Source organism: Rhodococcus sp. 14-2483-1-2 (genome assembly GCF_002259405.1).
In the GTDB taxonomy this organism is placed as follows: domain Bacteria; phylum Actinomycetota; class Actinomycetes; order Mycobacteriales; family Mycobacteriaceae; genus Rhodococcoides.
Genome location: NZ_NPFW01000009.1, coordinates 1 through 228,555 on the forward strand (window position 1 = coordinate 1; position 228,555 = coordinate 228,555).

The following is a 228,555-nucleotide window of genomic DNA, read 5'->3' on the forward strand; positions in this document are numbered from 1 at the left end:
AGTCGGTCCACCGCCGCCTGCTGCGCCGCCCGCACCACCCGCCGCCCCGGTCCGCACCGAGGCTCCGGAAGTCAGCCTCACCAAGGCCAGGCCCGTCAGCCTCACGAAGGGCCAGAAGGTCACCCTGCGCAAGGACGGCGGCGTGGCTCTGACGGTCATCCGAATGGGCCTCGGCTGGGACCCGGTGACCACTCCGAAGAAGGGCGGATTGTTCGGCGGCGGCGGCCGAGCCGCGAACATCGACCTCGACGCGTCGGCGATCATGCTCGCCGACCGCAACGTCAACGATGTCGTCTACTACGGGCAGCTCAATGCCAAGGACGGTTCGATCGTGCACCAGGGCGACAACCTCACCGGCGAGGGCGAGGGCGACGACGAGGTGATCGTGGTCGACCTGACGCGGGTGCCCAAGCACGTGACCGGCATCGTCTTGACGGTGACCTCGTACCGCGGTCAGACGTTCGAGCAGGTCGCGAACGCTTTCTGCCGTCTGGTCGACAACACCACCAACACCGAACTGGCCCGCTTCACCCTGCAGGGTGGCATGCCGTTCACCGGTCTGGTGATGGCGAAGGTGTACCGCCAGGGCAGTGAATGGAAGCTCCAGGCCATCGGCGACGGCATCCAGGCCAAGCACGCCGGTGAAGCCGTCAAACAGCTCGGCCGCTATATGTGACCGGTCGCCGGGCGGTCCGATCCGAAGCGGTCCGATCTGCAGCGCCGTCGAGCACGCCACCGAGCGGGTCGACGGCGCTGCCGTTTCGAATCAGATCCTCGGCCGGACGGTAGATCTGCCGAACGATCAACGCGCACAACCCGATCACGGCAACATCGCGCACCACGACGGTCGCGGTGAACCACTGTTCGGGGAGGCCCTTGTTCTCCACACCCAAGTAGTAGTACATCCGCGGGAACCAGACGAATGCGTCGATCGTCATCCACGCCAACAGAATTCGACGATGCGGTAGTGCCAGTACGGCCAGCGGAACCAGCCACAGCGAATACTGCGGGCTCCATACCTTGTTGGTGAGCAGGAACCCGGCGACCACGAGGAACACCAGTTGCGCGAGCCGCGGCCGCGTCGGTGCCGTCGTGCCGATGTACGCGATGAGCGCACACACGAGGGCGAACAACACGAGCGTCACGGCATTGAGCACCAACGGTTTGTCGCCCGGGTACAGGGGACCGTCGAAACCGGTCCAGCCGGTGAACGAGGTGACGACGTTGTACAGCGAATCCGGGTCGGCACCGCGCTCGGAATTGAGCCGGAAGAATTCGTACCACCCCGACGGATACAGCAGCGCGAGAGGAAGATTGACCGCCAGCCAGGCACCGATCGCGGCGCACGCAGTGATGCCCCACTCCCGCATCTTGCCGGTGCGCCAGCACAGCACCAGCAGGGGTCCGAGGAACAGGAGGGGATAGAGCTTGGTGGCACCGCCGAGACCGATCAGAACCCCGGCCAGAACCGGCCGCTTCTTGGCCCACGCCAGCAAACCGGTGAGCGCGAAAGCCGTTGCGAGAGCGTCGAAATTGGTGAATCCGTGCACGATCACCAGCGGCGACACCGCCACGAGGGCGGCATCCCAGATACGGCGTCCGGCAGCTATGGCGGTGGCCCACACGGTGACCAACCAGGCGACGGCCAGGCCCAGGGCAACCACGTTGAAGTAGACGACGACCGGCAACGCCTGCGGGAGGAAACTCAGTGAGTTCCAGGCCTTTCCGACGACCATGGAGCCGTACTGGTAGAGCCCCGCGATCACCGGGTACTCCATGTACCGAATCTGACTCGACCCGTCGGCCTTGGTTTCTTCCCAGGACTTCTTGTACGGGAACGCACCTTGATCGAGTCGTTCCGCCCCGTAGAGCGGCACGGTGTCGGAATAGCACATCGCCACGTACTGACGACTGCCACTCCAATCGAGTCCGAGTTCGCCGCCCGGTCCCACCGGTGCCTGCTGGATACACGCAGCCTTGGCGAACCAACCGAAGCTCAGGAAGATCACCGCCAGCAGCAGAACGACCCGTAGCGCGGTGAACCAGCGCTGCCGACCGACCAGCGCGTGCTTCCCGATCGGACCGCCGATGACCGAGGACAGTTCCTCGGTCATCGGATCGGTCCGACTGGGCAGGTCGCGGTCGGCGGCGCTCGCCGAATCGAGGCGACCCGGGCTCGCCACTGCTCGACCCTTGCGGTCGGGTTCGGTCGTCACCGCCGGCGTCGCTACTGCCCGGGCGTTGCCGGTTCGGGCGCTGCCGGTTCAGGTGCCGCCGGTTCGGGTTCTGCGGGCTGCGCCGGTGCCAGTCCGGGCAACGGGATGGTCACGCCGGGCAGAATCTCGACCTGCCGCGGAGTGATGACGACCGGCGGCGAGATCTCCGTCGGAATCGGCAAGGTCACCTGCGGCGGAGCTGTCGATGGTGCCACCGTGGCCGTCGGGGCCGGAGCGGAGTACTGCGGCACACCGGCCTGACCCGCAATGGCCTCGGGCGTCGGGAAGGTCTCGTTCGAGGTGCCTTCCAACGTGCCGTCCATCGTGTCTTTCCAGATGTCCGACGGTATGCCCGATCCGTAGATCGGTCCGCCGTAGCTGTTCTCCAGCGGCAGACCCTGCTCGGTACCGACCCACACGGCGGTGGACAGCGACGGCGTGTAACCGACCATCCAGGCGTCCTTGTTCTGCCCGGTGTCTCCGAGCTGAGCGGTACCGGTCTTGGCTGCCGACTGGCGACCGCCTGCGAGGTTGTGACCGTTGGAGTAGCCGGCGATCGGGCGCATCGCCGAGGTCACGTTGTCCGCGACCGCGGCCGAGACGACCTGCTGGCCGGCTTCGGGAGCACGGTCGAGCAGCACGGTGCCGTCGGCGGTGACGACCTTCTGGACGAAGTGCGGCGTGTGATAAACCCCGGACGCAGCCAGTGTCGCGTAGGCCGAGGCCATGTCGATGACGCGAGATTGGTACTGGCCGAGCACGACTCCGTAGTTGGGGCCTGCGTTGTCGGGCTCGGTCAGGGTGGGGCCGACGCCCTCGATCTCCTGCGGGATACCGAGCTTGTGCGCCATGTCCGCGATGGCCTGCGGGCCGTTGTCCATCCCGAGCATCATTCGATAGAAGCTGGTGTTCAGAGAACGCTTCAGCGCTTCGGCGATGGTGCACGTTCCACAGGAGGCGCCCTCGACGTTGCTGATCTCGATGCCGTTGACGTCGAGCGGGGAGCTGTCGTACATCTTCGAGAGCGGAATGCCCTGATCCAGCGCAGCCGCCAGACCGAACACCTTGAACGACGATCCGGTCTGCAAGCCGGACTGGGCGAAGTCGAATCCTCGACCGTCCGCGCCGCCGTAGTACGAGCGAACTGCACCGGTGCGCGGATCGATCGACACCGAGGCCGTCCGCAGCTCGGACGGTTCACCCTCGAGATTGCTGGTCGCGGCATCCACCGCGGCCGCCTGGGCCTTCGGATCGATGGTCGTGGTGATCTGCAGGCCCTCGGTGTTGAGGTCCTGATCACTGATACCGACAGCGGACAGCTCGCGCAGCACCTGGGCCTTGATCAAGCCGTCCGGCCCGGCATCCTGGGCGTCGCCGGTATCGACCTGTGCGCTCGGGACCACTGCCGGGAACATCATCGCTCCCCGCTGGGTCGCGTCGAGCTGCCCCTGCGAGACCATGCCGTCGAGCACGTAGTCCCAGCGAGCTTGCGCGCCGGTGGGGTTGAACTCGGGATCGAGATTGGACGGCTGCTGGATGACCGCCGCCAGGACCGCACCCTCTTCGACGGAGAGCTGATCCACGGACTTGCCGAAATACGCCGTCGACGCCGCTGCGATGCCGTACGCACCGCGACCGAAGTAGATGGTGTTGAGATACGCAGCGAGAATGTCGTCCTTGGACCACTGACGCGCCATCTTCGAGGAGATGACCAGCTCACGCATCTTGCGGGTCAGCGTCCGATCGTTACCGACCAACGCGTTCTTCACGTACTGCTGAGTGATGGTCGAACCGCCGCCGGCGCTGTCGCGTCCGAGCACATTGTCACGGACGGCTCGGCCGAAGCCAGTCACCGAGAATCCGGGATTGGAGTAGAAATCGCGGTCCTCGGCCGAGAGCACGGCGTTACGCACATGCTCCGGAATCTGGTCGATCGTCACATCGGTGCGGTTGCCCTCGGGTGGCACCACCTTGCCGAGCACACTCGAGCCGTCGGCGGCGAAGATCGTGGCGACCTGGTTGGTCCTGATGTCGCCGGGACGCGGCACGTCCTCGACGGTGTACGCCACCATGAACGCCAGGATCGGCACGATAAGACCCAGGGCGATCAACGCGTACATCGTGCGTCGAACGACCCGCCACTTGGACTTCTTCTTCGTTTTCGCGGCGGGACCTCTTTCGGGCGGCTCGGGCGGTTCGCTGCCCGAGGAGAGAACTGATGGATCGTTCGGTTCGTGGGGTGGTGGCACAGAGCCGGACCGAGTGACGCCCGTCGGGGCAGCGGATCGAACCGGAGGCGCGATGGGCGGCTCTCCGTACCGACGCTCGCCGTAGGGACGTTCGCCTGCAGGACGTCCACTCACCGGATCCACCGGCGGCCTGCCCTGAACGGGTCGGCTCTGCGGCGGCATCGGAGGACGACCCTGCGGAGGCATCGGGCGTTGACCGGGAGGAGGTCCCGGACGCTGACCGGGAGGAGGCATCGGAGGACGACCCTGCGGCGGCATCGGACGCTGACCGGGAGGGGGTCCCGGACGCTGACCCGGAGGAGGTCCCGGACGCTGACCGGGAGGGGGTCCCGGACGCTGACCCGGAGGAGGTCCCGGACGCTGACCGGGAGGAGGCATCGGAGGACGACCCTGCGGCGGCGTAGGACGCTGGCCGGGAGGGGGTACCGGGCGACGCCCGGGTGGATCGGAGTGTCGACTGCCGCGGGGCGGCCCGGGCACGTCGGGACGCCGTCCGGAGTCGCTACGGCCCGGTTCGTTGCTACCCGGGTTGTTGTCGTAGGGGGAACTCACGTACGAATCTCCAGTAATTTCGGCGGCCGCGTCGAATTCTCGGTGGACGAGATAGGCAGAGCGATTGTGTCACTCACTCGCTGTTCGACGGTTCGGTTGACGGGAACCCGACCGCGGACGACGGGGTTGCTTGGGCGCGGGGACGGCCCCGAGGACATAGGACTGGACGAGGTGGTTCCAACTGCACGACCTACACACCTCGACCACATGGACCGAGAACTCCTCCTGGGTCGACGCGAGGCGGACGAGTTCGTCCGCTGTTCTCGCCGACCCGGACAGGGCCCCGAGCTTCTCGCCGAACACCCAGGACACCAGCGTGAGCTGCTCCTTGCGGCAGATGGGGCACACCACGTCGCTGCCACGTCCATGGAACTTGGCAGCGCGAAGCAGGTACGGATCTGCATCACAGACCGCTGCGACACCCGTCCTACCGGAGTAGACCTCGGCCAGCAGCGACCGACGCTGAAGGGCGTAGTCCACCACCTGTCGCTGAAGTCGCACGAGGACCAGAGTACGTGCGGCCCCTCCGATGCGGACCTGCGAACCCCGCCTCGGCAGCGAGCAGGTCCTGTTTCGGCCTCGGGACACTGCGCTCCACCTGTGCCGACGATCGCTGCGTGCAGGGCTCGATCCGCGGCGCCCAGGTCCGTCCGGTCCCTACACTCGCTCGCATGTTCGCCACATCGGGAATCCACGTGCGGCCCCGACGGGACAGTGACCTGAGCACCCTCCTACCCATCCTGCAACGTACGCACGAAACGCAGCGCTATCCCATGCGCGCAGCTGCGGTGCGAGCCGACTGGCTTGCTGCACCGAACGAACTCGCAGCCTGGGTCGCCGAATACGAGAACGCCGTCGTCGGACATGTAGCGCTGCACCCGACGGCATCACCGGAACAGGATCCCGGTGCGGACGATGCGAGCGCACAGTGGCAGCGAGCAACCGGGGTCGCTGCCGATCGACTCGCTGTCGTGTCGCGGTTGGTGACCGACGGCTCCGTACCGGGCAGCGGAACGACGTTGCTCGCACATGCAGTGAATGCGGCACGGGACGAAGGACAGGCACCGGTGCTGCTCGTCGATCCGAGCAGCGCCGCTCTCGGCTTCTACCGCAGGCGAGGCTGGCACCGAATCGGGACGGCTGCGCAGCAGTGGGGCGAGTACCGAGTCGACGCAGTACTCATGGTGGCACCGGTTCGCTGAACCGATCATCCGTCTGCCTCGCGGTGCAGGCCAATCCACGATTGCAGTCGCGAGCGGACTCATCCGTCGGCGATGCGTCTATGGACTTGTCGCCGTCGATCGAGGTCGTCACGCGGTCGTGGTGTCGACCGGTCCGCTCGGGATCGCTCTGCCGATACTCCGCACCGAGTTGTCAGAATATGTATCGGCGCGATACATTCTCCGATAGTGCGGTCAATCGCATCGCCATGATGTGATCGTTTGGATTCGAGAAGGGGGAGTTGCATGCTCGAGCTCGCAATTCTCGGACTGCTTCTCGAATCACCCATGCACGGTTACGAGCTCCGCAAGCGGCTGACCGGCCTGCTCGGAGCTTTTCGAGCGTTTTCGTACGGATCGCTGTACCCGGCACTCCGTCGACTTCAAACCGACGGTCTCATCGCCGAGGACGCCGGTCCCGACTTGCTCGTGAAGAGACGAGCAAAACGGGTGTATCAGCTCACCCCTCTCGGCAGGGAACGATTTGCCGAACTGGTGGCCGACACCGGACCGCAGAACTACACCGACGACGGATTCGGCGTACATCTTGCCTTCTTCAGTCGGACTCCCGCGGAAGCTCGAGTCCGCATTCTCGAAGGCAGACGTCGCCAGGTCGAGGAGCGCCGAGAAGGCCTCCGCGACGCTGTGGCCAAGGCGAACGGGACACTCGACCGCTACACCAGGCAGCTACACCAGCTCGGTCTCGAATCGAGCGAACGCGAGGTGCGCTGGCTCAACGAAGTCATCGCAGCCGAGCAGGCCGAACCCAACCCAGCACCGTCCCACACAGCACCAAACAGGACAGTCAAGACAGAAGGAGAACCCGACCATGGGTGAGAACAACAACGCAATCCGCGTGGCCATTGTGGGTGTGGGCAACTGCGCCTCATCCCTGGTCCAGGGTGTCGAGTACTACAAGGACGCGGACGAGAACGCCACCGTCCCCGGCCTCATGCACGTCATGTTCGGCAAGTACCACGTCCGCGACGTCGAGTTCGTCGCCGCGTTCGACGTGGACGCCAAGAAGGTCGGCTTCGATCTCTCCGAGGCCATCTTCTCCAGTGAGAACAACACCATCAAGATCGCCGACGTGCCCCCGAAGGACGTCCACGTCCTGCGCGGACCGACCCTCGACGGCCTCGGCAAGTACTACCGCGAGACCATCACCGAGGCCGACGGCGACGCCGTCGACGTGGCGCAGGCCCTGCGCGACGCCAAGGTGGACGTGCTCGTCTCCTACCTCCCCGTCGGATCCGAAGAAGCCGACAAGTTCTACGCACAGGCCGCCATCGACGCAGGCGTCGCCTTCGTCAACGCGCTGCCCGTCTTCATCGCATCGGATCCCGTCTGGGCCAAGAAGTTCGAGGACGCAGGCGTCCCCATCGTCGGCGACGACATCAAGAGCCAGGTCGGTGCCACCATCACCCACCGCGTCATGGCCAAGCTCTTCGAAGACCGCGGTGTGCAGCTCGACCGCACCATGCAGCTCAACGTCGGCGGCAACATGGACTTCCTCAACATGCTCGAGCGCACCCGCCTCGAGTCGAAGAAGATCTCCAAGACCCAGGCCGTGACGTCGAACCTCCAGAAGGAATTCAACGCCAAGGACGTCCACATCGGACCGTCCGACCACGTCGGCTGGCTCGACGACCGCAAGTGGGCCTACGTCCGCCTCGAAGGCCGCGCCTTCGGTGACGTTCCCCTGAGCCTCGAGTACAAGCTCGAAGTATGGGACTCGCCCAACTCTGCAGGCGTCATCATCGACGCAGTCCGCGCCGCCAAGATCGCCAAGGACCGCGGCATCGGTGGACCGGTCATCCCGGCTTCGGCCTACCTGATGAAGAGCCCGCCGAAGCAGCTGGCCGACGACGTCGCTCGCGAACAACTCGAAGCGTTCATCATCGACGCGTAAACCCCAGCGGCACTGACGCCCGCCGGTCCACTCAACGTGACATTGACCCCCCAAAAGGCCACCAAATGTCACATTGAGTACCGGCGGGCGTTCGCTTATCCGGCTGCGGTGATTTCTCGCGGATCGAATGTCACCGTGATTTGCTTGATTTTTCCGTCCTCGATTCGCTGCCAATTGGCGGTGCTCGCCGGAGATGCGATGGACGTGTGCAGATCGAACCACGTCAGTACGTTCGGGCCATCGACGAAGACGTGGGCGATGTCGATGCCGGTGACGATCTCCGACATTCCTTTCAATCCGGCCACACATTCCGCGCCGTTGGCTGCTGTGCCCAGTGGGCCCCGGAACGTCGCGTCCTCGTGCAGGATCGACGCCAGGGTGTCGAAATCTCTGCTCCTCCAGGCCTCGAAGTAGGTCGCTGCAACTTCTTTCGGTGTCTGTGTCATGACATCGAGTCTCGAACTGGCCGATCCAGAAGTCCAACAGTTGGTTGCGATCATCATCAGAACTTCTACTCATAACTGCAGCTAGGCAATACGCGCTATCGTTCTCCGGTGGCCATCGATCCCACTTCCACGCATCCGGTCCTCGAACGCGTCCGCGCACTGGCGTTCGCCTATCCAGAGGTGTCCGAGAAGATCTCCCACGGACGTCCGACCTTCCGCACGGCCTCGGTGTTCGTCTACTTCGGCGGTGGCGTCAAGGGCGGCGACCAATACGACCTCTCGATCCTCGTCAAATGCGAGAGCGCCGAGGAACAGCGCGCCTGCGAACTCGAACCCCGCTACTTCCACCCCGCCTACCTCGGCCCCGCCGGCTGGGTGGGATTCGACCTCAGTGATGCCGACGACGAACTCTGGGCCGAGGCCGCCGAACTGATCGACTGCAGCTACCGCGTCACAGCCCCGAAGCGAAACATCACCAGACTCGACGCCGGTGAGGGCCCGAATCTGGGGGTTCAGCAATGGAATTGAGACAGCTGGAGTACTTCGTCGCGGTGGCCGAGGAAGCGAACTTCACTCGCGCCGCAGCCAGAGTGCACATCAGCCAATCCGGCGTCAGCGCCCAGATCCGAGCGCTCGAACGCGAACTCGGAGCCGAGTTGATCGACAGATCAGGTGGCACAGCAACATTGACCACCGCAGGTCAGGCCGCGCTGCCGCAAGCCCGTGCGACGCTGGCCGCTGCCGGCTCGGTCAAGCAATCCGTCGACGACGTTGCCGGACTCCTGCGCGGATCGCTGCGCGTCGGGATGGTCACCGCCTGCACCGTCCCACAACTGTTCGACGCATTGGCCCGCTTCCATTCGGCGCACCCTGGCGTCGAACTTGCTCTCCACGAGGACAACTCGGACCGACTGGTGGCCGATGTGCGCGCCGGAGAACTCGACATCGCACTGGTCGGTGTCGCAGCTCGGGTGCCGGACGGAGTGGAATCGATGGTGGTGATCGAGGAGCGGATCGTTGCGGCCGTTCCACCGCAGCATCCTCTGGCAGCACAGGACACGGCGACGTTGGCGCAGGTGTGTGAACACCCGATCATCGCCCTTCCCCCCGGCACCGGGATCCGTGCCGTGTTCGACCGGGACTGCTACGGAGAAGGCCTCGCACCGCAGATCACGTTGCGGGCCAGCGCTCCCGACGCCGTGGCCGACCTCGCTGCCCGCGGCTTGGGGGTGGCGATCCTCAGCGCATCGATGGCGGAGTTCTACGGCGACAAGCTCGTCGCGGTCGAGCTCACGGACTCGCACACCACCGCGCTACTGGCACTGGTGTGGCGGCCCAGAATGGGTCCGGCGCTGACCGAATTGGTTGCGGTGGCGACGCGCAGCTTCAGCGAATCCTCTTGACGGTGAACCACAGTGCGATCAACAGACCCAGCAGCGCCACTGACGGCACCACACCGGGATCACCCCCGATGATCCCGACGACGGCAACGATCAGAGCCAAGAGCGCGAAGAACCCGAGGATCCCCGCGAGCAACTGAAGGTGGTCCTGCGCCGTCACGACTTGACGCCGCCCGCCGTCAGTCCGGAGATGATGCGGCGCTGGAACAGCAGCACCATGATCACCAGGGGAATGGCCACGATGGTGCCCGCGGCCATGATCGCGGCATACGGCACCACGAGCGGATCGTTACCGGTGAACCGCGCGATGGCCACGGTCACCGGTTCGGTCCTGTCACTCGAGAGCTGACTGGCGAGCAGGTACTCGTTCACCGCGGCGATGAACGCGAGGATCGCGGTGGTGAACAACGCAGGTGCTGCGAGTGGGAGCATCACCAGTCGAAACGCTTGGAATCGTCCGGCACCGTCGATCCGTGCGGCTTCTTCGAGCTCCCAGGGCAATTCGGCGAAGAACGCCGCCAGCGTATAGATCGTCAGCGGTAGGACGAACGAGATGTTCGGGATGACCATCGCCTGGTAGCTGCCGATCCAGCCGATGTTGGTGAAGAACTGGAACAGCGGGGTCACCAAAGCGACCACGGGGAACATCGACGCACCCAGGATGATGCCCGTCACCACGTACTTGAAGCGAAAGTCGATGCGCGAGAGCGCGTATGCCGTGAAGATGCCGATGACCAACGCGATCAGCGTGGTCGCGCCGCCCACGATCAGGCTGTTGCCGACCGCACGCAGAAAATTGTTGCCGTTCGCCGTCGACAACGCGTTCTCGAAGTTCTCCCACGTGACGTGCGTCGGCCAGGGCGTCGTGTCGAAGGTGTACCGCGGGTCGCGGAATGCGGTAACGACCATCCAATAGAACGGTGCCAGTCCCCAGACGAGAATGACGACGACACCGAGATAGATGCGAGCTTGCTTCACCGGCCGGGCCCCTTGCGCTGATTGTCCTGAGTGGCAACGGCATTGGCACCGAGGAACTTCACCAGGATGAACGCCACGACGAAGATCATGATGAACGAGATGGTCGACAACGACGCAGCACTGTTGAATCCCTGCCGAATCTGATCCACCACCAGAATCGAGATGGTCCGCGTGGCGGGATTGCCCTCGGTGAGGATGGCCGGCAAGTCGTACATACGCAGCGCGTCCATGGTGCGGAACAGAATTGCCACCATCAACGCGGGCTTGACCAATGGCAGTGTGATCTTGGTGAACCGTTGCCACGCCGACGCGCCGTCCACGCGAGCCGCCTCGTAGACGTCGGTGGGAATCATCTGCAACCCGGCCAGGATCAGCAGCGCCATGAACGGCGTCGTCTTCCACACGTCGGCGATGATGACGGCGAAACGAGCGGGCCAGGCGTCGCCGGTCCACAGAATGTTGGTTCCCAGAATGCGATTGGCGATGCCGTCGTACGCGAAGATGAAGTACCAGAGCTTGGCCGTGACGGCCGTCGGGATCGCCCAGGGAATCAGGATCGCGGCGCGCAGCAGGGCTCGTCCGGCGAAGGTCTTGCCCATGATCACTGCCATTGCGAAGCCGATGACCACCTCGATGGACACCGTCACGACGGTGAAGAACGCCGTGTTTCCGACCGCACCCCAGAACTGAGAACCGAGGGTTCCCGGCGGGCAGGGCACCGATGTGCCCGACGCCGAGGTGCACTGCTGCAGAAGCCAATGCGTGTAGTTGTCGAAGCCGGCAGAACCGCCGGAGACGAACATGCCGGTGGAGGGATCGAGACCGGGATCCTTGGAGAAGGACATCACCAGCGCACGGATCACCGGGTAGACGATGACGATCGCGAGGATCACCATCGTCGGTGCGATCAACAGCCACGCCCGACCCTGCGTCAGGCCGAACCGCTTGTTCTTGGACCGCACATGCCGACCGCGGCCGGGGGACGAGCCCCCGGCCGCGGTGGTTGCGGCGGCCCCACTGGTCACACCAGCAGGTACAGCCATTGGTTCTCCCGAAATCAGTTGGCGCCGGCGGTTTCGATACCGGCCTGCATGTCCGTGATCGCCTGGTCGACGCTCTTCTCACCCTTGATGGCGGCAGAAACGTTGTCCTGCACTGCCTTCGAGACGGCCGGGTAGAACGGGGTGACGGGACGCGGAACTGCGTTCTCGATGGATGCCTTCAATGCGGGAAGGTACGGCATCGCGGCGATCAGTGCGGGATCGTCGTACAGCGACGAGAGCACGGGCGGCAGTGCGCCCTCGGCGATGATGCGCTGAGCCTGCTCACCCTGCAGGAACCGCAGGAAGTCGGCAGCAGTGGCCTTGTTCTCGGAGTACGCACTGATCGCGGCGTTGTATCCACCGAGCGTCGAGGTGCCGACTCCGGTGACTCCGGGAAGCGGTGCGACCGAGTACTTGCCGGCCACAGCCGAGCCTTCCTCCGCCGCGGTGCCGTAGACGTACGGCCAGTTACGCAGGAACAAGGTCTGACCGTCCTGGAACGCCTGCTGGCTCTCGGACTCCTTGAACGTGGTGTCCTGGGCCGGGATGACGCCGGTCTCGAACGCGGTGACGAGGGTCTGCAGTCCGGCCTTGGCCTCCGGGCTGTCGACGGTCGGGGTCTTGCCGTCTTCGGCGACGATCGATCCGCCGTGCGCGTTGATGATCTCCGACGCGTTGGCCGTCAGACCTTCGTACGGGGCGAATTGCCCGGCGTAGCAATCGATGTTGTTGTCCCGGGCGACCTGGCAATCCTCGGTGAGCTCGGCCCAGGTGGTGGGCGCCTCGGGGAGCAGATCACTGCGGTAGTAGAGCAGTCCGCCGTTGGTGTTCTTCGGCGCGGCGTACTGCGTGCCGTTGTAGGTTGCGCTGGCGACGGTCGCGGGGAGAACGCCTGCGTTGTCGAGTGCGAACTCGCCCTCCAGCGGCACGAGCCAGCCCTTGGCCGCGAACTCGGCGGTCCAGACGACGTCGAGTGCCATCACGTCGTAGTCGCTCTGCTGAGCCTGCAACTGCTGCACGAAGTCGTCGTGAGCCTGATCGGCGTCGGCGGACTGTTCCTTGAAGGTGACCTGCTCGTCGGGGTGGCTGGAGTTCCACTCCGAGATGATCTGCTGGACGACACCGGTCTCGGTGGTGTCCTGGCCCTCTACATAGGTGATAGGTCCACGGCCGTCGGCGTTTTCGGATGCAGCACCCGAATCGCCGCTCGAACCGCTGTCGCTCGAACAACCGGTGAGCGTCAGCAGCGTGGCTGCCGTAGCAACCACCGCCACCTTCGTGATCAAAGACGCCATTGTTTTCTCCACTAACTTCTACACGGTGGTATGCGCCCGGAGATAGACCCGCAGAATCGTGCTGTGATGCTCCCCCGACACATATGTCGATGGGAACTGTGGCACACAATGCACCGAATGGTGGTCGTTATCGCGTTCCTGAATCGGTCAACCCGGATGTGTCGGAGTCGGCCGGTAGCCTCTCGCTCATGAGTTCGGACAAGATGCTGACGCGGATCGGCGGACTGCTACGCCAGGCCGAGTCCACCGACAATCCACACGAGGCCGAGGCCTTCATGGAGGCAGCTCAGCGTTTGGCCACGTCGGCGTCGGTCGATCTGGCGGTTGCTCGTTCGCACAGTGCGTCCAGGGAGCGGCAGTCGACGCCCAGCCAGAAGGTCGTCCCCATCGGAGAGCCGGGCAAGCGTGGGCTCAAGACCTATGTGCAACTGTTCGTGGCCATCGCCCACGCCAACGACGTCCAGTGCGACGTGTCCCGATCGTCGACGCAGGTGTTCGCCTACGGTTTCGACTCCGACATCGAGACCACCGAGGCCCTCTATTCCTCGCTGCTGATTCAGATGGTGCGAGCCTCGGACGCGTACATCAAGTCCGGTGCCTACCGATCCGAGACAGCCATCCGCACCGTCACCGAAATCAAGAATCGTCGACGCTACACCCGGCGCGAGGAAGTGCCCGTCGCTGCCGTGACGGCACGGCTGAACTTTCAGACCGCGTTCGCGTCGCGCATCGGTCAACGGCTCGGCGAAGTGAAGAAGGACACCGAGGCCAAGGCCATCGAGCAGGAACAACAGGGTGCTGGGACGGCACTGGTGTTGCGCAACAAAGAGATCGAACTACGCGACTACTACCGACAGACATCGACCGCGCGCGGACACTGGCGGGGCCAGAGCGCCAACGCCGGCTACTCCGAGGGTGCCCGAAGGGCCGGGGATCGAGCGGGGCGAAACGCAAGAATCGGTGGTCATGCAGAAATCGACGGAGCGAGCAGGCAGTTGGGTCGCTGACTACTGCGTTCGGGCCGAGGCCGCGAATACCGGCCATCCGATGTGGGTGCGCCACGACGTCGAATCCTCGGTATCGCGTGGCCCGACGGCGTAGACCTCGCGAACGGGCCCCGCGATGGCGAGGCCGTTGGTCTCGACGTACACCCCGAGAGCGCCGTAGGTGACGTCGATGTCGTCATGAGGCCCGTGATGTACCGTCACGGCGAGTTCGGTGGGCTGCAGCGTCAGCGGCCGAATCCTGTTGACAGACAGCGTATTCAGCGTGGGAATGTACACCGTCATGATCCCGCGGCCCTCGGTGAACAACTCGTTGTCGTACAACCCACCCGCAGGACCCGTCGGCTCGACTCCGGCCGCATCGATCTCGGCCATCGCCGTGCTGTACCAGCCGAGCACCTCGGACGCGTCGACCACCTCGGAAACGGCTGCGACCGAACACTGTTCGGTGAGTATGCGTCGCACCTCGATAGTGGGCGGTGTCGGATCCAACAACCGGCGCAGCGCCGTCACCGCTGATCGGGTGTCGTCCAACTGCCGCTCGAGCCGAGTGAGGTGTTCGGTGATCAACCGGGCTCGGGCGTCGGGATCCGGCGTGGTGACGATCGCCCGCACCTCACGCTCGGGCATCTGCATGCTGCGGAACCGTCTGATGATCTGCGCCGTGGCGACCTGATCCGTGGCGTAGTACCGGTAGCCGGTGAAGTCGTCGACGGTGGCAGGTTCGAGCAACCCGGACTCGTGATAGCGCCGCAGAGTCTTGACCGACAGGTGCGTGATGCGAGAGAACTCGCCGATCGTCAGCAATCCGTTCATGTCGACATTCTGACCCCTCCCGGTGGGGGAGAGTCGACTCTCCCCGAGGAGGAGCGTGACGGGTCAGTCGAGGCGCGCGAGCACCAACCGAAGTCCGATGACGCTGGCGATGGGGAACAGGGCCGCGACCAGCCACGGGATGGCTGCGCCCCAGCCGGTGTCGGGGGCGGCGTCGATCACCACACCGAGTGCGGTCGATCCGATGAGCACGCCGATGCCCCCGAGTGAGGCCATGAATCCGTAGTACGAGCCCAGTCGACGTTCGGCGGCCATGCGCGGCACCAGATCCCTGGCCTGTGGCATGGCGATCATCTGACCCAGTGCCAGCAGCAGGACGAACAGGGCGGCCGGGACGAGACCCACCACGCCCTGCAGCTCGAGGGGGGAGGTGGCCGCGACGAGCGCGAACGACGCAGCCATGACGGCGAATCCGATCGGCAACGTGACCCGCGGTGATACCCCGGCGACGCGTCGGGTGATGGGCAGTTGCGCCGACACCACCAGTACTGCCGAGATCGCGAAGAACCAGCCCAGCACGGTCTGCGAGCCCCAGGCGCGTTCGACCTCGAGAGGCAGCAGCAGGTACAGCTGGTTGTAGGCCACCAATTGCGCGCTCATCGCCACCGCGAACAGCACGAAGGTCCGGTTGCGCACCACGTCGGTCCAGCCCGACAGCCATGGGTCGTCACGATGTTCGCCGCGCTCACGCGGCAGCCACCGCACGTGAGCGGCGATGACCAGAACGAAGATCGCCGCAGCCACGAGGCACGCGATCCTGAAATCGACGAGCAGCAGTACCGATCCGACGAGTGGGCCGGTGAACGAGCCGATCTGACTGCACACCGACATCAGCGCGAAGCTCTCGACACGGGTTGGTCCGCCGTCGCGTTCACTCTTGCCCGCCTCGATCGCCACTGCGGATTCGACTGCGGGAGAGAACAATGCGGCCGCAAATCCGATCGCCACCGTGGCGATCAGCACGGCAGGCAGCGAATCGGCGAAAGCGAGACCCACGAATCCCAGTACCCGCAGAGCACAGCCGACGAGAACGACCGGTTTGATGCCCCATCGATCGGCGAGGGTGCCACCGACGAAGAACAGTCCCTGCTGCGAGAAGGTCCTGATCCCGAGGACCACTCCGACGAGTGCGGCACCGAGCCCGAGGTCGCCCGTCAGATGCACCGACAGGTAGGGCAACACCATGAAAAAGCCGATGTTGAAGGTCATTTGGGTGAGGACGAGCAAACGGACGGTGGGGGTGGCGCGCCGCAGATCGACCAGAAACGACCACCGCCATCGCGTCGGCGACCTGTCGGTCCTCGAACTCATGTAACGCGCCCTCCTGCATCGACTTTCTCGACGACGCTACCGGTCTTGCGCACACGCCCCGAGGTGGCACCGGCGAGCGAGACTGCGAGAACCGCCAGTGCAATCAAGGACGCGAGCGGAGCGGCGGTGACCCAGGGTGCTCGCTCGACGGCCGCGACCCCGTCGGACAGTATCAATCCCCAATCCGCAGTGGGGGGTTGCGGTCCGAGGCCGAGGAACCCGAGGGCCGCGAGAGCGAGAGCGACGCCGGGCAGCCGAATCATGGCGTGCCGCAGCACTACCGGAACGACGCTGGGCACGATGGAGCCGAACAGGATTCGCGCGTTCCCTGCCCCGAGTGTCGGCAGGATGGAGATGTACGGCCGAGCGCGGGTCTCCTCGACGAGAGCGGCAGTGTGCGCGGCGAGCGGAGCCCACGTGACGATGAGAACCGCGACGGCCGCCCCGCCTGCACTCGGACCCCAGATCGCTGCGATCAGAATGCCGGTGACCACCGGCGGTGCCGCATTGGTCACCTCGACCAGACCACGCGATGCCCGCGGAACCAGTCCCAGCAGCACGCCGACCACCAGGGCCCCGAGCGTGACAGCCAGCGACAGACCGATCGACCGCAGTGCGCCCTCGGCGACGCGGGCCAACAGATCTCGACCCGACGCGTCCGTTCCGAAGGGGTGGGCCGCTGATGGGGCCGCGAACTTCTCCCGCGTCGTCGCCTGGCCGTCGCGAGGGAGTCCGGCAAGCACCATGACCAGTAGGACGGACGCCGCAGCGATCGGCACCAACCACCGTCGCGGCGACGGATGAAAGACGCCGGACGGGATGGGCATCGCCTTCTCGTGCAGTGCGCTGCCGAGCAGCAGCCGTCGGGCCAGTTCGGCCGCGACACCGAGAGCAGCACTGACGGCCAGTAGAAGAACGATGTCGATCTGCAGGGCGGGAAGATCCTGCGACTGCGCGTCGCCCAGAGTGGTGCGGCCCAATCCCGGTATGGCGAAGACCTTTTCGACGGCCACTGCGCCGCCGGTCATGGCCACCATGACCAGACCGATCTGCGACGCGAGCCCCGGAAGGGCGCGGCGCAGGACCGCCCCGGCGATCTGGGGCCGCGAGAAGCCTGCGACCGTCCACGTGATGACCCACCCCTCGGTGAAGGTGACGGCGATCGCGTCGGCGAGCAGTCGCCCGATCAGCCCGCCCGCAGGCAACCCGAGCGCGAGCGCAGGTAGCACCGCGTACTCGGGACCACTCCAGCCGTAGGCCGGAAACGACAACCACACGGCACCGAGAACAACGAGTACCGACGCGAGCAGAAACTCCGGCATCGAGGTCAGCGCTGCGGCGACACCGCCACCCGTACGTTTCGGGGTGCCGCGCAGTCCGGCCCGCACGCTGGGGACGACCACGAGGGCGGCGACGGCGATCGCAACGAGCATCGCGAAGCCCATCAGCGTCATCGACACCAGTAGCGCATCGAGCGCCCCTGGCAGCACCGGCTGCCCTGTGTTCCACGATGTTCCGGGATTGCCCGACGCGATGCCGGTGAGCCAGTCCCAGAACATTCGCCACGGCCCCGCATCGAGTCCCAAATCGCGGCGAATTGCGTTCAGTGCCTCGGGGGTTGCTTCCTGCTCGGCCGAGCGGGCCCGCAGAATGCTCAGTGCCGGATCGCGATTCGACAGCCACGGCAGCATCCCCACGAGGATGACGACACCGGTGACGGCAACCAGACGCGAGACGGTTGTTCTCACTGCTTACTCGAAGGCGGTCTGGTTGGTGATGAGCGTGCGTTCCCGCGGATCGCGGGCGACACCGGTGAGGCCTGCGGATTCGCCCTGGATGACGCGTTCGTGCAGCATCGGCACAGCCGCATCCTTCTCCAGGATCAGCTTCTCGGCGTCCAGGATCGCGGCGCGGCGGTCGTCTCCGGGCTCGGTGGCCGAGGCGCTCGCCAGCGCCTCGTCCACCTGCGGGTCGCAGAACTGGGAGATGTCGAACGATCCCTCGCAGGCGAAGTCGGAGTACATGTATGCCACCGGATCACCGGAATCGAGCACGGTCGCGCGGGAGAGGATGAAGGCATCGAATGCGCCACTGAGAGCGTCGGTTTCGATGAACTGGTACTCGCGCACCACCTGCTCGACCACGAAGCCTTTCGCCTCGAGTTCCTGCTGCAGCAGTACGGCGACCTCGGGGAGTTCGGCACGGTCGGTGAAGGTGGCGAGAGTGATCTTCTTGCCGGTCGCATCGCCCGCCGGTGTCTCGGTGCGCGCGGGACGGTCCGCCGCCCACGGCAGCGCGGGGCCGAGCAGTCCGTTCGCTGCGTCTGCGCGGCCCTCGTAGACCTGCTCGACCAGACGATCCTTGTCCACCGACTCCCGCGCGGCGGCGCGCATGGCCGGATCCGCGAATACGCCGGCCGACGTGTTCAGGTACAGGGTGTTGGTGCGCGGCATCGGAACCTCGTGCACCAGTGACGGGTTGATGTTGCCGGCCTGCGACACCGGAATGGCCTCCACCACATCGGCGGTGCCGTTGCGGAGCGCTGCTGCGCGGGCCGTACCGTCGGGCACGAAGTCGACGTCGATGCCGGCGAGCTTCGCGGGCTCACCCCAGTAGTTTTCGTTGCGGTCCAGCGTGGCACTGGACGTGCCGTTCACTGCGGTGAGCACGAACGGTCCGGTGCCGGTTCCGACGGGGTCGCTGCCGCCTGCAGAGTAGGCCGCGGGTGCCAGGATGGCGAGCTGTGGGCTCGAGAGTCGTTGCGGCACCAGCGGATCGATGTCCTCGGTGGCCACCTCCACCGTGTCGTCGTCGGCGGCGGTCACCGTCAGCTCGACACCGTCGAGGATGCGCGGCTTCGGCGCGGCGGTAGTGGCAGCAGTCAGTGCGGTGACGACGGCGGCGGAGTCGAGTGGCGCACCGTTGTGGAACCTCACGTCGGGTCGGAGGTCGAAACTCCAGGTGCGCTCGTCGACGCGACTCCAGTCGGTGGCCAAACCAGGCTGGGCATCACCGAGATCGTCGAGGGTGACGAGAGTTTCGGCGGTGGACCAGCGCGAGAGCTTGAAGGCATCGTCGCTGAACTGCGAGAGCCCCGAGCGTGGCGGTTGCAGCATCGCAACGCGGGCCCGATCTGCGGTGTCGTCGGCGGCACCCGACGAGAAGCAACCGGTGAGCGTAAGGGTGCCTACCGCTGCCAGGGTGCCGATGCGGAACATGTTAATAGTCAAAGGATCTCCTGTGATAATCATGCAAGCCGGGGTACGGCGTCGATCAGATCTCGGGTGCGGAAGTGCTGCGGTTCAGTGAGAATGTCTCGCACGCCGCCGGTTTCGACGATCCGGCCGTCGTGCATGACCGATACGTCGCTGCACAGTCGAGCGACCGCCGACAGGTCGTGGCTGACGATCAGCACTGCGCTGGGCAGTCCCGCAAGGACTGCGAGGACCTGCTCGCGCAGATCAGGGTCCAGTCCGCTGACCGGCTCGTCCGCCAGCAGGTACTGCGGTTCGCATGCCACCGCACGAGCGATCGCGACGCGTTGATTCTGACCGCCGGACAGTTCCGGCGGTCGGCGCTGCAGATAACGCTCGTCCAGTCCTACAGCAGCGAGTGCGGCACCTGCCTTGGCTCGATGATCGCCGTCGACGCCGAGGAGTCGCAGCGGCGTCGCCACCAGATCCAGGACACTGCGGCGTGGGTCGAGGCTGGTCGCAGGATCTTGGGGTACGTACTGCACGAGTCTGCGAAACCATCGGAGCGATCGCACGGAACCGGGACGTACTGTGCGCCCGTCCACTTCGATGGTTCCTTCAGAGGGCACATCCAACGCCAGCAGCATGCGCAACAACGTGGTCTTCCCCGAACCGGATTCGCCGACCACTCCTGTTCGACCGTCCGGCGGCAGCGAGAACGAGACACCGTCCACTGCGGTCCGAGACGAGCCGTGCCGAACGTAGGTGCGAGTGATACCCGTGGCCGTCAAGCCCGCACTCATCGCGCCACCAGCTGACGGAATGGGTCGGCGGCGCGAGCTCGATCGAGCATGCGTACCACGAGATCGGACTCCGGACTACCGAGAATCGCTGCCGTGGAGCCAGATTCGACGATACGCCCCGAATCGAGAACCATCAGGTAATCACACAGCCGCGCGGCGACGGCGATGTCGTGTGTGATCATCAGCAGCGATGGCACCTCCCGCAGAGCGTCGAGAACCCGCGCCTGGCTCATCACGTCGAGCGCCGTCGTCGGCTCATCGGCAATCACCAGTGAACTCGCGCGCGCCAATGCGACTGCGATACAGACGCGTTGACGTTGGCCGCCGGACAGCTCGAGGGGGTGCGAGGCCAGGATGCGTTCGGTGTCGCGCAGACCCACGCGCTCGAGCAGTGCGGAGGCGTCGGGCGTGCGTAGTTGCCTTCCGACGGTGACCATCGGGTTCAGCGCGGTGGCCGAATCCTGGAAGACCATCGCCGGTCGGGCGGTGCGCGGCCTGCGGGGCGTCGGAACTCCGGCGACGTCGTGGCCGTCGACGGTGATGCGGCCGGTGCAGGTGATGCCCGGTGGCAGCGCTCCGACCAGTGCCGACGCGATCAGCGACTTTCCCGATCCCGACGCGCCCAGCAGGCCGAGGCGTCGACCCGCGGGGATCTCGAAGGACACGTGCCGGGCGATGCGGGTACGTCCGGCATCGATGCAGAGGTCATCGACGGCCAGCACGGTATCTCCTCAGCCTAGACATGTGAACGAATTCGACAATCGTTATCGATAGAAGACTGTAGGCGAGCCGGACGGACCACACAAATTAGGCTGGCCGGATGAGCAGGGCGAGGGACGCGCAGCGAGCGGCCGTCTACGACGCAGAACAACTGGTCCGCACCATGTTCGATCGCGCCGAGGAGCGGGGCCTTCGCATGGTGCAGGTGATGGGTTCGCAGATCACGCTGCCGATCGAGCGCAAGTTCGCCTCCATCGGCTCGGTGCAGGCGTACGTCGACGCAGTACTCGCACTGGAGTGGGTGGCGGCCACGTGGCCCGAGGCCGGCCGCACGATCACCGTCCGAGCCCGCTCGGGATCGGGTGCTGCGCACTACGAACCGGACACGGCCACCATCGCCGTTCCCTTGCATCACGGCAACAGAGCGTGGGCGCTGCGAGAACTGGTGGTTCTGCACGAGCTTGCGCACCACTTCGCAGACGAGAACGAGCAGCAACACGGAGGCGCATTCGTCGATCGCTACATCACGCTCGTCAGCGAGATCGTCGGCTCCGAGGCCGGGTTCGTGCTGCGGGCGATGATGGCCGAGAGCGGCGTCCGCATCGGCTAGTGGTTTTCGGGTGCATCATGGGAGACGCAGCCCACACGACGAGGAGACCTTCATGACCGTCAAGATCGGTGTTCAGCTTCAGCCCCAGCACGCTCCCGATTACCAACTCATCCGCGACGCGGTGTTGCGGTCGGAGGATGCGGGCGTCGACATCGTTTTCAACTGGGACCACTTCTACCCGCTGTACGGCGATCTCGACGGTGCTCATTTCGAGTGCTGGACGATGCTCGGTGCCTGGGCCGAGCAGACGTCGAACGTCGAGATCGGCGCACTCGTCACCGGCGGCGGTTACCGCAACCCGGATCTGTTGGCCGACATGGCGCGCACCGTCGACCACATCAGCGGGGGCCGCTTGATCCTCGGAATCGGCGCCGGCTGGAACGAGAAGGACTACGACAACTTCGGCTACGAGTTCGGCACGGCCGGTTCGCGTCTGGCATTGCTGAAAGAGAGCCTCGCCAGAATCCGCCACCGCCTCGACGTCGGAAATCCGGCCCCCACCCGCGACATCCCGATCCTCATCGGCGGCGGCGGGGAGAAGAAGACGCTGAAGATGGTGGCCGAGTACGCACACATCTGGCACAGCTTCGCCGACCTCGAGGCGTTGAAGCGCAAGTCGGAGATCCTCGCCGAGCACGGCACCACCGTCGGACGCGACGTCTCGGGGATCACCCGGTCGGTCTCGTGGCCCGGCGCGGACACCGCTCAGGACTTCGTCGACGCCGGAGCAACGCTGTTCACCGTCGGCGTCAACGGACCCGAGTACGACCTGGCCGAGCTGGGCCAGGCCATCGCGTGGCGGGACGCGCACAAGTAAGCCAGCCCACTCCAGTTCGTTGAGCGAAACCCTTGCGCGTGCCGCGTTTGGGTGAGTGGGCCCTGGTCCGCTTAGGGTTTTGTACATGGTTGCCGTACGCGCCTCACGCGCGCTCGTGGTTCTCGTTCTCGGACTGTTGATGGCCCTCACGCTCGCCGCGTGTGGCACGTCGAACTCCGATGATCAGGCGGCTGCAGGTCCGACCGACCTGTGTGCCCCTCCCGGAGTCGACAGTGCGTCGTCCACCCCGACGAACTTCGACGCTGCCGCAGCGGCCGCGACGGAGGACAGGTACACGACGGAGAACGTCACTCCGCTGGACCGAGTGGACACGAACGCTCTGGGATTGGCGACGCCGGGAGTGCTCACCGTCGGCACCCTGTCCGACGCCCCGCCCAGCATCTGCCTGGACTCGACCGGCCAGTACACCGGCTACGACAACGAGCTGCTGAAGGCCGTCGCCGACAAGCTCGGCCTGCAGATCAACTTCTCGGGTACCGAGTTCTCGGGTCTGCTCGCGCAGGTTGCGGGCCGCCGTTTCGACGTCGGTTCGTCCTCGATCACAACGACTGACGAGCGCCGCAACACCGTCGGGTTCACCAACGGCTACGACTTCGGCTACTTCTCACTCGTTGCTCAGACCGGCGGCCCGATCAGCAGGTTCGAGGACCTGAACGCGGGCAGCAGGATCGGCGTGGTGCAGGGCACCGTGCAGGACGACTACGTGGTGAACACGCTCGGCCTCGATCCGGTGAAGTTCCCGGATTACAACACCGCCTACGCCAATCTGCGGACCGGCCAGATCGACGCGTGGGTGGCCCCGTCGCAGCAGGCGGAGGGCTTGGTCAAGCCGGAAGACGGCACGGCGATCACGCAGAACACGTTCTCGCTGAACAACTTCGTCGGCTGGGCCGTCGCTCGCGACAATCAGCCGCTGATCGATGCGCTGAACTCCGGCCTCGACGCGGTCGTCGCCGACGGCACGTGGGCCACGCTGTACTCCGACTGGGTTCCTCGCGAATTGCCCGACGGGTTCAAGCCGGGAAGCAAGGCCGCCCCCGAGCCGGAGCTACCCGACTTCGCCGCCATCGCAGCACAGAACGACGCGAATGCTCCCGAAGCCGTTGCCGTTCAACCCAAATCCACGCTCGCGCAGCTGGGGGACACGTTCTTCGACTGGTCGCTGTACAAGTCCGCCATCCCCGACCTGTTCAAGGTGGGTCTGCCGAACACGCTGATTCTGGCGTTGGCGTCGGGCATCATCGGTACGGTCCTGGGCATGCTGCTGGCCCTGGCCGGCCTCTCTCGCACGCGCTGGCTGCGCTGGCCGGCGCGCGTCTACACCGACATCTTCCGTGGATTGCCCGCCGTGGTCATCATTCTGATCATCGGACTCGGCATCGGACCGGTGGTGCAGGGTGTGACCGGCGGCAACCCGTACTGGCTCGGCGCTGCGGCACTCTCGCTGCTCGCCGCGGCGTACATCGGTGAAATTTTCCGATCCGGTATCCAGAGCGTCGAGGCCGGGCAGATGGAAGCAGCGCGGGCACTGGGCTTCAGTCGTCGTCGCTCGATGAACCTGGTTGTCGTCCCGCAGGGTGTCCGACGCGTCCTGCCTGCGCTGATGAACCAGTTCATCTCACTGATCAAGGACTCGTCGCTGATCTACTTCCTCGGATTGCTCGCCACCCAGCGTGAGCTGTTCGCGGTCGGTCGAGATCTCAACGCGCAGACCGGAAACCTGTCCCCGCTCGTCGCGGCCGGATTGTTCTACCTGGTGCTGACAGTGCCGCTCACCCATCTCGTGAACTACATCGACAAGCGACTGCGCACCGGCAAGGCCGAGCAGACGCTGGACCCGGTCGAGCAGGCCGTCGTCGTGGAAAGAGGCTGACATGACTTCTGTTTCGCTCGTGGGCAAGGACATTCACCTGTCCTTCGGTACCAACAAGGTGCTGCGCGGGGTGAGCATCGACGTCCCGGCCGGCACGACCACGACGGTCATCGGACCGTCGGGCTCGGGCAAGTCGACGCTGCTGCGTGCTCTCAATCGACTGCACGAGCCGGAGCAGGGCGACATCCTGCTCGACGGTAAATCGGTGCTGAAGGACAACCCCGACCAGTTGCGGCAACGCATCGGCATGGTGTTCCAGCAGTTCAACCTGTTCCCGCACAAGAGCGTTGCCGACAACATCGCCCTCGGCCCACAGAAGCTGCTCGGCCTGTCCAAGGAGGCGGCTCGCGCGGCCGCGATGGATCAGCTCGAGTTGGTCGGTTTGGCCAACAAGGCGGATTCGCGTCCGGGCAATCTCTCCGGCGGACAGCAGCAGCGCGTCGCCATCGCGCGAGCACTGGCCATGAAGCCCGAGGTCATGTTCTTCGACGAGGCCACCTCCGCTCTCGACCCCGAGTTGGTCAAGGGCGTGCTGGCATTGATGGCCGACCTCGCCAAGGGCGGAATGACCATGGTGGTGGTGACCCACGAAATGGGATTCGCGCGATCGGTGTCCAACCGGGTGCTGTTCATGGATCACGGCAGCGCCGTCGAAACCGGAACGCCGGAACAGTTGTTCGACGATCCGCACACCGACCGACTGAAGACCTTCCTCTCGCAGGTGCTGTAGCACGTTAGGGCATCCTCGTTGTCCGCGACTTCACCTGAACGTTCCTTTACTTTCGCTTTTGGGTGACAGCGTGCCGTGTCATGAAGCCACTACCCTTGTTCGCGGTTCACGACGGAAGCTCCAAGCGCTCATCATTGACGTGCAAGTACAAGTGCGGCGATGCGTGCTTCCACGAGATTCCCAATACGTCGAAGGGCGAGTACTTCGGCGACATCGTCAAGACCGCGATGTCGCGGCGTGGCGTCATCAAGGGTGGAGCGATGGCAGTGCTCGCCGTGGGCGCGGGCAGTGCTCTCGCGGCATGCTCGACCGACGAGCCCGCCACCACCGGAAGCGGAACCTCGAGCACGTCGGGTGCCGATACCCCGCCCGTCGACGGTGTGGATTTCGTTGCGGTGGAACCGAACACCGAGGACGCGGTCGTGGTACCCGAGGGCTACGAACAAGGCGTCGTCATCCGCTGGGGTGACGCGGTGGTGGCAGGCGCACCGGCGTTCGACTTCGACAACCAGACGGCCGCTGCGCAGGAGAAGCAGTTCGGCTTCAACAACGACTTCGCCGGCCTGCTGCCGATCGAGGGCACGCCCAACGCGCACCTACTGGTGGTCAACCACGAATACAGCACCGAGCCGGCGATGTTCAAGGGCTACGACGCGGAGAACCCCACCCGCGAGCAGTTCGATGTCGCCCTTGCCGCACACGGACTTTCGGTTGTGCAGGTGCAGGGGGAATCCGGCACCGGCAAACTGACGCCTGCCATGGGGCAGTACAACCGCCGCATCACCGGCACCACCGAGTTCGTCGTCACCGGCCCCGCCGCGGGCAGCGATTTCCTCAAGACGAGCGTCGACCCCACCGGCACCACGGTGTTCGGCACGTTCAACAACTGCTCGGGCGGCCTGACACCGTGGGGAACGGTGCTCTCCGGCGAGGAGAACTTCAACCAGTACTTCGGCAACGCCGAGTCGGTCACCGATCCCGTGATGGCGCAGCGTCTCTCGCGCTACGGAGTCGAAGGTGCCGCGAGCGACCGCAAGTGGGAGCGCTTCGACAAGCGCTTCGATCTGGCGCAGGAGCCCAACGAGGTCAACCGCTTCGGATACATCGTCGAGGTCAATCCGTGGGATCCGCAGTCGGCCCCGATCAAGCACACCGCGCTCGGCCGTTTCAAGCACGAGGCCGCAACGATCCACGTCACCGATGACGGCACCGTGGTGGCCTACAGCGGCGACGACGAACGCTTCGACTACATGTACAAGTTCGTCTCCAGTCGAAAGATGATGCCCGGCACCGGCCAGGCCGCGATGCGCAACAACCTGACGTTGCTCGACGCGGGCACGCTGTACGTCGCCACCCTCACCGGCGATACTCCCGACGAGATCGACGGATCCGGCACCCTGCCGTCCAACGGTGAATTCCGTGGCACCGGAACGTGGATCCCGCTGCTCGAGACCGGCGAGAACGGCCGTGGCACGTCCCTCGTCGACGGTATGTCGGCCGAGGAGGTCGCAGTGTTCACCCGTCAGGCAGGCGACAAGGTGGGCGCAACCAAGATGGACCGCCCCGAGGACTTCGAGCCCAACCCGGTGACCGGCAAGGTCTACGTCGCGCTGACGAACAACTCCAACCGCGGCACCGAGGGCAAGGCGGCCGCCGACGAGGCCAACCCCCGCAACACCAACAAGAACGGTCAGGTGCTCGAGCTCGACGACGACCACGCGGGCACGTCCTTCACCTGGAACCTGCTGCTGGTCTGCGGTGACCCGAACGAGGCCGACACCTACTTCGGCGGCTTCGACAAGAGCCAGGTCAGCCCCATCTCGTGCCCCGACAACCTGGCGTTCGACGCCAAGGGCAACCTGTGGGTCTCCACCGACGGCAATGCTCTCGACTCCAACGACGGCCTGTTCGCCGTAGTGCTCGACGGCCCACGCCGAGGTGAGACCCGCCAGTTCCTGACGGTTCCCGCCGGCGGTGAGACCTGCGGTCCCATCGTCTCCGACGAGCGGGTCGTGGTGTGCGTACAGCACCCGGGCGAGAGCGACGACGCCACCGCCGACGCACCGATCTCGCATTGGCCCGACGGCGGCGACACCCAGCCGCGGCCCTCCGTCGTCGCAGTGTGGAAGTCTGCGTAGCAGTTCGGAATCGGCAGTGAACCGAAAGCGCCCGCAGTCGAAAGCAGTCGACTGCGGGCGCTTTTCCGTTCTCGCGCTACTGGTGTGGTTGCGAGACGTACAGGTGGACGGGCGTCACCAACGAGCCAGTGCCCTCAACGATTCCGGCGTGCCCGCGTAGTGATTGACGTCGGTACGCCCGTCGATTCCGGGAATCGTGCCGCGATCGGTGAACTGCCAGAACAGCCACTGAGTCCAGCCGCCGGGCAGCGGCCCCAGCTCGTCGTCGTAGTCGGCGATCCACAGCGGATAGTTGTTGAACTCGTGGGTGTCGGCCATCGCCGTCCGCCAGAAGTTCGGATAGGTGTAGATGATCGGCTGACGGCCGGTCAGCGTCTGGACGGTATCGAGGTACCGGTGCGTCCAGTCGATCACCTCGGCTGGCGACCGGCCCTTCGCATCTTCGAGGTCGAGCACGGGCGGCAGATCGCCAGGTCCGTTGATGCCCAGCACCAGTGCCGAGTAGTACGCGCCCTGCAACTCTGGCGAGAGCGTCACATCGGCGTAGTGGTACGCCCCGCGCGCCACGTTCGCCGTACGCATGACGACGGAATCCTCGACGAAAAACGGGTTGACGTAATCCAGCCCTTCGGTGGCCTTGACCATCGCGAATCCGTGGCCTGCAGCCTTGACGGCGTGCCAATCGATCGCGGTGCCGTCGATGTGTTGCCACGACGAGACGTCCGGTCCCTGCGGAACGGCGGACGCTATCCCTGGCGCAGCACAGGCGATGACACCGACCGACAACAATCCGAACAGGGCACGCAACGTGCGGGAGAAGACCACTCGGGTGAGATTAGGGGCCCGGACCTGGGCACTCAATGGTGAACAGTCACTAATGCACTCTGTTCACAGACGTGGTTGAGTCGTCACTGATGAGACGTGGGTAACACTCACGCTGCCGACAGCGACATACCCAGAGTCGGCACGAACAAACCCAATGGAAACACGAACTACATCTCTTGGCTCGGAGGCGCACCCATGACTGTCGTGAACGATCTCTCGCATCTGGCTCTCACGGAACTCGACCCGTCCGACTACGCGGTGCCGACCATCGCGCCGATCCGAAGCACCGGACACCTCGACCCTGTGTTCTGCATCCATCCCCTGGTGGGTCTGGTCGACTGCTACGTGGGTCTGGCAGCTCACGTCGACGACGACCGCCCCATCTACGGCGTCCAGGTACCCGCGTCCGGTGAGCGCGCCGAATCCTTCGCAGCACTGGCGGCGCAGTACGCCGACGACATCGCTCGCATCCAGACCGACGGTGCCGTCCACCTTCTGGGCATGTCGTTCGGTGGAGTTCTCGCCCACGCCATCGCCGTCGAACTGCAGAACCGGGGCATCACCGTCGGCGCACTGACGCTGCTGGACAGCGACCCTGTGCTGGCCCGCGCCGAGGGCGTAGATCTCCTCGGAGCCATGGGCGACGAGATCGATCGCAGCCATGTCGAGGAACTGCTCGCCGTCGCGTCGCACAACGACGAACTCGTCCAGCGCCACCTGCCCGGCATCTACTTCGGCGACATCCTGGCCGTCTCGTCCCTGGGCACCGACTCCGGTTCCGCGTGGCATCCCTTCGTCTGCGGCACCGTCGCCAAGTACCTCGTGCCCGACGCAACCTCGTTCGACGTCGTCGGCCCTCTCGTCGAGAGCTACCTCGACTGACCCTGCTCGCTACCCCAGCCAGTCCAGCACGGCCGCGGCCGTCCAGGATTGCTGCATGCTGCCGAGCGGCTTGCCCGTGAACGGCTCGTAGTACTCGGCGAAGCTGCCGTCGCTGGCCTGGCGCAAGCCTTCGTCGCGCAGCGACAGTGACCGCTCCGACCACCCCCGACGCGCAAACGCCCACGAGAACAGCCACGTCATCACCGGCCATACCGGCCCGCGCCAATACTCACGGGCACGGAAATCCTTCGACACCGGCGACGTCGACGGCGGAACCGCGTACCGCAGATCCGGATGTCCACAGAATCGTGTGCCCTCGAAGATCCGCAGTAGGTTGCGCTCCTGCTCGCGCGGCAGTCCGCCGCACAGCAACGGAGCGAACATCGCGATGGTCTCGGTGCCGATCCACTGACCCGTCCGCAGATCGAAGTCACGGGCCCCACCGGAGCGCGCGTCCGTCGTCGCGATGACTCCCTTGCGGAACTTCTCCGCCCACGACCGCAGCTCCCGAACATCGGAGTGGGGACGCGAATGGTCCTCGCCGATGGTCGCGAGCACATCGCAGGCCACCGCGAAGATGGCGCTGACGAACACATCTTCGACGGCAAAGCTCATTTTCGTCTTCAATGCGTCGTCGTCGTACCCGACCTGCTTCATCTCCTCGACGAGCCAGATGTAGCGGTCGTACTCGAGATTGCTGGGCCGCTGGGAGGCATCGGAGATGACCGCCTTGTCCTCCCGAAAGTACGGATCCATCTCTCCGGGAACCACGTTCGCGTAGGCCGAATCCCACCGTGGCGAATTGTCCATCCCCGACTCCCAGCCGTGGAAGACGGCGACTCTTCCGTTGTCGTCGACGTCGCGGGCCTGGGCTAGCCAGCGATGCCACCGCACCAGATCACCCCAGCGTCGATCGAGAAACTCCTCGGCGACGGCACGCGTCGTGCGTCCGTGGCGCTTGGAATGATCGAGGATGCGCTGCACGGCAATCGCGTGCACCGGTGGCTGGGTGATGCCCGAGGTCTGCGGGTTCATCGGCGCGTGCGGGGCGAGCGTGCCGGTGGCCCACCGCGCCGGACCGGGAAAGTATCCGTCGACACCGTTGGCGAAGACGATGTGCGGGATCATCCCGTTCTTCCACTGCGCCGAGAGCAGCGTGTCCATTTCCACCACGGCGCGCTCGACACTCAGCGGTGCCAGCCCGACGGAAACGAACGCCGCGTCCCAACTCCACATGTGCGGATACAGCCTCGGGGCCGCGCTGGTCATGGTACCCAGGTCGTTGCCCCTGAGCAGATATGCCGCGCGCGCCGCCAACTGCGTGGAAGTGAAACCTCGATCGCCCATGCAGACAGTTTGCGTCCGCGCGCGCGATTCCGCTCGTTTCGATTGCGGACCGACCCTGTCCGCGATCCTTCCTACAGTGGTTTTCACCAGCCCACCCAGGAGGAAACAATGGCCACCGAGAACACCGACATCGAGAAAATGCTCGCCGAACAGCGCGCGAACTTCCTCATCACGGTCCGCGGCATCAGCGAAGAACAGGCGCACACCCGAACGACCGCCAGCGAGCTCACCCTCGGCGGACTGCTGCATCACGTGATCAGCAACGAACGGCACTGGATGAAGGTGATCGCCGAACTCGACGACACGGCCGAGTTCGACATGGAATCCGCCGGTGGCGAATACGTCATGGCCGAGAACGAAACGGTCGCGGGGTTGATCGCCGAATGGGAAGAGGTGGCACGCTCCACCTCGGCTGCGCTGGAGACGTTGGACCTCGACCTGTCGGTCCCGGTGCCGACGGCACCCTGGGCACCCGAACGCATGTGGCAGAGTGCGCGATTCACAGTGCTGCACATCCTGCGCGAGATCTCCCAACACGCGGGACACGCAGACATCATTCGCGAAGAACTCGACGGCTCGAACACCACCCAGACCTGGGCGGCCGCGGCGGGGATGAGCTTCTAGACCGTCTGGTTACTGTGGCTGTATGACTCGTACTGCGTTGGTGACCGGAGCAAGCCGTGGCCTCGGGGCCCACATCGCCCGACTGCTCGCCCCGGATCACCACGTCCTGCTCGGCGGACGATCGACCGAGTCTCTCGCACCGATCGCGTCGGAACTGGCCGGATCCACCCCGTGGCCGGTGGAGCTGACCGATCCCGACGCGGTGGCGGCGGCCGCGGCGGGCATCGATTCTCTGGACGTGTTGGTGCACAACGCCGGAATCGCGGCGCTGGGGACGGTCGAGGAGTCGACGGCCGAGGATTGGCGGCGACAGTACGAGGTGAACGTCATCGCCGTCGTCGAGCTGACCCGGCTGCTGCTGCCGGCGCTGCGAAAGGCGAACGGTCATGTGGTGCTGATCAATTCGGGTGCCGGCATTCGCGCGAACCCCGGTTGGGGCGGTTACGCGGCGAGCAAGTTCGCACTGCGGGCCTTCGGGGATGCACTGCGGCAGGAAGAGCCGGCGCTTCGCGTGACCTCACTGCATCCGGGACGCATCGACACCGAGATGCAGCGGGAAATCGTCGCGCACGAGGGTGGGGAGTACGACGGCTCGAAGTTCTTGCAGCCCAGCACCGTTGCCCGTGCAGTGCGCAATGCGATCGATACGCCTGCCGACGCTCATCCCACGGAAGTGGTGCTGCGCACCAGGTGAGTGGAAATGCCCTCGGTCGTTGCGCAGGCTCCACTCCGGCCTCGTAGTAGGGGTCGAGTTTCCGCTCATAATAGGTGGTTTGGCGTAAGACGCTGAATTGCATCCTCCGCGCGCCTTCGGTGAGCACCCGTTCAGCGCTGTGTTGCTCTGTGGGCGTGCGGTTCACCGAGGGTCGTCGAGTTGTGCTTGCATCGTCGTGGTCAGCTCGCTGAGGAAGCTTTCGAATTGGGCCAGAAGTTCAGGGTCGTGGGTGGCCATCATCGCGTCGAGACGGTGTCCGAGGGGGCCGAAGAATTGCTCGGCCATCTCGTGCACGTTCGACCCGCTGCGTAGGGTTACCGTTCGGCGGTCAGACCCTTCTCTGGTCCGCACGACGTGCCCGGCACGTTCGAGTCGGTCGATCAACGACGTCGTCGCGCCCGAGGTGAGCAACACTCGCTCGGCCAATCGGGATGGTGACAACGGCCGACCGCGTTCCTCGGCGTAGACGATCTCCATCAGGGCTTCACCGTCGGTGGCGTGCAAACCTGCCCACTGAGAGAACCGTCGACCGAACTGGTTGAACGCCGACCCGTAGATCCGAAGCCCCTCCATCAATCGCGCGCGTTGCTCGGCGATATCGGGATGTTGATCGGCCATCGAACTCCTTCACCCTTCTTTTCGCACACACGCCCAATCCGACGCACCGGGTCCGAGTTGACACTTTACTGCGCTCCAAAGTAACTTCACCATCAAGCTACTTTACTATGGAGGTATTCGTGACCGGAATTTCCCAATCCACCCGGCGCTGGTTGGGGCTGATCGCAATCGCCCTCGGAGTTGCACTGATCGTGGTCGACACCACCATCGTCAATGTCATCGTCCCCTCGATCATCGATGATCTCGGCGTCAATTCCGCTCAGTCGCAATGGATTCAAGAGTCCTACGCCATCATCTTCGCCGCGCTGCTGCTACTGGTGGGACGCATCTCCGACATCATCGGAGCTCGCCGTATATTTCTGATCGGTGTCGTGGTCTTCGGACTGTCGAGCTTGCTCGCAGGACTTGCCTCGAGTGGCGGCCTACTCATCGGTGCCAGATTCCTCCAAGGTGCAGGTGCCGCACTGATTCTGCCGACCTCGCTGGCGCTGTTGAACTCGATGTTCACCGGCCAAGCGCGTGGACAGGCGTTTGCAGTGTGGGGGTCGACCATCGGGGCCGCGTCGGCCCTGGGTCCACTGCTCGGTGGATGGCTTGCCGAACATGCCTCCTGGCGTTGGGCATTCGGAATCAACATCCCACTCGTAGTTCTCATCCTGATCGGTTCCGTCCTGTTCCTCGACCGTTCCCCCCGTGGCAGTGGGCGAGTCGATGTTCTCGGCGCACTACTGTCGATTGCAGGCCTGGGCCTGCTGGCGTTCGGTTTGATCGAGGGAAGAACCTACGGCTGGATCACCTCGTCCGAACCGTTCGACGCGTTCGGTGTCAGCTGGAGCGGTGGTCTGTCGCCGGTGTTCGTGGCACTGGTCGTATCGGTGTTGTCGCTCATCGCTTTCACGCTGCGCCAACGCGCTCTCAGTCGAGGCGAGCAGGCCGGCGAAGCACTGATGAATACCCGACTGTTCGCCATCGCGTCGTTCCGCGGAGGGAACATCGCGACCTTGCTGATCGGTCTCGGAGAATTCGGCATCATCGCGGTGCTACCGCTGTGGCTTCAATTCACGCTCGGGTACAGCGCCCTACAGGCCGGACTGATGCTCGTGCCGATTGCAATCGGCAGCTTCGTCGCCAGCGGTGCCAGCTTCGGGCTGGCCGCGAAAGTGACTCCGCTCAACCTCGTTCGGCTCGGACTGGCGTTGGAAGTGATCGGTCTTGCGGGCCTCGGCCTCGTCGCCGCGGTGGACAGTCCGTGGTGGCACATCGCTCTCGTGTTGTTCTTCTATGGAATCGGAGTCGGATTCGCCACCGCGCAGGTCACCAACGTCGTGCTCAACGATGTGCCCGAATCCAGCGCCGGCCAAGGCTCCGGTATCCAGAGTGCCTTCCGTCAGTTGGGATCCGCGCTCGGTATCGCCGTATTGACCACCACGTTCTTCACCACCCTCGGCTCCCGACTCCGGGACAGCCTGGCCGGAGCACAGGACGCCGACGCTCTCACGCGGTCGGTCACCGACAGCGCCGGCGGCGCAATAGCGGGATACGCCGGCCGACCCGAAACCGAGTTCGTCGCCGACGCTGCTCGCGCTGCCATGACTCACGGCATCACCCTCGGCGGCTACATCGCGGCAGGCTTCGTCGTGATCGGCTTGATCGCCACCGCCCTGATTCCGAACAGGCCCACTCCGACAGAATCGATCGTCCGCAACGATGGTGCCGGCCTGTGAACTTACGATCGTCACCACAGGACGAAAACACGAGCAGCCGGTCCCACTGCGCCGAGCCGCAGAAAGATCCGGATTGCCGTCGCGAACAGCCATCGCGCTCGAGCACATTCGTCGAGATGTTCTACGAGGCGAACAGGCAACCCCGCACTACCGCAGGGCATCTCAGCACCGAAACGAACCGGAACATCGAAAGATGAGTGTCGCCTCGATTCTCCTCGACGCGAGATCACCACCTCCAGGGTGGATACCGAACTCTCCTCTCCGACTTGACAAACCCCGGCCCGCCCGCGGGAGGTCCGCTATCCGTCGCGAGCGCACGTTTCCGCCACTGAACAAGGCCATGAGGGTGACGCAGACGAGGTTGCTACCGTTCTTCTCGCAATGTTGTGCTGTTCGGACCTGAAGGGGCGGTAGTCGTGAACTCCAGACCGACCCCGCGTGACCAGTTTCTGCAATCCGCGTACCGGTTACTGGCTGAGCTGGACACGACCGATCTGGCGCGCTCGATATCCATAGCGGATGTCGTCGACGATGCCGGTCTGTCACACCAGACGTTTCACAACACGTACCCGGGCAATTCCCGCAGCGGCGGTTCGGGCGGTAAGGAAGCATTCGTCGCGGACCTTCTCGACAACCTCACCGTGAACTACAGCGGGACCGTCGCATCCACCGATCCGACGACCGGCTTGCGCGACGCGGCTGCCCCTGTGTCCGCCCTGTTCGATGACCTGACGTCGGGATTGATGCGACGCCGCCTCATCGCCGTGCTGTTCGCAGCCGACCACGACGGAGCCCGCAAGGCCGTCACCCCGGAGTTCGATCGACTCGATGCAGACTTCCGCACCGTGGTGGGTCAGGCGATCCAGGCCCAGGGTGGGTCCGTGCGTCGGCCGTTGTCGTTGACGTCCCTGTCCACTGCCCTGGGCGCACTTCTCGATGGCTACGCGCTCCGCGAGATGCTCACGCCCGGTTCGGTTGCCACGGGGGAAGTAGCCAACACAGTCACCTCGATACTGCGATGGGCCATCGACCCGGTGCATTCCGATCGAAATTCGCCCGAACCCGAACCCGTCGACGCGCTCGAGGATGCCGCTTTCCTCCGCCCCGATCTGGAGGCCGACGTCATCGCGGCGACGGAGGCGCTCTTCCTCGACAACGGATACTTCCTGGTCACGCTCACCGACATCGCTGCAGCAGCACGAATCCGAGTCGGGGATCTTCGACGCCTGTTTCCCAGCAAAGTCGACATCATCGTCGCCGCACTGAAGCCCGAGTTCGATCGCGTCCTACGGTTGCGTCGAGCCGACGAGCGCCTCGGCATCGAGCCCGCCGTTGCGCTGCAACGCACCCTGATCTCGCTGGCGGAGTTCGTGATTCAGAACCGCGCGATGAGCTCGGGAATGCTCCTCGCCTTGAGCTTCGAGCAGTTCCAGCAGCCGAGCACGATCACGACAGTCATGGAGAACCTGTATCTACCCGCCGCCGTCGTCCCCATCCTCGAACGCGGACGCGAAATCGGTGTGTTCGGCGACGAGGCACCCGTGCCCGAGGTGGCAATCATGCTGACCAACAACGTTCTCTTCCGATGCCTGACGCGCCCTGACGACACCGCGTGCGACGTCGTCACCGGTGTGCTGCGAGTACTGATGCCGGGAGTATCGACCAGGACGCCCTGACATCACCCGACCCGAAGGTCCGCCGCAGGTCTGGAACTCGGTCTGCGAAAGTCCTACGGTTGAGTCATGGCACTGTCGAAGGCAGAACGCGAAGAGTTTCTGGCCGAGTCTCACGTCGCCGCGCTGTCCGTGGCCGCGGGCCCGGATCGTGGTCCGTTGACCGTCCCCATCTGGTACGACTACACACCTGGCGGCCAGGCCTGGGTTCTCACCGGCAAGACGTCCAGAAAAGCCGAATTGATCAGAGCTGCAAGGCGGTTCACCCTCATGATCGAGCAGTCGAATCCGACGATCAGATACGTGTCCGTCGAGGGACCGGTTGCGCGGGAAGAGCCGAGTACGCCGGAGCTACTACGCGCCATGGCTGCCCGCTACCTACCGCCGGAGAAGGTCGACGGCTACCTCGAGATGGCCAACAGCGAGCACGAAGAGAACGTGGTGTTCCACCTGCAGCCGGAGCATTGGCTGTCGGCCGATCTGGGCGCGATCTGAGAGAACGCGCCAGTACCGTCTTCCTGTATCAAGAAGTCGGTGTCAGGGCGTTGCCGGGCGGGATGGTCGCGCAGTTGCTGTACGTCGGCCCACCGGCAAACCGCTCGGTCAAGAACTGCAGACTCTGAGCCTCGAATGCCGGGAAGGCTTCGCTGTGCGTCAAACCGTCGTACTGCGCATACTGCACATCGACGCCCCGGCCGCAGTATTCGTACGCCAGTCCCTGTACATCCGCGGTGATCATGACGGAATCGCCGATCGGATCGGCGTGCCCGACAGCCAGGAACATCGGCGTCCGCGGAGTGCCCTGGCTACCCATGATGTTGTCGTCGATCGCCGCCACCACCTCGGGCACGTCGAGCATGGAGGTGTACGGCGCCTTGACCATCGACGCGTCGGTGAGTGTCGGGTAGTCGTCGGCGAACTGGGCGATGCACTCCTGATCGACCTGATCGATCACCTGGCGGCCGTAGTCGGAGATAAAATCGTCCAGGTCGAGACCGTAGGCGCGTTCGTAGGCGACGATCAGCGCCGGGATGACGCCCGCCCACTCCTTGCTTCCGCTGACGTACGGCAGGTTGTGAGCCAGGTCGACGGGCAGTCCGCCGGCAGCCGCTCCGACGAGGTTCAGCTCGGGTGCGTACTCGGGGGCAATCTCGGCACCCCACTGCGTCGGGACGGAGCCTCCGGAGTATCCGACCATGCCGACGGGTGTGCTCGACGGAAGCTGTAGGAAGGACTGAGCCGCACGAATGCCATCCAGCGCTGCGTAACCCGACTGCCGCCCGATCGTCCACTCGAGCTCCTCACCCTCGTAATCCGGCACGACGACGGTGTAGCCCGCTGCGAGGTAGCCTGCAATGACCGCCTGTTCCGCGCCGGCGATGGGACTCGTGGACCCGCCGCTGAGTGTGTACGAGGGATTGCACTGAGAGCCGAGGGCGTCGTACGCCATGTGGTACGAGACGATCCGCGTCGGCCCGGGGACCAAGGGTCGCAGGACGGTGGCGACCGTGACGACTCCGTCACCTTGCTGATCGGTAGTTCTGTACAGCACCTGGCTACCCGTGATCGGGGTCGGCTGGGTGGGGGTACGGAACGTCATGGGCCTCGACCGAAGCACCGTTCCCGGGGAGACGTCCAGGCCGCCGTCCCAATCGTAGAACGGATCGTCGGCCGGAATCGGTGAGCCGGGCCCCGGATCTGCCTGTGCAACAGGGACACTCACGAGCGTGACGGACCCGAGAACCAGGACGACGAAGGCCACCAGCCTCGTCGCGAATCCTTTACCGACCTGTGACATGGAACAAATTAAAGCCCCGACCTCGAAGTTATGGACGGAAATCGCCAGATTTTCATCCACAACTTCGAGTTCGGCGGAGGGTCACTTCAGGACGATGTTCACCATTCGACCCGGGATCACGATGATCTTGGTCGGGGCCTTGCCGTCGAGCAGGGCCACGATTTTCTCGTCGGCCAAAGCCGTCTTCTCGACGTCGTCCTTCGTCGCATCCGCGGGGACGGTGATGCGGCTGCGGACCTTGCCGTTGACCTGGATGGGGTAGTCGACGGTATCGGCGACCAGCCACTTCTTCTCCACGCGCGGGAAGGGCCCGTGCGCCAACGACTTCTCGTGACCGAGCTTGCTCCACAGTTCCTCGGACAGGTGCGGGGCGAGCGGAGCGAGCATCAGGATCAGTGGCTCCACCACTCCGCGCGGCGCACCGTCGGGGTACGCCTTGGTGATGTGGTTGGTCAGCTCGATGAGCTTGGCACCGGCCGTATTGTCGCGCAGCGCAGCGTAATCCGCGTGCACACCGTCGATCACACGGTTCAACACCCGCAGCGTGTCCTCGGTCGGCTTGTCGTCGGTGACGCGGACCTCGCCGGTCACCTCGTCGAGCGCCAGTCGCCAGACGCGCTGCAGGAACCGCTGCGCGCCGACGACGTCCTTGGTCGCCCACGGCCGTGAGGTGTCCAGCGGCCCCATCGACATCTCGTAGAAGCGCAGGGTGTCGGCACCGTACTCGGCGAAGATCTCGTCGGGGGAGACCGAGTTCTTCAGGGACTTACCCATTTTGCCGTATTCACGGTTGACGGGCTGGTCCTGATAGAAGTAGCCGCCATCGCGCTCGATCACCTCGGCCGCGGGCACGTAGACGCCGCGCGCATCGGTGTAGGCGTAGGCCTGGATGTAGCCCTGGTTGTAGAGGCGACGGTACGGCTCGCTCGAGCTGACGTGGCCCAGATCGAAGAGCACCTTGTGCCAGAAGCGCGAGTACAGCAGGTGCAGCACCGCATGCTCGACGCCACCGACGTAGAGATCGACTCCGCCGGGATCGTTCGGTCCGTGGATCTCCGGACGCGGTCCGACCCAGTACTTTTCGTTCTCGGGGTCGGCGAAGGCCTCGGAGTTGGTGGGGTCGATGTAGCGCAGCTGGTACCAGGAACTACCGGCCCACTGCGGCATGACGTTGGTGTCGCGGGTGTAGGTCTGCAACCCGTCGCCCAGATCGAGTTCGACGTTGACCCACTCGCTGGCCTTCGCCAACGGCGGGGACGGCTCGGAGCCGGCGTCGTCGGGATCGAACGAGACCGGTGCGTAGTTCTCGACCTCCGGAAGTTCCACCGGCAGAGCGGAATCCGGCAGGCCATGCGGGTTGCCCTCGGAGTCCCAGACGATCGGGAAGGGCTCACCCCAGTAGCGCTGGCGAGCGAACAGCCAGTCGCGCAGCTTGTACTGAATGGTGCCGCGGCCGGTGCCGTCGGCCTCCAACCGCGCGATGACGGCAGCCTTGGCCTCGTCCACGGGCAGGCCGTCGAGGAAGTCGGAGTTCACCAGCGCGCCGTCGCCGACATATGCCGCCTCGGTGACGTCTCCGCCCGAAATGACCTCGCGCACAGGCAGACCGAACGCCGTGGCGAACTCCCAGTCGCGTGCGTCGTGCCCGGGTACAGCCATGATCGCACCGGTGCCGTAGCCCGTGAGCACGTAGTCGGCGATGAACACCGGCACCTGCTCACCGTTGACCGGGTTGCTCACGTAGGCACCGATGAAGACGCCGGTCTTCTCCTTGTTCTCCTGCCGCTCCAGATCCGACTTGGCGGCGATCGACGCGCGATATGCCGCAACGGCTTCCGCGGGAGTGGCGGCTCTGCCCGTCCACTTGTCGGACACGTCGGAAGGCCACTCGGGAGCAACCAACCCGTCGACCAGTTCGTGCTCGGGGGCGAGCACCACGTAGGTCGCACCGAACAGCGTGTCCGGGCGGGTGGTGAACACCTCGATGTTCGAGAACGAGACCTGGGCACCGCGCGATCGCCCGATCCAGTTGCGCTGCATGGTCTTGACCTTCTCGGGCCAATCCAGGTACTCGAGGTCGTCGACCAGGCGGTCGGAGTACGCGGTGATGCGCATCATCCACTGCCGCAGGTTCTTTCGGAACACCGGGAAGTTGCCGCGATCACTGCGTCCGTCGGCGGTGACCTCCTCGTTGGCGAGCACCGTACCCAGACCGGGGCACCAGTTGACCATCGAGTTGGACTCGTACACCAGACGGAAGCCGTCGATCACCTCACGACGCTCGCCGACGGTCAGCGAGTCCCAGGAACGGCCGTCGTCCAACGTGCGCTCACCCGAGGCGAACGCCGCCTCGAGTTCCGAGATGGGCCGCGCTTTGCCGAGGTCCGCGTCGAACCACGAGTTGAAGATCTGCAGGAAGATCCACTGTGTCCAGTGGTAGAAGTCGACGTCCGTCGTCGCCAGGGACCGTCGGCGATCGTGTCCGAGGCCCAGCCGACGCAACTGGCGTCGCATGTTGGTGATGTTGTCCTCGGTGGTGCTGCGCGGGTGCGTGCCCGTCTGCACGGCGTACTGCTCGGCCGGCAGACCGAACGCGTCGTAGCCCAGTGCGTGGAGCACGTTGCGACCCTGCATGCGGTGATACCGCGCGAACACGTCGGTGGCGATGTAACCGAGAGGGTGACCGACATGCAGGCCGCTGCCCGAGGGGTACGGGAACATGTCCTGGACGAACAGCTTGTCCTTCGGGACGTCTCCGGCGAGGGTTCCGACCGGGTTCGGAGCGTCGAAAGTGCCCTGTGTCTCCCACAGGTCCTGCCACTGCTCCTCGATGTGCCCGGCGAGTTCGGCTGTGTAGCGGTACTCGGGGGCGGACTCGGTGGGTGCTTCAACGGAATCGGTCACACCTACCAGCCTAAAGTGTGACGCGGCCCGGCTGGTACCAGGACCTCGCTGCGCCGTATCCTGGCCAGGTGGTCATCGTCTCGGTTGTGTTGTTCGTGCTCGCCCTCGTCGTCGGCGCTGTCGCCCTCGCGTCGCTGCTGGGCCGGCTCCCACGCAACCGTTTCGCCGGTGTCCGCACCGCCGAGGCCATGCGTGACGACGAGACGTTCACCCTCGCCAATCGCGTCGCCGGTCCCACCACCGCCGCATCGGCCCTGGTGCTGGCCATCGGCGGCGTGGCCGCTCTCGCACTGAGCGGCATCGCCGCCGTCGTGGGCGTCGTCGTTGCCCTCGTGGCCGCGCTGTTCATCGCCGCGGCCGGCGGATCCATCGGGGCCCGCGCAGCAGCGGCCGTTCCGCCACCCGCCGAGGCGGACGGATGCGGAAGCTCGTGCATCTCGTGCAGCCTCAAGGACGCCTGCCAGCCGAGCTGAGCAGATGAAGGCGAAGGCACTACGCACGTTCGACCCGGCCGGAGTCGTCTTCGGCGTCGTCGTCCCCCTTGCGGTAGCCGCACTCGGACTCGTCCTGGCATACCTGTGGCAAGGCCGCCTGCCGGAGGAGGTCGCCACTCACTTCAGCGGCACCGAACCGGACGACTTCTCCAATCCGCTCTCCAACGCCTGGACCCTTGCGATCGTGATCGTGCTGGTGGGCGGCGGGTGCAGCGCCGTCGCGTCGTTGGCTCGGGTGCTGCTGATCATGCGTCGCACGATGCTGATCATCGGGCTGACCGTCGTCGGGCTGATCGGTGTTCTGCAGATCGCGACCCTTGTTCGCGAACTGGACATGCCGACCGCGCAGAGCGTCACCATCCCCGGTTGGGCCATCGCGGTGGGGACCGTCGTCGGCTTCGCGGCCGGGCTGTTCGGCGCGTCGCGACTGCGTGACCACCGCGAACGCGTCGTCGCCACGTCTGCGCCGCATTCCGATCTCCCGCGGTGCAGCCCCGAATTACCCCTGGTGGTCCGCGTCGGTGCCAGTCGCATCGCCGGTATCACCGTCGTGGCAGTGTCCCTGGCCGGGGCCGCTCTGACGTGCTATCTGTCCAGCTCACTGTGGCCGATCTTCCTGTTCGCCCCACTGACGATTCTGATTCTGTCGTTGCTGCGATTCACCGTGCACATCGACAGCGACGGCCTCTTCGTCTCGAGCCTGGGCATGGCGGCATTCGATTACGGAATCGACGAGATCACCGGCGCCTCGGTTCGGGCGGTCGATCCCTCGAAGGAGTTCGGCGGTTGGGGTCTGCGGGCCAAGGGACGCGGAAACTACGCCGTCGCCACCGAGGCCGGCCCCGCGGCCTTCGTCACCTTCGCCAACGGGGACCGGCTCACCATCGGTTCTGCCGACGCAAAGAAGATCGCAGGCACTCTCAACTCATTGACCGCCCGCACTCGCAGCGCCACGGTGGATTAAGTTAGCCGAGTGAAGTTGTTGCGGGATACCGTGCTGGATCCCTTCCTGTTGGGAATCTTCGCGGTCGCAGCGCTGGCGAGCCTCTTCCCGGCGACCGGCACAGCGGGGGACGTACTGGGCTGGGTGACGCGCATCGTCATTGCGCTGCTGTTCCTGATCTACGGCGCCCGACTCTCGCCCCGCGACGCCTGGAACGGCGTCAAACACTGGCGGCTGCACTCGGTGATCCTGGCGTGTACGTACCTGCTGTTCCCGGCGCTCGGGCTGGCCCTGCGGATCCTCGTCCCCGGCGTCATCAGCGACGACCTCTACACCGGAATGCTGTTCCTCTGCCTGGTCCCCTCGACCGTGCAGTCCTCCATCGCCTTCACCTCCATCGCCCGCGGCAACGTCGCCGGTGCCGTGGTGAGCGCCTCGTTCTCCAACATCATCGGCGTCTTCGTCACCCCACTGCTCGTGATCGCCCTGATGACCACGACCGGTTCCGTGACCATCGACCCCAGCTCGGTACTCGACATCGCCCTGCAACTACTGCTTCCGTTCGCCGTCGGTCAGCTCATCCGGCCCTGGGTGACAGGCTGGCTCACCCGGCACAGCGCGCCGACGAAACTCGTCGACCGCGGTTCGATCCTGCTGGTCGTCTTCGCCGCATTCAGCGAATCCATGAACCAGAACGTGTGGTCCTCGGTGGCGGTGTGGCGCATCGGCGTCGTCGTCGCAGTGTGCGCTGCGTTGCTCGCCCTGGTGCTGGTGATCACCTGGTACGGAGGCAAGTGGTTGGGCTTCCCCTTCGAGGATCGGGTGGTACTGCTGTTCTGCGGATCCAAGAAGAGCCTGGCCAGCGGGCTACCGATGGCCGCTGTGCTGTTCGTCGGCCAACCCGTCGGACTGATCGTGCTGCCGCTGTTGATCTTCCACCAGATTCAGCTGATGGTGTGCACCGTGATCGCCCAGCATTTCGCGCGACGACCGGAAACGGAACAGAGCCCGGTGGGCAGCGTCGCGGGCTAGATTGGGTGTCACTCGAGCCGATCACGGGAGAAGACGATGACCAGGAAAATCCATGCCGACGGTATCGTCTCTGCGGCCTACACCGGCCGCCTCGCCACCAATCCCGTACCCGCACTGCGACTTCCCGAGGAACAGCTCGACCCCGACGCCGCCTACCGCTACATCCACGACGAACTGATGCTCGACGGCAGCTCGCGCCTGAATCTGGCGACGTTCGTCACCACGTGGATGGATCCCCAGGCCGAGAAACTCATGGCCGAGACGTTCGACAAGAACATGATCGACAAGGACGAATATCCGTCCACCGCCGCCATCGAGGAACGCTGCGTCAACATCGTTGCCGATCTGTTCCACGCGCCGGGACTCGACCGGGAGGACCCGTCGTCGGCCACGGGGGTCTCGACGATCGGATCCAGTGAGGCCGTCATGTTGGCCGGATTGGCGCTCAAGTGGCGCTGGCGAGCCAAAGGAGCCGGCACCGGCACTCCGAATCTGGTCTTGGGCAGCAATGTTCAGGTGGTGTGGGAGAAATTCTGCCGCTACTTCGACGTGGAGCCGAAGTACCTTCCGGTCGAGCGCGGTCGCTACGTCATCACCCCGGAACAGGTTCGAGACGTGGTGGACGAGAACACCATCGGTGTCGTCGCGATCCTCGGCACCACGTTCACCGGGGAACTCGAACCGGTACAGGAAATCTGCGCTGTACTCGACGAGATCGCCGACGGCGGTGGGCCGGACGTACCGGTCCATGTGGACGCGGCCAGTGGCGGATTCGTCGTACCGTTTCTGTACCCGGAGCTCGTGTGGGACTTCCGGTTGCCTCGGGTCAAGTCCATCAACGCCAGCGGTCACAAATACGGACTGACCTATCCGGGAATCGGATTCGCCGTCTGGCGAACCAAGGAAGACCTCCCCGAGGACCTCGTCTTCCGCGTCAATTACCTCGGCGGAGACATGCCCACCTTCACGCTGAACTTCTCCAGGCCGGGCAACCAGGTGATCGGGCAGTACTACAACTTCCTGCGCCTGGGCAGGTCCGGCTACACCGACATCATGAAAGCACTGCGCGACACGGCCGTTCGCGTCAGCCGACACCTCGACAAGCATCCCGACATCGAGGTGATCACCGACGGGTCGGCCATCCCGGTCCTGTCGTTCATGTTGAAGGACCATTGCGGTTTCACCGTCTTCGACGTCTCCCACGAGCTACGTGCCCGCGGATGGCAGGTGCCGGCGTACACGATGCCCGACAACGCCACCGACGTCGCCGTACTCCGAATCGTCGTTCGAGAGGGCTTCAGCGCGGACCTGGGCCGAATGCTGTGCATCGCCATCGACGAAGTGATCGCCGGACTGAAATCCGGTGGCCACTCGACCGCGCAGGCTTTCGCTCACTAGTGCCTGCGGCAGTGGTGAAGCCGCACTCAGTTCCGCTCGACATCGATCGGGTGGGACGCGAGCAACGCCAACGGCATCGGCTGCCGGCGCAAAACGTGCGCCCACAAGTCGATTCGCGGCGGACCGATCACGTCGGATGCCAAGGCCGACACCACCATCCAGTCCTCGCGATCGAGTTCGCCTTCGAGTTGACCGAACGTCCAGCCCGAATATCCGGCGAAGATGCGTACACCCTCGATGAGTGGGCCGATATCGGCTGGATCGGAATCGAGATCGACCATCACCACTCGGCCGTCGACGCGGCGCAGACCGGGAACGCCGTCGATCGACACACCGGTCCGCAGCGTCGCCAGGCACAGGGCGGAATCGCGCTTGACCGGGCCACCGACGTACAACGCCTGCGGCTTGGCTGCCAGCTCGGACCAGTTGGGCAGTACGTTCTGCACCGCCGTCTCACTGGGACGATTGATCACGACACCGAGGCTGCCCGCGTCGTTGTGTTCGATGATGTAGATGACGGTGCGCCTGAACGTGGGCTCCACGAGTTCGATGGACGACACCAACAGACTGCCGGGACGAACATCGCGCAAGGCCGACGCCGTCTGGTCCTCGGGTTCCTCCGCATGCGATGCCACGCTCATCATTGTGGCACCGAGCACCCGCGGATGTGGCGCAAGCGATACGGCCAGTCCTCATGAGTCGAGTCCGGCGATATCGGCAAGAAGTCCCAACTGATACTCGAACAGATCGTCCCTGCTGGCGAACGTCGTGGCTCCGTACTGATCGAACACATCGAAGCTGATGGCCCCGAACAGTGACGCCCACACCATGACTCCCAGTGCGATCAGCTCGTCGGGCAGATCCATCTCCATCTGTGCACGAATGTCCTCGAAGCTGCCGTGCAGTGACGCCAGCTCGGGCGGATCGGCCTCGACGTCCGGTCGACGTGTCTGCCACGCCGAGTGCAGGACGGCCACCAACGTGGTGATCACTCGGGTGCCCGGCCCGGTGGTCTGCTCCGCGGGGGCGTGATAGCCGGGCACCGGGCTGCCGAACAGCAATGCGTAGCGCGCCGGCTCCCGCAATCCCCACTGCCGCACCGTCCGGCCGAGCGCGAGGAATTTCTCCTTGGGTCCGTCCGCTGCGTCCACCGCTGCGTCGACGGTGTCGCCGAGCTCGGTGTATCCGTCGACGACGAGCAGGGTCAGCAGCTCGTCGCGACTGGCGACGTATCGGTAGACGGCCGAGGACACGACTCCGAGGTCCCGCGCGACGGCGCGCAACGACAGGGCCGCGGCGCCGTCGGCGGCCAGGTGTTCGCGTCCGATGCGCGTGATGTCGGCCAGGGTCTGAGCGCGGGCTCGGGTGCGGGGAGTGCTCGCCATGGCACTCACAGTAACTCCTGCTCTTTTAAGAGAGCAGTGCTCTTGCTTTTGTGCAGCCATGGGTGCAGACTCGACGTATCAGAGAGCACCGCTCTCGTTTACCTCGAATGGAGCGATCATGACCGAACTTCACGTCGTCACCGGAGCCGGACCTGTCGGCTGGACGGTCGCCGAACAGCTTGCTGCACAGGGTCGTTCGGTGCGAGTACTCACTCGATCCGGCAGCGGCCCCGAGCACCCGATGATCGAACGCCGCGTTGTGGACATCGAATCCGATGACCTTCGACCCCACCTGAGCGGTGCCACCGCCGTCTACCACTGCACCCACGTCGCGTACGAGAACACGGTGTGGCGGAACAAGCTCGTCGCGATGGAACACCGCGTGCTCGACGCGGCCGCGGGCACCGTCGTCGCGTTCCCCGAAAGTCTGTACGCCTACGGCCGGGTCGACGGACCGATACGCGAGGACTCACCCCGCGACGCGACGTTCCGCAAGCTGGGGGTGCGCACCCAACTGTTGGCCGCACGCGACGCGCACTCGACACCCACCGTCAGCGTCGCTGCCTCGGATTTCTACGGGCCGCGTGTGTTGACCTCGCACATGGGTGAGCGGGTGATCGCGCCGATTCTGGCCGGCAAACCGGTCCGCGTCTTGGCCTCTGCCGATCTGCCCCACTCGTTCACCTACGTCCCGGATCTGGCAGCCGCGATGATCACGGCCGCGGCGTCGCCGTCGCTGTGGAACACCGTCCTGCATGCGCCCACCGCGCCTGCGGTGTCACAGCGAGAGATGATCGAAATGTTTTCGGCTGCAGCACAATTACCGTCTCCGAAGGTCGGCATCATTCCGGCCTGGGCACTGCGACTGCTGAGCGCGGTGCCCGGACCGATGAAGGAACTCGGCGACACCCTCTACCAGTTCCGCTACCCCTACGTTCTCGATTCGGACAGCAGCGAGGCGATCCTCGGGCAGCAGCCGACGTCACTCGGCGACGGCACTGCCGCAACAATGGCGTGGTGGGCCGCGACTCCCGCCGTCTCCGTATGACGGGCGGGGGCTAAAGTCCCGTCGGTGAGCGACGCTTCCTTCCGTACCCGGCTACGCGAATCTCCGGGGGTCGGCAAGCTGACCACCATCAGGTTCGCCGGTCAGTTCGGCGACGGGTTGTTCCAGGCCGCGCTCAGCGGTGCCATTCTGTTCAACCCGGAGCGCGCGACGAATCCTGCCGAGATCGCGGCCGGGTTCGCGGTGCTGCTCGTCCCGTATTCGCTCGTGGGGCCGTTCGCCGGAGCACTACTGGATCGATGGGATCGGCGGTCGGTCCTGCTGTGGGCCAATCTGATCCGCATTGTCCTGATCATGGCCACCGCGCTGCTGCTGTGTGCCGGGGTGGACTCGACACCGCTGTTGCTCCTGGCGCTGGCCACTGTAGGGCTGAGCAGATTCGTACTGGCCGGCGCCTCGGCGTCCTTGCCACACGTGATTCGGCAATCGTGGCTGGTGCCGATGAACTCGGTACTGGCGACCGTCGGATCCGGTTTCGCAGCGGCAGGTGCGGGCCTCGCGGTCGCGGTGATCGGTCTCGTCGGCGCAGGGGATCTCGGTTCGGGCATCGCAGTCGGTCTCGCCGCCACCGGATCGATCGTCGGGGCGATCGCTGCGGCCCGCTTCCGACCACGGTCACTCGGACCGGGCGTCGAGAGCCGCACCGACAGTCCGCTGAAAGACGTTGCTGCAGGGCTGAAATCGGGCGCACAGGCCGTCTGGCGCTCCGCCGGTGTCACGACCGCGATGCTCGGCATCGGTGCGCACCGCATCGTGTTCGGTATCAATACGCTGATCATGGTGTTGATTCTTCGCGAGAGCGCAGTGGAGAGCTCGCTGCCCGGCGGCCTGGCCGGCTTCGGCATCGCTGTCGGTGCCACGGCGATCGGCATGTTCCTCGCCGCCCTGATCACCCCCTTCGCCGTTCCCCGTTTCGGGCGCACCCGCACGATCGCCGCCGCTCTTGTGCTCGCCATCGTGGCGCAGCTCGGTGCCGTATCGGGTCTGACGCAGACCAGCTTGCTGATCGGAGCCTTCCTTCTGGGCATCGCCGGGCAGACCGTCAAACTCAGTGGCGACGCTGCCATGCAGATAGAGATCGACGACGCCCATCGTGGACGCGTTTTCGCGTTGCAGGACACCGTGTTCAACGTCGCATTCGTCGCTGCCCTCGCTGCTGCGGCGGTCGCGGTCGGCCCGGACACGACCGATCTGAGCCAGGACCCCACCGCGCACATCCTGGTGTTCGTCGGGGCCGGTATCTACGCTCTCGGCCTGGCCGCAGCGGTGATGAACACCGGGCACACACGCCGCTGACGTGGTGTACCTTTCCGTATCGGACCGATAGGTTTCGTCGGAGAACACGGGGGCACCGCATGTACGGCCGCACGACGTCGCTCGGCTGCATACTCGCGGTTGCCGCAGGTACGGCAGTTCTTGCTGCGCCCCCGGCGTTCGCAGCACCGCCTTTGCCGGTGAACTCCTGTGGCGAAACAGGATTCGACCCCAAGGACTACCCACCCGAGCCCATCGGGCCGGGCAATCCGCCGCAGCTGCCGCCGTTGCCGGATCGTGTGGTGATCCCCGTGCCGTATCCGTCGATCGAACTCGTGCCGGTTCCCGACCCCGCCCCGAACGACACCCGCGTCCAGTCCGATCCGCTGAGTGACCCGTGCGCGGACCCGTGCCCCGATCTGACCGACCCCGCGGAATCGCCCACGTCCGGGACAGGGTCTGCAGGGCGCCTGCCCTTCCCTCGAATCTACATCGACCCGCAGCCCGAAACCATCCCCATCCCGATCCCTGGCCCCGGTGGCACCCCCGCAACGCCGCCCCCTGCCCCGGCCGTCACCGCAGCCGAGCCCGGACCGAGTACGCCACCTCCGGCGGCGCCCGCCGTCGGCAATGTGGACGTGGTCTCGCAGCTGACCGGACCGGGGTCGGAGAACCGCACCGACAAGCGCTGGCAGGTGAATGGAACCGACCTCGGCATCATGTGGGAGAGCAAGCCCGGCGAGGTCGCCGTCGCATTCGGCGATTCCTTCGGTAAGGGATGGGAGTTCGGCGTCGTCGGCGGCGACGACTGGCGCTCCAACGCGCTCGGCCACAGCACCGACACCGACCTGTCCGACGGTATGACCCTGGACTCGATGGTGCAGAATTCCCGTTGTCACGCAGCCGAATTACTGCCCTCGCGCAAGGTGAAGAACTGGGAGACCACGGTCATTCCCACCTCCGGTTTCGCCATAGACGATCGGCAGTACATGTCGTACATGTCCATCAGGCGCTGGAGCACGATTCCCGGTATGTGGTGGACCAACTACGGCGGCATCGCCTACTCGGACGACAACGGGTCGACCTGGGTCAAGGACGAGCATGCCAAGTGGGACAACCTCTTCGGCTTCTCCAAGTTCCAGGTGTCGACGATGGTCCCGGCGGGGGAGTACGTCTACATGTTCGGCACCGTCAACGGACGCGTCGGGCAGGTGGGTCTCGCTCGCGTCCCGAAAGCGGACGTGCTGAACAAGACCGCATACCAATACTGGGTGAACGGCACCTGGGCTCCGGTCGACTCGAACGAGGCCACCCCCATCGCCGACGGTATGGCCGGGGAACTGTCGGTCCATCACGACGAGTCCCGAGACCCCTGGCAGATGACCTATCTCGATCCGTTGCGCGGCGATATCGTTCTGCGAGAGGCGAATTCGCCACAAGGCCAATGGACCGCACCGACCACATTGATCGACACTGCCGAATACCCGAAAGCCTACGGCGGCTTCATTCACCCCTGGTCGACGGCGAACGAGCTGTACTTCACCATCTCCGAGTGGGACAGCTACAACGTCTACCTCGTCAAGGCCGAGCTTCGCTCGTCCTGAGCACGTACGCGGGACGCGCCTACTGCGTGGGCCACCACTCGAGCAGCGCGGCCTCGGCGTCCTCGCGGGAGAGCGGTCCTCGATCGAGGCGCAGTTCTTTCAGGAACTTCCATGCCTTGCCCACGTCGGGTCCGGCCGGGATGTTCAGCAACTCCATGATGGCGTTGCCGTCGAGGTCCGGCCGCACCCGCGCCAGGTCCTCCAGCTCGGCGATGCGGGCGATGCGTTCTTCCAGGTCGTCGTAGGTGGCCTGCAGCGCCGCAGCTCGACGCTTGTTCCTCGTGGTCGAGTCGGCCCGAACCAGCTTGTGCAGCTTGGGCAGTAGCTCGCCGGCATCGGTGGCGTAGCGGCGGACGGCAGAGTCGGTCCACTGACCCTTGCCGTAGCCGTGGAAACGCAGATGCAGGAACACCAGATGCGAGACGTCCTCGATCATCTTCTTGGAATACTTCAAGGCGCGCATGCGCTTTCGGACCAGCTTGGCTCCGACGACCTCGTGGTGATGGAAGCTGACTCCGCCGCCCGGCTCGTTTCGCTTGGTATCGGGCTTACCGATGTCGTGCAGCAGTGCGGCCCAACGCAATACGAGGTCTGGATCGCCCTCCTCGAGATCGATCGCCTGCGCAAGCACCGTCAGCGAGTGGGTGTACACGTCCTTGTGCTGGTGGTGCTCGTCGATCTCGAGCTTCATGTTGGGCACCTCGGGAACGATCCGCTGCGCCAACCCCGTCTCGCACATCACGTCGATGCCGTCGACCGGGTGCGCGCCGAGCAACAGCTTGTCCAACTCCACCTGGATTCGCTCGGCGGTGATGCGGTCGATCTGCTCCGCCATGTCCTCGATCGCCCGATGCACCCGAGGCATCAGCGTGAATCCCAACTGGGAGACGAACCGCGCGGCCCGCAGCATCCGCAGTGGATCGTCTCCGAACGACACCTCCGGTGCCGACGGGGTATCGAGAACGCCCTCGAGCAGCGCGTCCATACCGCCGAGTGGATCGACGAACTCCTGAGCACCGTCCGCTCCGAGACGTACTGCCATGGCGTTGACGGTGAAATCGCGTCGAACGAGATCGTCTTCGAGGCTGTTGCCGTACTGCACCTCGGGATTGCGGGAGACCTGATCGTAGGAGTCGGTGCGATAGGTGGTGATCTCGATCGTCTGGCCGTCCTTGGCCGCACTGATGGTCCCGAACGCGATGCCGGTGTCCCACTGATGGTCCGCCCAGCCCGACAGCAACCTCTGCACGTCCTCGGGCCTGGCGTCGGTGGTGAAATCCAAGTCGGTTCCGAGTCGACCGAGAACTGCATCGCGCACCGTGCCACCGACGAGGAAGAGCTCGTGCCCCGCCGCCGCGAACAGTGCACCCAGCGGCGTCAACACCGGAGCGAGTTCGCGCAGCGTCACAGCAGCTCCCGCCAGCAACCTCTCCCGGCGGGCATCGGTCTGCTCGGCGGAAACGGAGGACAGGGACTGATCGGCCACGGTGGAAGAGCCTACTTGCGCCGAGTCGATCGATTGTCCCGGCCTTCACCCCGCGGTGCGGCACAGTAGAAGAGTGCGCACAGGCAACTAGTATGGATCGGGTGTCTGCTGCCGAACGTGCGAACAGGAGCCGCCGCAACCCGCGGCGGCGTCAGGCACGCGCCGACACCGAAGCACCCAAGCTGCGGACCGTCCGCGAGACCTCGGCAGGAGGCCTCGTGGTCGACGGCCTCGACGGGCCGCCCGCCAAACGTTGCGCCGCCCTGATCGGCCGCACCGACCGCCGCGGACGCCTGCTCTGGTCCCTGCCCAAGGGTCACATCGAGCAGGGCGAAACGGCCGAGCAGACGGCCATGCGCGAGGTCGCCGAGGAAACCGGTATCCGCGGTACCGTCCTGGCCTCGCTGGGCAGCATCGACTACTGGTTCGTCACCGAGGGCCGACGCGTCCACAAGACCGTCCACCACTACCTGCTCCGATTCCTGGGCGGCGAACTCTCGGACGAGGACCTCGAAGTGACCGAGGTCGCGTGGGTTCCGCTGACCGAACTACCGTCTCGACTCGCCTATGCCGACGAACGCAAACTCGCCGCCATCGCCACCCGCCTGATCGACGACATGAGCAGCGGCAACTCGGGCGCACCCATCCCCGGCGGGAAGTGATCGTGCGGGCCCGGAAGGTCGCTGCCGCCGCATTGACCACGTTCGTTCTTGCGGTGGCACCGTCAGTCGGCACCGCAGCACTGATCCCCGCGCAGCTTCCCGGCGCCGCAGCCCAACCCGACTCCTCCGTCGGCGACGCGAGCGGCACCACCAGCGCAGTTCCGGACACTCCGATGACGCAGGACGGCAACCCCTTCCTGACGCTGAGCATCGAGACCGTCGCCCCCTCCACCGTCACCACCAGCAGCGACCCGTTCGTCACCGTGCGCGCCACGGTGACCAACACCGGGGACCGCCGCGTCGACGACGTCAGTGTCCGGATGCAGGCCGCTGCCGCCGTCGACACCACGGCCGGACTGCGGACCTCGTTGACTCTCGACCAGGACCGATTCGAGCGGGTCGGCGATTTCGTCACGGTCGCCGACTCGTTGGAGAAGGACGAGAGCCGCCAGTTCGACATGTCGATGCAGCTGCGCAGCACCACCGAACCCTCGCTGGGAATCGAGGCCCCCGGCGTCTACCCGCTACTGCTCAACGTCAACGGCACCCCCGAATACGGCGGAACCGCACGCCTCGACGACGCCCGCTTCCTGCTCCCGGTCGTCGGACTGCCCCGCAACCCCGGTGAGATGGACCCCACCGCTCCCGGCGCGATGCCGCTGCCCCCGAACACCAGCAACCCCGTCGCGATGACGGTCCTGTGGCCACTGGCCGACATTCCTCGCCTCGCGGCCGGGATCCCCGGTTCCGTGGACGAGCGCGTTCGGCTGATCGACGACGAACTGGCCGGCGAACTCGCCGGTGGCGGACGGCTCGACACCCTGCTCAAAGCGGTCGAATTCGCGACGCAACCCGGCCTCGATCCCGACGGCAGACTGGCGTCGAGCCTGTGTATCGGCCTCGACCCCGACCTGCTCGTCACCGTCTCGAACATGACCCGCGGGTACCTCGTCGTCGACAACCCGGCCGATCCCGCCAGCACGACCCGCGAGGGCACCGGAAGTGCAGCCGCGGCCCAGTGGCTGTCCCGACTCGAAGCGGTCGCGTCGAGCAGCTGCGTGACGGCGATGCCGTTCGCTCAGACCGATCTGGGAGCGGTGGCCGACATCGGCGATCCCACGTTGCTCAGCAGTGCCGTCAGCACCCCGGCCGACATCGTCGACGGCATCCTCGGCATCACCTCGACACGAGGCTTCACCTGGAGCACCACCGGTGGGGTCGACCCGGGCACCGCCGATGCTCTGCGGTCGGCCGGCACCGACACCGTGCTGGTCGCCGACAACAGCCTCGACCCGCCGACCTCGGCCCCCACCTCGCTGCTGGTCTCGTCCGAGACCCAGCCGTCGGGGGATCAGCAGACCGAGACACTGGCCGCAACCCACTACGACGCCGCTACTGCTGCGGCGCTGGCCGGCGTCGGAGACACCCCGTCCACGCCCGCCCTGACCCCCACCGAGCAGCGCTTCGATCTCGCCACCGACTCCCGCACCGCACGCCTGCAGGATGCGCTCGGAGCCATCAACTTCCATGCACTCGTCGGCGCCGATCGGCCCGGCCGCACCGTCACCGTCGCGCCCCCGCAGTACTGGACCGCGGGCGGGGACGAACCGTCGGCGATTCTGTCGACGGTGTCCTCGCTGCTGCGTTCCGGTCTGGCGACGCCGCGCCCACTGGCCGAGTTGCTCGCCGAGCCGACGTCCGGACCCTCAGTGACCAGCATCGACGCATCCACCGAACTCGATGCCGACACCATCGGCCTGGTGCGATCGCAGAGCGCCCGGGTCGACACCCTGATGCAATCGCTCGTCGACGATCCTCAGTCCGAGCTGACCCCACGGCTGTACACCGCCCCGCTGCGCGAGGACATGCTCCGCGCACTGTCGACGGCGGGTCGCGCGGGCGCCGCCAGTGACGAAACCGGCACCATGGCGAGCGACCGACTCGCCGCCATCCGCATCGGACTGGACACCATCTACGGATCGGTGACCGTGCTGGCCCCGGGCGGGGTCTACACCCTCGCCTCGGAGCAGAGCCCGCTGCTGCTCGTCGCCCGCAACGACCTTCCCGTCCCGGTCAACGTGCTGCTCCGGGTCGATGCGCCGCAGGAGATGACGATCAGTGACGTCGGCATCACCCAACTTCCGGCCCGTGGATCACGGACCATCACCGTCCCGGCCGAGGTGGACGACACCCGCAATCTGTCGGTCGACTTCTCCGTCACGACGCTCGACGGCTCCCGGCTCGGCGAGGTCTCGACGGTGTCCGTTCGATCGAACGCATACGGCCAGGCACTGGCGATAATTACCGCCTGCGCCGGTGCTCTCCTACTGTTACTTGCAGGTCGACGCCTCTGGCACCGTTTCAGAGGTCAACCCGACCCGGCCGACGAAGGGTACGAGAGACCATGACAGGCAACGTCCCGTACGACGGCGACCTGCCGCGGTCACGCATGCCCGCATCGCAGGTGTTCCGGCGCACGACGCCACCGCGGTCCGCGCCATGGGAGCGGCAGTCGCGGCCGGAGCTGCGCTCGTACCCGGCACCGCCGCCGCTCGACGGGCAACCGGCCGCCGACGACACCGTCACCCAGATGATCCCGCGATTCCGGGACGAGGACTACCCGCAGGCACCGTCCGGAACGGTTCCGCCGACGAGAATCCCGCCGGGCGAATCCGACCCGGCACCACAGCCCGAACCGAGACCGCAGAAGTCACTGCTGGCCGCGTCCGGTTCGATCGCGGTAGCGACCCTGGTCAGCCGCATCACCGGATTCGCCAAGCAGGTCGCCATGACGGCCACCCTCGGCGCGGCGCTGGCCAGTGCGTTCACCGTCTCGACGATCCTGCCGAACATGATCTCCGAGCTCGTCCTCGGCGCAGTGCTCGGAGCCATCGTGGTTCCGGTGTTGGTTCGAGCCGAGCAGGAGGACGCCGACGGCGGACGGGCATTCGTTCGGCGCCTCTTCACCATCGCGGTGGCGCTCCTCGGTACCGTGGCGCTCGCCGCCACCATCGCAGCCCCACTGTTGGCGCGGCTGATGCTCGCCGGCGATCCGAAGGTCAACGAGGACCTGACCATCGCGTTCACCTATCTGGTACTGCCCGCGCTGATGTTCTACGGGCTGTCCGGCCTGCTCACGGCCGTGCTCAACACCCGCCAGAACTTCAAGCCCGGAGCCTGGGCACCGGTGTACAACAACCTGATCGTGCTCGCGGTGTTCGCCCTGTACCCCTTCGTCCCGGGCGAGATCACCGCAAACACGGTCGAGATGAGCAACCCCAAGATCCTCGTTCTCGGCCTCGGTGTGACCGCCGGTGTCATCACCCAGGTCCTCGCTCTGATCCCGGCCCTGCGCCGCGAACGCATCGACCTGCGCCCGCTGTGGGGATTCGACGAGCGACTCAAGAAGTTCGGCGCGATGGCCGCCGCGATCGTGCTCTACGTCGTCGTCAGCCAGATCGGGCTGGTCGTGGCCACCAGGATCGCGTCGGGCACCGACGATGCGAGCAACGTGATCTACTCGCAGGCCTGGATCGTGCTGCAGCTGCCGTACGGCATCCTCGGCGTGACGGTACTGACGGCCATCATGCCCAGGCTCAGCCGCAACGCAGCCAACGGTGACACTCCGTCCGTGGTCGACGATCTCTCGGTCGCGACCCGCCTGACGATGGTCGCGCTGGTGCCGATCGTGGTGTTCCTGACCTTCGCGGGGCCTTCGGTGGGCGAGGCGCTGTACGGCTTCGGCCGGTTCGCCGAGGTCGCACCCAGACTCGGCGAGGCCGTCAGCTGGTCGGCATTCTCCCTCATCCCGTACGCCCTGGTGCTGATCCACCTGCGGGTCTTCTACGCCCGTGAGAAGGCCTGGACACCGACATGGATCATCCTCGGCATCACCGCCGTCAAGATCGGCCTGTCATTGCTCGCCCCGATCGTCGCATCCTCGCCCGAGCAGGTGGTGCTGCTCCTCGGTGCAGCGACCGGCCTGGGCTACACCGTCGGCGCGATCATCGGCGGATACCTGCTCCACAAGAGCCTGGGCAGCCTGCGGATGGCCAACGTCGGCAAGACGGTCTGGTTGGTGCTCATCGCCTCACTGGCCGGCGGCGCGGCCATGCTCGCGATCGACCGGATCCTCGGGCTCGACGCCATGATGAACGGCTGGGTCGGCAACTTCGCCCGCGTGGCGATCGACGCCGTCATCATGCTCGGCATCACGTTCTCGATCCTCTGGTTCGGCAAGATTCCCGAAGTTCTGGCGGTCACCGTGGCCCTGAGCCGCCTCGTCCGCAGATTCCGCGGCGGTTCCGAAGCGCGGGACGCAGATCTCGCTGCTGCAGAAACCGGCGTCATTCCGGTTATTCGATCCGAGCCCACATGGGACACTGCGCGGGATCGGCTCCCGTACCCTGGTCATCGGCACCCGGGGGCAGACGCTCATGAGGGTCGACCGTTCGTAGATCAACACGGGGCATATTCGCCTGAAGGAGTTACTGTGACCGACGACGATGTTGCTGGGGGGCCGGCACAATCTCCAGCAAGCGAAGCCGACCGAACGAGCGGCGGCGTCGAGGTCGACACCCAGGACCGCACCGAGCCCGTGAAGGCCGAGTCTGCTTCTTCCGCCAAGACTCCGAAGCCCGCCGAGACACCGGCGAAGACTGCCGCTGACTCGAAGACTGCAGCCGAGTCGACGGCACCGAGCGCGGCCGCGGCTCCCGAGCAGGACGTCGAGAAGACCGCCGCCGAGGCAACTCCCGTCGAGTCCGCTGCCGACAAGCCTGCTCCGAAGCCGGTGGATCAGACGATTTCCATCTCCAAGGCTGCTCTCGCGGCGCGTCCGACCGACAAGACCATCTCCATCTCCAAAGCCGATCTCCCGGTCGAGACCCCCGGCGAGAAGAAGTCGACGCAGCAGTCGAAGCCGGAGCAGTCGAAGTCCGCGGCCGATGCGGATTCCGAGAAGACCGCAGCAACCCCGGCCACACCCGGCACTGCCGACTCGACCACCACGGACGAGGCCGCAGCTGCAACAGCCCCGGCGAGCGCTCCCGAGCGCACGCTCCGCGGCCCGACACTCATTCCCGGTGCCTCTGTGGCCGGAGGACGGTACCGACTGCTGGCACCGCACGGCGGCGCACGTGGACTCAAGTTCTGGCAGGCCCACGACGTGAAGCTCGATCGCGAGGTCGCACTGACGTTCGTCGACGCCGATCAGCAATCCACCGCCTCGACCGACGACCGCACCCAGGGACCGCAGGCAATTCTCTCGCGCACGCTCCGTCTGGGTCGGATCAATTCGCCCGGCCTCGCCCGCGTGCTCGACGTGGTGCGTGGCAGCTCCGGCGGCATCGTCGTCGCCGAGTGGACGCCCGGCCGGTCGCTGCGCGAAATGGCCGATACCGTGCCTGCACCCACCGGTGCTGCGCGCGCGATCAAGGTCCTGGCCGCAGCAGCCGAGGCCGCACACCGCAGCGGCGGTGCCCTGTCGATCGATCACCCCGATCGCGTGCGCATCAGCTCCAGCGGCAATGCCGTCCTCGCCTTCCCCGCGACACTGGCCGACGCCGACCCGAGTTCGGACGTCCGCGGACTCGGCGCAATGCTCTACGCGCTGATCACCGCCAGGTGGCCGCTGTCCGACACCACCGGCGGTGCCGTCGTATCCGGTGATGCCGCTCAGGCCCGCAGCGTCGGTGGCATGCGCCCGGCCGACCGCGACGACAAGGGTGCCCCGCTCGAGCCGCGACAGGTCCGTCCGGACGTTCCGTTCGAGATCTCCGCCGTCGCAGTGCGGGCACTGGAACAGAACAGCGGAATCCGCACCGCTGCCACCGTGCAGCACGTCCTCGATCAAGCAGCGGTCGTCAACGACAAGACGGATCTGATGCCGGCGCTGCGACTGGGCCAGCGAGCGCCCGGTGCCAGTGGGCACTCGCTCGCGGATCCCGAGGAGATCGCCGCCGAGAAGGCCAAGTCGATGCGCACCAACATCGCCATCGCGGTACTCGGCGCACTGACTGTCGTCGTTCTCGCGTTCGCCGGCTTCTGGCTGTTCACTTCGATTGCCGGCAACGACACCGACACTCCGCTCGACACCCAGGACTTCGGTCTCACCACTCCGGCCACCGCACCACCGGCGGGCGATGCGACTGCTCCTCCGGCCGAGGCCGGTGGACCGGTGGCGATGAACGGCGTCAGCGTGTTCTCACCCCAGGGTTCCGCGGACAACCCGAGTACCGCCTCCAACGTGATCGACAACGACCCCAACACCGCGTGGACGACCGACTCGTACTTCCAGCAGTTCCCGGCCCTCAAGAACGGTGTCGGGCTGCTCGTGTCCATCCCGTCCTCGACGCTGCAGAACGCATGGATCGAATCGACGTCTCCAGGAACCGTCGTGGAGATCCGGTCGGCCCCGAACGACTCACCCAGCCTGAGCGACACCACGCTGCTCGGTGAAGCCACGCTGCAGAACGGCCGAACCGACATCGCCCTCAGCGACACGGAGCCGACCGGGAACGTGCTCGTCTGGATCACGAGTCTCGGCGAACAGGGCGGTCGCATCGCCACCTCGATCTCCGGGATCGGTTTCGGCTCCTAGATCGGGCATTCGGTAACCAAAACGGGTTCGTTTCGTACTTCGCGGTCTCGATGGCCTAGGCTCCCCCCAATGCGTTAACACGGGGGGAGCCGTTTTCGTATGACCGAACGTTTCGATTCGGCGCCAGGGGAGCGCACGGATGCGGAGCTTCTTGCTGCCCATGCGGCCGGGGAGCCGAATGCCTTCGCCACACTCATCTACCGACACCACGAACATCTGTGGCTGACGGCCCGCCGCACGAGCTACACGCCCGAGGACGCCTCCGATGCTCTGCAGGAGGCATTGCTGTCCGCCCACCGCACGGCCGGGTCGTTTCGCGCCGACGCCGCAGTGCGGAGTTGGCTGCACAAGATCGTCGTCAATGCCTGCCTCGACCGCATCCGTAGAAACAAGGCGCGCCCGTCGGTTCCGTTGAGCGAGAACGAAAGTCACGAGCCGGTGTCGCCCAGGGATCGGATCTCCGAGACGGAGACGAGCATTCTCGTTCGGCAGGCTCTGATGACGTTGCCGCCCGACCAACGTGCAGCCGTCGTCATCGTGGACATGGAGGGCTACTCGGTGGCCGACGCTGCCGCATTGCTCGGCGTTCCCACCGGTACCGTCAAGAGTCGATGCGCCCGCGGTCGACTCAAACTCTCGACGCAGCTCGCGTACTTGAAAGATGCGGGGAACCGAATCTGACCCCCTCGCGTCTATACCGTGTGAGAGGGAAAGCAGACCAGGCGAAGGGAGGCAGGAACGTGCCGTCGAGCACCGACGCTCTACAAGCCCCGTTCTCGCCGGAGCTACTCGCCGATCTGCATGCGGATGCACTTCCCGAGGACGTCAGTAGGCAACTGTGGCCACTGGTTCGACTCGACGAGGATTCGATGCAGATACTCGCCGGTCTCGACGCCGTCTCGGCTCGACTGCACGAGGTGGGCGAGGATCCCGCCGGGACGATGCCGATTCCACCCGACGTCGCTCGGCAGATCGATCGCACCCTCCACACGGTCGAGCAATCGGCGTCCCCGGTGGGCGTCGTCGTTCCGCTGCGTCCGCGCAGACGCCGTGTCGTTCTCGGAACCGCCGCTGCCGCAGTACTTCTGGCGACCGGATCGATTGCTGCCGCGGCGGTCCTGTTCACACCGGACGAACCCGAATCGATCACTGCCGACCCGTCGCAGGCTCCGGATTCGTCGCTGGTTCTCGATTCTGCCGACCTCGACTCCGGTTTCGCGTTCAGCATCATCGGCAAGCGTGATCCCGGGGCACTGGCCGATCCGGCCGACCTCGCTGCCTGTCTGCAATCCAACGATGTGGATCCGGCCACCACCGTTCTCGGATCGAGTCGAGTGCGCGTCGACGGGCGAGACGGAACCCTGCTGGTCCTCGCCGGAGCGCAGCCCGCACAGTTCATCGCCCTTGCGGTGGGTAACGACTGTGGCACCGCCAACCCGGACGTGCTGACGCGTCGGGATATCGGCTGACAGATCTCTCACCGGGGAACAACTGCCTCTAGGGTGGTGTTGACCAGATGTACGTCGACCGGCGTGTGCGCTGAGCACTCGGTCGTCGACCGCACGTATACCCCGCACATGATCGGAAGGTCTGCATTGAGTACCCCCAAGGTTCACGATCTCATCATCGTCGGCTCGGGACCGGCCGGTTACACCGCCGGTGTCTACGCCGCACGGGCGGAACTGGAACCGATCCTGTTCGAGGGAACGCAGTTCGGCGGTGCGTTGATGACCACCACCGAGGTCGAGAATTTTCCCGGGTTCCGCGAGGGCATCATGGGCCCGGATCTGATGGAACAGATGCGCGAGCAGGCGAAACGATTCGGCGCCGACATCCGAACCGAGGACGTCGAGGAGCTCGACCTGACGGGCCCGATCAAGACGGTCTCCGCCGGCGGCGAGACGTACCGTGCCCGCGCGATCATCCTCGCCATGGGCGCAGCAGCTCGCTACCTGTCCATCCCCGGTGAGGAGAAGTTGCTCGGACGCGGCGTCAGCGCCTGCGCCACCTGTGACGGCTTCTTCTTCCGCGATCAGGACATCGCCGTCATCGGTGGTGGCGACTCGGCCATGGAGGAAGCGACCTTCCTCACTCGCTTCGCCCGCAGTGTCACGATCGTGCACCGCCGCAGCGAGTTCCGTGCGTCGCGCATCATGCTCGAACGCGCCAAGAACAACGACAAGATTCGCTTCCTCACCGATACCAAGGTGCTCGAGGTCCTCGGCGACACCAGCGTCACCGGGCTTTCGCTCGAGCACGCGGAAACCGGCGAGAAGACCACTCTCGACGTGACCGGAATGTTCGTGGCGATCGGCCACGATCCCCGCAACGAGCTGGTCAAGGGCCAGGTCGAGCTCGACGATGCCGGCTACGTCACGGTCGCGTCGCCCACTTCGGCCACGTCCGTCGAAGGCGTGTTCGCTGCCGGAGACCTCGTCGATCACGTGTACCAGCAGGCCATCACGGCTGCGGGTACGGGCTGCACCGCGTCGATCGACGCCGAGCGTTGGTTGGCCGAGCAGGGCGACATCACCAGCAACACGCTCGAACACGCCGACCAGCCGGTCGACGCAGTCAACGCCTGACAGGCACCGAACTTCCAACATCGAGGAGATACACAATGTCCGACGACAAGAGCACAGTCACCATCACCGACGCGTCGTTCGTCGACGATGTTCTGACCAGTGAGAAGCCCGTCCTGGTCGACTTCTGGGCCACCTGGTGCGGCCCGTGCAAGATGGTCGCCCCGGTTCTCGAGGAAATCGCGGCCGAGCACAAGGACAAGCTCACCATCGCCAAGCTCGACATCGACGCCAACCCGCAGGCTGCTCGCGACTTCAAGGTCATGTCGATTCCCACGCTGATCCTCTTCCAGGGTGGCAAGCCGGTCAAGCAAATTGTCGGCGCAAAGGGCAAGGCCGCGCTGCTCAAGGACCTCGAAGGCGTTATCTGACTCACCCACACCCAGTGTGGATTGCAGCGGAAGCCAGTCTTTCTGCGACAATCATCGGATGTGCCGATGCTTCGGCATCGGCACATCAGCTGCAAGTGTGAGTGCCGTCGGAACGATCGAGAGGCTTTGTCGAGGATGCAGGAACTCAGTCACGGCGATTCCGGACCCGCCGTCGCCGAGGTCCGCGGCACTCTGTCGGCTCTCGGATTTCTTCACGAAGCAGTCGTTCCCCCCGGCCCGATGGACGACGGCCACTGGACAGCTCCCGGTTCCGTCTTCGACGGTGCCCTCGGGGGTGCCGTACGCGCATTCCAGCAGCATCGCGGTCTGCTGGTCGACGGTGTGGTCGGCCCGGCCACGTATCGCGCGCTGAAGGAAGCGTCGTACCATCTCGGCGCTCGAACCCTCATCTACCAGCTGTCCGCTCCGCTGTACGGCGACGATGTCGCCTCGTTGCAAACGAGGCTGCAGGATCTCGGCTTCTACAACGAACGCGTCGACGGCTTCTTCGGCCCCCGCACACACGAGGGCCTGTCTTCGTTCCAGCGCGAGATCGGACTCTCCCCGGACGGCATCTGTGGCCCGGCGACCCTGCGCTCCCTCGACCTTCTCGGAACTCGCGTCACCGGTGGATCCCCTCACGCCATGAGCGAGGAAGAACTCGTTCGCAAGTCCGGACCGCAGTTGACCGGCAAGCGCATCGTGATCGATCCCGATCTCGGTGGAGCCGACACCGGACGCATCGTCGACGGAGCCTTCGGCCGTGTATCCGAATCCGAGATTCTCTGGGATCTGGCGAGTCGACTCGAAGGCCGCATGGCCGCGACCGGAATGGAGACCTTCCTCTCCCGTGCGCGCGGTACCAATCCTTCGGTCGCCGACCGCGCCGAGACGGCCAACGCCTGGGGTGCCGATCTGATGATCTCGTTGCGCTGCGCATCGAGCACCAGCCCCGTGGCCAACGGCGTCGCGAGCTTCCACTTCGGTAACTCGCACGGATCCACCTCGATGATCGGCCAAGTACTGACCAGCTATGTGCAGCGTGAAATCGTCGCCCGCACACCGCTTCTCGACTGCCGCAGCCATGGCCGCACGTGGGATCTGTTGCGCCTGACCAACATGCCGACCATCCAGATCGACCTCGGCTACCTCACCAACGAATCCGACGTCGAAGTTCTCAGCGACCCGCGGTTCCGCGACATCATCGCCGAAGCGGTTCTGATCGCCGTGAAGCGCCTGTACCTACTCGGTCAGGACGATCAGCCGACCGGAACGTTCACCTTCGCCGAGTTGCTCGCCGAAGAGCTCGCTGCCTCCGATCGCCCCTGACCTACCGCGCGCGAACGCGTCGGTCGGTGAACGGTCAGCGCGCCCCGACCGTCGACTTCTGCTCGATGTCGACGACGGAGATGCTGGCCGCGATCAGTAGCTGCTCGAGTGCAGACTCGACATCCTGCTTCCACCCGTGATCGCGATCGAGCTCGAGCCTCAGTCTCGGGAATCTGTGGTGGGGAGCAATGACCTCGAACCCGACCTTCTCGAGGAAGTCCGCTTCGATCATGCACGTCGACGCCGAACACGTCAGCTGCGCCGTGGCGTTCGGAACCGCCTGCGCAGCATCGTCGGCGTTGCGCCGAATACCGAACGCCTCCAGAGCGCGAACTCCACGATTGACGAGATCGCCCACGACCGCCTGAATCAGCGTGGCCGAATGCAGGTCCGCGTCGTCCGGCGAATCGATCCGGAGTTGGGTCAGTAGAACAGCATCGTGACTGACCGGCGATGTCGGGAACGTCGTCGCCCGCGGAACTGCGCGGGGTGGACAGTAGAGGGCGCATCCGATCGTCCTGCCGTCGACGGACAGCAACTGCCCGCACGATCCCCATTCGAGCATGATGGTCGACAGCCATACTTCGTTCTCGAATTCGAGGTCGACCGAGGAACTCTCCGATGCGGGGTCGAGGACCCAGAAGCTGCATCGCCGCGAATGCGTCGGCAAGTGCTCGAACGAACCGAGCGTCACTCCGGTCACCATCGCCGACACCGCTTACCTCAGCCTTCGTGCTCTCGTTCACCGCGAGAATTCTCGATCGGAGCCGATCCGCTCCTCGATCAGGATAGGCGATTGATTCGTTTAACCCGTCGGGTGGAGCCGATCATTCAAATGTGTTGTATCACAGTATTTTTCGAGCGGATTTCGAGATTTCGGGACCGCCTCCGACCGAGCTACGTCACAGTGACGTTTCGACCGCTTATGACTGGTCCTGAAAAATCGCCGCTACTTTTTCTTCTGCGCTTCCATCATCTCGACGATCCTCTGAAGGTCGTCGACCGAACCGAATTCGACCACGATCTTCCCTTTTCGCTTGCCGAGACTGACCGTCACCCGTGTATCGAACGAATCCGAGAGGCGATCGGCGACGTCCTGGAGGCCCGGCATCTGAATCGGCTTGCGCCGGGGTGCCGGTTCCGGGCTCTTTCCGTCCTCCCGATTGGCAAGGGTGACGGCCTCTTCGGTCGCGCGAACGGACAGACCTTCGGCGACGATTCGCGCCGCCAACGACTCCTGCGCATCCGACCCAGCGTCCAGCGACAGCAAGGCGCGGGCGTGGCCGGCCGACAGAACTCCGGCAGCGACTCGTCGTTGCACGGGAATCGGCAGCTTCAACAGACGAATCATGTTGGTGACGACCGGACGTGACCGACCGATTTTCGCGGCCAGTTCCTCGTGCGTGACGTCGAATTCTTCGAGCAGCTGTTGATACGCGGCCGCTTCTTCGAGCGGATTGAGCTGCACCCGATGGATGTTCTCGAGCAAGGCATCGCGCAACATGGCGTCGTCTGCGGTTTCCCGAACGATCGCGGGGATCGACTCGAGGCCGGCTTCCTGGCTTGCTCGCCACCGACGCTCGCCCATGACGAGCTGATATTTCGCGTCTCCGGCGGCAGCGGAACCCGATACGAGACGAACCACGATGGGCTGCATGAGCCCGAATTCGCGGATCGAGTGGACCAATTCGGCCAACGAGTCGTCGTCGAAGACGTGCCTCGGCTGCTTCGGATTGGCTTCGATTCGATCCGGTGCGATCTCGCGGTAGACGGCGCCGACGGGGGAGAGGTCGTCTCCACTCAGCACCGGCGGTGTCGGTGTGGGTGCCGTCGCGGTCTCGGTGGGCTCGTCGGCCGGTGCGGTTCGTTTCGGCTTGGTGGACGTGTCCGGACGGTCCTTCGCGTTGCGATCGGCCCCGATGATCACGTCTGCTGCAGCGTTGCCCAGACGTGGGCCGGCGTCAGGTCCGGTGGGGATCAGTGAGGCCAGGCCGCGGCCCAGACCACCTTTGCGCGTTGAGCTCATCTGGTTACTTCTTTCGTGCTTCGTCGATGCCGGCCGATCGGGCAGCGAGCTCTCGTCCGGCGTCCAGGTAGCTCATCGCACCTCGTGAACCGGGGTCGTAATCCAACACCGTCATGCCGTACCCGGGAGCTTCGGATACCTTCACGCTGCGAGGAATGACGGCGCGCAGGACGGCGTCGCCGAAGTGCTTGCGAACCTCTTCCGCGACCTGGTCTGCCAACTTGGTGCGCCCGTCGTACATCGTCAGGATCACGGTGGAGACGTGGAGTTCGGGATTCAGATGTGACTGCACCAGCTCGATATTGCGAAGGAGCTGGCCCACACCTTCGAGTGCGTAGTACTCGCATTGAATGGGGATGAGCACCTCGGTCGCAGCGACGAGCGCGTTGACCGTCAGCAGACCGAGCGACGGGGGGCAGTCGATCAGGATGAAGTCAGCGTCGATGCCGGCGAGCTCCTCCACCGACAGCGCCGTTTTGAGGCGCCCTTCGCGGGCGACCATCGACACCAATTCGATCTCTGCGCCGGCGAGATCGATGGTTGCCGGAATACAGAACAGCCTGTCGCTGTGCGGACTCTTCTGCACTGCGTCCTTGGCGCTCACCTCACCGATGAGGACCTCGTAGCTGGATGGCACACCGGAGTGATGCTCGACGCCCAACGCCGTGCTGGCGTTGCCCTGAGGGTCCAGATCGACCACCAGAACCGTCAGGCCTTGGAGTGCGAGTGCGGCAGCCAGGTTCACGGCGGTCGTCGTCTTCCCGACGCCGCCCTTCTGATTGGCAATCGTCAGCATGCGTCGCTTCGCAGGCTTGGGCAGCGACACCGATCCGGGATGCAGAACTTGGCTGGCTCGATGTGCCGCGGCGCCGATGGGAGTGTCGTTCGGTGAGATCGCGTTGGTGTACTCGAACCCGGAGTTGGCCGCCACCCCCGACTTGTTCCCCGAGTTGCTCGACGCGTTCTTCTTGGACGCTGTTTCACGTGAAACAGCGGGATCGGACCCACCCGACATATGTGCTCCTTAGTGCGGAACTGACTGTGTTCAATACGATCGATCAGATCGAGCGTGGGACGTACGAGCCCACGATCGAAATCAGTGACGACTCAGTCTCCGCGGCTCACGCACCGCTCTGACGACGATGGTGGGAGTGGGCAACAGACCCACTCCACACTCCACTACCTCCAGCTTGCCAGCACCCATCCGAGTGAGGGAAGTCCGGTCGCGTTCGATCTCTTCTGCGGCGCTCGAACCCTTGAGAGCCAGCATGCGCCCGTGCTCATGGACCAGGGGGAGTGACCACTTCGCCAGCTTCTCCAATGGCGCCACCGCTCTCGACGTGACCACATCGGCACCGCCGGCTTCCTTCTTGACGCCGGGCTGTTCCGCGCGGCCACGCACGACCAAGATGTTCAGATCGTGTTCGTCGATGAATTCGGCGAGATACACGGTTCGGCGAAGAAGGGGCTCGACGAGGGTCACGCGCAGATCGGGTCGCGCGATCGCCAGCGGGATTCCGGGCAAGCCCGCGCCACTGCCGATATCCACAACGGTCTCGCCTTCATCGATCAGCTCGCCGATCGCCGCACAGTTGAGGATGTGTCGCTCCCACAGCCGTGGAACTTCACGCGGTCCGATGAGGCCTCGTTCGACACCGGCCGTCGCCAAGGAGTCGTAATACCTCCGTGCCAACTCGAGCCGATCACCGAAGATCTGCTCCGCCACGGCCATCAACTGGTTGCTATCCGATCCTTCTTGTTCCACGTGAAACATCTTCCCGTGCCCGGGCACGGAACGCCAAACGACATTGCTGTAAATCGGTCGAATACGCTCTCCACTTCACAATCGGCCGCAGAGCGGGCAACTGACGGGCGACACTCGGACGGAGCCGCTCATCCATTCACGAACGAAGCGCATGCCGATGTTCGGCCGAGTCGGGCCAACGGATGGAGCTGTCCCGTCCTCGGTCTTCCGGCCAGATCTACCGACCCGAACCGGCATGGTGTGGCCGATGCCGCCGCGCCATTTCTTAGCCCTCACAGGGCGAAGTGTCGGCCACATCAATGTCGGCCGCCCATCCCTAACCCCACGCGTTGATATACACCCGGACATCGATCGCGTCCATGTCTGCAAACACGTCCGTGACGCAACCGATGAACGATGACAATGTTTCACGTGAAACTGGGCACCAGCTGGAGCCGGCGTTGTCCGGGGGGAGTGGATCCGCGGACGATGGGGACACGAGCGAATCTCGTCCCACGACAAGCACAGTTCCGGGCACCCGCGGTTCCAGTCACGGCCACAGTCGGGGGGAGCGGCCCCGAGACGTAGATGTTCCCGATCGCATCATGATCGACTCGAGCACCTACTCGCGCATCCGAACTCGCAGCCGCATCCACAGATCATTTGCATCTACCGGTCATCCACATCGCCCACGGACTCGACGACCCACACGAGCGTCCTGTCGATGTCCGGCAGTCCCGAACGCACTCCGGCCGGTCTCTCCGGCCCGTCTCTCCGAATCGAGAACATCGAGCTTCTCGATCGGCACCGCTCATGACAACCTCGGCTCCACGCGCCTGGATGGCCTGCCGAGGATGGTCACAGCCCGAACCTCCGACTAGCGGTGCCATCCCTGCAATCCGATTGCCTTGGATGGATCCAGTACCGATGGATCGTCGACATCTCGTGGAGTGCGACTCCAGCCCCTCACAACTGGCACAGGTCGCGCCACTGAGGGATGGTCACGACATCATGGGTAGGGCCACCGGCAGAGACCCGCTCAGTGGACTCGATCGCTGAACCCGACAAAGGCCGATCTGGATCGAATCGATTCGGCCCTGACACCAGATCCATTGTGACCGGGTGTCCTGTGCTGACCAGAAGTCGATGGACTCTGATCGTCGCCGCTTTGTTTCACGTGAAACCGCCCGAGATCCGGACCAGCTCGATCGGTTGCCCGGATTCGCAACTGACTGAAACCGACGCCCGTGCATCTATCCGGGCGGTCGGTCGAACGACAGCCCTCCGCGAGCTACATCTCCATCGAAGTTTCGGCCACCAATGTTCGCGCCTCGCATGCGGCGTGTTTCACGTGAAACAAACCCGACCAACGCGCAACGGAGCAGAAGAATCACCGTCGTCTTTGCCGTCACAGTGACGAAAGCGCAGTGCATGCCTGATCTCGAGAATCCGGCGAGAAAATCGATCCCAACCGCGCACCCATTGGCAGCCGTCGAGCAAATTACATCGATGAGATTCCGCCGACGGATCCAGAACATCCGGATACGACGATGGCCCCCACCGAAGTGGGGGCCATCGATTGGAACGCTCTGTTACGCCTTGACGACGACTACTCGTCGAGCCGGCTCGACGCCGGTGCTCTCGCTCGCGACGCCGTCGATCTTGGCGACCGCGTCGTGCACGATCTTTCGCTCGAACGGGGTCATCGGGGTCAGCTCTTCGCGCTCTCCGGATTCGAGTACACGACGCGCTGCTTCGGCACCGAGGTTGCCGAGTTCGGTCCGCCGATTCGCACGCCAGCCGGCGACGTCGAGCATCAGCTTGCTGCGCTCACCCGTCGACTGCTGAACGGCGAGACGAGTCAGCTCCTGCAGTGCATCGAGAACTTCACCCTTGCGGCCGACGAGCTTGGCGAGATCGTCTCCGCCGTCGATGCTGACGATGGCGCGGTCACCCTCCACGTCGAGATCGATATCGCCGTCGAAGTCCAGGACGTCGAGCAACTGCTCGAGGTAGTCGCCGGCGATCTCGCCTTCTTCGACCAGGTAGTCCTCCTCGTCCTCATCGTCCTCGTCCGACGCATCGTCGGACTTGTCCTCGACGACGCTCGAATCCTCGGACTTCTCGACCACAGGAGTCTCGTTCGACTCCACGTCGACTGCACTCACCTGATCGGCCTCGACCGCCACGTCACTTGCTCCATCCCCGGATACCGCACCGACTGTGTTCTGTACTTCGTCGTTCTGAGCTTCTTCTACGTCCGCTGCCATGTTCGTCCTTCTCTCGACGTGTCGGTCAGCGCCGCTTGCGCTTGGTCGACTTGTTCCGGTTCGCCTGCGGTCTCGGTTTCGCCGGTGATGCAGCACCGGTGGTCGAATCGGCAATGCCCTCGCCGGTCTCGGCCGTCGACGAATCGCTCGTCGGCGTCATCTTCGAGAGCTTGGGGCGAGCACCGGGCTTCGGCTTGGTGGTGGACACCGGCTTCACACCCGGCTTCGGCGCGTTCTCGGAACGCTTCTCCATCGCAACTGCGGCCTTGGATGCTTCTTCCTTGTCGATCTTTCCGAACACCAGATGCTGCTGCACGTACGTCCAGGTGTTGTTACTGACCCAGTACAGCAGGATCGCGACGGGAAGCAGGGCGCCGAACACCAGAACGCCGAGCGGGAAGACGTAGAGCGCGAGCTTGTTCATGATCGCGGACTGCGGGTTCGCAGCAGCGGCTGCGCTCTGGCGTGCAACCGAGGCACGGGAGTTCATGTGCGTCATGATCGCTGCGATGATCATCAGCGGGATCGACACAGCAGCGATGACCCACGTGGACGGAATGGTGGCGTCGGGACCCACGGCGAACGCGTTGAGCTGATCCTGCGGCATGGTGATCCACGCCGAGATCGGAGCGCCGAACAGACGGGCGTCCAGGAAGGACTGCACGTCGGCCACGTTGAACGCGTAGTTGGACAGCTCGCGGTTCTCCTCGGGGGTCAACCCGAGCTGGCCGAAGCCGGTACCGGTGCGGTTGAACGAGCGCAGCACGTGGAACAGGCCGATGAACACCGGTGCCTGCGCCAGCACGGGCAGGCAACCCATCAGCGGATTGAAGCCGTGTTCCTTCTGGAGCTTCTGCATCTCCACGGCCATCTTCTGCTTGTCTTTGCCGTACTTCTTCTGCAGAGCCTTGATCTGCGGCTGTAGCTCCTGCATCTGCCGCGTGGTGCGGACCTGCTTGACGAAGGGCTTGTACAGAATCAGGCGGAGGGTGAAGACCAGGAAGACGACGGACAGTGCCCAGGCGAACCCATTGCTGGGATCCTGGAACACAAAGCCGAACACCTTGTGCCACACCCAGAGAATCCAGGCAACCGGGTAGTAAATGAAGTCGAGCACGGCTCTATGTACTCCTCTGTTCTTCCACTCGCGCGAGATCGTGGTGTTCTTCGGTTTCGGTCGGTTCGGTGACGATCGCGCGCCACCTACCGGGTTCGGGTACCGGGTCCCAACCTCCAGAGTGCCAGGGAGCACATTTGAGGAGGCGGACGACTGCCAGCAACGAGCCCTTCGTCATCCCGTGTACCTGGAGCGCCTCGATGGCGTATTCGCTGCAGGTGGGGGAGAAGCGACAGGTGGGAGGTCTCATCGGGGACACGTAGGTCCGGTACAACCCGATGAAATAGACGAGTGTTCGAGCAGGAATGGAACGAAGGTTGCCCATGAATGTCATGACGGCGGACCCTTCGGAGCTTCGAGAAGACCGAGCTTCTTCAATCCTGAACGCAGTTGAACCAGTAGATCTGCCGAGGACGCCCTCGCAGCTCCGGGCAGTGCACGGATCACCACGTCGGTGGTCTCGGGGAGCTCACCGATGACGTCGGTACAGATATGCCGAAGCCGGCGCGCAACTCGATGACGAGTTACGGCCGGCCCGACTGCCTTGCTGACGATCAATCCGAAACGTGGCCCGCGAACGGTCGATGCGATGTCCTGTTCGTCACGCACTACGGCGTGAACCACAAGATCCGATCTACCCATTCGGCGTCCTCGACGCACCGCTACGGAGAAATCACGTGCTCGGTGTAGTCGATTCGGCTCAGGAAGCATCCCGAGCTCCAAGCTTCGGACGAACAGATATCAGGCTGTGAGTTCTTTACGGCCCTTGCCGCGACGTGCGGAAACGATTGCACGACCCGCACGGGTACGCATACGAAGACGGAAGCCATGAACGCGCGCGCGGCGGCGATTGTTCGGCTGGAACGTCCGCTTGCCCTTGGCCACGGTCAACACTCCTCGAGATTGAAACGCCGATCTGTCGGCGCCTGCTGGAAAGGTTCTCAGCGAGTCCGGATGAACTTGCTTGCCTCCCGAGCGAGAAATCCGAGTGAAGACAGACTGTGAGCAGCCAGCAAGCATCGGCCACCTCGCTATTGGGTGACTGTTCGAGAGTACTGATCGAGTCACCGCCGGTCAAACTCGCTCTCGAGCCACGAGCGCCGTGGTTCATACACAGGCAGTGCCGGTTTCCGGCCACCGATGGTGTGATGTGCGTCGAAATCGTCGCCGGACGACCACACGCTGCGACACAATTCGTTCGATCGCACTACAGACAGTCGGCATCGGTGCAGGTCAGACTGGCGCAATTGCCATACCACGAGCCCGAACGCGTTCTGGGGTCACATCGGTGTCGTTTATCCACACCTGTGGATAATTGTGTGGAAACACAGTTCAGGTGGCATATTCGTACCTTGCGGGGTCCACCCACGGACCCTGGTCTCGGCCGCAGCGACGCACGAACGACGACGCTATCCGACGACGTTGCCGCGCGGGTACGAAACGACGCGCGAATTCACGCGTCGAACACCGCCCGAGACCAATGCTCGACGACGGAGGGCCCAACGTGAACGACGATCCGGATGCGCTCGCGCGCATCTGGCCCGAGGTGGTCGCGGAGCTCACATCCGACCGACACAGTGGGTCGCCGCTGACCAAAGGCCAGAAGGCCTGGCTCGCGCTGGTCAAACCGCTGACATTGACGCAGGGCTTCGCACTGCTCGCAGTTCCGTCGACTTTTGCGCAGGAAGCGATCGAACGAGATCTTCGCGAACCCATTCTCGGCGCCCTCGGGCGTCACCTGGGACAGGGTGTCGAGGGACTCGGAGTGCGTATCTCCGCTCCCGAGGACGAGAAGATCGACTCCGAGCGATCGCCGTACCCCGATGCCCCCAGTTCTCCGACTTATCGGCGCCGCGTCCTGACCAGCAGAGACGACGAGCCGTCGGACTCCGAGACGGCCGACTACGAAGAGGTCGACGACGAACGCGAGGCTCTCGCAAGCGTCCAGAACTCGTGGCCGACGTACTTCACGAAACCTCCCGAGTCGACTCCTCCTTCTTCGGGTGCCAACAGCCTCAACTCGAAGTACACCTTCGACACCTTCGTCATCGGCGCCTCCAATCGATTCGCTCACGCAGCCGCGGTGGCGATTGCCGAAGCACCTGCTCGCGCCTACAACCCGCTGTTCGTGTGGGGGGCGTCGGGTCTGGGCAAGACTCACCTCCTGCACGCGGCCGGGCACTATGCGCAGCGCCTGTTCCCGGGCATGCGCGTGAAGTACGTTTCGACCGAGGAATTCACCAACGACTTCATCAACAGTCTTCGTGACGACCGCAAGGTGGCGTTCAAGCGCCGCTACCGGGAGACCGACGTACTGCTCGTCGACGACATCCAGTTCATCGAGGGCAAGGAAGGCATCCAGGAGGAGTTCTTCCACACCTTCAACACCCTGCACAACGCGAACAAACAGATCGTCGTCTCGTCCGACCGCCCACCGAAGCAGTTGGCCACGCTCGAGGAGCGGCTTCGTACCCGCTTCGAGTGGGGCCTGATCACCGATGTGCAGCCGCCCGAACTGGAGACGCGGATCGCCATTCTGAGCAAGAAGGCTCGGATGGACCGGCTCGACGTGCCGCACGACGTGCTCGAGCTCATCGCCAGCCGAATCGAGCGCAATATTCGTGAGCTCGAAGGCGCCCTCATCCGAGTGACGGCGTTCGCATCGCTCAACGGACAAGCACTCGACCTCACTCTGGCCGAGGTGGTTCTCCGCGATCTCATCCCCGATTCGTCGAGTCTGGAGATCAATGCGGCCACGATCATGGCCGTGACCGCGGAGTACTTCAACACCTCCATCGAGGACCTGTGTGGGCCGGGTAAGGCCAGAGCACTGGCCATGGCCAGGCAGATCGCGATGTATCTCTGCCGGGAGCTCACCGATCTGTCGTTGCCCAAGATCGGCCAGACGTTCGGCCGGGACCACACGACGGTGATGTACGCGGACAAGAAGATTCGCAAGGAGATGACCGAGCGTCGCAAGGTGTACGACCAGGTTCAGGAGCTGACCGCGCGGATCAAGCAGCGCTCGAAGCGGTAGGCAACCGGCAACGAACGATCCCGGACGACGGCACCGAATCCCATCGCGGGTTCGGTGCCGTCGCTGTTTTCCCGTCGTTCGCCGGAGCGATTCTCGACGCAGATTCCTCGATTTCTGGAGGCGCCGACCATTGATTCACACCTGTGGATAACCATGTGGACAACATCGAAGTTCTGGGGATGGAGTGTGGGCGCCTGTGCACCGATGTGATTCGTCCACAGGCAGCCGGTCGTCAACCACGTATTGGTCCCGAGTTCATCCCCACGACACCACGCTCGGCCACCAGCGGATCGAATGGTCCGTGCACAGATTCCACAGGACCTATTAATATTTCTGTTTTCTCCTTGAAAGAACTTCTTTGAAAACAGGTGTTGGGGAACGATCCGTTCACAGGCCCCCCAAGATCACCCGAATCCCACGTTCGGCGTGACCCTCGCGCTTCCGTCTTCGGTTCGGAGGGCATACGGTGTGCTTGCGCTGGATGTGCCACACTCGTCCTTGCATCGGTTCGAGCCGCAACCATCGTGGTTGCACCGCTCCGGCCATGACGACGAACACCACCGAACGAGAGGAAATGCCGAGCGATGGAGCTTGGAAGTTTGAAGTTTCGCGTTGCTCGTGAAGATTTTTCCGATTCCGTCGCGTGGGTAGCCCGTAGCCTGCCGTCTCGGCCGCCCGTTCCCGTTCTCGGTGGAGTTCTTCTCGCTGCCGACGAGCAGGGTCTGACGGTTTCCGGATTCGACTACGAGGTCTCCGCTCAGGTCAAAGTGTCGGCCGAAGTTGCCACTGCCGGCCGAGTCCTGGTGTCGGGCAAGCTACTTGCCGATATCACCAAGTCGCTGCCGAACAAGCCGGTCGACGTCACGGTCGACGGCACCCGCGTTCTGGTCAACTGCGGAAGCGCCAAGTTCTCGCTGCCGACGATGCCGGTGGAGGATTACCCGCAGCTCCCCGAGTTGCCCAGCAACACCGGTTCGCTGGCCGGTGATGTCTTCTCCGAGGCGATCGCCCAGGTCGCGATTGCGGCGGGCAAGGACGACACGCTTCCCATGCTCACCGGTATCCGTGTGGAGATCGACGGCACCAACGTCGTTCTCGCGGCCACCGACCGTTTCCGGTTGGCGGTTCGTGAGGTGGAATGGGCTCCCGCCGGGGCCGACACCACCACCGCGGTGCTCATCCCGGCCAAGACTCTGTCCGAGTCGGCAAAAACGCTCGGTGGTAATTCCGGCTCACCGGTCGAGCTGGCCCTCGGTTCCGGCTCGTCCATCGGTAGCGACGGTTTGCTGGGCATCGTCAGCGACGGGCGCCGCACCACCACGCGTCTGCTCGATGCCGAATTCCCGAAGTTCCGTCAGTTGCTGCCGGCCGAGCACACTGCGGTGGCGACCCTCGAGATCGCATCGCTCATCGAGGCCATCAAGCGTGTGGCTCTCGTTGCCGAGCGTGGCGCGCAGGTGCGCCTCGAATTCAACGCCGAGGGCGTGTTGCTCTCTGCAGGTGGCGACGATGCAGGCCGCGCCGAGGAGGCACTGCCTGCCGATTTCCAGGGCGAGGCACTGACCATCGCGTTCAACCCCGGCTACCTCATCGACGGACTGTCGTCGTTGCACAGCGAGAAGGTCACCTTCGGATTCACCACGCCGAGCCGGCCCGCAGTGCTGCGGCCGACCTCGGACGAGGAACTCGTGCCCGATGACGCAGGCAAGTTCGCGGCGCCGCAGTCCGAGTACACGTACTTGCTGATGCCGGTCAGGCTGCCGGGCTGATCCAGCCTCGTTACTGTTGAACCCGCGGGAACTTTCGCACCTGACACAGACAAGGACGCCTCATCATGCAGCTGGGCTTGGTCGGTCTCGGAAAAATGGGCTTCAACATGCGCGAGAGACTGCGTGAGCACGGTCACGAGGTCGTCGGTTACGACCCTCGACCCGAGGTGACCGATACCCCGTCACTGGCCGGTCTGGCGCAGGCGTTGACGGCGCCCCGCGTGGTGTGGGTGATGGTTCCGTCGGGCAAGATCACCCGCGATACCGTCACCGGTCTGGCCGATGTGCTCGAGCCGGGCGATCTGGTGATCGACGGCGGCAACTCTCGGTTCACCGACGACAAGCCCAACGCAGAGTTGTTGGACGCCAAGGGAATCGGCTACATCGATGCCGGAGTATCCGGTGGCGTCTGGGGCCTGAAGAACGGCTACGGCCTGATGGTCGGTGGCCAGGACGAGCATGTCGCCCGTGCGATGCCGATCTTCGATGCACTGCGTCCCGAGGGCGAGCGCGCGGACGGTTTCGTTCACGCCGGTCCGGTCGGTGCCGGTCACTACTCGAAGATGGTGCACAACGGCATCGAGTACGGGCTGATGCAGGCGTATGCCGAGGGTTACGAGATCCTCGAAGCCGAAGAACTCGTGCAGGACGTGCAAGGAGTGCTTCGGGCCTGGAGCAAGGGCACGGTCGTGCGGTCGTGGCTGCTCGATCTACTGGTCGAAGCGCTCGGTCAGGATCCGGAGTTCAGTGAGATCTCCGGGTACACCGAGGATTCCGGTGAGGGCCGCTGGACCGTCGAGGAAGCCATTCGTCACGCTGTCCCCGCGCCTGTGATCTCTGCGGCGTTGTTCGCGAGATTTGCGTCGCGGCAAGAGGATTCGCCTGCCATGAAGGCTGTTTCGGCACTGCGGAATCAGTTCGGCGGGCATGCGGTCAAGAAGGCCGACGCCGACGAGACCCTGCGCGCCCCGGCGCCGAAGAACACCGAGTAAGTGTTCGTCCGGTCTCTGCAGCTACACGATTTCCGATCCTGGGACGACCTCACCGTCGACCTCGGACCGGGCTCGACCGTGTTCGTGGGGCCGAACGGACACGGCAAGACCAATCTGCTCGAGTCGATCAACTATCTGTCGACGTTGTCCTCCCATCGCGTGTCGTCGGACGCTCCGATGATCAGGGCAGGTGCCGCCAAGGCGTTCGTGGGCAGTGCCGTGGTCAATCACGGTCGCGAACTGATCATCGATGTCGAGCTTCTCGAAGGTAGAGCCAACAAGGCTCGGATGAACAGGTCACCACTGCGGCGCCCACGCGAGATTCTGGGCGTGTTGCAGAGTGTGCTGTTCGCTCCCGAGGATCTCTCGCTGGTCCGCGGCGATCCCGGCGAGCGACGACGCTATCTCGACGAGCTGCTCACCAGCCGCATTCCTCGAATGGCCACTGTCCGTGCCGATTACGACAAGGTTCTGCGGCAGCGATCGGCTCTGCTGAAGACAGCGAGTGGATCGTTGCGCCGCGGAGCGTCGTCCGGCGACGGCGCGAGTGCCCTTGCCACCTTGGACGTCTGGGATGGTCATCTCGCGGCTCATGGAGCTCGATTGCTCGCTGCCAGAATAGCTTTGGTGCACGAGCTGATGCCTTTCGTGCAACAGGCCTACAGTTCGATCGCACCGGAATCGCGGTTGGCTGCCGTTGCCTACCGTTGCAGTCTTGCCGATGCCCTCCCACCGGAATTCTCCGATGCCGATCGCGCACCCGAGACCGATGACATCGATGTGCTGGAAGCTGCTTTCCTTCACCAACTTTCGGTGATGAGGCAGCGCGAGATCGAACGTGGGGTGTGTCTGGTGGGACCGCACCGCGACGACCTGGAATTGATGCTCGGTGATCAACCGACCAAAGGCTTTGCCAGCCATGGTGAATCGTGGTCGTATGCACTGTCGTTGCGGCTCGGGTCCTTTGCGCTGTTGCGAGAGGACGGCACCGACCCGGTTCTGATGCTCGACGACGTGTTCGCCGAGCTCGACCGCAAGAGGCGCACGGCGCTGGCGACGGTGGCCGCCGGCGCAGAGCAGGTCCTCATCACGGCGGCGGTACCGGAGGACGTCCCTCCCGAACTCGATGCTCGACGGTACGGGGTCGAGGCGACGCAGAGTTCGGATTCCGGTGCAGCAGGACGTATCTCGCGAATCTCGGACCTGTCGGACGACAACGGCATAGCACGTTCGGAAGGTGAGGTTCCATGACCGACGACGAGGCATCGCCCACAGACAACGGTGAAGTACCGGAACTGAAAGGCGTCGATCTGGCGCGTCGAGCACTCGAGGACGCGCGGGCCGCAGCCAAGGCCAGTGGCAAATCGGTTGGACAGGGACGGTCGTCGCCCACCGGCGGAGTTCGAGCGCTGCGGGGGCGTCGTAGACGCGGTTGGTCGGGTGCCGGACCGGACGACCGTGATCCCCAGGCCTTCGGGGCGTTGGCGAATTCGATCGCGTCCAAGCGTGGGTGGTCGGCCAAGGTGTCCGAGGGCGCGGTGCTGGGCCGGTGGCCGAGCGTGGTCGGCGAGGACATCTCGGCTCATGCGGACCCCACCGGTCTCAAGGACGGAGTGTTGAGTATTTCGGCGGAGTCCACGGCATGGGCGACGCAGTTGAGGCTGATGCAGTCGCAGATTCTGGCCAAGATCGCAGCTGCCGTCGGTCACGGCGTGGTGACGTCTCTGCGTATCACCGGTCCGACGACGCAGAGCTGGAGAAAGGGAGAACGTCACGTGCGCGGACGGGGCCCGCGCGACACGTACGGATAGTGATACATCCCAACGATGGCTTTCCGAACCGGCTGGTCCAGGTGATCCTCAACAGATGTTGGGGCCAGTGTTGCTGTGACATGGTCGATGTGCGTAGCGTGATTCGCGACACTCAGCGGTCGGGGGATCGATGAAGATGTTCTGCACGGCCATCGGACGAGGAGAAGTTGTGTCTGCACCAACCAAGAAGGCATCGACAGCGGCCGTCGATGTGGACGGAACCCCCGAAGACCGAGTCGTTCTACATGCCAGAAAAGTCGAGTTCGACTGGAACTCCCTGCCGTTGCACTACATGGACGGCAATCCACTCGCGACCCACCTGATCAACGTGATGCATCTGCTTCTGCCCGAGGGCGAGGAATGGTTCGTGCGCACGTTCAAGGAAGCGCTGCCGCTCATCCACGACGATCAGCTGCGCGACGACGTGATCGGATTCATCGGTCAGGAAGCCATGCACGCGCAGGCGCACACCGATGTCCACGACCAGCTCAGGGCGCACGGCATCGATGTCGATCCCTACGTCGATCAGATGAAGTTTCTCTTCGGCCGCGCCCTCGGCAACAGGTCCGGTCACGGCCAGAACAGTTTGGTCGAACGTCTCGCCCTCATCGCCGCCGCAGAGCACCTCACCGCCTTCCTGGGCGATTGGGTGCTCAATGCCTCGGAGTTGGACGAGGCCGACGTCGATCCGATCATGCTGGATCTGTTGCGGTGGCACGGAGCCGAGGAGGTCGAGCATCGTTCGGTGGCCTACGAGGTGATGCGGTACTTCGACGTGCGCCCGGCCCGCCGAATTCGCACGTACGTCGTCATCGCGCCCACCCTCGTGTGGTTCTGGACCCGTGGTGTTCGCTTTCTGATGAGCCAGGATCCGACGCTCGCGCACCTTCCACCCAAGCAGCGCACACCGTCGTTCCGCGAATTTCGCCGAGTGGCCAACGCCGGTCTGTTCCCGACCCCGATGTCGATGGTGAAGGCATCGCTGCGCTACTTCAAGCGCACCTATCACCCTTCTCAGGAAGGGTCGACGGCGCAGGCAGTGCAGTATCTGGCCACCTCGCCGGCAGCTCGGTCCGCCGATCGATGACCAAACGCACGTTGCGGAGCAAGCTCGGCGCAATGGCACAGATGGTCGACTCGTTCCGAGCGGGACGCACCATTCCGAAGAATCTGTACGGCCGCGACGAGCCCGATCAGACCGTGTCATTGGTGACCGATGCGCTCGACAAATGGTTCGCTCTGCTCGACGGTGACGACTACGACGCGTCGTTCGCGGCGCCGGCCGTCGCACGCACCCGGCTACTGACGTTGGATTCACGTGAGGTGCTGTGCGTCGACGAGCAGGTGGTCCAACTGACGTTCTCGGCCGCCGACGGCGCGGCGCTGCCTGCTTGGGCACCGGGAATGCACCTGGATTTCTATCTCCCGTCCGGACGCCGTCGGCAGTACTCGCTGTGCGGACAACCGAATACCGACTCCTACTCCATCGCCGTTCGCCTGGTGCCCGACGGCGGCGGCGGGTCGCGTGAGATGCACGATCTCCCGGTCGGCACCGAGGTGGCAATTCGCGGGCCGCGCAACGGTTTTCCGTTCGTCCAGTCCGAGCATGCAGTGTTCGTGGCCGGCGGAATCGGCATCACCGCCATCATCTCGATGGTGCGTCGTGCTCGTGAGACGGGGATGGACTGGCACCTCGTCTACTGCGGCCGCTCGCGCGAATCGATGCCGTTCCTCGACGAGATCGCCGGCTGGGATGCCGATCGCGTGACGGTGCGGACCGACGATGTGGACGGCATGCCGTCGAGCATGGATCTGCTCGGTGCCACGGCACCCGGCGGTTCGGTCTACGTGTGTGGACCTCCGCCGATGATCGATCTGGTTCGGGCCTCGTTCGACTCGCTGCCCGCCACTCATCTGCACTTCGAGCGGTTCTCGCCTCCGCCGGTGAAGAACGGCGCCGAGTTCGAGGTCCAGCTCGTCGATTCCGGGCAGGTCATCGCAGTGGGTCCGGACGAGACTGCGCTGCATGCCATTCGGCGTCTGCGCCCGGACGTCGCGTACTCCTGCCAACAGGGATTCTGCGGGACGTGTCGGGTTCGAGTACTGAGCGGAACACCGCAGCATCGAGAGAATCGACTCACGGTCGAGGAGCAGCAGCACGAGATGTTGATCTGCGTTTCGCGATCCGAGGGCGAACGGATCGTGCTCGATCTCTAGCGGAGCAGCTGGATTCACCCTTCATATTTGTCGTCCGGCATCGAGAAAATGCGCCTGTGAAGCAATCAGGGGCCTTTTAGGGGTGTCATCGTGCCCATGCTGTCGTAGGCAACCAGTACTATGGACCGGTACGACATCAAGCCCGGAACAAACGCATGGACCCGGGCGCGGCCGAAAGCGACTGCGCTCGTCCCTGCGGTAGCACCCTGACGGGGTGTGAGCGGGGTAGTGGACGCGTAGAAGGAGAACCAGCTAACCGTGGCTGCCCAGAAGTCAGGTAACAACGAGAACAGCAAGGATTACGGCGCTTCGTCCATCACGGTCCTCGAGGGCCTGGAAGCGGTTCGTAAGAGGCCCGGTATGTACATCGGTTCCACCGGTGAACGAGGCCTGCATCACCTGATCTGGGAGGTCGTCGACAACTCCGTCGACGAGGCCATGGCCGGCTATGCCTCCACCGTCGACGTCACCATCCACGAGGACGGCAGCGTCGAGGTCAAGGACGACGGTCGAGGAATCCCCGTCGCCATGCACTCCTCCGGTGTACCCACCGTCGAGGTCGTCATGACGCAGCTGCACGCAGGCGGCAAGTTCGACTCCGACTCCTACGCGGTGTCCGGTGGACTGCACGGCGTCGGCATCTCGGTGGTGAACGCGCTCTCCACCAAGGTCGAGCTGCAGATCGCGCGCGACGGTCATCGCTACAAGCAGACCTACGACTACGCCAAGCCCAGCCCCCTCGAGACCGTCGGCGACACCGGTGAGACCGGTACCACCGTGCGTTTCTGGGCCGACGGCAAGATCTTCGAGACCCTCGACTACAGCTTCGAGACCGTGCACCGCCGCCTGCAGGAGATGGCGTTCCTGAACAAGGGACTGACCATCAACTTCACCGACGAGCGAGTGGCGGCCACCGACGCGACCGAGGAAGAACTCGGTGAGACGGCCGAGGCTCCCAAGACGGCGGAGGAAGAGCAGGCCGACGCCGCAGCAGCCAAGCCGGCCAAGGTGCGCAAGCGCACCTACCACTACCCCGACGGTCTGGTCGACTTCGTCAAGCACATCAACAGGACCAAGACCGCGATCCACAACTCGGTCGTCGGCTTCACCGGCAAGGGTGAGGGCCACGAGGTCGAGATCGCCATGCAGTGGAACGCCGGCTACTCCGAGTCGGTGCACACCTTCGCCAACACCATCAACACGCACGAGGGCGGCACCCACGAAGAGGGTTTCCGTACCGCTCTGACCTCGACGGTGAACAAGTACGCGCTGGAGAAGAAGCTCGTCAAGGAGAAGGACGTCAAGCTCACCGGCGACGACATCCGCGAGGGTCTTGCCGCAGTCATCTCGGTGCGGGTCGGGGAACCGCAGTTCGAGGGGCAGACCAAGACCAAGCTCGGCAACACCGAGATTCGGTCGTTCGTACAGAAGGCATGCAACGAGCACCTGGCGCACTGGTTCGAATCAAACCCGGCCGACGCCAAGACCATCATCAACAAGGCGGTCTCGTCCGCGCAGGCCCGGATGGCTGCACGTAAGGCCCGAGAGTTGGTGCGCCGCAAGAGCGCAACCGATATCGGTGGCCTTCCCGGCAAGCTCGCCGACTGCCGCTCGAACGATCCGAGCAAGTCCGAGATCTACATCGTGGAGGGCGACTCCGCAGGCGGCTCGGCCAAGTCGGGGCGAGACTCGATGTTCCAGGCGATCCTGCCGCTGCGCGGAAAGATCATCAACGTCGAGAAGGCTCGCATCGACCGCGTCCTCAAGAACAACGAGGTTCAGTCGATCATCACCGCTTTCGGTACCGGCATCCACGACGAGTTCGACATCACCAAGCTGCGGTATCACAAGATCGTGCTGATGGCCGACGCCGACGTCGACGGCCAGCACATCTCCACCCTGCTGATGACGCTGCTGTTCCGCTTCATGCGACCGCTGATCGAGCACGGCCACGTCTACCTCGCCATGCCGCCGCTGTACAAGCTGAAGTGGAGCCGCGGTGAACCGGACTTCGCCTACTCCGACCGCGAGCGCGACGGTCTGCTCGAGGCCGGCATCGCCAACAAGCGCAAGATCAACGTCGAGGACGGCGTCCAGCGCTACAAGGGCCTCGGCGAGATGAACGCCAAGGAACTGTGGGAGACCACGATGGATCCGTCGGTCCGAGTCCTGCGTCTGGTGACGCTCGACGACGCGGCCGCCGCCGACGAACTGTTCAGCGTTCTGATGGGCGAGGACGTCTCCGCGCGTCGTAGCTTCATCGCCCGTAACGCGAAAGATGTTCGCTTTCTTGACGTCTAGTCACTTCCCTTCACGCACCGATGTGTTCTCTCGGTGCGTGAAGGTGACCGTTTCTCGAGGAGAATTGCATGTCTGACATCACCGAACCGCCGGTAGGACCCCCGCCGGGATCGACCACCAACGCCGAGGGCGGCGACCGGATCGATCCGGTCGACATCCAGCAGGAAATGCAGCGCAGCTACATCGATTACGCCATGAGCGTCATCGTCGGGCGTGCCCTGCCCGAGGTGCGTGACGGACTCAAGCCGGTGCACCGCCGCGTCCTGTACGCGATGTACGACTCGGGCTTCCGACCCGACCGCAGCTACGTGAAATCCGCACGCCCCGTTGCCGAAACGATGGGTAATTACCACCCACACGGTGACACCTCGATCTACGACGCATTGGTGCGTCTGGCCCAGCCGTGGTCGATGCGGTACCCGCTGGTCGACGGCCAGGGCAACTTCGGTTCGCGCGGTAACGACGGCGCCGCCGCCATGCGTTACACCGAGGCGCGGCTGACCCCGCTCGCGATGGAGATGCTGCGCGACATCGACGAGGAAACCGTCGACTTCATCCCCAACTACGACGGCAAAACCCAAGAGCCGACGGTACTTCCGTCGCGGGTACCGAACCTGTTGATGAACGGCTCCAACGGCATCGCCGTCGGTATGGCCACCAACATTCCGCCGCACAACCTGCGTGAACTGGGCGACGCGGTGTTCTGGGCCCTCGACAACTTCGAGGCCGACGAGGAAGCAACGCTCGAGGCCTGCATGGAACGCGTCAAGGGCCCCGACTTCCCGACGCACGGACTCATCGTCGGCGGCCAGGGCATCCAGGATGCGTACTCCACCGGCCGCGGCTCCATCCGGATGCGCGGCGTCGTCGAGATCGAAGAAGATTCCAACGGCCGCACCACGATCGTCATCACCGAGTTGCCGTACCAGGTCAACCCGGACAACCTGATCACCTCGATCGCCGAGCAGGTGCGGGACGGCAAACTCTCGGGCATCTCCAAGATCGACGACGAGTCCTCCGACCGTGTCGGTATGCGCATCGTGGTCACCATCAAGCGCGACGCCGTCGCGAAGGTGGTGCTGAACAACCTCTACAAGCATTCGCAGCTGCAGACGAGCTTCGGCGCGAACATGCTCTCGATCGTCGACGGCGTCCCGCGCACGCTGCGCCTGGACCAGATGATCAGGTACTACGTCACTCACCAACTCGACGTGATCGTTCGGCGTACTCGGTACCGGCTACGCAGAGCGGAGGAGCGGGCCCACATTCTGCGTGGACTCGTCAAGGCTCTCGACGCACTCGACGAGGTCATCGCGCTGATCCGCGCGTCGCAGACGGTGGATCTGGCCAAGCAGGGCTTGATCGACCTGCTCGACATCGACGAGATCCAGGCCCAGGCCATCCTCGACATGCAGCTGCGACGCCTCGCGGCCCTCGAGCGTCAGAAGATCATCGACGAGTTGGCAGAACTCGAACGTACGATCGCCGACCTGCAGGACATTCTGGCCAAGCCGGAGCGGCAGCGACAGATCGTGCGAGACGAGCTCGCCGAGATCGTCGAGAAGTTCGGCGACGACCGTCGTACGCGCATCATCGCCGCCGACGGGGACGTCAACGACGAGGACCTGATCGCGCGGGAGAACGTGGTCGTCACGATCACCGAGACCGGATACGCCAAGCGCACCAAGACCGACCTCTACCGCTCGCAGAAGCGCGGTGGCAAGGGAGTGATGGGCGCAGGGCTCAAGCAGGACGACATCGTCAGCAAGTTCTTCGTCTGCTCCACGCACGACTGGATCCTGTTCTTCACCACCAAGGGTCGCGTCTACCGGGCCAAGGCCTACGAACTGCCCGAGGCGAACCGAACCGCCCGCGGTCAGCACGTCGCGAACTTGCTCGCCTTCCAGCCGGACGAGCGCATCGCGCAGGTCATCCAGATCAAGACCTACGAGGATGCTCCGTACCTGGTGCTCGCCACCAAGGGCGGTCTGGTCAAGAAGTCACGACTGACCGACTTCGACTCCAACCGCAGCGGCGGCATCGTCGCGGTCAACCTGCGTGGTGAGGACGAGTTGGTCGGAGCCGTTCTCGCGTCCTCGGACGACGATCTGCTGCTGGTCTCGGCGCAGGGTCAGTCGATCCGGTTCTCTGCCACCGACGAGGTGTTGCGCCCGATGGGCCGTGCTACCTCGGGTGTGCAGGGTATGCGCTTCAACGGCGAGGACGCGCTGCTCTCGCTCAACGTCGTCAGCGAGAACAAGTTCCTGCTGGTCGCTACGTCGGGCGGTTACTCCAAGCGCACCGCGATGGAGGATTACCCCCAGCAAGGCCGCGGCGGAAAGGGAGTGCTGACAATCCAGTACGACCCGAAGCGTGGCACGCTGGTGGGAGCTCTCATCGTCGACGACGAGGACGAGCTGTACGCCATCACGTCCAGTGGTGGCGTAATCCGAACCGCTGCCAAGCAGGTTCGGAAGGCCGGCCGACAGACCAAGGGCGTGCGGTTGATGAATCTCGGTGAAGGCGACACCCTGCTCGCGATCGCGCGCAACGCCGACGAGATCGAACCGGATGCTCTGGGCACCGAAGACGATGCAGCGAAGGAGTCGTAAGTGAGCACTCCCAACCGGCCTGGTAGCAGGCCCGGCCCCAGTGGTGGACCGGACAGCCGGGACGGCGATCGGGCCGCGCAGCCCGCGCGTCCGGTGCCGCCCGAGGGAGCTCGCCCGGGCAACCGTCCGCAGCCGGCTGCTCGTCCGGCGCCCGCCGCGGGCCGTGGCCCGGCCCCGCAGGGGGGTGCTCGACCTCCGATGCGACCGGCACCCGGTGCTCAGAACGGCCCGGCACGTCCGGCTCAGGGACCTCCGCCCCCACAGCGACCGCCCGCACCTCAGGGACCGCCGCCCCAGGCGCCCCCGGGATCCGGCAAACAGGGTCCGCCTGCCCCTCGTCAGGGACAGGCTCCTGCCGGTCCGCCGCAGGCTCAGCCGCCCCAGGCTCCTGGCCGTCAACCCGGTCCAGGTCAGCAAGCACCCGGCCGGCCCAATGATGGTCCGCCGCCGAACGGTCAGCCACCGCAGCGGCAGGCACCGGCCGGTCAAACCCCACGGCAGGCAGCCCCGCAGCCTTCGGCGGCGCCCGACGAGACCGTGCGCTCTCCGGAGGTGTCCGCCGAGTCGGCGGCTACCGGTGAAGCATCTCGTGAGCCCGCTCGGGTTCAGGAGGCCGGTCCGGCAGCCACTCAGGCGATGCCGGCCCAGCAGAGCGACGCTCCACACGGTGGCTCCGGAACGCCGCCCTGGCAGCGCGGAGTCGGTCAGCGTCCCGCATCGCAAGGAACGGACGACCGGCAGCAGCCGCAGAACCAGCCGCAGACCAACCTGTCCGGACGCGGTGCCGCACTGCCGCCGAACGCAGAGTTCGATCGGTCCGCACGTACGGCAGCCGAGCCGGTCCAGCGCGAATCGACCGAGGACAAGACCGAACGGCGAGAAGCCGCCAGGTCGAAAGCGGCGGTCATCGACGGGCCGACACGGCACATCGAACGCAAGGATCTAGCGAAGGACATGCCGGATCTGTCTGCCGTCCGGCACCCGGAGCCGTCCCCGTCCGAGCGCGCAGCACCCACGGCCGTGCCCAGTGCGGACGGCGATCCCCTGCGGGCGACCATTCAGATCCGCAAGATCGATCCGTGGTCGACGCTCAAGATCGCCCTCGTGATCGCAGTATCTCTGTTCTTCGTGTGGATGGTGTCCGTCGGCCTGCTGTACGCCGTGCTCGACGGCATGGGCGTCTGGGAACGTCTCAACAGTGCGTTCACCGAGATCGTCAACGAATCCGGCGACGGCGGACTCGTCAGTGCCGGGCAGGTGTTCGGCTACGCAGCGGTGATCGGTGTGATCAATGTCGTACTCTTCACCGCTCTCACCACCATCGGCGCCTTCATCTACAACCTGTCTTCGGACCTGGTCGGTGGCGTCGAAGTGACACTGGCAGACCGCGACTGACCTGCACCATCGAGAGCCGTATCGGGCCGTTTTGGAAGACAGCGGCCCGATACGGTAATCTCATCCCTCGGTTCGAGGAGAGGTTTTCTTCGGTCCGAAGTAGTGATGAGGGCCTATAGCTCAGGCGGTTAGAGCGCTTCCCTGATAAGGAAGAGGTCGGAGGTTCAAGTCCTCCTAGGCCCACACCGAACGAACGAAAAGAGGCAGGACGTGAAAATCCTTCTTCTGGTCGCATCGGCGGTGATCGCAGTGCTGACATTATCCAAGGTGCGCTCGCAGCGCAGCTCGGACGGCGTCTGGCACAGCATCCCCACCGCGTGACAATCGCTCGGAGTGGACGTGTAAGGTTCGTTCACGATTACCGGCAACACCCGGGGCCTTAGCTCAGTTGGTAGAGCGCTGCCTTTGCAAGGCAGATGTCAGGAGTTCGAATCTCCTAGGCTCCACAAGAAAAAGGACGTCCACTTCGGTGGGCGTCCTTTTTTGTCTCTCTCCATCCGGTCCCAAGTCCACTCGATGTGACATCGACCCCCCAAAAGGCCACTGAATGTGACATTGAGTGCCCTCGAGTACCGAGACGTCCGCAGCGGATGAGCCGACCGGTTGTGATCGGACCCAAGGCGGTCTGTGCTTCGGCGCCCATATATCCAGACAGTCATCTGTTCTGTGTCGCATCGATGGTTCGGTCCTTAGCGTGGTCGGTGTGCAAGGGCGTCGGTTCTCGGATCGACGTGAACGGTCGAGACGGCGCACCGCAGGGGGGTGTGCCGTCGTTCGATCTCGGCGGGCGGTGTTCGCCACTGTCTCGGATCGGTTGGCGATTCGGGCATCTCGAATTTCGAAGGAGCCCCGCAGATGACGCGTGTTCTCGATCATGAAGAGCTGTTGACCGAACTCGACGGCACGCTGGAAGCCAATCTGAATCGCCATCTGTCCATGGCGAAGGAATGGCATCCGCATGATTACGTTCCGTGGGATCTGGGGCGGAACTTTGCGGCGATGGGTGGGCAGGACTGGTCTCTCGAGCAGTCGTCGCTGTCGGAAGTGGCTCGTACGGCGATGATCACCAATTTGCTGACCGAGGACAACTTGCCGTCGTATCACCGTGGGTTGGCGGACAACTTCTCGTTGGACGGTGCGTGGGGCACATGGGTGGGGCGCTGGACTGCGGAGGAAAACCGTCACGGCATCGTCATGCGCGATTATCTGGTCGTGACCCGTGCGGTCGATCCCGTGGAGTTGGAGCGGGCTCGCATGCATCACATGACGGTGGGTATCGATGCGCCGATGGACGGCGCGAATTTTCTGCACTCGGTGGCGTATGTGACGTTTCAGGAGCTGGCCACGCGGGTCTCGCACCGAAACACGGGGTTGGCGTGCGGAGATCCGGTGGCGGATCGGATGTTGGCTCGTGTTGCAGCGGACGAGAACCTGCACATGATCTTCTATCGCAACCTCGGTGAGGCGTCGCTGGATCTGGTGCCCGATCAGATGGTTCGTGCCATCACCGATGTCGCGACCGACTTCCAGATGCCCGGCCTGAACATGCCCAATTTCCGCAAGAACGCGATGACCTTGGCCAAGCACGGGATCTACGATCTCCGGCAGCATCTGGACGAGGTGCTGATGCCGGTTCTGCGCAAATGGAAGATCTTCGAGCGCAACGATTTCACGGGTGAGGGCGAGCGGGATCGCGATCGACTGGCAGCGTTCGTCGAAGACTTGGCGCAGAAGGCGACCAAGTTCGAGGAGTCACGTGATCGACTGCTTGCCAGGGAGGCTGCTCGCGCCGAGAAGGCGTCCTGACCTGCTACGTCTTCTCTGGCCAGAGTCGTGATCGCGTCTCGGAGGTGTTAGAGTCCGGGCATCGTTGGGTCATGTGAGGCGATGGCCGTAGTGCGTGGGGAGGGCCGATGGTGCCTGGGGGGTATCGGGTGAGTGGTGGTGTCTCCATCGGTGAATGCTGCCTCCAGACGGCCGAATCATGGTCTTGCACGGTTGGAATCGACTGGTGAGCAGGCCCAGGTTCGACGAGTCCGGCCGCATGCTCGCCGTCTTCGCGGCGGTCACCACGGTTCTCTACGCTGCAAGCGCGATAGCGTCGTGGTCGAATCTGACCGGTGCCCAGCAGGTTCTGGCCGCGTTGGCTCTGCTTCTGGGTCCGGCTGCGATCGTGGTGCTGGCGAGGGCGGGTGTGCCGAGCCCCAAACAGGCGGTGGGATTCGCGACCGCGTTGTCGGTGATGGCACTCGCCTGTGCGTTGGGGAGCAGCGACACCATGCCCGCGTTCTTGATCTGCGTGCAGGCCGCAATGTTCCTCGGTATGCACATCGGTGCGTTCTGGTCCGAACGCAACGCAGGCATTTGGGTTGCAGTGCTTGCTGTTTCGGCGGTCATCGGAGCGGCGATCGCGCCGTACGGAACGCCGTTCATCAGTTACATCCTCGTGGCGCTCGGCATCGTCGGTGCGACCGAGGTGTTCGGTGTCTTCGCGCGCCGAATGCGCTATTCCGCGACGCACGACGCTCTGACCGGTCTGCTTAACAGGTTCGGGTTCGAGTCCAAGATCGAGAAAATGCTGCCGGCGTGTGCTGCTCGCGGATTGTCGGTCAGTCTCGCCGTGCTCGATCTGGACAATTTCAAGGAGATCAACGACGAGTACGGCCACATTGCCGGTGACGTCCTGCTCACTCGGGTCTCGAAGGCCTGGAAGGGGCAGCTGACCAAACGGGATGTTCTCGGTCGGCTCGGCGGAGACGAATTCGTGCTGTTCATGCCGGGAGTTCTCGAAAAGGAGGCCTGGCAGATCATCGAGCGCCTGCGCCTCGCTCATCGCGCGGAATGGAGCGTCGGATTGGCGTGCATGCCCGCGGGACGCCGCTGGGGCGAGATCTATCGTGCAGCCGACGCCGATCTGTACCGGGCGAAGCGAAGCAGGCCGCCGAGGACCAGTCGGCCGTCCGATCCCGACGCCGGTTACAGCGGCCCGATCCGCAGAATTGCGCAGTAGCACTCACTCGACGCATCGTTGATCCCCAGATTTCATCCACAGGCTGGGGATAGATTTCTCGGCGAGGTGTACTTCTCGCGTTGACTCGTCGGCAACGACGATGCTGCGGGGGATACGCGATGGTCACTCTCGACGAATTCAGGTCATGGGACAGCCGAGTGCTGGTCGCCGCGTCCGAAAGCCTGATGCGGCGGTGGCGAGAAGTGGCTGCCGTCCACGATTCGGTAACGGACGAAATTGTGGGCAATGGGTGGGACGGTCCCGCGGCCGAGGCGGCACGGGAGGCGATGAGACGCATCCGGTCCGATCTGGGAGACGCCGCAGCCGAGTTGCTTCGGATCTCGACATGCACCGCGGATGCGTCGATCGACATGCAGAGTCTGGTCACTGCGCTCCGCTCGGTGGAGCAGACGGCGGCGGAGGAGCGATTCGCGGTCGGATCCGACGGCTCGGTGTCCGACGCCGGCGCGTCGTATTCGGTTGCGCTCGTGGATCTGTGGTCGACGATGCGAGAGCGACGTCGATGCCGTGAGGAGCTCGCCGAGCGAATCGCGCAGCTGATTCGTACGGCCACGGACTTCGACGACGTCCTTGCCCGACGCCTCGTCGGGGGAACCTCCGCGGCCTCCGTTGTGACGGCAGTTGCCGCTTCGGTGCCGCGGGACGGGTCCCCGGCGGCCAATGCTGCCTTCTGGAGCGCGCTCTCGCCTGCGGCACGCACCAGGCTGCTGGTCGAACAGCCGGCGCTGATCGGCAATCTCGACGGCCTGCCTGGACGAGTACGTGACAGCGCGAACCGTCGAGTGTTGGCCGCCGAGCGTCTCCGCCTCCGCGCCGTCGAAGTCGAACTGCAGAAAGAGTTGGCCGACAACGTGTTCGGCGGCATGTTCAGTGACGCCGATGCCGGACTCGAGCAGACTCGCACGCGGCTGGCATCACTCGATGCGATCGACGCGACGCTGGCGCAGGGGGCTCGGCAGCTTCTGGTCCTCGACAATTCCCCGTACGAGGAGACGATGGCGGCCGTAGCGGTGGGCGATGTCGACACGGCCACCCATGTCGCCGTCTTCGTCCCCGGTCTCGACTCGACCGTGCACGGCAACCTTCTTCGTTACGACGGCGACATGGAGAACGTCAAAGACACTGTGCAGCAGCTTGTTTCGGAATCTGCGGCTGCGGTGACCTGGCTCGACTACCAGGCCCCGCAGCTCGGTTGGAGCCTGCTCGATCCGGACCGGAGCGTGGCCTCGGGTGCGGCGGCGCGGGCGGGAGCGGATCGACTGGTTCCGTTCCTGGACGGCCTCGACGCCGCACGTGCGAGCGACCCGCATCTGTCGGTATTGGCCCACTCGTACGGATCCCTCACCGCGGCAACCGCTCTCCGGGACGACACCGGGGTCGACGATTTCGTCGCTCTCGGATCACCGGGATTCGGCACACACAGCGTCGCAGATCTTCGGCTTCCCGTCGGACACGTCTTCGCGGCGGAGGCCGAGGGCGATATCGTCGCCGACCTGGGTGCATTCGGTCGCGATCCAGGCGCACTGGACGGAGTCACCGTGCTGTCCACGGAGCGTTCCGACGGAGGCCACGATTCGATCGGGCACAGCGACTATCTCACCGAGGGCTCTACCAGCGGTCGGAATACCGCGCTGGTCGTCGCCGATCGCAGCGGGGAGGCCGTGGTCAGAGCGAGGCCGGGTCTGCTCGATCTGCTGCAGAGAGTTCTGTACCTATGACGACGTGTCGTCGTAGTCGGCCAGGCTCGGCGGAGCATCGGCGGGTGGGGGCACCTCGTTGCGACGGCGACCGAGGAAGAACACGACACCACCGACGACGGCAGCAGCGGCGCCGAATACGAGAATTCGCCTGGTCCGACGCGATCCCGAGTCGACCGTGACCAACGCTCGGGTGCGATTCGCTTCGGCAATGCGTTCTGCGGTCACTGCTCGGCGCTGCGCAGCCTGTTTGCGGGCCAGCCCGTAACCTCGTCTGGCCAACAGCAGACCGACTCCGGCCGGGCCCTTGCTTGCGGCGGATGCGGCGCCGAGCAGCGCGGATGCTGCGGTACCGGTGGACGACCGAACCCGGTCGGACTTCGTTGTGCTCGTCATACCCTCACTGTTCCACAACACGACCCCCGCTGAACCTTCGCGATCCAGCGGGACTCGACGCCCGTTGTGAACTGCCCGATCGCCCGAGATGGCACGATGGAGGGCGTGACTTCACCAAACAAGACCCAAACGGCCACGCTGCACACCAACCGCGGCGATATCGTCATCGAACTGTTCGGCAATCACGCCCCCAAGACCGTCGCGAACTTCGTCGGTCTCGCGGACGGATCCAAGGAGTACACGACGCAGAACGCGTCGGGTGCCAAGACCGGACCGTTCTACGACGGCGCAGTCTTCCACCGCGTCATCGACGGCTTCATGATCCAGGGCGGCGACCCCACCGGCACCGGTACCGGTGGACCGGGCTACAAGTTCGAGGACGAGTTCCACCCGGAACTGTCCTTCGATCGCCCGTACCTGCTGGCCATGGCGAACGCAGGCCCGGGCACCAACGGCTCGCAGTTCTTCATCACCACCGGCAAGACCCCGCACCTCAACCGCAAGCACTCCATCTTCGGTGAGGTCACCGACGAGGCGTCGAAGAAGGTCGTCGACGCGATCTCGAGCACGCCGGTCGGCCGCGGAGATCGCCCGGTGGACGAGGTTGTCATCAACAACATCACCATCGCCTGATCTGACCGAAGGACTTTCGACAAGATGACGAACCCCGGCTGGGGTGGCGCGTACGGCGACCAGCCCAACCCACCCCAGTCGGTGTGCGTCCGACATCCCGATCGCCCCACCGGCCTGGCCTGTTCGCGCTGCGGCAGGCCCGCATGCCCGCAGTGTCTGCAGGCCGCGGCCGTCGGACAGCACTGCGTCGATTGCGTGCGCGAGGGCAACAAGAACATCCGCACTGCGCAGACCGTCGCCGGTGCACCCATGGCACGATCCGCCAAGACCCCGCTGACATACGCTCTCATCGCCATCAACGTGATCGTCTATGCCATCACGGTGGCGCAGTCCGGCGATCCGATGAACAACACCTCCGGATCCGCGCTCGCCCGCAGCTGGGCCCTCAACAGCCTGCTCGTCTCCGACGGCGATGTGTTCCGGCTGATCGGCAGTGGCTTCGTCCACTACGGGCCGATACACCTGCTCGTGAACATGTTCGCGCTGTACATCATCGGTCGTGACGTCGAACTCGTGCTCGGCCGAACCCGCTACCTGGTCGTCTACGTCCTCTCGCTCCTCGGAGGAAGTGCGTCGGTGATGCTGCTGGAGAACCCACTGGCGCTCACCGTCGGCGCGTCCGGAGCCGTCTTCGGTCTCCTGGGTGCCCAGGCCGTCATCCTGCTACGGCTCAAGCGAAGCCCGGCACCCATCCTCATCGTCATCGCGGTGAACATCTTCATCAGCATCTCGATCCCCAGCATCTCGCTGTGGGGACACATGGGCGGACTCGTCGCCGGAGCGGCCGCCACCGCCGGTCTGGTGTTCTTGTCCAACCGAACCCCAGACACCGGACAACAACGAACCATGGCCGGCGTGTCCATGGCATGGCTGTCGGTCATCGCCGTCGCTCTGGTGTCCCTGGGAATCATCGCAATCCGCGTACTCGACCTGCGCGCCCAGATGGGCCTCTAGCAAGTCCACTCGATGTGACATCGACCCCCCAAAAGTCCACCGAATGTCACATCGAGTAACCCACAGGGGCCGGACGCTCAGGTGTTGCGTGGCACCAGCCCGTGGATTTCGAGTGCGTCGAATACGTCTCGCGGGTCGGTTCCGAGGTCCCATCGGCCGAAGATGATCAGTCGGTCGTCGTCTTCGCCGGGTGGTCGGATGTCGAGTTCGAGCATCGGTACTCGTCGGCCGAGTCTGGGGTATCGCACGATTTTGACGCGGACGATGTCGTTGCGGGTGTAGGTGCGTGTTCCGGTGAGGCGTTTCATCACCAGTGATCCGTCGTGGGTGATGGCCAGTCGCGGGCGTTGTGCGGCGGCGAGTGCGGCGATGATCCACATTCCTACGGCTGCGAGGCCGACGAGGAATGTTCCGGCGGCGTCGGTGGAGGAAAATGCGGCGCCGATTCCGAGGGCGATTCCGCCTACGACCAGGGCTGCGACGGCGACGAGGGGCGTCGCCCACTGCTGTTCGTACACACCCTGTGGATCGTTCGTAGAGTTATCCACAGGGTTTATCCACATTGGGGATGAATGACATCGATGTAACTCGGTCGGCTCTCAGCGCCACCGCATGGTCATGACGAGTCCGACGACCATGAACCCGAAGCCGATCAGGAAGTTGTAGGCACCGAGGTTTCCGATGAAGGCGATGTCCTCGGAAGCCAGGTAGTAGACGATCAGCCACAGAAGCCCGACCAGCATGAATCCCAGCATCAGCACCACGTACCAGACCGGTGACGGCCCGGCGTTGACCTTGACCGGCGTGCGGTTCGCCGGGTTGATCGTGTAGTCGTTCTTCTTCCGTACCTTCGACTTCGGCATTGCTTCCTCTTCGCGTTCGTGACGGCCCGTGGCACTGCGGCCGTACCTGTGGACAACTGACGATCGGAACCTGTGGATCGGCGGGTGTCGCGCATCCCCAGGCTAGTGTGACCTCGAGGACCGTGACGGTCACCGACCGGTTGCTGTACACGCTAACGCAGGTGAGCCCAGCACCGACCCACCGGACAAATTGCGAGCACCCGTGACACGACGATCGACTGCCCCCGCCGACACCCGCTGGTGGGTGCTCGCCGTTGCGGTGTGCGCTGTCGTCGGTCTGCTGCTCGGCACCACCAGGCATGTATCGGACGGCACCGAGTTGCGCGGCGGGGACACCACCCGGCTCGCAGATCTGGTCGACGCGGCTCAACGCAGCAGTGATGATGCCCAGCGGAGCCGGGACACGCTCGAGCAGCAGCTCGAGTCCATTCAGCAGCGCACTGCGACGGGGGACACCGAGGTCGCCGACGCGTTGGCGCGTGTCGATTCCCTGGCCGACGCGGCGGGACGCGAGCCCGCGTCCGGCGGGGGTCTGACCGTCACGATGGCCGACGCCCCTCGTGGTCCGGACGGCTCGTATGCGTCCGATGCGTCGGTCGACGATCTGGTTGTTCATCAGGTCGATGTGCAGAGCGTGCTCAACGCGTTGTGGGCCGGCGGCGCGTCGGCGATCGCGATGCAGGATCAACGGCTGGTGGCCTCGTCGGCTCCGCGCTGCATCGGGAACACCCTTCTTCTCGGCGGGCGGACGTACAGTCCGCCGTACGTGATGACGGCGATCGGGGATTCGGATCGGCTGCGCGCGGCGTTGAAGAACGAGCCGGGTGTGCGGTTGTACGAGCAGTACGCGCTGCGCTACGGCCTCCGTTACGACGTCGCAGCGTCCGAGGACCTCTCGGTGCCCGCGTACTCCGAGTCGGTGCGCATGCGGTATGCACAGCCTCGCTGAGTACGCTGTCCGCATGCGTATTCTCGTCGTCGACAACTACGACAGCTTCGTCTTCAACCTCGTCCAGTACCTGGGCCAGTTGAACGCCGATGTCGAGGTCTGGCGTAACGACGACGAGCGCCTCACCGACCGCGATGCGGTCGCGGGCCGGTTCGACGGAATTCTGCTCAGCCCGGGACCGGGCACGCCGCAGCGCGCAGGTGCCACGATGGATCTGGTCTCGGCAAGTGCTCGCACGAAGACACCCCTGCTCGGGGTCTGTCTCGGTCATCAGGCGATCGGCGCAGCGTTCGGCGCAACCGTGGAGAAGGCTCCGGAACTGCTGCACGGCAAGACCAGTCTGGTGCACCATTCGGGCGTCGGAGTTCTCGAGGGCATGAACGAGCCCTTCACCGCCACTCGCTACCACTCGCTGACCGTCCGGGAAGACACGATCCCGGCCGAACTCGAGATCATCGGGCGCACCGAATCCGGTCTGGTGATGGCGATGAGGCATACCGAGCTACCGATTCACGGCGTCCAGTTCCACCCGGAGTCCATCCTCACCGAGGGCGGACACCGCATGCTGGCGAACTGGCTCACCGTCTGCGGGATGCCCACCGACCCCGGTCTCGTCGCCAAGCTCGAAGCTCAGGTCGCGGAAGCCTTCGCCTGAGCGGGCCTCGGGGCGGCTAGTTGCCGCTGGGGATTCCCAACGCCCCGATGCTCACGGTGATGGTGTCGGTCTTGCTGATCTCCGAGCCAGCCGGCTGGGTCTGGTTGACGACCCGCCCGACCATCAGTGGGTCGAGCGTCGACTGCCTCGACGTCGACAGGTTCGACGCGGTTCCGGTCCATCCAGCCGATTCCAGTGCCGTCAGAGCCTGAGCTTCGGTGAGGCCGGAGAGGTCCGGCATCGGGATCTTGTCCCCGTTCGAGACGCGCAGCGTCACGACGGTGTTCTCGGCGACGTTGGCGCCACCGGCGGGGTCGGTCGAGACGACCTGCCCCACCGGCTGGCTGGAATCGATGTTCTGTACCTGGACGCGGAGCCCGGCACCCTCGACGTTCGGCTGCGCGACGTCGACGAGCTGGCCGACGACGTTGGGCATCCGTACCTGCGCCGGTCCCGAACCGAGCGTGATGCGAACCTGCGAGTCGGCGTTCATGCTCACGCCCGAGGACGGGTTCTGCTCGACGACCTTGTCGAGGTTCTCCGGCGTCGACGGCGCACGGGCGACGGTGGGATCGAGTTCGAGGCCCACCTCGTTCAAGGCGTCCGACGCCTCCTGTTGCGTCCGTCCGGTCAGTCGCGGCACCTGCACCTGCTGGGGGCCCGAGGAGACGTCGAGCTGGATGTCCCCGGGCGATTCGGTCTGCGACCCCGCGGCCGGGTTGGTGCCGATCGCCGACCCCTCCGGCACCGACGCGTCGGGCTTCTCCTGCACGGTGACGCGCAGGCCGACATTCTCCAGCTCCCGTTGCGCCTCGTCCGAGGCCAGCCCGACGACGGACGGCACGGTGACGGACTTGGGATCCGCTCCCGGACCGAGGGACCACAGGAATGCTCCGACGATCGCGACGACGATGATCGACGCCGCGGAGATCAGCGCGATCTTGAGGCCTCGACGGTTCCTGGGTCGATCCTCGGGTTCGCCGTGCCTCGACGCACGGGGTGCGGCGACGGCGGCGGGTTTGTCCGCGCCGGAGAAGTCTGCCTGCCGGGAATCGACCGATCCGAGAATCGTGGTGCGGTCCTCGTCGTTCATCACCATCGGGGCGCTCGGCCGTTGACCTCCGAGGACACGGACCAGGTCGGTACGCATCTCGGCGGCGCTCTGGTAGCGGTTGGCGGGGTTCTTGGCCATCGCCTTAAGGATGATCGAGTCGAGTTCGCGCGGCACCGTGTCGTTGACCAGCGACGGCAGCTGAGGATTCTCGCGCACGTGCTGGTAGGCGACGGCGACCGGTGAATCACCCTTGAACGGGGGCTCGCCGGTGAGGATCTCGAACAGCACACATCCGAGGGAGTAGACGTCCGATCGAGCGTCGACCTGTTCGCCGCGTGCCTGCTCGGGCGAGAGATACTGAGCGGTTCCGATGACGGCTGCGGTCTGGGTCATCGGCGACGAGGAATCTGCGATGGCGCGCGCGATGCCGAAGTCCATCACCTTCACCGCGCCTGCGTTGTTGATCATGATGTTCGCGGGCTTGACGTCGCGGTGCACGATTCCGTTGCGGTGGCTGAAATCGAGTGCGGCACAGACGTCGGCGATGACCTCCATGGCTCGACGCGGTGCCATGGGTCCTTCGGCGCGCACGATGTCGCGGAGGGTGTCGCCGTCGACGTATTCCATGACGATGAACGGGAGCGGACCGGCTTCGGTCTCGGCTTCACCGGTGTCGTACACGGCGACGATGGCGGGGTGGTTCAGTGCGGCCGCGTTCTGGGCTTCGCGTCGGAACCGCAGGTAGAACGTGGGGTCGCGAGCGAGATCGGCGCGCAGAACCTTGATGGCGACGTCGCGGTCGAGCCGAGTGTCACGTGCCAGATGAACCTCGGACATGCCGCCGAAACCGAGTATCTCGCCCAACTCGTAGCGAGAGGAGAGCGTACGGGGAGTCGTCATGGTTGTCCTCGAGGATCTTGCTGGGATGGAATCTCGATCAGCGGCCGTCTCGTGGTCGTCTGCGTGGGCTGTTCCGAGGTCGTCGTGGTTTCTTCGGTGGTCGTCGGCTCCTGCGTAGTGGTCGTCGTCGTGGTCGTGGTGGTCTCTTCGGTGGTGGTGGTTTCTTCGGTGGTCGTCGTGGGTTCGGTCGTTGTGGTCGTGGTGGTGGTCGGCTGCGTGGTGGTGGTGGTCGGCGGCACGAACGGCGTCGGCGAGTCGTCCCTGCCCCCGGTCAACAGCACGTATCCGCCGATGAGGATGGCGAGAAGCAGCAGTCCGGCACCGCCCCAGGCGAGGGCCTTCTGCGCCGACGACATTCCGGTGGCCTCGGGCACTGCGCCCGCAGCCGTTCCGGTGGCCGGTCCGCGGTACTCGCGCTGCGACGTCGGCATCATCTGGGTGCTCGACGGCGCAGGGCTGGGTACGACGCCCGGCATCATGACCCTGCCGGTGCCCGTACCGCGGGAGTTTCCGGGTGCAGGCGGGCGACGGCCGGCCCGGACCGCGGCGACGGCGTCGGCGAATTCGCCACCGTTGGCGTAGCGCGCGGCCGGGTCCTTGACCATCGTGATCTCGATGAGTTCCCGCACGGCGGGGGGCAGGTCGAGCGGCATGGGGGCCGGCATCTCGCGGACGTGCTTCATGGCGACGGTCAGCGCTCCGTCGCCCACGAAGGGCCGCGTGCCCGCGAGTACTTCGTATCCGACGACTCCGAGCGAGTAGACGTCCGAAGCCGACGTGGCCTCCTCGCCGAGTGCTTGCTCGGGGGCGATGTACTGCGCTGTGCCCATGACCATTCCGGTCTTGGTCACCGGGGATGCGTCGACGGCCTTGGCGATGCCGAAGTCGGTGATCTTGACCTGCCCGGTGGGGGTGATCAGGATGTTGCCCGGCTTGACGTCGCGGTGGACGACGCCTGCGGTGTGTGCGATCTGCAGGGAACGGCCGGTCTGCTCGAGCATGTCGAGGGCATGGCCGAGCGGCAACCGGGACATCCGACCCAACACGGCGTTGAGCGGCTCACCGTTGACCAGTTCCATCACCAGGTAGGCCAGTGATTCGCCCGCGCCGTCGCGGGTCTCGCCGTAGTCGTAGACCCCGGCAATTCCGGGGTAGTTCAGCTGCGCGGTGGTGCGTGCCTCGAACCTGAAGCGCTGCAGGAACTCCGGGTCCTCGGAGAACTCGGCCTTGAGTACCTTGACCGCGACACGGCGATCGAGGCGGTTGTCCATTGCTTCCCACACCTGACCCATGCCGCCGGTGGCGATGAGTCGCAGCAGTCGATAGCGCTGCGCGATGACAGCTCCGTTGCTCAATGGCACGTCATGTCACCTCCCCTGCAATGCGGCTGCGATGACGGCGCGGCCGATGGGTGCGGCCACGGATCCACCGGTCGCGGCGAGGGCGCGGTCGCCGCCATCCTCGACGATGACGGCGATGGCGACCTTGGGGTCGTCGGCGGGTGCGAATCCGATGTACCACGCGTGCGGCGGGGTGTTGCGCGGGTCGGAACCATGTTCTGCGGTACCGGTTTTCGATGCGATCTGTACCCCGGGGATCTTGCCCTCGCCGCTGGTGTTGTTCTCGGAGCCGATCATCAGGTCTTTCAGCGTCGCCGCGGTGGTGGAGCTGATCGCCTGGCCCATGGCCTTGGGCTGGTAGCTCGACAGGTCCGACAGGTCGGGAGACTGCAGCTGCTGCACCAGGTTCGGGGCCATTCGCACACCGTCGTTGGCCACGGTGGCAGCGATGACGGCGTCCTGCAGCGGGGTCAGCGCCACGTCGCGCTGGCCGATGCTGGATTGACCGAGGGCGGCGTCGTCGTCGATGGGTCCGATGGTGCTGTCGGCGACGGTGAGCGGAATGGTGGTGTTCTCACCGATGCCGAACGCCGCCGAGGTCTCGCGCATCTTGTCCACCCCGGTGTCGATGCCGAGCTCGACGAAGGCGGTGTTGCACGAGCGTGCGAAAGCTTCTCTCAGCGTTGCCGTCTGGCCGCCGCCGCACGTCGAACCGTTGTAGTTCTCCAGCGTTGTCGAGGTTCCCGGCAACGTGATGTTCGACGCGGCCGTGAGTTGATCGTCCGGTGTCGCGCCCGCTTCGAGTGCGGCTGCGGTGGTGATCACCTTGAACGTCGATCCGGGTGGGTAGGTCTGCGAAATCGCCCGGTTGACCATCGGCTTCTCGGGATCGTTGCTCAGGTTCTCCCATGCCGCGGTGGTGGTGCTGCCATCGTGGCTGGCCAGCAGGTTCGGGTCGTAGCTGGGGGTGCTGGCCATGGCCAGGATGTTGCCGGTGGCCGGGTCGAGGGCCACGACGGAGCCGGTGTATCCCTTGGCGGTCAGCTGGTCGTAGGCGACCTGCTGAACGACGGGATCGATGGTGGTGACCACGTTGCCGCCGCGGGGATCTCGGCCGGAGATGAGGTCGAACAGTCGTCCCCCGAAGAGCCGGTCGTCGGATCCGTTGAGTACGGGGTCCTCGGCGCGTTCGAGGCCGCTGCTCGAGTACAGCATCGAGTAGTAGCCGGTGATCGGCGCGTTGGCCTGCGGGCTGGCCGGGGAGATCGAATTCTGGGGGTACGTGCGCAGGTACTTGTAGCGGTCTTCGGTGGGGACCGAGGATGCGAGCACCTGGCCGCCTGCCGAGATCTGACCGCGCTGGCGTGAGTACTCGTCGAGCAGCACTCGTGAGTTTCTCGGGTCGGTGCGCAGATCGTCGGCCTTGATGACCTGAAGGTAGGTGGCGTTGGCGAGCAACGCGACGACCATGACCATCACGGCGATGGACACGCGGCGCAGGGGAGTGTTCATGCGCGCTTCACCATCTCGGTCGGTGCCTCCGCGATGGGCGCCGCCGGGGCGGGCTTCTTCTTGGGCTTTGCCGGCTCACGGGCTGCGTCGGAGATCTTGATCAGCAGCGCGAGGAGCAGGTAGTTGGCGAGAAGCGACGATCCTCCGTAGGACAGATACGGCGTGGTGAGGCCGGTGAGTGGGATGAGTTTGGTGACGCCGCCGACGACGACGAACAGCTGGATGGCAATGGTGAACGACAACCCCGCGGCCAGCAGTTTGCCGAAGCTGTCGCGAACGGCCAGCGCGGTACGCATGCCGCGAATGATGAACAGCAAGTACAGGATCAGGACCGCGGTCAGGCCGATGAGGCCCAGCTCTTCGCCGACCGTGGCGATGATGAAGTCCGTCTTGGCGAACGGAACCTGGGACGGGCGACCACTACCGAGTCCGGTGCCTGCCAACCCGCCCGTGGCGAAGCTGAACATCGACTGGACGATCTGATAGCCGGTGTCGTTGTAGTCGTCGAACGGGTGCAGCCAGGTGTCGGTGCGGATCTTGACGTGGCCGAACACCTGGTACGCGAACAGGAACCCGACGAGCAACAGCCCGAAACCGATGATCAACCAACCGACGCGTTCGGTGGCGATGTAGATCATCACCAGGACGGTTCCGAAGATCAGCAGCGACGTACCGAGGTCCTTCTCGAACACCAGCACGCCGACCGAGACGATCCAGACGACCAGGATCGGCCCCAGATCGCGCGCTCGCGGGAAGTCCATGCCGAGGAAGTGCTTGCCTGCGACGGTGAACAGTTCACGCTTGGCGACCAGCAGCGATGCAAAGAAGATGAGCAGCAGGATCTTCGCGAACTCGCCGGGCTGAATACTGAAGCCGGGCAGCCTGATCCAGATCTTCGATCCGTTGACCTCGGAGAATGCCGACGGCAGCATCGCCGGGATGGCCAGGAGAACCAGTCCCGCGAGTCCGACGGTGTAGCCGTAGCGAGCCAGGGTGCGGTAATCGCGCAACAGCACCAGCAGGGCGACGAAGCCGGCGATGGCCAGCGTGGTCCACAGCACCTGCTGATTGGCATCGGGCGACGGAATGGGGTTTCCGAGATATTGAGCCTGCTGCTCGTCGGCCAGGTCGAGGCGATGAATGAGCACCAGACCGAGTCCGTTGAGCAGCGCCACGATCGGCAGCAGCAGCGGATCCGCGTAGGGCGCGAAGCGTCGCACGGCCAGGTGCGCCACTGTCATCAGCGCGAGATACGCGACCGCGTATTTCGCCAGATCCCAGGTGATGGTCTGTTCCTGACTGGCTTCGACCAGTACCAGCGAGATCGTGGTGATCAGGACGGCGGCCCCGAGCAGAAGCAGTTCGACGCCGCGCCGGTTCGATTGAATCGGTGCTGGCGCGAATCCTTCGGGCGGACTCGGAAAGGACCCTCCCGCGGACGGATTGGAACTCATCGAGTACCGGTCCTGCAGTTCTGGCCGGGAATCTGCGGAACCGTCGGTGTCGGTGCCGCTGTGGTCGTCGGTGCTGGTTCCGCAGTGGGTTCGACCGTGGGCGGCAGCGGTGCCGCGGGCGGCGGGATGATCGCCGTCGGAGTCGGTTCGACGGTCGTGGTGACGACCGGCTCGGTCTCGCAGACCTGAAGCAGGTCCCCGGAGGCCAACCGCTCGACCTGGCCGCGCGCATCGTCGAGAGATCCCGACGGCAGGCCGGCCGTGACCTGCTCACGTGCGGCGGGCAGAAGATCGTCGATCTCGAACGGAACGCAGTCCGCCGGAGCGGCATCCGGCGCGGTCAGCGTGACGGCTCCGTCGTCGTCGAGGCAGCCGATCAGCTCGACGCTCTGCAACGAGTAGCCCAGTACCGAGCCGGGAAGCCCGCGCAGCACGGTGACCTTGCTGTTGTCGGCACCGACGTAGTAGTTGCCCTTGATGATCGAATTGGCCACCAGCGCACCGATTCCCGCCAGCACCACCAGGGTCAGGGCGATCAACGTCCAGCGCAGCTTGTGCGACTTCTTCTCGGGCGTGACGACCGGTGCGGTGACGCGTTTGGGCGTCGTACGCGGTGGCCGCATCGCTGCGGCGCGCCCTGCTGCGGTGTTGGGCGGAGGGGCGTCCTCCTCGTCTTCGGTGCTGGCGGCACCGCCGAGGATGGGGTGGCTCTGTCCGTAGTCGAGGTCGATCACGTCGGCCACGACGACCGTCACGTTGTCCGGACCGCCACTGCGAAGCGCGAGTTCGATGAGACGATCTGCGCAGGGCCCCGTCTCGCCCTCGTTCATGGTGTTCTCGATGGTCTCGTCGCTGACGACGTCCGAGAGGCCGTCGGAGCACAGCAGGTATCGGTCACCCGCACGTACTTCCCGAACGGTGAGCGTCGGCTCGATCTCGTTGCCGGTGAGGGCACGCATGATCAAGGAGCGCTGCGGGTGTGTGTGCGCCTGCTCGGCGGTGATGCGGCCCTCGTCGACGAGGGACTGAACGAAGGTGTCGTCTCGGGTGATCTGGGTGAGCGAGCCGTCGCGCAGCATGTACGCGCGCGAATCGCCGATGTGTACCAGTCCGATTCGCTTGCCCGCGAACAGGATTGCGGTCAGCGTGGTTCCCATGCCGTCGAGCTCGGGTTCGTCCTCGACCTGATCTGCGATGGACGCGTTGCCTTCGCGGGTGGCTGCTTCGAGCTTGCCCAGCAGATCCTCGCCCGGCTCGTCGTCGTCGAGATGAGCCAGTGCGGCGATCATCAACTGTGAGGCCACTTCACCGGCAGCGTGGCCGCCCATTCCGTCGGCCAGCGCCAGTAGGCGAGCGCCGGCGTACACGGAGTCCTCGTTGTTGGATCGAACCAGACCGCGATCACTGCGGGCGGCATAGCGAAGGACGAGGGTCACGGGCGCAACTCGATCACGGTCTTGCCGACGCGGACAGGGGTTCCCAAGGGGACGCGAACGGCGGTGGTCACCTTCGCGCGGTCGAGGTAGGTGCCGTTGGTCGAACCGAGGTCCTCGACGTACCAATCACCGCCGCGGGGCGAGATGCGCGCATGCCGCGTCGACGAGTAGTCGTCTGTCAGAACGAGAGTGGAGTCGTCCGCGCGTCCGATGAGGACGGGCTGCGTGCCGAGCGAGATGCGCGTTCCGGCGAGACCGCCCTGGGTCACCACGAGGTACTTGGCCACCTTCTGCTTGTTGAACGACGGAAGAACTTTCGAGCCGCCGGAGTAGCGAGCAGGCACTCGCATGCCTGCGGCCGCGTAGATGTCACTGCGCAAGGTGCGAAGGACGGCCCAGACGAAGAACCACAACAACAGCAGGAAGCCCGCCCTTGTCAGTTGCAGAATCAATCCCTGCACGACGATTCACCTCCTCCTTCGCAATCGACCTGCATCCCGCCCACGCACAGAGCCGCGGCGCGGCAGACATGGTTGCCTCGCAGCATCATAGGGTGAAGCAGCTCGTGTGGACGACATACGGGTGGACGAGAGTGCGAGTCGAACCCCCACCCGAGCCCACGAGGATCGTCAGACGATCCGGACCAGGATTTCGGAGTGACCGGCCCGAATGACGTCGCCGTCGGCCAATTGCCAGTCCTGCACCGGGGCGCCGTTGACGGTGGTGCCGTTGGTGGAACCGAGATCGGAGAGCATGGCCACGCGGCCGTCCCACCGGATCTCGATGTGTCGACGCGAAACGCCGGTGTCGGGGAGTCGGAACTGTGCGTCCTGGCCCCGGCCGATGATGTTCTGACCGTCACGGAGCTGGTAGTAGCGGCCGCTGCCGTCTTCGAGCTGCAGCGTCGCGGCGAGCGCCTGACTCTGACCTGCGTACGAGGCGGGCTGGTCGTAGCCGTACCCGTCGCCGCGGTCGCCCGCGCCCTGTGGGTAGCCACGACCGTAGGCGGCCGGAGCGGGCGGGTAGTCGTAACCGGGCTGCTGGTAGCCGGGCTGCTGGTATCCGGCGGCCTGGGGCTCGGCGTACCGACCGGCCTGGTCGTTGTACGCCTGCTCCTGGTAGGGGGCCTCGGAGTACGCGGCCCCCTGCTCGGCGGCGTTGTAGTCGTAGCCCTGGCCGTTGTAACCCTGTGCGTCGTACGCCTGGCCGTCGTACCCCTGCGCGTTGTAGGCCTGTGCGTCGTAGCCCTGGTCCTGGCCGCCGGGCGCGCCGTAGGCGTGGGGGTCGTAGCCCTGGTCCTGGCCGGCTGCGCTGTAGGCCTGACCCTGCTCGGGGTACGGCTGCTCGTCGTAACCGCCGTTGTACGCCTGCTGGTCGTAGCGCGGGTCGTGATCGGCCGGTGCGTAGGCCTGAGCGTCGTACCCGTTCTGCTCACGTGCGTTCTGCTCACGTGCGGGGTAGCGCGGATCCTGGCCACCGGCGTAACCGTTGCGCGCGCGCGGATCGGGACGATGACCGTCCGCGGGGTCGCGCTGCGGGTCGTAGCCTGGGTTCTGCGTCATGTGGCCGGCTCCTGGTATCGACATCGGTGGGGCAGACGGTCGCTGCGTAGCTGAAGGGACGGGACTCGGTGCTGCTTGTGCCGACGCGCCCTGCTGTGCGGACTCGTTCCGCGCAGCAGTCGCCGATCGTCCCACATCGGGATCGACCGAGCCACTGGCACGGAACTGCCCGGTGTGAAGGGTGGGTGACGGCTCGAAGCGAACCACCACGTCGCCGTAGGTCTGCCAGCCTTGATCGCGGATGTAATCGTCGAGGTGGCGCGAGAACGCCTTGACCGTGAGTGCTCGGTCACCGGCGAGCTCGTCGTGGTCCGAGCTGTTGATGGTGATGACGTAGCTGTTGGGTGCCAGGAGGTGCCCGCCCTCGAGGGGCCGAACCAGATCCGACGCTTCCTGCTGAAGCGCTGCCTCCACCTCCGCCGGTACGACGCCTCCGCCGAACACGCGGGCGAAGACGTCGCCGACAGCGCCTTGGAGCTTGCGCTCGAAACGTTGAACGATGCCCATCGTGACCCCTCCTCTCACTGTGTTCTTCCACCGTGTGGTGCCTGCTGGTGTGCAGGCCGCGACGGCCGCGTGTCATCACGAAGTCGCGCTGCAAGCATGATATACGGTGCCGCCGACGGGGACTGCCCGCCGCCGTCGGCTGCCGGCAGCTCGAAGTGGCGATTTTCGAGCGCGGCATGGTGCGTGTTAGTGTTCTCGCCGTCACCCGGGCGGGTGGCGGAATGGCAGACGCGCTGGCTTCAGGTGCCAGTGTCCTTCGGGACGTGGGGGTTCAAGTCCCCCTCCGCCCACCACACTGGCCGCAGCTGATTCGATCGCTGCGGCCAGTAGTTTTTTCCGGGTGTCCTGCATCGAATCGTCTTACAGGCGTGTGATTTTCGGCCGATGTCGGCAGTGGAGTCGAAGTGCCGGTCCCGAGGACGTCTCGTATACGGAAATTCGCAGGTGAGAGCCCATAATAGGCTTACCTTATTTGCGGGGGCACCCAGGTACTGACTTATCGTTCGTAGTTGGATCGGCCTCACCACGGCCGGATCCGCCCGACCTCACTTTTCTACCACGCGCCTACCTGCTCGTGCAGAGGAAAGCGTCGACGATCGACAGGTGCAGCTTCAACGGCGAGGACGCACCGCAGGCCGTTCGTGCAGCCGGTTACACCACACCGTCGCCGACGAGTATCAAGGCTGGACTTATCCGAAGGCTAGGTATGAAGCACACTCCGGGCCCGCAAGGCCTCTACGATCCCGCCAACGAACACGACTCCTGTGGTGTCGCGTTCGTGGTGGACATGCACGGTCGACGCAGTCGCGACATCGTCGAGAAGGCGATCACCGCCCTGGTCAACCTCGAGCACCGCGGTGCTGCCGGCTCCGAACCGAACACCGGTGACGGTGCGGGCATTCTGATCCAGGTTCCGGACGCGTTCTTCCGCGCCGTCGTAGATTTCGAGCTCCCCGTGCCCGGCGCGTACGCAACCGGTGTCGCATTTCTTCCGCAGGGCCGCAGCGACGCAGCACGCGCCTGCGAGGGTGTCGAGCGCATCGTCGAGAACGAGGGCCTGACGGTCCTCGGTTGGCGTGAGGTTCCCACCGACGACTCCTCCCTCGGCGCTCTGGCGCGCGACGCGATGCCGACCTTCCGTCAGCTGTTCCTCGCTGCCCCCGACGCGTCGATCACCGACCTCGAACTCGAGCGTCGTGCGTTCGTCATCCGCAAGCGCGTCGAGCACGAGCTGGGCGAAGAGGGCGCGGGCAAGGACGGCCCCGGCCGCGAGACCGTGTACTTCCCGTCACTGTCCTCGCAGACCTTCGTCTACAAGGGCATGCTGACCACGCCTCAGCTCAAGGGCTTCTACCTCGACCTGCAGGACGAGCGCGTCGAAAGCGCACTGGGACTTGTGCATTCGCGCTTCTCGACCAACACGTTCCCGTCGTGGCCGCTGGCGCATCCGTTCCGACGCGTCGCCCACAACGGCGAGATCAACACCGCCACCGGTAACGAGAACTGGATGCGTGCCCGCGAGGCGCTCATCGCCTCCGACGTGTTCGGCGGCTCCGAGGCGCTCGAGAAGATCTTCCCCGTGGTCACTCACGGAGCAAGTGACACAGCACGTTTCGACGAGGTGCTCGAGCTGCTGCACCTCGGTGGACGCAGTCTGCCGCACGCCGTGCTGATGATGATTCCCGAGGCGTGGGAGCGGCACGAATCCATGGACCCCGCTCGTCGGGCGTTCTACAAGTACCACTCCTCGCTGATGGAGCCCTGGGACGGACCGGCGTCGGTGTGCTTCACCGACGGCACCGTCATCGGCGCGGTCCTGGACCGCAACGGCCTGCGCCCGAGCCGGCTGTGGGTCACCGACGACGGTCTGGTCGTCATGGCCTCCGAGGTCGGCGTTCTCGACATCGATCCGTCGAAGGTCGTCCGCAAGGTTCGCCTGCAGCCGGGCCGCATGTTCCTGGTGGACACCGCGCAGGGCCGCATCGTCTCCGACGACGAGATCAAGGACGAGCTCGCCGCCGAGCATCCGTACCAGCAGTGGCTCGACGAGGGCCTGACCTCGATCGACGATCTGCCCGAGCGTCCGCACGTGCACATGCCGCACGACCGCGTGCTCATCCGTCAGCAGATCTTCGGGTACACCACCGAGGAACTGAACGTGCTGGTCTCGCCCATGGCGAAGTCCGGTGCCGAGGCCATCGGTTCCATGGGTACCGACACCCCGATCGCCGTACTGTCGGCTCGCCCGCGGATGCTGTTCGACTACTTCTCGCAGCTGTTTGCGCAGGTCACCAACCCGCCGCTCGATGCCATCCGCGAGGAGATCGTCACCAGCCTCGGCGGCACCATCGGACCCGAGGGCGATCTGCTCAACCCGGGTGCCGACAGCTGCAAGCAGATCGTGCTTCCGCAGCCGATCCTGCACAACGACGACCTCGCCAAGCTCGTCCACATCAACGACGAGGGCACTCAGGAAGAGCTGCGCTCGGTGGTCGTGCGCGGTCTCTACCCGGTGGCCGAGGGCGGTGAGGGCCTCCGAAAGTCGTTGGAGGCCATTCGCGCTCAGGTTTCCGCAGCCATCTCGGGTGGCGCCCGGATCATCGTGCTCTCGGACCGCGAGTCCAGCGAGAAGCTCGCTCCGATTCCGTCGCTGCTCCTCACCGCCGCGGTGCACCACCATCTGGTCCGCGAGCGGACCCGCACCAAGGTCGGCCTGATCATCGAGGCCGGTGACGCCCGCGAGGTGCACCACATGGCCCTGCTCATCGGTTTCGGTGCCGCAGCGGTCAACCCGTACATGGCGTTCGAGTCCATCGAGGACATGATCGAGCGCGGCGCCCTCACCGACATCGAGTTCGACAAGGCCGTCACCAACTACATCAAGGCCGCGGGCAAGGGTGTGCTCAAGGTGATGTCCAAGATGGGCATCTCGACCCTCGCGTCGTACACCGGAGCTCAGCTGTTCCAGGTCATCGGCCTCTCGCAGGAACTGGTCGACGAGTACTTCACCGGCCTCAACAGCCACCTCGGCGGCATCGATCTCGATCAGGTCGCCGACGACGTCGCAGCGCGGCACGCCGTGGCGTACCTCGACAACCGTCAGGAGCGCGCGCACCGCGAGCTCGAGACCGGTGGCGAGTACCAGTGGCGTCGCGAAGGGGAGTACCACCTCTTCAACCCGGACACGGTGTTCAAGCTGCAGCACTCCACCCGCACCGGCCAGTACGACATCTTCAAGGAATACACGAAGATGGTCGACGACCAGTCCGAGCGACTCGCGTCGCTGCGCGGTCTGTTCCGCTTCAAGACCGAAGAGCGGCAAGCCATTTCGATCGACGAGGTCGAGCCGGCCAGCGAGATCGTCAAGCGTTTCTCGACGGGTGCGATGAGCTACGGCTCCATCTCGGCCGAGGCGCACGAGACCCTCGCCATCGCCATGAACCGTCTCGGCGGGCGCTCGAACTCCGGTGAGGGCGGCGAGGACGTCTCGCGGTTCGAGCCGGACGAGAACGGCGACTGGCGACGCAGTGCCATCAAGCAGGTCGCGTCGGGACGCTTCGGCGTCACCTCGCACTACCTGACCAACTGCACCGACATCCAGATCAAGATGGCGCAGGGAGCCAAGCCCGGTGAGGGCGGCCAGCTTCCGGCGCACAAGGTGTACCCGTGGGTCGCCGAGGTTCGGCACTCGACGCCCGGCGTCGGCCTGATCTCGCCGCCGCCGCACCACGACATCTACTCGATCGAGGATCTCGCGCAGCTGATCCACGACCTGAAGAACGCCAACCCGCAGGCCCGCATCCATGTGAAGCTGGTCTCCGAGGTCGGCGTCGGAACGGTCGCCGCCGGTGTCTCCAAGGCGCACGCCGACGTCGTGCTCATCTCGGGCCACGACGGCGGCACCGGCGCGACGCCGCTGACATCGGTCAAGCACGCGGGTGGACCGTGGGAGCTCGGCTTGGCCGAGACCCAGCAGACGTTGCTGCTCAACGGACTTCGCGACCGCATCGTCGTGCAGGTGGACGGTCAGCTCAAGACCGGCCGCGACGTCATGGTTGCCGCTCTGCTCGGCGGCGAGGAGTTCGGTTTCGCCACCGCTCCGCTCGTCGTCTCGGGCTGCATCATGATGCGCGTCTGCCACCTCGACACCTGCCCCGTGGGTGTCGCGACGCAGAACCCGTTGCTGCGCAAGCGTTTCGCGGGCAAGCCGGAGTTCGTCGAGAACTTCTTCATGTTCATCGCCGAAGAGGTTCGCGAGCTCATGGCCGAGCTCGGATTCCGCACGCTCGACGAGGCCGTCGGTCAGGTGGGTCTGCTGGACACCACCGCGGCCAAGGAGCACTGGAAGGCGTCGAAGCTGGATCTGTCGCCGATCCTCGAAGAGGTCGAGTCGGCGTTCATGAACCAGAACCTCTACAACACCGGCGTCCAGGATCACGGTCTCGACAAGGCACTCGATCAGCAGCTCATCGCGGCCAGCCGCAATGCGTTGGACAAGGGCGAGAAGGTCGCGTTCGAGTCCAAGATCACCAACGTCAACCGCACCGTCGGCACGATGCTCGGGCACGAGGTCACCAAGGCGTACGGCGGCGTCGGACTGCCGGACGACACCATCGAGATCACGTTCACCGGTTCGGCAGGCAACAGCTTCGGCGCGTTCGTCCCGTCCGGTATGACGCTTCGCCTGAACGGGGACGCCAACGACTTCGTCGGCAAGGGACTGTCCGGCGGACATCTCGTGCTGCGGCCGTCGTTGAACGCCCCGAAGGGATTCGTCGCCGAGGACAACATCATCGGCGGAAACGTGTTCCTGTTCGGCGCCACCAGCGGTGAGGCTCTCATCCGCGGCGTCGTCGGTGAGCGCTTCGCGGTTCGTAACTCCGGTGCCGTTGCCGTCGTCGAAGGCGTCGGCGATCACGGCTGCGAGTACATGACCGGCGGCAAGGTCGTCATTCTGGGCACGACGGGCCGTAACTTCGGTGCCGGTATGTCCGGTGGCGTCGCGTTCGTCTTCGATCCCAACAAGACGTTCGAGGCCAACCTCAACACCGAGCTGGTCGACATCGAGGAGCTCGAGGGTGACGAGTTCACCTGGCTCCGCGACATCGTCACTCGCCATCAGGAGCAGACCGGCTCCGAGGTGGCCGAGCGGATCCTCGCGGATTGGTCACAGCAGGTGAACCATTTCGTGAAGGTCATGCCTCGCGACTACAAGAAGGTACTGCTGGCCATCTCCGAAGCCGAGAAGAACGGCGCGGACGTGGACGAAGCGATCATGGAGGCAGCTCGTGGGTGACCCACAGGGATTTCTGAAGAACACGGTTCGCGAGGTGCCCAAGCGGCGGCCCGTCGACCTGCGCCTGATGGACTGGAAAGAGGTCTACGAAGACTTCTCGAAGGACACCCTGCGCACCCAGGCAAGTCGATGCATGGACTGCGGTATCCCGTTCTGCCACAACGGTTGCCCACTGGGGAACCTGATTCCCGAGTGGAACGACCTGGTGTTCAAGGACCGCTGGCGTGACAGCATCGATCGGCTGCACGCCACCAACAACTTCCCGGAATTCACCGGACGGTTGTGCCCCGCCCCGTGCGAGGCGTCGTGTGTCCTTGGCATCAACCAGGATCCGGTCACCATCAAGCAGGTCGAGGTCGAGATCATCGACAAGGCCTTCGAAGAAGGCTGGGTGACGCCGGTCTACCCGACTCACCTGACCGGTAGGACCGTCGCCGTCGTCGGATCGGGCCCGGCGGGACTCGCTGCAGCGCAGCAGCTCACCCGCGCAGGCCACACCGTCACGGTGTTCGAGCGTGCCGATCGCATCGGTGGACTGCTGCGCTACGGCATCCCCGAGTTCAAGATGGAGAAGCGCCACATCGATCGTCGGCTGGCGCAGATGGAGGCCGAGGGCACCGTCTTCCGCACCGGTGTCGATGTGGGCGTGGATATCTCGGCCGACGAACTGCGCGAGCAGTTCGACGCCGTGGTCCTCTCCGGCGGTGCCACCGCATGGCGTGACCTGCCCATCGAGGGCCGCGAGCTCGACGGCATCTACCAGGCCATGGAGTTCCTGCCGCACGCCAATCGCGTCCAGCAGGGCGACTTCGCTGCGCCGCCCGTCAGCGCCGAGGGCAAGAAGGTCGTCATCATCGGCGGCGGCGACACCGGCGCGGACTGCCTCGGTACCTCGCACCGTCAGGGCGCCGAGAGCGTCCACCAGTTCGAGATCATGGCCCGCCCGCCCGAGGAGCGTGCGACGTCCACCCCGTGGCCGACGTACCCGCTGATGTACCGGGTTGCCTCGGCACACGAGGAGGGTGGCGAACGCGTCTTCTCGGTCAACACCGAGCGTTTCGTCGGCGAAGACGGCAAGGTCACCGCACTCGAAGCCTGTGAGGTCGAGTTCAAGGCAGGCAAGTTCGAGAAGGTCGAGGGCAGCGAGTTCACCCTCGAGGCCGATCTGGTTCTGCTCGCCATGGGATTCGTCGGACCGGACAAGGGCGGTCTGCTGACCGATCTGGGCGTCGACTTCAACCAGCGCGGCAACGTCGAGCGCACCAACGAGTGGGTCACCAACGTCCCCGGTGTGTTCGTCGCCGGAGACATGGGTCGTGGCCAGTCGCTCATCGTGTGGGCCATCGCCGAGGGCCGCTCCTGCGCGGCCGCCGTCGACACCTTCCTGCAGGGAGCAACCGCACTGCCGTCGCCGATCGTGCCGACCCAGGCACCGCAGCGGTAGTAGCTTTTCTCGCCGAGCTCGACGTTGTGGACGGATTGCGGTCCGATCCCGTCCACAACGTCGAGCTCGTCTGCGTTTCACGACGCCGGCCACACGGTTACGTCCGTTAACCATGTGGGCATCTGATGGTCACAGGCCGCTGTCATTGTGGTGATCGAACAAACGAAGCGTTCGATCACCCAGTGAGGCCCCCTCCCCATGAGTGTCAAGAAGATCTGCGCCGGTATCGGCGTCGCTGCAGCTGTTGCGTCCGGCCTGGTCGTCGGAGCGGCATCGCCCGCCGCCGCAGACCCTGCCGATTGCCCGACGATGTACGTCGTGGCCATTCCGGGAACCTGGGAGACGAGCTCGGGTGCCGCACCGAAGCCGGGGATGCTCACCGACGTCACCGATCGTCTCGGTAGCGGCATCCGCACCGACTACGTCTCGTATCCCGCCACCGCGTTCCCCTGGGAGGGTGAGGTGTACGGGCAGTCCCGCGCCGCAGCCGTCGCCAACGCGGGCGGGATGCTGAAGGCGATGGCGGATCGTTGCGGTGCGACGAAACTCGGCATCATCGGCTACAGCCAGGGAGCCGACGCGGCGGGCGATCTCGCCGCGGCCATCGGCACCGGAGTCGGCGTCGTTCCCGCGGACAAGGTGGTGGCGGTGGGCTTGATCTCCGACCCGAAGCGCTCCGATACCGACGCTCTGGTGGGGCCGGCCGTGGTCGGAACCGGTGTCGGTGGACCCCGGGTCGGCGGATTCGGCTACGTCAGCCCCGTGGTGCGGACATTCTGTGCCGTCGGCGATCTGTACTGCTCGACGCCCAAGGACGATTACGTCGCGCGGTTGGCCGGCTTCTTGGCAGTGTCGTCCAACCCTGCGCCGAACGTCGCCGATCAGTACTCGCAGGAAGCACAGTCCCTGATCGCGGACCTCGCAGCGGCCGGTGGTCTGCCGGTGTTGCAGGGCCAGCTCACCGACCAGGCGAACGCTCAGCGTCAGCGGGAGATCGAGGCGTTCTACCGCTCCGGCATCCACCAGGAGTATCAGAGCTACGACGTCGAGAACGGCCAGTCCGCGACGCGGTGGTTGGCGCGCTACCTCACCGACGCGGTCTGACGGCGGAGCAGCACGAAGACGGTGACTGCACTGACGGCCATCAGGACGGCGCTCGCACCCGACGCAAGAGTGAAGCCGTCGATGAACGACGAGTTCGCGACTGCAGTCAGTTGCGAGGCGAACGGCTCCGGTAGGTAATCGGCGACGGCGACGGCACCACCGATGGTCTCTCGTGCCGGATCGGCGATCTCGGCGGGCGTCTGCGCGGGGATGGCGTCGTCCATGCGGTGTCGGTAGACGGTACTGCCGATCGTGCCGAGGATGGCGATACCGACGGCTCCGCCCAATTCGGCTCCGGTTTCGGACAATGCCGATGCGGCCCCGGCCTTTTCGGGAGCCGCGGCGGTGAGCACGATGTCGGAGTTGAGCGTCGAGGCAGCGCCGATCCCGAAGGTCAGCACGGCCATACCGGTGAGCAGTAACGGTAGCCCGGAATCGGCGTTCACGAATGCCATTGCCATGCAACCGATGGCGATGGACAACAGTCCGCCCGCAATGATCGTGCCCGTCCGGATCACCTTGCTGAGCGTCGGTGCGAGCACGGCACCGGCCGCTGCGGCGACGGCGGGAACCAGCAGCCACAGGCCGGCTTCGAGCGGTCCGAGACCGACGACGAGCTGTAGGTACTGGGAGGCGAAGAGGCTGAATCCGGTCATCGCGAAGATGACCAGGAACTGCACCACAACAGCTGCGCTGAAGGCTCGTTCGGCGAACAGCGTGACGTCGATCAGCGGGTTCGCGGCCCTGCGCTGCCGGAGAACGAACACCGCGCCCAATGCCAGCCCGGCCACCGCACTCACGGCTGCTGCGAGGTCGATTCCCTCCTGCGCGCCGTGTTTGATGGCGAAGACGATCGAGAGCATCGAGGAGATCGCGAGGACCACGCTGATCGGGTCGAATCTGCCGGGGTCGGTGTCCTTGAACTCGGGGACCAGAAGTGGGGCCGCGACGAAGAGTACGACCATGATCGGGATGTTGATCAGGAACACCGAACCCCACCAGAAGTGCTCGAGCAGAACACCTCCGATGACAGGTCCCACCGCGGCACCGCCCGCGAAGCCGGCGGTCCACAGGCCGATGGCTTCCTTGCGTTGCGTCGGGTCGTGAAACATGTTGCGTATCAAGGACAATGTGCTCGGTGCGATGGTGGCTCCACCGATGCCCAGTAGTGCACGCGCGACGAGCAGCATCTCGGGGGAGGTGGAGAACGTCGCGGCGAGTGACGCGGCCCCGAACACGACGGCACCGATCATGAGCAGGGTGCGTCGGCCGATCCGATCGCCGAGTGAGCCCATGGTGATGAGGAGGCCGGCGAGCAGGAACCCGTAGATGTCGAGGATCCACAGTGTCTGGTTGCCGGTGGGTTCGAGATCGGCCGTCATGAACGGCAGAGCGAGGTACAGCACCGACATGTCCATCGACACGACGAGAATCGGCACCACCAACACTGCGAGGCCGAGCCAATCCTTCTTGGTGGCGCGCTGGTCGGTCGCCGTCTGGCTCACTGTGACTTCCCTTCCCGAATGGACACCTCAGCTTAGGCGGGTCGGGGGTACGTTCGGTGAAGGAATGTCTCTCTCGCCGAACGAAGGAAGCAACGCCTCATGAGCAACGATCTGAAGGTCGTCGCGACGATCATCGCCAAGCCCGATGCCGTCGACGCCGTGCGCGACGGACTGGTGGCCCTCGTCGCCGAAACACGCAAGGAAGACGGGAACATCTCCTACGAGCTGTTCGAGTCAGCTGTGGAGCCGGGCACGTTCGTCACCATCGAGGTATGGAAGTCGCAGGAGGACCTCGACGGTCACATGCAGACCCCGCATCTGCAGCAGGCGCTAAGCGAGTTCGGTGCCCATCTCGCGGCTCCGCCCGCCATCCATCCGCTCCGGCCCGTCGGCTGAGTCACCCCGCGCGCTCGCATACACCAGCGCCGAGACGGCCAGCAGAGCCGCCGTGGCACCGATCGCGAGCCAGCCGGTCCCGCTCATCTCGCCCGACGCGATGATGCGGGCACCGGCCGCGGTGTAACTCATCGGCATGAACGCCGCCAGATCGCCCCAGATGGGCGCGGTCGACGCGTATGCGAACCCGCAGACGACAACCTGCACCACAAGCGCGACGACGTTGACGATCTGGCCGACCACGGCGCCGAGCACTCGCTGAATCGCTCCCGCTGCGGCGAGATATGCCGCGGCGGAGACGATCAGGAAGACGCCCGCGCCGAGCACCGGCCCGAGGGCCGCGTCGGTGGCGAAGGCGAAGGCCACAGCGGCGCTGACGCCGACCGCGGCGACGGCTGCAACCACCGAGAGCAGTCGTGGGCTGCTGTCCTTGCCGAGTACTCGAACGAGGCTGACGCATCCCAGGGCTCCGAGAGCCACCAGGGCTGCGATCAGATACGGGGTGGCACCGGTTCCGGTGGACGTCGTCGCGGCCGCGAGATTCTGGTCCGTGGCGGTGCCGTCGTCTGTGGTGGTGGCAGCGGTTCCCGGCGGGAGTGCCGCGGAGGCGTTGCGCACGTTGGTGGCGATGCCGTTGACGATTCCCTCGACCGGCTCGACGGACGTCACGAGCTGATCGGTGCCCGCTTTGAGCTGTTGGCCGCCGTCGTCGAGCTGGCCCAGTCCGTCCCGCAGCTGGACCGTGGCGTCGCCGAGCTGTGCGGTGGCACCGAGGAACTGACTGTTGGGGTCGTTGAGTTCGGAGGACAGTTGCTGAGCACCGCCCTTGAGGGTCTGCAGCTGGGCGAGGGTGTCGGGCCCGAATGCCTGGGTGTTCAGGGTGTCGATGACCCCGCGGATCTCGCCGGAGATGGCGTCGGATCCTGGGTGCGGGAAGCGATCGACCTGGTCTGCGGTGGCGGCGAGTTTCGCAGTGAAATCGGCCTGCAGAGCGCCGAAGCCGGTGAGTTGGTCGACAACCTGGTCGACGCCACCGCTGATCTGCGACGCGCCGTCCCCGAGCTGACCGATGCCGTCGCGGTACTGCCCGAACCCGTCGGCGAGCTGGATGGTCCCGTCGTGCGCCTGGGTGATGCCGTCGGCGAGCTGTCCGACGCCGTCGTTGAGCTGCGTGCCGCCGTCGGTCAGCTGACCGATACCGCTGGAGAGAAAGGTGATGGGCAGCGAAGCGCTGTTGAGGCTGCTCCTGGCCGCGGCCAGAGGATCCGCCGTCTGCTGGTCCGCCGTCTGCTGGTCCGGTGCCTGCTCTGTGGCGGCGGTGGTGGTGGCCGTGGATTCGCCGCCGAGGTCGTAGCCGGTGCCCAGTGCAAAAGCACCCACCGCCACCAGAGGAAACGCCAGCGCAGTGAGAGCAACGGCAGGACGTCGGAAGATACGCAATTCACCCATGATGCGTTCGAGGCTAACTGCCAGGTACGGCCTCGCCGACCACTCGATGGCCGTCGACGCCGCGTTTCATGCCCTCTACCTGGGAGTTTAAGAGCTCTCTGTGGATTGCCGGTTGCGGGGCAGCAGGTCCCACACATGCTCGGTCTCGTTCACCGAGGAGACCGACCTCGCGCCACTGCGCGAGAACAACACACGCGTCACCGAGCAGTAGTCGATCGGGAAACCGAGCACCTTCGGGGTCTGCAGAATGTCCTGCAGCAGGATGTTGATTACGCCGCCGTGGGCGAAGAGCGCTACGGTGTCGGTGTGCGCGGCGGCCGAGACGATATCGGCGACACCGGCCAGGACTCGCTGCCGAAATGCCTGCTCGTCGACCTGTTCGGGAAGATGCCCGGCCTTGATGCGATCGAATGCTTCCCGGAATTCGGTCTTGGCCGACTCGATCGGAACGTAGCCGCCGAAGTCGCGATCGTATTCGGTCACACGCTCGTCGGACTCGACGGTCAGACCGAGCCGATCGGCAAGAGGCTGCGCCGTCTGGACGGCGCGCAGCTGCGAACTCGACACGACTCGGGAGATCGGGAATCGGGCCACTGCACCCGGCACCCGCAGAGATTGTTCGACGCCGAGGTCGGCGAGAGCGGGATCGGCCGAGGTGTCCGACCGTTGTGGCAGCGCGTGCCGCACCAGAACCAGTTGCATCGACTCACCTAATCACGAGTGTGCGGCCGCTGCGCTGCACCATCGATCGGAAGGCCGCGACCTGACGCGGCGAATCGGCCTGCGGATCCCACACCATGCCGATACGTCGACGAGCCGCGGGCTGGGTGAGCCCGATGTCGACGGTTCCTCCTTCTCCGCCGTGCGCTCGGATCCGCGGCAGGATGGCGATGCCGAGTCCGGCCCCGACGAGTCCGCGCACCGTGTGGGTGTCCTGCCCCTCGAAGGCGATGCGCGGGCTGAAACCGGCGTCCGCCCACAACTCGTCGCAGATCGACCGCATGCCGAAACCGTGGCCCATCGCGATGTAGTTCTCGTCGGCGGTGTCGGCGAGATCGACCGATCTGCGGGTGGCCAGGCGATGATCGGCCGGGACCACGAGCATCAGCCTCTCGTCGTAGAGCTGGAACGAATTGTCGTCGGTGTGCTCGGCGCTGAGAGAGACGAACGCCAGGTCGGAGACCCCATCTTCGAGACGGTCGAGGCAGCGCGCTCGGGCACCCTGATCCAGATCGAACGTGACGGCCGGGTGGTCGACGCGGAACTGCCGGATCAGCGCCGGTACGACGTCCTCGCCCAGGGTGTTCTGAAACGCCACTGCGATACGGCCGCGGGCCCGAGCGTCGTGCTCGGTCATGGCGTCGATGCCGGCATCGATATCGCTCAACGCTCGCTGCAGGTACGGAATCAGCACTCGGCCGGTGCTGGTCAGCACGATTCCGCGGCCGCGTCGTTCGACGATGTCGACGCCCAGGATCGCCGACGCGCGGGCCACCTGCCGACTGACGGTGGGCTGTGGAAGGCCCAGCACGTGCGCGGCGTCGGTGATGTGTTCGGTGTCGGCCACCGCCACGAGGGTCGGCAGCAGCGGCAGCAGTTCGATCGCTTCGCGACGCATGAAACGAATCATATCGTTGGTGTATCGGTTTGCCATGTCTCATGCATTGGACGAATACCGTGAGCGCTTCTAACGTGATCTGCATGACTACGACGCAGCCCGAGGTCCTCGGGTGGGAGGGACACCCCAGGGGCTCGCGCGAATACCGCCGACTCGTCCTGGCCCTGCTGTTCGCCGGAGTCGCGACGTTCGCCCAGCTGTACTCGGTGCAGGGAATCCTGCCGCTCATCGCCGCCAATCTCGACATCACGCCGTCGCTGTCCTCGCTCGCCGTCGGACTCGCGACGGTCGGCGTCGCGGTCTCGGTCATTCCCTGGTCGGTTGCGGCCGACCGCATCGGTCGAGTCCGGGCCATGACGGCGTCGATCCTCACCGCCACGACGTTGGGACTGCTGGTACCGCTCGCGCCGTCGCTCGAAGTCCTTCTGGTCGTTCGATTCTTCGAAGGTGCCGCACTGGGCGGTCTCCCCGCCATAGCGATCGCATATCTCAGCGAAGAGGTGCATCGCAGTCACACTGCCTTGGCCGCGGCAACGTACGTGTCCGGCACGACGCTCGGCGGACTGCTCGGCCGCATCGTCGCCGGACCCGTTGCGGAATACACCAACTGGCGCATCGGCACCCTGACCGTCTCGCTGATTGCGGCTCTCGCCGCCGCGCTGTTCGTGTGGCTTGCACCGAAACCGCGAACGACGCTGGTGCACAGCCAGATTCGTGACCTGCCGGGACGGCTCTTGGTAAACCTGCGCGAACCGGGGATGGCGGCACTCTACGGCCAGGGATTCCTGCTGATGGGCGGCTTCGTCGCGATCTACAACTACCTCGGATTCCGTTTGGAGGCCGTGCCTTTCGGGCTCCCACAGTCTCTGATCAGCCTGATCTTCGTGGCGTACCTCAGCGGTACGGTGTCCTCACGGGTAGCGGGCAAGCTCGCGACGATGCACGGCAGGTCGGTGGTGCTCGCCGGATCCACCGCAACGATGATCGCCGGAGTGGCACTGACGATGGCGTCGAACCTCGTCGTCATTCTGACCGGCCTGGTGATCCTGACCATGGGATTCTTTGCGGCCCACGCCATCGCGTCGGGCTGGACCGGACAACGCGCCGTCCACGGCCGCGCGCAGGCGACCTCGCTGTACAACCTCTTCTACTACGGCGGATCGTCCATGGTCGGATGGATCGGCGGCGTCGTGTTCCAGTCGCTGGGATGGAACGCGTTGGCGCTGTTCGTCATTGCGTTGGCACTGATCGCAGGCGTGTGGGCCGCATGCCTGCACGGCCGATTGGCGCAGCCGGTATCAGTAGGTTGACGTGTTCGCGGCAGCGATGGCGAAAATGACGATCGCACCCACGATGACGACGAACAGTGCGATCGAGACGTAACCGATGATCAGCCCTGCGGTCGCGAACCCCGACCCGCCTTCGCCGGTGCGCTTGATCTGACCGCGCGCAATGTGGCCACACACCACCGCGCACACCGACGCAAGCAACGGAATGAACGTCAGACCGAGAATGCCCAGCACCAGCGACACGATCGCCAACGTGTTCGTGGTCGCGGGAGCCTGATACCCGCCGGCATACGGCGCATTCCCGTAGTGGGGGTTGGCGTATTGCGTGTTTTGATACTGGGGGTTTTGATACTGCGGGTTCGGAGGGTACTGCTGGTTCTGGTGCTGGGCGTTCGGGTCTCGGTACGGAGGGTACTGCTGCGAATCCCCGTACGACTCGTCCTTCCTGGACGCGTCGAACGAATCGCTGCCTTCACCCTGCGGATAACCCATGGCGGGAGTGTGGCACCTCGGGACAGCCGTCGCAACCGTTCTCTGGCGACGCTACGTGCCGAGCTTGCCCCAGCCCACATACGCGTCGACGGTGACGTAACCGGTCACCCGAGGCTGATCCCGAACCGGATACGGATTCCCGGTGTATTGCGTCGAAATGCGATCGATATCCACCAGATCGGGATCGTCCTGCAACTCGATCGAGCCGTGCACCGTCACATGGGTGTACCAACTGGCCTCGTCCAACACCGAAATGGAGACCTTCGGATTGGCCCTGATGTGCTCGAGACGCTTCCGAGACGCGTCGAAATTGAGCACGACCTTCCCGTCCTCCCACAAATACCAGGTGGGTGCGGTGATCGGCGTTCCATCGGCACGAACCACAGCCATGACGGCGGGATTCGGCTTCTTCAGCAATTCCACAGCAGCATCGGGCAACGGGGGCTTCGGCATACGACAACCTTACGACTCGACCCCCGCTGCGGTCCTGCTTCCGCCCACACCGCCCCGAAGTCCACTCGATGTGACATTGACTGCCGAAAAGGCCACTGAATGTCACATCGAGTGGACTGGGGTTTCGGGTGCACTCGGGAATCGGGTGCACTCGGTGCGGATGTGCGACTACAGGTTGGGGAGTTTGACTACCTGTCCGGCGTAGGAGAGTCCGGCACCGAAGGCGAGTAGCAGTGCGGTGTCTCCTGCTTTTGCTTTGCCGGTGCGCAGGAGTTCTTCCATGGCCAGGGGGATCGAGGCTGCCGAGGTGTTGCCGGTTTCGGCGATGTCGTTGGCGACCGGGGTGCCGTCGGCGAGGTTCAGGCTCTTGGCCAGCAGTTCGGTGATGCGGCTGTTTGCTTGGTGGGGGATGAAGGCGTGCAGTTCGTCGGTCTTGATGCCGGCGACGTCGAGGACCCGCTGCGCGGCTTTGCCCATTTCGAATGCGGCCCAGCGGAAGACGGAGATTCCGTTCATCCGGATCCAGGGTCGCTCGAGGCCTTCCTCGGTGATGTAGTCGTACCAGTCGGTTGTCTGGACGATGGCGTCGGATTGCGAGCCGTCCGAGCCCCAGACGGCGGGCCCGATCTCGGTTTCGTCACTCTGTCCGACGACCACGGCACCGGCACCGTCGGCGAAGATGAATCGCGTGGTGCGGTCGTAGGGGTCGGTGGTGACGCTGAGCTGTTCTGCACCGATGACGAGGACGTACTTGGAGGTTCCGGCCTTGACCAGGTCCGATGCGACGGCGAGGGAGTAGCAGAAGCCTGCGCAGCCGGCGCAGATGTCGAATGCGGCCGGTCCCTTGGTGCCGAGTCCGTGCGCTACTTTCGCAGCTGCCTGGGGTGTCAGTTCGAGATGCGTCGAGGTGGCGACGATGACGGTGTCGACTTGGTCGGCCGTGATTCCGCTGGCCTCGAGGGCCTTGCGGCCTGCTGCGATGGACATCTCGACGACGTTTTCCTTGGGATCGGCGAAGCGCCGGTTCTTGATTCCCGATCGCGTTTGGATCCACTCGTCGCTCGAGTCGATGAATTCGCAGATCTCGTCGTTGGTCACGACTCGCTCGGGGCGGTGAACGCCGAGTCCGAGTAGTTTCGACTGTCGTCCCTGCGTCGTGCTGATCGCACCCATCTTCAATTTCCTCTCGTGCTACCGCGCCATCGCCGAGCTTCGGCTCGGGTCTTGGGCTGCGGGCTCGGTGACACACGTTACGTGCGTCGCCGCGAGGAGTTCACACCAGTTCGGCGATGAGGGCCGCGACCTCGGCGGGTTTGTCGATCATGGCGTGGTGATGGGCGGGCATGACGACGGTGAAATCCGCTTGCAGGTAGGCAGCGAGTTTGCGCTGTGTCCGTACCCATCTCTTGCCCCACGGCGACGGCCTGCCCGTGTGTGCGGCCGCCACGATGACGGGCACACCGAGTCGGAACTGCTTGCGGATGCGGTTCAGTTCGACCGAGAGATCCGGGTAGACGACGTCCTCCACCAGCGCGGCGGCGAGGTAGGCGGGTCTGCGATAGATGTCGTCGACCCAGTCGAATGTCTCCTGCGGTGTGCCGTCGGGCGGTGTCGCCTGGTTGAGGATGCGGCGCACACGCGGTCCGATCAGTTTCTGCACGCCGGTCCTGCTGAGCATCGTTGCGATCACGTGCGCGGCCTCGACACGCACGGCAGCCGGGATGAATCGTCGGGGGTCGGATTCTGCGCTGGAATCGAGCAACAGAATCCCGCGGATGCGCGACGGGTACAGCCGGGCGACGGCTTCTGCGTAGAAGCCGGCAATCGAATGACCTGCGACGACGGCCGGCTCGGTGACTCCGAGTGCGTCGAGGACGCCGATGATCCTGTCTGCCTCTCCGTGGACGGTGGGCGTGGCACCGACGGGCAGGGGGTCGCTGAGTCCGAAGCCGGGGCGGTCGAGAACGACCACGTGATGGTGGGAGCTCAAGATGTCGACGGTGTCGTTCCAGTCGAACCAATTGCTGCCGAGGCCTCCGCAGAGGACCACCGTGGGGCCGGTTCCGCGTACGAGCAGATGCAGACGTTGTCCGTCCACCTCGACGTATCGACCGGGCGGATGTTTCACGGGAAACAACGCACTGCGTTCGGCTCGATCCCCGTTGTCCATATTTGGTTCCCCACGATGCTCAGCCGACCCGCCGTCTGTTTCACCGTCCAGTTTCCATCATTTTCCCGGTTTTTCACACTCGGCCTCGCGGATGGGGTCGTAGCGGAGGTCATTGACGCGGCTTGGCCAGCGGGAACGCCAACGTTTCGCGGATGCTGCCTCCGGTGATGAGCATGACAACCCGGTCGACGCCCATGCCGAGACCACCGGTCGGCGGCATCCCGTGCTCGAGTGCCTGCAGGAAGTCCTCGTCCAAGCTCATCGCCTCCTCGTCGCCCCCGGCCGCGAGCAGAGACTGTTCGGTCAGTCGCTGCCGCTGATCGACCGGGTCCGTCAGTTCGCTGTACGCGGTACCCAGCTCGACACCCCACGCGACTAGATCCCATTTCTCTGCGACCCCGGGGATGCTCCGATGCGGCCTCGTCAACGGCGACATCGACGTCGGGAAGTCCTTGTAGAAGGTGGGGAATTCCGTGTAGTCCTCGACGAGATGCTCGTACATTCCCTGCGCGACGGCTCCCGCATCCCAGGTCTTCTCGTACGGGATGGCGTTCTCGTCGCACAGGCGTTGCAGTTCGCCCAGTGGGGTCGACGGTTCGACGGGTACGCCCAACTTCTCGGCGACGGCACCGTGCAGCGTCTTGACGGGCCACTCGCCGGAGATGTCGATCTCGATCATCTCTCCGTTCGGGCCGTCGGGACGCAGGATGATCTCGCGTCCGTGCGCCGCAACAGCAGCCCGTTGAATCAATTGGCGGCACAACACCATTGCGCGTTCGTAGTCGCTGTGGGCCTCGTACGCCTCGAGGATCGTGAACTCGGGATTGTGTTTGAAGTCCGCTCCTTCGTTGCGGAACACACGCCCGATCTCGAACACCTTCTCCATGCCGCCGACGCACAGGCGCTTGAGATACAGCTCCGGGGCGATTCGCAGGTAGAGATCGAGGTTGTAGGCATTGATGTGGGTGACGAACGGCGCGGCGTTCGCACCGCCGTGCACCTGCTGCAGAATCGGTGTCTCGACTTCCATGTACCCGCGCTCTGCCAGCGAATCACGGAGGGATTTCACCACGTTCGAGCGTGCGATCAGCAGAGCTCGAGCATCCCGATTGATCGCCAGGTCCACGTAACGCTGCCGCACCCGAGCTTCCGGATCGGTGAGCCCGCGGTACTTGTCCGGCAACGGATGCAGGCACTTGGCGTTCATGCGCCACTCGGTGGCCAGCAGGGAGAGCTCACCACGCCTGCTGAACCCGATGGTGCCGCTGACCTCGATGAGGTCACCCAGGTCGAAGTCGGCATCGAATTCTTCGATTCTGTCGCCGACGCGTTCGCGGTCGAACAGCACCTGAATATCGGCCGACCAGTCACGGATGACGGCGAAGGACACGCTGCCGTAGTCACGGATACGCAGAATGCGTCCGGCGATTCGCACCGTTGTGCCCTGCGGCGACGCCACCGCTGCCTCGACGGTGTGGGTCGGGGGATACGCGACGGGATAGCCCTCGGTGCCCTCGCGTTCGAGGCGATCGAGCTTCGACATGCGCACGCGCACCTGGTCGGGACGCTTCCGGCCCGGCGTCGGCTCGTCCGGAACGCTGTCGGGTCCACTGCCGTCGGGATGAATGTCGGCGGCGTCGGCCAGAGCTGCGGGCACCGCGACGTGGGAACCGGTGTGCTTCGAGGCCCGTCGGAAGGTCGGAAGAGTCAGGAAGCCTTCGGCGATGGCCGACGCGACGCCGACCTTGGGCAACACCCGATTGTCGGCGAAGCAGAGGTAGCGCGGCTCCCATTCCGGAAGGTACTTCACGTTCGAGCGATACAGTGCCTCGAGCTGCCACCACCGGGAGAAGAACACCAGCACGCTTCGCCAGATCCGCAACACCGGCCCGGCCCCGATCCGGCTGCCCTCCTCGAACGCCGCGCGGAACACGGCGAAGTTCAGCGAGATCTTGCTGATACCGAAATGATCTGCGCCGGTGGCGAGCTCGGTCACCATCAGTTCGATCACCCCGTTGGGCGACGCCGGATCCCGGCGCATCAGATCCAGCGATGCACCGGTACGACCCCACGGGACCAACGAGAGAACACCGATCACCTTCTCACCCTGAACTGCCTGCACCAGAAGGCAATCGCCGTCCAGCGGATCACCCAGCCGGCCCAACGCCATCGAGAAACCACGCTCGGTTTCGGTATCGCGCCACGCATCCGCGCAGGCAATGATCTCCGACATCTCCTCCGACGAAATATCCCGATGACGACGCACGGTGACCACAACACCCGCCTTGCGAGCCCGGTTGACCGCCTGACGCACGGGGCGCATCTCGCGTCCATTGAGGTTGAAATCTTTGGTTTTCAGGATTGCTTCGTCGCCGAGTTCGAGGACGCTCAGGCCGGCCCGCTTGTACGCGGTGGCGCCGATCTCGCTGGCCCCCATGACAGCCGGGGTCCAGCCGTACTTCTCGGCCAGGTCCAACCATTCGGATATCGCATGCGGCCACGCCTCGGGGTTGCCGATCGGGTCACCACTGGCAAGACACACACCGACCTCGACGCGATACGTCACCGCTGCCTTGCCACTGGTGGCGAAGATGACGCCCTTGTCGCGTCGGGTGGCGAAGTAGCCGAGGGAATCGTCGGCGCCCCACTTGTCCAGCAGGCCACGGAGAGCGGACTCGTCGCGACCGGTGAGCGCATTGCTCGACCGCTGAGACCGAAACAACGTGATGACAGCCCCCAGCAACGCCAACGCTCCGAACAGACCCAACGCCGTGTTGACGATCCCGTTCGGCCTGCCGTCGAACTGCTCGTTGTCCACCGTCGCCAACGCCGTGACCCGATTGAACGCCCACAGGAACGTCTGACTCTCCGGCAACGACCCGGGGAACAACGCCACCAGCGCCCACCCGATCACCGTCCCGATGGCGGCGCCCAGCACGAGCACGCCGAGCGCCTTCCACACCGCACCGCGGCGCACACGCGTGTAGAACTCCTTGCGCGCGGCGATCAACAACCCCGTCACCACGACATGCACAGCCAGTGCAATCCACGAGCTGACGTCCTTCTCCGTGATGCCCTCGACGACATTGGTGATCGCCAACAACACCAGATAGATCGTCAACAACCACCACGCAATGCGTTTGCGACTCGCCAGCGCCGCCGCCAACAACCCGACCACCAACGCCCACGACAAACTCGTATCGGGAGCATCGAAGTAGTAGCTGTCCACGTATTCACGAGGAACATGAATCAGGAAGCGAAGAGTCGGCGACAGACTCCACAGAAACAACAACACCGCGAACACGCCGAGCACCAACCCCGCGATATGGGGCACCTCACTCAACCGACCACGCGCGGGTGGCACGAACGACCGCGGAGCCATGGACCCGGACCGCTCCGAGGGAACTGCTGTCGCCGTCATATCTCACTCCCGAAGTCAGAATGCACTTGCAACGTAGACGGTATCCCCGCCGACCGAGTCAGTTCCCCATTGCCGGACCCGCCCGTCCACTCAATGTGACGTTCAGTGGCCTTTTCGGCAGTCAATGGCACATCGAGTGGACCTCGAATCGAGTGCGGGCAGCGAATCTTCGGGGACATTGGATCGTGATGCAGCGTCGCCTCGGCGCACGAGGGTCGGCAGTTTGTCCACAGGGTGTGAGTTGTCCACAGGGCAATTCGTTTCCCGTCGTCGTGATGGATTCGGGGTGTGCGGACTGTGCATCATCTTGGTTATGAAGCGGGGTGGAGCACGAGTCGACGCGAAGGTAATCGCGGCTGCATCGGATCGCGGCTTCATGAGGACAGCGCATCTACTCGAACTCGGGGTGGCGTCGAAGACCATTGTTCGACGCACTCAGCCGGACGGCAGCTGGTCACGGGCGCTGCCTGGGTTGGTGTTCTTGAAGAACCGCTCGCTGACGCCGATGGAACGCGCCACCGCGGTGGCGATCTACTGCGGCAAAGATGCTCTCATCAGTGGTCGGGCAGGGTTGGCGTTGCATGGATTCGGTACGTCGGGCTCGCTGGAGGAGACATTTGCACTGATTCCCGAGCCGCAACATCGCAAGTCCGTGAGCTTCGCAGTGGTGGAGCGAACGTGGCGAATGCCCACGGCGGAGATCAGGTCGGGGCTCCGCGTCGCGCCGATCGTTCGGTGCTTGTGCGATGCAGTTCGGCGGATGAAGAATGCCGAGCAGTGCCTGGCGCTGATTGCAAGCGTCGTGCAGCGAGGCGCGGCCACCGTGGACGCGATCATGAAGGAGCTCGACGCCGGCAGTACACGTGGGACGGCGATGCCGCGACGGGTGCTGCGGGAGTTGGCGGCCGGCGCGCATTCCGTTGCAGAAGCCCAGGCGCAGAAGCTGTACGCGCGCAGCGGACTTCCGGCGATGCAACACAATGTGGTCGTCCACGACGAGCGGGGAAAGTTCCTGTTGATCGCCGACAACTGGCTCGATGACGTCGCATTGGATTGGGAGATCGATTCGCTGGAGTACCACCTCTCGCCCGCGGCGCACAGGGCGACGGTGGAGCGTCGTGAACGAGCGCAGAACGCCGGCCTCATCGTGGTGACACATCTGCCGAGCGATATTCGAGACGATCCGGAACGCGTGCTGTCCGACCTTCGGGCGCGCTACGAGCAGGCCAAGGCGCGACCGCGACCGAACGTCACGGTTCGGCCGCGAGCAGATCAGGCTTATCGTCGGTCGGGCTGATACACCCAGACCATGTGCTCGCCGGTCTCTGAAACAGCTGCGATCGGTCGATGCTCGATGCTGTCCAGAACGAATCCAAGCCGCCTGGGTACGGCCTGGCTTCTGAGATTAGCTGCATCACAATGAATTTCGACTCGGCGGATCCCGTCCAGTTTCAAGGCCTCCCGCATGAGGGCAGCGACGGCCTCGCTGATCACCCCACGTCCCTCCGCCCGGGCGTCGAGCCAGTAACCCAATTCGATTCCGTGCGGGCCGATTCGGCGATGCATCCCGATTTTGCCCAGAAACGCACCGCCGTCGAGGTCGAAAATTCCGTAATCGAACATCTCACCGGCATCCCACTGCTCGACGGCCTCGGCGATACGAGCTAATTGTGCCGAAGGCTGTGTGGCTTCTTCGGTCGCCCAACCCATCCAGGGCACGAGGCGAACGAGATTGCGATCGATCGCGTCGGCAATGGCAACCGCATCGTCGACCGATTCGCGACGAATGACGAGTCGGTCGGTGACAATCCGATTGGGAGGCACGTCGAGCATGGTCAGCAGTGTGTCAACAGTGCACCCGACTTGCCAACGAATTTCGCCGCACTTCCACCCGCCCGCAGTCCACTCGATGTGCCATTGACGGGCGAAAAGGCCACTGAAGGTCACATTGAGTGGTCAAAGCGGGGGCAGGGGGCGGGGTCAGGAAGCCGACCAGGATCTCCAGGACAGTTTGTCGATGATAATGACTGGACCCTCAGGTCTGTTGTTTCTGTATTGACTGTATTTCGCGACCAAGGCGTCGGTGGCCGATGTGCCTTCGGTGCTGGAGGATTCGACGATGTGGGCGGATCCGTCTGCGCGGATCCACCAGAGTTGGGACCAGTCGTCGGTGTAGTGGTCGACGATGAGGCTGACGGCGGGGTCGGCGCGGATGTTGTCCAGTCGCTGGAGTTTTCGGGTTGTTTTGGGTTTCCAGTCGATGGCGGTGAAGATGCGGTCGCCGGTGGGCGCGACGGCGAAGACGATCGGTACGAGGTGCGGTGTGCCGTCGGGGTTGATGGTCGAGAGTTGGGCTCGGGGTGCGTCGGTGAAGCGTTGGACTTCGTTGTCGATCTTCACGTTCGGTTCCTCGGGTTAAGCGGATTCGCTGTGGGTGCTGTGTCGGGTGATGAATTGTTCGAGTGCCGCGACGGGCATGGGGCGTCCGAGTAGGTGTCCTTGGCCGAAGGTTACGCCCATGTCGGTGCAGATCTGGAGTTGTTCCGGTGTCTCGATTCCCTCGATGACGGTGTCCTTGCCGAGGGTGGTGGTGACGTCGACGAGGGCGGTGCAGAGCGTGGTCATGGCGCGGCGTCGGTGCAGGTTGTCGCTGTCGAGGTGTTGGGTGAGGGATTTGTCGATCTTGAGGATGTCGACGGGGAGGGTGGCGAGTCGTTCGAGGGAGGAGAAGCCGGAGCCGAAGTCGTCGATGGCGATGAGGACGCCGTGGCGTTGGACGTCGCGAAGTTGGTAGTGGACGGCGTCGAGATCGTGGAGTGTCTGTGATTCGGAGAGTTCGAGTGCGAGCCGTCCGGGTTCGATGCCGTAGGTGTCGACGGTGTCGATGACGTCGGTGGCGAGGGTTCCTGTGGCGAAGTGGGCGGGGCTGATGTTGACGCCCACCTGGAGGTGGATGTTGCGGGTCTGCCAGTCGGCGATCGTGTGCGCGACCTCGGCGAGTATCCACAGGCTCAGCGGGACGATGAGGTCGGCGTCCTCGGCGAGGGGGATGAAGGTGTCGGGCATCAGTAGGCCGAGTTCGGGGTGGTTCCATCGGATGAGTGCTTCGGCCCCGACGACCGTTCCTGTCGCGAGTTCGACGATGGGTTGGTAGACCATCGTCAGTTCGCGCTCGACCATGGCGATGCCGCGTAGCCGTTCGATGAGTTCGAGTCGGGTGCGGTTGGTCTGGTGGAGCTCGTCGGTGAAGACGTGGTGTTCGTTGCGTCCGACGGCTTTGGCGGCGTGCATGGCTGCGGCGGCGTTGTGGACCAGTTGGGTGGCGCTGATGTCGGTGTCGGTGCTGGAGGCGACTCCGACGCTGGCGGTGAGGGTGAGTTGGTGGCCGCCGAGCTCGAAGGCGGGCTCGAAGATGCTCGTGAATCCGGCAGCCATGGCGCGCGCGGCTATGGAGTGGCAGCCTCGTGCGATGACGACGAATTCGTCGCCGGTGAGCCGGCCGATGGTGTCGCCGGGCCGGGTGGAGGCAAGGAGTCGGTCGGCGATCATGCACAGCAGGTCATCGCCTTGGGCGGGGCCGAGGGCGTCGTTGAATTCTCGGAATCCGTCGATGTCGACCAGCAGGACGCTGAACTGGCGGTCAGGGGTGCGTCGGTCGAGCTCGGTGGTGATGAGGGCAAGGATCTCGACGCGGTTCGGGAGGCCGGTCAGCGCGTCGTGTTGGGCTGCTGTTCCGGACACGGCTGCGACATGACGGGGCGGCGCGTCGTGCTCTCGGCTCATTGTTCCCCCTCATGGCCGGATAGCCACGAGTGATACTAGCCCAAGAGTCCGGTTAGACGCCATAAACAGGGAACATCCCCTTTTTATGGACTATTAGATCACGGTGTTCTCGGTTTGTGTGCCGTTTGTGCGACCTGTCGATATTCGTTCTTCGATTCTCCAGATCGCGTCGTCCACACTGTCGCTGAGTCCGAGCACCCACCGGGCCGCCGACCGCCCCTGATCGAACAGCGACTGCGCGACGGTGGTCAATCCGGCTTCGGCTGCGGCGGGGGAGTCGTCCCACCCGGTGACGGCCAGTCGCCCCGGAATGTCGATTCCGGACACGGTCGCAGCATCGAGTACCCCGAGGGCAAGTTCGTCGCTCATCACGAGCAGTGTGTCGACGGCATTGTCCTTCAACAACAGTCGCGCTGCTCGGTCGCCTTCTGCGCGGGCGTTGTCGGTGGTGAACAGTGTCGGTACCGTCGACCAGTCGATCCCCGATCGCAGGCATGCGTCTCGGTAGCCTGCGAGCCGCGCTCGGGTCACCGGCATCGAGATGTCCGACGCGTCCGCGCCACGCACGATCGTCGATTCGCGTCGGGTATCGGGTCTGAGGGCGACGATGGCAGGTCGAGATCGGCTGTTCAACGCGGTGGTGGCCACGGCGTCGGCTGCCGCTCTGTCGTCGATGGCGATCCAGTTCAGTCCTGGGTGGTCGGGCCCACCCTGGATGCACGTCGGGCGGCCGGTGTCGACGAGCACGTCGAGCAGGGGGTCGTCGATTTCGGTGGTCCACACGACGTATCCGTCGACCTGTGCGTCCCTGATGCGTGCGTTGTCGGTGTCGCGGTGCAGGTTCGGCAGCATCACCAGCGCGGTGTCGGCGTCGAGACACGCTTCGGCGATACCGGACAGAAAGCGTCGAGCCTGGGGATCCTCGAATGCATAGGTGAGTTTCTCGCCGAGGACGACACCGATGCTGTTGTGCCTGCCACTGCGCAGTGACCGCGCGGTGCGGTTGGGACCGGCGTAACCGAGGGTGGCTGCTGCCTCGTGCACGCGATCGCGTGTGGCCGCCGAAACCCGGCTCGGTCGGTTGTAGGTGTACGAGACGCTCATGGTGGAAACGCCTGCGGACGCTGCGACGTCAGCCATGGTCACCCGAGTGTTCACCGGGCCACTGTAGCGCGCCGCACGGACCGTGTGTAACGATACACAACATGTCTTCGCCGCTACCGAAGCTGCTGGTGCTCGCCGCAGCCGCATTCATCTACGTCACGGCGGAAACGCTGCCCGTGGGGTTGCTCCCCGAGATATCCGGGGACCTCGGTGTCGGCGAATCCGCCGTGGGTCTGCTGCTGACCTTCTACGCGTACGGCGTCGCGGTGATGACGATGCCGTTGATCCGGTTCGTGCGCGACTGGCCCCGACGGCGCGTCGTCGTCATCACCGTTGCTGCACTGGCACTCTCGCAACTCCTCTCGGCGGTATCCGTCGGATATCCGATGTTGGTGATCTCCCGAATGCTCTGTGCGGCAACACACGGAGTCTTCTGGGCCGTCGTCGCCCCGGTCGCGGCGTCGCTCGCGCTACCCGGCAAGCAGGGCAAGGCGATCGCCACGGTGTACGCCGGTACGTCGCTGGCGCTGGTGGCCGGCAATCCACTCACTGCCGCACTGGGTCAGTGGTTCGGATGGCGCACGGCAGCAACGATTCTCGGCATCGTGGCCGCAGCGATCGCCGTGGCGCTGTACTTCGTCCTCCCGGCACTGCCGGTCACCCGGGCGGCTTCGGAGACGAAAAAGACACCGCGGGTGCTCGACGGCACCCTGGCCGTTCTGTGTGGAGTGACGTTTCTGGCCGTCCTCGGTCATTTCGCCGCGTACACCTATTTCTCGGTGATCGTCGACCGTGCCATCGGATCGGCGGGTACCACTCTGACTCTGATGTTGATGCTGTACGGACTGTTCGGGGTGATCGGCATCTGGGTGATCGGCAGAACCTACGACCGGTGGCCCCGACACTCGACCATCGGGGCCCTGGGTGCGGTCGCAGCGGCAGTGGCGATTCTCTGGTGCACTCTGAGCGGAGCGCCCGGTAGCTGGGCCGTGTTCGCCGTCGGTGCCATCGCCCTGTGGGGACTGGCATTCACCACCCTCCCGGTGTGTATCCAATCGGCAGTGGTCAGGGCGGCCCCAGCCGATGCGGACAAGGCGTCGGCGATCTATGTCGTTGCCTTCCAGTTGGCGATCGCGACCGGTGCTCTGGTGGGCGGTGTGGTGATCGACCTCAGCGGCATCGTGGCCGTCACCGCAGCTGCAACGGCGCTGGTGGCTGCAGCGCTGGTGGTTGTCATCGTGGCGCGCAGGACCTTTCCGCGCAGCTATGCCCAGGAGCCGGTGACAGCAGCGGCACGCTGACCCTCGAGGTGCCCCGCACGATAGGGTCAGCGAGCGACGAACGAGGGAATCCGGTGCAATTCCGGGGCTGGCGCGCAACGGTGACGAGTGAGAGCTCGAAGTCCGAATGCTCGGACGTCGCGATCCACCTCCACCCGCGGCTCCGCGACACGAGCCCTCAGCAGGAAGCTCCTCACGATGCGCATCACACTCGCCGTCCTAGGCGCGGTCTCGATCCTCGTTCTCGCCGGTTGTTCGTCCACCGCGACCACCGACGCGGCCACCCCGACCACCGGAAACTATCCGCTGACCATCGAGAACTGCGGCCGCGACGTCGTCGTCGACGCCCCGCCGCAGCGGGCAGTGTCGCTGAATCAGGGTTCGACGGAAATTCTGCTCTCACTCGGCCTCGCCGACCGCATGGTCGGCACCGCCACCTGGACCGATCCCGTCCGCGCGAACCTCGAATCGGAGAACGCGAAGGTCCCCAGGTTGGCGGACAACAAGCCCTCTCTGGAGGTGGTCCTGGACGCCGAGCCCGACTTCGTCTCCGCGTCGTTCGGCGGCACCCTCGGGCCGGGAGGCGTCGCCGACAGGGACCAGTTCGAGCAGCTCGGTGTGCCGAGCTATCTCTCTCCCACCGACTGCAACGGCAAGACCGACGACAGCGTCAACTCCGACGGTGCGCGTACATCACCGCTCGAAATCGAGACCGTCTACCAGGAAATTCGCGACCTCGCAGCCATCTTCGACGTGCGTGATCGCGGCGAACGCTTCGTCGGCGAGCTGCAGGATCGCTTCGCGACGGCATCAGGAGCCGTCGACGCCTCGGGGGTGACGCTGGCGTACTGGTTCGCCGACACCGACACCCCGTACATGGCCGGATGCTGTGGGTCGTCGGGCATCATCACCGGATCCGTCGGTGCCCAGAACATCTACGCCGACACCACCGACGAATGGCCGCAGGTCAATTGGGAGAGTGTTCTCGATCGCGATCCCACCGCGCTCGTGCTCGCCGATCTGAGTCGACGGAGCATCGCCGGTGATGCTCTCGACAGCAAGATTGCCTTCCTGGAATCGAACTCCGTCACCAGTCGGCTCACCGCCGTCGAGGACAAGCGGTACATCGTCGTCAACGGTGCCGACCTCAACCCGTCGATCCGCACGATCGACGGGGTCGAGAAAGTTGCCGCAGCGCTGCAGAATTGGGGACTGACCACCCCATGAGCCGGACCGATCGCGGGTTGCTGATCCCGCTGCTGCTCGGTGGCTTCGTGGTGTTGGTGCTCTCGATCGGCGTGGCCGTGACGATCGGCCCGGCCAGTGTGTCGGTATCCGATGTGTATCGAGTGATACTGGGGCACATCGGGATCGGCACCGCCGGAGTGAGTCGCATCGAGGACGGCATCGTCTGGCAGTTGAGGTTGCCCCGAACGCTGCTCGCTGCCATCTGCGGTGCAGGCCTCGCTCTGTGTGGAGCCATCATGCAATCGCTGTTGCGCAATCCCCTGGCCGACCCGTTCGTGTTGGGTATCTCGTCGGGCGCATCCACCGGTGCCGTCTCCGTCGCGGTGCTCGGTGTGGGCGGCGGCGCACTGTCGCTGTCCACCGGAGCATTTGCCGGAGCACTGCTGTCGTTCGTCCTGGTGATGCTGCTCGCCGCAGGTGCGGGCGGCGGAAACGACCGCGTCGTACTCGCGGGAGTAGCAGGGACGCAACTGTTCTCGGCTCTCACGTCGTTCATCGTCATCTCCTCGGCCGATGCCGAACAAACCCGCGGGGTGCTGTTCTGGTTGCTCGGCTCCCTGAGCGGCGCCGACTGGACGGACGTGGCATTGTGCGGCGGTGTCGCACTGCTGGGAATGGTGGTGTGCCTGTTCAACACCTCGGCCCTCGATGCCTTCACCTTCGGGCACGACGCCGCCGCGTCCCTCGGCGTTCCGGTGAAGTATGTGCGAATCCTGTTGCTGGTCATCACCGCACTGATCACGGCCGCTCTGGTCAGTGCCGCCGGAGCCATCGGATTCGTAGGACTGGTACTTCCGCATGCCGCCCGCTTCCTCGTCGGCGCGCGCCACCGAAGACTGCTCCCGACGACGGTGGTGATGGGCGCAATCTTCATGGTCTGGGTCGACACCATCGCCCGAACTGTGTTCGCACCACAGGAAATTCCTGTCGGAGTGGTCACCGCTCTGATCGGCGTGCCGGCCTTCGCGCTCATTCTCTTCCGGCTACGGAGGTCCCGATGACACTGCACGCCAGAGACATTCGATGGACCCGCGGTGGACACCCGATCCTCGACGGCATCAGCTTCGCGCCGGAACCCGGCGAGACCATCGGCCTGATCGGACCCAACGGGTCGGGCAAATCATCGCTACTGCGAATCCTCGCAGGCATCGTCGCCCCCGACAGCGGCGACGTGCTGCTCGACGGAGACAACCTGCGAACACTGCGTCGACGCCGCATCGCCAGACGCGTGGCGATGGTCGACCAACACTCCGACACCGACGTCGACATCAGTGTCCGCGACGTCGTCCGTCTCGGCCGCATCCCCCACCACGGCATCCTCGGCGGCGACGCAGCCGACGACGACGCGGCGATAGCGCAGGCACTCGCCGACACCGCCATGGCGTCGAAAGCCACCCGACGATGGCACACCCTCTCCGGCGGCGAACGCCAACGAGTCCAGATCGCCCGAGCCCTCGCCCAACAACCCACCGAACTACTGCTCGACGAGCCGACCAATCACCTCGACATCCAACACCAACTCGACATCCTCACCCTCGTCGCAGGTCTACCCCTGAGCAGCTACATCGCCCTCCACGACCTCAACCTCGCCGCGATGTTCTGCAACCGCATCATCGTGCTGAACAACGGCGCCATCGTGGCATCGGGAACCCCGAACGAAGTGATCACCGAAGACCTGGTGCGCACGGTATACAACGTGCACGCCAGCGTCACGAATGCCGACAATTACCCACAGGTGACCTATCGCCGCCCCGCCCCATCCGACCCCGGAGTCCACTCGATGTGACATTGACCGTCGAAAAGGCCACTGAATGTCACATTGAGTACCAGCCGAAGTGGTCCGCGGAGGCGATTGGCCCGGCGGATCTAGAGTTGCCGCAGTTTCTTCTCGAATGCGTCGAGGCGGGTGGTGTCCTCGAAGAAGTCTTCTTGGGAGATGATTTTTCCCCAGCTCGTGCGGACCAGGAGCACAGTGCGGTTGCTGTAGATCTGGGTGCCGTCGGCGGCGTGGGCTTGGTCGTCGAAGCGGGCGAGCAGCGTCATACGCCAGGGTGCGCCGCCGCTGTAGATTTCCGTGATCTGGCCTTTGATTCCGGCAGCGACGAAGTCCTGGAAGAATTTTTCGATGGCCGGGCGGCCGCGGTGGGTGCCCGACCAGCGGCTGTCACCATCGGCAAACTTGAGCACGGCGTCTCGGTGGAATGACGACAGTAGCGGGCGGTAGTCGCCGTTGTTCAGTGCTTCGATGTCTCGCTGCAGCTTGAGTGTCAGCGCTCGCATCAGCAGGAGCTTGAATGCGAAGGCCGTCGAGATGCCGGCCAGAAATCTCAGTTGCATGCCCATACGTTTGCCTACCGTTCACCGGCGTGTCAATCGAGATGGCGGTACGTTCGTTCGATGATTCACCACGTGCAGGTCCCTTGTCCGGCGGGCGGCGAAGACCGCGAGCGGGAGTTCTACTCGGGTGCTCTCGGCTGGCAGGAGATCGCGAAGCCGCCACCGTTGGCCGTCCGCGGCGGCTGTTGGTTTCGCGTGCCGGGAGTGGGCGGTCCCGATGGTGAGGTACACATCGGTATCGAGGACGACTTTCGACCGGCGCTGAAGGCGCACCCGGCCTTCGTGGTCGATATCGATGCGACTGCTGCAGCGTTGACGTCTGCCGGCTACCCGGTGAATTGGGCCGATCCCGAGGAGATCCCGGGTCGACGGCGGTTCCATACCCGCGACGGCGTGGGCAATCGAATCGAATTCTTGGCAGCTCGATAGTTGTCGAGTGTCATCGCTACGTCGGGGAGTCGGCCTCGTCGATTCTCCGGACTACGTTTCTTGTGTCGCGAAGGACAACGCAAGTGCCGAGATACAGCGGTGGCGTCGGGCCGTGGCATCGTGGACGATCGATTCCATGCTGAGTTGGAAAGATCGAATTGCCGAATTCTGGCGCGACGCGGACGATACAGACCCCGTTCGTATGCGGATCCAGATCGACCAATTGCTTTCAGCCTCAGAGTGTTCTGACGCCCGTGCATTGTTCGAGCGAGCCTGCCTGGAGGACTTCTTGGGCGAAGAATCCGCGGCTGTGCCGCTGTACGAGGCGTCGTTGTCCTACGGGCTCGATATCGACAGGGAGAACCAGGCTCGGATTCAACTGGCGAGTTCGCTCCGCAACGTGGGTCGACAGGACGACGCGTTGCGAGTGCTGGAGGAGTTCGAGTTCTCAACCGAATACTCCTCTGCGCGAGATGCATTCGTGGCACTCGCACTCTGGGACAAGGGCGACGGTGCACAGGCTCTGCGGAACGCACTGCATGCCGCAGACCCGGCCTTGGGGAGATACCGTCGAGCAATCGGGGCGTACGCGGCGGAGCTGTTCGACGACAGACAACCTTGAGGTCGGAACGGAACAAACGCCTCGTCGACGGCGTTCTCTGCTGAAGTTCGTGCATGCTTGTTTCGACGACCAAAAGGGGACTCCATGACCGGAAGCACCTACGATCCACATGCGCTTCTCGAGCAGAGCCGAATCGGCGTACTGGCCACCATCAAAGCGAGCGGAATACCGCAGCTCTCACCGGTGACGCCGTTCTACGACCGGGCAGCCGGCACCATCACGATCTCGGTCACCGAAGGGCGAGCGAAAACGACGAATCTACGCCGAGACCCTCGTGCCGCGCTCGAAGTGACCAGCGCCGACGGCACAGCATGGGCGACGGCGGAGGGAACCGTCACCCTCACCGGTCCGGGATCGTCACCCGACAGCCCCGAAGTCGATGCCCTGGTGGACTACTTCCGCGCCGCCGCCGGTGAGCACCCCGATTGGAACGAATATCGTGCAGTCATGGTCGCCGACCGACGAGTACTGGTGACCATCTCGGTCACACACGTCTACGGCCAATCGATCGCCTGACACCTTTTCCGGTCCACTCGATGTGACATTGACCCCCAAAAAGGCCACTGGATGTCACATTGAGTAGCCATGGCTGGCCGCGACGGCAGGGGGAGGAGTGAAGGACGGCTATCGACTTCGTTGGACTGGAATCCAGAGTTCTCCCGCTCCCGAGGTCCAGTCGGGGGAGGTCTCGGTGACGGTCAGGATCTCCGGTCCCGGGATTGTTTCGTAGGGGTTGGAGGGGAACCATTCGCTGAAGGCGTCGGCCCAGAGTTGTTGCAGTGCGGGCGCGAGTGCGGTGTCGCTGCTTGTCTCGAATACTGCCCAGGTCGATGCGGGCACAGCACGGGTGTCCCAATCGGGTGTTCCAGGCAAGGTGCTTGCAACGGCGAAGTAGTAGTCGAAGAGACTGCCGTCTTCGCGTTCGGGCTCGAAGCCGTCGCTGACGAAGAGGATGTCGGGTAGTTCGGGCAGGTCGGCTAGTTCGCGCAGTTGTTCGCCGGTACCCGGTGTCAGGTTTCGATGGAATTCGGTCATGGCGGTGTTCTCGCCGTGGAACCGGAGTGGGATTCGGGTGGTTCTGCCGACGATATGGAACGCCGGCAGGTCGGTGATGCGGTATCGCATGGTGCTTCGTCCTTCGATGGTCAGGTGAAATGTCACTGCTTGTCTGGAACGCAGGACGGCTCCGGGTCGGCGTGCCCGAGATGGTGTGATGCCGTGCAGGTCTCGGAAGGCGCGGGTGAATGCGTCTGCGGTGTATCCGTACTTCGTCGCAACGTCGAGTACGCCCTGTCCGTCGAGAATATCCGCTGCTGCCAGCGTCATTCGCCGTTGTCGGATGTAGTGCGACAGCGGTAGTCCAGCGAGTGCCGAGAACACTCGTCGAAAGTGATATTCCGATGTGAGGGTGATCCGAGCGAGCTCGGTCGGATCGATCTCGCGGTCGAGATTGCTCTCGATGTAGTCGAGCGCTGAGTTCCATCGTTCGAGCATGTGCCGATGACCTTCCTTTGTTCTGCCCAAAACGATAGGAGCACGGCACCGATGGAGTCTCGACTTTCCGTGTCGCGAAAGGTCGGATTCAGATGGTGCGCAGATGCCGCTCGCCACGTCGTCGTCGCATCCGACCGAGTTCATTCAGCGCAGAACGAGATCGCGCGTCCGCGGGCCGGTAGACGATCAACCGCAGGTCCGGGTCTCCGAGTGGCGTCAGAACATCGAATGTCACGGTCACCGGCCCGACGAGCGGATGTCGCATCGGTTTGTCACCCCGGTTCCGTACGGCCACTTCCCGAGACTGCCAGAACCGGGAGAACTCGCTACTCCCTCGTTCGAGCTCGTCGATCAAGGCGGCGAGCACTTCGTCGTGTGAGTGGTTCACCCACGCGGCACGTAGGTCGGCTACTGCGCCCCGGACGACGTCGTCACGTGCCTCGTAGAATCCGTCGAATCGTTTGTCCAGGAAACACATTCGCAGAACATTGCGTTCCGAGGCCGGACGGTCGTCGATGTCGAGCAGAAGCGCGGCCATTGTTTCGTTCGCGGCCAGGATGTCGAGTCGGTGATTGAGCACCATCGCCGGCAGCGGGGCGATATCGTCGAGCAACTGATGGATTCCGGTGGGAATCTGCTGGGCAGTGGCCCGCTCGGGTGCCCGGTGTCCGGCGAGCGTGAACAGGTAGCCGGTCTGATCGGACGACAGCTTCAACGCATTCGACAGTGACCGAACCACCTGAGCGGATGGTCGAACATCCCTTGCCTGCTCGAGTCGAACGAGATAGTCGACGCTCACCCCAGCCAGCGCAGCGACCTCCTCGCGTCGCAAACCAGGTGTACGTGAAGCCCCGATTCGTGGCGGCAGACCGACATCCGACGGGACGAGTGCCTCGCGTCGGGCACGCAGAAATGCCGCCAGTTCGTCTCGACCCAGCCGCGTACTCACCCGCTTCAGGGTAGGCCACTCCAGCGTGATCAGCCTGGTACCGCCCTTCCCAGGATGATCACGCCCTTCCCGTTGCCAGACGAGACCGGGACTGTGAGCTGGAGTGAACCGTGAACGAGAGGAACAATCTATGACGCGCATGGACGAGTACCGATTGCTGGGACGCTCCGGTCTGCGAGTATCACCATTGTCGCTGGGAGCCATGACATTCGGCGATGCCTGGGGCTGGGGTGCGGACGAGGACGACTCGAGGAGAATCTTCGACGCCTACCTCGACGCGGGCGGAAACATGGTCGACACTGCCAACATTTACACCGACGGCCAATCGGAGCGGTACCTGGGCCGGTTTCTCCGTGGCCGTCGCGATTCGGTCGTCGTCGCGACGAAATACGCGGCGACGCGTGATCCGTCGGATCCGAATGCCGGTGGGGGCGGGAGAAAGAGTCTTCGCGGGTCCGTCGAAGCGAGCCTGAAGAACCTCGGTACCGATTACATCGACCTGCTGTACTTGCACGCGTGGGACGGAATGACGCCGAGTGACGAGATCATCGCATCGCTCGGCGAACTCGTCCGCTCGGGAAAGGTTCTGTATCTGGGTGTTTCGGATACTCCAGCGTGGGAAGTCGCTCGTATGAACACCACCGCAGAGCTTCGTGGATGGCCGTCTTTTGCGTCACTTCAGGTGGAATACAGCCTGGTCGAGCGAACTACCGAGCGAGAATTACTCCCTATGGCAGCCGATCTGGGACTCGGTGTGATTCCTTGGGCTCCGCTCGGCGGTGGAGTGCTGACGGGTAAGTACTCTGCCGCGGACCTTGTCACGGCCGGTTCCGACAGCCCATCAGGAACCCGTCGTGATCACGCGAAGGCAAACGGAACGCTGACCATACGGGGCCTCGACATCGCGAAAGTAGTCGTCGACGTCGCACACGAACTCGGTGTGTCCGCTGCGCAGGTGGCGCTGGCATGGACGCTTCGGAATCCGTCGGTCACCAGCTCTCTGATCGGGGCTCGGACCGTTGAACAGTTGAGGCAGAACATCTCTGCTCTCGATGTGGTCTTCGACGAATCCCAGCTCGACAAGCTACATGCAGTCAGCGCTGTAGACCTCGGGTTTCCGCACGAGTTTCTGACACGACCGATGGTGCGCGGCGTCACGACCGGACGCACCAGTACTCGACCCCGCCCGAATCGGCGGTGGTGAGCCGCACATCATGGCACCGGAGGAGACCGAAAGATCATGGGCTCACCGTCGTCGACGAGTGTGAACCCGGCACGCTCGAGCACCCGGCGGGAGGCCGTGTTCGCCCGGTACACCTGCGCCGCCAGTGGAAGCGCGGCCGCGTGCTCCTGCGCGTGGAGGAGCATCTCGCCTGCGTATCGGTGACCCCAGTGCTCCGGATGCACCCAGTACCCGACCTCGATGTGGTCGGATCGTCTGATCAGGCTGAGCAAGCCGACGGGGTGTCGATCCTCGTCGGTGCCGATGAACCACTGCTGCACATCCGGCCGTTGGCTGCCCGTCGCGTTCAGTGCCTGCGTGAATCGGCGATCGAAATGGTCTCTACTCCAGGGCTTTCCGTCTCCGACCCAACGGACGACCTCAGGGTTCGATGCCATAGAGAATAAGAAGTCGGCGTCGGACTCCTCGGCGGGGCGCAACAGAATCCGTGTCACAACTCTCGAACCCGCGAGGTCAGGTCCCTGCCCGCATCGCCGGTGTCGGCTCTCTCGAACAGCAGCGCGGATACCTCGTCGACTACGCCGATGCTGTCACTGTCGATGCTCATGGGGCTGCCCTTCGTCATCGTTCGAGTCGGCTCGCTGGAATTCTAGCCGGGGCGTGACGCCACTGCAGGGAGGTTGAAGTGCCCGACGTTTCCCACGACAGGCCCACGGTGAGCTACCCGATATACATTGTTGCGCAGTAGGTTTGATTCCCGGTCGGTCAGCGCGCACATCGACGGCCGGACAAGCGAGAGCAGATGACGGGCGGTAGGCTGTTCATGATCTGCAGACGGTATCGGCACGAGCAGTCGGCCGCCATCGAGTTTTCGCAAGGAGACCAAACCACATGAATCTCGCCGACTACGACGTCCTGAGCTTCGATTGCTACGGAACGTTGATCGATTGGGAAGCCGGTATCCTCGACGTGCTCAGGCCATGGGCGCAGCAGGCCGGCTCGCCGTTGTCCGACGACGAGCTGTTGTCGGCGTACGGTGTCAACGAGTCTCAGGCGCAGCGGGATTCGCCCTCGGACCTGTACCCTCGGATACTTGCCGAAGCCTTCGCGCGGACCGGTGGCACGCTGGGAATACCGGTCTCGGCCGAGTGGGCGGACAAGCTCGGGGCTTCCGTTTCGGACTGGCCGGCATTCGAGGATTCGGCCGACGCGTTGTCGTCCCTCGGGGAGAGCTACAAGCTCGTCATCCTCTCCAATGTGCACCGCGACGGCTTCGCAGGTAGCAATCGTCGGCTCGGCGTGCAGTTCGACGCCATCGTCACCGCCGAGGATGTCAAGGCCTACAAGCCGGCCGACAACCACTTCGATGCGCTCGACGGAGTTCTCGAGACGCTGGGTGCCCCACGATCTCGACTACTCCATGTTGCGCAGAGCCTGTTCCACGATCACGTACCGGCGAAGCGGCACGGCATCGCCTCGGTGTGGATCGATCGGCGGCACGATCGTCCCGGATGGGGAGCAACGCCGGAGCCATCCGGGGAATACAGTGTCGACATGAAGTTCCCGAGTATGGCCGCATTCGCAGCAGCGGCCCGCGAAGCCCGCTCGGATGCGTAAGGTCTCGATCCTGATCGGCTTCTCACTCGGGCTCATCGCCTCTATCGGTATCGTCCTGTGGGCCGATGCGCCGCGTCGAGTGAACTACGCATTCGTCGCAGGCAATTCGCAGTACTCGGAGTTCCTGGGTATGCCCGGGCAGCTGGCCACCCTCGTCGTCGGTTTGCCCGTTCTGGGCGCAGTATTCGGTTTCGTTGCAGGCGTGCTGATTTCGAGGGCGCGTAGGAAGCCCTGATCCTAGGACTGCTGTTCGCGAACGATAAACGAGCGCGAATGGTGACGGCGAAAGATGAGTACACCGAGTCCCGCCAGTACGACGAGTTGTCCCAGCAGAACCGGCGCTGGAAGAAGCAGCAGATCCCATCCCGACGCCGCTGCCCGCGTCGACCACACGACGACGGCGGCTACACCGGCGCTGGCCGCTATGTGTCCGACGGCCATGAGACCAGATGGAAGCTTCCGTGTCGACGGACGAACCAGCACTCCGAGACCGACCACGGCACCGAGAAGCGACGCCCGGTAGTACGACCATGATCTCGAAGAGCGGCCCGGGCTCGATGACTCCGATAAATGCCATCTGCACAGCGGCGTACAAGGCGATCGACGCCGAGCAGACGACCGAGATGGTCGAGATACCGACGAGTGCTAGGGCACGTAGGCCGACGCGACTGATCGTCACCAATGCCAGGCGTCACCTCCGACGTTCTGGATAGTTCGTTGCAGGACTCGAATAGTGGTGACGAACTCGTCCTGTCCGATTCCCTGCATGCGCTCGTCCTGCAGCATCTGTTGAACGTCTGCTGCTCGCCGAAACAGTGCTTCACCTTCCGGGGTGAATGTCACGCGCGAATTCGATTCCACGACCAAACCTTTGGCGCGTGCGGACTCGATGGCCTCGACGATTGCTTCCGGCGTGTCGTTGTGCCCGATCTTCTCGATGGTCTCGGCGCGATCGGCCCCCGCGGGATGTAGCGAGATCTGGTGCAGGAGCCACCATTCGGGTTGCGTCAACCCGATGTCATGGAGCGCGCCGCGAATCCGTGCTCGAATTGCCTCCCCGGCGCGCACGGTCCAGAAGCCGATGGGTTGACGCTCGGGCGGTTGCATGGGTCTGTTGGATGTCATGAAAACGAGCCTAAAACCTGAACCGAACTTCAGGTCAAGACCGAGCGAAGGACGAGGGCCATAGCCACCAAAAAAGGCGCTGGCGGCAAGGGGCCGCGTAGCGCGTTCTCTCCCGATGCCATCGAGTTTCCTTCGGGTCTCGTGGGTAGAGTCCCGATCGTGGACAGCCCATCAGGGAAAGGCCTCGTGGCGGTGCTCGCCGCAGTCGGTGCCTCGACAGGTGCTGCAGCAGCGGTGGTCTGGCACGTCGCGATTGCCGGTTCGTCCGATGGTGCGCCGGATTTCGGTTCGGCCTATCTGCGGCCGAATTGGTTTCCCATCACCCTGTACCTCGTCGGTGCCGGGCTGGCAATCGGGTTGGTTGCGGCGTCATTTCTCGTCGATACCGGTCTGCGTCTCGTCCAGGATCGCCAACGCAGTCGCATCGATTTGTTCGCGTTGCTGATCGTGATCGGTGCAATGCTGGGAGCGGGCGCTGCGCTGGCGTGGACCTACTTGCCGCCGCAACCCACTGAAGTCGTTGTCATGCCACCGGTGTGGCCCCGGTATTTCGAGACCAACGACGGCGCCGCCGGACTTCACCAATCGCTGTACAGCGGTGCCATCGGCGGGATCTCGGTTGATCCCTATTCGGATACGAACTCCGCCACGATCGTTCTCGAGAGTGATGTTGTCCCATCAACCTTCACCCCCACCATCGGCAATCCATGGTTGGTGTTTCCGGTCGGCGGCGTACTCGTTGCAGCGTTGGTCGCGTTGACGTTGTCGCTGAGAGATTTTCGCCTGACCGTGGTGTCGCGTTCGGATCAGGATGCTGTGTGACGAGCCTTATTCGTCGGTGCGCAGTTCGTCGACCAAGGTGAACAGCCGGCCCAGGTAGTCGCTGTGGAAGACCTCCGTCGCGCGAATCTTGGCGTCCCCGTCGAGACCGAATTGAAGGTTGACGAGTTCGACCCCGATGGCGACGCGTCGAGCATCGAGTTGTTCGAGTTCGGCGGCGAGAGCGTCGACCTTGGCGACCGGAGACAGTTCGTCAGTCATTCCAGAATCGTAGAGGTCAGCCGACGGCCGCGAGGAACTCGCTGTAGAACAAACCGAGTCCCAGCGCCGACGCGATGGCCGCGAACAACCACAGTCGGATGATGACCGTCGTCTCCGCCCAGCCTGCCAGTTCGAAGTGGTGGTGGATCGGTGCCATTCGGAACGGCCGCTTGCCGGTGCTCTTGAACGACGCGACCTGGATGACGACGGAGGCACTCTCGGCGACGAACAGGGCTCCGAAGACGAGGGCGATCAGTTCGGTCTTGCTCACGATCGACAGTCCGGCGAGCAGTCCGCCGAGGGCGAGTGAGCCGGTGTCGCCCATGAAGATCTTGGCCGGGGCTGCGTTCCACCAGAGGAATCCGATACAGGCACCCGCGGCGGCCGCGCAGACGACTGCGAGGTCGAGTGGATCGCGCACCTCGTAGCACCCGGCGACGGAATTGGTGGCGCAGGATTGCCGGTACTGCCAGAACGTCATCACGGTGTACGCGCCGAGGACGAGCGTCATCGACCCCGCCGCCAGACCGTCGAGCCCGTCGGTGAGGTTGACGGCATTGGACCACGCGACGACGAGGAAGACGCAGAAGAGGACGAAGACAATCGGGGCCATGGTGAAGAAGGTGGACTGGCGTACCAGCGACAACTCGACATTGCCCGGAGTCAGCCCGTTCCCATTCCGGAACTGCAGCGCCAGCACGGCGAAGATCACCGCCGCACTGATCTGCCCGACGTATTTTCCGGTCGCCTTGAGGCCGAGGCTTCGCTTCATGCGGAGTTTGATGTAGTCGTCGAGAAAGCCGACCACACCGAGTGCGGTCGCAAGAGCGAGTATCAACAGCGCCGACGCCGACGGTCCATCGCCGCCCATCGTCACCAGGTGGGAGCCGAGGTAACCGGCCCACAGGCCGACGATGATCGCGACGCCGCCCATCGTCGGCGTTCCTCGCTTGGCGTGGTGACTCGCCGGACCTTCGACCCGAATCTCCTGGCCGAAGCCCTGCCGAGTGAACAGCGCGATGAGAAATGGAGTCAACAGAATCGAGACCGCCAACGCGATTCCACCGGCGATGAGAATGTTGATCATGCGTTGAAGCCCACTCTTCCTCTGTGCTGCTGTTCCCCACCACGATGCTTGTCGAGCACCGCGGGATACTGTGCCAAACGAATCGGCAAAAGTCGCATTGCGTGACGAAGGCGTTACTCAGGGTTGGTAGGCGCTCGGCGGCATTCCGACCAATTCGGTGAACTCCCGAGTGAAGTGAGCCTGGTCGAACCAGCCGTATCGCGCGGCCAGGTCTGCCAGCGGACCCGAGTAGCCGTTGTCGAGCTCGTTGAGGGCGTCGTGAATCCGATATCGCCCGAGTACCCACTTGGGCGTCGCGCCGACATAACGCTCGAAGAGCCGTTGCAATCGACGAGTGCCGATGCCGCACCGCTGTTCCACCTGTGCGACGCGAACCAGCGTCCGGTCGCGCAGCATCGCCGAGATGATGTCCAGGACGGTCTCGTACTCCGGTTCCACGTCACCGGCGTAGGGCGCGAGAACCGCGTCGACGACGGTTCGGCAGTGGTCGGCTTCCAGATGTCCTCCCAGTTCGGCCAGTGCAGCGACGGTCTCGGACCGGAACGGGGTCGGTGGCGCGACCGAGACGTCGCGCAGGGTTCGTGCCACGGTTCCGGTGAAACTCGCGTAGCCGCCGGGCCGGAACTTGACGCCGAAGACCCAACCGGACTCGGCGAGGACGACGTCGAAGCGGCGCGTGAGCACCCCCGTCACGACGACCGGATCGACGACGCCTTCGCGGCTCCAACCGTGTTCGACGCTCAGCGTGCAGGCCGGGTGCGGGAGCGTCGAGCTGCGATAGGAGATGCCCGCCGGCAGATCCCAGCGCAGCTGCCAGTAGTTCTCGACCCATGGTTCGAGGGACGGGGCACACGGCAGCCGAACCAGGTCGACATGCTGCGCCAACTGATCCGGTCGCAGGACGCCGGACTGCGTGGCTGTCGCGTTTTTCCTATCCGGCACGCGCGTCAGTGTAGGAGTCTGGTCCGACACGAGGAGGAGAACACCATGACCGAGACACCCGTTGCCACGCTGAAGATGGTCACCCTGGATTGCGCAGACCCCGAGGTCAGTGCCACGTTCTGGTCGTCGCTGTTGGGCTGGAGCGTCGTCCATGCGGAGAAGGACTACGCGATGCTGCAGGGGCCGAGCAGTGCGCTCGGATTCGGTCGCATCGACGACTATCGGCCTCCCGCCTGGCCCAATGCCAACGGCAGCAAGCAGTTTCACTTCGATCTCGCGGTCGAGGACCTCGACGCAGCGGCGAGTGCGGCAGTGGAGCTGGGTGCGACGCTGCCCGAGGACCAGCCGGGCGAGACCTGGCGCGTGCTGCTCGACCCGTCGGGGCATCCGTTCTGTCTGACGAATGCCGCGAACTGGGGCTGACAGGTCTAGCCTTCTTCCCGTGAACCCTCGCCTCGCAGGAATCGAAATCGTCGTCGCCGACATGGCCTCGGCTCTGGCGTTCTACCGCGTTCTGGGACTGGACATTCCGGCCGAGGCCGATGCCGAGCAGCATGTGGAGGTCGACCTCGGCGGCGTCCGCCTGTTGTTCGACCTGCCGTCGACCATCACCTCGTTCGATCCGACGTGGACGCCGCCCAGCGGGGGACACCGCGTCGCCCTTGCCTTCGATTGCGGGACGCCCGACGGGGTCGACGCGGCGTGGGCAGCGGTGACCGCGGCGGGGTACACCGGCCACCTGCAGCCCTGGGATGCGTTCTGGGGACAGCGTTATGCGGTTGTGCACGACCCCGACGGCACCACCGTCGATCTGTACGCGAACGTCTGAGGCGTCAGCTCTCGGGTTCTTCGCCGGTCGGGCCGCCGGCCAGTTCGACAGCGACGTCGAGATGACCGAGATGGCGGGCGTATTCCTGGAGCACGTGGAAGCAGATCCAGATCAGCGTCGGCTGCTCGTCGGTGAATCGTCCACCCAGGCTGGCCGATTCGTCCATTCGATGTGAGCTCAGTACCTCGTCGGTGAGGCGGGCACCGTCTGCGAGTCTGCGCAGCAGGGTGTCGGCGTCCACATCGGAGGGCACATGCCACGACCCGTCCTTCTGGTCTCCCCACGGTGCGTCGACTGCGCGGCCGAGGAATCCCCAGACGAACCAGCGCTGCTCCATGTGCACCAGATGGGTCAGCATCTGCAGTGGGGTCCACTCCGAGGGCACTGTCGTGGTGTTCAGGGCATCCTCGCTCAGCGCGGTGATGCGTCGAACGAGTTCGTTGCGATAGAACGCCAGGTATTCGCGAAACAGGTCGGCGGGATCGGAGAGGGCGGAGTTCGGTTCGGGAAAGACCGTCAACTGGGCCATGGTCTCTATTCGTCGGGTAGTGAGCTGAGTGTCCACAATTCGGCTCGGCAGGCGGAAAACCGTCCGCAGACGAAAATTGTGGACACTGAGCGATGTTGGCTCAGTCGTTCCTGCGCTGCTCGCGGGCGATGCGGCGCTGTTCCTCGGCTCGGGCGCGGCAACGGCGCAGGAATTCCTCGTCGCTCTCCTGCGATTGGGCAACGGCGCGTCCGGGTCGTGCGTCGTATTCGGGGTAGGCCGACGAGGTACGAGGCACGCCGCTGCCACCCCAGATGCCGCCGTTCTCGGGTCGGCCGACGACGAGCCACGCAATCGACCCGGCGAGCGGCAGAACGATGACGAGCAGCAGCCACACCATTTTCGGAAGATGGCGGATGCCGGAGTCGTCGGCGGTGATGACGTCGATCAAACAGAAGATCGACAGCAGCATGATCAGCAGGCCGAAGTACGGCACGGGAAATCCTCCAGGGTTGTCAGACCGTGCGGTCGGTCTTTCGCGACTATCAGATCACTCGTTGTACCGCGGATCAAGTGCTGGGACGTCAGGTGTCGTGACTCAGCCGAGTACCAGCAGCGCCGCCAATGTCAGCATCATCACTCCGATGCCGAGGTCGAGTACTCGCCACGCCGCCGGCCTCGCGAACAGCGGACTGAGCACCCGCGATCCGTATCCCAGGGCGGTGAACCACAGCACGCTGCCCAGCATCGCGCCGGCGGCGAACCACCACCGCAGTTCACCCGGCTGACGGTTTCCGATCGACCCGAGGAACACCACGGTGTCGAGGTAGACGTGAGGGTTGAGCCAGGTCAGAGCCAGGCACGTGGCGAGAGCGGCGATCAGCGAACCGCCTCCGTGCGCCTCCGCGGTCATGGTGGACGGTGTGCGGGCACGGTTCAGTGCCATCAGTCCGTAGACGAGAAGAAACAGTGCACCGAGGATGGTCACGACCCGTAGAGCGACGGGGAACCGGTCGACGAGAACGCCGATTCCTGCCACCCCGGCCAGGATGAGAATCGCGTCGGACAACGCGCACACTGCCACCACCGGCAGTACGTGGGCGCGTTGTAGGCCCTTACGCAGTACGAATGCGTTCTGCGCTCCGATGGCGACGATGAGGGAAAGTCCGACGCCCAATCCGGTGAGGGTCGATTGTGCGGCGGCAAGCGAGGTCATGCCGGCAACGCTAGGAGGGTGCAACGGTTAGGTCCAGCGAATGTATTTGAGTAATGATTAGCGTAGCTTCATCTGATGGAGATCGAGCAGCTCAGAGCCCTGCGGGCAGTGGTCGACGGCGGGACGTTCGAGGCCGCGGCCCGCGCGCTGCACGTGACGCCGTCCGCGGTGAGTCAGCGCATCAAGTCACTGGAACAATCCCTCGGTCGGACTCTGGTTCAGCGGAGCAAGCCTGTGGTGGCAACCCAGTCCGGCGTCTCAGTGCTGCGTCTGGCGCGCCAGATCGACACTCTCACCGAGCAGACTCGGGCAGAACTGAGTGACGACGGCGTCTCTGCGCCCCTTTCGCTTGCCGTCAATGCGGATTCGATGGCGACCTGGGTGCTGCCCGCGCTCGCGCCACTGGCGCGCAACACCACCTTCGATCTGCATCGACAGGATCAGGACCGGACCGCGCAGTTGCTGCACGACGGGATCGTCTCCGCTGCAATAACGTCCGTGGCCAGCCCGGTTCGTGGCTGTACTGTCCGACGCCTCGGCGCGATGCGCTACCGGCCGTCGGCCACACCGGAGTTCATCGAACGGTGGTTCGCCGCTGGGGTGACGGCAGAGGCTTTGCGCTGCGCTCCGGTGGTCGTGTTCGATGCAGACGACCGGTTGCAGGACAACTACTTACAGCGTTTCGGTATCGAACCGCACGAACCCCCGAGGCACCTGGTACCGGCCTCTGCCGACTACGCGCGGGCTGTCGACCTCGGCTTCGGCTGGGGCATGATCCCCGATCTGCAGGCCCGTGACTCGCTGAAGTGCTTCGACGACAACGGAATCGACGATGTGCTGCTCTATTGGCAGCAATGGTCGCTGTCCTCTGCTGCACTCCAGCGAGCGGCCGAGGCCGTGGCAGTGGGTGCGGCACGAATGCTGCTGTAGCTCAGGCCGGACATTCCCGAGCGCTAGAGGATGCTCAGCACCCGGTCGATGGAGTCGACTGCCTGTGTCAGTTCGGCTTCGGTGATGGTCAGTGCAGGTCGGAATCGCACTGCCGCATCGCCGCAGCCGAGCGCCAGTACACGTTCCTCGGTACGCAACAGCTCGATCACGCGGTCGCGGGTGGAGGCGTCGGGTAGGGAGAAGGCGCACATCAGACCGCGGCCACGGACCTCGGATACAACCGTGTGTCGAGTTGCCAACTCTTGCAACCGGTTCAGCAGTACAGCTCCGAGCTCACCGGCACGAGAGATGAGCTTCTCGGCCTCGACGACCTCCAGGATTCGACGCGACCGCACCATGTCGGTGAGGTTCCCACCCCACGTGGAGTTGATGCGGGAGCTGACAGCGAAGACGTTGTCGTCGATGTCGTCGACGCGACCGCCGGCCATGACCCCGCAGACCTGAACCTTCTTGCCGAAGGCCACGACATCGGGGACGACGTCGAGCTGCTGGAATGCCCATGCGGTGCCGGTCATTCCGGCTCCGGTCTGCACTTCGTCCATCACGAACAGTGCGTCGAACTCGTGGCAGAGCTCCCGTAGCTTCTGCAGGAAGCGAGGCCGGAAGTGGTGATCTCCACCCTCGCCCTGGATGGGTTCGATGATGGCACAAGCGATGTCGTGCGGATTGGCCTCGAACGCCACCCGAGCCGCCGCCAACGATGCGTCCTCGAGTTCGTCCATGTTCGCGTCGGATCGGATGAACGGGGACGGGATGCGCGGCCAGTCGAATTTCGGGAAGCGGGCAACCTTGTTCGGATCGGTGTTGGTGAGCGACATCGTGTAGCCCGAGCGCCCGTGGAACGCATGCTCGAAGTGCATCACCTGGGAGCCCAGTGACGGGTCGAGACCATGACTTTCGTTCCAGCGTGACTTCCAGTCGAACGCCACCTTCAACGCGTTCTCCACCGCCAATGCGCCGCCCTCCACGAAGAACAGGTGGGGCAGGCGAGCGTCACCGAGGACCCGCGCGAACGTGTCGACGAATCGGGCCATGGGCACAGTGTAGATGTCGGAGTTGCTCGGCTTGTTCATCGCCGCCTGCATCAGATCGGCCCGAAACTCCGGGTCGTCGATCAAGGCGGGATGGTTCATGCCCAGCGCATTGGACGCGAAGAACGTGAACAGGTCGAGGTAGCGGGTGCCGTCCCTGGCGTCGACCAGTGTGGAGCCGGTCGAGGCGTCGAGGTCGAGAACCAGCTCGAAACCGTCGGCCAGTAGGTGTTCGCCGATCACCTCACGGACCGTCGAGGCGTCGATGGTCGCGCCTGCGCGCTGTAATACTTGCGTCATGAGGTCGAACATACGCGTTAAAATTCCGTAAGCAAGTCCATATAACAGGAAATTATACGGTTGTGACCGTCATCGGTAGGCTCATCTCCGACAGTTCGGTTCTCTTCACGGAAGGTGTACGCGCATGTCTGCATCCATCACCCACGACGAGTTGAGTGTGCGCACTCGCGCGATCCTCGACCGGCTGGGTGCCACGATCGCGCTCGACGCCCCCGCGGGACCGGACGCGATCATCGCGCGCTCGCCGATCACCGGTGGGAACCTGGCGTCGCTGGCGTCGGCCTCGGCGGCCGATGTCGAGACCGTCGTCGCCGACGCTCGCACCGCGTTCGTGTCGTGGTCGCAGGTGCCGGCTCCCGTACGTGGTCAGGTGATCCGGGAACTCGGTGAACTGCTGCGCGTACACAAGGAGGATCTGGGCGCGCTGGTGTCCATCGAGGCCGGAAAGATCGTCTCCGAGGGCCTCGGTGAGGTGCAGGAGATGATCGACATCTGCGACTTCGCCGTCGGACTCTCGCGTCAGCTGTACGGCAACACGATCGCCACCGAACGCCCCGGGCATCGCATGATGGAGCAGTGGCATCCGCTCGGTGTCGTCGGCGTCATCACCGCATTCAATTTCCCTGTTGCGGTGTGGAGTTGGAATACCGCTCTCGCTCTCGTCGCGGGAGACACGGTCATCTGGAAGCCGTCGGAGAAGACTCCGCTGACGGCCGTCGGAGTGCAGGCGCTGTTCGAGCGCGCCGCCGCCGCAGCCGGAGTGGACCCCAAGATCGCGCAGCTGGTTATCGGTGATCGCGCGTCAGGCGAAGCGCTGGTGGACGATTCGCGGGTTGCGTTGGTCTCGGCGACCGGCTCGACGAGGATGGGCCGTGCCGTCGCACCTCGTGTCGCCGAGCGATTCGGCCGAGTGTTGCTCGAACTCGGCGGAAACAACGCAGCGATCGTGACGCCGTCGGCCGATCTCGATCTGACCACGCGTGGTCTGGTGTTCTCGGCCGCCGGGACGGCAGGGCAGCGGTGCACCTCGCTTCGACGCGTCATCGTGCATTCGTCCGTCGCGGACGAGTTGGTCGGCAAGCTGGTCGCGGCCTACGAGACGCTCTCGATCGGATCTCCCTTGGCCAGTGACACTCTGGTGGGTCCGCTCATCGATGCCGGTGCGTTCGCGGGGTATCAGAAGGCTCTCGAGGCTGCGGTGTCCGACGGCGGAACATTGGTGGTCGGCGGCGAGCGGGTCGACGTGGTCGACGAGTACTCGTTCTATGTTCAGCCCGCGATCGTGACGATGCCCGCGCAGACCGACATCGTCAAGCACGAGACGTTCGCGCCCATCATGTACGTGCTGACGTACGAGACCCTCGACGAGGCCATCGCACTGCACAACGATGTGCCGCAGGGTCTTTCGTCGTCGATCTTCACCACCGACCTGCGTGAGGCGGAGCGCTTCCTGTCCGCTGCCGGCTCGGACTGCGGCATCGCCAACGTCAACATCGGACCCTCCGGCGCCGAGATCGGCGGTGCCTTCGGCGGCGAGAAAGAAACCGGTGGCGGCCGCGAATCCGGTTCGGACGCATGGAAGGCCTACATGCGGCGGGCGACGAACACGGTCAACTACTCCAACGAACTGCCCCTGGCACAGGGAGTGAAGTTCGGCTGACGGCATGATCGGCAGTATGAAAGTACTGTCGATGATCCTCGCCGGCGTCGTCGTCGGCTATGCGATCAGTGATGTCCGACCGCTCGACTCCCTGCTGAGCAGCACGGCCGAATTCGGTTCACCGGCAACGATCGTCAACGGGCTCACTGTCCTCGCACTGACCGCCTGCCTGGTGAGCGTCGTGCTCGCGCGTTCGAGTGCACGGGGTGTGCTCGTCGTGGCGATCGGAGCAGTACTCGTTGTCGTGTTCCGGACAGTCGGCATGGTGACCGGAATGTTCGGAGACTGGGCCGGCGCAGTGGGCGCAGGTGCACTGCTCGGCGCGTCCGCCCTGCTGGCGGGGCGACATCGCGGTGCGCAGGCATCGCTGGTCGTCGCCGCTGTCGGAGCCGGTCTTCTCGGTAAAGCGCTCGATGCCCTGCTGCAAGCCGACGACGGTCCCGTGTTCGTGTGGGATGTCGTCGGTGCCGAGGACGCAGTGGTTCCGGAGCGGGCGATCGTCATGGTGATCGTGGCCTCGGCCGCGGCGATCGCACTGTTCCTGGCGTACCGCAATCAAGAACTACAGCCACACGAGACCCGACGAACTCTGCTGGTCGGGCTTCCGTTGCCTGTGGCAGCCGGTGTTCTGAGTTGGTTCGCCGGCGGCCACGACAGTGGGGATGCCCTCTGGCTCGGTGCACTTGCCGGTATGACGGCCATCGCGCTGGTGGCGTCGTTCCTTCTGCCCGGGCGCGACGGACGGCTGCTGCTGGTCCTGTTCGCGTCATCGTCGGCCGGGATCGGCTCGTTCGGCTTCGCTGCCGGTGACAGTGCGCAGTTGGCTCTGAGCGTGGGTCTGCTGATCGTCGGAGCCGGCCTCGGCTACCGCTGGCCGCAGCTGTACATCGGGCTGGGCGGGCTGTTCGTCATCGCCGTTGCGGGCGCGATCGGGGGCTATGCCGAGGTGCCGACGGGATCGGAATTCGCCCTGCCGTTGGTCGCCGCGTACGTGGTGGTGTCGGTTCTCGCGACGTCGCCGGGCTCTCTGGCGCTCTCGCTGCCTGTGCTGTTCACCATGACTCTGCCGGTGGTGGTGTATGCCGCGAGTTATCAGCCGGGCCTGTCTTCGGACGAGGCAGTCGCCACGCGCACGAGCGAGCCCGACCACCTGGTGTTGTCGGTGGCCGGGCTCGTGGTCGTAGCAGTGGTGACTTGTGCCTGCGCGGTGCTGATGCGCAGGCCTGCCGTCGTGAGCGGAACCTCGTAGCGGGCTACGAAGTTCCGTTCACCTAGGGTGCCGGGACTGCCGTCGTCGTGGTCGGAACGACGGTCTCCGGAGCTGTCTCGGCAGCCGTGTCGGTCGCGGTGACGCAGACCGGCGGTGCTCCCTCGACCGGCGTCTCACCCTCGACGGGGATCGTGCACTCGGGTGTCGTCGTGACGACAGCGGGTGCCGGCGTCTCGGCGGTGGTGACGGGTGCGGGTGCAGCCGGAACGGTGGTCGTCACGACGGGGGTCGAGGTTGCCGGGGCGGTCGTCGTGGCCTTCGGAGTTGCCGTTGCCGACGTGGTCACCGGTGCGACGATCGTTTCGATCGCTGCGCGTCCGGCCTTCTCCTGAACTGCCTTGGTCTTCACCGGCTCGCCCCGGTTGGCTTCCTCCGCCAGTTCGGTCAGCCATGCCGCGGCGTACTGCACCGAGGTCAGCGGCTTGCCGTTGGCGGCATCGGCGTCGCGCCAGTAGTCGAAGTGGTGTCCCGATCCGGGTGCCAGGGTGAGGCCGTACGGGTCGTTCATCACGACGGGGATCGTGTTCTGGTTCGAGGAGATGAAGCCGGTGATCTCCTTGAAGATCTTCTGCGGCAGGTACACCAGGTCGACCATCTGACCGGTCTCGATCGGCTCCTGTTCGCCGTCGACCTTCGCAGAGACGGGGGTCGTCACTGAGCCGGGCTTGTAGTCGGGCTCGGAAACCTTGATCAGCACGTCGAGGAACGTCTCGTCGCTCTGCATCCAGTTGGGCTGCGATGCGATCTCGTTGAAGGCGTTGACTGCGATGCGTCCCAGGGCCAGTGCGAGATCTGCACCGGTGGCGGGAGTGAGGTTCTCGTTCTGCAGCGCGTCGGCGTTGACCTGGCGACCGACGTTGGCGGCCAGGTGAATCAATGACGTGTTGGCGGGGAGTGCGCAGGTGAGGTCGCCGTCGGAGCAGAAGGACGCCACTCGGCCGTCGAGTGCGCCGAATCCGCCGGACGTACCGGGGAGTGCGCCTTGGCCGGAGACCGCGTTGTTGCCGTTCTGGTACTGGGTGTCGAAGCCGTCCGGGTTACCGAACGGGTTCTCGGCTCCGGGGAACGGGCCCTCCCCGGCGACGCGGCCTGCGTCGGCGAAGATGACGACACCGACGACCTGGTTGGGGTCGACGATTCCGTAGGTGCCGTCGGCGGACACAACCTGGTTGCCGACCTCCATCGCGGTGCGGCGGGCAACGTCTGCGCCCTCGCTGTAGCCGACGATGGCGAATCTGGTGTCGGGGCAGGACGCCGAGATCGTCCTCATGATGGTCTGCGAGTTGGTGACGCCGGTCTGCACGGCGTTCTCGTAGCTCGCCAGGTCGGCCGGGTACTCGACGTACACCGCGGCGTAGGAGTCCGGAACCACGTTGCCGTTGTTGGGGGCGCGCACGGCCTGGTCGATCCAGTCGCTGGAGTAGTCACCGGACATCGCTGCGGGGAGCCGCTCGCCCTCGGGGGTGGTGAGCCACTTGACGCCCTCGCGCGGGGTGTCGCCGCGGCCGCCGATCGCGATGCTCACCATGTCGTAGCAGGTGGCCGTCGAGACCAGTTCGATCGATGCTTCGGTGGTCGTGGACGGAGTCGACCACGGTGCGGCGACAACTACTCCGGCACCGAGGGCTCCGATCGCGAACGCGCTCAACGCAACGCGCGCACGCTTCGACTTGCCAACATTCATGTTTTCGATCCCCATCGCTCACGGCCCGAACCGATTTTCCCGACTGCAGTTGCCAGTGGGTTACCCGGGATTTCGTCGGTCGGGTCGTTCGCGTTACAAACCGCGTCATTTACCGTCGTACGCATGGCTTTTCGACCCCAAATGACATCGATGGCATTCGACCTGCCCGACGGGTCGACGTGCGTTGTGCGTGAGGCGGTGGCGTCGGACCTGGAATCGATCGTGGCCTTGCTGGTCGACGACCCGCTGGGTGTCATGCGGGAGTGCGCCGACGACATGGGTCGGTATCGCGCCGCGTTCGAGGACATCTACTCGGATCCACGAAACCTGCAGGTAGTGGTGGTGCACGGTGACGCGGTGGTGGCAACGCTGCAGTTGACCCTCGTTCCCGGGCTGGCACGAGGAGGCGCACTGCGGGCGCAGATCGAAGCGGTTCGGGTGGCCGCGCGGTGGCGTGGCCGGGGACTCGGCGGTGCGCTGATCAGGTGGGCGATCGCGGAAGCCGAGCGGCGTGGGTGTGCTCTGGTGCAGTTGACGTCCGACGTCAGTCGAACGGACGCCCACCGCTTCTACACCCGTCTCGGCTTCGTCGACTCCCACGTCGGCTACAAGTTGGCACTCGGAACTACCGCCTAGATACCCTGGGGGGGTAGGGTAGTGCTGTGAACTCGGAACGGCAGGAACTCGACGCACCCACCAAACTCGTCGGATTTGTCGTCGGGATCGCGTTCCTGTTCCTGGCGGCGCTGTTCGTCGGGGACAAGATCGGACCCGACGCCCAGGCGACCGCAGCCGCGTCACACACCGGCCACGACGCGCACGACGAGACGGCCGCCCCGGCCGCAGTGCCTGCTGGGCTGCAGGCCACCCAGGACGGCTACACACTGTCTCTCGATCGTTCCGTCACCGAGTCCGGGCCCGAGGTACCGGTCGCCTTCACGATCAGCGGACCGGACGGGGCGGCGCTGATCGACTACGACGTCATGCACACCGAGGAACTGCACCTCATCGTCGTTCGGCGCGATCTGACCGACTTCCAGCACGTACATCCGACGCGCAACGCGTCGGGAACATGGTCGACGGCTCTCGATCTCACCCGGCCCGGGCCTTATCGTCTGTTCGCCGACTTCACCCCGGCCGGTGGCGAGAACATCACCCTGGGAGCGGAGCTGACCGTTCCCGGCGACTATCGGCCGCAGCCCCTGAGTACACCGAATGTGACATCGAGGGTCGACGGTTACGACGTGACGCTCGCCGGTGCGGTCACCGCGGGGACGAACTCCACCGTTTCCCTGACGATCGAGCAGGACGGTCGCGAGGTCACCGACCTCGAGCCGTACCTCGGTGCCTACGGACACCTGGTGGCCCTACGCGCCGACGACCTCGCCTACCTGCACGTTCACCCCGAGGACGGGCCACCGGGGCCGACGGTCGACTTCACCGTCTCCGCGCCGACCGCGGGGACGTACGCGCTCTATCTGGACTTCCAGCACGGGGGCGTCGTGCACACAGCCGAATTCACCATCGAGGTACAGGAGGGACAGGCATGAGCCAGGAAACCGAACTGATCTTGGGCGGCATGACCTGCGCTTCGTGCGCCAACCGCATCGAACGCAAGCTCAACAAGCTCGACGGGGTATCGGCGACGGTCAACTACGCCACCGAGAAGGCGCGCGTCACCAGTGACGGCGTGGCCACCGAAGACCTCATCGCGGCCGTCGAGTCGGCCGGCTACACCGCCACTCTGCCCGCGGCCGAACCGGACGACGAGCTTCCGACCGACCCACTGAAGCAGCGATTGATCGTCTCGGCGGTGCTCAGCGTGCCGGTGATCGCAATGGCGATGATTCCGGCGTTGCAGTTCACCAACTGGCAGTGGTTGTCGTTGACCCTCGCCGCACCCGTGGTCGTGTGGGGCGCGCTGCCGTTCCACCGTGCCGCATGGACCAACCTGCGGCACGGCACCTCGACCATGGACACCCTCGTCAGCATGGGCACCCTCGCGGCGTTGGGGTGGTCGCTGTACGCACTGTTCTTCGGTACCGCAGGCACGCCCGGCATGACGCATCCGTTCGAGTTCACGATCGCTCGAATGGACGGGGCGAGCAACATCTACCTCGAGGCCGCGGCGGGCGTGACCACTTTCATTCTGGCCGGACGATGGTTCGAGAGCCGATCGAAGCGCCAGGCCGGTGCGGCGTTGCGCGCCCTGATGGACCTCGGTGCCAAGACAGTTGCTGTACTGAAAGACGATAAGGAACAGCAGATTCCGATCGAGCAGTTGGCCGTCGGCGATGTGTTCGTCGTTCGTCCTGGCGAGAAGGTGGCCACCGACGGCACCGTCGAGAGTGGATCCTCGGCAGTCGACCGATCGATGCTGACCGGCGAATCCGTGCCCGAGGAAGTCGGCGTCGGCGACGCCGTGGTCGGTGCGACGCTCAACGTGGGCGGCCGAATCACCGTGCGAGCACAGCGAATCGGTGCCGACACTCAGCTCGCCCAGATGGCGAAGGCCGTCGAGGACGCCCAGACCGGCAAGGCGCAGGCGCAGCGCTTGGCCGATCGCATCTCCGGGATCTTCGTGCCGATCGTCATCGCGATCTCGGTCGCGACACTCGGATTCTGGCTCGGTTCAGGCAGTTCCGCGGCAGGCGCGTTCACCGCTGCAGTCGCGGTGCTCATCATCGCGTGCCCGTGCGCGCTCGGATTGGCCACACCCACCGCACTGATGGTCGGCACCGGACGGGCGGCGCAGCTCGGCATCCTGATCAAGGGCCCGGAGATCCTCGAATCCACGCGCCGGGTCGATACCGTCGTCCTCGACAAGACCGGCACCGTCACGACCGGGGAGATGACCCTGCAGTCGGTGCACGTGGCCGACGGCGAGGACGAGGACGTGGTCCGTGCCGTGGCGGCGGCACTGGAGTCGGGTTCGGAGCACCCCATCGCCCGCGCCATCGCGGGTTCGGCACAGTCCATGACCGTCGAGGAACTCACCAGCCTCGACGGCCTCGGGGTGCAGGGTGTCGTGGATGGTCGCGCTGCGGTGATCGGCCGTCGTTCACTGCTGGCCGACTGGTCGATGCCGCTGCCGTCGGAATTGGCCGATGCATTCGAGACCGCCGAACGTCAGGGCCGCACCGCCGTCGCGCTCGGCTGGGACGGCAGGGCTCGCGGAGTGCTGGTGGTCTCCGACTCGGTCAAGCCGACGTCGAAGCAGGCCGTCGCGGAACTACGGGCACTCGGACTGACTCCCGTCATGCTCACCGGAGACAACGAGGCCGCTGCGCGCACGATCGCCGCCGAGGTGGGAATCGACCAGGTCATCGCAGGCGTGTTGCCGACGGGCAAGGTCGATGCCGTCCGCGAGTTGCAGGCGTCGGGCAAGGTCGTGGCGATGGTCGGCGACGGCATCAACGACGCGGCCGCGCTGGCCATGGCCGATCTGGGGCTTGCGATGGGTACCGGCACCGATGTGGCGATCGAGGCCAGCGACCTGACGTTGGTGCGCGGTGATCTGCGGGCAGTGGGCGACGCCATCCGGCTCTCCCGACGCACGCTGAGCACGATCAAGGGCAACCTGTTCTGGGCCTTCGCCTACAACGTCGCTGCCGTGCCGCTGGCCGCTGCGGGCCTGCTCAACCCTATGCTCGCCGGTGCCGCGATGGCGTTGTCCTCGGTGTTCGTGGTGAGCAACAGCCTGCGGCTGCGCCGGTTCCGTTCGTCGATGTGACCGGTTGGTAGCAGCGAACGGCTCGCTAGTACAGGATGGAGACATGTCCGACGCACACGATGTCCCCATCCGCGACGAATCGATCAGACTGGGTCAGTTCCTCAAGCTCGCCAACCTCATCGAATCCGGTGCCGAGGCGAAGGGCGTCATCGCCGACGGACTGGTGAGCGTCAACGGAGACGTCGATGTGCGGCGCGGACGGCAGTTGCAGCACGGTGATGTCGTATCGGTCCAGGGTGGGCCCTCGGCCCGCGTGAGCAAGGAAGAGGCACTGTGAAGGTCGGTAAGGGCGGACTGCCGCGCAACGAAGTTCCCGGAGCATTCGATGTCGGTGCCAAGGCGTACGACCGACTCGTCGGAGCGAACCCCGGTTACCACGAACACCTGCTCAAGTCGGCCAAGCGCCTACGGATCCCGAACCTCGGTTCCGGTCTGCGTCTGCTCGACATCGGTTGCGGCACCGGCGCATCCACTGCAGCGCTGCTCGAAGCCGCGCCGCATGCCGAGATCGTCGCCGCCGACGCGTCCGCCGAGATGCTCGAGGTCGCACGGAGCAAGGACTGGCCGTCGAACGTGACGTTCGTGCACTCACGCGTCGAAGATCTGGCGATCAACGGGGTGGACGGTCCATTCGACGCGATTCTCGCCGCCTACCTCATCCGGAATGTGGACGCCCCCGACACGGAGCTCAAATCGCTTCTGTCACTGCTGCGTCCGGGCTCGACCATCGCGTTCCACGAGTACTCGGTGCACGATTCGCTACGGGCCAGGATCTCCTGGAACGTGGTGAGCTGGGGCATCATCATTCCGCTGGGCTGGCTGGCGACGCGCGACGCCACCCTGTACCGGCACCTGTGGCGCAGTGTCGTGACCTTCGACGGTGCCTCGGCCTTCATGCGTCGGATGCAGCGAGCCGGCTACACCGGCGTAGCCAGAGAGACCATGACCGGTTGGCAGAACGGTGTGGTGCACACGTTCCTCGGCTCTCGTCCCACGGAGGAAGAGCGTTGACCGACTCCAAGAAGGTCACCCATGCTGCGGCGCAGGGGTATTCCGATGCCGGTCAGCTGGCGGACGTCCCGCACGTGGTGGTGGTCGGCGGGGGAATCGCGGGCCTGAGTGCCGCGACCGCACTGGCCGAGCGCGGCGTGAAGGTGCACGTGGTCGAACGCGAAAGCTACCTCGGTGGCCGCGTCGGCGGCTGGGACACGACGCTCGAGGACGGCTCGCCCGCCACCATGAGCCGCGGCTTCCACGCGTTCTTTCGGCAGTACTACAACCTCCGAAACCTGTTGCGTCGCACGGACCCCGAGTTGGCGCGATTGCGCCCAGTCGATGATTACCCGCTGATCGATGGCGACGGCCGGATCGACGGATTCAAAGGCCTACCCGATACGCCGCCACTCAATGCATTCGCGTTCGTCAAGCGCAGCCCGACGTTCCGGTGGAAGGACCTCACCGACCTCAACGGCATCGCGGCACTGCCGTTGATGACAGTGAGTGTGCCGAAGACGTTCGACGAACTGGACACGACTCCGGCCGCAGAGTTTCTGCGCAACATCAATTTTCCCGAGGCAGCACGGCATCTGGCGTTCGGCGTGTTCTCCCGAAGCTTCTTCGCCGATCCCGAGAAGATGTCTGCCGCCGAGCTGGCCATGATGTTCCACATCTACTTCCTCGGCTCCTCCGAGGGCCTGATCTTCGACGTTCCACGCGACCCGTATCCGCAGGCTCTGTGGGACCCGCTGGGGGAGTACCTCACCGGGCTCGGAGTCGACATCAGAACGTCCACTCCGTGCGGCGAGATCAGCCGCGGTGGGTTGCGAAAGTTCCGCGTCGACGCAGGCGGCATCATCGACGCCGACGCGGTGGTGCTCGCCACCGACATCGCCGGATTGCAGCGAGTGCTCGAGCAGTCACCCGAGCTGGGTACGCCCGATTGGCGCAAACAGGTTGCGGCGCTGCAGAACACACCGCCGTTCCTGGTTCACCGAGTCTGGTTGAGCAAGGCCGTCAACGCCGACCGCCCCGCCTTCATCGGCACCGGAGGCATGCCCCCGATCGACAACATCAGCGTGCTCGAACGATTCGAGGACGAGGCCGCGCAGTGGGCTGCCCGCACCGGTGGCTCCGTCGTCGAACTGCACGCCTACGCCGCCGAGGAATCCGAGGAGGTCACCCGACAGCAGCTGATGGATCGGATGCACGAGATCTATCCGGAAACCGCTGCTGCAGAGGTGATTGCCGAGCGATCCGAGTGGCGCGACGACTGCCCGATGTTCGGCCTCGGTGCGTTCGCCGAGCGGCCGACCGTCCGTACTCCCGAACCCGCATTGGTACTGGCGGGCGACGGCATCCGTATCGATCTGCCGGTCGCGCTGATGGAACGTGCAGCCACCACCGGGCTGCAGGCGGCGAACACACTGTTGGCGAGCTGGGGCATCACCGGTCACGACATCGAAACAGTTCCGACGAGTGGACGATTCAAGATGTTCGACGCCATCGAGAGGCTCATGAACAGGTGAGTTCGGGCATGCGGATCGAGGTCGACGATCTGTCGCGTCCGCACGTGCATGCGCTGCTCACCGAGCATCTCGCGGACATGCACGCCACCTCGCCTGCCGAGAGTGTGCACGCCCTCGATCTGTCGGGCTTGCGCGGATCGGACGTCACCGTGTGGACTGCCTGGGAGGCGGACGCACTGCTGGGAATCGTTGCCTTGAAGGAGCTTTCACCCGATCATGGTGAGCTGAAGTCGATGCGGACCACGGGGGCGGCGCGGGGCCGCGGTGTGGCGTCGAGTCTGCTCGTTCATGTTCTCGACGACGCGCGTCGACGCGGGTACGGGCGGGTGAGCCTCGAAACGGGAACTCAGGACTACTTCGCCGCCGCCCGCAGGTTGTATGTGCGACACGGATTCGACGAGTGCCCGCCGTTCGCGGACTACGTGGTCGATCCATCGAGTGCGTTCTTTTCGTTGTCCCTGTAGATCTTCCGATGAAAAGGGCCGGCACCAAGTGTTCGGTGCCGGCCCTTCTCGTCAGGCTGCGTGCTGTGTGTGCGGGTAGAGATCGTCGTCGAGAGGCTCGGCTCGACACTGATCGAGCACATCTGCCGTCGAGCATTCCCTCATGCTCGTCTCGACGCCCACCACCGTGCGCCACCAGCGCTCACGGTCGGTCGATTCCGTCCACACCACCGCCTCGGATTGCATTGCGCATCACCCCCACTGCCGTGTCGTGGTCGGTTCGATTCAGGCCGTCTCGTGTTCGATGGACTTCTGCTCGGCGTGTGTGATGTCGATCTTGCGCGGTTTCGCGCGTTCGGCCAGGGGAATGGTGATGGACAGAACGCCGTTGTCGTACGCCGCGGAGATGCGCTCGGTATCGACGCCGTCACCGAGAGAGACCTGGCGACGGAACGTGCCGGCGAATCGCTCCGAGGTAATCCACTGCACACCAGTGCTTTCCGGGGCGGATCGATGAGCGGTGAGCGTCAACGTACCGCTGTCGACGTCGACATCGATGGATCCGGGGTCGATGCCGGGTAGATCGGCACTGAGCACGTAGTGGTCGTCGACTTTGTAGAGGTCCATCGGCATGAATCGCGGGGCGCGGTCCGAACCGGAAGAGGCACCCAGCATTGCCGACGTGAGGGAATCGACATCACGGAACGGATCGAAACGAAGCACAGCAACCACCTCCTGTACCCAGATGCGCTCACCCCTGTGGTGAGTCGCTCCTCAACTGTGCAGAACAGAAATTAGCACTCCGACCCCGAGAGTGCCAAGAGGTTTCAAGAAGGTTCTCAGAATTTTTTCAGGTCCAATAGTGCTGCGGCGCAGTAGGGGTCGGGCGTACCGAGTCGCCTCCCGTCGCACATTCGATGTCCGAGTTCACGCGTCGCGACCTAGACTCGGTCCGGTGGTGACCATCGCGCCCTACATCTCGCAGTACCGTGCAGATCTGCTCGCGTTGTCGCTCCGCGCATGGGAACCGGTGTTCCCGATGGTGCACTCGGCGGTTCCGTCCTTCGTGTACGACTGCTTCTATCCCTCGGGGTGGCAGGCGCGGCAGTACGACGACCTGGCCCTCGTGCTCGACGGCGAACCCGAGAACGTGGACGTTGCTCTGGACGGTGACAGTCCGATCGGCTGGGTCTGCACCCGACTGCACCCCGAGGATGACATGGGTGAGGTGTATGTTCTCGTCGTCGATCCAGCTCGGCAACGAGACGGTATCGGACGGGCGCTCATGAATGGATCGTTCGAGAGGGTGAAGGCAGCCGGACTGCGGATGATCATGGTCGAGACCGGTGATGATCCCGGTCACGCCCCGGCGCGAGCAGCGTACGAGGCGAGCGGCTTTCGGAGATGGCCCGTTGCTCGGTACTTCAAGGATCTCGCCGAAGGCTCCTAGTGTGGTCGGAGCTGCATCGTCTTCCCATACTCAGCTCTTGCGCTCAGTATGACTGGAGCGATACTGTGCCTTATGGCTCAGTATTCGACTGTTCTCGACGATGTGTTTCAGGCACTGGCCGACCCGACCCGGCGGGCTGTGTTGAGCCGGTTGGGATCCGGACCGGCCACCGTGGGCGAGCTTGCCGAACCGTTCGACATGACTCTGCCGTCGTTCATGAAACACATTCATCTGCTCGAGCGCAGTGGCTGGATCCGTACGCGCAAGGTCGGCCGGGTACGTGCGTGCACGATCGAGCGATCCAACCTGGATGCTGCCGGTCACTGGCTGCAGGAACAACGGGCCGTCTGGGAATCCCGGACGGATCGCCTCGAAGACTTCGTCACCCATACCTCGAATGAAAGTGAACCGCAATGACATCGATCGATCCGGCTCTGGATCTGACCATCTCCCGAGTCATCAAGGCTCCACGCGCAGCAGTCTGGAGTGCGTGGACCGACCCGTCGAAGTTCGAGAAATGGTGGATTCCCGCGCCTGCGCTGTGTCGCGTCGACGGTTGGGATCCGAAGCCCGGTGGCGCATTCCGGACCTCGATGAGCGAATCCGGCGGTCCCTACGAGCCCCATATCGACGGCTGCTTCCTGGCCGTCGACGACGGTGAGCGCATCGTGTTCACCAACTCGCTCGTCGAAGGGTGGCGGCCGGCGCCGCAGCTGTTCATGACCGCTGTGATCACCCTCTCCGACCACCCCGACGGAACCGAGTACCACGCCCACGTGATGCACCGCAACGAAGAAGACCGAAAGATGCACGAGGAGTACGGTTTCCACGACGGCTGGGGCACCGTCATCGCACAACTCGCCGAGTTCGTCGAAGGCTAGATCAGGCCCGGCCCTGCGAACGCAACTCGTAGCGTCGCTCGGCGTAGTCGAGATCGTCCTTCCACAACCGTGCAGCGGTGAAGTTCATCGCCGGCCGCAGGAGACCGGATGCCTTGCGCGCCATCTGGAACCCCGGACGATCCGAACTCGCGATTGTGGCCTCGATGACGGCGGTGCGGGGCGTGCCGTCGGCTGCGGGGGCCAGAGGCGTCGCATGCGTTTCGACGACGCTTCCCGCTCCTTCGCCGTCGAGGATGCGCATGACGATGGTGCGGGGACCGGGGCAGACGAACTCGGCCCGCACCGGAACTCCGATGCCGCGACTGACGCGGAAGGTCACGTCGACCAGAAAGCGATCGTCTTCCTCGGGTACATCGATCTCGGTCGGCGCGCTGACCACCTTCAGCCGAGCGAACGAGTACGGGTGGAACCACGCCCCGTGCCACGGGTCGAGTCGATTGGCGATGATGTCGTCGGGCTCGCACTTGCCGACGAGAGTGACCACACCGGCGATGGCGGTCGAGGCAGGCGGTCGGATCGGGACCACGGGGACGGGCGTCGGCTCCTCACCGCCGAGCTCGTCGAGCCGAACCCACACCAGGACCCCGTCGTCGAATGCGGGAACCGGACGCCAACCGGGCTTGCCCTTCGGCCCGAGCGCGAGACCGTGCCAGCGGCAGACCAGCGTGTCGCACTCGATCTTCGCGGTGTCCAACGCTGCACCGAGATGCGGGCACGCACCAGGACCGATGTGGACCTTGCCTGCAGAGTCACGCCAAGCCACCAATTCCGTGGTGCCCACATAACGGCCGAACGGCTTGTCGGCCTTGACGTCGCGACTGGCAGCGAACACGAACCAGTTGCCGGAGGTCCGCGTCTTCGCACGCTTCAAAGCAGACTCGATGACCTGCGGATTCGCACCCTTCCAGGTGGGCTCCTGCTTGGCCCACGACTCCGACGGCAGCGGCTGCAACGGCATCGTCTTCGGCCAACGTCGTCGTACTGCATCCAGCGCGGTCATTGCTGCTCCCAAAGTCGACAATCGATTCCCGTGTTCCGTCACCATTGTTCCCGTTGGTGGGTACTCAATGTGACATTCGGTGGCCTTTTCGGGGGTCAATGTCACATCGAGTGGACTTGGGGAGCGGGTGAGCGGCGGCGGGGGAGTCGGTTCGAGAGTGGATCGACCAACTGTTGTCAGTGTCCACAATGTCGTTCGAGAGGCGCGATGCCGTCGTCGGAGGGAAATTGTGGACGCTCAGGTCACCAGGTTCGCGGTATCGACCACCTGGCGGCGCCATTTGCCGAATGATCGCGGCGAGGAGACCGCGAGCACGGCGACGGGGTGATCATCGCGTCGGTAGATCGCGACGAAGGGTCCGGTGGCGGGGTCGCCCTCGACTATGTCGGCTACGCAGTCGGGTCCGTGATGTCCGGCGAATTGGATTCGTGCGGCGTATTGGTCCGACCACACGTACGGCAGTCCGGTGAATCTCTTGGACCCACCGGTGAGGAGCGCTTCGACGGCGACGGCAGGTCGGGTGGCGGCGGAGGTCCAGTGTTCGTCGCGTCGAATCACCCCGGTGGCATCTCGCACCGCAGCGCAGTCACCGACGGCGACGACGGCCGGGTTCGCGGTGATACCGCGCTGATCGGTCACCACTCCGCCGTGGATTTCCAAGCCGGATCCGTCGAGCCAGCCGACGTTCGGCATCGATCCGACGCCGAGGACGACCACGTCGGACTCGATCATGGAACCGTCCGCCAATTCCACCGCACGCACCCGGCCCGCCTCGACGACGAATCCTGCCACCGATACTCCGGTCAGTAGTGCCGCACCGGCGTTTCGATGCCACCCGGCGATCAGTGAGCCCAGCTCACTACCGAACACGCGGGCAAGCGGAGTCTTCGAGGCCTCGACAACTGTCACCGACGCGCCCAGTCCCACTGCAGTGGAGGCTACTTCGCTGCCGATGAACCCGGCTCCGACCACCGTGACCCGTACTCCCGACGACAGCGAAGACCGCAGCGCACGGGCATCGTCCAGGCTGCGGAGCACATGAATCCCGTCGACGCCGATGGTCCCCGGCAGGCGGATGGCAGATGCACCCGTTGCGATCACCACCGCATCGGCACCGATATCCCCGGAGGCGGTCGAGACCGTGGTTCCCGACAGGCTCGTCGCCGCGTAACCCAGACGCCATTCGACGTCGAGGCCGTCGATGTCGAGGGGCAGTGCGGATTCGTCGCCGAGCAGAAAGCTCTTGGACAGCGGCGGCCGGTCGTACGGCAGGTGCACTTCGTCGCCGATCATCGTGATTCGGCCGTCGAAGCCCTGATCGCGCAGTGCCCGCGCCGCGGCCACTCCTGCGAGCGAGGCCCCGACCACGGTCACCGATTTCACGGGGTGACCGCGATGCGGATGACCCCGTCCTCGACGTGTACGGCGTGCGTTCGCACCGGAACCTTGGCGGGCGCGCCGAGTGCAGCACCGGTGCGGAGATCGAAACATGCTGTGTGGAGCGGGCATTCGACGGCGCAGCCTTCGACCCAGCCCTCGGACAGTGAGGCGTCCTGGTGGGTGCAGGTGTCGTCGATGGCGAAGAACTCACCTTCGACGTTGAAGATCGCGATCGGCGGTGCTCCGGCCGGGGTGACGCGTAGGGCCTCGCCGTCGGGGAGATCCTCGGCGCGACCGACGTCGAGCAGGACGCGGGTGGAGAACGTTGCGGTCATGGTCGGGCCTCCGGGGACCTGAGGGTGTGCAGTGCTCGTGTTGTACCCAGCGTGAGATCACCCCGTTGCGGCGGTGGAACGCTCGAGTTTCGATCGTGTGAATCTGTTGCGCTATACGAAGTGCAGTTCGTATTGTGCAACTAAATCAACTCGACGTACACCCCCTAGGAGCGTGTCATGTCCTCGAGCATCCCGAGGGTTGTGATCGTCGGTGCCGGAATCGTCGGCTGCAGCCTCGCCGACGAACTCACCGCACGTGGCTGGACGGACGTGACCGTCCTGGACAAGGGCCCACTCCCGCTCACCGGAGGCTCCACCTCGCATGCGCCGGGCCTGGTGTTCGCCACCAATTCCTCCCGATCGATGTCGCGCTTCGCGGCCTACACGGCCTCCAAGTTCAAGAGCCTCGACTGCTTTCTCGACGTCGGTGGCCTCGAGGTGGCGACGACGCCCGAGCGCGTCGACGAGCTGCATCGACGCCACGGCTTCGCCACGTCCTGGGGACTGCAGTCGGAGGTGGTGGACGCCGAACGGTGCCTCGAGCTCTACCCCCTGCTCGATCGCGGCCGCATACTCGCCGGCCTGCACACCCCCGACGACGGGCTGGCCAAGGCCGTGAAGGCCAGCGCGACGCAGGCCGAGCAAGCCACCGCCCGCGGTGCGCGCTTCATCGGCGGCATGGACGTCACGTCGATCGACCAGAGCAGCGGCCGAGTGACGGCCGTGCGGGCGGGCGAGCACACGTTCGAGGCGGACATCGTCGTCTGCTGCGCCGGATTCTGGGGGCCGGAGCTGGGCGACCTCCTCGGCATGCGGGTACCCCTGCAGCCGCTGGCGCATCAGTACGCGCATACGACCGAGTTGGACCTGCCGTCGCGTCGAGCGCGTACCGAAGCGATTCTGCCCATTCTGCGTCATCAGGATGAGCGGCTCTACTACCGCGAACACGGCGACCACCTGGGAATCGGCTCGTATCATCACCGTCCCATGCCCGTCGATTCCCGCGACCTGGGTTCCAGTGAGAACGTGACCGCACAGAACATGCCGTCGTCGATGCCGTTCACCGAGGCCGATTTCGCCGACGCCTGGCAACGCAGCACCGAGCTCCTTCCCTCTCTCGGAGAAGCGAAGATTCAGCACGCGTTCAACGGCATCTTCTCTTTCACCCCGGACGGTGCGCCGATCGTCGGTGAATCACGAGAAGTGCAGGGGCTGTGGGTTTCCGAGGCGATCTGGGTGACGCATTCTGCCGGTGTAGCGAAATCGCTTGCCGAGCAGATGATCACCGGTCACAGCGAGATCGACATGCACGAGTGCGACCTCTACCGATTCGAGAAGACCGACCTGGTGCCGTCGAACGTGGCACGCACCAGTGCGCAGAACTTCGTCGAGGTGTACGACATCATCCATCCACTGCAGCCCAAGGTGGAACCGCGACCGCTCCGCGTCAGCCCGTTCTACGGTCGTCAGCAGGAGCTCGGCGCGATGTTCCTCGACGGTGCCGGGTGGGAGAGACCGCACTGGTACGAAGCCAACAATGTTCTGCTCGAACAACTTCCGGAGCAGTGGCAGGCACCCAAACGGGAGCCGTGGTCGGCGAAGTTCTGGTCACCGATCAGCGCCGTCGAGGCCTGGCGCACTCGCGAGGCCGTCGCGATGTACGACATGACCCTGCTACGACGCCTCGAGGTCGGCGGACCCGGTGCACTCGCGCTGCTACAGAGGTTGACGACCAACCAGCTCGACAAGAAGGTCGGCAGCGTCACCTACGCACTGATGCTCGACGAGACCGGCGGTGTTCGCAGCGACGTGACCGTCGCGCGGGTGGCCGAGGAACGATTCCAGGTGGGAGTGAACGGTCCGCTCGACGAAGACTGGATGCAGCGCCATGCCGGCAGTGATGTGTACGTTCGCGACATCACCGGTGCTACCGCCTGTATCGGTCTGTGGGGACCGTTGGCGCGGGAGGTACTGGCTCCGCTCACCTCGGCAGACATCTCGCATACCGGTCTCAAGTACTTCAACGGCAGGACCATTCACGTCGGCGGGGTCGACGTCTTGGCGCTGCGACTGTCGTATGTGGGCGAGCTCGGCTGGGAGCTGTACACCGACGCCGATACCGCACTGCGCCTGTGGGACACGCTGTGGGAGGCCGGGCAGGCGCACGGCGTCGTGGCCGCAGGACGGAGTGCGTTCAACAGCCTCCGGCTCGAGAAGGGCTACCGGTCGTGGGGCACCGACATGACGACCGAACACGATCCGTATCAGGCGGGGCTCGGGTTTGCGGTACGAAAGGCCAAGGGCGACTTCATCGGAGCCTCGGCGCTGCAGGAAGAACGCGGCGGCCCGGTGTTGACCTGCCTGACGTTGGACGACCCGTCGCACGTGGTGATGGGCAAGGAACCGGTCTTGATCGACGGCACCGTGGCTGGCTACGTCACCAGTGCCGCCTACGGCTACACGATCGGCAAGACGGTGGCCTACGCCTGGCTACCGGCAGGGCTGAAACCCGGCGAACACGTTGCAGTGCAGTACTTCCGTGACCTACTACCTGCGACGGTCATGGCCGAACCGCTGGTGGATCCCGACATGAACAAGATCAGGTGTTGATATGACGTATGACGTGATCGTCCTCGGTATCGGCGGAATGGGCAGTGCCGCCGCCTGTCACCTCGCCCGACGCGGACAGCGGGTGCTGGGTATCGACCAGTTCGGACCCGCGCATGCGCTGGGATCGAGTCACGGTGGCTCCCGCATCTACCGGCAGTCGTACTTCGAGGACCCGGCCTACGTACCGTTGCTCCTGCGCGCGTACGAACTGTGGCACGACCTCGCCTCGGACAGTGGACGGGACGTGTTCACCGAAACCGGTGGCCTCTACGTGGGACGGCCGGACGGGCTCACGTTCGGTGGAAGTCTGTTGGCATCGGAGAGGTGGGGCCTGAAGCACGACGTACTCGACCCTGCCGAAGCGCAGCGGCGCTTCCCGACGGTACGGCTGCAGCCCGACGAGTTCGCCCTCTTCGAGGAGAAGGCGGGCATCGCGCGACCCGAGACGACGGTCGCCGCGCATCTCGATCTCGCCGAGGCTGCGGGTGCCGAACTGCGCTACGACGAGAAGGTGCTCGGTTGGGAATCCACCGACTCCTCGGTGACCGTGACGACAGTGGCCGGCACGTACACCGCTGGTGCACTGGTCATTTCACCGGGAGCGTGGGCGCCGAAGCTGTTGGCCGAGATCGGCGTACCGATGGTGGTCGAACGGCAGGTGATGCACTGGATCACCCCGGAGTCGGGTGAAGCGGCCTTCGACAGCTCGCACCACCCCGTCTACATCTGCGGGGATGGGCCGGATCAGATCTACGGCTTTCCGGCCATCGACGGGGAGGGCGGCGGCGTGAAGATCTCGTTCTTCCGCGCCGGAACGCCATGCGATCCCGACACCATCGATCGCACAGTGCATCCCGAGGAGATCGCTCGGCTGCAGCAGCGCATCGTCACCACGTTTCCGGCGCTGTCCGGGCCACACCTGGACGCCAGGACGTGCATGTACACCACGACACCCGACGAGCACTTCGTTGTCGCCAAGCACCCGGACCACGCGAATGTGACGGTGGCGTGCGGGTTCTCGGGGCATGGCTTCAAGTTCGTTCCGGTGATCGGAGAAGTCCTCGCGGACCTCGCAATCGACGGCGAGACGAAGCATCCGATCGCGCTGTTCGATCCCGCCCGATCGATTGCCGACCAGGTGGTGTCGGCATGACGATGCTGGAGCCGGAGTTGGATCCCGAGCCGACCTTGCTTCCCACGTTGGGAGGTGACACCTACGTCGATCCGGCATATTTCGTCCGCGAGCAGGAGCAGATCTTCGAGCAGATGTGGTTCTGTGCCATCAGATCGGACGACATCGGAGAACCCGGAAAATTCCGCACGGTTCAGGTCGGTCGAGAGTCGATTCTGATCAGCCGCAATCGGAAGGGCGGTGTGACCGCGTTCTTCAACATCTGTCGACACCGCGGCGCGACACTGTGCACCGAGGCGTCGGGCACGGTGCGTCGAAACTTTCAATGTCCCTATCACGCATGGACGTACGATCTCGACGGCAAGCTGATCGCAGCTCCGAACCTGATCGATATGCCGATGATCGATCGGGTGGAGTACGGGCTCCGTAAGGTGCACGTCCACGAATGGCTCGGGTATGTCTGGGTGTGCGTGGCCGAGGAGGCTCCGTCCTTCGAGGAGACGGTGCAGGGCGACGTTCGCGAACGGCTCGGGGGTGTGGGTGCCATCGATTCGTACGACATGGAGTCACTCGCCCTCGGGCGTCGCATCGTCTACGACGTCAAGGCCAACTGGAAGCTCATCGTCGAGAACTTCATGGAGTGCTATCACTGCGCGACGATTCACCCCGAGCTCACCGAGGTGCTGCCGGAGTTCGCCGACGGTATGGCCGCGCAGACGTACGTGGGCCACGGGGCCGAATTCGGCAGCGACATAGCCGGATTCACCGTCGACGGCTCCCACGGATTCGACGCCCTGGACGGGGTGGGCGAGGATCGCGATCGCCGCTACTACGCGATCACGATCAGGCCGACGGTGTTCGTCAACCTGGTTCCCGATCACGTCATCATCCATCGGATGTTCCCGATGTCCGCGGATCGGACGGTCGTCGAATGCGATTGGCTCTATGCCCCTGCGGTGGTGGCAGATCCGCACAGTGCGGCGACGATGGACAAGTCGGTGGAGCTGTTCCATCGCGTCAACGAGCAGGATTTCGAGGCGTGCGAGCGGTGTCAGCCGGCGATGTCGTCACGGATGTATCGCGACGGCGGCGTGCTGGTGCCCGCCGAGCATCACATCAGGGCATTCCAGGACTGGGTCGGATCACGCGTGACCGGACCAGCCCAATAGCGTCGAAACGCGCTGCGCAGCATCGAGAACGGATACCCCCGCCGACGTCAGGCGGTCCTCGTCCAGTCGATAGGCGGGACCCGAGACGGTGATCGCACCCACCGCGGAACCGTCGTAGCTCAGGATCGTTGCCGCCGTCGCGTTGAGTCCGATCTCCAACTCCTCGCGCGCGTAGGCGATTCCGGTGGCACGGACCGTCTCGATCTCATCGAGCAGATCGGCCTTGGTGGTGATGGTGTTCGCGGTGAACAGTTCGAGATGACCGTCGACGCCGGCCTTCAGGAGCGAGTCGTCGTACGCCATCAGGGCTTTCCCGCTCGACGTTGCATGCAGGGCCGACCTCTCACCGAGCCAGTTGTGGCTGATGATCGACGAGCCGCCGCGGACCTGATCGATGTTGACGGTCACGTTGCCGTCGGGCACAGCGATGTTGACGGTCTCGCCGATGGTGTCGGCGAGTTCCTGCAGGATCGGTCGGGCGATGCGGGTGATGTCGAGTTGAGCGGATACGGACGTCGCGAGGCGGATCAGGCCGATGCCGAGGCGATACTTGCCGCGCTCACCGGGTTGCTCGACGAGTCTGCGAAATTCCAGTGCGCTGAGCAGGCGAAAAGCCGTGGACTTGTGCACCTCGAGGTGCGCCGCAACGTCCTGTACGCCGGATTCACCGTGGTCGGCAAGGTATTCGAGCACCTCGATCGCGCGGTCGACGGACTGGACAGGGGACTCGGACACCAACCCAGTCTTGCAGACTCAGCTGACGCCGACCCATCGAAGTCCCGCAGTAGTGGCAGCTGCGGCGAGAACGATGACGACGAACGGCGCTCGTCGCCAGGCCAGTACAGCGGCAACAGCGACTCCTGCGGGCAACGCGAATCCAGCGAAGTCCTTGCCCACGAGGAGGCTCGATGTGGCTACCAGTGCCACGAAGATGACGGCGACGGCAGTGGTCATCACCTTGTCGATGCGAGGTGAGATGGTGACTCGGGTTCGAAGTGCCGGGCCGGCGATGCGGAGCGCGTAGGTGCCGATGACCAAGGCGAGTAGGGGAATCGTGAGGTTCATGCGGATTCCTTCTGTGTGACAGGAGCATTGGAGAGCATGACCGGTACGACGGCAATCAGTGCCAGGAGCACGGGAAGTCCGCTGGGCAGGAACATCGATGCGACGAGCGCAATGCAGGCTCCGACGAGGGCTGCGTTGCGGGTGGCCCGGTCTCGGAGTGCAGGCATGATCAGACCCAGCAGGATCGCCGGGAATGCGGCATCGAGACCGAGTGCGGCGGTATCGGTGATCGCACCGCCGCCCAGCGTGCCGATCACGACGCCGATGTTCCACGTGACGAACAGTCCGATCCCGCACAGCCAGAACGCCGTTCGACGGTTACCCTCGTCCTTTTCGGCGACGCTGAAGGCCACTGCCTCGTCGGTGATGAGGTGAGTTCCGAGTAGCCGCTTCAACGGTGAGACGCTGCGGAACACCTCACCGATGGAGAAGCCGAGCGGAACAAGTCGGATGTTGGCGAGCAACGCGCTGGCGACGGCGGCAACGGGATTTCCGCCGGCCGCCAGAATCCCGACGAAGATGAACTGGGAGGAGCCCGCGAAGACCACGACGGACATAACTACGGGCAGCCACAGGGGCAGGCCGGCGGCCACCGAGATGGCACCGAACGATGCACCGACCAGGGCGTCGGCCAGGCAGACCAACGCGATGTCGCGGATGTTGACCCCGCCGAAACTCGTAACCCTGAGGGTTCGCCATGTCGAACGCATGGTCGTTATAGTGGACGATGTTACGCTGTTCGTCAAATCAAACGTATGTACCGATGGAGTGAACGAATGGCGGATACCGGTCCACCGATCGCGGCGATCGCTGCTGCTCTCCAGCAGGAACGACGCCGCGTCGGCCTGTCTCTGGCGGAAGTCGCGCGCCGAGCCGGCATTGCCAAATCGACTCTGTCGCAACTGGAATCGGGCACCGGAAATCCGAGTCTCGAGACCCTCTGGGCGCTCAGCGTCACGCTCGACGTGCCGTTCTCCAGACTGGTCGAACCCGCGAAGCAGTCGGTCCGCCTGATCCGTGCGGGGGAGGGGCCGAGATTCGCGTCGGACAGGGCGGACTACACGGCGACGCTGCTGGCGTCGTCTCCACCGAACGCTCGACGGGACATCTATCTGATCAGCGCGGACGTCGGTGAACCGAGGCGCTCGGACCCGCACTCGCCCGGAGTCGTCGAACATGTGGTGCTCAGCGCCGGGCGGGCCATGGTGGGGCCGATGGGTGAGGCCGTCGAACTGTCTGCGGGTGACTACGTTGCCTACCCCGGCGATGTGCCGCACATCTTCGAGGCGCTCGAGCCGAACACCATGGCAGTGATGATCACCGAACACAGCTGACGTGCGGGGAATAGTCAGCGAGGGCACCTCGTTGGACTCTTTCGACGGCGTTCGCTTGGCAAGCCCCGGGCCTCACCCCATTTGTCGCTTCGAGCGACCACTCGCCGAGAGGCGTTTGCAGCGGACGTCGTCCCTACTTTTGTCCGTGTAGCGAAGGGACGAGATTCATGGCAGCCAAAACGTGGTTCATCACCGGCACCTCCAAGGGGTTCGGCCGCGAGTGGGCGATCGCAGCCCTCGAACGTGGCGACCGGGTCGCAGGCACTGCTCGCAACACCGACACTCTGAAGGATCTCGTGGAGCAGTACGGCGACGCGATCCTGCCGATCGAGCTCGACGTCAACGATCGCGCGGCCGACTTCGCGGCCGTGCAGCAGGCCTACGACAAGTTCGGCTCACTCGACATCGTCATCAATAACGCCGGATACGGCCAGTTCGGCATGATCGAGGAGATCTCCGAGGAGGACGCCCGCGCGCAGATCGAGACCAACGTCTTCGGAGCGCTGTGGGTCACGCAGGCGGCGCTACCGTTCATGCGTGAGCAGGGGAGTGGCCACATCTTGCAGGTGTCGTCCATCGGCGGAATCTCCGCATTCCCGAATGTCGGTGCGTACCACGCCTCCAAGTGGGCTCTCGAGGGCTTCAGTCAGGCATTGGCGCAGGAGGTCGAGGACTTCGGTATCCACGTGACGCTAATCGAGCCGGGTGGGTTCTCCACCGACTGGTCCGGCCCGTCTGCGAAGAAGTCCACCGATATCGCCGCCTACGATCCGGTCAGGGACAAGGCAGCGAAGCTGCGCAGCGCCCGGCAGGCAACTCCTGGTGATCCGAGCGCAACACGGTCGGCACTGCTCAAGGTCATCGACGCCGAAAAGCCGCCACTGCGAGTCTTTTTCGGCGACGCACCGCTGCAGATCGCGACGAAGGACTACGAGTCGCGATTGGCCAACTGGCGCGAATGGCAGCCCGTGGCCGTCGAGGCACACGGAGGCTGATCGTTCAGCCGACCTGAGGGTTCACGATCGCATCCGATCGGCGACTTCCCGCGCATCGAGGTCGATCGTGAACCACCGGGTACGCCTACAGCCACCCGTTTTCGCGTGCGGACTTTATTGCCTCGAGTCGGCTGCTTGCGTCCAACTTGGTGATGATGCTCGAGAGATAATTGCGCACCGTTCCGGGGCTGAGAAACAAGCGTTCGCCGATCTGCTTGGTGGACAACCCTTGATCGACGAGCCTCAACACGTCGAGTTCGCGCTCTCGCAAGGGATTCGGCCCCGCCCGCAATGCTTCGGCAGCCAAGGCCGGATCGATGACGGTGTGTTTCGAGAACACCGCCTTGATACCGGCGAAAAGGTGCACCGCGTCCGTGCTCTTGAGGAGATACCCGTTCGCTCCAGCGGCCAATGCATCGTGCACATGCCCGCTGCCGGGTAGGGCAGTCAGCAGCAGCACCGGGGTGCGATCATTCATTGCTCGAAGGGCGGCCGTAGCCTGGATACCCGTCATACCGGGCATGTCGATGTCCATCAGGACTAGGTCCGGTCGCAGTCGACTTACGGCATCGCATACTTCGTCTCCTCGGGACACTCGTCCGACCACCTCGATGTCCGGGTCGGTCGACAGCAGCACCTCGAAGGCTTCGGCCAGTAGAGCGACGTCCTCGGCGAGCAACACGGTGATCGTCATACGTCTGCCTTTGCCCTCGGGATGGTGGCCACGACTCGAAACTCGGTACCCGCTGACGTCTTGCCGGCTGTGAATCTGCCTCCGACGTCCTCGACCTGACGGGTCAGTGCAGCGATCCCGGTTCCCGTACCTGCGTCGGTCTCCTCACGTGTGACGCCGTCGTTGGTGAACTCGAAGACGTCGGAGTCCTTCTCAGCGGTGACTCGAACGGTGCACCTGCGCGGGTGAGCATGCTTGAGCATGTTGGTCGACGATTCGCGTACGACGGCGGCGAAGATGCGGTCCACGTCGCTGCCCGGCGGGGCTTCCACCGAGGTGAGGCAGTCGATGCCCAGCCGGGCACACATCGCTTGGACGGCTGCCAGCTCCGACGCGAAGTCGTCGAGGATGGGTCCGCTGGTAATCCTCCTGAGATCGGCCTGACCATTGTTGAGAACGTCGTGCACGTGCCCGAGCTGCTCGCGCGCCTTCTCCGGCTGGTTCTCGAACATCTGAAGTGCAGCCTGATTGCGTAGCTGCGCGGTCACCAGAGTGCGGCCGATGACGTCATGCAAATCCCGCGAAATCCTATGGCGCTCAGCATCGACGAGCAGCCGGGCAACCTGTTCACGTGATGCACGCAAAGCGTCGAGTGCCAGTGCAAGTTCGGTGAGTACGATCAGCACCACAGTCGTACACGTGTTGAACAACGTGATTCCGAACGCCTCTAGGGGCTCAGCGCGGTCCACGCCGACAGTGACAACGGTCGCAATGACGAACACACCGCCGACGACGGCTGGTGCCCAGCGCCCACGTACCAAGGTCGCCGCGATCGCCACCGACATCGCGCTCATCTCCCAGACCTCGGAAAGCGGGACGAGGACGATGCCGAGCGGAATCGCGATCCATGCCGCCACCGTCAGCCGTGAATCGACGCGTCCCAGTACCGACATGCGTTGTGCCAGCACCAGGATGACCGCAATGAAGACGACCATCGCTGCGGACAGGAGAGCAAGCCCGTATCCGATGCTTTCCCGGTGATCGAACACCGTTGTCAGTGAAATGAACGTGAACAACGCGACGACGAACCAACTCGCAATGAACGCGACCAACGCGCTGGGGAACCGCTCGTCGCGTCGGGCATCGGTTTTCTGCGTGGTCACTGCGTCACTTTCTCCGGGTGAGGAACCCACACTATCGACGACGCCCAGGCGCTGGGCAACCGTGACCGTGTGTCACTGGCGCCCGGTTGCCCCAGCGAATCGTCGGACGGCGGCGAAGGAGAATCCGAAGAACCAGGCCGCGACGTTGATGAGCGCACCAGCCAGTGAGGCGTGAGATCCGTCGAGGTTGTAGCCGTCGGTCAGTGCGTACCGTGCCAGTGTCGCCACACCATAGAGTGGTGTCACCTGTGCGACTGCGAGCATGCCGCCCGAGAGCGGGATGAAGATGTTGCCCAGGAAGGCGAGGCCGGTCATGACGACGCCAGGAACGTGGGTGACGACCTCGGGTGGCAGCAGCATTCCCAGCACAAGGCCGAGAGCGGAGAAGATGGCAGATCCGATCCAGGCCACGACGAGGCCGGTGATCCAGACGATCGCGTCGGCGCGGGCTCCGGTGAGTGCTCCGAGGACGCCGACCACGATGACCGGGATGGCCGCGTACACCTGGCAGGCAATGATGCGCGATGCGACGTAGCCGCCGGCACCCAAGGGCGACAGGCGAATTGTCCGCAGCCAGCCGTTGGCCTTCTCGTTCGAGATGCCCGCGGCCCGCGAGATGGTGCCGATAGACGCACCGTAGACGGCGATTCCGATCATCATCCAGGCCTGAAAGTTGCCGTGCGGCAGATCGACTCCGGCGCTGGGTTCCACGACGCGGAACAGGGCGAGGTAGAGCACGGCGGGCAGCGCGACGGTGAAGATCAGATTCTGTGGGGTGATCTGCCTGCGGATGTCGTGCAGTACGAACGTGGGGTGTAGTCCGCGGCGGGGGCGTAGTGAGGTCGTAGTGGTCATCGGATGTCCTCAGTTCTGGTGAGTGCGGTCGGTCAGCGCCGAAAATGCTTCGTCGAGTGAGGCCGACACGATCGCGATATCTGTCGCGGAGGTCGAGGTGCTCAGTGCGCGCACCACGGGGTCGGTATCGGTGCACACGAAGCGGAACCGGCCGTTGGCGAGTTCCTGCAGTCGCGAGCCGGTCTGCCCTGCAACGTATTCGGCCTCGGTGCGTGGCAAGTTGGCGTCGACGGTCCGATTGGAGACGGTGGCCTCGATCTGAGCCACCGTGCCGTCGGCGACGATGGCGCCGTCGACGATGACGACGATTCGATCGGCGAAGTCCTGTGCCTCTTCGAGGTAGTGGGTCGCGAACATGACCGTGGTGCCGTTCGCGGCCTGGGCGCGCATCGCCTGCCAGAAGTGTTTGCGGGCAGTGACATCCATGCCGGCGGTCGGCTCGTCGAGCAGTAGTAGTTCGGGGTTGGACAGAAGCGCGAGGGCGAACCGAACCTTCTGCTGTTCGCCACCAGAGCATTTCGATACACGTCGATTCACCAGATCACCGAGTCCGGCGCGGGTGATCGCCGCAGCAGGATCGGCACCGATGTACAGAGAGCCCATCATCGCGACCAGTGCGCCGACGGTGACGTCGGGCAACAGTCCACCGGACTGCAGTACCGCGGCGCTGCATCCTGTCGACGCGGCGGTCAGCGGATCGGTGCCGAGCACCTCGATGGTGCCGCCGTCCGGTTCGGTGAGTCCGAGGATCATGTCGATCGTCGTGCTCTTGCCTGCGCCGTTCGGCCCGAGAAACGCCACAACATGCCCGCGGGGAATCGAGAGGTTCAACTCGCGAACGGCGCGGAACTTCGAGCCCGTGGAGTCGCTGAACGACTTGTGGACGCCGGTGGCGTGTACCGCGAGTGCTGTCTCGGTACCCACAGCCTCGGTGCGAGTCGAATTCTGCGTGATCATCTGCAATTCCCTTCGCCCTTCGTCATCGGATCTTCAGCCGTGTTTTTCGGCGACGCATCAGACTCTTCACGCGGGCGAAAGGCAAGGTCAACGCGAAATGGTACGTCGTTTCGGCCGTCACGACGAACTGTTGACAACTGTCACGTGCAATGACGGACAAGGTGTCACGTAGGTGCCCCGATGCTGGGATTCACGCGTGGTTGCTGGGATTCACGCCCTCGGCGGTAATGCACACCGCGTGCGCGGGGCGTGAATGCCCGCGGGGGGCGTGGATTGTCTCTGTCGGTCGAATCGTGGGCGGGTCGATTGGTTCCGCGTGCGCGCGAGGGGAAGCCCTGGGGGCCTGATCGTCGACGACTGCGAGGGCCACGATCGCGTGGCCGAACTCGAACGAGCGCATTTGATACTGGGTGGACCGAGGTGTTCGTGGGTCCGATGGTGCGCCGAACCGAACTATCGAAAAGTGTTGCGCTAGCTTCCCGGAGCGATTGCGGTGATGTTGGCGGATGTCTGTGCATCGGTGGCGGTCGTCTCGTCGAAGTAGCGACGAAAGAGCATCCGCATCGATTCGATGACGTCGATGTGCTGCTGCAGAATCACGTCGAGAGAGCGATCGGTGCCGGTGACCAGGCGTCCGAATCTGGCTTGCAGATCCTGGGCGGACTTCAAGTCGCCCCATGGAGTTGCTATGTCGATGGCGAGTGCATCGCGTTGCATCCTCCCCAGATGAGCGAGGTATGCGACGCAGGCTGCGTCGCACTTCGCGGCTACATCGCCAGGAATGGTGATCGTGCCCGCGTCGGCCTGGGCATTGAGGCCTTGCCAATGAGCAAGAACGTTCTGCTGGAAATCGGCCATGGGTTAGGTGTCCTTGGGTTCGGTGTGGTTCAGCTGGGGAGTTCGGAACCGAGCGCCGCGATCAACGTGTTCAGCTCGGTGCATGGATCGTATTGCGGTGTATCGACAAGCACGTCGGAGTTGATCGTTGCCATGATTAGTTCTCTACCGGCCGTGTAGGCGACGCCGCAATTCAGTGATTTGCTCACGGAAAGCTGTTCAAACTGAGTAGCGGCGTGAGTGCCCACCTGGACAGGGCGCAGTCCATCGAAACGACTGGTGTCGCTGATCCAGTCGATGGTTTGAAACCCCACGAAGATCCGCACGTAGTATTTGCTCGCCGGCGGCCGGTTCTCCCAGCCGCAGATCTTGAATCCGAATTGATCTCTGCCGAACACACCCGACTCCTTGGTGTCGACGTTCAATCCCGCTTGCTCGATGGCCTCGTCGGGGATGGTGCATGGGTCCCACGGCGTCGGCGCTGAGGGCGTTGTACTTGCCGTCGCGCTCGATGTCTCGCCTGCAAGTGCGTCACCATCGGTGGTGCTCGAGCAGCCCGCGGCCAGCAGAATTACCGCCATCGCCGGCATCCATCGTCGTGCCCTGCGCATTGCCTCACCCATTTCTCGCGAACGTCTACGTCCTTGGACGCGGCGGAGCCCGTGATGGTTCCACTTCCTGCGCTTCGAACCTGGGCGTTCAAAATTGCAGTCGATCGGCGGGTAGTTGCGCGGTGGACGATAGTGAACCATCAGGTGCGGCCGCGATTCTCCGATATCGCGGGTCGAATCGCCTCATCCACAGCGGACAATCCAACGCGCTGACAGATCTGCCTCCCTTTGGCATGGTGGAGGCATGCAGCGGCGCGTGGGCGAGAGTTGGTCCGCGGGACCGGTCTCAGAGTTTTGGGTCGCTCCGCGGGCTCCGCTCTCAGGGGTAACCCCTGGGTACATCACGAGAATCGAGCACTGCGTCCGAAGCTGGTCCGCACGCTCCGCGTGCTTGGCAGCTCCGAGGACGAAAGATTTCGGTCGCCCCGCGCCGTTGCATGTCACAGCGCTGCACGTGATCGGTAACCATCCGTGAGCGAAAGGGAATTGTCGCCCAGGGCCGCTGCGACACTGGCTCGGTTGGCGGCAGATGCCGAGTGGACGCGATCAGGCCTCGAGGTCGCGTTCGCGCGTCTCACGCCTGAAAAGGCGTCGTGGTTGGCCGATCGCATCATCAACCTGTATCCGAGTCCGCCGTTCGACGAGGCATCGATTTTCGTTCTGTTGCGCGACCTTCCGTTCATCTCGGAGCCCTCCGCGTCCTCGCAGCGACCGGGGGCGCGTACCGGCCACAAACCCTGGCGATTCGAGGTGCCGCGGTACGAAACGACCGGTCAGCTGGCTCGATCTCTCGACCTGACGATCTCCGAAATCGAATGGTTCGCCGACCTGCAGGGCCGGCTACGTACTGCGCCGTTCCCGTTGCAGCACTACCGATCTGCGCGACTCGACAAGCGGCAGGGCATTCGGCTGTTGGAGGTGCCCAAGCCGAGGTTGCGCGAGATCCAACGAAAGATACTGCGCCGCATACTCGATCGCATCCCGGCTCACCCGGCTGCACACGGCTTTCGGAAGGCCCGCAGCCCGCGGACGTTTGCGATCCCGCATGCCGAACGCGATGTGGTGGTCTCGGTAGATCTCCGACGCTTCTTTCCGTCCATCGGGTTCGACCGAGTGGTCGCGATCTTCGAGACGGTCGGCTATCCCAGGAAGGTCGCGGCTAATCTCGCCGCGCTCTGCACGACGGTCACCCCTGCCGGCGAATTGGTCGGTGTGGACCGTCCCACCGCGGCGCGGCTTCGCGCCACCCACCTGCCGCAGGGCGCGCCCACGTCTCCTGCGTTGGCCAATCTCGCTGCACGACAACTCGATATCCGAGCCACCGGACTGGCCCGATCTGTCGGAGCCCGCTACAGCCGATACGCAGACGACCTGGCGTTCTCCGGTGGTGCAGACATCGACGTTGACAGACTCCTGTGGCTGATCTCCCAGATCGCCCACGACGAGGGCTTCACGACTCATCCCGACAAGACCAGGGTCCGGCGCGCTCACCAGCGACAACAGCTGACCGGGCTTGTCGTCAACTCGTGGCCTGCAGTGCCCCGAGAGGAGTACGACACTCTCCGGGCACTGCTGCACAACTGCACAACCGCAGGCGTTGCCGAACAGAACCGGAGCGACCACAACGACTTCCGAGCCCACGTCTACGGTCGCATCGCGCGAATCGGCGAGACGAACGAAACGCGTCGAGCAAAGCTACTGAACATGGCCTCCCAGGTGAACTGGGACTGAGTTGCGAATCAGCTCCTCGGAGTCGGATTTCATCCTCCGATCGCAGGCGGAAATCCAGAACTGAGGAGCCGATTCGCCTCAGAGGGCCCGCACTCGCAGAAGCACTCCGGTCTGCGGGAACAGCACCGGTAGTGCCACGCCCGCCTGCGCCAACATCGAACCCGACAGCTCGACAACTCCACCGTCGGCGATCCATTGCGGTAGTTCGATGCCGTTGCCCAGGTCGCTGAGCTCACGCACGAATTCGACGCGGTACCGAACATGTGGATCCAGACCAGGGAGGCGGACCCGATCGGTGCGATCCTCGGGCGAGGTGTCCATCCGCACTACCGAATACGCGGCCTCCGACAGATCCGCTGCGACGACGCCGTGCACCCAGACGCTCGGGTCGGGATGGTCGGCGCGTACTACGTCGCCGGTGTGCAGTAGCCCGCGCAGTTCCTTGTACAGCGCAGTCCACGACCTCAGGTATTCGTGGTCTTCCGACGAGAGCTCGGTGACATCCATCTCCAGTCCGGCGTGACCGAACAGCGATGTCAAGCAACGGAACTGAAGAGTCGACCATCGACCGGACGTGTGCGCGATCTGGGGCCCGACATGCGAGCCGATCAGCTCCGGCGGCAGGAGCTGCGTCGTCCACCGTTGCAAGCGTTGACGTTCGAGTGGATCGTTGGTGTCCGACGCCCACACCCGGTCGGTGTGTTCGAGGACCTCGAGGTCGATGCGCGCACCACCGGAGGCACAGGACTCGAACTCGACGTTCGGATGTCGGGACCGAAGCTCGTCCAACAACCGATAAAAGGACGAAGTCTGAGCACGCACCGCAGCGCGGCCGTCGGAGTCGACGGCCAGCATCAGGTCCCGGTTGTGATCCCACTTCACGTAGTCCGGTCGCTCGGTCGCCAAGACCGCATCGATCGACGTGAGCAGGTACTCGAACACCTCCGGGCGGGTCAGATCCAGCACGTGCTGGTGACGCCACTCCAGCGGGATCCGCCCCGGTGCCGCGAGCAGCCAATCCGGATGAGCCCGAGCGATATCGGAATCCAGGTTGACCATCTCGGGCTCGAACCACAGCCCTGGACTCATACCGAGTTCGCGAACGTGATCGAACAGCGGTGCCAGCCCGTCGGGCCAGACGCCCTCGTCCACCTGCCAGTCGCCGAGACCGGCTCGATCGTCGCGTCGGTGCCGGAACCAGCCGTCGTCGAGAACGAATCGTTCGACGCCCACGTGCGCGGCGACGTCGGCAATCCCGCGAAGCCGTGCGAGGTCGTGGTCGAAGTAGACGCCCTCCCATACGTTCAACACCACCGGCCGCGGCGAGGTGGGATGTGAGGGTCGCGATCGCATCCATCGGTGCAGCGACTGCGCAGAACCGTCCAGTCCTGCAGCGGAATACACGAAGTGCACCCACGGAGTCGTGTAGGTATCGCCGTCCTGCAGTACCACCTCGCCGGGCGCGAGCAGCTCACCGCCACCCAGCACGCCCGAGGCCTGACCGGCCCGCTCGGGTAGACGCTCGGCCAGATGCAGGTGATCACCGCTCCAGGCGACATGCGCTCCCCACACTTCACCGCCGCGGAAGCCGAAACCCTCACTACCCGCGGTGAGGACCAGGGTGGCGTCGTGACCGGTTCTTCCGCGTCGTGAGGCACGCACGGTCGAGCCGTGGTCGAACCGTCGCCGCTGCGGGGTACGTTCACGGCAATGCCGTCCCGTCAGGTCGAGCAGTTCGGTTGCAGTGTCCGGCAACGGCATCAGTGTTACGACGCCGTCGACGGTCAAGGGTCCGCCGGAGATGTTCCGGACACTCTGCCGAACTCGCAGTGATCCGCCGACCTCGAGGGACAACTCGATGGACCACGCAATTCCCAACTCGGAGTCGGATGCCTGCACCGCACAATCGAATTCACCGGAGCGAACGGTGACGTCGGCCCACCGCGGATACTGCACGGTGCCGGAGCGGTGCAATGCCAGAGCCGGTGTTCCCTGCCAGGCGTCGTCGCCACCGGGCGCGAGGGTGAGCCACCGCGGAACGTCGACGCTCGAATGCGGAACGGCGGGGATCGCGGCTCTTCGCAGCTCGGTGAGGTCGTTCTCGGACAGTTCGCCCAGATCGGTACCCCAGTGCAGCACAGCCGGAACGGCGGTGGACGACGGCCCGAGGATCACCATGACACCGTCACGGCGAAGGACGGAAAAACTCACTTGTTGGCACCCATCGTCAGACCGGACACGAAATGGCGTTGCAGCGCAACGAATACGAGCACTGTCGGTAGAGCCACCAGCACCGAACCCGCGGCGAGGAGATTGGTGTCGGTGAAGAAGCTACCCTGCAGATTCTGCAGCGCCGTCGTCACCGGGAGTTTGTCCCCGCTCACCATCAGAGCCAGAGCCCAGAAGAAGTCGTTGTAGATCCACGTCACCATCAGTGTGGCGAGAGCGGCCAACGCGGGGCGGCACAGCGGCATCACCACCTGCCAGTACTGGCGGAACAGGCTCGCACCGTCGACGGTGGCGGCTTCGAGCAGTTCGTGCGGAACGGTTTTCATGTAGTTGCTCAGCACGAACACGCAGAATCCCGTCTGGAATGCGACGTGCACGATGATCAGGCCCCAGTAGCTGTCGTACAGCGAACCGGAGGAGCTCATCCAGTAGGGAACGGGAATTGCGTTGTACAGGCGGAAGAGTGGCGTGAGCAGTGTCTGCTGGGGCAGCAGGTTGCCTGCGATGAACACCGCGAGCATGAAGATGTTGAACTTCCAGCTGAATCTCGCCAGGATGAACGCCGCCATCGAGCCGAAGAACAGGATGAGCAGCACCGACGGCACGGTGATGATCAGCGAGTTGAAGAAGTAGTGCGGGATCCCGCCGATCTGCCACGAGTCGATGTAGTTGCTCAGCGTGTAGCCGCCGACGGACAGGTATCCGTTGAGCAGCACGTAGTCGTAGTCGCGGAACGAGTTGTACACCGCCCACACGAGCGGGAACATCCAGACGAGCGCCATGACGGTCAGGAGCACGTACATCGCGATCTGGGCGGTGCCTGCGCGCCGACGGTTGGCGACGGCGGCGCGGTTGCGGGTCAGCGGATCGCGCTCGGGAGGCGCTGGGCGGGTGAGTGAAGTGGTCATCAGTCTTTGCTCCGAAGAACGATGGCGAGGTACAGGGCGATGAAGACGAGAGAGATGAGAAGCATGACGGTCGCGAGGGCCGAGCCGAAGCCGATGCGGCCTGCTTCACCGACGACGTTGGCCGTGACCAACGCCGATATCAGTTCCAATCCGTTTCTGCCCCTGTTGATCACCCACACCAGGTCGAAGGCGCGCAGTGCCTCGATGACGGTGATGACGACGATGAGCAGATTGGTGTTCTTCATCAGCGGAAAGATGACGCTGAAGAACGTCCGAACAGGCCCGGCCCCGTCCATCAACGCGGCTTCGCGGACGGACGGATCGATGGCCTTGAGGCCGGCCAAGTACAACAGCATGATGTAGCCGGTATGACGCCACCCGGCCGCGACCATCACGGCCCAGATGTTGATGTCCGGATCGCCGAGCCAGTCGACGTCGGTACCGAGCAGGCTGTTGAGGACGCCACCCTCGGTGGAGTAGATGAGCTGCCAGATGAAACCGATGAGGGCCATCGACAGCACCACGGGAATGTAGAAGATGCTCTGGTAGAGCCGAGATCCCTTGAGGTTCTTGTCCAGAAGGATCGCCAGCAGGATGCCGATGACGGTGGGGACGAGGAACAGGAACGCCAACCAGAGCAGGTTGTTGTGCAGAGCCTGTTGGAACGGTGGGTACGCCTCGACGGCATCCACGTAGTTCCGAGTGCCGATCCACTCGATGCTCGACGTTCCGCCGATGCCGTCCCAGCGGGCGAACGACAGGATGACCGTGAAGATCGTCGGAATCCAGACGAGACCGATGACGATCAGCGCGGGAACTCCGAGCATGAGCGCGATGGTCCACTTCTCGCGAACACTGCGCCGAACCTTCGGCGACTTGACCCGTTCGGGTGCGGTCATGGCATTACCTGATCTCGATGTCGAGTGGATGATGGAGGTCGAATCGCACTGCGCACGATCATGTTCCGAACACCGCCGACTTCTGGCGCTCGATGCTGCGGACCAGACCGTCGACATCGTTCGGGTTGCCGATGAACTGCTGCAGAGCCGGGATCATGACGATCGACGCGAAGTCGGGGCGGGTGTCGCGGTCGAAGAACTGGGTGATCTCCTCCGCGTTCTGCACCAGATCCGCCGACTTACGCACGAGCGCAGGGAAACTGGACAGGTCGGCGTCACGGTGAGCGGGAATGGCCTGCGGGTCCTGCTTCGCGTAGGCGACGGCAGGGTCGGGTCCGGTCATGTAGGTGAGGAAGTCCTCGGCTCCGGGCCGGTTGCGCGGGTCGGTGCGCATCATGAACCCGTCCATGGGAGCTTCGACCGTGGATGTTCCGACGGCGGAGTCGAGTTCGGGAAAGGTGAAGAAGTCCAGGTCGTCGCGTTCGGCACCGGCGGGGAAGCTCTGCGCGACGAACATGCCGGCGACGAGTGAGCCGACGCTCTTGTTCAGCAGAGCCATCTGCGCGTCGGCGATCTTGCGGCCCAGTGGCTGTGGCTGGTGGAACGGCAATAGTTCACGCCAGGTGTCGAACACCGAGCGCACGCGATTGTCGGTCCAGCTCACGTCGCCGGCGAGCAGGGTTCGGTGGAACTCGACGCCGTTCAGGCGCAGATTCAGATAGTCGAACGTTCCGAACGGTGGCCACCCGTCTCGGGCACCGAAGCCGATCGGGGTGAGGCCGTCGGCCTGCATCTGTTTGCTCAACGCCACCCACTGGTCGTACGTGGCCGGGGGCTCGTACCCACGCTCGGCCCACAGGCTCGGCCGGTAGAACACCGCCCACGGGTAGTAGAAGAACGGGATCAGGTACTGCTTGCCGTCCATGCCGGTCGAGTTCTCGCGGAAGCTCTCGTTGAAGCCGCCGCCGTGGTTCGCCCAGATCGGCGAGAGGTCCTCCACCAGACCCTTCTCGGCGAAGTACTTCACCCGGTACCCACCCATCCAGGTGATGACGTCGTCGGGCGTGCCCTGGAGGTAGTTGTTGACGTTTTCCTGGAACGACGTGGAGTCGACGGTGTTGACGGCGAGCTGCCGCCCGGTCTGCTGTCGGTACATCGCGACGAAGTCCTCGACACCCAGCTTGGAGTTGGGGTCGGACAACCGTGACCCGAGCGTGGTGACGTTCGGGTCGACGCTGTTCGAGCATGCCGACAGCGCGCCACCGGCGGTGATCGCACCCGCGGCGACGAGCGCGGACCGCAGGAAATCGCGTCGGGACGGCTGCCACGTGCGCGGCCACTCGTGTGGGTTCATGGAAGTCCTTCGACGAGAAAGTATCGATAACGATCAGAAATGAACATCCCCGCTGTTCGTTCTGCGGTGTTCACCTGACCATTCGGGGTGATGCAGGTTACAGAAACACGACGCTACGGCGTCTGTCAAGCTCTTTGTGGCTCGTTCACCTGCATCAGTAAGAAAATGTTCATTCATGTTGACATCTGAGAAAGCCTCGTTCATATTGTGAGCATGGACACAGCGCGACGCAGCACCTGGCCGACCCAGGGAATCTCCTTCGGCGGCGACTACAACCCCGAGCAGTGGCCCGAGGACGTCTGGCGACGCGACGTCGAGCTGATGCACGAGGCCGGCGTCGACTTCGTGACCGTCGGTGTTTTCTCCTGGGCTCGCCTGCAGCCGACCGCGTCGACGTGGGACTTCGAGTGGCTCGACCGCGTCATGGATCTGATGCACGAGGGCGACATTCGCGTCGACCTGGCCACGGCGACCGCGTCGCCCCCGCCGTGGTTGGCCACTGCATACCCGCAGATGCGCCCGGTGGACGAGCGCGGTTACCGCTACGCCATCGGCAGCCGCCAGACGTGGAGTCCCAGTTCTGCTGTGTACCGCGAGCATTCACTCGTGCTGGTCGAGAAGATGGCGCACCGCTACGGCGAGCATCCCGCGCTGGCCATGTGGCACGTGTCCAACGAACTCGGCTGCCACAACGCACTGTGCTACTCCGACGACAGTGCGCATGCATTCCGAGAGTGGCTCAGCGTCAGGTACATCGACCTCGAGACCCTCAACACCGCGTGGGGCACCGACTTCTGGAGCCAGCGCTACAGCGACTGGGACGAGATCGTTCCGCCCTCGGTGAGCACCACGTTCGGCAACCCCACTCACCAACTCGACTGGCGCCGCTTCTGCTCGGACGCCCTCCTCGAGCAGTATCGCGCCGAGAAGGCAGTGCTGAACCGGATCACCCCGGACGTGCCGGTCACCACGAACTTCATGGTGGGCATGGGCCAGGGCCCCGCGCTCGCAGGCAACATGGACTACGCGTCCTGGGCCCCGGAACAGGACATCGTCTCCACCGACCACTATCTCGTCGGCCCCGAGACCGGCGACGCCGCAGCGCATCACAAGCTCTCGTTCTCGGCCGACCTCACCCGTGGCGTTGCCGGCCGTCGACCATGGTTGTTGATGGAGCATTCCACCAGCGCCGTCAACTGGCAGCACATCAACCGCGCCAAGGTCCCCGGCGAGATGATGCGAAACTCACTGGCACACATGGCTCGCGGAGCGGACGGCATTGCCTACTTCCAGTTCCGCGCCTCCAAGGCAGGGGCGGAGAAGTTCCATTCCGCTCTGGTTCCGCACGCAGGCGAGGACTCCGCGCGCTGGCGTGAGGTCGTCGAGCTCGGTGCGGCTCTGCGTCGCATGGCACCGGTGGCAGGCAGCACCGTCGATGCTCGGGTTGCCGTGCTCTTCGACTGGGCCTCGCAGTGGGCGTGCGAGCAGGAGGGTCATCCGTCGATGGCCATGCAGCCCATGGAGATTGCCCGCCGCGCCCATCACGGATTCACCTCCGCGGGCGTGACCTGCGATGTCGTTCCGTCGTCGACGGACCTGAGCGACTACGACGTCATCGTGGTGCCGGCTCTGTACCTGTGCAGCGACGAGACCGCCGCGCGGATATCCGACGCGGCCGACGGGGGCGCGCAGGTCCTCGTCACCGCCTTCTCCGGAATCGCCGACGAGGACGACCACGTGCGACTCGGCGGCTACCCGGGCGCATTCCGTGACCTGCTCGGCGTGCGCGTCGAAGAGTTCTTCCCGCTCGCCGACGGGGAAGCCCTCACCCTGGACGACGAGACCGTCGGCGAGATCTGGAGCGAATATCTCACCGCGTCGGAGGACGTCGACGTGCTGGCGCGGCACACCCAGGGGCACCTGCGCGGCGTCCCCGCGCTGACCAAGCGCACCGTCGGCGCGGGTGCCGCCTGGTACGCGGCGACCGTTCCCGACGCGGCAGGCTGGGCCACGCTGGCCGACAAGCTCTGCGCTGCAGCCGAAATCGACACCCGACGCGACCTCGGATCGGACGTGGAGATCGTCCGACGGTCGGCAGGGGAGCAGTCCTGGCTCTTCGTGCTCAACCACGGAACCGACAAGGTCAGCGTGCCTGCCTCGGGTACGGACCTGGTTGGCGGCGCACAGATCGACGGCGAACTCATCGTGGCCGCAGGCGGCAGTGCTGTGATCGCCGAGAACCGCTGATGCTCGCCCACCAGCGTCAGCAGAAGATCCTGGACCAGGTGACGGCCGAGGGCGCGGTCAAGGTCGCAGATCTGGGAGCCGCACTGTCGGTGTCGGACATGACCATTCGACGCGACGTCAACGAGCTGGTCGCTCGCGGTCTGGTCGAGCGGGTGCACGGCGGCGTGACGCTGCCGCGATCGGCAAGCGTGTTCGAGCCGGGGTTCTCGGCCAAGTCCGAACTCGATCGAGATGCCAAGGCCGCCATCGCCCGTGCCGCTGCACGATTCGTGCGGCCCGGGACCTCCATCGGCATCTCCGGTGGCACCACGACTCACGCACTCGCGCAGGAACTGCTCGACGTTCCTGACATCACCGTCGTCACCAACTCCCTGCCCGTCGCCGAGGTCTTCCACACCGGTGGCCGGTCGGACCAGACCGTGCTGCTCACCGGCGGACAGCGCACGCCGTCCTACGCGCTCGTCGGACCGCTCACGGTCAGTGCACTGCAGAGTATCCACCTGGACATGCTGTTCCTCGGCACACACGGTGTGGACATCGAATGCGGGCTCACCTGCCCCAATCTCATGGAAGCACAGACCAATCAGGCACTGGTCGCATCGTCCCGACGCGTCATCGTGCTGGCCGACCACACCAAGTGGGGTGTTCGTGCGCTCGCCAACACCATCCCGCTCTCTCGCGTCGACGTGTTCGTCACCGATGCCGGACTCGATCCCGGCGTCCACGAAGCGTTGTCCGAGACGGTCGACGACGTGGTGATCGCCGGAGAGCAATCCCCCGACACGAACGAGGAACGAGTACTCGATGACCGCGCATGACGCCACGACGCACACGATGCGCAAGACGTCGACCACTCTGGCCGACGGCCGTGAGCTGATCTACTACGACGACACCGAGCCCTACGTCTCGGGTGAGGCCACCCGCGATCTCGTCGACACGCGAGCCCTGTCTCCGTCGATGTCGCAGTCGCAGATGCGATTCGACGTTCTCACCGGCGAATGGATCGTCATCGCCGCCCAGCGGATGGACCGCACGTTTCTGCCGCCTGCCGACGCGTCGCCGTTGGCACCGAGTCGTCCCGACAGGCCGGCGACCGAGATTCCGGCGGCCGATTACGACGTGGTGGTGTTCGAGAACCGTTTTCCGTCTCTGTCCGAAACTGCAGCGCAGCAATCACTTCCGAGCGAGGTGGACGGCGAGGCACTGTGGCCGCTTGCACCCGGCACCGGTCGGTGCGAGGTGATCTGTTTCGCCAGTGACCCCGATGCGTCCTTCGTGTCGCTCGAGCTCTCCCGCGTCCGCACCATCATCGACGTCTGGGCCGATCGCACCACTGCCCTGTCCGCCATCCCCGGCGTTCAGCAGGTCTTCTGCTTCGAGAACCGCGGCAAGGAAATCGGCGTCACCCTGACTCACCCGCACGGTCAGATCTACGCCTACCCCTACCTTCCGCCGCGTACCGATGCGCTGATACGGCAGTCTCGCAAACACTTCGAGCGAACGGGCCGAGTGTTGCTGGCCGACGTCCTCGCCGCCGAGCTTCGTTCGGGTCGACGGATCGTCGTCGACGCCGAGCACTGGGTGGCGTACGTGCCTGCAGCATCGCGCTGGCCGGTCGAGGTGCATCTCGCGCCGCGTCGCGACGTGTCGGACCTCGCCGAGTTGAGCGGTGCCGAGCGGGACGAGCTGGCGGTGGTCTATCGGGATCTGTTGCGCGGAGTCGACGCGTTCTTCGAGGGGGTCGACGAGGTGCCGTACATCGCGGCCTGGCACCAGGCACCCGTCGGAGCAGATCGCGAACTGGGACGCCTGCATCTGCAACTGTTTTCGATGATGCGCTCACCGGGGCGGATGAAGTTCCTCGCCGGATCCGAGTCGGCGATGGGAGCCTGGATCAACGACACCACTCCCGAGCGGATCGCGGACCGGCTACGCGAGGTGCTGGCGTGAACTGGCTCGACGTGATCGCCGAGGAGGATCTCGCCGACGGTGCAGCGGCGTTGTTCCGCAGTGCATTCGGCGGTGATCCCGACGGGGTCTGGATCGCTCCGGGTCGAGTCAACCTCATCGGTGAGCACATCGATTATGCAGGCGGATTGGTGCTGCCGTTCGCGCTGCCGTATGCCACCGCGGTCGCCGTGCGCCGTCGCGAGGACACGACCATGCGGGCCGTATCGACGCACACCGACGAGTCGTGGACCGGTGAGCTCGACGAGATCGGTCCGGGTACCCCGTCGGGTTGGGCGGCCTACGTGGCCGGGGTGTCCTGGGCACTTCGGGAGCACGGAGTCGGCGGAGTCGATGTGGCCGTGCATTCTTCGGTGCCGGTGGGTTCGGGGCTGTCGAGCTCGGCCGCCCTCGAGTGCTCGTTCGCCCTCGCTCTCGACGACCTCTTCGATCTTCGACTCGACCGAAAGGTACTGATCGACGCCAGTATCCGCGCCGAGAACGAGATCGCCGGCGCGTCGACCGGCGGCATGGATCAGAACATCGCGATGTCGGCACAGCCGGGACACGCGCTGCTGCTGGACTGTCTCGACGGTTCGACGCGTCAGATTCCCCTCGATCTGGCCGGGTCCGGCTCGCGGCTGCTGGTGATCGACACCAACGCGCCGCACCGCCTGGTAGACGGTCAGTACGGTGCCAGGCGTGCGGCCCTGGATACGGCGTACGCAGAACTGGGGGTGAAGACCTTGCGTGGACTCGACCCCGAGCAGGCCATGGCCGGGCTCGACGACGAGACGCTGATCGCGCGAGTTCGTCACGTCACCAGCGAGATTCGACGCGTCGAGGCGGCTGCGGAGCTCCTGGATCGCGGAGCCGCCGGTGTCGAACTCGGTGAGCTGATGACCGCGTCGCACATGTCCTTGCGGGACGACTACGAGGTCAGCTCACCGGAACTCGACAGCGCTGTCGACGCGGCTCTGCGCACAGGCGCACACGGAGCTCGGATGACCGGCGGTGGATTCGGCGGCTCTGCCATCGCTCTGGTGCCGTCGGAGCTCGTCGAGGCTGTGGCGGACGAGATTGCCGCCAGTGCAACACGATCCGGACTGCCGGAACCCACCTTTCTCACTGCCGAGCCCGCCGGCTCCGCACATCGATTCTTCTAACCCATACAAAGGAGCACTCCCATGGCACAGGTCACGTACGAAGGAGCCACCAAGCTCTACCCGGGATCGGACGTCGCGGCAGTCGAATCGCTCGACCTCGCCATCGAGGACGGCGAATTCCTCGTGCTCGTCGGGCCTTCCGGCTGCGGCAAGTCCACCTCGCTGCGGATGCTCGCCGGTCTCGAGGACGTCGACTACGGTGCCATCAAGATCGGTGACCGTGACGTCACCTCACTGGCGCCCAAGGAACGCGACATCGCGATGGTGTTCCAGAACTACGCGCTGTACCCGCACATGACCGTCGCCAAGAACATGGGATTCGCACTGCAGATCTCCGGAATGGACAAGGCGGAGGTGGGTCGTCGCGTCGAGGAGGCTGCGAAGATCCTCGACCTCACCGACTATCTGGGCCGTAAACCCAAGGCGCTCTCCGGAGGTCAGCGTCAGCGTGTGGCGATGGGACGTGCCATCGTGCGGAACCCGCAGGTGTTCCTCATGGACGAGCCGCTGTCCAACCTCGATGCGAAACTCCGCGTGCAGACCCGCACCCAGATCTCGCTGCTCCAGCGCAGGCTCGGCACCACCACCGTCTACGTCACCCACGACCAGGTGGAGGCGATGACGATGGGTGATCGTGTGGCGATCATGAAAGCCGGTGTGCTGCAGCAATGCGCCAGCCCGAAGGAGCTCTACGAGCGACCGGTCAATGCCTTCGTCGCAGGTTTCATCGGCTCACCCGCGATGAACCTGTTCGACGTGGACGTCGTGGCAGGCACTGCGAAGCTCGGATCGCTGTCGGTGCCGATCGAGCGTTCGATCGCCGACCGCATCGACGGCAGCCGAGTGACGATGGGCGTGCGCCCGGAAGCGTGGACGCTCTCCGATTCCGGTACCGACATCGTGGTCGACGTCGTCGAGGAACTCGGGGCGGACTCCTACATCTACGGCCGCACCGCCGAGGACGCGTCGAATCTGGGAACCGTCGGGGCGCAGATCGTCGCCCGCATTCCTGACATCGCGGCCCCGTCGCAGGGTGATGTCATCCGAATCGCCCCGCGCGCCGAGACGGTGCACTACTTCTCGACCACAACGGGATTGAATCTGCGCCCCTGAGCGGTCGCTGATCCGAAACGGAGGTGGGTGTCTGTGACGGTTCACTCGACACTGGTCGCCCCTTCGCATGAACTGCGGGAAGCCTGGATGGACTGTCGTATCGAATGGGGTCCGGGCCTCCACGAGGACGGTTTCGGGTTGACGGCCGACGACGATGTCGAGTCCGCACAGGGCTTTTCGGACTGGGTGGATCGGCTTCGGAGCGACGCCGAGTGCACGTACCGCTGGATCGTGGAGGGCGAACGTGTGTTGGGCGGCGTCGCACTCAGACACGACGGCCACGAGCTTGCCGACCGTCTCGGGCACATCGGCTACGGGGTTCGCCCGTCCGAACGAGGTCGGGGAGTTGCCTCCTGGGCAGTACGCGAGGTGCTGAGGCTCGCCGCAGATCTGGGCATGACCCGGGTGGCGGCGGTATGCGAGGTGGGCAACGCGGCCTCGACAGCGACCCTGGAGCGAGCTGGGGGCCAACGTGTCGACTGCATCGGGTCGGCTGTTCGCTTCTGGATTCCCGTGCTCTGAAGAATCGGGTGCAGTCGACCGCGCTCAGCGCGGTCCAGTGCACCCGATTTTCTCCTCTTGACCCTCACACTGTGTGAGACGAGAACCTCGGAGGGTCATGTTCAGCATCGGAGAGTTCGCATCGATCGGCCGGGTGTCGGTTCGCATGCTTCGGCATTACGACGAGATCGGGTTGTTGACGCCGGCGCGGGTGGATCCGTTCACGGGCTATCGCTCGTACGACGGTTCGCAGTTCGAGGTTCTGGGACGCATTCTCGTGTTCAAGGACCTCGGGTTCAGGCTCGACGAGGTGACGCAGATCGTGCACGGCGAGGTCGACGGTGATCGGCTACGCGAGATGCTCGCCGCCAAGCGCGATGATGTTGCGCGTCGACTCGATCTCGACGCGGCTCGGCTGCGGCGCATCGATGCGCGGCTCTCCCACACCGAAGGGATTTCGATGATCACCGTGGACACCAAAACATTGCCGGCCACCCGTATCGCTCTCGTCATCGAGACCGCCGCCGGGTTCGGGCCGGAGAACATCGGCCCGGTCATCGGCCCGATGTACGCCCGACTCGCCCAGACGCTCACCGGGCACGGCGTGACCTTCGGGCCAGCGTCGATCGCCATGTACGAGGCCGTCGACGACGGGGACGGCACCGGCATCACCGTCCATGCCGCATTCGAGGTGGGGCCCGAGGTGGTGGCCGGCGAGGGCTACGAGGTTCGCGAGCTACCGCCCGTCGAGCTCGCGGTGACCACCGTCCACCACGGTTCGATGGCGACGATCGGCGAGACCTGGGAGCAGTTCACGGCGTGGATCGAGGCCAACGGCTACGAACTCTCCGGCGTCTGCCGGGAGTACTACCTGGTGTCCGAGCCGCAGCCGCAGGAGAATTGGGTGACCGAACTGCAACAGCCGGTGGTTCGACGTCAGGACGCCTGAGCGAACTCCACGAGGGCGGTGCACTGGCAACCGCCGGTGACCTCCTCGCATTCGAGCACCAGGAAGTGGCGAACGTACTCGAGATCCACGCAGTCCGGCTCCGTGCACTCCGCACCGCCGACCGCGTGGATCACGAGTGTGCCGTTGCAAGTATCGAAGCGTGCGGACATGCGAATCCCTTTCTGTCGTCTCTCTCTACATCCTTGATATCACCGGGCTCCGACAAGTTCGGGAGAAGACCAGCGTGTTCGACGCCTGAGCTGGGTAGCGGCCATCACCGTCAGAGCCGGAATCCAGGCGTATCCGAGGGCGGTCCTGATGACCGTCCGGTCGCCCAGCCACGCTCCGGCCGACACCAGCACCACAGCCCATACGACTGCGGCCAGCAGGCTGAGCACCACGTATTCGCGGTGCCGCAGTGAGGAGGTCGCCACGAGTCGGGGCGCGATGGTGCGGATACCCCCGATGAGGTGTCCGGCGGTGGCGACAGCGCGGGGCCGTGATCGTGCCTGTGTGGTCAGCCCCAGGACGACCCTCATCACCGCGGCCGGCAGCGCTGACTCCGCTCGCCCGAGACCCAACACCGTCTCGGTGCGGCGACTGTGCCAGAACGCCCACTGCGCACCCATGCTCGACGCCACCGCCGCGGTGATGACGGCAGGCAGCCACGGCACCACGCCGATCGACGTCAGCACCCCGAGCGTGATCGGGACACTGTTTCCTGGTGTGAAGAGACCGAGCAACGACGCGGACTCGAATGCCAGCAGTACGAAGACGACAGCGAAGACGACCCACACGGGCACGGACGACAACCGGTCCACATCGAGGATGTTCAGGTTCATACCTGTCGAATCTCGTCGTCCGGGCCACGGAACTCACCACGATCGACCCACGGATCGACGGTAGGGCCAGCCCTACCTCGGGCCGTGGGTTCACAGTGCCGACAAGCCGACAACACCCGACTTAGGCTGATCCGCATGAACGAGGCACTACCGATTCCCCTGAATCCGCTCAGGGCATGGATATCGCCGCACTGGTGGCTGGCGGTGGCATCGCTGCTGGTGTCGACGCTCGCCGGGCTGGGCGGCTGGATGATCCTGGGACTGCTGGTACTGGCGGTGTGCGCATTACCCTTTGCGCTCAGCGGAGTGCTCGTGTTCGCCCTGACGATAGTGGCGCTGCGGTGGATGGACCGTGCAGCGCGCGCCGGAATCGGTTTCACCGGTGGAGTTCTCATCGAGGGCCCTGACGTGACCGTGTACCCGACCAGTTGGCGCAAGTTCGTCTGGTGCCTCCGCGACATCGGTTTGTGGAAGTCGCTGTGCTATTGGCTCGTTCGCATTCCGGTCTCGGCCGTACTGCTGTTCTTGCTGCCGGCGCTCTTCGTGGCCCTGCCCGTTCTTGCGGCGGCTCCGGTGGCCTGGATAGTGACGAACCCGGTCGCCAATGAGCTCGAAATAGGCGAACGGGTGGGCTATCCGCTCGTCGCGTTGGTCGGCTTCGCCTCGCTGGTCACCCTTGTCGCGGGAGTGCCACTGCTGCTCACGGCCCTGGCGCGACTCGACTGGTGGAGTGCCGCAACCCTTCTCGGCCGATCCGAATCCAGTAGGAGAGTGGACGAATTGATGGTGAGTCGAGCTCGCGTCGTCGACGCTGCGGATGCCGAACGCCGTCGCATCGAACGCGATCTGCACGACGGGGCCCAGCAACGATTGGTATCGGTGGCAATGTCACTGGGACAGGCCAAATCGCGCGTCGCGTCGACCGATGATGCGGTCCTGAAGGAATTGCTCGACGACGCCCACCGGGAGGCCAAGAACGCGATCGGTGAGATCCGCACCCTCACCCGCGGTCTGCATCCGCCGATCCTGACCGACCGCGGTCTCGACGCCGCACTGTCGTCCGTCGCGGCGTTGTGTGCGGTACCGGTGACTGTTCGGATCGACCCCGCCCTCTCCGGTGATCGACGCCCGGACGCCACCGTCGAGTCGACGGTTTACTTCGTCGTCTCGGAGGCCCTGACCAACGTGAGCAAGCACGCGAAGGCCGACCACGTCCGAGTCGACGTCTCGAGAGTCGAGTCAGCAGTGCGGGTGACGGTGGTCGACGACGGTTGTGGCGGAGCGTATCCGGCTCCAGGGGGCGGACTGACCGGGCTCGAGGACAGACTCAGCGGGATCGACGGAACCCTGTCCATCACGTCGCCGTCCGGCGGCCCGACTCGGCTCGAGGTGACTGTCCCGTGCGAGTGATCATCGCCGACGATTCGGTTCTGTTGCGAGAGGGCGTCGCCCGCCTGTTGGTCGATACGGGAGCGGACGTGATCGGGAAGGTGGCCGATGCGTCGGAACTGCTCGCGTCGATGTCCGCTGCCGATCCGCTGCCGGATGTCTGCGTGATCGACGTACGCATGCCGCCGACCTTCCTGGACGAAGGCCTGCGCGCTGCGCTGGTCATTCGCCAACGATGGCCGGCCGTCGGTGTTCTCGTGCTCTCGCAGTACGTGGAGGAACGGTACGCCGCCGAGCTCATCCGGCAGAGCACGGACGGCGTCGGCTACCTGTTGAAAGACCGCGTGGCCGACGTGGACGAGTTCGCCGATGCCGTGCGGACCGTTGCCACCGGTGGAACCGTCATCGATCCCGAAGTGGTGCAGCAGATTCTGGCTCGGGCCCCACGATCGGATCCATTCGATTCGCTGACCCCTCGCGAACGGGAAGTGTTGACCGCCATGGCCGAAGGCAAGTCGAACGCCGGGATTGCCTCTGCATTGGTGGTCGGTCAAGCAGCCGTGGAGAAGCACATCGGCAACATCTTCGCCAAGCTCGGCCTACTCGGAGACAGTGCCGATCACCGCCGAGTCATGGCCGTCCTACGATATCTGGGAGCGATCCAATGAAGAAGTCGATGTGGCGCAGTGTCGTTGCGGTTTCGGCAGCTGTCGCGGTCGTCGGCACCGCAGGAGCAGCCACGGCGGCCACCATCGCCGTCGGCTTCACCACGCCGAAGATGCAGTCCTTCGATTACTCGGCCGACACAGCGATCGTCGGCAAGAATCTCTCCGTCACAACGCGATTCGCCCATGTGTCGGTGTCGATGAGCCCCGACTCCGACCTGCACGTTCGGGCCGACGGGTCCTACCGAGGAGATACTCCGACGGTCGACATCGGTGACGACGGCTCGACGATCGCTGTGGAATGTTCCTACCGAAAGAATGGTAGCTGCGACATCGGTCTCGAACTACGGGTACCGGCCGGATTGATACTCGACATCGACGGAGCAGCAGGCGACGTGGTGCTCACCGACGTGGACGCGCAGACTTCGGTGTCCACGTCGGCGGGCTCGGTGATCGCTCGGGGATCTGCCGGAACCCTGGACATAACAACCAGATTCGGCGATGTCGAGATCACCGATGCGGCTGTGTCGGCAGTCGAGGTGGACACGACGTTCGGTCTGGTCACCCTGGATTCGAGGGTGCCGCCGGACTCGATACGCATGCAGAACATGCAGGGCGACAGCATGATCGAACTCCCGGCGACAGACTTCTACGACGTCGAGGCGACGTCGGAGAAGGGAGACGTCGACATCGACGTCGTCGACGATCCGAGCTCCCCGAGGGCGGTATCGATCACCAGTGAAGAGGGCCAGATTTCGGTGCAGCGGAGATAGTACTGGTCAGTGACTGCTGTTCAATGACTCCGACGCCAGGCGCTGAACGATCGGACCGAGGACGTGGTGGGACGCACCAGCCACGGCCACGGATGCAACTCGACCGGGGCTATGGCGTCGGCGATGCGGGAGAAGCCGGGAACGGGTGCCCAGGTGGTGGCCACGGATCGTCCGGCCAATTCGTCGGCCACTCGGCCACGACGCACCTCCAACGGGCGGGTCGACGCGATCTCACCGAGCGTCTCGGCAAGAAAGACGAATCGCTTCCCGGAGAGCCGGAGTTTCCGCAGGAGCGGTTCGTCGAAAACGAACACGGCGGGCCGGTCGGTCTCGGCGGCCAGTGCTGGGTCTGCGGTGCCGAGCGACTCTGCTGTGATCCACACCTGTTCTGCGCCAGTACCTTCCACGTGGGCGGGGCCGGCGGGAGTCGGAGCCTTGTTCAGGTCGGGACCGTCGACAGTCGGCCCGAGATCGTCGTCGGGCCAGTTCTCGATGGGGCACGCGTCTTTCAGCGCGCAGTTGCGGCACAGCGACGGTGCTCTCTTGTTCACCTGCCACCGGCTGAAGCCGTAGACCTTGCCGCTTCCGGTACCGACGGTCCATTGCCAGCCGAGGCGGTTGGCAGCGCGAGAACCGTCGAGCAGGTGGGCGAACATCTCGTCCTCACCGTCGCGCCACGTCGCCCCGGCACGGACAGCCCACTGGGAGGCCAGCCACATGCGAGTTTGGTTGACGAGCCAACCGTCCTCGTGCAATTCACCCACCACCGAGGACATGCAGTTCATCTCCTCGGGCCACGGCTGCGCGGTCCAGCCCTGTGGTCGCGGCTGTTCACGGCGAAGCGAACGGCCGAGATCGGATCCGGTGCGCGCGTAGAGGTGGCGTGCGTACTCCTGCCACATGAGCTCGTCGCGGTACCGGGAACGGTCGCGTGGGGGAGCGTCGGCGACCGCGTCCCATACCTCTCGCAGCGTCAGCAGTCCGTGGCGGATGTACGGCGACATGCGGCTTGCGCCTCGGCGATTCACCGGTAGAACGGTGCTGCGATCGCGCGCATATCCGGTGATGTCGAGTCCGGCCAGGGCGGCATCGGCAGCGGACTGCCCGCCGCGAATGCCACCCGCCGTGATGCCATCCGGCCCCTCGCGCGTCAGATCACCCAGATACTCGGCAACCCAGGCGCCGACGTCGTCGGTGGTGAAGCCGTCGGCGATGGACGGGGGAGGGGGCAGCTCGGGCATGCCGTCGGACTTCCCCATCGGCCCGGAAGGGAAACGCAGCTGTCAGGGGCGAGGTAATCGGCGATGGAGGGGGTTCGACGTCGTCCTCGTCGCCGGCCGACCCTGTTGCGGTACGGACGAGACCACGGCGGGCGTGTCCGCAGTGGCGCGCGAGGCGTCGTGCGCCTTCATCGCAGCGCTGTTTCCTCTGCCGAGAGCAGGCGAGGAGATCTGCCGTGCAGCTGCTTCTCCGCACTCCGGGCACGTCACCTGAGAGGGCGCGTCGGCCATGGAGAATCGCTGTTCGACGGGGGCGCAACGCTGTGCGCAGCGGAAGCTGTAAGTCGGCACGCATTCGAGAGTAGCGCGATGTGGCGCATCAGCAACGTTCCGGCACAACGTCATACAAGATTTACACGTCAGAATCGGCCGGATGCGCCAGAACGATGCAATGATCGAGGCAGGAGAATCCGCGCAACCGGAGGTGCTTCGTGCCCGAACTGCTGTTTCCGCTCGACTCGACGAAGGGTTTCACCGAACAGGAGATCGTCGGCCACAACCGATGGCATCCCGATATCCCGGCGGCGGTTACGGTCAAACCCGGCACGTCTTTTCGAGCGCATTGTCGCGAATGGTTCGACGGGGCCATCCGCAACGACGATTCGGCCGAGGACATCCTGAATGCGCCGCTCAACAACGTGCACACGCTGTCCGGGCCGTTCCATATCGAGGGAGCCGAGCCCGGTGATCTGTTGATCGTCGACATCCTCGACGTCGGGCCGATCCCGCAGGAGGATTCGGGTCCGTTGGCGGGCCAGGGCTGGGGTTATACGGGCATCTTCGCCAAGGAGAACGGCGGCGGGTTCCTCACCGATCGATTCCCCGACGCGTACAAGGCGATCTGGGATTTTTCCGGGCAGACCACAACATCTCGCCACGTCCCGCACGTGAAGTACACCGGCATCACCCATCCCGGCCTGATGGGGACTGCCCCGTCGGCGCAGTTGTTGGCCAAGTGGAATGCCCGTGAAGGTGCCCTGATCGCCACTGACCCCAATCGTGTCCCGCCGTTGGCGCTGGCTCCCGAACTCGACGGTGCGATTCTCGGATCGTTGAGCGGTGACGAGTTCTCCCGTGTTGCAGGCGAAGCCGCGCGCACGGCACCGCCCCGCGAGAACGGAGGAAACCAGGACATCAAGAACCTGACCAAGGGGACTCGCGTTTTCTATCCGGTGTTCGTGCCGGGCGCGAAGCTGTCGTTCGGAGACCTGCACTTCTCACAGGGAGACGGGGAGATCACGTTCTGCGGTGCCATCGAAATGGGTGGCTTCATGGACCTGCACGTCGACCTGATCAAGGGCGGCATGGAGACCTACGGGGTGAGCGAAAATGCGATCTTCATGCCCGGCAACACCGCACCGCAGTACTCGGAATGGATTGCGTTCTCCGGTATTTCGGTGACCGTGGACGGTGAGCAGAAGTATCTGGACTCCGACCTGTCCTACCAGAACGCATGCATGCACGCGATCGACTACCTCACCAAGTTCGGATACAGCCCCGAGCAGGCGTACCTGCTACTGGGATCGGCCCCGATCGAAGGACGCCTGTCCGGGGTGGTGGACATCCCGAACTCCTGTGCCACCGTGTACATCCCCACCGCGATCTTCGACTTCCCGATAGCGCCCTCGGCCAGCGGGCCGTTCCAAATCGACCCGGGAATGGGAGCGCCGAGAGCGCAGTTCTGATCGACTTCGCTTGATTTGTCGCAACTGTGGGTGCTCGAGGACATGGAACCGTGGCCTCACGAGCCTGCCGTAGGCGCGGTGCTATCGCCCACTACCGTCGGTACTAGCAGCCGCCTTACTAGTCGTGCGCGGAAAACAGCAGGGCTCCCGAGTCGGTACCTGCGTACGGTAGGCGGATGATGGTTCTCGCGAGCAGGACTGCGGTGTTGTCGCCGCCGGTCTTCTTCGTCTGGAAGGCTCTCATGTACCCCGATGTGCATCCGAAGAATCAAGGGTTCGCATGGCCGGTGATGTTCGAGGGTCAGCCGCTACCTCGCATTGTCGAGAGCAGCGAGTCCGACCGCGTCGTCTGGAGCTCGCCGTGGCCGAGCCACCCCGACGTCCTGCTGCAGTTCGACTTACGACCGAATACCCATCTCCGTTGGACGCTGTTGGCCCACGCGCCTGCGCCGAGTCTGCAGGCAATCGAATGGCTACGCGACCAGGTGAGCCATCTGGTGAACATCGACCTGCGCAACGCGACCGGACATTGAACTGTCATCGGTTACCGCCGCTCGGTCCGTAGGGATACTGCTTACCGACGGCGAACCACAGGATCGGCCCGACGATCGGCAGAATCGATGCAACGAGAACCCAGGCCAACTTGGCTAGAGATCCTAGATAGGGGTCGCGGGCAATCGAAACAACAGCCATAGCGAACAGGGCAAGCGCGATCGCGCTGCCGGCAGAAATCATGGCTCCTAACGTAGCTCAATCCGCGTTGCGGACAACCTCGATCAGCCTGTTCGCGAAACTGGTTGCGGTGATGACCAATCCGTTGTTCAGTTGAGGATCCAGCACCGCGCTGCGACCCGCGGCGACAGCGGGGAGGTTCTGCCACGCGGCGATTCCGTCGATCTGGGTCGGATCGGTGGTCTGGTGGAAGATGAACTCCGCATCCGCGATCTGGTTCAGATTCTCGACCGACAGTCGATAGTTCCCCTCCTCGTCCTCGGGGTTGTTCTGCAGCACAGTGAATCCCATATCCGTGGCGACCGCGTTGCCTAGGTAGTTGGTCCACACGATGACGTATCCCTTGGCAACCGGCTCGCTGGTGATGAGGGCGATCCTGCGACCGTTCGTGACCGCGGCCGCGTCGTCGATGGTTCGGTGGTACTCGTCCAGGCGCGGCTGCACTGTGTCGAGTAGCCCGATGGCCGAGAACTGGTCGACGGTGTACTGCTCGAAATTCGGTTCGTTGACTTCGACGGGGAGGACCGGTGCGATCTTGGTCAGTTGCTCGTTTCCGTACCAGTCGAGCCGCCATCCATTGGCGCGCATCACAATGAGATCGGGAGACAGCGCGGCGATCTCCTCTGCCGCTGGGCCGTCGGGACCACCGATGACCTCCGTCTGCGCGTCCAGCAGTCCCTCGAACTGCCCCGCGGGACGCGCGCCGGGCTGGAAGGTGTTGCCGGTGGCAATGATGGGATATCCGGCCAACAGGGCGAATTCGAGATCCCCTCGCCCCTCCATCACGACCACGCGGGTGGGTCGCGTAGGAACGGTGACATCGAAGCCGTCGCCCGTCATCCGCACAGTCTCCGAGGTCGTAGCTGCCGCATCCTGGCTGCGGGGCGAGCAGGCGGAAACGAGTGCAGCAGCCCCGGCGAGTACGAAGAACCCACGTCGATCGAGGGTGCGCGAGGACAAGAATCGAGATGACATTGGGATAGGCTACCCTTTGTCTTCTGTTGGGGGCGGTCGGACCTGGTGCGTCGCCAGCTGTGCTGTCAGTACCCTTCGGTGTGAGAAGCACGGTCACGATGCGATGGATCGTGAATCCGTAGGCAGCCGAGCAAAATCGATGGGGTGAGTATGAGCACCGAGGTCAACCCGACACTTCCGTTGGCGTTCGATCTCGCGTGGATGGGTGCGGTTGTTCTGTGGCTGGGCCTCGTGGCTGCCGCGTGGGTGTCGATTCTTCGGAGCAACAAGGCTCGTCGGGGATCCGCGTTCTGGTGGTGTCTGCTCGTCTTGCTCATGCCGATCACCGGTGCGCTGATCTGGTTCGTCGCCCGCCCGCGCAACTTCGATACCGATCAGCGCACGAGTTCGTAGCGCGCCAGCCACAGTCCCGTCAGTACTTCCTGATCCTCGGTGTGCACAAAGCCGAGTGATTCGTACAACCTGCGGGCCGGCGCGTTGTCTCGTCCGGTGGCCACCTGCACACGTTGTCCCACAATCGAATCCAGCATGCCAGTGACCAACCTGCGTCCGATGCCCTGTCGGTGAGCGTGCGGTGCGACAATCAGACGGTCGATCTCGGCCTCGGACCACGCTGCAGCGCCGAGGATTTCGTCACTCTCCCGCGCGACGAGCCAGTGGACCTGTGCAGCGCACAGATCGTCCACCGACTCGTGCAGCAAAGGGATTCGGTCGTCGCCGATCAGTCCCGCCTCGACTGCATACGACGCCCTCTGCACCGCGAGAATCTGCTCGGCCAACGGTCGATCAGAAGAAGGGTCGACGCGAACGATCTCAATAGCGACCACCGGCGGGTGCCGGCAGTGCGTCGAGGGCAGCGAGGTGGTCCGGGCTCAAGGTGAGCGAGGCTGCACCCGCGTTCTCGTCCAGACGCGAGGTGCGTCGAGTACCGGGAATCGGGACCACGTGCTCGCCCTGCGCCAGAACCCAGGCCAGGGCCACCTGCGCAGGCGTCGCGCCGAGTTCGTCGGCGACGGCCGCGATGGCGTCGACGATCACGAGGTTCGCATCGAGATTGTCCTGGCTGAAGCGTGGCAATCGCGAACGGAAATCGTCTGCAGCAGGCGTGGTTCCGCGAAAGTTGCCGGTCAGGAAGCCGCGGCCCAGGGGTGAGAACGGCACGAATGCCGCACCGTTGTCTTGCGTCCACTTCAGCGAGGTGGCGAGGTGATCGCGCGTCCACAGGGACAGCTCCGACTGCACTGCAGAAATCGGGTGCACCTGCTGGGCCCGATCGAGTTGCTCGACGGAGAACTCCGAGACACCCAGTGCCCGAACCTTTCCGGCCTGCACGGCCTCGGCCATCGCGCCGATGCTGTCTTCGACGGCCACCTCGGGATCGGGACGGTGCAGGTAGTAGAGATCGATGTGGTCGACGCCCAGGCGGCGCAGCGAATCGTCGATTGCCGAACGTAGGTGTTCGGGCTTGCCGTTGGGGCCCGAAATGACCGGCTCTCCGGCGTCGCCGACGTGGGAAACGAGCCCACCTTTGGTCGCGAGGGTCACCTCGTCGCGTCGGTTCCCGATGGCTTTGCCGACGACTTCCTCGTTGGTGAACGGGCCGTACACGTCTGCCGTATCGATGAAGTTCACGCCCAGGTCGAGGGCGTGCCCGATGACGCGATCGGGGGTCTCCGTTCGATCGTCGGCCTTGTATGCCCAGGTCATTCCCATGCAGCCCAAGCCAATGGCACCCACCTCGGGGCCGTCGTTCCAGAGGGTGCGGGTCAGTACTGTGCGTTCGCTCATGTACTCGACCATAGAGAAGTAAAAGCGTTGTCGCTTGGACTCACCGGGCGACTAGCATCGCCGCATGGCTCTTCCGCACTCGAAGGTGTATTTCGGCGACCGCTTGGTGGACGCGCAGGAGGCGACGCTCGGGGTCGCGACCTCGGCCGTTCTGTACGGGCTCAGCGTCTACACGGTGTTCCCGGTTCAGGTGGACGGTGATCGGCGTACGGCTTTCCGGTTGCTCGATCACTATCAGCGACTCGTCGAATCCTGCAAGATCATCGGCATCGACACGTTCGCCTCGCAGTGGACGTTCGAGAAGTTCGTGCAGGCGACGCGCGATGTGGTCGCCGCCAACGCCCCGACGACCGAGGTCTACGTTCGAGCTACCGTCCACGTGGACGAGTCGATCCCCGGAACGCGGGTGCGTGGCCTGCACACCACGGTGTCCATCTTCCTGTACGACGCCAATCCCATTGTCCCGCAGGACGGCATGCGGTTGAAGACAAGTGTCTGGCGTCGAATTCCCGACTATGCCATTCCCTCCCGTGCCAAGGTGAACGGTGCGTACGTCAATTCCGTTCTGGCCAAACAGGATGCAATCGACAGTGGCTTCGACGACTGCATCTTCCTCGACATCAACGGCCATGTCTGCGAACTCAGTGCCGCGAACATCTTCCTCGTGCGGAACGGAGTGCTCGTCACCCCCGACGTCACCAGCGACATTCTCGACGGCATCAACCGTCGGACGATTCTGACCCTGGCGCGCGAAGAAGGGCTGACCGTCCAGGAGCGCACCGTCGATCTCACCGAGCTGTACATCGCCGACGAGGTCTTCGTCTGCGGCACGTCGGCCGGAGTAGCCCCGGTGTACGAGATCGATGGTCGCGCAATAGGAACGAAGCAGTCGGGCCCGGTGACACTCACTCTACGAAAGCGTCACCAGGCCGCGCTCACCAGCGACGAAGTGCACGGCTGGGTGAGTGTGCTGTGAGTGCTACGCCGGGCAGGTCGAGGTGAGTCCGGCGATCAATGCTTCGGTGGCCGGCTGTTCGAGTGGGTCGGCGGCGGGGTTCGACCCGGCCGTGGTCCAGGCCAGCGATACCTGACGCTGCCCGTCCGGGCTCGAGAACGCGTAGGTGCGGTAGCCGAAGCCGTTGCCGCGGTTGCCGAACACGAGCTCACCCGAACCCGGGTTGCACGCGTCTCCGCCCAGCAGCAGGCCGAGTCCGTACGTGGATGGCGTCACGACCTGCATCTCGTCGATCAGGTTCTGCGGGATCAGCGTGCCGTCGAACAGCGCTCTGAAGAAGGTGTTCATGTCTGCCACGGTGGAGACCACGGCAGCCCCCGACGACCAGATACTGGCGTCGTAATCGGTGACGTCGGTGTAGGTTCCGTTCCCCAGCACGTAGCCGTGCAACGCGTCGGGGTCGAGCGTGGAATCGGTGGGGTACGTCGAGTCGGTCATCTCCAGCGGATCGAAGATCCTGTCCTGCAACGACTGTCCGATGGACTTGCCATCGAGGTCGGCGACGATCTGACCGAGCAGGACGTAGTTGGTGTTGGCGTAGCCGAATTCCTGACCGGGCTCACTCGTCCAGGGCATGGACACAGCCCGGTCGATCAGTTCGTCGTCGGTGACGGCATCGGTTGCGCGTGCGGCGATCTGCTCGGCGGAATCGAATCCGGTGAAGTAGTCGGGAACGCCACTGGTGTGATCGAGTAGTTGGCGAACGGTGACCGGCTTGGGTAGTACTCCGGGAAGCAGTTCGTCGACCTGCTGATCGAGCTCGAGTTTCCCCTCGTCCACGAGTTGGAGCACCACGGCAGCAACCATGGCCTTGGTGACGCTGGCGATGCGGACCGGATCCTCGGCGGACGCAGCCTCGGTACCGTCGCGCTCGACGAGACCGGCCGCTCCCGACCACGAATCCTCGCCGTCGCGTATCTGCGCGACAGCGGCGACGGATCCGGCGTCGACCAGGGCGTCCAGGGCTGCCTGAACGTCGTCGGTCTTGATGCTCCCTGTGGAGGGCGTGGTGGTGGTCGGCTCGACGGTGGACGGCTCGTCCGTCGACGAGCATCCACTGACCAGCAGGGATGTCGACACTGTGAGGGCGGCGAGGATTCGTAGCTTGCTCATGTCTTCGACGCTAACGCCGACCTGCGAAGGATTTCAGTGTCAAATGTCAGTGATTTTCGATGAGTGGACGCACCGCATCGTTCGGCGCGCTGGTCAGCGACCGACCCGGCCCGCACTCGAATCGAGCAGAACCTCGGCCGCAGTCTTTGCCGCAGCGGCGGATTCGGCCAGTTCGGTGATGGCCGCGGTGGTTTGAGCACCTTCGGCGAGCAAGGCAATCTGCAGCCCGACGGTGGGCTCACATCCGGCCTCGACCGCCAATCGGGTGACGTAGTCGATGAAGTTCTTCTTGTGCTGATGCGCGGCGTCGGCAACCTCGGGCATGGTGGCACCGAGTTCGCCGAAGGAGTTGATGAAGGCACACCCGCGGAAGTCGTCCTCACGAAACCAGTGGTCCAGGAAGTCGAAGATCGACAGCAGCTTCTCTCGAGGGGACTCGTGGGCAGCGGCTTCGGCGTGGATCCCGTTGTTCCACTGCTGTGTTCGACCGCGAAGCACCTCGGCGACGATGGCGGTCTTCGACGGAAACAGTGAGTACATGCGCTTGAGGGAGATACCCGCGCTGCTGCGAAGCTCGTCCATTCCGACGGCCTGGATTCCGCGCGCATAGAACAGTGCATCCGCTGCTCGGATGACGTCGTCGCGTCCGAGTTCGGTACCCATGACCCACCTACCCCTTGCCGAGAGAACCAACGTTCTCTACAGTAGTCCACACGCGGTGAGAACGACCGTTCTCACCCGTCGAGCTGCAGGACAACAGGAAGGCAGGATCATGGCGTACATCACCGTCGGAACCGAGAACTCCACCCCCGTCGAGGTCTACTACGAGGATCACGGCACCGGTCAGCCGGTCGTGCTCATCCACGGCTACCCGCTCGACGGCAACTCCTGGGAACGTCAGTCACGGGCGCTACTCGACGCCGGCTACCGCGTCATCACCTACGATCGCCGCGGATTCGGCCAGTCGAGCAAGCCGACCGTCGGATACGACTACGACACCTTTGCCTCGGACCTGGACAAGGTGCTCACCGAGCTCGACCTGAACGATGTCATCCTGGTCGGATTCTCCATGGGCACAGGTGAACTCGCGCGGTACGCGGCGAAGTACGGCACGGATCGCGTCGCGAAGTTCGCGTTCCTCGCCTCGCTCGAGCCGTTCCTGCTGCAGACCGACGACAATCCCACCGGCGTCCCGCAGTCGGTGTTCGACGGCATCGACAGTGCCGCGCGGGAGGATCGCTTCGCCTGGTTCGAGAACTTCTACAAGGACTTCTACAACCTCGACGAGAACCTCGGGACTCGCATCAGCGAGGCCGCAGTACGTGCGAGCTGGAACACCGCGACCGGTAGCGCTCCCGTGGCCGCCTATGCCGTCGTGCCCACGTGGCTCGAAGATTTCCGCGGTGATGTGGAGAAGGTGCGCGAATCGGGCAAGCCGACGCTGATCCTGCACGGCACGGCCGACAACATCCTGCCGATCGATTCCACCGGACGTCAGTTCCACAAGGTGTTCCCGGAGGCGACGTACGTCGAGGTCGACGGCGCACCGCACGGACTGCTGTGGACGCACTTCCAGGAAGTGAACGACGCGCTGCTCGCGTTCGTGAAGTAAGAGCAGACGGCGGCAGGCATCCGGGCCTGCCGCCGTTCGTGGGCTAGACCGCGACGACGCCGTCGTGGTCGCTGTAGACGATCTCGCCCGGGTTGAAGGTGACTCCGCCGAAGCTGACCGGCACGTTCTTCTCACCCGATCCGGTTTGCGTGCTCTTGCGCGGGTTCGTTCCCAGTGCCTTGACGCCGATGTCGAGTGTGCGCAGGATCGCCGAGTCGCGTACCGCGCCGTTGACGATGACTCCGGCCCATCCGTTGGTGACACCTCGGCCCGCGATGATGTCTCCGACCAGTGCGGTGTGAACGCTTGCATCGCCGTCGACCACCAGAACGCCACCGTTGCCCGGCTCGCTCAGCGTCTGCTTGACCAAGAGATTGTCCTGGAAGCAGCGGATGGTGGTGATGGGCCCCGCGAATTCGGTGTGCTTGCCGAACTGGATGAACTGGGTGTCGCAGCTGCGGATGTCGGGACCGATCTCGTCGGCCAGATCAGCTGTTGCCTTGAATTCCACAGGTGAAGTCATGCGGCACAGACTATCGCTCGCTCGTCAGCCCCGGCCGTGACGCCGTTCGTAGTCGTCGCGAGTGCGGTCGGCCCGGCTCTGCGCCTTGGCGTTGATCAACTGCGGGTCGAGGCCGTGGATCAGCAGACGATGCCGCCGATAGACGTTCATCAGGGCAATCGAGAAGTACACCAGCGGGATGAACAGCAGCGACATCATCGCCAGGGACATCCACAGCGGCCCCGGGATCAGCAGGAACAGCAGCAGTAGCGGGATGACGGGCACGGTGAATCGGGCGATGTAGCGGACCTGGGCGCCGTTACCCACGAGATCCTTGCGGACCCAGTCCTGCATGGATTCGGGCAGCGTGCGGCCGAACGAATAGCCCAGAAACTGCAGTGGAGTAGGCGTCGTGCGTTCGGTGGTCATCGCGCAATGCTAGTCCCACAAGAGTTGGTACAAGTCACCGTTGACTGCGGTTTATCTCATATGTGACGATAACGTCAGTTGATACGCCGTTGTTCGGACATCGGAAGAGGCTCCTCGGACATGATCGATCGCAGAACCCTGCTCGGCGCGCTGGGTGCCGCAACGATCTCCGGAGTTGCCCTCTCGACGTTGCCGTCTGCGACCGCATCGGCATCGCCCACTCCGGGCGCCGGTGGAGTGATCGACGTCCATTCGCACATGGTTCCCGACTTCTACCTGCGTGAGGCCATCGCGTCGGGCATCGTCTTTCCCGACGGTATGCCGAAGTGGCCGAGCTGGTCGGTCGGTGAACACCTGCAGATGATGGACGGTTGCGGCATCGACAGCGCGATCCTGTCCGTCTCGTCACCCGGGGTGCATTTCGGCGACGACGGCAAGGCCGCCGATCTCGCCCGACGCGTCAACGATTTCGGTGCCGGGGTGGTGGCGAGCGAACCCCGACTCGGATTCTTTGCGTCGCTACCGCTGCCGAACGTCGTCGACTCGACGGCCGAGGCCATCCGAGCGCTCGATCGACTCGGTGCCGACGGCGTGACGGTGATGTCCAACGCCGGCGGCATGTACCTGGGCAACGCCGTGCTGACGCCCTTGCTTGCGGCGCTGGACGCGCGATCGGCGGTCGTGTTCGTACATCCCACGTCACCGCCGAATGCTGCTGCGGTATCGCTCGGGCGTCCGGCACCGATGATCGAGTTCCTTTTCGACACAGCGCGAACCGTCGTCGATCTGATTCTGCTGGGCGTGGTCGATCGATTCCCGAACATTCGCTGGGTGTTCACTCACGGCGGTGGAGTTCTGCCGCTGCTGGCGGACCGGGTCGATTTCTTCCGTACCCAGGTGGGCCTGGGGACCCCGACCACGCCGGATGTGCTGCAGCGCTTGTGGTTCGACCTCGCCGGAACTCCTATCCCGCGGCAGTTGCCCGCGTTGCTGTCGAGCGTCGGCCCCGATCGTCTGGTGTACGGCAGCGACTACTGCTTCACGCCGATCGCCGCGGTACAGGAGCAGCTGCGATCACTCGACGCCGGTGCCGCGAACGGCGGACTCGGGAACTGGCGCGCAGCCACATCCGGCAACGCCCGCCGACTGCTCGATCTCTGAACCGAAAGAGGTGGACACTGCCGATGAAAACGCAAGCACTGCAACCGATCTCCGAGCACTGGGATTGGCAGATGAATGCCGCCTGCCGCTCGATGCCGGTCTCGATGTTCTACCCGCCCCTGGGTCTACGGGGATACTCGCTGCGAAACCTCGAGCGACAGGCGAAGCTCGTGTGCGATCGATGCCCCGTGATCGAGCGCTGCCTGCAACACGCACTCGACTCCGACGAAAGGCACGGAGTCTGGGGTGGATCGACCGCACACGAGCGGTCCGCGATGGTTCGCGTCAGCCCTGACGAGCGGCGTTCGCGACAATGACATCGCGAATGTACTGCGCCAAGCCCGACGCAATGTCGTTGTAGTGCTTGGCGAATCGCTCGTCTGCGATGTACATCTCCGCGAGGTTCACCTGCATCTCGTAACCGCAGTCGTAGTACCGCTCGATGGAAGCCCGATGCCGTTCGGCCAGTAACCCGGCCTCGGCGGAATCCGGCGACACACCCCGCTGCATCGCGGCCGCGAGATCCGCTTCCAGCACATCCGTTTCGGCCTTGACGGCCTTCCAATCGTCCTTGGTGAACGACGCCGTTCGCTGCTGTGACTGCTTCCACTCGTCGGTCTCGCCCCAGCGTTGCTCGGCTTCCTCGGCGTACTCCTCGCCGGGCCAGTTGTCACCGAAGATCTCGCGCTGCTCCTCGGGAGTCAGTTGCATACCCATCTTCTTCGCCTCCATCATCTTGTCCACGGCCGCAGCCATTGCGTGCAAGTGATCGATCCGCTCGTTCAACAACTCTCGTTGCCGACGCAGATGCGCCATGGCATCGGCCGCCGGGTCGTCGAGCAACGCCGCGATGGCGTCGAGCGCAAACCCGAGTTCGCGGTAGGTCAGCACCTGATGCAGCCGTTCGACATCGGCCGACGAGTACGTCCGATAGCCCTTCGGGGTTCTACCCGACGGCACCACCAACGCGATCTCGTCGTAATGATGCAGCGTTCTGACGCTGACACCGACCAACCGTGCGACGGCGCCGACCTGCATGCCGACCTGGACGTCAACCGAACTGTTCGCGGACGAATCACTCACGAAGGACACTGTGCTGCCTCCCGTGGCGTGAGGGTCAAGCCGCGCTGCTGGCCTCCATGGTCGTTCCGCAGGCTCCACTCCTAACGGGTCACACGTTCGCAGCCGGAGGTGGATTCTCCGGCGAGCCGCTGCCCGAGCCAATCGTATGCGCCGGGACGGCCGTTGGTCTGCGCCAGCGAATGATCCCCGGGAACCAGTTCGAGGCGAACCGACGCTCCCGCAGCGCACCACTGGTCCTGCACGGCCTCGGCACCTTCCTTGGGAATGAGGAAGTCCTGCAGACCCTGGTAGATGTAGATCGGTGCGTCCGGCTTCGTCTGGCCCATCCGGTTCTCTTCGACGACGGCCTTGGTGATCGGGTGGTCGAAGACATCGGGCACGTTGGAGAGGTTTCGCTGGTCCAGCAGCAACAGTCCCGAATACGACAACACATCGACGCATTGATCCTTCTGCGCCAAAGCCAGTCGCTTTCCGTTGTCGTTGGCGAGCTCCCGCATCTCCGGGTACTCCCTGGACAACCCGATCGTCGCCGCAGTGAACAGACCGGAACCGATCTGGCCGTTCAGTGAGGTCTGCAGAATCTTGTAGTCGGTGGGCGGGCCACCGAACGCGACACCGGCGATGTTCAACTCTGGCGCGTACTCGGGAGCCAACTGCGCGGCCCAACCGGAGGCGATGGCACCGCCGGAGTAACCGGTGATGCCGATCGGAGCGTCCGCAGCCACTCCTGCACTCCGGGATGCGCGTAAGCCGTCGAGCACGGTGTGTCCGGAGACGAGACCGGCCGAATAGGCCTGCCGAGGACCCTGGTAGTCGGTGACGACCACCGTGTAACCGCGGTCGAGCAGAATCCGGACCTGGTCGATTTCCTTGTTGTTGCCCCGCGGCAGGGTGTACGACGGCGCGCACTGATTACCCAGTGAGTCCGTTGCCTCGTTGTACGCGATGACGGGACGATCTCCGGCTCCGGTCCAGGGCGCGGTGGGCGTCAGGACCGTCGTCGCCGCTGCGATGGGTCGGTTCTTGGAGTCGGTCGAGCGAAAGAGCAACTGCACGGACGACGCCTGGGGAGTCACCGCGACATCTCGACGGTTCAGCATCGTGCCTGGCTGCAGGTTCTCGAATCCGGCCGGCGGATCGAACCATGGATCACCGAGTGAGGTGGGGAGATACGCATCCGGATCGCTCGGCGGAGCGATGAAATCCTGCAGAGGATCGGCCTGGGCCGACCCTACGAACGACAGCATCAATGCTGCGGCTCCGGCCAGAACGAGTGCCTTGCGCATGTGTTTCCCACCCTGTTGCTCCGTACGCCCCGACGTCCGGTAGACCACGGACCATCGTGCCATACGGTGGCGCGATTTCGGGTCTGTGAACTGAGCCAGCGAGCAGGTAGGTTGTCTGTTACTCAGAACACTACTCACCAGTAGGGACACGTCCATGCCAGCACCGTCCGCCTCGACCTTCTCCCGGCTCGCCGATCTCATCGCCATCCCCGACGCCGAATCGCGGCCGACGAAGACCATCACCGAGGTGTTCACCGGCAAGGAGCTGGCGACCATCCCGGTCGGCACCGCCGCCGACGCGACCGCCGCGATCGCCCGCGTTCGCTCAGCTCAGGTGGCATGGGCCAAGCGTCCCGTGTCCGAGCGCGCCGAGATCTTCCACCGCTACCGCGACCTGGTGCTCGCCCACCGCGACGAGCTGATGGACATGGCGCAGGCCGAGACGGGCAAGTCCCGCGCCGCTGCCCTCGAAGAGGTTCTCGACATCTCGATGACCGCGCGGCACTACGCGCGCACCGCCGCGAAGCTGCTGGCCCCGAAGAAGGTCACCGGCATGCTGCCCGTGCTGACCAAGACCCGGATCCGGTACCAGCCCAAGGGCGTCGTCGGAATCATCTCCCCGTGGAACTACCCGATGACCCTCGCGGTGTCCGACGCCATCCCGGCACTGCTGGCAGGCAACGGCGTCGTGCTCAAGCCGGACAGCCAGACGCCCTACTGCGCGCTCGCCTGCGTCGAACTGCTCTACAAGGCAGGTCTGCCCCGTGACCTGTTCGCCGTGGTTCCCGGCCCGGGTTCGGCGGTGGGAACAGCCATCGTCGAGAACACCGAGTACGTCATGTTCACCGGCTCCACCGCCACCGGTCAGCTCCTGGCCGAGCAGGCCGGGCGTCGACTCATCGGATTCTCCGCCGAGCTCGGCGGCAAGAACGCGATGATCGTCGCCAAGGGTGCCAACCTCAGGGAAGTGTCCGACGCGGCCGTGCGGGCCTGCTTCTCCAACTCCGGCCAGCTCTGCATCTCCATCGAACGTATCTACGTCGAGAAGTCGATCGCCGCGGAGTTCACCGAGAAGTTCGGTCAGCGGGTGCGCAACATGAGCCTCGGAGCCGACTACGAATTCGGCATCGAGATGGGCAGCCTCATCTCCGAGGACCAGATCAAGACCGTCTCGGCCCACGTCGACGACGCCAAGGTCAAGGGCGCGACCGTCGTCGCAGGCGGCAAGGCCCGCCCCGACATCGGCCCGCTGTTCTACGAGCCGACGCTGCTGGCCAACGTCACCGAGGACATGGAATGCGCGGCAACCGAGACCTTCGGGCCGCTGGTGTCGATCTACCCCGTCGCCGACGTCGACGAGGCCATCGAGAAGGCCAACGACACCGAGTACGGACTCAACGCCAGTGTGTGGGCCAAGACCAAGGCGCAGGGCGAAGCCATTGCAGCACGGCTGCATTCGGGCACCGTCAACGTCGACGAGGGCTACGCACCGACGTGGGGCACCACCGGCGCTCCGATGGGCGGCATGGGCGTGTCCGGTGTCGGACGCAGGCACGGCACCGAGGGCCTGCTCAAGTACACGGAGTCGCAGACCATCGCGACGACGCGTCTGCTCAATCTCGGTGGGCCGCGCGGACTTCCGCCGAAGCTGTGGGCAAAGATCATGCCGCCCTTCGTCAAGGCGCTGAAGTACATTCCGGGTCGGTAGTACCGGGCCCGGTTGTGGCAGCGTCGACGACGGGGGAGGGGCTATCTCGCTCGTAGGACCGAGATGCTCAGTGCCCTGGTGTAGATCGAGTCGGTGTAGATCGAATCGGCTTCGACTCGATCGAACATCGGCCACGACTGCCGATCGATTCCCTCGTCGTCGAACGTCGCAACGGGTATGTCCCACACGGTGGATCCGGTTCTGACGTCGATTCCGCGCAGCACTTCCGGTCCGAACAGCGTGGCCACGTCACCGTCGAGCGCGCCGACCTCCGCGAAGGTTCCCGATTCGCGACTCCACAGCGTGTTCCCGGTGTCGAGGTCGAGCGCGGATTCGGTGGCGGTGTCGTTGTTGCGCAGCAGTGCCACCGAACCCGTGATGGCGTAGGCCAGTCCGTGCGTGGACAGGAATGCCGCGGCGGGGGCGGTGATGTCCGACGGAACAGCCCAGGCCAGACTCTCGTCGGTCCACACGGGTTCGGGATTCGACGGCCGATAGCCGCCCGTCCCGAGCAGTAGCGGGCTCTCCTCGGCGGGGGAATCGAACGTCGGCTGCTGCAGGGTCACGGAATCCGTTGCAGCGAGCACGGTTCCGTCGGTGTCGACGATCTCCGAACCCACGATCGTGTTGGGGTCCGAGCAGTCGGTCCGCACCACCCGCACTGCGCCGTCGCGCGCGGCGTTGCCCGAACGAGCGCAGTCGGGAATCGTTCTGGACCACAGGTTGTCGCCGGTGTCGAGGTCGAAGGCGAACACTCCTCGGCCGTCGTCGAACAGTCCGATTCCGTTCTCGGTGTGCAGCGTGGACGCGAACGGTGCACCCGGCGAGGCCCTGGAATCGAACTGCACCGACCAGTCCGCGTCGAGGGCGTCCGCCGTGCCGCGAGACACCGTCGCCCTGGCACCCTCGCGCACCGCCCGGGTGGCGTACACATGGCCGTCCGCGGTGGTCAGACTCGTGATCGGAAAGGTTGCGTCCCGAGTACTGGACTCCCCGGATTCGGCGTCGACAGTGAGGATTTCGGATGTCGTGCCGGTGTTGCCGCGGTAGCAGACGATCTGCCCGTCGACGAATTCCTCACCGCAACCCACGACATCGTCCGCGGGGGTGCGCCAGAGCACCGAGCCGTCCGCGATGCTCAATCCCACCAGGGTCGCGTCGACGAACTCTCTGCCGTCGAGACGGCCGACGAGCGTGACGACCGTCGACCCGTCGGAGATGGAACCGGACTCCATCGAATCGATGGCGCTGCCGTGGACGGGATCGCGAAATTGACCACCTTCGATACCCACATCCGACGGAGAGAGGGACCATCCGAGACCGGGAGCAGACCCTGTTGCACCGTCGACGGGGGTGCCGGCCGTCGGCTGCCGCTGCTCGGTTGTGCACGACGCGCAGACCAGCGTTGCTGCCAGGACCGCGGCGGCGGAGATCCGGAGACGACGTGTCATGAAGGATTCTCCCGCCTGTGCAGAACCGAAAGAAGGTGGCCGGTCCGTTCTTCGAAGCATAGAGAACGAAAGTTCCCCGCACTCCCTGTGGGGGTGCGGGGAACTGCCGTGACGGGTGGCCTGGTCGACGCTTGGCCTAGTTGACGCTCTGTCCGTTCAGGCCGGCGTGTGCGTAGTGATTGCGACTGTCGGGAATGTGGTTGTCTCCCAACACTCGAGCAATCTGCTGCTCGCTGAGTCCGAGGCGACGGAGCCGCTCGCACACTGCATCGAAATCGAGCATCTTCGCGTCGAGTTCCTGCTGCAGTTCGATCACCTCGGCGCGGATGGCCTCGGCCTCGTCCAGTGCGGCCAACGTGTCCTTCGGCTCGGGCAACAGCAGAGCGAGCAGTCGATCACGAGCATCGGTGCTCAGGCCCTCGAAGGGACGCTGACCCGGCTGAGCCTCGTGCCGACCCTCGGCGCGACGATCGGTGTCGTACTCGGCGGAGACGTAATCCTGAGTGGCACCGAAGGACGGGATTTCGGCGAGCTGATCCTGCGGCTCGTCCTTCGGTCCCTGTGCAGGGGCCGACGCGATGTCGATCGTCTGGCGCAGTGGGCGATTCGGAATGAAGACGACTGCGATCAGCGTGACGATCGCGACGAAGCCGGCGATCATGAAGATGCGACCGGTTGCGTCACCGTACGCGGTGCGGACGACTTCGAGGACCGGAGCGGGCAGTGAGGTGAGATCGAGTGATCCACCGCCGCCCGACGAGCTGTCGACGCCGAGCTGGGCCAGGCCGGCTGCGGACTTGTCGGCCACCCGGGTTGCCAGCAGCGATCCGAGAACGGAGACACCGATCGCGCCGCCGAAGGTACGGAAGAACGCAACCGTCGACGATGCCGCACCGACGTTCTGCACACTGACCGTGTTCTGCACTGCGAGAACGAGATTCTGCATCAGCATGCCGGTACCGAGGCCGACGATGGTGATGAAGATGCCGACCGTCACCAGGCTGGTGGCGTGATCGATGGTGCCCAGGAGCAGGAATCCGATCACCAGCAGGATGGAACCGGTGACGATGAACGGCTTCCACTTACCGAACTTGGTGATGAGCTGACCGGAGCCGACGGAGGCGACGAGCATGCCGAACACCAGTGGGATGGACAGCAATCCGGCCTCGGTCGGGGTGTAGCCGCGAGCGGTCTGGAAGTACTGGCCGAGGAAGGTGGTGGCTCCGAAGAGGCCGACACCGACGGCGATGGAGGCGACGATGGCCAGGCCGGTCGTGCGCTCGGTGACGATCTTGAGCGGGATGATCGGCGACTTGTGCCGAGCCTCGACGATGATCGTCAGAACCAGCAGCAGAACTCCGCCGCCCACCAGGTAGGCAGTCTCGCGGGAGAGCCAAGCGTAGTAGTCGGCCTTGCCTGCGAACGACACCCACACGAGGAGAACGGAAACGCCCGCGGTGAGCAGGAGTGCGCCGAGCCAGTCGATGGAGACGTTGTCCTTGCGGACGGTCTTGATGTGCAGGGTCTTCTGCAGCAGGCCGAGAGCGACAACTGCCAGCGGCACGCAGACGAAGAAGCACCAGCGCCAGCCGAGGGGGCTGTCGACGATGACGCCGCCCAGGATCGGACCACCGGACATCGACACGGCCATGACGGCACCGGTGTAGCCGGAGTAGCGGCCGCGATCACGCGGGGAGACGATGGTGCCGATGATGGCGATGACGAGAGCCGTCAGGCCACCCATGCCGATGCCCTGCACCACGCGTGCGGCCAGCAGGACCGGCACGTTGTGTGCGAAGCCGGCGATCAAGGAGCCCGCGACGAAGATGACGATCGCGCTCTGGACCAGCACCTTCTTGTTGAACAGGTCGGCGAGCTTGCCCCAGATGGGCGTGGACGCGGCATTGGCCAGCAGGGCCGTGGTGATGACCCAGGCGTACGCGGTCTGCGAACCCTTCAGATCACCGATGATGGTGGGCAGTGCCGTCGAGACGATCGTGGTGCTCAGCAGCGCGGTGAACAGCGCGGCCAGCAGGCCGGTGAGGGCTTCGAGGATCTGGCGATGCGACATCGCGTCGGGATCGACGACTGCCTGATTGGGCGGAGTTTCCGCAGATGTTGTCATGTTCTATCTCGCAATCAATTCAATGCGGGCCACGTCCTGGTGCTGAGCGTGGGCGTCTTCGGTGAAGGTGTCGTTCAGTTTGCGGATCGAGTCGAGTGCTTCGAGTGCCTCGGACTCGCTCCAGCCGCTCAGCATTTCTGCCAGGCGGCGTGCACGTCTGTCCCAAATTTGCTTCAGTCGAACCTGACCGAGGTCCGACACACAGACCCGCGACGCACGTTTGTCGTCGGGATCCGGATGCCGATCGATGTAGCCGAGGTCGACGAGATCTGCGATCTGCCGGCTGAGGGCGGACTGACTGACGCAGAGCCTGCTGGCCAGGTCGGTCTGTCTGCATTCGCCCTCGGTCGCCAGGATGGCCAGAACTCCGGTCAGGGCCTGCGGTAGGGGTGAATCCTCGACTCCGGTGGTCACGGCCCGCTTCAGCGTGCGCCCGAAGAGAAATACCTCTTCGACCAACGACTCCGCTGTCGTGGATTGAACTGCCATGAGTGCTCCAACGATGAGGGTGATTTACTTGCTGTCTGCAACCATATATATACATACATGCGCTAAGCAAATAATATTCCTGTCTCGTGGGTCACAGTGACGGGTCTGCTGGGGCTAGGGGGAGATCCGAACGGGGGATCGGCTCCCCGGATGTGGATTTGGGCCTCCGATTGCAGTCACAAATCCGAAACTGGGGAGCCGATCCTGGGCACGGGGCAGGGGGATACAGTCCGGGCATGGACGTTGTGCGCGCGATGCCACTGCTCACTGTCACCGATCTCGACGCGACGCTGGACGCGTACGTCCAGGTGACCGGCATGGAGGTGGTGATGAATCACGGTTGGATCGCCACGCTTGCCCCGTCGGGAGACAGCTCGGCGCAGCTGAGTCTGATCACCGCCGATCCCACCGGGCCGGTCAATCCGTCCGCGTCGATCGAGGTGGACGACGTGGACGCGGCCTATAGAGCTGCCGTCGACGCGGATCTCGAGATCGTCTACGAGATCAGCAACGAGGAGTGGGGCGTCCGCCGATTCTTCTTCCGCGATGCAGGCGGCAATGTGGTGAACGTGCTTGCTCACATGTGAGATCAGTGGGGGTGCAGCAGGTTCCCTCGTAGAACACCTCGAACAGTGCGGGTGGCCACGATGATCCAGGCGGCGAGCAGTAGGACGTACAGGGCAACGGCCAGAGCCTGCACCGCACCGAAGTTCAGCGCATGACCCAGTGCAGTCGCTCCGGTGACGCAGGTTCCGATGGGGAACGTGAACGACCACCACGTCAGCGAGAACCCCAAGTTTCTGCGTGCCGCGTGCACGGTCAGAGCAGTCGCGAGCGCGAACATCAGCATTCCGAAGCCGCCCATGATCAGCCCGTAGCCGATACCGAACACGTGTAACCCGACGGCGATCGACGACTGTGCGCCGGTGAACACCATCGATGCGTCGGTGCCCAGCAGGTTGGCCGCCGTGATCGACTGACCGATCAACCCCAGCGTGATCCACACGGTCGGAGCCGCGTCGACGGGCGGCAGACCGCCGTGCAACAGACGTCCGTAGATCAGAGTCAGCGTGATCATCCCGACGATCAGCGACAGCCCGAACATCGCGTAGCAGGCGCACAGCAGCGCCAGCCGCCACTGGCCTTCGGGCAGGTGCGGAAGCAGCAACGCCCCGGTCGACGCCGACACCATCGGCGGGACGACGGGCATCAGCCACGCGGGCAGGGCTGCGACGTCGCGATGATCGGACGCGGTGATCATCCGAAACGGAACGACGACGCTGGTGAGCAGACCGGCGATCGTCCCGGCGATCCACAGGCCGGCGAACAGCGTGGTGGCCGCGGTCGGTCCGAGCAGATCCGCTCCGAGCAGACCTGCGCCCGCGCCGACGGTGAGCATCGCCATGGGCGGAGCGCCGTAGAACTGCACCATCACCGGGTGCCGGGCATAGGCGACGGCCCGGTCGCGGTGCCCGGTCCAGTGCATCACGAAGGCCGCACCGATCACGACCAGCGCCGCGGCGGCACAGGCCCAGACAGCGACCGCGAAGACGTGCAGAGCCGGGAATTGCACCGGCAACGTTGCGGCCGCGGTGGCCACGATGCCGGTCCCCATCACCGCGGCGAACCAGTTGGGGGTGATGTGCTCGAAGGGTCGGCGGTGCGAAAGGTGCTCGGTCGAGATGGCGGCGTGGTCGGTCACGGTCATGTCTTCAGCCTGCGCGGCACCGTGCCCGGCCGGTAGGCGTCAGTTCGTCCACCAGCCATAACCCAGGGTTATGACTGAAGTCGAGTCTTCGCCGCCACTGTGAGCAACTCCGCGGCCGGTCCACTCGGCGCGCGACCGGACGGCCAGATCGCCCGCAACTCACGACGCAGAGTCAATCCTGGGATCGGTACGCGGACCAGGGTTCCCGCGGCCAGCTCGGGGGCGACGGCCAGTGAGCTCAGTACGGCCCCACCGATGCCTGCCCCGACAGCGGACTTGATCGCCGTCGTCGAGGAGACCTCGAGGAGCGGCGACATCGGCTGTCCGAGACCCGCTGCAGCCACGGCGCTTTCGTAGGCCGAGCGCGTTCCCGACCCCGCCTCCCGCGTCACCAGTGCGGTGGCGACGATCTCGGTGGCCGACGGCGGAGTGGATGCCCAGGAGTGATCCGGTGCCACCACGAGCACCAGCTCGTCGGTGGCCACTGTCCGGTGGTCCAGTGCTGCAGGCACATCGGGACTTTCGATGAAGCCGAGATCGGCGGCGCCCGCGAGCACCTTCTCGGCGACCACCGTCGAATTACCCGAACTCAGCGTCGGAACGATGTGCGGGACGAGCGTGTGCAGCGTGACCAGCCAGCGCGGCAGAAGATACTCTGCGACAGTCTGACTCGCGGCGATCTGCACATGGCCGATGCGTTCGGCGTGCAACGTGGCGATCGCCGTCGCCAAGTCCTCGGCGGACCGAACGACCGGCGCGGCCCAGCTCGCGACGAGCTCACCGAGGTCGGTCAGTACCGTTCCTCGCGCTCCGCGCCGCAGCAGCGGAGCGCCGACGCGTCTCTCCAGCGCACGGATGCGCGCACTGGCCGCCGGCTGCGACATTCCGTGAGCTCTACCCGCTCGCCCGATGCTGCCGAGCTCGGCGACCGACAGCAGCAGGTCGATGCTGGTGAGATCGGCAACGTGAGGGGGAAGCGGCACAGGGCGAGCCTACTTTCGTCAGTACTCGCCGAACAGGTCCAGCTCGCCCTCGGGCTCGGCGTCCGGGTCCGGGTCGCTTTCGGTATCGGTATCGGTATCGGTATCGGTATCGGAGTCGCGCTCGTGCAGCACCGAACCAACCAACGCGGTGACGTCGATCGCGGCGGGATCGGGGATCGGATGCCCCTCGACGAAAGCGAGTCGCTCGGCCGACAGGTAGGCCAGGCGCACGGCCTGGACCACGAGGACGCGCCGTAGTCCCTCGGAGACCTCACCGCGTTCGCGAGTGACCGCTGCCAACCGTGAGATGGTCTCGGCGCGGCGTGCGATGCGGATATCGGGATGTCCGCGCTCGCGGCGGGTCTGCTCGGAGATCAGCGACCGACGCAGTGACGCGGGGAGTGCGATGGGCTCCGAGACCGGCGGAATCTTCTCGTTGAGGATCGCCTTGTGCCGCGACTTGTCGATGGCCTCGAGGTATGCCGTGTACTCGTGAGCATTCAGATCACGCTCGGCGGCGCGGAATTGCTCTGCGCCGTCGGACTTCTTGAGATCCTCGTACTGCCACAGCGGCCAGATCTCGATCTCCGCGACCTCGAAGACGTCGAGCACTCGCATCGCGACGGCGTCGGTTCGCTGGTTGGTCAGGTGACGCTGCACCCGGACGCTGAGCTTCTCCTTGGTCTGCCCCACGTAGATCGGCTCGCCGTCGTAATCGTAGAACGCATACACGCCCCACTTGGCCGCCGACCACACCCGGCCCCGATCGTCCTTCTCACCCAGCACTTCTCGCAGAGCAGTACGAAAGGACTGCACGTCGTCCGCGGGAAGAGTGCTCTTGCGCGGCGCGACGGCAGACGACCGCAGCGAGGACTTACCGTGACTGGACATGTGCCGCAGTCGAACTCAGGGTCCCGCTGACCAGTGGCATCAGGTAGTGCTCGGCGAGCCACGCGACCACGGGAACGCACACGGCATCACCGAAACCGAAGAGCGCCTGATTGTTTCGCAGACCGTCGAGTGTGTACTCGCCCGCACCCATCAGGCGAGCGTACTCGAGTGGCGTCATCCATCGCACCTGCAAACGGCCGTTGCCCATCTTGACCACCGCTTGCTTGGACGAACCGCCGCGGGCGGTACGGAGGCAACCGGAGATGTCGTCGGGGCGCGCCTCCCACACGGCGACGCCGTTGCGGGTGCGACGGTAGGCGGTGCGGTAGCTGACCTTGCGAGCCCTCTTCAGAATTTCGATGCGCTGCAACTGAATCGGCGACAACGACTGCACGAACGCCGCGGTTCGGGCTGCATCCCACCACCGCTCGTCGCGGTAGTCCATGCGCTCGACCACATCACCGAGACCACTGGTCAGCGGAATCGGTGGACTCGGCAGCGGAGCCCGATGCGTCAGCAACGTCGAATCGCCGTACACCGCCTGCAACCAATCCGGTCGAAGCTCACTGTTGGGATCGCGGGCATCCTCGGGGGGATTCTGCGCCCCGATGAGGAACAGCCGTGGACGTGACTGCGGAACGAAGCGTCGAGCATCGATGGTGAGGACATCGACCGAGTAGCCGAGCTCGTTGAGCTCCCGGACCGCTGCGGCCAGATCGTCTCCACCGTGACTCGTCGCCAGCCCGACGACGTTCTCGAGCACGACCACCTGGGGCCGAGCATCACCGAGCTCGCTCAGGACCCGAGTGAAATGCCGGAACGTAGAGGAGTTCTTGCCCGCAAGCCCGGCCCGGCCGCCGGCCAACGACAAGTCGGTGCAGGGAAACGACGCCCACGCCAACGACAGCCCCTCGGGCAGATCGTCTCCTCGAGTGCGAGCGACATCACCGAGTTGGAAATGGCCTGCGTCGTCGCCGAAGTGCTGGCGATACATGTGATGCTTGTCGCGCTCGATGTCGTTGGCCCACGAGACCTCGAAACCGGCCTGCTCCAAGCCCATTCGCACCAGGCCGATACCGGCGAAGAACTCCGCGACAGTGTGGATCCGACCGAGCGCAGGTGCCGAAGAACCACCCGGCACCACAGTCAACTTCGGCATGCACCCAGGCTAGTACAGAGTGCCGACAAGGTTTCGGCTACTGCCGGCTCACGCAGTGGTCGCCAGCGCCGCAGCCAAGCCGAACGCCACCGCCAGCAGGCAGACGTGCGCCGCCGCACGTCCCACCGAGTGCTCCACCGTGGATCGGTGTGCGGACACGGTGGGCAACCACGTCCCACGGATCCGGTGAGCCGACGCGATCAGGATGACCGTGACGAGGACCTTGGCGAGAACGATTCGGCCGTAACCGGTCTCGATCACGGCACTGAGGCCGTCCAGCTTCAGGACCGCGTCCAGCACCCCGGTGGTGGCTACTCCGACGACGCACCAGAACGCGACTCGCGAATAGACCGGCAACAGCGTCGCCCACGCCGATTTGCTCCGCAGACTCAGCGCCATCGCACCCAGAACACCGAGCCACACCGACGCGCACACCACATGCACGGCAACGGCGAAGGACCCGAATGCGAACTGCGACATGTGCCCGGTGAGCGGCCGAGCGACCAGCGCAAGAGACGCCAGCACGATCACCGGAATCGGAGACCAGCTCGCCCCCAGCCGATACCCGGCCACGCCGATGGCACACAGAGCGAGCGTCAGGACCACCGTCGCAGAACCAAGACGGCCCACGGAGATCGAGGTGGCGAACGTGGTGAAAGCGCTCGGCGACAACGTCAGTGGCGTACGCCCGGCGGAATCGGCCGCCGCCGCGACCAGCAGAACGAACTCGGCCACCGCCCACAGTCCCGACAGATAACCGATCGCGCGCCACATCACCAGCGAGTCGACGGCGGGGCGTCGGGAATCGGAATTGCCGTCCAGGACAGCGAGAACCCCGAACCCCAACACCACCGAGCCCGACGCCACCGCGATCACCCGTAGCCACGACGACCCACCGGGAAAGGTGGGGTACGCCAGCGCGAACGCTGCCGCGACCCCCAGCAACGTTGCAGCTGCGGCGGCGAGTACCAGCCGAACGCTTCTCTCGCCCACCGCAGCCACGTCGGTGCTACTTCCCGGTCTTCGTCTTGTTCGGGGCTTTCGGCTTACGCAGGGCGAATCCCAATGCCCCGGCGAAGGCCAGGACCGCCACTGCGATCAGCGCGATGTTCCCGTAGCCGCCGAGGAACGAGCCCTCGGACTCCTCGGATGTTCCCGACGCGTCGGCCGGTGCCCCCGGAGTTCCCGACCCTTCCTGCGTCAGCGTGAATGTCGCGGTACCGCTCACGGGATGCCCGTCGGCCGAGGTGATGCGATACGCGAGGGTGTACTCGCCGATCGGCCCCAATTCACCGACGTCGACGACGACGCTCTGGCCTTCGATGCGGGCGTCGCCCTTCGACCAGATGTTGCCGTCGGGCCCGACGACGTTGAGCGTGGCGAACTGCGACTGCGGCACCTCGTTGAACGACACGGATGCCGTCGCTGGAGACGAGTCCAGGGAGGAGCCGTCGGCCGGGCTGTAACCGGTGACCTGCGAGTGCGCCGACGCGATCGGTGCGGCGACCAACAGCATCAGCAGTGCTGAGACCGAGACGACCAGCGCCTTCGTGGACAGGACGAGCGACCTCATGCGCGCCGCGCCCGGACCGTCGCACCGATGCCCAGACCTGCGCCGACGGCTCCGAGTACGAGTCCGACGCCGGCGAGCCAGCGGGCGGTGTTGTCCTCCGAAGACGCCGACGCCTCGGTGGTGGCGGTGGTCTCGGTATGGGCGCTGCCGTGCCCATCGCCGCTCGCCGCGGCGAGAGTCAGAGTGGGAGCGGGCAGTTCGGGCTCGCTACCGTCCTCGGTCATCGGCTCGTTCCAGTCGACGACCTCACCGTCGGTGTAGGTCTGGGTGGCCGGGAACGAGACGGTCTCCTGCTCGGGCAGCGGGCCCGCCGAGAGCAGGAACTGCTGGAACTGGCCCGGTCCGACCTCGGAACCGGGGTTCGCCGTCCACGTCACCGACACCGCGAGATCGGCGGAGTCCTTCTCGACGGTGGACGTCCAGCCCGGAATAGGCTGTGTACGAGCTGAATTGAGGCCGGGGAGGGTCACCTTGACCGAACTGGTCGAGGCGGTATCGGACTCGGTGGGAACACGGAACGTCAGCACCGAGTAGCCGCCCTGCGCGGCGTCGGGAGCGGAGACGACGACGTGTGCGGACGCGGCACCTGCGCCGATCAGCAACGCGCCGACGGTGGCTCCTGAGACGAACAGGGCACGGGAAAGAGAGCTCTTCATGGATTGGGTCATTTCTGTGCAGAGATGTGCGGAAAGGGATGTCGGTCAGTACGCCGACACCGGGGGCCCGCGACGAGAGATGACCCAGTCGAGAGCGGCACCGTCTACCGAGGGAACCGCGACGGACATGGACACGCGACCGACGGCGGAACCGTCGGGCAGGGGAGTGAGGAGCGCGAGAACCGCTCGGACGATGGACGTGATCGGGCCGTAGAGGCGCTCGGCCGCGGCGATGGTCAGGCCGGCGACGACCGAGGCGGCCGCGTGGAAGGCGACCATCGCCGTGCTGGGCAACAGCGAGTGTGCGTGCATGTCGGCCGTACCGCCGAGGCTCAGCGCGATGTGGGCGACGAGTTGGCCTGCCAGCAGAGCCGGCAGCAACAGAACGGTCGAACGTCTGGGCAGTGCAGTCATGGCACCGACAGCGATGCTGACGACGATCAGCAGGGCCAGTGCGGAACCGTCGGGCCAACCGCCGCCTGCCATGCCGTGTGCGGCCACCGCGAGTGTCGCGGTGACGATACCGACAGCTCCGCCGCGAAGCGGTGCGGCTGAGCTGTCGGTCATCGGTTGTGCAGGGGTCAGCGGACGCCGAGGCGGGCGAGCAGATCGGCCTCGATGCCGTCGAGCTCTGCGGAGATCGCGGCGTGTGCGGTCTTGCGGCGAGCGGGCGGCATCTGCTCGGACGCGCGGACAGCGGTGGTCAGATCGTCCAGACGCTCGCTGATCGCGGCGCCGAAGCTCTTGGTCTCGGGATCGGAGTGGCGCGCCCCGATGGTGTCGAGCGACTTCTCGGCACCGGCGATGCGGGCGCTGAGCTTGCCGCCGTGGCCGGTGTACTCGCTGAGCTGGTCGGGAGCGACGCCGAGCTGCTGTGCCTTGCGGCTGTCCAGCTGCGCGCGCACGACCGTCGCACCGCGGTAGAGGATGGGGGCCAGCACCGGGATCAGCAGCCGAGCGATGCCGAGGTACTTGCGAATCTGGGCCACGCTGAGCGTTCCCTGCACCGCAGCCTTCTGCTGCGCCTTCAGAGCAGATACCTGGGCCTTCTCGACGTTCTTCTGCGACTTCGCCTCCACCGCGCTGAGCTTGCGCTGCGCCTTGGCGATCGACTTCAACTGCTTGCGCTCGTTCTTCGCGCCCAGCTTCGCTTCGAGTGTTGCCTTGTGCTTGAGCGCCTTGGCCTCTGCCTTGCGAGTGGCTCGACCCTTACGCTTGCGGAACAAACCCATCGAAAAGGCTCCTGACGTGTGCTGCTAGGCGGGAACAGTGCGTTGCCTACACCCTATCGGGCAGGTGATCGTTCCTGGCTGTCGGAGGGCTGACCTAGTGTCTAACAGTGTGAACGGTCAACGAGGCGCGGCAGCCACATCACCTGTGCCCGTGCTGCTCGACGCCGGGTCGTTGACGCGCTGTCGGCATCGGCTCTATCTCGACACCGCGTACGGATCGTTGCTGCGCGGAGAACCCGAGAACCCCGGGGTGCGGCAGCGCCGAGAAGCCGCTCAGGCCCATCGTGAGAACGTCCGCGCGCAGCTGGCCGTGGACGATTCGATGCTGTGGACCGAGATCGACCGACCCACCGCCCGAGACGCTGCCGACGCCACCGTCGCCGCCTGCCGGGCCGGAGTGGAACGCATCTGGAATGCGGTACTGCCCCTCGAACGCGACACCGGCCGACGCGGTCGCAGCGAACTGCTCGTCCGCGACCCGGCGGGTGGATACATCCCGGTGATCGTCGTCAACCACAAGGTCACCGACCCCGGCCGCGGTGCGCGCACCACCCCACTCGACCAGTGGTCTCCGTCGATCGACGAGACCCGCAAGGTGCGCAGTCAGCTACGCGACCAGCTCAGGCTCGCGCACCTGTATCGCATGCTGGCGCACGAGGGCCTGGCCACGGCCACGCCCGTCGGCGGCGCGGTGGGTTACAAGGGCGAATGCATGCTGGTGCACGATCTCACGACGGTCCTCGACGAATACGACACTCGTTTCGCGGACCGGCTCTCGGTGGCCCAGGGTATCGCGTTCACCGTTCCCTCCCAG

General features: G+C 64.7%; 220 protein-coding genes and 3 tRNA genes (1 of these 223 only partly in view). 111 read left to right on the top strand and 112 right to left on the bottom strand.

What is annotated here, in order from left to right; translation table 11 throughout:
* Positions 1-676: TerD family protein (locus CH295_RS09055; RefSeq protein WP_170945833.1), on the top strand; the 676-nt coding region annotated here is incomplete at its 5' end.
* On the opposite strand, the gene CH295_RS09060 is transcribed toward CH295_RS09055, so the two are convergent.
* From CH295_RS09060 to CH295_RS09075, 3 genes are all read right to left on the bottom strand, one after another.
* Entirely contained in the window at positions 651-2,114 is a 1,464-nt protein-coding gene (locus CH295_RS09060; RefSeq protein ID WP_094740590.1) for a glycosyltransferase family 87 protein, read from the bottom strand. The genes CH295_RS09055 and CH295_RS09060 overlap by 26 nt on opposite strands.
* 113 nt (positions 2,115-2,227) lie before the next feature.
* Positions 2,228-4,336, bottom strand: a complete 2,109-nt coding sequence (locus CH295_RS09065) for a transglycosylase domain-containing protein (protein ID WP_094632235.1) — start codon at positions 4,334-4,336, stop codon at positions 2,228-2,230.
* Between the two features lie 750 nt (positions 4,337-5,086).
* Positions 5,087-5,518, bottom strand: a complete 432-nt coding sequence (locus tag CH295_RS09075; protein ID WP_170945834.1) for a DUF5318 domain-containing protein — start codon at positions 5,516-5,518, stop codon at positions 5,087-5,089.
* A 170-nt stretch (positions 5,519-5,688) separates the two neighbouring features.
* On the opposite strand from CH295_RS09075, the gene CH295_RS09080 reads away from it, so the two are divergent.
* From CH295_RS09080 to CH295_RS09090, 3 genes are all read left to right on the top strand, one after another.
* Entirely contained in the window at positions 5,689-6,219 is a 531-nt protein-coding gene (locus tag CH295_RS09080) for a GNAT family N-acetyltransferase (protein WP_094740475.1), read from the top strand.
* Between the two features lie 264 nt (positions 6,220-6,483).
* Positions 6,484-7,074: a PadR family transcriptional regulator gene (locus CH295_RS09085; RefSeq protein WP_094632231.1), complete on the top strand. Its 591-nt coding sequence runs from the start codon at positions 6,484-6,486 to the stop codon at positions 7,072-7,074.
* On the top strand, positions 7,067-8,149 hold the full coding sequence (locus tag CH295_RS09090; protein ID WP_032396939.1) for an inositol-3-phosphate synthase: 1,083 nt from the start codon (positions 7,067-7,069) through the stop codon (positions 8,147-8,149). Before CH295_RS09085 ends, CH295_RS09090 begins: the two co-directional genes overlap by 8 nt.
* Positions 8,150-8,244: 95 nt before the next feature.
* Here the strand turns inward: CH295_RS09090 and CH295_RS09095 are convergent, their stop codons facing one another.
* On the bottom strand, positions 8,245-8,595 hold the full coding sequence (locus tag CH295_RS09095) for a nuclear transport factor 2 family protein (protein WP_094740476.1): 351 nt from the start codon (positions 8,593-8,595) through the stop codon (positions 8,245-8,247).
* Between the two features lie 108 nt (positions 8,596-8,703).
* Here CH295_RS09095 and CH295_RS09100 point away from each other — a divergent pair, with 108 nt between their 5' ends.
* Together CH295_RS09100 and CH295_RS09105 are read left to right on the top strand one after the other, a co-directional pair.
* A complete protein-coding gene (locus tag CH295_RS09100; RefSeq protein WP_094740477.1) occupies positions 8,704-9,123 on the top strand; it encodes an MmcQ/YjbR family DNA-binding protein in 420 nt (139 codons plus the stop codon).
* Positions 9,114-9,998: a LysR family transcriptional regulator gene (locus CH295_RS09105; protein ID WP_094740478.1), complete on the top strand. Its 885-nt coding sequence runs from the start codon at positions 9,114-9,116 to the stop codon at positions 9,996-9,998. Before CH295_RS09100 ends, CH295_RS09105 begins: the two co-directional genes overlap by 10 nt.
* Here CH295_RS09105 and CH295_RS27755 read toward each other — a convergent pair.
* Genes CH295_RS27755 through CH295_RS09120 form a run of 4 tightly spaced genes read right to left on the bottom strand, consistent with a single transcriptional unit; the run spans position 9,982 to position 13,311 of the window.
* Positions 9,982-10,155, bottom strand: coding sequence for a hypothetical protein (locus tag CH295_RS27755; protein WP_170945835.1), 174 nt, complete (start codon positions 10,153-10,155; stop codon positions 9,982-9,984). The genes CH295_RS09105 and CH295_RS27755 overlap by 17 nt on opposite strands.
* The gene (locus CH295_RS09110) at positions 10,152-10,973 is read right to left on the bottom strand and encodes a carbohydrate ABC transporter permease (protein WP_027495053.1); all 822 of its coding nucleotides are present in this window, start codon (positions 10,971-10,973) and stop codon (positions 10,152-10,154) included. The genes CH295_RS27755 and CH295_RS09110 overlap by 4 nt, the downstream gene beginning before the upstream one ends.
* Entirely contained in the window at positions 10,970-12,016 is a 1,047-nt protein-coding gene (locus CH295_RS09115; RefSeq protein WP_170945836.1) for a carbohydrate ABC transporter permease, read from the bottom strand. Before CH295_RS09115 ends, CH295_RS09110 begins: the two co-directional genes overlap by 4 nt.
* A 14-nt stretch (positions 12,017-12,030) precedes the next feature.
* Positions 12,031-13,311, bottom strand: a complete 1,281-nt coding sequence (locus CH295_RS09120) for an ABC transporter substrate-binding protein (protein WP_037195231.1) — start codon at positions 13,309-13,311, stop codon at positions 12,031-12,033.
* A gap of 188 nt (positions 13,312-13,499) precedes the next feature.
* On the opposite strand from CH295_RS09120, the gene CH295_RS09125 reads away from it, so the two are divergent.
* Entirely contained in the window at positions 13,500-14,318 is an 819-nt protein-coding gene (locus CH295_RS09125; protein WP_094740592.1) for a DUF2786 domain-containing protein, read from the top strand.
* Here the strand turns inward: CH295_RS09125 and CH295_RS09130 are convergent, their stop codons facing one another.
* The 6 genes from CH295_RS09130 to CH295_RS09155 all read right to left on the bottom strand — a co-directional run bounded on the left by CH295_RS09130 (position 14,319) and on the right by CH295_RS09155 (position 21,179).
* Positions 14,319-15,131 carry a MerR family transcriptional regulator gene (locus CH295_RS09130; RefSeq protein WP_094632224.1) on the bottom strand — a complete coding sequence of 271 codons (813 nt, stop codon included), beginning with the start codon at positions 15,129-15,131 and terminating at the stop codon, positions 14,319-14,321.
* A gap of 63 nt (positions 15,132-15,194) precedes the next feature.
* Entirely contained in the window at positions 15,195-16,460 is a 1,266-nt protein-coding gene (locus CH295_RS09135) for an MDR family MFS transporter (RefSeq protein ID WP_094740479.1), read from the bottom strand.
* Positions 16,457-18,208, bottom strand: a complete 1,752-nt coding sequence (locus CH295_RS09140) for an ABC transporter permease subunit (protein ID WP_212556156.1) — start codon at positions 18,206-18,208, stop codon at positions 16,457-16,459. The genes CH295_RS09135 and CH295_RS09140 overlap by 4 nt, the downstream gene beginning before the upstream one ends.
* A 3-nt stretch (positions 18,209-18,211) precedes the next feature.
* Positions 18,212-19,690 (bottom strand): ABC transporter substrate-binding protein, encoded by a 1,479-nt coding sequence (locus CH295_RS09145; RefSeq protein ID WP_252341974.1) that lies wholly within the window; start codon positions 19,688-19,690, stop codon positions 18,212-18,214.
* 17 nt (positions 19,691-19,707) lie between these two features.
* Positions 19,708-20,457, bottom strand: coding sequence for an ABC transporter ATP-binding protein (locus tag CH295_RS09150; protein WP_094740481.1), 750 nt, complete (start codon positions 20,455-20,457; stop codon positions 19,708-19,710).
* Positions 20,454-21,179 (bottom strand): ATP-binding cassette domain-containing protein, encoded by a 726-nt coding sequence (locus CH295_RS09155; RefSeq protein WP_094740482.1) that lies wholly within the window; start codon positions 21,177-21,179, stop codon positions 20,454-20,456. The genes CH295_RS09150 and CH295_RS09155 overlap by 4 nt, the downstream gene beginning before the upstream one ends.
* Positions 21,180-21,277: 98 nt before the next feature.
* Between CH295_RS09155 and CH295_RS09160 the strand changes: the two genes are divergently transcribed.
* The 5 genes from CH295_RS09160 to CH295_RS09180 all read left to right on the top strand — a co-directional run bounded on the left by CH295_RS09160 (position 21,278) and on the right by CH295_RS09180 (position 27,366).
* Positions 21,278-21,787, top strand: a complete 510-nt coding sequence (locus tag CH295_RS09160) for a TIGR04338 family metallohydrolase (RefSeq protein ID WP_094740483.1) — start codon at positions 21,278-21,280, stop codon at positions 21,785-21,787.
* 52 nt (positions 21,788-21,839) lie between these two features.
* The gene (locus CH295_RS09165; RefSeq protein ID WP_094740484.1) at positions 21,840-22,604 is read left to right on the top strand and encodes an LLM class F420-dependent oxidoreductase; all 765 of its coding nucleotides are present in this window, start codon (positions 21,840-21,842) and stop codon (positions 22,602-22,604) included.
* A gap of 85 nt (positions 22,605-22,689) precedes the next feature.
* The gene (locus CH295_RS09170; protein ID WP_094740485.1) at positions 22,690-24,498 is read left to right on the top strand and encodes an ABC transporter substrate-binding protein/permease; all 1,809 of its coding nucleotides are present in this window, start codon (positions 22,690-22,692) and stop codon (positions 24,496-24,498) included.
* A 1-nt stretch (position 24,499) separates the two neighbouring features.
* Positions 24,500-25,228 (top strand): amino acid ABC transporter ATP-binding protein, encoded by a 729-nt coding sequence (locus CH295_RS09175; protein WP_037195243.1) that lies wholly within the window; start codon positions 24,500-24,502, stop codon positions 25,226-25,228.
* An 80-nt stretch (positions 25,229-25,308) separates the two neighbouring features.
* Positions 25,309-27,366 carry a PhoX family protein gene (locus tag CH295_RS09180; RefSeq protein WP_094632208.1) on the top strand — a complete coding sequence of 686 codons (2,058 nt, stop codon included), beginning with the start codon at positions 25,309-25,311 and terminating at the stop codon, positions 27,364-27,366.
* A gap of 114 nt (positions 27,367-27,480) precedes the next feature.
* Here CH295_RS09180 and CH295_RS09185 read toward each other — a convergent pair whose 3' ends face one another.
* The gene (locus CH295_RS09185) at positions 27,481-28,191 is read right to left on the bottom strand and encodes a glycoside hydrolase family 25 protein (protein WP_170945837.1); all 711 of its coding nucleotides are present in this window, start codon (positions 28,189-28,191) and stop codon (positions 27,481-27,483) included.
* A gap of 195 nt (positions 28,192-28,386) precedes the next feature.
* Here CH295_RS09185 and CH295_RS09190 point away from each other — a divergent pair, with 195 nt between their 5' ends.
* Positions 28,387-29,073, top strand: a complete 687-nt coding sequence (locus CH295_RS09190) for a thioesterase domain-containing protein (protein ID WP_094740595.1) — start codon at positions 28,387-28,389, stop codon at positions 29,071-29,073.
* A 9-nt stretch (positions 29,074-29,082) separates the two neighbouring features.
* Here the strand turns inward: CH295_RS09190 and ggh are convergent, their stop codons facing one another.
* Positions 29,083-30,420: a glucosylglycerate hydrolase gene (gene ggh, locus CH295_RS09195; RefSeq protein ID WP_094632204.1), complete on the bottom strand. Its 1,338-nt coding sequence runs from the start codon at positions 30,418-30,420 to the stop codon at positions 29,083-29,085.
* Between the two features lie 108 nt (positions 30,421-30,528).
* Here ggh and CH295_RS09200 point away from each other — a divergent pair, with 108 nt between their 5' ends.
* Together CH295_RS09200 and CH295_RS09205 are read left to right on the top strand one after the other, a co-directional pair.
* Positions 30,529-31,044: a DinB family protein gene (locus CH295_RS09200; protein WP_094740486.1), complete on the top strand. Its 516-nt coding sequence runs from the start codon at positions 30,529-30,531 to the stop codon at positions 31,042-31,044.
* A 22-nt stretch (positions 31,045-31,066) separates the two neighbouring features.
* Positions 31,067-31,738, top strand: coding sequence for an SDR family oxidoreductase (locus CH295_RS09205; RefSeq protein ID WP_094740487.1), 672 nt, complete (start codon positions 31,067-31,069; stop codon positions 31,736-31,738).
* Positions 31,739-31,900: 162 nt separating this feature from the next.
* Here CH295_RS09205 and CH295_RS09210 read toward each other — a convergent pair whose 3' ends face one another.
* Complete coding sequence (locus CH295_RS09210) at positions 31,901-32,377, bottom strand: MarR family winged helix-turn-helix transcriptional regulator (RefSeq protein WP_212556157.1); 477 nt, start codon at positions 32,375-32,377, stop codon at positions 31,901-31,903.
* Positions 32,378-32,496: 119 nt separating this feature from the next.
* On the opposite strand from CH295_RS09210, the gene CH295_RS09215 reads away from it, so the two are divergent.
* From CH295_RS09215 to CH295_RS09225, 3 genes are all read left to right on the top strand, one after another.
* Positions 32,497-34,101, top strand: coding sequence for a DHA2 family efflux MFS transporter permease subunit (locus CH295_RS09215; protein WP_252341975.1), 1,605 nt, complete (start codon positions 32,497-32,499; stop codon positions 34,099-34,101).
* 416 nt (positions 34,102-34,517) lie between these two features.
* Positions 34,518-35,777, top strand: a complete 1,260-nt coding sequence (locus tag CH295_RS09220; RefSeq protein ID WP_094740489.1) for a TetR/AcrR family transcriptional regulator — start codon at positions 34,518-34,520, stop codon at positions 35,775-35,777.
* A 66-nt stretch (positions 35,778-35,843) separates the two neighbouring features.
* Positions 35,844-36,269, top strand: a complete 426-nt coding sequence (locus CH295_RS09225) for a pyridoxamine 5'-phosphate oxidase family protein (protein WP_094740490.1) — start codon at positions 35,844-35,846, stop codon at positions 36,267-36,269.
* 28 nt (positions 36,270-36,297) lie between these two features.
* Here the strand turns inward: CH295_RS09225 and CH295_RS09230 are convergent, their stop codons facing one another.
* Together CH295_RS09230 and leuS are read right to left on the bottom strand one after the other, a co-directional pair.
* Positions 36,298-37,572 (bottom strand): lipase family protein, encoded by a 1,275-nt coding sequence (locus CH295_RS09230; RefSeq protein WP_094740491.1) that lies wholly within the window; start codon positions 37,570-37,572, stop codon positions 36,298-36,300.
* Positions 37,573-37,653: 81 nt separating this feature from the next.
* The gene (gene leuS / locus CH295_RS09235) at positions 37,654-40,476 is read right to left on the bottom strand and encodes a leucine--tRNA ligase (protein ID WP_094740492.1); all 2,823 of its coding nucleotides are present in this window, start codon (positions 40,474-40,476) and stop codon (positions 37,654-37,656) included.
* Between the two features lie 68 nt (positions 40,477-40,544).
* On the opposite strand from leuS, the gene CH295_RS09240 reads away from it, so the two are divergent.
* The 4 genes from CH295_RS09240 to gad are packed head-to-tail and all read left to right on the top strand — an operon-like array spanning position 40,545 to position 44,343.
* A complete protein-coding gene (locus CH295_RS09240) occupies positions 40,545-40,949 on the top strand; it encodes an SdpI family protein (RefSeq protein ID WP_037195704.1) in 405 nt (134 codons plus the stop codon).
* Between the two features lie 4 nt (positions 40,950-40,953).
* Positions 40,954-41,934 carry a DUF1648 domain-containing protein gene (locus CH295_RS09245; RefSeq protein ID WP_094740493.1) on the top strand — a complete coding sequence of 327 codons (981 nt, stop codon included), beginning with the start codon at positions 40,954-40,956 and terminating at the stop codon, positions 41,932-41,934.
* Positions 41,935-41,943: 9 nt separating this feature from the next.
* The gene (locus CH295_RS09250; protein ID WP_094740494.1) at positions 41,944-42,945 is read left to right on the top strand and encodes a bile acid:sodium symporter family protein; all 1,002 of its coding nucleotides are present in this window, start codon (positions 41,944-41,946) and stop codon (positions 42,943-42,945) included.
* Positions 42,946-42,981: 36 nt separating this feature from the next.
* The gene (gad, locus tag CH295_RS09255) at positions 42,982-44,343 is read left to right on the top strand and encodes a glutamate decarboxylase (RefSeq protein WP_094740495.1); all 1,362 of its coding nucleotides are present in this window, start codon (positions 42,982-42,984) and stop codon (positions 44,341-44,343) included.
* A 26-nt stretch (positions 44,344-44,369) separates the two neighbouring features.
* Here gad and CH295_RS09260 read toward each other — a convergent pair whose 3' ends face one another.
* Both CH295_RS09260 and CH295_RS09265 read right to left on the bottom strand, forming a co-directional pair.
* Positions 44,370-44,987 (bottom strand): YqgE/AlgH family protein, encoded by a 618-nt coding sequence (locus CH295_RS09260; RefSeq protein WP_037195706.1) that lies wholly within the window; start codon positions 44,985-44,987, stop codon positions 44,370-44,372.
* 48 nt (positions 44,988-45,035) lie between these two features.
* Entirely contained in the window at positions 45,036-45,728 is a 693-nt protein-coding gene (locus tag CH295_RS09265) for a TetR/AcrR family transcriptional regulator (protein WP_094740496.1), read from the bottom strand.
* Positions 45,729-45,846: 118 nt separating this feature from the next.
* Between CH295_RS09265 and CH295_RS09270 the strand changes: the two genes are divergently transcribed.
* Genes CH295_RS09270 through CH295_RS09280 form a run of 3 tightly spaced genes read left to right on the top strand, consistent with a single transcriptional unit; the run spans position 45,847 to position 49,652 of the window.
* Entirely contained in the window at positions 45,847-46,776 is a 930-nt protein-coding gene (locus CH295_RS09270) for an NAD-dependent epimerase/dehydratase family protein (protein WP_094740497.1), read from the top strand.
* Between the two features lie 24 nt (positions 46,777-46,800).
* Positions 46,801-48,090: an MFS transporter gene (locus CH295_RS09275; RefSeq protein WP_094740498.1), complete on the top strand. Its 1,290-nt coding sequence runs from the start codon at positions 46,801-46,803 to the stop codon at positions 48,088-48,090.
* Positions 48,091-48,149: 59 nt separating this feature from the next.
* The gene (locus tag CH295_RS09280) at positions 48,150-49,652 is read left to right on the top strand and encodes a glycoside hydrolase family 183 protein (protein WP_094740499.1); all 1,503 of its coding nucleotides are present in this window, start codon (positions 48,150-48,152) and stop codon (positions 49,650-49,652) included.
* 19 nt (positions 49,653-49,671) lie between these two features.
* Here the strand turns inward: CH295_RS09280 and CH295_RS09285 are convergent, their stop codons facing one another.
* Positions 49,672-51,138 (bottom strand): CCA tRNA nucleotidyltransferase, encoded by a 1,467-nt coding sequence (locus CH295_RS09285; RefSeq protein ID WP_094740500.1) that lies wholly within the window; start codon positions 51,136-51,138, stop codon positions 49,672-49,674.
* Positions 51,139-51,239: 101 nt separating this feature from the next.
* On the opposite strand from CH295_RS09285, the gene CH295_RS09290 reads away from it, so the two are divergent.
* The 8 genes from CH295_RS09290 to CH295_RS09325 all read left to right on the top strand — a co-directional run bounded on the left by CH295_RS09290 (position 51,240) and on the right by CH295_RS09325 (position 62,683).
* Entirely contained in the window at positions 51,240-51,800 is a 561-nt protein-coding gene (locus CH295_RS09290; RefSeq protein ID WP_032396972.1) for an NUDIX hydrolase, read from the top strand.
* A gap of 2 nt (positions 51,801-51,802) precedes the next feature.
* A complete protein-coding gene (locus CH295_RS09295) occupies positions 51,803-54,208 on the top strand; it encodes a glycoprotein (RefSeq protein WP_094740597.1) in 2,406 nt (801 codons plus the stop codon).
* A complete protein-coding gene (locus CH295_RS09300; RefSeq protein WP_170945839.1) occupies positions 54,205-58,401 on the top strand; it encodes a lipid II flippase MurJ in 4,197 nt (1,398 codons plus the stop codon). The genes CH295_RS09295 and CH295_RS09300 overlap by 4 nt, the downstream gene beginning before the upstream one ends.
* Positions 58,402-58,500: 99 nt before the next feature.
* A complete protein-coding gene (sigM, locus tag CH295_RS09305) occupies positions 58,501-59,082 on the top strand; it encodes an RNA polymerase sigma factor SigM (RefSeq protein ID WP_037195284.1) in 582 nt (193 codons plus the stop codon).
* 59 nt (positions 59,083-59,141) lie between these two features.
* Complete coding sequence (locus tag CH295_RS09310; RefSeq protein WP_141216981.1) at positions 59,142-59,870, top strand: RsmA family anti-sigma factor; 729 nt, start codon at positions 59,142-59,144, stop codon at positions 59,868-59,870.
* Between the two features lie 126 nt (positions 59,871-59,996).
* Positions 59,997-60,986 (top strand): thioredoxin-disulfide reductase, encoded by a 990-nt coding sequence (trxB, locus tag CH295_RS09315; protein ID WP_037195710.1) that lies wholly within the window; start codon positions 59,997-59,999, stop codon positions 60,984-60,986.
* 35 nt (positions 60,987-61,021) lie between these two features.
* Positions 61,022-61,354, top strand: a complete 333-nt coding sequence (gene trxA / locus CH295_RS09320; protein WP_008711582.1) for a thioredoxin — start codon at positions 61,022-61,024, stop codon at positions 61,352-61,354.
* Positions 61,355-61,489: 135 nt separating this feature from the next.
* Positions 61,490-62,683 (top strand): N-acetylmuramoyl-L-alanine amidase, encoded by a 1,194-nt coding sequence (locus tag CH295_RS09325; RefSeq protein ID WP_094740502.1) that lies wholly within the window; start codon positions 61,490-61,492, stop codon positions 62,681-62,683.
* Positions 62,684-62,717: 34 nt separating this feature from the next.
* Here CH295_RS09325 and CH295_RS09330 read toward each other — a convergent pair whose 3' ends face one another.
* The 9 genes from CH295_RS09330 to rpmH form a co-directional block, all read right to left on the bottom strand.
* Positions 62,718-63,398 carry a hypothetical protein gene (locus CH295_RS09330; RefSeq protein WP_094740503.1) on the bottom strand — a complete coding sequence of 227 codons (681 nt, stop codon included), beginning with the start codon at positions 63,396-63,398 and terminating at the stop codon, positions 62,718-62,720.
* A gap of 234 nt (positions 63,399-63,632) precedes the next feature.
* Positions 63,633-64,709, bottom strand: coding sequence for a ParB/RepB/Spo0J family partition protein (locus CH295_RS09335; RefSeq protein WP_037195292.1), 1,077 nt, complete (start codon positions 64,707-64,709; stop codon positions 63,633-63,635).
* Between the two features lie 4 nt (positions 64,710-64,713).
* Positions 64,714-65,724 carry a ParA family protein gene (locus CH295_RS09340; RefSeq protein ID WP_037195294.1) on the bottom strand — a complete coding sequence of 337 codons (1,011 nt, stop codon included), beginning with the start codon at positions 65,722-65,724 and terminating at the stop codon, positions 64,714-64,716.
* Positions 65,725-65,805: 81 nt separating this feature from the next.
* Complete coding sequence (gene rsmG, locus CH295_RS09345) at positions 65,806-66,483, bottom strand: 16S rRNA (guanine(527)-N(7))-methyltransferase RsmG (RefSeq protein ID WP_094740599.1); 678 nt, start codon at positions 66,481-66,483, stop codon at positions 65,806-65,808.
* Positions 66,484-68,045: 1,562 nt separating this feature from the next.
* On the bottom strand, positions 68,046-68,723 hold the full coding sequence (locus CH295_RS09350; RefSeq protein WP_094740504.1) for a Jag family protein: 678 nt from the start codon (positions 68,721-68,723) through the stop codon (positions 68,046-68,048).
* Between the two features lie 25 nt (positions 68,724-68,748).
* Entirely contained in the window at positions 68,749-69,840 is a 1,092-nt protein-coding gene (gene yidC / locus CH295_RS09355) for a membrane protein insertase YidC (protein WP_037195298.1), read from the bottom strand.
* Positions 69,841-69,844: 4 nt separating this feature from the next.
* On the bottom strand, positions 69,845-70,174 hold the full coding sequence (gene yidD, locus CH295_RS09360) for a membrane protein insertion efficiency factor YidD (RefSeq protein WP_037195300.1): 330 nt from the start codon (positions 70,172-70,174) through the stop codon (positions 69,845-69,847).
* Positions 70,171-70,551: a ribonuclease P protein component gene (rnpA, locus tag CH295_RS09365; protein WP_037195303.1), complete on the bottom strand. Its 381-nt coding sequence runs from the start codon at positions 70,549-70,551 to the stop codon at positions 70,171-70,173. The genes yidD and rnpA overlap by 4 nt, the downstream gene beginning before the upstream one ends.
* 30 nt (positions 70,552-70,581) lie before the next feature.
* Positions 70,582-70,725, bottom strand: coding sequence for a 50S ribosomal protein L34 (rpmH, locus tag CH295_RS09370; protein WP_026347786.1), 144 nt, complete (start codon positions 70,723-70,725; stop codon positions 70,582-70,584).
* Positions 70,726-71,344: 619 nt separating this feature from the next.
* Here rpmH and dnaA point away from each other — a divergent pair.
* The 15 genes from dnaA (at position 71,345) to CH295_RS09445 (ending at position 90,723) form a co-directional block, all read left to right on the top strand.
* Positions 71,345-72,877 (top strand): chromosomal replication initiator protein DnaA, encoded by a 1,533-nt coding sequence (gene dnaA, locus CH295_RS09375; protein ID WP_037195714.1) that lies wholly within the window; start codon positions 71,345-71,347, stop codon positions 72,875-72,877.
* Positions 72,878-73,461: 584 nt separating this feature from the next.
* Complete coding sequence (gene dnaN / locus CH295_RS09380) at positions 73,462-74,646, top strand: DNA polymerase III subunit beta (protein WP_037195305.1); 1,185 nt, start codon at positions 73,462-73,464, stop codon at positions 74,644-74,646.
* Positions 74,647-74,711: 65 nt separating this feature from the next.
* On the top strand, positions 74,712-75,638 hold the full coding sequence (gene gnd, locus CH295_RS09385; RefSeq protein WP_037195307.1) for a phosphogluconate dehydrogenase (NAD(+)-dependent, decarboxylating): 927 nt from the start codon (positions 74,712-74,714) through the stop codon (positions 75,636-75,638).
* On the top strand, positions 75,639-76,889 hold the full coding sequence (recF, locus tag CH295_RS09390) for a DNA replication/repair protein RecF (RefSeq protein WP_094740505.1): 1,251 nt from the start codon (positions 75,639-75,641) through the stop codon (positions 76,887-76,889).
* A complete protein-coding gene (locus CH295_RS09395; protein ID WP_037195312.1) occupies positions 76,886-77,449 on the top strand; it encodes a DUF721 family protein in 564 nt (187 codons plus the stop codon). The genes recF and CH295_RS09395 overlap by 4 nt, the downstream gene beginning before the upstream one ends.
* 169 nt (positions 77,450-77,618) lie before the next feature.
* Positions 77,619-78,536, top strand: coding sequence for a metal-dependent hydrolase (locus CH295_RS09400; protein ID WP_082323866.1), 918 nt, complete (start codon positions 77,619-77,621; stop codon positions 78,534-78,536).
* A gap of 32 nt (positions 78,537-78,568) precedes the next feature.
* Positions 78,569-79,666: a PDR/VanB family oxidoreductase gene (locus CH295_RS09405; protein ID WP_094740506.1), complete on the top strand. Its 1,098-nt coding sequence runs from the start codon at positions 78,569-78,571 to the stop codon at positions 79,664-79,666.
* Between the two features lie 258 nt (positions 79,667-79,924).
* Entirely contained in the window at positions 79,925-81,967 is a 2,043-nt protein-coding gene (gene gyrB, locus CH295_RS09410) for a DNA topoisomerase (ATP-hydrolyzing) subunit B (RefSeq protein WP_037195316.1), read from the top strand.
* 68 nt (positions 81,968-82,035) lie between these two features.
* Positions 82,036-84,579, top strand: coding sequence for a DNA gyrase subunit A (gene gyrA, locus CH295_RS09415; protein ID WP_094740507.1), 2,544 nt, complete (start codon positions 82,036-82,038; stop codon positions 84,577-84,579).
* Between the two features lie 537 nt (positions 84,580-85,116).
* Complete coding sequence (locus CH295_RS28105) at positions 85,117-85,974, top strand: DUF3566 domain-containing protein (RefSeq protein WP_252341977.1); 858 nt, start codon at positions 85,117-85,119, stop codon at positions 85,972-85,974.
* Between the two features lie 109 nt (positions 85,975-86,083).
* Positions 86,084-86,157: transfer RNA gene (locus CH295_RS09425), tRNA-Ile, on the top strand.
* 190 nt (positions 86,158-86,347) lie between these two features.
* Positions 86,348-86,420: transfer RNA gene (locus CH295_RS09430), tRNA-Ala, on the top strand.
* A 409-nt stretch (positions 86,421-86,829) separates the two neighbouring features.
* On the top strand, positions 86,830-87,780 hold the full coding sequence (locus CH295_RS09435) for an acyl-ACP desaturase (protein ID WP_094632257.1): 951 nt from the start codon (positions 86,830-86,832) through the stop codon (positions 87,778-87,780).
* Positions 87,781-87,985: 205 nt separating this feature from the next.
* Positions 87,986-88,984 carry a GGDEF domain-containing protein gene (locus CH295_RS09440; protein WP_230596490.1) on the top strand — a complete coding sequence of 333 codons (999 nt, stop codon included), beginning with the start codon at positions 87,986-87,988 and terminating at the stop codon, positions 88,982-88,984.
* A 119-nt stretch (positions 88,985-89,103) separates the two neighbouring features.
* Positions 89,104-90,723: an alpha/beta hydrolase gene (locus CH295_RS09445; protein WP_094740508.1), complete on the top strand. Its 1,620-nt coding sequence runs from the start codon at positions 89,104-89,106 to the stop codon at positions 90,721-90,723.
* Here CH295_RS09445 and CH295_RS09450 read toward each other — a convergent pair.
* Entirely contained in the window at positions 90,718-91,098 is a 381-nt protein-coding gene (locus CH295_RS09450; RefSeq protein WP_141216982.1) for a hypothetical protein, read from the bottom strand. The genes CH295_RS09445 and CH295_RS09450 overlap by 6 nt on opposite strands.
* A 96-nt stretch (positions 91,099-91,194) precedes the next feature.
* Between CH295_RS09450 and CH295_RS09455 the strand changes: the two genes are divergently transcribed.
* Positions 91,195-91,731 (top strand): peptidylprolyl isomerase, encoded by a 537-nt coding sequence (locus CH295_RS09455; protein WP_094632154.1) that lies wholly within the window; start codon positions 91,195-91,197, stop codon positions 91,729-91,731.
* Between the two features lie 24 nt (positions 91,732-91,755).
* Positions 91,756-92,685, top strand: coding sequence for a rhomboid family intramembrane serine protease (locus tag CH295_RS09460; protein WP_094740510.1), 930 nt, complete (start codon positions 91,756-91,758; stop codon positions 92,683-92,685).
* Between the two features lie 77 nt (positions 92,686-92,762).
* Here CH295_RS09460 and CH295_RS09465 read toward each other — a convergent pair whose 3' ends face one another.
* Both CH295_RS09465 and crgA read right to left on the bottom strand, forming a co-directional pair.
* Complete coding sequence (locus CH295_RS09465; protein ID WP_094740511.1) at positions 92,763-93,248, bottom strand: PH domain-containing protein; 486 nt, start codon at positions 93,246-93,248, stop codon at positions 92,763-92,765.
* Positions 93,249-93,284: 36 nt separating this feature from the next.
* Entirely contained in the window at positions 93,285-93,548 is a 264-nt protein-coding gene (gene crgA / locus CH295_RS09470) for a cell division protein CrgA (RefSeq protein WP_032396997.1), read from the bottom strand.
* A 202-nt stretch (positions 93,549-93,750) separates the two neighbouring features.
* On the opposite strand from crgA, the gene CH295_RS09475 reads away from it, so the two are divergent.
* Positions 93,751-94,497: a DUF881 domain-containing protein gene (locus tag CH295_RS09475; RefSeq protein ID WP_037195330.1), complete on the top strand. Its 747-nt coding sequence runs from the start codon at positions 93,751-93,753 to the stop codon at positions 94,495-94,497.
* 13 nt (positions 94,498-94,510) lie between these two features.
* On the top strand, positions 94,511-95,152 hold the full coding sequence (locus CH295_RS09480) for an aminodeoxychorismate/anthranilate synthase component II (protein ID WP_094632255.1): 642 nt from the start codon (positions 94,511-94,513) through the stop codon (positions 95,150-95,152).
* 16 nt (positions 95,153-95,168) lie between these two features.
* On the opposite strand, the gene pknB is transcribed toward CH295_RS09480, so the two are convergent.
* From pknB to CH295_RS09515, 7 genes are all read right to left on the bottom strand, one after another.
* Complete coding sequence (gene pknB, locus CH295_RS09485) at positions 95,169-97,106, bottom strand: Stk1 family PASTA domain-containing Ser/Thr kinase (protein ID WP_094740512.1); 1,938 nt, start codon at positions 97,104-97,106, stop codon at positions 95,169-95,171.
* Positions 97,103-98,467 (bottom strand): serine/threonine-protein kinase, encoded by a 1,365-nt coding sequence (locus CH295_RS09490; RefSeq protein ID WP_037195334.1) that lies wholly within the window; start codon positions 98,465-98,467, stop codon positions 97,103-97,105. Before CH295_RS09490 ends, pknB begins: the two co-directional genes overlap by 4 nt.
* A gap of 6 nt (positions 98,468-98,473) precedes the next feature.
* On the bottom strand, positions 98,474-99,958 hold the full coding sequence (locus CH295_RS09495) for a peptidoglycan D,D-transpeptidase FtsI family protein (protein ID WP_094632144.1): 1,485 nt from the start codon (positions 99,956-99,958) through the stop codon (positions 98,474-98,476).
* Positions 99,955-101,412: an FtsW/RodA/SpoVE family cell cycle protein gene (locus CH295_RS09500; protein ID WP_037195339.1), complete on the bottom strand. Its 1,458-nt coding sequence runs from the start codon at positions 101,410-101,412 to the stop codon at positions 99,955-99,957. Before CH295_RS09500 ends, CH295_RS09495 begins: the two co-directional genes overlap by 4 nt.
* On the bottom strand, positions 101,409-102,848 hold the full coding sequence (locus CH295_RS09505; protein WP_094740513.1) for a PP2C family protein-serine/threonine phosphatase: 1,440 nt from the start codon (positions 102,846-102,848) through the stop codon (positions 101,409-101,411). Before CH295_RS09505 ends, CH295_RS09500 begins: the two co-directional genes overlap by 4 nt.
* A complete protein-coding gene (locus CH295_RS09510; protein ID WP_037195344.1) occupies positions 102,845-103,309 on the bottom strand; it encodes an FHA domain-containing protein FhaB/FipA in 465 nt (154 codons plus the stop codon). The genes CH295_RS09505 and CH295_RS09510 overlap by 4 nt, the downstream gene beginning before the upstream one ends.
* Before the next feature lie 168 nt (positions 103,310-103,477).
* A complete protein-coding gene (locus tag CH295_RS09515) occupies positions 103,478-104,917 on the bottom strand; it encodes an FHA domain-containing protein (RefSeq protein WP_094740514.1) in 1,440 nt (479 codons plus the stop codon).
* A 207-nt stretch (positions 104,918-105,124) separates the two neighbouring features.
* Here CH295_RS09515 and CH295_RS09520 point away from each other — a divergent pair.
* From CH295_RS09520 to CH295_RS09535, 4 genes are all read left to right on the top strand, one after another.
* Positions 105,125-105,210 (top strand) — tRNA-Leu (locus CH295_RS09520).
* Between the two features lie 413 nt (positions 105,211-105,623).
* Positions 105,624-110,213 (top strand): glutamate synthase large subunit, encoded by a 4,590-nt coding sequence (gltB, locus tag CH295_RS09525; protein WP_094740515.1) that lies wholly within the window; start codon positions 105,624-105,626, stop codon positions 110,211-110,213.
* Complete coding sequence (locus CH295_RS09530) at positions 110,206-111,657, top strand: glutamate synthase subunit beta (protein WP_037195349.1); 1,452 nt, start codon at positions 110,206-110,208, stop codon at positions 111,655-111,657. The genes gltB and CH295_RS09530 overlap by 8 nt, the downstream gene beginning before the upstream one ends.
* A gap of 198 nt (positions 111,658-111,855) precedes the next feature.
* Positions 111,856-112,761 (top strand): cutinase family protein, encoded by a 906-nt coding sequence (locus CH295_RS09535; protein WP_037195350.1) that lies wholly within the window; start codon positions 111,856-111,858, stop codon positions 112,759-112,761.
* On the opposite strand, the gene CH295_RS09540 is transcribed toward CH295_RS09535, so the two are convergent.
* Positions 112,740-114,266, bottom strand: coding sequence for an MFS transporter (locus CH295_RS09540; RefSeq protein WP_094740516.1), 1,527 nt, complete (start codon positions 114,264-114,266; stop codon positions 112,740-112,742). The genes CH295_RS09535 and CH295_RS09540 overlap by 22 nt on opposite strands.
* Positions 114,267-114,365: 99 nt before the next feature.
* Between CH295_RS09540 and CH295_RS09545 the strand changes: the two genes are divergently transcribed.
* Positions 114,366-114,662: a putative quinol monooxygenase gene (locus CH295_RS09545; protein WP_037195354.1), complete on the top strand. Its 297-nt coding sequence runs from the start codon at positions 114,366-114,368 to the stop codon at positions 114,660-114,662.
* Here CH295_RS09545 and CH295_RS09550 read toward each other — a convergent pair.
* From CH295_RS09550 to CH295_RS09560, 3 genes are all read right to left on the bottom strand, one after another.
* Complete coding sequence (locus CH295_RS09550; protein WP_094740517.1) at positions 114,597-116,111, bottom strand: phage infection protein; 1,515 nt, start codon at positions 116,109-116,111, stop codon at positions 114,597-114,599. The two genes, CH295_RS09545 and CH295_RS09550, sit on opposite strands and share 66 nt — an antisense overlap.
* Before the next feature lie 87 nt (positions 116,112-116,198).
* Positions 116,199-116,813, bottom strand: a complete 615-nt coding sequence (locus CH295_RS09555) for a histidine phosphatase family protein (RefSeq protein WP_094740518.1) — start codon at positions 116,811-116,813, stop codon at positions 116,199-116,201.
* A 4-nt stretch (positions 116,814-116,817) separates the two neighbouring features.
* The gene (locus CH295_RS09560; protein WP_094740601.1) at positions 116,818-117,729 is read right to left on the bottom strand and encodes a LysR family transcriptional regulator; all 912 of its coding nucleotides are present in this window, start codon (positions 117,727-117,729) and stop codon (positions 116,818-116,820) included.
* Between the two features lie 83 nt (positions 117,730-117,812).
* Between CH295_RS09560 and CH295_RS09565 the strand changes: the two genes are divergently transcribed.
* Positions 117,813-119,039, top strand: a complete 1,227-nt coding sequence (locus tag CH295_RS09565; RefSeq protein ID WP_094740519.1) for an MFS transporter — start codon at positions 117,813-117,815, stop codon at positions 119,037-119,039.
* Here CH295_RS09565 and CH295_RS09570 read toward each other — a convergent pair.
* From CH295_RS09570 to lysX, 5 genes are all read right to left on the bottom strand, one after another.
* On the bottom strand, positions 119,028-119,510 hold the full coding sequence (locus CH295_RS09570) for a DUF4190 domain-containing protein (protein WP_094740520.1): 483 nt from the start codon (positions 119,508-119,510) through the stop codon (positions 119,028-119,030). The two genes, CH295_RS09565 and CH295_RS09570, sit on opposite strands and share 12 nt — an antisense overlap.
* Positions 119,511-119,561: 51 nt before the next feature.
* Entirely contained in the window at positions 119,562-119,963 is a 402-nt protein-coding gene (locus CH295_RS09575; RefSeq protein WP_094740521.1) for a PPOX class F420-dependent oxidoreductase, read from the bottom strand.
* A gap of 168 nt (positions 119,964-120,131) precedes the next feature.
* Positions 120,132-121,136, bottom strand: a complete 1,005-nt coding sequence (locus tag CH295_RS09580) for a beta-ketoacyl-ACP synthase III (RefSeq protein ID WP_032378786.1) — start codon at positions 121,134-121,136, stop codon at positions 120,132-120,134.
* 100 nt (positions 121,137-121,236) lie between these two features.
* Positions 121,237-122,133 (bottom strand): alpha/beta fold hydrolase, encoded by an 897-nt coding sequence (locus CH295_RS09585; protein WP_170945840.1) that lies wholly within the window; start codon positions 122,131-122,133, stop codon positions 121,237-121,239.
* A 109-nt stretch (positions 122,134-122,242) separates the two neighbouring features.
* Complete coding sequence (gene lysX, locus CH295_RS09590; protein WP_252341995.1) at positions 122,243-125,515, bottom strand: bifunctional lysylphosphatidylglycerol synthetase/lysine--tRNA ligase LysX; 3,273 nt, start codon at positions 125,513-125,515, stop codon at positions 122,243-122,245.
* A gap of 352 nt (positions 125,516-125,867) precedes the next feature.
* Between lysX and CH295_RS09595 the strand changes: the two genes are divergently transcribed.
* A complete protein-coding gene (locus tag CH295_RS09595; RefSeq protein ID WP_094740523.1) occupies positions 125,868-126,851 on the top strand; it encodes a hypothetical protein in 984 nt (327 codons plus the stop codon).
* On the opposite strand, the gene CH295_RS09600 is transcribed toward CH295_RS09595, so the two are convergent.
* The 4 genes from CH295_RS09600 to CH295_RS09615 form a co-directional block, all read right to left on the bottom strand.
* Positions 126,833-127,387, bottom strand: coding sequence for a GNAT family N-acetyltransferase (locus CH295_RS09600; protein WP_170945841.1), 555 nt, complete (start codon positions 127,385-127,387; stop codon positions 126,833-126,835). The genes CH295_RS09595 and CH295_RS09600 overlap by 19 nt on opposite strands.
* Before the next feature lie 147 nt (positions 127,388-127,534).
* Complete coding sequence (locus tag CH295_RS09605) at positions 127,535-127,954, bottom strand: TIGR03668 family PPOX class F420-dependent oxidoreductase (protein ID WP_037195366.1); 420 nt, start codon at positions 127,952-127,954, stop codon at positions 127,535-127,537.
* Positions 127,955-127,969: 15 nt separating this feature from the next.
* Positions 127,970-129,337 carry a putative bifunctional diguanylate cyclase/phosphodiesterase gene (locus tag CH295_RS09610; protein ID WP_094740524.1) on the bottom strand — a complete coding sequence of 456 codons (1,368 nt, stop codon included), beginning with the start codon at positions 129,335-129,337 and terminating at the stop codon, positions 127,970-127,972.
* A gap of 93 nt (positions 129,338-129,430) precedes the next feature.
* A complete protein-coding gene (locus CH295_RS09615) occupies positions 129,431-130,495 on the bottom strand; it encodes a LacI family DNA-binding transcriptional regulator (RefSeq protein WP_252341978.1) in 1,065 nt (354 codons plus the stop codon).
* Positions 130,496-130,542: 47 nt separating this feature from the next.
* Between CH295_RS09615 and CH295_RS09620 the strand changes: the two genes are divergently transcribed.
* The 4 genes from CH295_RS09620 to CH295_RS09635 all read left to right on the top strand — a co-directional run bounded on the left by CH295_RS09620 (position 130,543) and on the right by CH295_RS09635 (position 134,755).
* A complete protein-coding gene (locus CH295_RS09620) occupies positions 130,543-131,742 on the top strand; it encodes an MFS transporter (RefSeq protein ID WP_094740525.1) in 1,200 nt (399 codons plus the stop codon).
* 177 nt (positions 131,743-131,919) lie between these two features.
* The gene (locus CH295_RS09625; protein WP_094740526.1) at positions 131,920-132,948 is read left to right on the top strand and encodes an ABC transporter substrate-binding protein; all 1,029 of its coding nucleotides are present in this window, start codon (positions 131,920-131,922) and stop codon (positions 132,946-132,948) included.
* Positions 132,945-133,970: a FecCD family ABC transporter permease gene (locus tag CH295_RS09630; protein ID WP_037195372.1), complete on the top strand. Its 1,026-nt coding sequence runs from the start codon at positions 132,945-132,947 to the stop codon at positions 133,968-133,970. Before CH295_RS09625 ends, CH295_RS09630 begins: the two co-directional genes overlap by 4 nt.
* Complete coding sequence (locus CH295_RS09635) at positions 133,967-134,755, top strand: ABC transporter ATP-binding protein (RefSeq protein ID WP_037195374.1); 789 nt, start codon at positions 133,967-133,969, stop codon at positions 134,753-134,755. The genes CH295_RS09630 and CH295_RS09635 overlap by 4 nt, the downstream gene beginning before the upstream one ends.
* Positions 134,756-134,835: 80 nt before the next feature.
* On the opposite strand, the gene CH295_RS09640 is transcribed toward CH295_RS09635, so the two are convergent.
* The gene (locus CH295_RS09640; RefSeq protein ID WP_094632113.1) at positions 134,836-135,312 is read right to left on the bottom strand and encodes a nuclear transport factor 2 family protein; all 477 of its coding nucleotides are present in this window, start codon (positions 135,310-135,312) and stop codon (positions 134,836-134,838) included.
* A gap of 54 nt (positions 135,313-135,366) precedes the next feature.
* Between CH295_RS09640 and CH295_RS09645 the strand changes: the two genes are divergently transcribed.
* The 3 genes from CH295_RS09645 to CH295_RS09655 all read left to right on the top strand — a co-directional run bounded on the left by CH295_RS09645 (position 135,367) and on the right by CH295_RS09655 (position 136,873).
* Positions 135,367-135,735 (top strand): VOC family protein, encoded by a 369-nt coding sequence (locus tag CH295_RS09645; protein WP_094740527.1) that lies wholly within the window; start codon positions 135,367-135,369, stop codon positions 135,733-135,735.
* Between the two features lie 202 nt (positions 135,736-135,937).
* Positions 135,938-136,357: a tetratricopeptide repeat protein gene (locus tag CH295_RS09650; RefSeq protein WP_094740605.1), complete on the top strand. Its 420-nt coding sequence runs from the start codon at positions 135,938-135,940 to the stop codon at positions 136,355-136,357.
* Between the two features lie 84 nt (positions 136,358-136,441).
* A complete protein-coding gene (locus tag CH295_RS09655) occupies positions 136,442-136,873 on the top strand; it encodes a PPOX class F420-dependent oxidoreductase (RefSeq protein WP_094740528.1) in 432 nt (143 codons plus the stop codon).
* Between the two features lie 108 nt (positions 136,874-136,981).
* Here the strand turns inward: CH295_RS09655 and CH295_RS09660 are convergent, their stop codons facing one another.
* Together CH295_RS09660 and CH295_RS09665 are read right to left on the bottom strand one after the other, a co-directional pair.
* Entirely contained in the window at positions 136,982-137,851 is an 870-nt protein-coding gene (locus tag CH295_RS09660) for an AraC family transcriptional regulator (RefSeq protein WP_094632107.1), read from the bottom strand.
* A gap of 88 nt (positions 137,852-137,939) precedes the next feature.
* The gene (locus tag CH295_RS09665; protein WP_212556160.1) at positions 137,940-138,800 is read right to left on the bottom strand and encodes a helix-turn-helix transcriptional regulator; all 861 of its coding nucleotides are present in this window, start codon (positions 138,798-138,800) and stop codon (positions 137,940-137,942) included.
* Between the two features lie 130 nt (positions 138,801-138,930).
* On the opposite strand from CH295_RS09665, the gene CH295_RS09670 reads away from it, so the two are divergent.
* A complete protein-coding gene (locus CH295_RS09670) occupies positions 138,931-140,004 on the top strand; it encodes an aldo/keto reductase (protein WP_094740530.1) in 1,074 nt (357 codons plus the stop codon).
* A gap of 8 nt (positions 140,005-140,012) precedes the next feature.
* Here the strand turns inward: CH295_RS09670 and CH295_RS09675 are convergent, their stop codons facing one another.
* Complete coding sequence (locus CH295_RS09675) at positions 140,013-140,477, bottom strand: GNAT family N-acetyltransferase (protein ID WP_170945842.1); 465 nt, start codon at positions 140,475-140,477, stop codon at positions 140,013-140,015.
* A gap of 397 nt (positions 140,478-140,874) precedes the next feature.
* Between CH295_RS09675 and CH295_RS09680 the strand changes: the two genes are divergently transcribed.
* Entirely contained in the window at positions 140,875-141,600 is a 726-nt protein-coding gene (locus CH295_RS09680; protein WP_094740531.1) for an HAD-IA family hydrolase, read from the top strand.
* On the top strand, positions 141,593-141,835 hold the full coding sequence (locus tag CH295_RS09685; protein WP_094740532.1) for a hypothetical protein: 243 nt from the start codon (positions 141,593-141,595) through the stop codon (positions 141,833-141,835). Before CH295_RS09680 ends, CH295_RS09685 begins: the two co-directional genes overlap by 8 nt.
* A 2-nt stretch (positions 141,836-141,837) precedes the next feature.
* On the opposite strand, the gene CH295_RS09690 is transcribed toward CH295_RS09685, so the two are convergent.
* Together CH295_RS09690 and CH295_RS09695 are read right to left on the bottom strand one after the other, a co-directional pair.
* Positions 141,838-142,041 (bottom strand): hypothetical protein, encoded by a 204-nt coding sequence (locus CH295_RS09690; RefSeq protein ID WP_141216983.1) that lies wholly within the window; start codon positions 142,039-142,041, stop codon positions 141,838-141,840.
* Between the two features lie 234 nt (positions 142,042-142,275).
* A complete protein-coding gene (locus CH295_RS09695; protein ID WP_094740534.1) occupies positions 142,276-142,725 on the bottom strand; it encodes a MarR family winged helix-turn-helix transcriptional regulator in 450 nt (149 codons plus the stop codon).
* A gap of 159 nt (positions 142,726-142,884) precedes the next feature.
* Between CH295_RS09695 and CH295_RS09700 the strand changes: the two genes are divergently transcribed.
* Positions 142,885-143,547, top strand: a complete 663-nt coding sequence (locus CH295_RS09700) for a hypothetical protein (RefSeq protein ID WP_141216984.1) — start codon at positions 142,885-142,887, stop codon at positions 143,545-143,547.
* 6 nt (positions 143,548-143,553) lie between these two features.
* Here CH295_RS09700 and CH295_RS09705 read toward each other — a convergent pair whose 3' ends face one another.
* The 3 genes from CH295_RS09705 to CH295_RS09715 form a co-directional block, all read right to left on the bottom strand.
* Positions 143,554-143,766 carry a hypothetical protein gene (locus CH295_RS09705; RefSeq protein WP_037195400.1) on the bottom strand — a complete coding sequence of 71 codons (213 nt, stop codon included), beginning with the start codon at positions 143,764-143,766 and terminating at the stop codon, positions 143,554-143,556.
* A 16-nt stretch (positions 143,767-143,782) separates the two neighbouring features.
* Entirely contained in the window at positions 143,783-144,853 is a 1,071-nt protein-coding gene (gene mraY, locus CH295_RS09710; protein WP_094632089.1) for a phospho-N-acetylmuramoyl-pentapeptide-transferase, read from the bottom strand.
* A gap of 117 nt (positions 144,854-144,970) precedes the next feature.
* The gene (locus CH295_RS09715) at positions 144,971-145,795 is read right to left on the bottom strand and encodes a helix-turn-helix transcriptional regulator (RefSeq protein ID WP_252341980.1); all 825 of its coding nucleotides are present in this window, start codon (positions 145,793-145,795) and stop codon (positions 144,971-144,973) included.
* 45 nt (positions 145,796-145,840) lie between these two features.
* On the opposite strand from CH295_RS09715, the gene CH295_RS09720 reads away from it, so the two are divergent.
* Together CH295_RS09720 and CH295_RS09725 are read left to right on the top strand one after the other, a co-directional pair.
* Positions 145,841-146,218: a VOC family protein gene (locus CH295_RS09720; RefSeq protein WP_037195403.1), complete on the top strand. Its 378-nt coding sequence runs from the start codon at positions 145,841-145,843 to the stop codon at positions 146,216-146,218.
* Positions 146,199-146,624 (top strand): VOC family protein, encoded by a 426-nt coding sequence (locus CH295_RS09725; RefSeq protein WP_170945843.1) that lies wholly within the window; start codon positions 146,199-146,201, stop codon positions 146,622-146,624. Before CH295_RS09720 ends, CH295_RS09725 begins: the two co-directional genes overlap by 20 nt.
* 4 nt (positions 146,625-146,628) lie before the next feature.
* Here the strand turns inward: CH295_RS09725 and CH295_RS09730 are convergent, their stop codons facing one another.
* The 3 genes from CH295_RS09730 to CH295_RS09740 all read right to left on the bottom strand — a co-directional run bounded on the left by CH295_RS09730 (position 146,629) and on the right by CH295_RS09740 (position 148,327).
* Entirely contained in the window at positions 146,629-147,153 is a 525-nt protein-coding gene (locus CH295_RS09730) for a mycothiol transferase (protein WP_094740537.1), read from the bottom strand.
* Positions 147,154-147,253: 100 nt separating this feature from the next.
* Positions 147,254-147,607 (bottom strand): PLD nuclease N-terminal domain-containing protein, encoded by a 354-nt coding sequence (locus CH295_RS09735; RefSeq protein WP_037195407.1) that lies wholly within the window; start codon positions 147,605-147,607, stop codon positions 147,254-147,256.
* Between the two features lie 102 nt (positions 147,608-147,709).
* Entirely contained in the window at positions 147,710-148,327 is a 618-nt protein-coding gene (locus tag CH295_RS09740; protein ID WP_094740538.1) for a LysE/ArgO family amino acid transporter, read from the bottom strand.
* Between the two features lie 75 nt (positions 148,328-148,402).
* On the opposite strand from CH295_RS09740, the gene CH295_RS09745 reads away from it, so the two are divergent.
* On the top strand, positions 148,403-149,257 hold the full coding sequence (locus CH295_RS09745) for a LysR family transcriptional regulator ArgP (protein WP_170945844.1): 855 nt from the start codon (positions 148,403-148,405) through the stop codon (positions 149,255-149,257).
* A gap of 23 nt (positions 149,258-149,280) precedes the next feature.
* Here CH295_RS09745 and lat read toward each other — a convergent pair whose 3' ends face one another.
* Positions 149,281-150,609, bottom strand: coding sequence for an L-lysine 6-transaminase (gene lat / locus CH295_RS09750; RefSeq protein ID WP_094740607.1), 1,329 nt, complete (start codon positions 150,607-150,609; stop codon positions 149,281-149,283).
* 124 nt (positions 150,610-150,733) lie between these two features.
* On the opposite strand from lat, the gene amaB reads away from it, so the two are divergent.
* Complete coding sequence (gene amaB / locus CH295_RS09755) at positions 150,734-152,269, top strand: L-piperidine-6-carboxylate dehydrogenase (RefSeq protein WP_094740540.1); 1,536 nt, start codon at positions 150,734-150,736, stop codon at positions 152,267-152,269.
* Positions 152,270-152,285: 16 nt separating this feature from the next.
* Positions 152,286-153,518, top strand: a complete 1,233-nt coding sequence (locus tag CH295_RS09760; RefSeq protein WP_141216985.1) for a hypothetical protein — start codon at positions 152,286-152,288, stop codon at positions 153,516-153,518.
* Between the two features lie 22 nt (positions 153,519-153,540).
* On the opposite strand, the gene CH295_RS09765 is transcribed toward CH295_RS09760, so the two are convergent.
* Positions 153,541-155,238, bottom strand: coding sequence for a cutinase family protein (locus CH295_RS09765; protein WP_037195421.1), 1,698 nt, complete (start codon positions 155,236-155,238; stop codon positions 153,541-153,543).
* Between the two features lie 108 nt (positions 155,239-155,346).
* Here CH295_RS09765 and CH295_RS09770 point away from each other — a divergent pair, with 108 nt between their 5' ends.
* Genes CH295_RS09770 through CH295_RS09800 form a run of 7 tightly spaced genes read left to right on the top strand, consistent with a single transcriptional unit; the run spans position 155,347 to position 161,945 of the window.
* On the top strand, positions 155,347-155,859 hold the full coding sequence (locus CH295_RS09770; protein ID WP_252341981.1) for a GNAT family N-acetyltransferase: 513 nt from the start codon (positions 155,347-155,349) through the stop codon (positions 155,857-155,859).
* Positions 155,860-155,885: 26 nt separating this feature from the next.
* Complete coding sequence (locus CH295_RS09775) at positions 155,886-156,773, top strand: DUF8832 domain-containing protein (protein WP_094740542.1); 888 nt, start codon at positions 155,886-155,888, stop codon at positions 156,771-156,773.
* Positions 156,770-158,956 (top strand): heavy metal translocating P-type ATPase, encoded by a 2,187-nt coding sequence (locus CH295_RS09780; RefSeq protein ID WP_094740543.1) that lies wholly within the window; start codon positions 156,770-156,772, stop codon positions 158,954-158,956. The genes CH295_RS09775 and CH295_RS09780 overlap by 4 nt, the downstream gene beginning before the upstream one ends.
* A gap of 43 nt (positions 158,957-158,999) precedes the next feature.
* On the top strand, positions 159,000-159,233 hold the full coding sequence (locus tag CH295_RS09785; RefSeq protein ID WP_032397061.1) for an RNA-binding S4 domain-containing protein: 234 nt from the start codon (positions 159,000-159,002) through the stop codon (positions 159,231-159,233).
* Positions 159,230-159,967 (top strand): class I SAM-dependent methyltransferase, encoded by a 738-nt coding sequence (locus CH295_RS09790; protein WP_037195427.1) that lies wholly within the window; start codon positions 159,230-159,232, stop codon positions 159,965-159,967. Before CH295_RS09785 ends, CH295_RS09790 begins: the two co-directional genes overlap by 4 nt.
* Positions 159,964-161,481, top strand: coding sequence for an FAD-dependent oxidoreductase (locus CH295_RS09795; RefSeq protein ID WP_094740544.1), 1,518 nt, complete (start codon positions 159,964-159,966; stop codon positions 161,479-161,481). The genes CH295_RS09790 and CH295_RS09795 overlap by 4 nt, the downstream gene beginning before the upstream one ends.
* Before the next feature lie 8 nt (positions 161,482-161,489).
* Positions 161,490-161,945: a GNAT family N-acetyltransferase gene (locus tag CH295_RS09800; protein WP_094740609.1), complete on the top strand. Its 456-nt coding sequence runs from the start codon at positions 161,490-161,492 to the stop codon at positions 161,943-161,945.
* 51 nt (positions 161,946-161,996) lie between these two features.
* On the opposite strand, the gene CH295_RS27760 is transcribed toward CH295_RS09800, so the two are convergent.
* Together CH295_RS27760 and CH295_RS09805 are read right to left on the bottom strand one after the other, a co-directional pair.
* A complete protein-coding gene (locus tag CH295_RS27760) occupies positions 161,997-162,170 on the bottom strand; it encodes a hypothetical protein (RefSeq protein ID WP_170945845.1) in 174 nt (57 codons plus the stop codon).
* Positions 162,171-162,209: 39 nt separating this feature from the next.
* The gene (locus CH295_RS09805; RefSeq protein ID WP_094740610.1) at positions 162,210-162,647 is read right to left on the bottom strand and encodes an Hsp20/alpha crystallin family protein; all 438 of its coding nucleotides are present in this window, start codon (positions 162,645-162,647) and stop codon (positions 162,210-162,212) included.
* Positions 162,648-162,879: 232 nt separating this feature from the next.
* On the opposite strand from CH295_RS09805, the gene CH295_RS09810 reads away from it, so the two are divergent.
* The 3 genes from CH295_RS09810 (at position 162,880) to CH295_RS09820 (ending at position 164,255) form a co-directional block, all read left to right on the top strand.
* On the top strand, positions 162,880-163,374 hold the full coding sequence (locus tag CH295_RS09810; RefSeq protein WP_252341982.1) for a GNAT family N-acetyltransferase: 495 nt from the start codon (positions 162,880-162,882) through the stop codon (positions 163,372-163,374).
* A gap of 72 nt (positions 163,375-163,446) precedes the next feature.
* Positions 163,447-163,791 (top strand): ArsR/SmtB family transcription factor, encoded by a 345-nt coding sequence (locus tag CH295_RS09815; RefSeq protein WP_037195431.1) that lies wholly within the window; start codon positions 163,447-163,449, stop codon positions 163,789-163,791.
* A complete protein-coding gene (locus CH295_RS09820) occupies positions 163,788-164,255 on the top strand; it encodes an SRPBCC family protein (RefSeq protein ID WP_037195432.1) in 468 nt (155 codons plus the stop codon). The genes CH295_RS09815 and CH295_RS09820 overlap by 4 nt, the downstream gene beginning before the upstream one ends.
* Position 164,256: 1 nt before the next feature.
* Here CH295_RS09820 and CH295_RS09825 read toward each other — a convergent pair whose 3' ends face one another.
* The 3 genes from CH295_RS09825 to CH295_RS09835 form a co-directional block, all read right to left on the bottom strand.
* Positions 164,257-165,276, bottom strand: coding sequence for a Rieske (2Fe-2S) protein (locus tag CH295_RS09825; RefSeq protein ID WP_037195433.1), 1,020 nt, complete (start codon positions 165,274-165,276; stop codon positions 164,257-164,259).
* 237 nt (positions 165,277-165,513) lie between these two features.
* Complete coding sequence (locus CH295_RS09830; RefSeq protein WP_170945846.1) at positions 165,514-166,659, bottom strand: NAD(P)/FAD-dependent oxidoreductase; 1,146 nt, start codon at positions 166,657-166,659, stop codon at positions 165,514-165,516.
* The gene (locus CH295_RS09835; protein WP_197477884.1) at positions 166,656-166,991 is read right to left on the bottom strand and encodes a bifunctional 3-phenylpropionate/cinnamic acid dioxygenase ferredoxin subunit; all 336 of its coding nucleotides are present in this window, start codon (positions 166,989-166,991) and stop codon (positions 166,656-166,658) included. The genes CH295_RS09830 and CH295_RS09835 overlap by 4 nt, the downstream gene beginning before the upstream one ends.
* Before the next feature lie 177 nt (positions 166,992-167,168).
* On the opposite strand from CH295_RS09835, the gene CH295_RS09840 reads away from it, so the two are divergent.
* Genes CH295_RS09840 through CH295_RS09850 form a run of 3 tightly spaced genes read left to right on the top strand, consistent with a single transcriptional unit; the run spans position 167,169 to position 171,902 of the window.
* Positions 167,169-169,601 carry a GcvT family protein gene (locus CH295_RS09840; protein WP_094740545.1) on the top strand — a complete coding sequence of 811 codons (2,433 nt, stop codon included), beginning with the start codon at positions 167,169-167,171 and terminating at the stop codon, positions 169,599-169,601.
* 1 nt (position 169,602) lies between these two features.
* Complete coding sequence (gene solA / locus CH295_RS09845) at positions 169,603-170,754, top strand: N-methyl-L-tryptophan oxidase (RefSeq protein WP_094740546.1); 1,152 nt, start codon at positions 169,603-169,605, stop codon at positions 170,752-170,754.
* On the top strand, positions 170,751-171,902 hold the full coding sequence (locus CH295_RS09850) for an aromatic ring-hydroxylating oxygenase subunit alpha (RefSeq protein WP_094740547.1): 1,152 nt from the start codon (positions 170,751-170,753) through the stop codon (positions 171,900-171,902). The genes solA and CH295_RS09850 overlap by 4 nt, the downstream gene beginning before the upstream one ends.
* On the opposite strand, the gene CH295_RS09855 is transcribed toward CH295_RS09850, so the two are convergent.
* Genes CH295_RS09855 through CH295_RS09865 form a run of 3 tightly spaced genes read right to left on the bottom strand, consistent with a single transcriptional unit; the run spans position 171,876 to position 173,677 of the window.
* Positions 171,876-172,637 (bottom strand): IclR family transcriptional regulator, encoded by a 762-nt coding sequence (locus CH295_RS09855; protein ID WP_094740613.1) that lies wholly within the window; start codon positions 172,635-172,637, stop codon positions 171,876-171,878. The genes CH295_RS09850 and CH295_RS09855 overlap by 27 nt on opposite strands.
* Positions 172,638-172,655: 18 nt before the next feature.
* Positions 172,656-172,967, bottom strand: a complete 312-nt coding sequence (locus CH295_RS09860; RefSeq protein ID WP_037195442.1) for an AzlD domain-containing protein — start codon at positions 172,965-172,967, stop codon at positions 172,656-172,658.
* Entirely contained in the window at positions 172,964-173,677 is a 714-nt protein-coding gene (locus CH295_RS09865; RefSeq protein WP_094740548.1) for an AzlC family ABC transporter permease, read from the bottom strand. Before CH295_RS09865 ends, CH295_RS09860 begins: the two co-directional genes overlap by 4 nt.
* A gap of 66 nt (positions 173,678-173,743) precedes the next feature.
* Between CH295_RS09865 and CH295_RS09870 the strand changes: the two genes are divergently transcribed.
* Complete coding sequence (locus CH295_RS09870; RefSeq protein WP_094633502.1) at positions 173,744-174,301, top strand: helix-turn-helix domain-containing protein; 558 nt, start codon at positions 173,744-173,746, stop codon at positions 174,299-174,301.
* 167 nt (positions 174,302-174,468) lie between these two features.
* Positions 174,469-175,296: an SDR family oxidoreductase gene (locus tag CH295_RS09875; protein ID WP_094633501.1), complete on the top strand. Its 828-nt coding sequence runs from the start codon at positions 174,469-174,471 to the stop codon at positions 175,294-175,296.
* 85 nt (positions 175,297-175,381) lie between these two features.
* Here CH295_RS09875 and CH295_RS09880 read toward each other — a convergent pair whose 3' ends face one another.
* From CH295_RS09880 to CH295_RS09910, 6 genes are all read right to left on the bottom strand, one after another.
* Positions 175,382-175,990, bottom strand: a complete 609-nt coding sequence (locus CH295_RS09880; protein WP_094633500.1) for a response regulator transcription factor — start codon at positions 175,988-175,990, stop codon at positions 175,382-175,384.
* Positions 175,987-177,132 carry a sensor histidine kinase gene (locus CH295_RS09885; protein ID WP_094633499.1) on the bottom strand — a complete coding sequence of 382 codons (1,146 nt, stop codon included), beginning with the start codon at positions 177,130-177,132 and terminating at the stop codon, positions 175,987-175,989. The genes CH295_RS09880 and CH295_RS09885 overlap by 4 nt, the downstream gene beginning before the upstream one ends.
* Positions 177,133-177,204: 72 nt before the next feature.
* On the bottom strand, positions 177,205-177,987 hold the full coding sequence (locus CH295_RS09890) for an ABC transporter permease (RefSeq protein WP_094633498.1): 783 nt from the start codon (positions 177,985-177,987) through the stop codon (positions 177,205-177,207).
* A gap of 9 nt (positions 177,988-177,996) precedes the next feature.
* Complete coding sequence (locus CH295_RS09895; protein ID WP_094740549.1) at positions 177,997-178,944, bottom strand: ABC transporter ATP-binding protein; 948 nt, start codon at positions 178,942-178,944, stop codon at positions 177,997-177,999.
* Positions 178,945-179,415: 471 nt separating this feature from the next.
* Positions 179,416-179,802 (bottom strand): hypothetical protein, encoded by a 387-nt coding sequence (locus tag CH295_RS09905; RefSeq protein WP_094740551.1) that lies wholly within the window; start codon positions 179,800-179,802, stop codon positions 179,416-179,418.
* A gap of 29 nt (positions 179,803-179,831) precedes the next feature.
* Positions 179,832-180,362: a DUF3558 domain-containing protein gene (locus tag CH295_RS09910; RefSeq protein WP_252341983.1), complete on the bottom strand. Its 531-nt coding sequence runs from the start codon at positions 180,360-180,362 to the stop codon at positions 179,832-179,834.
* Between the two features lie 501 nt (positions 180,363-180,863).
* On the opposite strand from CH295_RS09910, the gene CH295_RS09915 reads away from it, so the two are divergent.
* Entirely contained in the window at positions 180,864-182,123 is a 1,260-nt protein-coding gene (locus tag CH295_RS09915; protein ID WP_252341984.1) for a reverse transcriptase family protein, read from the top strand.
* Between the two features lie 78 nt (positions 182,124-182,201).
* Here CH295_RS09915 and CH295_RS09920 read toward each other — a convergent pair whose 3' ends face one another.
* The 4 genes from CH295_RS09920 to CH295_RS09935 are packed head-to-tail and all read right to left on the bottom strand — an operon-like array spanning position 182,202 to position 187,513.
* Positions 182,202-184,334 (bottom strand): alpha-galactosidase, encoded by a 2,133-nt coding sequence (locus CH295_RS09920; RefSeq protein WP_252341985.1) that lies wholly within the window; start codon positions 184,332-184,334, stop codon positions 182,202-182,204.
* The gene (locus CH295_RS09925) at positions 184,331-185,260 is read right to left on the bottom strand and encodes a carbohydrate ABC transporter permease (protein ID WP_094633494.1); all 930 of its coding nucleotides are present in this window, start codon (positions 185,258-185,260) and stop codon (positions 184,331-184,333) included. The genes CH295_RS09920 and CH295_RS09925 overlap by 4 nt, the downstream gene beginning before the upstream one ends.
* The gene (locus CH295_RS09930) at positions 185,260-186,159 is read right to left on the bottom strand and encodes a carbohydrate ABC transporter permease (protein ID WP_094633493.1); all 900 of its coding nucleotides are present in this window, start codon (positions 186,157-186,159) and stop codon (positions 185,260-185,262) included. Before CH295_RS09930 ends, CH295_RS09925 begins: the two co-directional genes overlap by 1 nt.
* A gap of 58 nt (positions 186,160-186,217) precedes the next feature.
* On the bottom strand, positions 186,218-187,513 hold the full coding sequence (locus tag CH295_RS09935) for an ABC transporter substrate-binding protein (protein ID WP_094611283.1): 1,296 nt from the start codon (positions 187,511-187,513) through the stop codon (positions 186,218-186,220).
* A gap of 213 nt (positions 187,514-187,726) precedes the next feature.
* Here CH295_RS09935 and CH295_RS09940 point away from each other — a divergent pair, with 213 nt between their 5' ends.
* From CH295_RS09940 to CH295_RS09970, 7 genes are all read left to right on the top strand, one after another.
* On the top strand, positions 187,727-189,760 hold the full coding sequence (locus tag CH295_RS09940; RefSeq protein WP_094740554.1) for a beta-galactosidase: 2,034 nt from the start codon (positions 187,727-187,729) through the stop codon (positions 189,758-189,760).
* Entirely contained in the window at positions 189,760-190,578 is an 819-nt protein-coding gene (locus CH295_RS09945) for a DeoR/GlpR family DNA-binding transcription regulator (RefSeq protein WP_094740555.1), read from the top strand. The genes CH295_RS09940 and CH295_RS09945 overlap by 1 nt, the downstream gene beginning before the upstream one ends.
* A gap of 16 nt (positions 190,579-190,594) precedes the next feature.
* A complete protein-coding gene (galT, locus tag CH295_RS09950) occupies positions 190,595-191,710 on the top strand; it encodes a galactose-1-phosphate uridylyltransferase (RefSeq protein ID WP_094740615.1) in 1,116 nt (371 codons plus the stop codon).
* A complete protein-coding gene (gene galK, locus CH295_RS09955; RefSeq protein WP_094740556.1) occupies positions 191,707-192,873 on the top strand; it encodes a galactokinase in 1,167 nt (388 codons plus the stop codon). The genes galT and galK overlap by 4 nt, the downstream gene beginning before the upstream one ends.
* Positions 192,874-192,894: 21 nt before the next feature.
* Positions 192,895-193,986: an ABC transporter ATP-binding protein gene (locus CH295_RS09960; protein WP_037195464.1), complete on the top strand. Its 1,092-nt coding sequence runs from the start codon at positions 192,895-192,897 to the stop codon at positions 193,984-193,986.
* Positions 193,987-194,073: 87 nt separating this feature from the next.
* Positions 194,074-194,508 (top strand): GNAT family N-acetyltransferase, encoded by a 435-nt coding sequence (locus CH295_RS09965; protein ID WP_141216986.1) that lies wholly within the window; start codon positions 194,074-194,076, stop codon positions 194,506-194,508.
* Positions 194,509-194,605: 97 nt separating this feature from the next.
* Positions 194,606-195,436, top strand: a complete 831-nt coding sequence (locus CH295_RS09970; protein ID WP_094740558.1) for a MerR family transcriptional regulator — start codon at positions 194,606-194,608, stop codon at positions 195,434-195,436.
* Here CH295_RS09970 and CH295_RS09975 read toward each other — a convergent pair.
* Both CH295_RS09975 and CH295_RS09980 read right to left on the bottom strand, forming a co-directional pair.
* Positions 195,424-195,606 (bottom strand): hypothetical protein, encoded by a 183-nt coding sequence (locus tag CH295_RS09975; RefSeq protein ID WP_032397091.1) that lies wholly within the window; start codon positions 195,604-195,606, stop codon positions 195,424-195,426. The genes CH295_RS09970 and CH295_RS09975 overlap by 13 nt on opposite strands.
* Before the next feature lie 39 nt (positions 195,607-195,645).
* Positions 195,646-196,278 (bottom strand): hypothetical protein, encoded by a 633-nt coding sequence (locus CH295_RS09980; RefSeq protein WP_094740559.1) that lies wholly within the window; start codon positions 196,276-196,278, stop codon positions 195,646-195,648.
* A 135-nt stretch (positions 196,279-196,413) separates the two neighbouring features.
* Here CH295_RS09980 and CH295_RS09985 point away from each other — a divergent pair, with 135 nt between their 5' ends.
* Genes CH295_RS09985 through CH295_RS09995 form a run of 3 tightly spaced genes read left to right on the top strand, consistent with a single transcriptional unit; the run spans position 196,414 to position 199,105 of the window.
* Positions 196,414-197,688: a sensor histidine kinase gene (locus CH295_RS09985; protein ID WP_094740560.1), complete on the top strand. Its 1,275-nt coding sequence runs from the start codon at positions 196,414-196,416 to the stop codon at positions 197,686-197,688.
* Entirely contained in the window at positions 197,679-198,335 is a 657-nt protein-coding gene (locus CH295_RS09990; RefSeq protein ID WP_094740561.1) for a response regulator transcription factor, read from the top strand. The genes CH295_RS09985 and CH295_RS09990 overlap by 10 nt, the downstream gene beginning before the upstream one ends.
* Complete coding sequence (locus tag CH295_RS09995) at positions 198,332-199,105, top strand: DUF4097 family beta strand repeat-containing protein (protein ID WP_094740562.1); 774 nt, start codon at positions 198,332-198,334, stop codon at positions 199,103-199,105. Before CH295_RS09990 ends, CH295_RS09995 begins: the two co-directional genes overlap by 4 nt.
* 20 nt (positions 199,106-199,125) lie before the next feature.
* Here CH295_RS09995 and CH295_RS10000 read toward each other — a convergent pair whose 3' ends face one another.
* Entirely contained in the window at positions 199,126-200,346 is a 1,221-nt protein-coding gene (locus CH295_RS10000) for an FAD-binding domain-containing protein (protein WP_094740563.1), read from the bottom strand.
* Between the two features lie 42 nt (positions 200,347-200,388).
* On the bottom strand, positions 200,389-200,676 hold the full coding sequence (locus CH295_RS10005) for an FmdB family zinc ribbon protein (RefSeq protein ID WP_252341986.1): 288 nt from the start codon (positions 200,674-200,676) through the stop codon (positions 200,389-200,391).
* 140 nt (positions 200,677-200,816) lie between these two features.
* Here CH295_RS10005 and fmdA point away from each other — a divergent pair, with 140 nt between their 5' ends.
* Both fmdA and CH295_RS10015 read left to right on the top strand, forming a co-directional pair.
* On the top strand, positions 200,817-202,070 hold the full coding sequence (fmdA, locus tag CH295_RS10010; protein ID WP_094740565.1) for a formamidase: 1,254 nt from the start codon (positions 200,817-200,819) through the stop codon (positions 202,068-202,070).
* 176 nt (positions 202,071-202,246) lie between these two features.
* On the top strand, positions 202,247-202,603 hold the full coding sequence (locus tag CH295_RS10015) for a hypothetical protein (protein WP_141216987.1): 357 nt from the start codon (positions 202,247-202,249) through the stop codon (positions 202,601-202,603).
* Between the two features lie 4 nt (positions 202,604-202,607).
* Here CH295_RS10015 and CH295_RS10020 read toward each other — a convergent pair whose 3' ends face one another.
* Together CH295_RS10020 and CH295_RS10025 are read right to left on the bottom strand one after the other, a co-directional pair.
* A complete protein-coding gene (locus tag CH295_RS10020; RefSeq protein ID WP_094740567.1) occupies positions 202,608-202,805 on the bottom strand; it encodes a PLD nuclease N-terminal domain-containing protein in 198 nt (65 codons plus the stop codon).
* Between the two features lie 15 nt (positions 202,806-202,820).
* The gene (locus tag CH295_RS10025; protein WP_094740568.1) at positions 202,821-203,777 is read right to left on the bottom strand and encodes an ABC transporter substrate-binding protein; all 957 of its coding nucleotides are present in this window, start codon (positions 203,775-203,777) and stop codon (positions 202,821-202,823) included.
* A gap of 150 nt (positions 203,778-203,927) precedes the next feature.
* Here CH295_RS10025 and CH295_RS10030 point away from each other — a divergent pair, with 150 nt between their 5' ends.
* Positions 203,928-204,170: a PLDc N-terminal domain-containing protein gene (locus CH295_RS10030; RefSeq protein ID WP_094740569.1), complete on the top strand. Its 243-nt coding sequence runs from the start codon at positions 203,928-203,930 to the stop codon at positions 204,168-204,170.
* Here CH295_RS10030 and CH295_RS10035 read toward each other — a convergent pair.
* A complete protein-coding gene (locus tag CH295_RS10035; RefSeq protein WP_170945847.1) occupies positions 204,152-204,556 on the bottom strand; it encodes a GNAT family N-acetyltransferase in 405 nt (134 codons plus the stop codon). The genes CH295_RS10030 and CH295_RS10035 overlap by 19 nt on opposite strands.
* A 34-nt stretch (positions 204,557-204,590) precedes the next feature.
* Complete coding sequence (locus CH295_RS10040) at positions 204,591-205,565, bottom strand: aldo/keto reductase (protein ID WP_094740616.1); 975 nt, start codon at positions 205,563-205,565, stop codon at positions 204,591-204,593.
* A gap of 64 nt (positions 205,566-205,629) precedes the next feature.
* Here CH295_RS10040 and CH295_RS10045 point away from each other — a divergent pair, with 64 nt between their 5' ends.
* Complete coding sequence (locus CH295_RS10045) at positions 205,630-206,541, top strand: aminotransferase class IV (protein ID WP_170945848.1); 912 nt, start codon at positions 205,630-205,632, stop codon at positions 206,539-206,541.
* Between the two features lie 3 nt (positions 206,542-206,544).
* On the opposite strand, the gene CH295_RS10050 is transcribed toward CH295_RS10045, so the two are convergent.
* Both CH295_RS10050 and CH295_RS10055 read right to left on the bottom strand, forming a co-directional pair.
* Positions 206,545-207,693, bottom strand: coding sequence for a serine hydrolase domain-containing protein (locus CH295_RS10050; RefSeq protein WP_094740571.1), 1,149 nt, complete (start codon positions 207,691-207,693; stop codon positions 206,545-206,547).
* A 93-nt stretch (positions 207,694-207,786) separates the two neighbouring features.
* Positions 207,787-208,356, bottom strand: a complete 570-nt coding sequence (locus CH295_RS10055; RefSeq protein ID WP_094740572.1) for a TetR/AcrR family transcriptional regulator — start codon at positions 208,354-208,356, stop codon at positions 207,787-207,789.
* A gap of 109 nt (positions 208,357-208,465) precedes the next feature.
* On the opposite strand from CH295_RS10055, the gene CH295_RS10060 reads away from it, so the two are divergent.
* A complete protein-coding gene (locus CH295_RS10060) occupies positions 208,466-209,305 on the top strand; it encodes an alpha/beta fold hydrolase (protein ID WP_094740573.1) in 840 nt (279 codons plus the stop codon).
* Positions 209,306-209,348: 43 nt separating this feature from the next.
* On the opposite strand, the gene rraA is transcribed toward CH295_RS10060, so the two are convergent.
* A complete protein-coding gene (gene rraA / locus CH295_RS10065; protein WP_037186639.1) occupies positions 209,349-209,828 on the bottom strand; it encodes a ribonuclease E activity regulator RraA in 480 nt (159 codons plus the stop codon).
* Positions 209,829-209,852: 24 nt separating this feature from the next.
* The gene (locus tag CH295_RS10070) at positions 209,853-210,236 is read right to left on the bottom strand and encodes a DUF5313 family protein (protein ID WP_037186637.1); all 384 of its coding nucleotides are present in this window, start codon (positions 210,234-210,236) and stop codon (positions 209,853-209,855) included.
* Between the two features lie 120 nt (positions 210,237-210,356).
* Between CH295_RS10070 and CH295_RS10075 the strand changes: the two genes are divergently transcribed.
* Positions 210,357-211,397: an amidohydrolase family protein gene (locus tag CH295_RS10075; RefSeq protein WP_252341987.1), complete on the top strand. Its 1,041-nt coding sequence runs from the start codon at positions 210,357-210,359 to the stop codon at positions 211,395-211,397.
* A 23-nt stretch (positions 211,398-211,420) separates the two neighbouring features.
* Positions 211,421-211,714, top strand: a complete 294-nt coding sequence (locus tag CH295_RS10080; RefSeq protein WP_037186635.1) for a WhiB family transcriptional regulator — start codon at positions 211,421-211,423, stop codon at positions 211,712-211,714.
* Here CH295_RS10080 and CH295_RS10085 read toward each other — a convergent pair.
* Positions 211,683-212,435: a MerR family transcriptional regulator gene (locus CH295_RS10085; protein WP_094740619.1), complete on the bottom strand. Its 753-nt coding sequence runs from the start codon at positions 212,433-212,435 to the stop codon at positions 211,683-211,685. The genes CH295_RS10080 and CH295_RS10085 overlap by 32 nt on opposite strands.
* A gap of 125 nt (positions 212,436-212,560) precedes the next feature.
* Positions 212,561-213,766, bottom strand: coding sequence for a lipase family protein (locus tag CH295_RS10090; protein WP_252341988.1), 1,206 nt, complete (start codon positions 213,764-213,766; stop codon positions 212,561-212,563).
* Between the two features lie 115 nt (positions 213,767-213,881).
* Here CH295_RS10090 and CH295_RS10095 point away from each other — a divergent pair, with 115 nt between their 5' ends.
* Positions 213,882-215,474 (top strand): succinic semialdehyde dehydrogenase, encoded by a 1,593-nt coding sequence (locus CH295_RS10095; RefSeq protein ID WP_288143182.1) that lies wholly within the window; start codon positions 213,882-213,884, stop codon positions 215,472-215,474.
* Between the two features lie 41 nt (positions 215,475-215,515).
* Here CH295_RS10095 and CH295_RS10100 read toward each other — a convergent pair whose 3' ends face one another.
* From CH295_RS10100 to CH295_RS10110, 3 genes are all read right to left on the bottom strand, one after another.
* Positions 215,516-216,925: an outer membrane protein assembly factor BamB family protein gene (locus tag CH295_RS10100; protein WP_170945849.1), complete on the bottom strand. Its 1,410-nt coding sequence runs from the start codon at positions 216,923-216,925 to the stop codon at positions 215,516-215,518.
* 136 nt (positions 216,926-217,061) lie between these two features.
* On the bottom strand, positions 217,062-219,050 hold the full coding sequence (locus CH295_RS10105) for an MDR family MFS transporter (RefSeq protein WP_252341989.1): 1,989 nt from the start codon (positions 219,048-219,050) through the stop codon (positions 217,062-217,064).
* A gap of 3 nt (positions 219,051-219,053) precedes the next feature.
* Complete coding sequence (locus CH295_RS10110) at positions 219,054-219,539, bottom strand: MarR family winged helix-turn-helix transcriptional regulator (RefSeq protein WP_037186621.1); 486 nt, start codon at positions 219,537-219,539, stop codon at positions 219,054-219,056.
* A gap of 236 nt (positions 219,540-219,775) precedes the next feature.
* On the opposite strand from CH295_RS10110, the gene CH295_RS10115 reads away from it, so the two are divergent.
* Complete coding sequence (locus CH295_RS10115) at positions 219,776-220,126, top strand: VOC family protein (protein ID WP_170945850.1); 351 nt, start codon at positions 219,776-219,778, stop codon at positions 220,124-220,126.
* Between the two features lie 2 nt (positions 220,127-220,128).
* On the opposite strand, the gene CH295_RS10120 is transcribed toward CH295_RS10115, so the two are convergent.
* From CH295_RS10120 to CH295_RS10160, 9 genes are all read right to left on the bottom strand, one after another.
* Positions 220,129-221,247, bottom strand: a complete 1,119-nt coding sequence (locus tag CH295_RS10120) for a TDT family transporter (protein WP_094740577.1) — start codon at positions 221,245-221,247, stop codon at positions 220,129-220,131.
* Positions 221,248-221,315: 68 nt separating this feature from the next.
* The gene (locus CH295_RS10125) at positions 221,316-222,230 is read right to left on the bottom strand and encodes a LysR family transcriptional regulator (protein WP_094740578.1); all 915 of its coding nucleotides are present in this window, start codon (positions 222,228-222,230) and stop codon (positions 221,316-221,318) included.
* Between the two features lie 18 nt (positions 222,231-222,248).
* Positions 222,249-223,121 carry a GIY-YIG nuclease family protein gene (locus CH295_RS10130; RefSeq protein WP_141216988.1) on the bottom strand — a complete coding sequence of 291 codons (873 nt, stop codon included), beginning with the start codon at positions 223,119-223,121 and terminating at the stop codon, positions 222,249-222,251.
* On the bottom strand, positions 223,105-224,280 hold the full coding sequence (locus CH295_RS10135) for a DNA cytosine methyltransferase (protein ID WP_252341990.1): 1,176 nt from the start codon (positions 224,278-224,280) through the stop codon (positions 223,105-223,107). The genes CH295_RS10130 and CH295_RS10135 overlap by 17 nt, the downstream gene beginning before the upstream one ends.
* 48 nt (positions 224,281-224,328) lie before the next feature.
* A complete protein-coding gene (locus CH295_RS10140) occupies positions 224,329-225,273 on the bottom strand; it encodes a CopD family protein (RefSeq protein ID WP_252341991.1) in 945 nt (314 codons plus the stop codon).
* A gap of 16 nt (positions 225,274-225,289) precedes the next feature.
* Positions 225,290-225,853 (bottom strand): copper resistance CopC family protein, encoded by a 564-nt coding sequence (locus CH295_RS10145; RefSeq protein ID WP_094740579.1) that lies wholly within the window; start codon positions 225,851-225,853, stop codon positions 225,290-225,292.
* Entirely contained in the window at positions 225,850-226,509 is a 660-nt protein-coding gene (locus CH295_RS10150; RefSeq protein ID WP_094740623.1) for a YcnI family copper-binding membrane protein, read from the bottom strand. The genes CH295_RS10145 and CH295_RS10150 overlap by 4 nt, the downstream gene beginning before the upstream one ends.
* Positions 226,510-226,554: 45 nt before the next feature.
* Positions 226,555-227,076 (bottom strand): hypothetical protein, encoded by a 522-nt coding sequence (locus CH295_RS10155; RefSeq protein WP_094740580.1) that lies wholly within the window; start codon positions 227,074-227,076, stop codon positions 226,555-226,557.
* A 14-nt stretch (positions 227,077-227,090) separates the two neighbouring features.
* Entirely contained in the window at positions 227,091-227,741 is a 651-nt protein-coding gene (locus tag CH295_RS10160) for a DUF6474 family protein (RefSeq protein ID WP_037186611.1), read from the bottom strand.
* A 109-nt stretch (positions 227,742-227,850) separates the two neighbouring features.
* Between CH295_RS10160 and CH295_RS10165 the strand changes: the two genes are divergently transcribed.
* On the top strand, positions 227,851-228,555 hold the beginning of the coding sequence (locus tag CH295_RS10165; protein WP_502694481.1) for a TM0106 family RecB-like putative nuclease. 909 nt of this gene lie beyond the right edge of the window; 705 of the gene's 1,614 nt are visible here — the first part of the coding sequence; the start codon lies at positions 227,851-227,853; the stop codon falls past the right edge of the window.

Bases quoted from the DNA above. Each gene is read 5' to 3' on its own strand.
- CH295_RS09060 (WP_094740590.1), bottom strand. From the start codon at position 2,114: ATGACCGAGGAACTGTCCTCGGTCATCGGCGGTCCGATCGGGAAGCAC.
- CH295_RS09065 (WP_094632235.1), bottom strand. From the start codon at position 4,336: ATGTACGCGTTGATCGCCCTGGGTCTTATCGTGCCGATCCTGGCGTTC.
- CH295_RS09080 (WP_094740475.1), top strand. From the start codon at position 5,689: ATGTTCGCCACATCGGGAATCCACGTGCGGCCCCGACGGGACAGTGAC.
- CH295_RS09085 (WP_094632231.1), top strand. From the start codon at position 6,484: ATGCTCGAGCTCGCAATTCTCGGACTGCTTCTCGAATCACCCATGCAC.
- CH295_RS09090 (WP_032396939.1), top strand. From the start codon at position 7,067: ATGGGTGAGAACAACAACGCAATCCGCGTGGCCATTGTGGGTGTGGGC.
- CH295_RS09095 (WP_094740476.1), bottom strand. From the start codon at position 8,595: ATGACACAGACACCGAAAGAAGTTGCAGCGACCTACTTCGAGGCCTGG.
- CH295_RS09105 (WP_094740478.1), top strand. From the start codon at position 9,114: ATGGAATTGAGACAGCTGGAGTACTTCGTCGCGGTGGCCGAGGAAGCG.
- CH295_RS09115 (WP_170945836.1), bottom strand. From the start codon at position 12,016: ATGGCTGTACCTGCTGGTGTGACCAGTGGGGCCGCCGCAACCACCGCG.
- CH295_RS09120 (WP_037195231.1), bottom strand. From the start codon at position 13,311: ATGGCGTCTTTGATCACGAAGGTGGCGGTGGTTGCTACGGCAGCCACG.
- CH295_RS09125 (WP_094740592.1), top strand. From the start codon at position 13,500: ATGAGTTCGGACAAGATGCTGACGCGGATCGGCGGACTGCTACGCCAG.
- CH295_RS09130 (WP_094632224.1), bottom strand. From the start codon at position 15,131: ATGAACGGATTGCTGACGATCGGCGAGTTCTCTCGCATCACGCACCTG.
- CH295_RS09135 (WP_094740479.1), bottom strand. From the start codon at position 16,460: ATGAGTTCGAGGACCGACAGGTCGCCGACGCGATGGCGGTGGTCGTTT.
- CH295_RS09150 (WP_094740481.1), bottom strand. From the start codon at position 20,457: ATGAGTGCGGGCTTGACGGCCACGGGTATCACTCGCACCTACGTTCGG.
- CH295_RS09160 (WP_094740483.1), top strand. From the start codon at position 21,278: ATGAGCAGGGCGAGGGACGCGCAGCGAGCGGCCGTCTACGACGCAGAA.
- CH295_RS09165 (WP_094740484.1), top strand. From the start codon at position 21,840: ATGACCGTCAAGATCGGTGTTCAGCTTCAGCCCCAGCACGCTCCCGAT.
- CH295_RS09170 (WP_094740485.1), top strand. From the start codon at position 22,690: ATGGTTGCCGTACGCGCCTCACGCGCGCTCGTGGTTCTCGTTCTCGGA.
- CH295_RS09175 (WP_037195243.1), top strand. From the start codon at position 24,500: ATGACTTCTGTTTCGCTCGTGGGCAAGGACATTCACCTGTCCTTCGGT.
- CH295_RS09180 (WP_094632208.1), top strand. From the start codon at position 25,309: ATGAAGCCACTACCCTTGTTCGCGGTTCACGACGGAAGCTCCAAGCGC.
- CH295_RS09190 (WP_094740595.1), top strand. From the start codon at position 28,387: ATGACTGTCGTGAACGATCTCTCGCATCTGGCTCTCACGGAACTCGAC.
- ggh (WP_094632204.1), bottom strand. From the start codon at position 30,420: ATGGGCGATCGAGGTTTCACTTCCACGCAGTTGGCGGCGCGCGCGGCA.
- CH295_RS09200 (WP_094740486.1), top strand. From the start codon at position 30,529: ATGGCCACCGAGAACACCGACATCGAGAAAATGCTCGCCGAACAGCGC.
- CH295_RS09205 (WP_094740487.1), top strand. From the start codon at position 31,067: ATGACTCGTACTGCGTTGGTGACCGGAGCAAGCCGTGGCCTCGGGGCC.
- CH295_RS09210 (WP_212556157.1), bottom strand. From the start codon at position 32,377: ATGGCCGATCAACATCCCGATATCGCCGAGCAACGCGCGCGATTGATG.
- CH295_RS09225 (WP_094740490.1), top strand. From the start codon at position 35,844: ATGGCACTGTCGAAGGCAGAACGCGAAGAGTTTCTGGCCGAGTCTCAC.
- CH295_RS09230 (WP_094740491.1), bottom strand. From the start codon at position 37,572: ATGTCACAGGTCGGTAAAGGATTCGCGACGAGGCTGGTGGCCTTCGTC.
- CH295_RS09245 (WP_094740493.1), top strand. From the start codon at position 40,954: ATGAAGGCGAAGGCACTACGCACGTTCGACCCGGCCGGAGTCGTCTTC.
- gad (WP_094740495.1), top strand. From the start codon at position 42,982: ATGACCAGGAAAATCCATGCCGACGGTATCGTCTCTGCGGCCTACACC.
- CH295_RS09260 (WP_037195706.1), bottom strand. From the start codon at position 44,987: ATGATGAGCGTGGCATCGCATGCGGAGGAACCCGAGGACCAGACGGCG.
- CH295_RS09265 (WP_094740496.1), bottom strand. From the start codon at position 45,728: ATGGCGAGCACTCCCCGCACCCGAGCCCGCGCTCAGACCCTGGCCGAC.
- CH295_RS09270 (WP_094740497.1), top strand. From the start codon at position 45,847: ATGACCGAACTTCACGTCGTCACCGGAGCCGGACCTGTCGGCTGGACG.
- CH295_RS09280 (WP_094740499.1), top strand. From the start codon at position 48,150: ATGTACGGCCGCACGACGTCGCTCGGCTGCATACTCGCGGTTGCCGCA.
- CH295_RS09300 (WP_170945839.1), top strand. From the start codon at position 54,205: ATGACAGGCAACGTCCCGTACGACGGCGACCTGCCGCGGTCACGCATG.
- sigM (WP_037195284.1), top strand. From the start codon at position 58,501: ATGACCGAACGTTTCGATTCGGCGCCAGGGGAGCGCACGGATGCGGAG.
- trxA (WP_008711582.1), top strand. From the start codon at position 61,022: ATGTCCGACGACAAGAGCACAGTCACCATCACCGACGCGTCGTTCGTC.
- CH295_RS09325 (WP_094740502.1), top strand. From the start codon at position 61,490: ATGCAGGAACTCAGTCACGGCGATTCCGGACCCGCCGTCGCCGAGGTC.
- CH295_RS09335 (WP_037195292.1), bottom strand. From the start codon at position 64,709: ATGAGCTCAACGCGCAAAGGTGGTCTGGGCCGCGGCCTGGCCTCACTG.
- CH295_RS09340 (WP_037195294.1), bottom strand. From the start codon at position 65,724: ATGTCGGGTGGGTCCGATCCCGCTGTTTCACGTGAAACAGCGTCCAAG.
- rsmG (WP_094740599.1), bottom strand. From the start codon at position 66,483: ATGTTTCACGTGGAACAAGAAGGATCGGATAGCAACCAGTTGATGGCC.
- CH295_RS09350 (WP_094740504.1), bottom strand. From the start codon at position 68,723: ATGGCAGCGGACGTAGAAGAAGCTCAGAACGACGAAGTACAGAACACA.
- yidD (WP_037195300.1), bottom strand. From the start codon at position 70,174: ATGACATTCATGGGCAACCTTCGTTCCATTCCTGCTCGAACACTCGTC.
- rnpA (WP_037195303.1), bottom strand. From the start codon at position 70,551: ATGCTTCCTGAGCCGAATCGACTACACCGAGCACGTGATTTCTCCGTA.
- dnaN (WP_037195305.1), top strand. From the start codon at position 73,462: ATGGAGCTTGGAAGTTTGAAGTTTCGCGTTGCTCGTGAAGATTTTTCC.
- gnd (WP_037195307.1), top strand. From the start codon at position 74,712: ATGCAGCTGGGCTTGGTCGGTCTCGGAAAAATGGGCTTCAACATGCGC.
- CH295_RS09395 (WP_037195312.1), top strand. From the start codon at position 76,886: ATGACCGACGACGAGGCATCGCCCACAGACAACGGTGAAGTACCGGAA.
- CH295_RS09405 (WP_094740506.1), top strand. From the start codon at position 78,569: ATGGCACAGATGGTCGACTCGTTCCGAGCGGGACGCACCATTCCGAAG.
- gyrA (WP_094740507.1), top strand. From the start codon at position 82,036: ATGTCTGACATCACCGAACCGCCGGTAGGACCCCCGCCGGGATCGACC.
- CH295_RS09435 (WP_094632257.1), top strand. From the start codon at position 86,830: ATGACGCGTGTTCTCGATCATGAAGAGCTGTTGACCGAACTCGACGGC.
- CH295_RS09445 (WP_094740508.1), top strand. From the start codon at position 89,104: ATGGTCACTCTCGACGAATTCAGGTCATGGGACAGCCGAGTGCTGGTC.
- CH295_RS09450 (WP_141216982.1), bottom strand. From the start codon at position 91,098: ATGACGAGCACAACGAAGTCCGACCGGGTTCGGTCGTCCACCGGTACC.
- CH295_RS09455 (WP_094632154.1), top strand. From the start codon at position 91,195: ATGGAGGGCGTGACTTCACCAAACAAGACCCAAACGGCCACGCTGCAC.
- CH295_RS09460 (WP_094740510.1), top strand. From the start codon at position 91,756: ATGACGAACCCCGGCTGGGGTGGCGCGTACGGCGACCAGCCCAACCCA.
- CH295_RS09465 (WP_094740511.1), bottom strand. From the start codon at position 93,248: ATGTGGATAAACCCTGTGGATAACTCTACGAACGATCCACAGGGTGTG.
- crgA (WP_032396997.1), bottom strand. From the start codon at position 93,548: ATGCCGAAGTCGAAGGTACGGAAGAAGAACGACTACACGATCAACCCG.
- CH295_RS09480 (WP_094632255.1), top strand. From the start codon at position 94,511: ATGCGTATTCTCGTCGTCGACAACTACGACAGCTTCGTCTTCAACCTC.
- pknB (WP_094740512.1), bottom strand. From the start codon at position 97,106: ATGACGACTCCCCGTACGCTCTCCTCTCGCTACGAGTTGGGCGAGATA.
- CH295_RS09495 (WP_094632144.1), bottom strand. From the start codon at position 99,958: ATGAACACTCCCCTGCGCCGCGTGTCCATCGCCGTGATGGTCATGGTC.
- CH295_RS09500 (WP_037195339.1), bottom strand. From the start codon at position 101,412: ATGAGTTCCAATCCGTCCGCGGGAGGGTCCTTTCCGAGTCCGCCCGAA.
- CH295_RS09515 (WP_094740514.1), bottom strand. From the start codon at position 104,917: ATGGGCATCGTTCAACGTTTCGAGCGCAAGCTCCAAGGCGCTGTCGGC.
- gltB (WP_094740515.1), top strand. From the start codon at position 105,624: ATGAAGCACACTCCGGGCCCGCAAGGCCTCTACGATCCCGCCAACGAA.
- CH295_RS09535 (WP_037195350.1), top strand. From the start codon at position 111,856: ATGAGTGTCAAGAAGATCTGCGCCGGTATCGGCGTCGCTGCAGCTGTT.
- CH295_RS09545 (WP_037195354.1), top strand. From the start codon at position 114,366: ATGAGCAACGATCTGAAGGTCGTCGCGACGATCATCGCCAAGCCCGAT.
- CH295_RS09550 (WP_094740517.1), bottom strand. From the start codon at position 116,111: ATGGGTGAATTGCGTATCTTCCGACGTCCTGCCGTTGCTCTCACTGCG.
- CH295_RS09555 (WP_094740518.1), bottom strand. From the start codon at position 116,813: ATGCAACTGGTTCTGGTGCGGCACGCGCTGCCACAACGGTCGGACACC.
- CH295_RS09560 (WP_094740601.1), bottom strand. From the start codon at position 117,729: ATGCGTCGCGAAGCGATCGAACTGCTGCCGCTGCTGCCGACCCTCGTG.
- CH295_RS09565 (WP_094740519.1), top strand. From the start codon at position 117,813: ATGACTACGACGCAGCCCGAGGTCCTCGGGTGGGAGGGACACCCCAGG.
- CH295_RS09570 (WP_094740520.1), bottom strand. From the start codon at position 119,510: ATGGGTTATCCGCAGGGTGAAGGCAGCGATTCGTTCGACGCGTCCAGG.
- CH295_RS09575 (WP_094740521.1), bottom strand. From the start codon at position 119,963: ATGCCGAAGCCCCCGTTGCCCGATGCTGCTGTGGAATTGCTGAAGAAG.
- CH295_RS09580 (WP_032378786.1), bottom strand. From the start codon at position 121,136: ATGGGTGCGATCAGCACGACGCAGGGACGACAGTCGAAACTACTCGGA.
- CH295_RS09585 (WP_170945840.1), bottom strand. From the start codon at position 122,133: ATGGACAACGGGGATCGAGCCGAACGCAGTGCGTTGTTTCCCGTGAAA.
- lysX (WP_252341995.1), bottom strand. From the start codon at position 125,515: ATGGCTCCGCGGTCGTTCGTGCCACCCGCGCGTGGTCGGTTGAGTGAG.
- CH295_RS09595 (WP_094740523.1), top strand. From the start codon at position 125,868: ATGAAGCGGGGTGGAGCACGAGTCGACGCGAAGGTAATCGCGGCTGCA.
- CH295_RS09600 (WP_170945841.1), bottom strand. From the start codon at position 127,387: ATGCTCGACGTGCCTCCCAATCGGATTGTCACCGACCGACTCGTCATT.
- CH295_RS09610 (WP_094740524.1), bottom strand. From the start codon at position 129,337: ATGAGCCGAGAGCACGACGCGCCGCCCCGTCATGTCGCAGCCGTGTCC.
- CH295_RS09620 (WP_094740525.1), top strand. From the start codon at position 130,543: ATGTCTTCGCCGCTACCGAAGCTGCTGGTGCTCGCCGCAGCCGCATTC.
- CH295_RS09625 (WP_094740526.1), top strand. From the start codon at position 131,920: ATGCGCATCACACTCGCCGTCCTAGGCGCGGTCTCGATCCTCGTTCTC.
- CH295_RS09630 (WP_037195372.1), top strand. From the start codon at position 132,945: ATGAGCCGGACCGATCGCGGGTTGCTGATCCCGCTGCTGCTCGGTGGC.
- CH295_RS09635 (WP_037195374.1), top strand. From the start codon at position 133,967: ATGACACTGCACGCCAGAGACATTCGATGGACCCGCGGTGGACACCCG.
- CH295_RS09640 (WP_094632113.1), bottom strand. From the start codon at position 135,312: ATGGGCATGCAACTGAGATTTCTGGCCGGCATCTCGACGGCCTTCGCA.
- CH295_RS09645 (WP_094740527.1), top strand. From the start codon at position 135,367: ATGATTCACCACGTGCAGGTCCCTTGTCCGGCGGGCGGCGAAGACCGC.
- CH295_RS09650 (WP_094740605.1), top strand. From the start codon at position 135,938: ATGCGGATCCAGATCGACCAATTGCTTTCAGCCTCAGAGTGTTCTGAC.
- CH295_RS09655 (WP_094740528.1), top strand. From the start codon at position 136,442: ATGACCGGAAGCACCTACGATCCACATGCGCTTCTCGAGCAGAGCCGA.
- CH295_RS09660 (WP_094632107.1), bottom strand. From the start codon at position 137,851: ATGCTCGAACGATGGAACTCAGCGCTCGACTACATCGAGAGCAATCTC.
- CH295_RS09670 (WP_094740530.1), top strand. From the start codon at position 138,931: ATGACGCGCATGGACGAGTACCGATTGCTGGGACGCTCCGGTCTGCGA.
- CH295_RS09680 (WP_094740531.1), top strand. From the start codon at position 140,875: ATGAATCTCGCCGACTACGACGTCCTGAGCTTCGATTGCTACGGAACG.
- CH295_RS09685 (WP_094740532.1), top strand. From the start codon at position 141,593: ATGCGTAAGGTCTCGATCCTGATCGGCTTCTCACTCGGGCTCATCGCC.
- CH295_RS09690 (WP_141216983.1), bottom strand. From the start codon at position 142,041: ATGGCCGTCGGACACATAGCGGCCAGCGCCGGTGTAGCCGCCGTCGTC.
- CH295_RS09695 (WP_094740534.1), bottom strand. From the start codon at position 142,725: ATGACATCCAACAGACCCATGCAACCGCCCGAGCGTCAACCCATCGGC.
- CH295_RS09705 (WP_037195400.1), bottom strand. From the start codon at position 143,766: ATGACTGACGAACTGTCTCCGGTCGCCAAGGTCGACGCTCTCGCCGCC.
- mraY (WP_094632089.1), bottom strand. From the start codon at position 144,853: ATGATCAACATTCTCATCGCCGGTGGAATCGCGTTGGCGGTCTCGATT.
- CH295_RS09720 (WP_037195403.1), top strand. From the start codon at position 145,841: ATGACCGAGACACCCGTTGCCACGCTGAAGATGGTCACCCTGGATTGC.
- CH295_RS09725 (WP_170945843.1), top strand. From the start codon at position 146,199: ATGCCGCGAACTGGGGCTGACAGGTCTAGCCTTCTTCCCGTGAACCCT.
- CH295_RS09730 (WP_094740537.1), bottom strand. From the start codon at position 147,153: ATGGCCCAGTTGACGGTCTTTCCCGAACCGAACTCCGCCCTCTCCGAT.
- CH295_RS09740 (WP_094740538.1), bottom strand. From the start codon at position 148,327: ATGACCTCGCTTGCCGCCGCACAATCGACCCTCACCGGATTGGGCGTC.
- CH295_RS09745 (WP_170945844.1), top strand. From the start codon at position 148,403: ATGGAGATCGAGCAGCTCAGAGCCCTGCGGGCAGTGGTCGACGGCGGG.
- lat (WP_094740607.1), bottom strand. From the start codon at position 150,609: ATGACGCAAGTATTACAGCGCGCAGGCGCGACCATCGACGCCTCGACG.
- amaB (WP_094740540.1), top strand. From the start codon at position 150,734: ATGTCTGCATCCATCACCCACGACGAGTTGAGTGTGCGCACTCGCGCG.
- CH295_RS09760 (WP_141216985.1), top strand. From the start codon at position 152,286: ATGAAAGTACTGTCGATGATCCTCGCCGGCGTCGTCGTCGGCTATGCG.
- CH295_RS09765 (WP_037195421.1), bottom strand. From the start codon at position 155,238: ATGGGGATCGAAAACATGAATGTTGGCAAGTCGAAGCGTGCGCGCGTT.
- CH295_RS09770 (WP_252341981.1), top strand. From the start codon at position 155,347: ATGGCTTTTCGACCCCAAATGACATCGATGGCATTCGACCTGCCCGAC.
- CH295_RS09780 (WP_094740543.1), top strand. From the start codon at position 156,770: ATGAGCCAGGAAACCGAACTGATCTTGGGCGGCATGACCTGCGCTTCG.
- CH295_RS09785 (WP_032397061.1), top strand. From the start codon at position 159,000: ATGTCCGACGCACACGATGTCCCCATCCGCGACGAATCGATCAGACTG.
- CH295_RS09800 (WP_094740609.1), top strand. From the start codon at position 161,490: ATGCGGATCGAGGTCGACGATCTGTCGCGTCCGCACGTGCATGCGCTG.
- CH295_RS27760 (WP_170945845.1), bottom strand. From the start codon at position 162,170: ATGCAATCCGAGGCGGTGGTGTGGACGGAATCGACCGACCGTGAGCGC.
- CH295_RS09815 (WP_037195431.1), top strand. From the start codon at position 163,447: ATGGCTCAGTATTCGACTGTTCTCGACGATGTGTTTCAGGCACTGGCC.
- CH295_RS09820 (WP_037195432.1), top strand. From the start codon at position 163,788: ATGACATCGATCGATCCGGCTCTGGATCTGACCATCTCCCGAGTCATC.
- CH295_RS09825 (WP_037195433.1), bottom strand. From the start codon at position 165,276: ATGACCGCGCTGGATGCAGTACGACGACGTTGGCCGAAGACGATGCCG.
- CH295_RS09835 (WP_197477884.1), bottom strand. From the start codon at position 166,991: ATGACCGCAACGTTCTCCACCCGCGTCCTGCTCGACGTCGGTCGCGCC.
- CH295_RS09840 (WP_094740545.1), top strand. From the start codon at position 167,169: ATGTCCTCGAGCATCCCGAGGGTTGTGATCGTCGGTGCCGGAATCGTC.
- solA (WP_094740546.1), top strand. From the start codon at position 169,603: ATGACGTATGACGTGATCGTCCTCGGTATCGGCGGAATGGGCAGTGCC.
- CH295_RS09850 (WP_094740547.1), top strand. From the start codon at position 170,751: ATGACGATGCTGGAGCCGGAGTTGGATCCCGAGCCGACCTTGCTTCCC.
- CH295_RS09860 (WP_037195442.1), bottom strand. From the start codon at position 172,967: ATGAACCTCACGATTCCCCTACTCGCCTTGGTCATCGGCACCTACGCG.
- CH295_RS09865 (WP_094740548.1), bottom strand. From the start codon at position 173,677: ATGCGTTCGACATGGCGAACCCTCAGGGTTACGAGTTTCGGCGGGGTC.
- CH295_RS09870 (WP_094633502.1), top strand. From the start codon at position 173,744: ATGGCGGATACCGGTCCACCGATCGCGGCGATCGCTGCTGCTCTCCAG.
- CH295_RS09875 (WP_094633501.1), top strand. From the start codon at position 174,469: ATGGCAGCCAAAACGTGGTTCATCACCGGCACCTCCAAGGGGTTCGGC.
- CH295_RS09880 (WP_094633500.1), bottom strand. From the start codon at position 175,990: ATGACGATCACCGTGTTGCTCGCCGAGGACGTCGCTCTACTGGCCGAA.
- CH295_RS09890 (WP_094633498.1), bottom strand. From the start codon at position 177,987: ATGACCACTACGACCTCACTACGCCCCCGCCGCGGACTACACCCCACG.
- CH295_RS09895 (WP_094740549.1), bottom strand. From the start codon at position 178,944: ATGATCACGCAGAATTCGACTCGCACCGAGGCTGTGGGTACCGAGACA.
- CH295_RS09905 (WP_094740551.1), bottom strand. From the start codon at position 179,802: ATGGCCGATTTCCAGCAGAACGTTCTTGCTCATTGGCAAGGCCTCAAT.
- CH295_RS09910 (WP_252341983.1), bottom strand. From the start codon at position 180,362: ATGGCGGTAATTCTGCTGGCCGCGGGCTGCTCGAGCACCACCGATGGT.
- CH295_RS09925 (WP_094633494.1), bottom strand. From the start codon at position 185,260: ATGACCACTTCACTCACCCGCCCAGCGCCTCCCGAGCGCGATCCGCTG.
- CH295_RS09930 (WP_094633493.1), bottom strand. From the start codon at position 186,159: ATGACCGCACCCGAACGGGTCAAGTCGCCGAAGGTTCGGCGCAGTGTT.
- CH295_RS09935 (WP_094611283.1), bottom strand. From the start codon at position 187,513: ATGAACCCACACGAGTGGCCGCGCACGTGGCAGCCGTCCCGACGCGAT.
- CH295_RS09940 (WP_094740554.1), top strand. From the start codon at position 187,727: ATGGACACAGCGCGACGCAGCACCTGGCCGACCCAGGGAATCTCCTTC.
- CH295_RS09945 (WP_094740555.1), top strand. From the start codon at position 189,760: ATGCTCGCCCACCAGCGTCAGCAGAAGATCCTGGACCAGGTGACGGCC.
- galT (WP_094740615.1), top strand. From the start codon at position 190,595: ATGCGCAAGACGTCGACCACTCTGGCCGACGGCCGTGAGCTGATCTAC.
- CH295_RS09960 (WP_037195464.1), top strand. From the start codon at position 192,895: ATGGCACAGGTCACGTACGAAGGAGCCACCAAGCTCTACCCGGGATCG.
- CH295_RS09965 (WP_141216986.1), top strand. From the start codon at position 194,074: ATGGACTGTCGTATCGAATGGGGTCCGGGCCTCCACGAGGACGGTTTC.
- CH295_RS09970 (WP_094740558.1), top strand. From the start codon at position 194,606: ATGTTCAGCATCGGAGAGTTCGCATCGATCGGCCGGGTGTCGGTTCGC.
- CH295_RS09975 (WP_032397091.1), bottom strand. From the start codon at position 195,606: ATGTCCGCACGCTTCGATACTTGCAACGGCACACTCGTGATCCACGCG.
- CH295_RS09980 (WP_094740559.1), bottom strand. From the start codon at position 196,278: ATGAACCTGAACATCCTCGATGTGGACCGGTTGTCGTCCGTGCCCGTG.
- CH295_RS09985 (WP_094740560.1), top strand. From the start codon at position 196,414: ATGAACGAGGCACTACCGATTCCCCTGAATCCGCTCAGGGCATGGATA.
- CH295_RS09995 (WP_094740562.1), top strand. From the start codon at position 198,332: ATGAAGAAGTCGATGTGGCGCAGTGTCGTTGCGGTTTCGGCAGCTGTC.
- CH295_RS10000 (WP_094740563.1), bottom strand. From the start codon at position 200,346: ATGCCCGAGCTGCCCCCTCCCCCGTCCATCGCCGACGGCTTCACCACC.
- CH295_RS10015 (WP_141216987.1), top strand. From the start codon at position 202,247: ATGATGGTTCTCGCGAGCAGGACTGCGGTGTTGTCGCCGCCGGTCTTC.
- CH295_RS10020 (WP_094740567.1), bottom strand. From the start codon at position 202,805: ATGATTTCTGCCGGCAGCGCGATCGCGCTTGCCCTGTTCGCTATGGCT.
- CH295_RS10025 (WP_094740568.1), bottom strand. From the start codon at position 203,777: ATGTCATCTCGATTCTTGTCCTCGCGCACCCTCGATCGACGTGGGTTC.
- CH295_RS10030 (WP_094740569.1), top strand. From the start codon at position 203,928: ATGAGCACCGAGGTCAACCCGACACTTCCGTTGGCGTTCGATCTCGCG.
- CH295_RS10040 (WP_094740616.1), bottom strand. From the start codon at position 205,565: ATGAGCGAACGCACAGTACTGACCCGCACCCTCTGGAACGACGGCCCC.
- CH295_RS10045 (WP_170945848.1), top strand. From the start codon at position 205,630: ATGGCTCTTCCGCACTCGAAGGTGTATTTCGGCGACCGCTTGGTGGAC.
- CH295_RS10050 (WP_094740571.1), bottom strand. From the start codon at position 207,693: ATGAGCAAGCTACGAATCCTCGCCGCCCTCACAGTGTCGACATCCCTG.
- CH295_RS10055 (WP_094740572.1), bottom strand. From the start codon at position 208,356: ATGGGTACCGAACTCGGACGCGACGACGTCATCCGAGCAGCGGATGCA.
- CH295_RS10060 (WP_094740573.1), top strand. From the start codon at position 208,466: ATGGCGTACATCACCGTCGGAACCGAGAACTCCACCCCCGTCGAGGTC.
- rraA (WP_037186639.1), bottom strand. From the start codon at position 209,828: ATGACTTCACCTGTGGAATTCAAGGCAACAGCTGATCTGGCCGACGAG.
- CH295_RS10070 (WP_037186637.1), bottom strand. From the start codon at position 210,236: ATGACCACCGAACGCACGACGCCTACTCCACTGCAGTTTCTGGGCTAT.
- CH295_RS10075 (WP_252341987.1), top strand. From the start codon at position 210,357: ATGATCGATCGCAGAACCCTGCTCGGCGCGCTGGGTGCCGCAACGATC.
- CH295_RS10080 (WP_037186635.1), top strand. From the start codon at position 211,421: ATGAAAACGCAAGCACTGCAACCGATCTCCGAGCACTGGGATTGGCAG.
- CH295_RS10085 (WP_094740619.1), bottom strand. From the start codon at position 212,435: ATGCAGGTCGGCGCCGTCGCACGGTTGGTCGGTGTCAGCGTCAGAACG.
- CH295_RS10090 (WP_252341988.1), bottom strand. From the start codon at position 213,766: ATGCGCAAGGCACTCGTTCTGGCCGGAGCCGCAGCATTGATGCTGTCG.
- CH295_RS10100 (WP_170945849.1), bottom strand. From the start codon at position 216,925: ATGACACGTCGTCTCCGGATCTCCGCCGCCGCGGTCCTGGCAGCAACG.
- CH295_RS10105 (WP_252341989.1), bottom strand. From the start codon at position 219,050: ATGACAACATCTGCGGAAACTCCGCCCAATCAGGCAGTCGTCGATCCC.
- CH295_RS10110 (WP_037186621.1), bottom strand. From the start codon at position 219,539: ATGGCAGTTCAATCCACGACAGCGGAGTCGTTGGTCGAAGAGGTATTT.
- CH295_RS10115 (WP_170945850.1), top strand. From the start codon at position 219,776: ATGGACGTTGTGCGCGCGATGCCACTGCTCACTGTCACCGATCTCGAC.
- CH295_RS10120 (WP_094740577.1), bottom strand. From the start codon at position 221,247: ATGACCGTGACCGACCACGCCGCCATCTCGACCGAGCACCTTTCGCAC.
- CH295_RS10130 (WP_141216988.1), bottom strand. From the start codon at position 223,121: ATGTCCAGTCACGGTAAGTCCTCGCTGCGGTCGTCTGCCGTCGCGCCG.
- CH295_RS10135 (WP_252341990.1), bottom strand. From the start codon at position 224,280: ATGCCGAAGTTGACTGTGGTGCCGGGTGGTTCTTCGGCACCTGCGCTC.
- CH295_RS10145 (WP_094740579.1), bottom strand. From the start codon at position 225,853: ATGAGGTCGCTCGTCCTGTCCACGAAGGCGCTGGTCGTCTCGGTCTCA.
- CH295_RS10150 (WP_094740623.1), bottom strand. From the start codon at position 226,509: ATGAAGAGCTCTCTTTCCCGTGCCCTGTTCGTCTCAGGAGCCACCGTC.
- CH295_RS10155 (WP_094740580.1), bottom strand. From the start codon at position 227,076: ATGACCGACAGCTCAGCCGCACCGCTTCGCGGCGGAGCTGTCGGTATC.
- CH295_RS10160 (WP_037186611.1), bottom strand. From the start codon at position 227,741: ATGGGTTTGTTCCGCAAGCGTAAGGGTCGAGCCACTCGCAAGGCAGAG.